This is a genomic window from Desulfoluna sp. CLI2B (assembly GCF_056847375.1).
This window is the reverse complement of record NZ_CP186557.1, coordinates 1604271-1834956: the sequence shown is the minus strand read 5'-3', so window position 1 is coordinate 1834956 and position 230686 is coordinate 1604271. Positions and strand designations below refer to the sequence as shown.

The 230686-nt window shown below is 57.6% G+C and carries 207 protein-coding genes, 8 pseudogenes and 1 riboswitch (2 of these 216 only partly in view); of the genes and pseudogenes, 48 read left to right on the top strand and 167 right to left on the bottom strand.

The features are described 5' to 3' along the window. Window positions 1-204, top strand: the end of a protein-coding gene (locus ACOYW2_RS08905) for a hypothetical protein (RefSeq protein WP_482770148.1). It extends 2061 nt beyond the left edge of the window; only the last 204 of its 2265 coding nucleotides appear in the window; its start codon lies beyond the left edge, outside the window; its stop codon occupies window positions 202-204. A gap of 391 nt (window positions 205-595) precedes the next feature. Here the strand turns inward: ACOYW2_RS08905 and ACOYW2_RS08900 are convergent, their stop codons facing one another. The 29 genes and pseudogenes from ACOYW2_RS08900 to ACOYW2_RS08760 all read right to left on the bottom strand — a co-directional run bounded on the left by ACOYW2_RS08900 (window position 596) and on the right by ACOYW2_RS08760 (window position 26178). Next, entirely contained in the window at window positions 596-1765 is a 1170-nt protein-coding gene (locus ACOYW2_RS08900; protein WP_482770147.1) for a YibE/F family protein, read from the bottom strand. Between the two features lie 59 nt (window positions 1766-1824). Continuing rightward, window positions 1825-3420 (bottom strand): alkaline phosphatase, encoded by a 1596-nt coding sequence (locus tag ACOYW2_RS08895; protein ID WP_482770146.1) that lies wholly within the window; start codon window positions 3418-3420, stop codon window positions 1825-1827. Between the two features lie 171 nt (window positions 3421-3591). Continuing rightward, on the bottom strand, window positions 3592-4161 hold the full coding sequence (locus ACOYW2_RS08890; RefSeq protein WP_482416606.1) for an ANTAR domain-containing response regulator: 570 nt from the start codon (window positions 4159-4161) through the stop codon (window positions 3592-3594). Window positions 4162-4267: 106 nt separating this feature from the next. After that, window positions 4268-4627, bottom strand: coding sequence for a BMC domain-containing protein (locus ACOYW2_RS08885; protein ID WP_246317792.1), 360 nt, complete (start codon window positions 4625-4627; stop codon window positions 4268-4270). Between the two features lie 276 nt (window positions 4628-4903). Beyond that, window positions 4904-7309: a choline trimethylamine-lyase gene (cutC, locus tag ACOYW2_RS08880; RefSeq protein WP_482770145.1), complete on the bottom strand. Its 2406-nt coding sequence runs from the start codon at window positions 7307-7309 to the stop codon at window positions 4904-4906. Between the two features lie 155 nt (window positions 7310-7464). Continuing rightward, a complete protein-coding gene (locus ACOYW2_RS08875; RefSeq protein ID WP_482416608.1) occupies window positions 7465-8016 on the bottom strand; it encodes a BMC domain-containing protein in 552 nt (183 codons plus the stop codon). Window positions 8017-8110: 94 nt separating this feature from the next. Further along, on the bottom strand, window positions 8111-9376 hold the full coding sequence (locus ACOYW2_RS08870) for a 4Fe-4S dicluster domain-containing protein (RefSeq protein ID WP_482770144.1): 1266 nt from the start codon (window positions 9374-9376) through the stop codon (window positions 8111-8113). 125 nt (window positions 9377-9501) lie between these two features. Beyond that, window positions 9502-10548 (bottom strand): annotated as a pseudogene (locus ACOYW2_RS08865) (iron-containing alcohol dehydrogenase); the annotation flags it as partial. Between the two features lie 44 nt (window positions 10549-10592). After that, window positions 10593-11045, bottom strand: coding sequence for a cupin domain-containing protein (locus ACOYW2_RS08860; protein WP_180141184.1), 453 nt, complete (start codon window positions 11043-11045; stop codon window positions 10593-10595). 176 nt (window positions 11046-11221) lie between these two features. After that, window positions 11222-11500, bottom strand: a complete 279-nt coding sequence (gene eutM, locus ACOYW2_RS08855) for an ethanolamine utilization microcompartment protein EutM (protein ID WP_180141182.1) — start codon at window positions 11498-11500, stop codon at window positions 11222-11224. A gap of 242 nt (window positions 11501-11742) precedes the next feature. Further along, window positions 11743-12165, bottom strand: a complete 423-nt coding sequence (locus ACOYW2_RS08850) for a BMC domain-containing protein (protein ID WP_482770143.1) — start codon at window positions 12163-12165, stop codon at window positions 11743-11745. A gap of 43 nt (window positions 12166-12208) precedes the next feature. Then, a pseudogene (locus tag ACOYW2_RS08845) lies at window positions 12209-12289 on the bottom strand (BMC domain-containing protein); the annotation flags it as partial. A 5-nt stretch (window positions 12290-12294) separates the two neighbouring features. Beyond that, window positions 12295-12570, bottom strand: a complete 276-nt coding sequence (locus ACOYW2_RS08840; RefSeq protein ID WP_482422590.1) for a EutN/CcmL family microcompartment protein — start codon at window positions 12568-12570, stop codon at window positions 12295-12297. 54 nt (window positions 12571-12624) lie between these two features. Next, the gene (locus tag ACOYW2_RS08835; RefSeq protein ID WP_482770142.1) at window positions 12625-13215 is read right to left on the bottom strand and encodes a hypothetical protein; all 591 of its coding nucleotides are present in this window, start codon (window positions 13213-13215) and stop codon (window positions 12625-12627) included. Window positions 13216-13225: 10 nt separating this feature from the next. Then, a complete protein-coding gene (locus ACOYW2_RS08830) occupies window positions 13226-13432 on the bottom strand; it encodes a hypothetical protein (RefSeq protein WP_482770141.1) in 207 nt (68 codons plus the stop codon). After that, complete coding sequence (eutJ, locus tag ACOYW2_RS08825) at window positions 13429-14058, bottom strand: ethanolamine utilization protein EutJ (RefSeq protein ID WP_482770140.1); 630 nt, start codon at window positions 14056-14058, stop codon at window positions 13429-13431. The genes ACOYW2_RS08830 and eutJ (ACOYW2_RS08825) overlap by 4 nt, the downstream gene beginning before the upstream one ends. After that, the gene (locus ACOYW2_RS08820) at window positions 14058-14723 is read right to left on the bottom strand and encodes a phosphate propanoyltransferase (protein WP_482422586.1); all 666 of its coding nucleotides are present in this window, start codon (window positions 14721-14723) and stop codon (window positions 14058-14060) included. The genes eutJ (ACOYW2_RS08825) and ACOYW2_RS08820 overlap by 1 nt, the downstream gene beginning before the upstream one ends. Before the next feature lie 8 nt (window positions 14724-14731). Further along, on the bottom strand, window positions 14732-15490 hold the full coding sequence (locus ACOYW2_RS08815; RefSeq protein WP_482770139.1) for a hypothetical protein: 759 nt from the start codon (window positions 15488-15490) through the stop codon (window positions 14732-14734). Window positions 15491-15496: 6 nt separating this feature from the next. Continuing rightward, window positions 15497-15781: an ethanolamine utilization microcompartment protein EutM gene (gene eutM / locus ACOYW2_RS08810; protein ID WP_092215742.1), complete on the bottom strand. Its 285-nt coding sequence runs from the start codon at window positions 15779-15781 to the stop codon at window positions 15497-15499. Window positions 15782-15910: 129 nt separating this feature from the next. Further along, a complete protein-coding gene (locus ACOYW2_RS08805; protein WP_180141170.1) occupies window positions 15911-17353 on the bottom strand; it encodes an acetaldehyde dehydrogenase (acetylating) in 1443 nt (480 codons plus the stop codon). Between the two features lie 13 nt (window positions 17354-17366). Beyond that, complete coding sequence (locus tag ACOYW2_RS08800) at window positions 17367-18002, bottom strand: BMC domain-containing protein (protein ID WP_482770138.1); 636 nt, start codon at window positions 18000-18002, stop codon at window positions 17367-17369. A gap of 12 nt (window positions 18003-18014) precedes the next feature. Then, window positions 18015-18698 (bottom strand): cupin domain-containing protein, encoded by a 684-nt coding sequence (locus ACOYW2_RS08795; RefSeq protein WP_482422583.1) that lies wholly within the window; start codon window positions 18696-18698, stop codon window positions 18015-18017. Window positions 18699-18778: 80 nt separating this feature from the next. Then, window positions 18779-19711: a choline TMA-lyase-activating enzyme gene (cutD, locus tag ACOYW2_RS08790; protein WP_482416617.1), complete on the bottom strand. Its 933-nt coding sequence runs from the start codon at window positions 19709-19711 to the stop codon at window positions 18779-18781. Between the two features lie 66 nt (window positions 19712-19777). Then, window positions 19778-22318 carry a choline trimethylamine-lyase gene (gene cutC, locus ACOYW2_RS08785; protein WP_482422582.1) on the bottom strand — a complete coding sequence of 847 codons (2541 nt, stop codon included), beginning with the start codon at window positions 22316-22318 and terminating at the stop codon, window positions 19778-19780. Between the two features lie 40 nt (window positions 22319-22358). Beyond that, window positions 22359-23858: an aldehyde dehydrogenase family protein gene (locus ACOYW2_RS08780; protein WP_482770137.1), complete on the bottom strand. Its 1500-nt coding sequence runs from the start codon at window positions 23856-23858 to the stop codon at window positions 22359-22361. A 69-nt stretch (window positions 23859-23927) separates the two neighbouring features. Further along, entirely contained in the window at window positions 23928-24545 is a 618-nt protein-coding gene (locus ACOYW2_RS08775) for a BMC domain-containing protein (RefSeq protein WP_180141160.1), read from the bottom strand. A 521-nt stretch (window positions 24546-25066) separates the two neighbouring features. Further along, the gene (locus tag ACOYW2_RS08770; RefSeq protein ID WP_482416620.1) at window positions 25067-25333 is read right to left on the bottom strand and encodes a hypothetical protein; all 267 of its coding nucleotides are present in this window, start codon (window positions 25331-25333) and stop codon (window positions 25067-25069) included. Between the two features lies 1 nt (window position 25334). Beyond that, on the bottom strand, window positions 25335-25568 hold the full coding sequence (locus tag ACOYW2_RS08765; RefSeq protein ID WP_482422579.1) for a hypothetical protein: 234 nt from the start codon (window positions 25566-25568) through the stop codon (window positions 25335-25337). Between the two features lie 58 nt (window positions 25569-25626). Continuing rightward, window positions 25627-26178, bottom strand: a complete 552-nt coding sequence (locus ACOYW2_RS08760; protein WP_482422578.1) for a hypothetical protein — start codon at window positions 26176-26178, stop codon at window positions 25627-25629. A gap of 1103 nt (window positions 26179-27281) precedes the next feature. Here ACOYW2_RS08760 and ACOYW2_RS08755 point away from each other — a divergent pair. Beyond that, window positions 27282-27446 (top strand): MerR family DNA-binding transcriptional regulator, encoded by a 165-nt coding sequence (locus ACOYW2_RS08755; RefSeq protein ID WP_482422577.1) that lies wholly within the window; start codon window positions 27282-27284, stop codon window positions 27444-27446. A gap of 58 nt (window positions 27447-27504) precedes the next feature. Then, on the top strand, window positions 27505-28122 hold the full coding sequence (locus ACOYW2_RS08750; RefSeq protein ID WP_482770136.1) for a GyrI-like domain-containing protein: 618 nt from the start codon (window positions 27505-27507) through the stop codon (window positions 28120-28122). A 78-nt stretch (window positions 28123-28200) separates the two neighbouring features. On the opposite strand, the gene ACOYW2_RS08745 is transcribed toward ACOYW2_RS08750, so the two are convergent. From ACOYW2_RS08745 to eutH, 34 genes and pseudogenes are all read right to left on the bottom strand, one after another. Beyond that, on the bottom strand, window positions 28201-30270 hold the full coding sequence (locus tag ACOYW2_RS08745) for a methyl-accepting chemotaxis protein (protein WP_482770135.1): 2070 nt from the start codon (window positions 30268-30270) through the stop codon (window positions 28201-28203). Between the two features lie 111 nt (window positions 30271-30381). Next, a pseudogene (locus tag ACOYW2_RS08740) lies at window positions 30382-31896 on the bottom strand (ethanolamine ammonia-lyase reactivating factor EutA). 284 nt (window positions 31897-32180) lie between these two features. Then, on the bottom strand, window positions 32181-33059 hold the full coding sequence (gene eutC, locus ACOYW2_RS08735) for an ethanolamine ammonia-lyase subunit EutC (RefSeq protein ID WP_482770134.1): 879 nt from the start codon (window positions 33057-33059) through the stop codon (window positions 32181-32183). A gap of 14 nt (window positions 33060-33073) precedes the next feature. Beyond that, window positions 33074-34435 (bottom strand): ethanolamine ammonia-lyase subunit EutB, encoded by a 1362-nt coding sequence (locus ACOYW2_RS08730; RefSeq protein WP_482770133.1) that lies wholly within the window; start codon window positions 34433-34435, stop codon window positions 33074-33076. Between the two features lie 192 nt (window positions 34436-34627). Further along, the gene (locus tag ACOYW2_RS08725; protein ID WP_482770132.1) at window positions 34628-35887 is read right to left on the bottom strand and encodes an HAD family hydrolase; all 1260 of its coding nucleotides are present in this window, start codon (window positions 35885-35887) and stop codon (window positions 34628-34630) included. Window positions 35888-36122: 235 nt separating this feature from the next. Further along, window positions 36123-36674, bottom strand: coding sequence for a BMC domain-containing protein (locus tag ACOYW2_RS08720; RefSeq protein WP_482422569.1), 552 nt, complete (start codon window positions 36672-36674; stop codon window positions 36123-36125). 92 nt (window positions 36675-36766) lie between these two features. Then, window positions 36767-37474 (bottom strand): 4Fe-4S dicluster domain-containing protein, encoded by a 708-nt coding sequence (locus tag ACOYW2_RS08715; protein WP_482771007.1) that lies wholly within the window; start codon window positions 37472-37474, stop codon window positions 36767-36769. Between the two features lie 51 nt (window positions 37475-37525). Beyond that, window positions 37526-38106, bottom strand: a pseudogene (locus ACOYW2_RS08710) (electron transport complex protein RnfC); the annotation flags it as partial. 10 nt (window positions 38107-38116) lie between these two features. After that, complete coding sequence (locus tag ACOYW2_RS08705) at window positions 38117-39220, bottom strand: 1-propanol dehydrogenase PduQ (protein ID WP_482422568.1); 1104 nt, start codon at window positions 39218-39220, stop codon at window positions 38117-38119. Window positions 39221-39242: 22 nt separating this feature from the next. Beyond that, window positions 39243-39782: a cupin domain-containing protein gene (locus ACOYW2_RS08700; RefSeq protein ID WP_218951026.1), complete on the bottom strand. Its 540-nt coding sequence runs from the start codon at window positions 39780-39782 to the stop codon at window positions 39243-39245. A 194-nt stretch (window positions 39783-39976) separates the two neighbouring features. Beyond that, window positions 39977-40255, bottom strand: a complete 279-nt coding sequence (gene eutM / locus ACOYW2_RS08695; protein WP_152004558.1) for an ethanolamine utilization microcompartment protein EutM — start codon at window positions 40253-40255, stop codon at window positions 39977-39979. 108 nt (window positions 40256-40363) lie between these two features. After that, window positions 40364-40648, bottom strand: coding sequence for a hypothetical protein (locus ACOYW2_RS08690; protein WP_482422567.1), 285 nt, complete (start codon window positions 40646-40648; stop codon window positions 40364-40366). A 36-nt stretch (window positions 40649-40684) separates the two neighbouring features. Continuing rightward, window positions 40685-41230: a BMC domain-containing protein gene (locus tag ACOYW2_RS08685; RefSeq protein ID WP_180141134.1), complete on the bottom strand. Its 546-nt coding sequence runs from the start codon at window positions 41228-41230 to the stop codon at window positions 40685-40687. Window positions 41231-41258: 28 nt separating this feature from the next. Then, a complete protein-coding gene (locus ACOYW2_RS08680) occupies window positions 41259-41510 on the bottom strand; it encodes a EutN/CcmL family microcompartment protein (protein WP_482422566.1) in 252 nt (83 codons plus the stop codon). 54 nt (window positions 41511-41564) lie between these two features. After that, window positions 41565-42077, bottom strand: coding sequence for a hypothetical protein (locus ACOYW2_RS08675; RefSeq protein WP_482422565.1), 513 nt, complete (start codon window positions 42075-42077; stop codon window positions 41565-41567). Between the two features lie 63 nt (window positions 42078-42140). Beyond that, window positions 42141-42992 (bottom strand): ethanolamine utilization protein EutJ, encoded by an 852-nt coding sequence (gene eutJ, locus ACOYW2_RS08670; RefSeq protein WP_180141128.1) that lies wholly within the window; start codon window positions 42990-42992, stop codon window positions 42141-42143. 2 nt (window positions 42993-42994) lie between these two features. After that, entirely contained in the window at window positions 42995-43657 is a 663-nt protein-coding gene (locus ACOYW2_RS08665) for a phosphate propanoyltransferase (RefSeq protein WP_482416630.1), read from the bottom strand. Window positions 43658-43665: 8 nt separating this feature from the next. Beyond that, window positions 43666-44439, bottom strand: a complete 774-nt coding sequence (locus ACOYW2_RS08660) for a hypothetical protein (RefSeq protein WP_482770131.1) — start codon at window positions 44437-44439, stop codon at window positions 43666-43668. Window positions 44440-44445: 6 nt separating this feature from the next. Beyond that, window positions 44446-44730: an ethanolamine utilization microcompartment protein EutM gene (gene eutM, locus ACOYW2_RS08655; RefSeq protein ID WP_092210417.1), complete on the bottom strand. Its 285-nt coding sequence runs from the start codon at window positions 44728-44730 to the stop codon at window positions 44446-44448. Window positions 44731-44876: 146 nt separating this feature from the next. Further along, window positions 44877-44999, bottom strand: coding sequence for a hypothetical protein (locus ACOYW2_RS08650; RefSeq protein WP_482422563.1), 123 nt, complete (start codon window positions 44997-44999; stop codon window positions 44877-44879). Further along, complete coding sequence (locus ACOYW2_RS08645; RefSeq protein ID WP_482423695.1) at window positions 44947-46320, bottom strand: aldehyde dehydrogenase family protein; 1374 nt, start codon at window positions 46318-46320, stop codon at window positions 44947-44949. Before ACOYW2_RS08645 ends, ACOYW2_RS08650 begins: the two co-directional genes overlap by 53 nt. A gap of 14 nt (window positions 46321-46334) precedes the next feature. Then, window positions 46335-46724: a hypothetical protein gene (locus tag ACOYW2_RS08640; RefSeq protein ID WP_482422562.1), complete on the bottom strand. Its 390-nt coding sequence runs from the start codon at window positions 46722-46724 to the stop codon at window positions 46335-46337. Between the two features lie 7 nt (window positions 46725-46731). After that, a complete protein-coding gene (locus tag ACOYW2_RS08635) occupies window positions 46732-46941 on the bottom strand; it encodes a BMC domain-containing protein (protein WP_482422561.1) in 210 nt (69 codons plus the stop codon). Window positions 46942-47008: 67 nt separating this feature from the next. After that, window positions 47009-47608, bottom strand: coding sequence for an ethanolamine utilization microcompartment protein EutL (eutL, locus tag ACOYW2_RS08630; RefSeq protein WP_482422560.1), 600 nt, complete (start codon window positions 47606-47608; stop codon window positions 47009-47011). 23 nt (window positions 47609-47631) lie between these two features. Further along, entirely contained in the window at window positions 47632-48504 is an 873-nt protein-coding gene (gene eutC / locus ACOYW2_RS08625; RefSeq protein ID WP_482416631.1) for an ethanolamine ammonia-lyase subunit EutC, read from the bottom strand. A gap of 14 nt (window positions 48505-48518) precedes the next feature. Beyond that, complete coding sequence (locus ACOYW2_RS08620; protein ID WP_180141115.1) at window positions 48519-49883, bottom strand: ethanolamine ammonia-lyase subunit EutB; 1365 nt, start codon at window positions 49881-49883, stop codon at window positions 48519-48521. Window positions 49884-50427: 544 nt separating this feature from the next. Then, a complete protein-coding gene (locus tag ACOYW2_RS08615; protein WP_482770130.1) occupies window positions 50428-50565 on the bottom strand; it encodes a hypothetical protein in 138 nt (45 codons plus the stop codon). Further along, the gene (gene eat / locus ACOYW2_RS08610; protein ID WP_482770129.1) at window positions 50535-51893 is read right to left on the bottom strand and encodes an ethanolamine permease; all 1359 of its coding nucleotides are present in this window, start codon (window positions 51891-51893) and stop codon (window positions 50535-50537) included. The genes ACOYW2_RS08615 and eat overlap by 31 nt, the downstream gene beginning before the upstream one ends. A 174-nt stretch (window positions 51894-52067) precedes the next feature. Further along, window positions 52068-53498: an ethanolamine ammonia-lyase reactivating factor EutA gene (gene eutA, locus ACOYW2_RS08605; RefSeq protein ID WP_482770128.1), complete on the bottom strand. Its 1431-nt coding sequence runs from the start codon at window positions 53496-53498 to the stop codon at window positions 52068-52070. 191 nt (window positions 53499-53689) lie between these two features. Continuing rightward, window positions 53690-55153 (bottom strand): sensor histidine kinase, encoded by a 1464-nt coding sequence (locus ACOYW2_RS08600; protein WP_482770127.1) that lies wholly within the window; start codon window positions 55151-55153, stop codon window positions 53690-53692. A gap of 29 nt (window positions 55154-55182) precedes the next feature. Next, the gene (locus ACOYW2_RS08595; RefSeq protein WP_482416635.1) at window positions 55183-55752 is read right to left on the bottom strand and encodes an ANTAR domain-containing response regulator; all 570 of its coding nucleotides are present in this window, start codon (window positions 55750-55752) and stop codon (window positions 55183-55185) included. Between the two features lie 67 nt (window positions 55753-55819). Then, window positions 55820-56260, bottom strand: a complete 441-nt coding sequence (locus ACOYW2_RS08590) for a EutP/PduV family microcompartment system protein (RefSeq protein ID WP_482416636.1) — start codon at window positions 56258-56260, stop codon at window positions 55820-55822. Between the two features lie 3 nt (window positions 56261-56263). Then, window positions 56264-56623 carry a BMC domain-containing protein gene (locus ACOYW2_RS08585; protein WP_281374493.1) on the bottom strand — a complete coding sequence of 120 codons (360 nt, stop codon included), beginning with the start codon at window positions 56621-56623 and terminating at the stop codon, window positions 56264-56266. A 611-nt stretch (window positions 56624-57234) separates the two neighbouring features. Beyond that, window positions 57235-58470, bottom strand: coding sequence for an ethanolamine utilization protein EutH (gene eutH, locus ACOYW2_RS08580; RefSeq protein WP_482416637.1), 1236 nt, complete (start codon window positions 58468-58470; stop codon window positions 57235-57237). A gap of 623 nt (window positions 58471-59093) precedes the next feature. Between eutH and ACOYW2_RS08575 the strand changes: the two genes are divergently transcribed. Then, a complete protein-coding gene (locus tag ACOYW2_RS08575; protein WP_482770126.1) occupies window positions 59094-59921 on the top strand; it encodes a hemerythrin domain-containing protein in 828 nt (275 codons plus the stop codon). 131 nt (window positions 59922-60052) lie between these two features. Here the strand turns inward: ACOYW2_RS08575 and ACOYW2_RS08570 are convergent, their stop codons facing one another. After that, entirely contained in the window at window positions 60053-60697 is a 645-nt protein-coding gene (locus ACOYW2_RS08570) for a LolA family protein (RefSeq protein ID WP_482770125.1), read from the bottom strand. Window positions 60698-61526: 829 nt separating this feature from the next. Here ACOYW2_RS08570 and ACOYW2_RS08565 point away from each other — a divergent pair. Next, window positions 61527-62018, top strand: coding sequence for a GNAT family N-acetyltransferase (locus ACOYW2_RS08565; protein ID WP_482770124.1), 492 nt, complete (start codon window positions 61527-61529; stop codon window positions 62016-62018). 435 nt (window positions 62019-62453) lie between these two features. Here ACOYW2_RS08565 and ACOYW2_RS08560 read toward each other — a convergent pair whose 3' ends face one another. From ACOYW2_RS08560 to ACOYW2_RS08535, 6 genes are all read right to left on the bottom strand, one after another. Continuing rightward, window positions 62454-63791: an MlaD family protein gene (locus ACOYW2_RS08560; RefSeq protein ID WP_482770123.1), complete on the bottom strand. Its 1338-nt coding sequence runs from the start codon at window positions 63789-63791 to the stop codon at window positions 62454-62456. Then, entirely contained in the window at window positions 63788-64045 is a 258-nt protein-coding gene (locus tag ACOYW2_RS08555) for an MlaD family protein (RefSeq protein WP_482422550.1), read from the bottom strand. The genes ACOYW2_RS08560 and ACOYW2_RS08555 overlap by 4 nt, the downstream gene beginning before the upstream one ends. A 58-nt stretch (window positions 64046-64103) precedes the next feature. Then, entirely contained in the window at window positions 64104-65375 is a 1272-nt protein-coding gene (locus ACOYW2_RS08550) for a paraquat-inducible protein A (protein WP_482770122.1), read from the bottom strand. Window positions 65376-65569: 194 nt separating this feature from the next. Then, window positions 65570-65788, bottom strand: a complete 219-nt coding sequence (locus ACOYW2_RS08545) for an amphi-Trp domain-containing protein (RefSeq protein ID WP_180141088.1) — start codon at window positions 65786-65788, stop codon at window positions 65570-65572. A 99-nt stretch (window positions 65789-65887) separates the two neighbouring features. Then, window positions 65888-66544 (bottom strand): flavodoxin family protein, encoded by a 657-nt coding sequence (locus tag ACOYW2_RS08540; RefSeq protein ID WP_482770121.1) that lies wholly within the window; start codon window positions 66542-66544, stop codon window positions 65888-65890. A 107-nt stretch (window positions 66545-66651) separates the two neighbouring features. Next, on the bottom strand, window positions 66652-66996 hold the full coding sequence (locus tag ACOYW2_RS08535; RefSeq protein ID WP_482770120.1) for a GNAT family N-acetyltransferase: 345 nt from the start codon (window positions 66994-66996) through the stop codon (window positions 66652-66654). 392 nt (window positions 66997-67388) lie between these two features. Between ACOYW2_RS08535 and ACOYW2_RS08530 the strand changes: the two genes are divergently transcribed. Then, window positions 67389-69029, top strand: coding sequence for a metallophosphoesterase (locus ACOYW2_RS08530; RefSeq protein WP_482770119.1), 1641 nt, complete (start codon window positions 67389-67391; stop codon window positions 69027-69029). 138 nt (window positions 69030-69167) lie between these two features. Here ACOYW2_RS08530 and ACOYW2_RS08525 read toward each other — a convergent pair whose 3' ends face one another. The 4 genes from ACOYW2_RS08525 to ACOYW2_RS08510 form a co-directional block, all read right to left on the bottom strand. Beyond that, on the bottom strand, window positions 69168-70772 hold the full coding sequence (locus ACOYW2_RS08525) for an amidohydrolase family protein (RefSeq protein ID WP_482770118.1): 1605 nt from the start codon (window positions 70770-70772) through the stop codon (window positions 69168-69170). A gap of 495 nt (window positions 70773-71267) precedes the next feature. Continuing rightward, window positions 71268-72320, bottom strand: a complete 1053-nt coding sequence (locus ACOYW2_RS08520; protein WP_482771006.1) for a metal-dependent hydrolase family protein — start codon at window positions 72318-72320, stop codon at window positions 71268-71270. A gap of 451 nt (window positions 72321-72771) precedes the next feature. Then, a complete protein-coding gene (locus tag ACOYW2_RS08515) occupies window positions 72772-74094 on the bottom strand; it encodes a LuxR C-terminal-related transcriptional regulator (protein ID WP_482771005.1) in 1323 nt (440 codons plus the stop codon). An 8-nt stretch (window positions 74095-74102) separates the two neighbouring features. Continuing rightward, entirely contained in the window at window positions 74103-75110 is a 1008-nt protein-coding gene (locus ACOYW2_RS08510) for a winged helix-turn-helix domain-containing protein (protein ID WP_482770117.1), read from the bottom strand. A gap of 1059 nt (window positions 75111-76169) precedes the next feature. On the opposite strand from ACOYW2_RS08510, the gene ACOYW2_RS08505 reads away from it, so the two are divergent. The 6 genes from ACOYW2_RS08505 (at window position 76170) to ACOYW2_RS08480 (ending at window position 84747) form a co-directional block, all read left to right on the top strand. Beyond that, on the top strand, window positions 76170-77114 hold the full coding sequence (locus ACOYW2_RS08505) for a hypothetical protein (protein WP_482770116.1): 945 nt from the start codon (window positions 76170-76172) through the stop codon (window positions 77112-77114). A 139-nt stretch (window positions 77115-77253) separates the two neighbouring features. Continuing rightward, window positions 77254-79206 (top strand): amidohydrolase, encoded by a 1953-nt coding sequence (locus tag ACOYW2_RS08500; protein WP_482770115.1) that lies wholly within the window; start codon window positions 77254-77256, stop codon window positions 79204-79206. Between the two features lie 537 nt (window positions 79207-79743). Beyond that, window positions 79744-80316, top strand: a complete 573-nt coding sequence (locus ACOYW2_RS08495; RefSeq protein ID WP_482770114.1) for an esterase/lipase family protein — start codon at window positions 79744-79746, stop codon at window positions 80314-80316. After that, window positions 80313-80657 (top strand): hypothetical protein, encoded by a 345-nt coding sequence (locus ACOYW2_RS08490; protein ID WP_482770113.1) that lies wholly within the window; start codon window positions 80313-80315, stop codon window positions 80655-80657. Before ACOYW2_RS08495 ends, ACOYW2_RS08490 begins: the two co-directional genes overlap by 4 nt. A 66-nt stretch (window positions 80658-80723) precedes the next feature. After that, window positions 80724-81866 carry a lipase secretion chaperone gene (locus tag ACOYW2_RS08485; protein ID WP_482770112.1) on the top strand — a complete coding sequence of 381 codons (1143 nt, stop codon included), beginning with the start codon at window positions 80724-80726 and terminating at the stop codon, window positions 81864-81866. A 472-nt stretch (window positions 81867-82338) separates the two neighbouring features. Next, the gene (locus ACOYW2_RS08480) at window positions 82339-84747 is read left to right on the top strand and encodes a phosphatidylinositol-specific phospholipase C domain-containing protein (protein ID WP_482770111.1); all 2409 of its coding nucleotides are present in this window, start codon (window positions 82339-82341) and stop codon (window positions 84745-84747) included. Window positions 84748-85238: 491 nt separating this feature from the next. Here the strand turns inward: ACOYW2_RS08480 and ACOYW2_RS08475 are convergent, their stop codons facing one another. From ACOYW2_RS08475 to ACOYW2_RS08450, 6 genes are all read right to left on the bottom strand, one after another. Then, window positions 85239-85772: a DUF2939 domain-containing protein gene (locus ACOYW2_RS08475; RefSeq protein ID WP_482422537.1), complete on the bottom strand. Its 534-nt coding sequence runs from the start codon at window positions 85770-85772 to the stop codon at window positions 85239-85241. 692 nt (window positions 85773-86464) lie between these two features. Beyond that, entirely contained in the window at window positions 86465-87904 is a 1440-nt protein-coding gene (locus tag ACOYW2_RS08470; protein WP_482770110.1) for a DUF1254 domain-containing protein, read from the bottom strand. Window positions 87905-88067: 163 nt separating this feature from the next. Beyond that, window positions 88068-89516 (bottom strand): DUF1214 domain-containing protein, encoded by a 1449-nt coding sequence (locus ACOYW2_RS08465; RefSeq protein ID WP_482770109.1) that lies wholly within the window; start codon window positions 89514-89516, stop codon window positions 88068-88070. A 675-nt stretch (window positions 89517-90191) separates the two neighbouring features. Then, window positions 90192-90920, bottom strand: coding sequence for an esterase/lipase family protein (locus tag ACOYW2_RS08460; RefSeq protein ID WP_482770108.1), 729 nt, complete (start codon window positions 90918-90920; stop codon window positions 90192-90194). A gap of 120 nt (window positions 90921-91040) precedes the next feature. Next, window positions 91041-91835: a hypothetical protein gene (locus tag ACOYW2_RS08455; RefSeq protein WP_482770107.1), complete on the bottom strand. Its 795-nt coding sequence runs from the start codon at window positions 91833-91835 to the stop codon at window positions 91041-91043. Window positions 91836-92187: 352 nt separating this feature from the next. Continuing rightward, the gene (locus ACOYW2_RS08450; RefSeq protein ID WP_482416655.1) at window positions 92188-93708 is read right to left on the bottom strand and encodes a DUF1846 domain-containing protein; all 1521 of its coding nucleotides are present in this window, start codon (window positions 93706-93708) and stop codon (window positions 92188-92190) included. Between the two features lie 700 nt (window positions 93709-94408). Here ACOYW2_RS08450 and ACOYW2_RS08445 point away from each other — a divergent pair. The 6 genes and pseudogenes from ACOYW2_RS08445 to ACOYW2_RS08420 all read left to right on the top strand — a co-directional run. Further along, a pseudogene (locus ACOYW2_RS08445) lies at window positions 94409-94615 on the top strand (nitronate monooxygenase); the annotation flags it as partial. 67 nt (window positions 94616-94682) lie between these two features. After that, the gene (locus ACOYW2_RS08440; RefSeq protein ID WP_482770106.1) at window positions 94683-95435 is read left to right on the top strand and encodes an NAD(P)H-dependent flavin oxidoreductase; all 753 of its coding nucleotides are present in this window, start codon (window positions 94683-94685) and stop codon (window positions 95433-95435) included. A gap of 118 nt (window positions 95436-95553) precedes the next feature. After that, window positions 95554-96261: a BON domain-containing protein gene (locus tag ACOYW2_RS08435; RefSeq protein ID WP_482770105.1), complete on the top strand. Its 708-nt coding sequence runs from the start codon at window positions 95554-95556 to the stop codon at window positions 96259-96261. 342 nt (window positions 96262-96603) lie between these two features. Next, entirely contained in the window at window positions 96604-97128 is a 525-nt protein-coding gene (locus tag ACOYW2_RS08430; protein ID WP_482770104.1) for an ATP-dependent zinc protease family protein, read from the top strand. A gap of 3 nt (window positions 97129-97131) precedes the next feature. Beyond that, window positions 97132-98643 carry a UUP1 family membrane protein gene (locus ACOYW2_RS08425; RefSeq protein WP_482770103.1) on the top strand — a complete coding sequence of 504 codons (1512 nt, stop codon included), beginning with the start codon at window positions 97132-97134 and terminating at the stop codon, window positions 98641-98643. Window positions 98644-98645: 2 nt separating this feature from the next. After that, on the top strand, window positions 98646-99629 hold the full coding sequence (locus ACOYW2_RS08420) for an alpha-L-glutamate ligase-like protein (protein WP_482770102.1): 984 nt from the start codon (window positions 98646-98648) through the stop codon (window positions 99627-99629). A 64-nt stretch (window positions 99630-99693) separates the two neighbouring features. Here the strand turns inward: ACOYW2_RS08420 and ACOYW2_RS08415 are convergent, their stop codons facing one another. From ACOYW2_RS08415 to ACOYW2_RS08330, 18 genes are all read right to left on the bottom strand, one after another. Further along, a complete protein-coding gene (locus ACOYW2_RS08415) occupies window positions 99694-100959 on the bottom strand; it encodes an OmpP1/FadL family transporter (protein ID WP_482770101.1) in 1266 nt (421 codons plus the stop codon). A gap of 474 nt (window positions 100960-101433) precedes the next feature. Then, a complete protein-coding gene (locus ACOYW2_RS08410; RefSeq protein ID WP_482770100.1) occupies window positions 101434-102267 on the bottom strand; it encodes an alpha/beta hydrolase in 834 nt (277 codons plus the stop codon). Window positions 102268-102396: 129 nt separating this feature from the next. Continuing rightward, on the bottom strand, window positions 102397-103980 hold the full coding sequence (locus ACOYW2_RS08405) for an FmdE family protein (RefSeq protein ID WP_482770099.1): 1584 nt from the start codon (window positions 103978-103980) through the stop codon (window positions 102397-102399). 123 nt (window positions 103981-104103) lie between these two features. Further along, window positions 104104-106443, bottom strand: coding sequence for a molybdopterin-dependent oxidoreductase (locus tag ACOYW2_RS08400; protein ID WP_482770098.1), 2340 nt, complete (start codon window positions 106441-106443; stop codon window positions 104104-104106). A 446-nt stretch (window positions 106444-106889) separates the two neighbouring features. Further along, complete coding sequence (locus ACOYW2_RS08395) at window positions 106890-108062, bottom strand: thiolase family protein (RefSeq protein WP_482416665.1); 1173 nt, start codon at window positions 108060-108062, stop codon at window positions 106890-106892. An 86-nt stretch (window positions 108063-108148) separates the two neighbouring features. Beyond that, a complete protein-coding gene (locus ACOYW2_RS08390) occupies window positions 108149-110080 on the bottom strand; it encodes a 3-hydroxyacyl-CoA dehydrogenase/enoyl-CoA hydratase family protein (protein ID WP_482770097.1) in 1932 nt (643 codons plus the stop codon). Continuing rightward, a complete protein-coding gene (locus ACOYW2_RS08385; RefSeq protein WP_482770096.1) occupies window positions 110007-110558 on the bottom strand; it encodes a 3-hydroxyacyl-CoA dehydrogenase NAD-binding domain-containing protein in 552 nt (183 codons plus the stop codon). Before ACOYW2_RS08385 ends, ACOYW2_RS08390 begins: the two co-directional genes overlap by 74 nt. Before the next feature lie 308 nt (window positions 110559-110866). Next, window positions 110867-111631 carry a LytR/AlgR family response regulator transcription factor gene (locus ACOYW2_RS08380; RefSeq protein ID WP_482416667.1) on the bottom strand — a complete coding sequence of 255 codons (765 nt, stop codon included), beginning with the start codon at window positions 111629-111631 and terminating at the stop codon, window positions 110867-110869. Between the two features lie 8 nt (window positions 111632-111639). Further along, window positions 111640-112683, bottom strand: a complete 1044-nt coding sequence (locus tag ACOYW2_RS08375; protein WP_482770095.1) for a sensor histidine kinase — start codon at window positions 112681-112683, stop codon at window positions 111640-111642. 242 nt (window positions 112684-112925) lie between these two features. After that, window positions 112926-113696, bottom strand: coding sequence for an enoyl-CoA hydratase/isomerase family protein (locus tag ACOYW2_RS08370; protein WP_180141041.1), 771 nt, complete (start codon window positions 113694-113696; stop codon window positions 112926-112928). 178 nt (window positions 113697-113874) lie between these two features. Further along, window positions 113875-114159 carry a hypothetical protein gene (locus ACOYW2_RS08365; protein WP_482416669.1) on the bottom strand — a complete coding sequence of 95 codons (285 nt, stop codon included), beginning with the start codon at window positions 114157-114159 and terminating at the stop codon, window positions 113875-113877. Further along, on the bottom strand, window positions 114156-115673 hold the full coding sequence (locus ACOYW2_RS08360) for an ATP-binding response regulator (RefSeq protein WP_482770094.1): 1518 nt from the start codon (window positions 115671-115673) through the stop codon (window positions 114156-114158). Before ACOYW2_RS08360 ends, ACOYW2_RS08365 begins: the two co-directional genes overlap by 4 nt. Then, window positions 115670-117004 carry a two-component system sensor histidine kinase NtrB gene (locus ACOYW2_RS08355; protein ID WP_482770093.1) on the bottom strand — a complete coding sequence of 445 codons (1335 nt, stop codon included), beginning with the start codon at window positions 117002-117004 and terminating at the stop codon, window positions 115670-115672. The genes ACOYW2_RS08360 and ACOYW2_RS08355 overlap by 4 nt, the downstream gene beginning before the upstream one ends. Before the next feature lie 237 nt (window positions 117005-117241). Beyond that, complete coding sequence (locus tag ACOYW2_RS08350; protein ID WP_180141035.1) at window positions 117242-118168, bottom strand: methylenetetrahydrofolate reductase; 927 nt, start codon at window positions 118166-118168, stop codon at window positions 117242-117244. 77 nt (window positions 118169-118245) lie between these two features. Continuing rightward, window positions 118246-118644 (bottom strand): 4Fe-4S dicluster domain-containing protein, encoded by a 399-nt coding sequence (locus ACOYW2_RS08345; protein ID WP_482416673.1) that lies wholly within the window; start codon window positions 118642-118644, stop codon window positions 118246-118248. Between the two features lie 35 nt (window positions 118645-118679). Further along, window positions 118680-119315, bottom strand: coding sequence for a hypothetical protein (locus ACOYW2_RS08340; protein ID WP_482422514.1), 636 nt, complete (start codon window positions 119313-119315; stop codon window positions 118680-118682). A gap of 138 nt (window positions 119316-119453) precedes the next feature. Beyond that, window positions 119454-120125, bottom strand: coding sequence for a methylenetetrahydrofolate reductase C-terminal domain-containing protein (locus ACOYW2_RS08335; RefSeq protein ID WP_482770092.1), 672 nt, complete (start codon window positions 120123-120125; stop codon window positions 119454-119456). Between the two features lie 104 nt (window positions 120126-120229). Continuing rightward, window positions 120230-120652 carry a cytochrome c3 family protein gene (locus tag ACOYW2_RS08330; protein WP_482770091.1) on the bottom strand — a complete coding sequence of 141 codons (423 nt, stop codon included), beginning with the start codon at window positions 120650-120652 and terminating at the stop codon, window positions 120230-120232. A gap of 1166 nt (window positions 120653-121818) precedes the next feature. On the opposite strand from ACOYW2_RS08330, the gene ACOYW2_RS08325 reads away from it, so the two are divergent. The 5 genes from ACOYW2_RS08325 (at window position 121819) to ACOYW2_RS08305 (ending at window position 125658) form a co-directional block, all read left to right on the top strand. Beyond that, entirely contained in the window at window positions 121819-122421 is a 603-nt protein-coding gene (locus ACOYW2_RS08325) for a penicillin-binding protein activator LpoB (RefSeq protein ID WP_482770090.1), read from the top strand. A 149-nt stretch (window positions 122422-122570) separates the two neighbouring features. Further along, window positions 122571-123875: a COG3014 family protein gene (locus tag ACOYW2_RS08320; RefSeq protein WP_482770089.1), complete on the top strand. Its 1305-nt coding sequence runs from the start codon at window positions 122571-122573 to the stop codon at window positions 123873-123875. Between the two features lie 215 nt (window positions 123876-124090). After that, complete coding sequence (locus ACOYW2_RS08315; RefSeq protein WP_482770088.1) at window positions 124091-124237, top strand: hypothetical protein; 147 nt, start codon at window positions 124091-124093, stop codon at window positions 124235-124237. A 120-nt stretch (window positions 124238-124357) separates the two neighbouring features. Next, window positions 124358-125125 carry a hypothetical protein gene (locus tag ACOYW2_RS08310; RefSeq protein ID WP_482770087.1) on the top strand — a complete coding sequence of 256 codons (768 nt, stop codon included), beginning with the start codon at window positions 124358-124360 and terminating at the stop codon, window positions 125123-125125. 110 nt (window positions 125126-125235) lie between these two features. Continuing rightward, entirely contained in the window at window positions 125236-125658 is a 423-nt protein-coding gene (locus ACOYW2_RS08305; protein ID WP_482422508.1) for a DUF3783 domain-containing protein, read from the top strand. Between the two features lie 78 nt (window positions 125659-125736). Here the strand turns inward: ACOYW2_RS08305 and ACOYW2_RS08300 are convergent, their stop codons facing one another. The 24 genes and pseudogenes from ACOYW2_RS08300 to ACOYW2_RS08185 form a co-directional block, all read right to left on the bottom strand. After that, complete coding sequence (locus ACOYW2_RS08300) at window positions 125737-126294, bottom strand: GNAT family N-acetyltransferase (RefSeq protein WP_482422507.1); 558 nt, start codon at window positions 126292-126294, stop codon at window positions 125737-125739. Window positions 126295-126369: 75 nt separating this feature from the next. Continuing rightward, entirely contained in the window at window positions 126370-127188 is an 819-nt protein-coding gene (locus tag ACOYW2_RS08295) for an SDR family oxidoreductase (protein ID WP_482422506.1), read from the bottom strand. Between the two features lie 190 nt (window positions 127189-127378). Next, window positions 127379-128500 (bottom strand): sensor histidine kinase, encoded by a 1122-nt coding sequence (locus ACOYW2_RS08290; RefSeq protein ID WP_482770086.1) that lies wholly within the window; start codon window positions 128498-128500, stop codon window positions 127379-127381. A gap of 103 nt (window positions 128501-128603) precedes the next feature. Further along, on the bottom strand, window positions 128604-129032 hold the full coding sequence (locus ACOYW2_RS08285) for a S16 family serine protease (RefSeq protein ID WP_482422504.1): 429 nt from the start codon (window positions 129030-129032) through the stop codon (window positions 128604-128606). 4 nt (window positions 129033-129036) lie between these two features. Beyond that, window positions 129037-130383 (bottom strand): AAA family ATPase, encoded by a 1347-nt coding sequence (locus ACOYW2_RS08280; protein WP_482771004.1) that lies wholly within the window; start codon window positions 130381-130383, stop codon window positions 129037-129039. After that, a complete protein-coding gene (locus ACOYW2_RS08275; protein WP_482770085.1) occupies window positions 130316-131002 on the bottom strand; it encodes an LON peptidase substrate-binding domain-containing protein in 687 nt (228 codons plus the stop codon). The genes ACOYW2_RS08280 and ACOYW2_RS08275 overlap by 68 nt, the downstream gene beginning before the upstream one ends. Window positions 131003-131369: 367 nt before the next feature. Continuing rightward, a complete protein-coding gene (locus ACOYW2_RS08270) occupies window positions 131370-131663 on the bottom strand; it encodes an ATP-binding cassette domain-containing protein (protein WP_482422502.1) in 294 nt (97 codons plus the stop codon). Further along, window positions 131614-132171: an ATP-binding cassette domain-containing protein gene (locus tag ACOYW2_RS08265; RefSeq protein ID WP_482770084.1), complete on the bottom strand. Its 558-nt coding sequence runs from the start codon at window positions 132169-132171 to the stop codon at window positions 131614-131616. The genes ACOYW2_RS08270 and ACOYW2_RS08265 overlap by 50 nt, the downstream gene beginning before the upstream one ends. After that, window positions 132158-133180 (bottom strand): ABC transporter permease subunit, encoded by a 1023-nt coding sequence (locus ACOYW2_RS08260; RefSeq protein WP_180141008.1) that lies wholly within the window; start codon window positions 133178-133180, stop codon window positions 132158-132160. The genes ACOYW2_RS08265 and ACOYW2_RS08260 overlap by 14 nt, the downstream gene beginning before the upstream one ends. Before the next feature lie 147 nt (window positions 133181-133327). Further along, window positions 133328-134113: an amino acid ABC transporter substrate-binding protein gene (locus tag ACOYW2_RS08255; RefSeq protein WP_180141006.1), complete on the bottom strand. Its 786-nt coding sequence runs from the start codon at window positions 134111-134113 to the stop codon at window positions 133328-133330. Between the two features lie 339 nt (window positions 134114-134452). Beyond that, on the bottom strand, window positions 134453-134776 hold the full coding sequence (locus tag ACOYW2_RS08250) for an AMP-binding enzyme (RefSeq protein WP_482771003.1): 324 nt from the start codon (window positions 134774-134776) through the stop codon (window positions 134453-134455). Window positions 134777-134899: 123 nt separating this feature from the next. Beyond that, a pseudogene (locus tag ACOYW2_RS08245) lies at window positions 134900-136021 on the bottom strand (AMP-binding protein); the annotation flags it as partial. Between the two features lie 15 nt (window positions 136022-136036). Further along, complete coding sequence (locus ACOYW2_RS08240) at window positions 136037-136159, bottom strand: hypothetical protein (protein WP_482422499.1); 123 nt, start codon at window positions 136157-136159, stop codon at window positions 136037-136039. A 212-nt stretch (window positions 136160-136371) separates the two neighbouring features. Beyond that, entirely contained in the window at window positions 136372-138081 is a 1710-nt protein-coding gene (locus ACOYW2_RS08235) for a long-chain-fatty-acid--CoA ligase (protein WP_482770083.1), read from the bottom strand. A 210-nt stretch (window positions 138082-138291) separates the two neighbouring features. After that, complete coding sequence (locus ACOYW2_RS08230) at window positions 138292-139998, bottom strand: long-chain-fatty-acid--CoA ligase (RefSeq protein ID WP_482770082.1); 1707 nt, start codon at window positions 139996-139998, stop codon at window positions 138292-138294. 278 nt (window positions 139999-140276) lie between these two features. Then, complete coding sequence (locus ACOYW2_RS08225) at window positions 140277-140666, bottom strand: nuclear transport factor 2 family protein (protein WP_482770081.1); 390 nt, start codon at window positions 140664-140666, stop codon at window positions 140277-140279. 173 nt (window positions 140667-140839) lie between these two features. After that, window positions 140840-141535, bottom strand: coding sequence for a prephenate dehydrogenase/arogenate dehydrogenase family protein (locus ACOYW2_RS08220; RefSeq protein WP_482770080.1), 696 nt, complete (start codon window positions 141533-141535; stop codon window positions 140840-140842). Further along, complete coding sequence (gene aroC, locus ACOYW2_RS08215) at window positions 141523-142584, bottom strand: chorismate synthase (protein ID WP_482770079.1); 1062 nt, start codon at window positions 142582-142584, stop codon at window positions 141523-141525. The genes ACOYW2_RS08220 and aroC overlap by 13 nt, the downstream gene beginning before the upstream one ends. A gap of 314 nt (window positions 142585-142898) precedes the next feature. After that, window positions 142899-143423 (bottom strand): shikimate kinase AroL, encoded by a 525-nt coding sequence (aroL, locus tag ACOYW2_RS08210; protein ID WP_482770078.1) that lies wholly within the window; start codon window positions 143421-143423, stop codon window positions 142899-142901. A gap of 34 nt (window positions 143424-143457) precedes the next feature. Next, window positions 143458-144717, bottom strand: coding sequence for a 3-phosphoshikimate 1-carboxyvinyltransferase (gene aroA / locus ACOYW2_RS08205; RefSeq protein WP_482770077.1), 1260 nt, complete (start codon window positions 144715-144717; stop codon window positions 143458-143460). A 215-nt stretch (window positions 144718-144932) separates the two neighbouring features. Then, window positions 144933-145751, bottom strand: a complete 819-nt coding sequence (locus ACOYW2_RS08200) for a shikimate dehydrogenase (RefSeq protein WP_482770076.1) — start codon at window positions 145749-145751, stop codon at window positions 144933-144935. A 4-nt stretch (window positions 145752-145755) separates the two neighbouring features. After that, window positions 145756-146898 (bottom strand): prephenate dehydratase, encoded by a 1143-nt coding sequence (gene pheA, locus ACOYW2_RS08195; protein ID WP_482416695.1) that lies wholly within the window; start codon window positions 146896-146898, stop codon window positions 145756-145758. Between the two features lie 5 nt (window positions 146899-146903). Next, a complete protein-coding gene (locus ACOYW2_RS08190; protein ID WP_482770075.1) occupies window positions 146904-147899 on the bottom strand; it encodes a 3-dehydroquinate synthase II in 996 nt (331 codons plus the stop codon). Between the two features lie 122 nt (window positions 147900-148021). After that, window positions 148022-148828, bottom strand: coding sequence for a 2-amino-3,7-dideoxy-D-threo-hept-6-ulosonate synthase (locus tag ACOYW2_RS08185; protein WP_482770074.1), 807 nt, complete (start codon window positions 148826-148828; stop codon window positions 148022-148024). Window positions 148829-149345: 517 nt separating this feature from the next. Between ACOYW2_RS08185 and ACOYW2_RS08180 the strand changes: the two genes are divergently transcribed. The 5 genes and pseudogenes from ACOYW2_RS08180 to ACOYW2_RS08160 all read left to right on the top strand — a co-directional run bounded on the left by ACOYW2_RS08180 (window position 149346) and on the right by ACOYW2_RS08160 (window position 153440). Then, window positions 149346-150089, top strand: a complete 744-nt coding sequence (locus tag ACOYW2_RS08180) for an RsmE family RNA methyltransferase (RefSeq protein ID WP_482770073.1) — start codon at window positions 149346-149348, stop codon at window positions 150087-150089. Window positions 150090-150412: 323 nt separating this feature from the next. Then, window positions 150413-150913: an FKBP-type peptidyl-prolyl cis-trans isomerase gene (locus ACOYW2_RS08175; RefSeq protein WP_482416698.1), complete on the top strand. Its 501-nt coding sequence runs from the start codon at window positions 150413-150415 to the stop codon at window positions 150911-150913. 289 nt (window positions 150914-151202) lie between these two features. After that, window positions 151203-151406 (top strand): hypothetical protein, encoded by a 204-nt coding sequence (locus ACOYW2_RS08170; RefSeq protein WP_482771117.1) that lies wholly within the window; start codon window positions 151203-151205, stop codon window positions 151404-151406. A 25-nt stretch (window positions 151407-151431) separates the two neighbouring features. Next, window positions 151432-152094: pseudogene (locus ACOYW2_RS08165) on the top strand (hypothetical protein); the annotation flags it as partial. Continuing rightward, window positions 151977-153440, top strand: a complete 1464-nt coding sequence (locus ACOYW2_RS08160; RefSeq protein ID WP_482771002.1) for a cbb3-type cytochrome c oxidase subunit I — start codon at window positions 151977-151979, stop codon at window positions 153438-153440. The pseudogene ACOYW2_RS08165 and the gene ACOYW2_RS08160, both read left to right, overlap by 118 nt. A 509-nt stretch (window positions 153441-153949) precedes the next feature. On the opposite strand, the gene ACOYW2_RS08155 is transcribed toward ACOYW2_RS08160, so the two are convergent. The 8 genes from ACOYW2_RS08155 to ACOYW2_RS08120 form a co-directional block, all read right to left on the bottom strand. Continuing rightward, on the bottom strand, window positions 153950-155128 hold the full coding sequence (locus ACOYW2_RS08155) for an NAD(P)-dependent malic enzyme (RefSeq protein WP_482770072.1): 1179 nt from the start codon (window positions 155126-155128) through the stop codon (window positions 153950-153952). 545 nt (window positions 155129-155673) lie between these two features. Further along, on the bottom strand, window positions 155674-156981 hold the full coding sequence (locus ACOYW2_RS08150; protein ID WP_180140979.1) for a 2-hydroxycarboxylate transporter family protein: 1308 nt from the start codon (window positions 156979-156981) through the stop codon (window positions 155674-155676). 24 nt (window positions 156982-157005) lie between these two features. Next, window positions 157006-158181, bottom strand: coding sequence for an NAD(P)-dependent malic enzyme (locus ACOYW2_RS08145; protein ID WP_482770071.1), 1176 nt, complete (start codon window positions 158179-158181; stop codon window positions 157006-157008). A gap of 232 nt (window positions 158182-158413) precedes the next feature. After that, window positions 158414-160699 carry an ATP-binding protein gene (locus ACOYW2_RS08140; protein ID WP_482770070.1) on the bottom strand — a complete coding sequence of 762 codons (2286 nt, stop codon included), beginning with the start codon at window positions 160697-160699 and terminating at the stop codon, window positions 158414-158416. A gap of 83 nt (window positions 160700-160782) precedes the next feature. Continuing rightward, a complete protein-coding gene (locus ACOYW2_RS08135; RefSeq protein ID WP_482770069.1) occupies window positions 160783-163416 on the bottom strand; it encodes an ATP-binding protein in 2634 nt (877 codons plus the stop codon). Window positions 163417-163739: 323 nt separating this feature from the next. Next, entirely contained in the window at window positions 163740-165068 is a 1329-nt protein-coding gene (gene gdhA / locus ACOYW2_RS08130; RefSeq protein WP_482770068.1) for an NADP-specific glutamate dehydrogenase, read from the bottom strand. Window positions 165069-165326: 258 nt separating this feature from the next. Continuing rightward, the gene (locus ACOYW2_RS08125) at window positions 165327-165845 is read right to left on the bottom strand and encodes a beta/alpha barrel domain-containing protein (RefSeq protein ID WP_482771001.1); all 519 of its coding nucleotides are present in this window, start codon (window positions 165843-165845) and stop codon (window positions 165327-165329) included. Between the two features lie 36 nt (window positions 165846-165881). Further along, complete coding sequence (locus ACOYW2_RS08120) at window positions 165882-166340, bottom strand: hypothetical protein (RefSeq protein WP_482770067.1); 459 nt, start codon at window positions 166338-166340, stop codon at window positions 165882-165884. 471 nt (window positions 166341-166811) lie between these two features. Here ACOYW2_RS08120 and ACOYW2_RS08115 point away from each other — a divergent pair, with 471 nt between their 5' ends. The 3 genes from ACOYW2_RS08115 (at window position 166812) to thiE (ending at window position 170210) form a co-directional block, all read left to right on the top strand. Then, complete coding sequence (locus ACOYW2_RS08115; RefSeq protein ID WP_482770066.1) at window positions 166812-168500, top strand: alkaline phosphatase family protein; 1689 nt, start codon at window positions 166812-166814, stop codon at window positions 168498-168500. Between the two features lie 76 nt (window positions 168501-168576). Beyond that, window positions 168577-168668, top strand: a riboswitch (TPP riboswitch). A gap of 79 nt (window positions 168669-168747) precedes the next feature. After that, window positions 168748-169581, top strand: coding sequence for a hydroxyethylthiazole kinase (gene thiM, locus ACOYW2_RS08110; protein WP_482770065.1), 834 nt, complete (start codon window positions 168748-168750; stop codon window positions 169579-169581). Continuing rightward, window positions 169578-170210, top strand: a complete 633-nt coding sequence (thiE, locus tag ACOYW2_RS08105) for a thiamine phosphate synthase (RefSeq protein ID WP_482770064.1) — start codon at window positions 169578-169580, stop codon at window positions 170208-170210. Before thiM ends, thiE begins: the two co-directional genes overlap by 4 nt. 485 nt (window positions 170211-170695) lie before the next feature. On the opposite strand, the gene ACOYW2_RS08100 is transcribed toward thiE, so the two are convergent. Genes ACOYW2_RS08100 through ACOYW2_RS08090 form a run of 3 tightly spaced genes read right to left on the bottom strand, consistent with a single transcriptional unit; the run spans window position 170696 to window position 173549 of the window. After that, entirely contained in the window at window positions 170696-171370 is a 675-nt protein-coding gene (locus ACOYW2_RS08100) for a M15 family metallopeptidase (protein ID WP_482770063.1), read from the bottom strand. Next, a complete protein-coding gene (locus tag ACOYW2_RS08095; RefSeq protein WP_482770062.1) occupies window positions 171367-171870 on the bottom strand; it encodes a hypothetical protein in 504 nt (167 codons plus the stop codon). Before ACOYW2_RS08095 ends, ACOYW2_RS08100 begins: the two co-directional genes overlap by 4 nt. A gap of 56 nt (window positions 171871-171926) precedes the next feature. Continuing rightward, window positions 171927-173549, bottom strand: a complete 1623-nt coding sequence (locus tag ACOYW2_RS08090; RefSeq protein WP_482770061.1) for a sigma-54 interaction domain-containing protein — start codon at window positions 173547-173549, stop codon at window positions 171927-171929. 367 nt (window positions 173550-173916) lie between these two features. On the opposite strand from ACOYW2_RS08090, the gene ACOYW2_RS08085 reads away from it, so the two are divergent. The 3 genes from ACOYW2_RS08085 to ACOYW2_RS08075 all read left to right on the top strand — a co-directional run bounded on the left by ACOYW2_RS08085 (window position 173917) and on the right by ACOYW2_RS08075 (window position 177183). Next, complete coding sequence (locus ACOYW2_RS08085; RefSeq protein ID WP_482770060.1) at window positions 173917-175719, top strand: acyl-CoA dehydrogenase family protein; 1803 nt, start codon at window positions 173917-173919, stop codon at window positions 175717-175719. A gap of 44 nt (window positions 175720-175763) precedes the next feature. Beyond that, window positions 175764-176507, top strand: coding sequence for an enoyl-CoA hydratase/isomerase family protein (locus ACOYW2_RS08080; protein ID WP_180140958.1), 744 nt, complete (start codon window positions 175764-175766; stop codon window positions 176505-176507). Between the two features lie 370 nt (window positions 176508-176877). Then, window positions 176878-177183: a hypothetical protein gene (locus tag ACOYW2_RS08075; protein ID WP_482770059.1), complete on the top strand. Its 306-nt coding sequence runs from the start codon at window positions 176878-176880 to the stop codon at window positions 177181-177183. Between the two features lie 191 nt (window positions 177184-177374). Here ACOYW2_RS08075 and ACOYW2_RS08070 read toward each other — a convergent pair whose 3' ends face one another. The 7 genes from ACOYW2_RS08070 to ACOYW2_RS08040 all read right to left on the bottom strand — a co-directional run bounded on the left by ACOYW2_RS08070 (window position 177375) and on the right by ACOYW2_RS08040 (window position 181865). Next, entirely contained in the window at window positions 177375-177743 is a 369-nt protein-coding gene (locus tag ACOYW2_RS08070; protein WP_180140954.1) for a (2Fe-2S) ferredoxin domain-containing protein, read from the bottom strand. Window positions 177744-177847: 104 nt separating this feature from the next. Continuing rightward, window positions 177848-178408 (bottom strand): ATP-binding protein, encoded by a 561-nt coding sequence (locus ACOYW2_RS08065; RefSeq protein WP_482416715.1) that lies wholly within the window; start codon window positions 178406-178408, stop codon window positions 177848-177850. Beyond that, entirely contained in the window at window positions 178405-179175 is a 771-nt protein-coding gene (locus ACOYW2_RS08060) for a PHP domain-containing protein (protein WP_482770058.1), read from the bottom strand. Before ACOYW2_RS08060 ends, ACOYW2_RS08065 begins: the two co-directional genes overlap by 4 nt. Further along, entirely contained in the window at window positions 179172-179513 is a 342-nt protein-coding gene (locus tag ACOYW2_RS08055) for a DRTGG domain-containing protein (protein WP_482416717.1), read from the bottom strand. Before ACOYW2_RS08055 ends, ACOYW2_RS08060 begins: the two co-directional genes overlap by 4 nt. After that, on the bottom strand, window positions 179491-180867 hold the full coding sequence (locus ACOYW2_RS08050) for a [Fe-Fe] hydrogenase large subunit C-terminal domain-containing protein (protein ID WP_482770057.1): 1377 nt from the start codon (window positions 180865-180867) through the stop codon (window positions 179491-179493). Before ACOYW2_RS08050 ends, ACOYW2_RS08055 begins: the two co-directional genes overlap by 23 nt. Then, window positions 180864-181298, bottom strand: coding sequence for an ATP-binding protein (locus tag ACOYW2_RS08045; RefSeq protein ID WP_180140943.1), 435 nt, complete (start codon window positions 181296-181298; stop codon window positions 180864-180866). Before ACOYW2_RS08045 ends, ACOYW2_RS08050 begins: the two co-directional genes overlap by 4 nt. A 213-nt stretch (window positions 181299-181511) precedes the next feature. Next, the gene (locus ACOYW2_RS08040) at window positions 181512-181865 is read right to left on the bottom strand and encodes a DRTGG domain-containing protein (protein ID WP_482416719.1); all 354 of its coding nucleotides are present in this window, start codon (window positions 181863-181865) and stop codon (window positions 181512-181514) included. Window positions 181866-182319: 454 nt separating this feature from the next. On the opposite strand from ACOYW2_RS08040, the gene ACOYW2_RS08035 reads away from it, so the two are divergent. The 5 genes and pseudogenes from ACOYW2_RS08035 to fdhF (ACOYW2_RS08015) all read left to right on the top strand — a co-directional run bounded on the left by ACOYW2_RS08035 (window position 182320) and on the right by fdhF (ACOYW2_RS08015) (window position 191982). Continuing rightward, window positions 182320-182814, top strand: a complete 495-nt coding sequence (locus ACOYW2_RS08035) for an NADH-quinone oxidoreductase subunit NuoE family protein (RefSeq protein WP_180140939.1) — start codon at window positions 182320-182322, stop codon at window positions 182812-182814. Window positions 182815-182967: 153 nt separating this feature from the next. Next, window positions 182968-184755 (top strand): NADH-quinone oxidoreductase subunit NuoF, encoded by a 1788-nt coding sequence (nuoF, locus tag ACOYW2_RS08030; protein WP_482416720.1) that lies wholly within the window; start codon window positions 182968-182970, stop codon window positions 184753-184755. 27 nt (window positions 184756-184782) lie between these two features. Further along, window positions 184783-187500, top strand: coding sequence for a formate dehydrogenase subunit alpha (fdhF, locus tag ACOYW2_RS08025; protein ID WP_482770056.1), 2718 nt, complete (start codon window positions 184783-184785; stop codon window positions 187498-187500). A gap of 357 nt (window positions 187501-187857) precedes the next feature. Further along, window positions 187858-189306: pseudogene (locus ACOYW2_RS08020) on the top strand (FAD-dependent oxidoreductase); the annotation flags it as partial. Window positions 189307-189336: 30 nt separating this feature from the next. Continuing rightward, window positions 189337-191982, top strand: a complete 2646-nt coding sequence (gene fdhF, locus ACOYW2_RS08015; RefSeq protein ID WP_482771000.1) for a formate dehydrogenase subunit alpha — start codon at window positions 189337-189339, stop codon at window positions 191980-191982. Window positions 191983-192232: 250 nt separating this feature from the next. Here the strand turns inward: fdhF (ACOYW2_RS08015) and ACOYW2_RS08010 are convergent, their stop codons facing one another. Continuing rightward, window positions 192233-192391 carry a hypothetical protein gene (locus ACOYW2_RS08010; RefSeq protein ID WP_482770055.1) on the bottom strand — a complete coding sequence of 53 codons (159 nt, stop codon included), beginning with the start codon at window positions 192389-192391 and terminating at the stop codon, window positions 192233-192235. A 515-nt stretch (window positions 192392-192906) separates the two neighbouring features. After that, a complete protein-coding gene (locus ACOYW2_RS08005; RefSeq protein WP_482770054.1) occupies window positions 192907-193200 on the bottom strand; it encodes a hypothetical protein in 294 nt (97 codons plus the stop codon). A 573-nt stretch (window positions 193201-193773) separates the two neighbouring features. Between ACOYW2_RS08005 and ACOYW2_RS08000 the strand changes: the two genes are divergently transcribed. The 7 genes from ACOYW2_RS08000 (at window position 193774) to ACOYW2_RS07970 (ending at window position 199590) form a co-directional block, all read left to right on the top strand. Further along, entirely contained in the window at window positions 193774-194697 is a 924-nt protein-coding gene (locus ACOYW2_RS08000; RefSeq protein ID WP_482770053.1) for an ABC transporter ATP-binding protein, read from the top strand. A gap of 20 nt (window positions 194698-194717) precedes the next feature. Next, the gene (locus ACOYW2_RS07995; RefSeq protein ID WP_482770052.1) at window positions 194718-194948 is read left to right on the top strand and encodes a hypothetical protein; all 231 of its coding nucleotides are present in this window, start codon (window positions 194718-194720) and stop codon (window positions 194946-194948) included. Then, entirely contained in the window at window positions 194908-195411 is a 504-nt protein-coding gene (locus ACOYW2_RS07990) for an ABC transporter permease subunit (RefSeq protein WP_482770051.1), read from the top strand. Before ACOYW2_RS07995 ends, ACOYW2_RS07990 begins: the two co-directional genes overlap by 41 nt. Before the next feature lie 208 nt (window positions 195412-195619). Then, the gene (locus tag ACOYW2_RS07985; RefSeq protein WP_482770050.1) at window positions 195620-196180 is read left to right on the top strand and encodes a DUF7088 domain-containing protein; all 561 of its coding nucleotides are present in this window, start codon (window positions 195620-195622) and stop codon (window positions 196178-196180) included. 45 nt (window positions 196181-196225) lie between these two features. Beyond that, complete coding sequence (locus tag ACOYW2_RS07980; protein ID WP_482770049.1) at window positions 196226-197770, top strand: Gldg family protein; 1545 nt, start codon at window positions 196226-196228, stop codon at window positions 197768-197770. A 27-nt stretch (window positions 197771-197797) separates the two neighbouring features. After that, the gene (locus ACOYW2_RS07975) at window positions 197798-198727 is read left to right on the top strand and encodes a DUF4340 domain-containing protein (protein ID WP_482770048.1); all 930 of its coding nucleotides are present in this window, start codon (window positions 197798-197800) and stop codon (window positions 198725-198727) included. A 413-nt stretch (window positions 198728-199140) separates the two neighbouring features. Further along, window positions 199141-199590, top strand: a complete 450-nt coding sequence (locus tag ACOYW2_RS07970; protein WP_482770047.1) for a hypothetical protein — start codon at window positions 199141-199143, stop codon at window positions 199588-199590. Window positions 199591-199682: 92 nt separating this feature from the next. Here ACOYW2_RS07970 and ACOYW2_RS07965 read toward each other — a convergent pair whose 3' ends face one another. Together ACOYW2_RS07965 and ACOYW2_RS07960 are read right to left on the bottom strand one after the other, a co-directional pair. Beyond that, window positions 199683-200837, bottom strand: coding sequence for an MGDG synthase family glycosyltransferase (locus ACOYW2_RS07965; protein WP_482770046.1), 1155 nt, complete (start codon window positions 200835-200837; stop codon window positions 199683-199685). A 20-nt stretch (window positions 200838-200857) separates the two neighbouring features. Beyond that, the gene (locus ACOYW2_RS07960) at window positions 200858-201739 is read right to left on the bottom strand and encodes an alpha/beta fold hydrolase (RefSeq protein WP_482770045.1); all 882 of its coding nucleotides are present in this window, start codon (window positions 201737-201739) and stop codon (window positions 200858-200860) included. Between the two features lie 735 nt (window positions 201740-202474). On the opposite strand from ACOYW2_RS07960, the gene ACOYW2_RS07955 reads away from it, so the two are divergent. Next, entirely contained in the window at window positions 202475-203650 is a 1176-nt protein-coding gene (locus ACOYW2_RS07955) for a hypothetical protein (RefSeq protein WP_482770044.1), read from the top strand. A 247-nt stretch (window positions 203651-203897) separates the two neighbouring features. Here the strand turns inward: ACOYW2_RS07955 and ACOYW2_RS07950 are convergent, their stop codons facing one another. Further along, window positions 203898-204554, bottom strand: coding sequence for a hypothetical protein (locus ACOYW2_RS07950; protein WP_482770043.1), 657 nt, complete (start codon window positions 204552-204554; stop codon window positions 203898-203900). A gap of 656 nt (window positions 204555-205210) precedes the next feature. Here ACOYW2_RS07950 and ACOYW2_RS07945 point away from each other — a divergent pair. Beyond that, entirely contained in the window at window positions 205211-206032 is an 822-nt protein-coding gene (locus ACOYW2_RS07945) for a 5'-methylthioadenosine/S-adenosylhomocysteine nucleosidase (RefSeq protein WP_482770042.1), read from the top strand. Between the two features lie 166 nt (window positions 206033-206198). Here ACOYW2_RS07945 and ACOYW2_RS07940 read toward each other — a convergent pair whose 3' ends face one another. The 22 genes from ACOYW2_RS07940 to ACOYW2_RS07835 form a co-directional block, all read right to left on the bottom strand. Continuing rightward, complete coding sequence (locus tag ACOYW2_RS07940; RefSeq protein ID WP_180140911.1) at window positions 206199-207173, bottom strand: pentapeptide repeat-containing protein; 975 nt, start codon at window positions 207171-207173, stop codon at window positions 206199-206201. Window positions 207174-207237: 64 nt separating this feature from the next. Next, window positions 207238-210279, bottom strand: a complete 3042-nt coding sequence (locus ACOYW2_RS07935) for a metallophosphoesterase (RefSeq protein ID WP_482770041.1) — start codon at window positions 210277-210279, stop codon at window positions 207238-207240. Between the two features lie 29 nt (window positions 210280-210308). Beyond that, a complete protein-coding gene (locus ACOYW2_RS07930; protein WP_482770040.1) occupies window positions 210309-210944 on the bottom strand; it encodes a DUF4150 domain-containing protein in 636 nt (211 codons plus the stop codon). A gap of 2 nt (window positions 210945-210946) precedes the next feature. Then, window positions 210947-211585 carry a beta-ketoacyl synthase N-terminal-like domain-containing protein gene (locus ACOYW2_RS07925; protein WP_482770039.1) on the bottom strand — a complete coding sequence of 213 codons (639 nt, stop codon included), beginning with the start codon at window positions 211583-211585 and terminating at the stop codon, window positions 210947-210949. Beyond that, complete coding sequence (locus ACOYW2_RS07920; protein ID WP_482770038.1) at window positions 211585-212022, bottom strand: hypothetical protein; 438 nt, start codon at window positions 212020-212022, stop codon at window positions 211585-211587. Before ACOYW2_RS07920 ends, ACOYW2_RS07925 begins: the two co-directional genes overlap by 1 nt. A gap of 18 nt (window positions 212023-212040) precedes the next feature. After that, window positions 212041-213033 carry a DUF2169 family type VI secretion system accessory protein gene (locus ACOYW2_RS07915; protein ID WP_482770037.1) on the bottom strand — a complete coding sequence of 331 codons (993 nt, stop codon included), beginning with the start codon at window positions 213031-213033 and terminating at the stop codon, window positions 212041-212043. Window positions 213034-213446: 413 nt separating this feature from the next. Beyond that, window positions 213447-213950 (bottom strand): DUF6484 domain-containing protein, encoded by a 504-nt coding sequence (locus ACOYW2_RS07910; protein ID WP_482770036.1) that lies wholly within the window; start codon window positions 213948-213950, stop codon window positions 213447-213449. Window positions 213951-213961: 11 nt separating this feature from the next. Continuing rightward, complete coding sequence (locus tag ACOYW2_RS07905; RefSeq protein ID WP_482770035.1) at window positions 213962-214621, bottom strand: hypothetical protein; 660 nt, start codon at window positions 214619-214621, stop codon at window positions 213962-213964. Window positions 214622-215305: 684 nt separating this feature from the next. Then, complete coding sequence (locus tag ACOYW2_RS07900) at window positions 215306-217405, bottom strand: type VI secretion system Vgr family protein (protein WP_482770034.1); 2100 nt, start codon at window positions 217403-217405, stop codon at window positions 215306-215308. Window positions 217406-217633: 228 nt separating this feature from the next. Beyond that, window positions 217634-219808, bottom strand: coding sequence for a type VI secretion system ATPase TssH (gene tssH, locus ACOYW2_RS07895; protein ID WP_482770033.1), 2175 nt, complete (start codon window positions 219806-219808; stop codon window positions 217634-217636). 7 nt (window positions 219809-219815) lie between these two features. Beyond that, on the bottom strand, window positions 219816-220397 hold the full coding sequence (locus ACOYW2_RS07890) for a Clp protease N-terminal domain-containing protein (protein ID WP_482422435.1): 582 nt from the start codon (window positions 220395-220397) through the stop codon (window positions 219816-219818). 29 nt (window positions 220398-220426) lie between these two features. Further along, entirely contained in the window at window positions 220427-221482 is a 1056-nt protein-coding gene (gene tssG, locus ACOYW2_RS07885) for a type VI secretion system baseplate subunit TssG (RefSeq protein ID WP_482770999.1), read from the bottom strand. Next, a complete protein-coding gene (gene tssF / locus ACOYW2_RS07880; protein ID WP_482770032.1) occupies window positions 221394-223118 on the bottom strand; it encodes a type VI secretion system baseplate subunit TssF in 1725 nt (574 codons plus the stop codon). Before tssF ends, tssG begins: the two co-directional genes overlap by 89 nt. Window positions 223119-223561: 443 nt before the next feature. Beyond that, entirely contained in the window at window positions 223562-223975 is a 414-nt protein-coding gene (gene tssE / locus ACOYW2_RS07875; RefSeq protein WP_482416743.1) for a type VI secretion system baseplate subunit TssE, read from the bottom strand. Window positions 223976-223989: 14 nt separating this feature from the next. Next, entirely contained in the window at window positions 223990-224475 is a 486-nt protein-coding gene (locus ACOYW2_RS07870) for an Hcp family type VI secretion system effector (RefSeq protein WP_180140894.1), read from the bottom strand. 25 nt (window positions 224476-224500) lie between these two features. After that, a complete protein-coding gene (gene tssC / locus ACOYW2_RS07865) occupies window positions 224501-225988 on the bottom strand; it encodes a type VI secretion system contractile sheath large subunit (RefSeq protein ID WP_482770031.1) in 1488 nt (495 codons plus the stop codon). A 31-nt stretch (window positions 225989-226019) separates the two neighbouring features. After that, window positions 226020-226508: a type VI secretion system contractile sheath small subunit gene (tssB, locus tag ACOYW2_RS07860; protein ID WP_180140892.1), complete on the bottom strand. Its 489-nt coding sequence runs from the start codon at window positions 226506-226508 to the stop codon at window positions 226020-226022. Between the two features lie 110 nt (window positions 226509-226618). Then, a complete protein-coding gene (tssA, locus tag ACOYW2_RS07855; RefSeq protein WP_482770030.1) occupies window positions 226619-228121 on the bottom strand; it encodes a type VI secretion system protein TssA in 1503 nt (500 codons plus the stop codon). After that, the gene (locus ACOYW2_RS07850) at window positions 228121-228366 is read right to left on the bottom strand and encodes a hypothetical protein (protein ID WP_482770029.1); all 246 of its coding nucleotides are present in this window, start codon (window positions 228364-228366) and stop codon (window positions 228121-228123) included. The genes tssA and ACOYW2_RS07850 overlap by 1 nt, the downstream gene beginning before the upstream one ends. Window positions 228367-228400: 34 nt before the next feature. Continuing rightward, on the bottom strand, window positions 228401-228892 hold the full coding sequence (locus tag ACOYW2_RS07845) for a TagF domain-containing protein (RefSeq protein ID WP_482770028.1): 492 nt from the start codon (window positions 228890-228892) through the stop codon (window positions 228401-228403). Next, window positions 228880-230013: a hypothetical protein gene (locus ACOYW2_RS07840; protein WP_482770027.1), complete on the bottom strand. Its 1134-nt coding sequence runs from the start codon at window positions 230011-230013 to the stop codon at window positions 228880-228882. The genes ACOYW2_RS07845 and ACOYW2_RS07840 overlap by 13 nt, the downstream gene beginning before the upstream one ends. A 16-nt stretch (window positions 230014-230029) precedes the next feature. After that, window positions 230030-230686: the 3' portion of a type VI secretion protein IcmF/TssM N-terminal domain-containing protein gene (locus ACOYW2_RS07835; protein ID WP_482770026.1), read on the bottom strand. 1653 nt of this gene lie beyond the right edge of the window; the window shows 657 of its 2310 coding nt (coding positions 1654-2310); its start codon lies beyond the right edge, outside the window — the gene reads right to left on this strand; its stop codon occupies window positions 230030-230032.

Sequence of the window (230686 nt, the reverse complement as noted above, 5' to 3'; positions counted from 1 at the left end):
ACCACCAAAAGCAGTGCCGAACAGGTTTCGGCCTTTGTGAAAGACGGCACCGTCCACGGGGCCCTGGCCGAAAAGTACAATGGGCTGGTGATAACTGCTCTGAGCCAGACCACGCCCCAGGAGCCGGCCCCTCCCATGGAGAGCCCCTCCTCGTCCTCGTCCAGCTGCTTCATCAACAGTGTCGAAGGAGCCGCAGGGTTTTAACATACCTGTTTATTGGATTGGGTTGCGGCCGGGCCGCTCTATATGGATATGATGCGATATCAACGCTGGAGGGGATGTAAGATCAGGGTTAACGCATTTAGATTTTTGCCTCCGGCGGCCCTGCCGGGGGCCAAACCTTTGAAAAGTTTGACAAACAGGTTTTTTTTGAGGATGCCGCCCTACAGAGCATAGCCCCTCTTCTTTTTTAATTACCGGAACGTTTTTGCGGCTTGTCACGGCGTAGCCGAAGGCGCAGACGGAAGCTTTTTTCAAAAAGCGACCCGCCGGAGGCAACTGATTTTTTAAATGCGTTGCCCCAGGGTGGAAGGTAGGGTGCGCTTGCGCACCACAAAAAAGAAGGGGAAGGGGCAGGCACAACGCCCCACGCGGCTCAAAATGGCCTGCGGCGTGTCAGCGCTTGGCACCACCCGCCGATCCGCCATGCCTCGCTGCCTGCACTCAGGAGCACCCCGGCGATGACGGCCGTCACCGGGGCCACCATGACCAGGCCGATGCTGCCGATCAAAATCCGGAAGACCTCGGCGGCCACCAGTTTCATGTTGGCGATGCGGGAAAAACTTGTACCCTGGGAGACAAACACCATGAGCATGGTGAGGTAGCCCCCTGAATAGGCGAGCAGAAGGGTTGTTGCCATGGTGCCGATGACCATGCGGCCCACATTGAACCCGGAGGCGATGAGCTCGCGCACCCCGATATCGGGCCGCTTGGATTTGACCTCCCCCATGGAGACGCTCACGTCCATGGCAATGTCCATGGCCGCGCCCGAGGCCCCCAGCAGCACCGCGGAATAAAAAATATGCTGCATGTTCAGGCCGTAACCGCCCTGGACCAGGAGCAGGGTGGAAAAAGGCGTGGTCATGCCCCCTAAATGAAGACGGGCTCCGAAAAAAAGGGTCAGCCCCAGGGTCACGCCCAGGCCGCAGACAGTGCCCAAAAATGCAGAAATCCCCTGGCGGGTGATGCCGGACACGGTAAAGATGATCACCATGGAAAGAAGCACAAGGACCACAAGGCTCAAGGGGAGAGGCGAGGCACCATCGAGGAGGTTGGGGATGTAAAAACACCACAGCACACCCAGGGCCCCCACAAAGGAAAGCAGGGCCTTCACGCCCACCAGGCGGGAATAGATCACCAGGGCCGCGGCAAAGACACCGAAGAGGGCCAGCTCCCAGTTCTGGCGATACATGTTGATGGCCTTGGCATCGGTGATGGTTCCATCCACCGCCTGCACGGCAAGAAGGATGCGGTCCCCCGGCGCATAGATCTCATCCATGTCCAGTTGCCCGTTGAGGTGATTGATGGCCCTCACCTGCCGACCTTTAAACTCACCGTCCACAATCACCACGGTGGCGGTCTGTATCCCCACAGCCCCGGCTCCTGCCCTGAGAATCTCCCCGTTATCCACAGAAATGACGGTTCCGGCCGTTTCGCAAACAGGTCGCCCTTTCCCCCCATGCAGCCAGTGCTGGCCACCCAGGCACACCGCCGCCAGGATAATCAGGAGAAGAATCCCCTCCAGTGACCTTTTCAATACTCGCATGGGGCCTCCGGGCCGTTGGGGGGCGGGAAAACCCGCCCCCTTTTTAGCATGGATATGCGTTAGTTCTTCCCTGCCACGTTCTCGGTATGGCCGTAGGGAATTTTAGAGTACTTCTCGTTGGGACCGACGGTCTTGCCCAGCAGGGCCTTGGAGGGATCCACATCAAAGGAGGAGAGCTTGACCCCCATGATGTCCGCCATGATGCGGGGCAGATCCGTGTTGTCCCTGAAGCCGTTGAACTGCTCGGCCTGGTAGCCTGTTGCGGACAGGGCGATGACCGACGAGGTGTGGACATAGGAGGTCCAGCTGATGCGGGCACGCTCGGACACCAGGTGTGCCACGGCGATCATGGTGGGGGTGTAGGCATAGCCGTAGGTGGTCTGCTGCTCGGGTTTGAGGGTCTGGTTGCGATCCTCTACGGACATGGCCGCCTCCAGCTGCTTGAGCTCCCGGGGATTGAGGTCGGTGAGGCCAAAGTTCTCAGCCACGTAGGCCAGGTAGGCTTTGCGGCGGCTCTTCACATCTGCATACTCCTTGATCATCCCGGGGTACACATAGGCCAGAACGTCTTCCACAGAGGCTTTCACCTTGAAGAGTTCATCCAGCTTCAGGAAGTAACCCTTGGAATCGAGGCTGATGCCCATGGCCATGCCGCCGGTTTCATGGTCGGCAGCCACAACGATGAGGGTCTCTTCAGGGTGTTTTTTGTAGAACGCGTAGGCTTCGGCCAGGGCGGCGTCCAGGGCCAGGGTATCGTAAATGGTACCGGCGGCGTCGTTGCAGTGGGCAGCGTAGTCGATGCGGCCCCCTTCCACCATCATGAAGAAGGGCTTCTCCTGGGCAGCCAGGAGCTCAATGCCCTTTGCGGTCAGCTCGGAAAGCGCGGGCATGACGTTCTCTTTTTTCGTGGTGAAACGGCGGTCAATCTCCATGCCCAGGGCACTGTATCCCAGGGGAGCCAGGACTTTCTCGCCCTTTTTCGGCTGGTAGGCACGGAAGGCGTCTCGGGCCTTGTCACCCACAAAGGTGGTGTACCCTTTGGCCTTGAACTCGGCTACGAGATCGCGATCGTCCTTACGCTTGGACTTCAGGCCCTCGGTGTTGCCCTTGGCCACGAAGTGACGGAACCCGCCGCCTGCCAGGTAATCGAAACCGGAGTTCAGCTGATCCACGGCAATCTCGTTCTCGTTGCCGCGGCTCATGTTGTGGGCGGAAAACGATGCGGGGGTGGCGTGGGTAATGCGGGTGGTGGTGGCCAGGCCCACGGCATAACCGGCGTCGCGGGCAGCCTCGGCAATGGTCGTGACGTTCCTGCCGTCGGGAAGCTTGGCAACCAGGCCGTTGGTGGTTTTAAAACCCGTGGCAAGGGCGGTGCCCCCTGCGGCGGAGTCGGTCACCAGGGTGTTGTCCGAATGGGTGGTTACCAGAGCCGAGGTATCCAGGCTGTTCATCACCAGCTTGGCTTCGGGGTCTTTGGTTTCCATCTTGTAAAAATACTCGGCGGACTGGCGCTGGACAGGCCCCATGCCGTCTCCAATAAAATAAAACACATACTTGGGAGTCCCTGCTGCAAAAGCTGCAGAAGCCATCAGGATCAGCCCGGCGGACAGCACCATGGTGCGGACCGCTTTTTTACCACGTCGATAGAATGTCATGTATGTCTCCATTATGTAGTGTGTTACGGATTGCAGCCGACAGATGATTGCACCTCACCCGCCGACATCTCCTCTCAACATTGTTTCTCCAGTTCTCATCGTTACCATTGTTCACAACCGATGGTAAAAACGACGGGCCACGGATCCCCGCCCACGGCCCGCCTCAACACATCAGGCGTTCATGACAATGACCTTTGCGATCTCCTTCATGGAACAGCGCTTGTCCATGCTGAGCTTGCGCAGCCTCTTGTAGGCCGTATCCTCGCTGATATCGAAGGTCTTCATCAACAGGCCCTTGGCCCTGTCCACCAGCTTTCGGGCTTCCAGCTGACCACGGGCTTCCTCAACGTCGCCCTCCAGCTCGGCGATCTCGGCAGCCCGGGCCACGGCGATCTCCACCATGGGAAGAAGGGCCTCCTCCTTCACAGGTTTCACCACGTACCCGATGACGCCCGCTTCTTTGGCCAGGTCCACGCTCTCCTTGCCAGTGTTGGCCGTCACCAGGAGGATTCCCCCTGCTGTCTTTTCCGAGCGGATCATACGGGCGGCCTTCAAACCGTCCAGAAGGGGCATGTTGATGTCCATCAACACCAGGTCGGGCCTGTGCTTGTGGCAGACCACCACCGCGTCCAGGCCGTCGGAGGCTTCGGCCACCACATCGTATCCCGCGCCTTCGAGAATCTCCCGGATGCCCTTGCGGATCAAGGGCTCGTCATCGACTACGACAATTCTGTATTTCATGCCTGTTTCAACACCTTGCGTTATGTCATGCACCACGGGCCGTCGGTACTCGCACCGGCTCCGGGTAATCTGTTTTTGTTTTTGGGTTCATGCTCTCACCGTCCGGTCACGAGCGCGTCATCTCAACGGAGGCGTACCGAAGCACCCCGTCGAAGAAATCCAGCACCCCTTCAAGGGCCGATTCCACGCCGGCTACATCCCCCACCAGCACCAGGGAACCGCCGAAGCGATCCAGAAAACCGATCTCCACAGCGGCCGCCTTGGTGGCGATGTCCGCTGCGATGATCACCCCTTCCGGCGGGGTAATGGTGAGGATGCCGATGGCGTCCCCGGCCTCGTCGTCGAGGCCCAGTTTCATGTAGATCCCCTGCTGGGGGCTTGCGATCACATGGGCCAGGGTCACCTGCTTACCCGGCACATACTCCTGGATGACCCGCTGTTTGTGTTCGTTTGCCTCTGTCTTCACATCATCTCCAAAAATGTTGGCCTTACCCCGGATATTTCACGAGTCGAGTGCACCCATATTCAAGGCATCAGAGCTGCAGATGTAGTGGTTTACCTCAAGGCTCTGATAACGCAGAAGATGGGTGCACTCGGCTCGCCCGAAGGGTGAGAAAATCGAGCAGAAAGCCATGAATTCATTTTGTATTTTTGAAATATCTATTTTTTTTACAGTAGCGGCCCCTATGAACACTCCATTACCTCGGTCTGGCCGTTTTCTCATGAAATATCCGGGATAGAATCAATCCAACATGGTACGGCTGATAATTTCGTCCTGCACCTCTTTGCAAAGTTCCACGAAAAAGGCGCTGTACCCTGCAACCCGCACCATGAGGTCACGGTACTCCTCGGGCGACTCCTGGGCCTTTTTCAGGGTGTCGTTATCGATATAATTGAACTGCATCTGCCCGTTGCCGAAAAGAGAGGCCGTGCGGAGCAAGGCGATGAGCCCGGCCTCGCCCTGGGGTGTCTCCAGGGAGCCTTCCATCAGCTTGAAGTTGTGAGCCATCCCCAGGCTCATGGACTCCACGTTGAGTTTTCCCACGGACTTGATGACGGCTGTGGGGCCCTTGGCGTCGGCCCCCTGGGAGGGACTCATGCCGTCTGACAGGGGCGCTGCGGCGGCCCTGCCGTTGGGGGTGGCCCCCACCATCTCACCCAGGGGGGTGTTGAAGGACTGGGACAGGGTGCCGTGGATCATGCGGGCGTAAAGGGTGGTGAATCCGTTGATGGTTTTCTCGGTGTAGTCCACGATGTCCCGGGCGATGAAATCAGCATAGTCGTCGTCGTTGCCGTATTTGGGCGCCGAAAGGCAATCCCGGCGGACCTCTTCATACCCTTCCCAGTTGACGTCCATGGCCGCTTTGAGCTCGGCAAGGGTGACCCTTTTCTCATCAAAAACGAGTTTTTTCACGGCGGCCATGCTGTCCACGTAAGTGCCCAGCCCGGCAAAGATCGTTCCGGGCCCTTCGTAGAGCACTGCCCCCCCTGCGGTCACGTCTTTGCCGCTCTGCATGCACCCGTCCACGAACAGGGACATATAGGGGGTGGGCATCATGTCCCGCACCAGGGTCTGATTGATCACCGTGCCCCTGGCTGTGAGGGCCATGATGTGGTCCAGCTGCTTTTTCACGGCCGCATCAAACTGCTCGAAGGTGGTGAACCGGTCCAGGTCACCGGTATCGAGCCCCTGCCTGTCGGGGCCGTAGGATGCCAGCACACCGCGGTTGAAGACAAACTCAATGGCAATGGGCCACTGGGTAAAGCCCCCGGCCGTCCACTGGTGGATCCGGCCGGATTTCTGGGGTTCAACGCAGCCCATGAGGCTGTAATCCCGGGCGTCCTCAAAATCAAAGCCCTTCCTCAGCATCATCTTGATGTGGGCGTCGTCGAAGTGGCAGGCAGGCATGCCTCCCCCGGCCTTGATCACCTCCACGACCTTTTGAAGGTACGCCTGGGGGGACTGGTTGTGGATGCGGCAGGCCAAAGAGGGCTGATAGACACCCACCCTGGCCACGGCGTCCATCACAAGGTAGGTCAGCTCATTGGTGGCGTCCCCGCCCTCGCGCTTCTGGCCCCCAACGCACAGGTTGATAAAGGGCATGTACCCGGCAAAATAGGTGGCGGTGGCCTCCGGGGTATACCAGATCATCTCGGAGCACTTGATGATAAAGCAGCCCATGAGCTCAAGGGCCAAGGCTTCGTCCAGGGTCCCCGCCTTGATGTCGGCCTCGTAACAGGGATAGACGTACTGATCAAAACGGCCCAGGGAGGTGCTGCACTGGTTCTCTTCCATGAGAAAGAGGGACTGGATGGTCCAGATGGACTGGAGCGCTTCCTGAAAGGTCTCGGGCGGATGGGCCGGAACCCGGGCGTTGACCTCAGCGATCTTTTCGAGTTCTGCCTTGCGTGTTTCATCCTGCTCCCTGCCTGCAAGCTCCCTGGCATGGGCCGAAAGGCGGTCCGCATAGATGAGGATGCCCTCGCAGGTTTCAATGGCCGCCTGATAAAAGGATATTTTGTCCTTGTCTTCGGGGGCGTCGCCGGAGAGCTCTGCCAGATGGGCCTCGGCTTCGGCCTTGATGCCGCCGATCCCTTTGGTAAAGAGAATGATATCGTAGCCGGGGCTGGTGTCTCCGCCGCCGCTTGACATGTGATAGGTCAGATCGCTTACGCAGGACTCGGCACCGAACTCCCACAAGCCCTCTTTGCGAAACCAGTCTTCGCAGGCTTCCTCAAGGGACTTGCCTTCCCAGAAGGGAAAAATCTCTTCCCTCAGAATTTTTTTGTCTTCCTCGCTGATCACATACGGGTCCTGGGGACGGGAACCGATGGTGTCGAGCTCATCACGCACCCACTTCCAGGCGGTATCCGGTGAAAAGGCCCCGGCCCTTGCCCTGCCGCAGGGGTGCCCCACAACCAGTTCGTCGTCCTGAATCAGCATGGGTGCTGTCTCACAGGCCCTTTTGAAGCCCATGGCCCTGCGCAGGTTGTTGGGCAGCTCGGGGTACTCTCCGGCCACGGCCGTATAGGCCTGGGCACGGCCGATGGTCATGCTCGGCTTAACGCTGAGATATGCCTCTTTCAAGCGCACAAGGCGCGCCGGGAGCTGGGCTCTCTTTTGACGGGGGTCTGTTGTGGGGTTCATTATCACGTTCCTCGAAAATGGGGGGTACATACCGTACTGCATGATCCTGATCCGCGATGTGCGAAGAGACGCATATCGCGGATCAGGATCATGGGGGAACCGCAAGGCTCCCCCATGACGGAAACCGGTCCAAGGAAATAAACCGGTCGGCTGCGTTACACGAGCTGTGCCTTGAGGTCGTCGCTGGGTGAGGGAATGACCACATGGCTGTAGACGGGGCCGGACTCGCCCACCCCTTCGATGCCGGCGGCCACAGAAGCCTTCACCGAGCCCACGTCACCGGTCATGGTGACAAAGGACTTGCCTGCAAGGCCTGCGGCAAAACGAATCTCGATGAGATCAACCTGGCCGGACTTGGCTGCGGCATCGGCGGCAAGGATGCAGGAAGCCACGGTGTAGGTCTCGATGACCCCCAGGGCGTTGATGCGGGGCACGATGGTGGCCCCGGAGAGAGCGGGCAGCACCATGTGGTGAACGCTGGGAATCACGAACCAGTCGATGACCAGCTCCCCTCCCATCTCACGACCCACTTCCACGGAGCTCTTGACGGATCCGGTGTCCCCGGCCACCATGATCAGGTACCGTCCGGGACAGGTGGGGCGTGCCATCACCAGGTCAACGGTGGCGGCCTTGCTCATTTCGTCTGCGGTCTGGATCCCCAGGGCGATGCTGTTCATTTCGACAACACCGATTGTTCTGTAATTCATACATTTACCTCATTGATCTTCACGACGCCGAGCGCTCGGGCGTGACGTGTCGTTTTTTTGCTGCGGATATCTATTCTGGTGCGCACAGTGCACCCTACCCTCTGGAAATCCTCACCACACCGCCTTCGACGGAGGTCACCACGCCGTCGATGCTGGCGTGGATACGTGCGCCCAGTGCCCCTTCGGGAATCTCGCCGATGAGGTCGCCCTTGGCAACGCGATCGCCCTCCTTCACCACGCAGGCGGCGGGAGCGCCGATGTGCTGGGCAAGGGGAATGGCCACGCGCTCAGGTACGAAGGTCTCTTCGGGCATGCCGGGGTGGGTATCGTATTTCAGCACGTCCAGGCGCTGCATCAGACGCTTGGTGGGAATGTAGCGCACGTCGCGCAAGGGGTGGTTTTCCGGCTCTTCGCCGGTGCCGTTCCAGCGGATCCCCTCTTTCATGAGCTCCTTGCGAATCATGGCGTTTACCTCACGGGGCGAAAGGCCCATGGGGCACGCGAATTTCTCGCAGGCACCGCATTCGCAGCAGAGAAGGGCTGCCTTGCGGGCCTCGGGATCGGCCACCAGGGCCGACAGGGAGCGCATGAGTTTGTGGGGTGCGATGGCGTGCCCCAGGAGGTGCCGGGGGCAAAGGTCGGTGCAGTGGGTGCACTGGCAGCAGATCGTCCCGGTGATACGCTTGATGGACGCCGGATCCTTGATCTTGCCCTTGACCACGTTGTGCTCGGGATCAAGAACAATAAGACCGCTGGTGGTCTTGGTCACGGGCTGATCGGTATCAGGGAGCACGCGCCCCATCATGGGGCCGCCGTCCACCACGCGGTAATCGGAAATTTTGGAACCGCCCGCAAACGCCAGGAGGTCGGAGACAATGGTGCCCACGGGCACCTTCACCACCATGTCGCGGCCCACCTCACCGGTGACGGTGACGTAGCGCTCGGTAAGGGGAATATCCTTCATGGCGTTGGCGATGTTGTACAGGGACTCGGTGTTGCTCACCACCACGCCCACCTGAAGGGGAATCCCCGCTTCGGGCACGGTGCGGCCAGTAACCTCACGGACCAGGACCTGCTCGTCGCCTGCCGGATAGAAATCCTTCAGCTCAAAGGCTTCCTGCGGGCAAGGTTGGTCAGTGGTGTCTTTGGCCACGGTGTCCTTGATGGTCTGAAGGGCCTTGGCGTGCTTGCCCTTGATGCAGATGACCCCGCGGGAAGCGCCTGTGGCGTCCAGCACTGCGTTCAATCCCTCGATCATGATATCGAGCTCATGCTCCATGATGTAAGGATCGCTCATCAGAAGGGGCTCGCAGGAGGCACCGTTCACAAGGACCGTGTCCACCGTCGCGTTGATCTTCACATGCGTCGGGAACCCAGGCACCCCGGCGCCTACCACGCCGGCGTTTAACCTTCTCTACAATCTGCTCTCTCATATGACATTCCATTTTTGTTAGTAGGCTTTGCGCAGCAACTGCCGGATGTCCCTCAGGGAGGGGCGCCTCGGGTTGGTGGACGTGCAGGCATCCTCCATAGCATGGCGGGCCATGGTCTCAAGGGATGTCTCGAACTCGTTTCGTCGATGTCCAAATCCCGGATGCGGTTGGGGATGCCCATCTGGCTGTTGAGCCAGCGCACCGCCTCAATGAGGCTCTCGTTGCCCTGCTCCACGGTCTCACAAGGGAGTTCGAGCTTCTTTGCGATGGTTCGGTAGCGGTCCCGGACGTCAAAGCTGTTGAAGCGGATGACGTAGGGAAGCAGCACGGCGTTGGCCTTGCCGTGGGGGATGTGGAACAGGCCCCCCAGGGTATGGGCGATGCTGTGGGCCACGCCCAGGCCACTGTTGTTGAAGGCCATGCCTGCCATGCACGAGGCAAGGAGCATGTTCTGGCGTGCTTCCATGTCGTCGCCGTTGCGGTAGCAGCGCAGCAGGTAACGGAACACGTACTTGATGGCGTGCACCGCGTACAGGTCGGTGAAGGCGTTGGCCGGGGTGGAGACAAAGGCCTCCAGGGCGTGGGTCAGAACATCCATGCCCGTGGTGGCCGTCACCGACGGGGGCACAGACCGGGTAAACCGGGCGTCCAGTACGGCCATGTCCGGGACCAGCAGGGGGTCGATCAAAGGGATCTTCATCTGCTGCTCGGTGTCGGTGACCACGGTGACCGCCGTTACCTCGGAGCCGGTGCCGCTGGTGGTGGGAATCACCACAAGCTGGGGCTTGCCCTTGGCCGGGTCCGCCTTGTCGGGGCGAAGTACATAATGGCCTTGGCCGCGTCGATGGAGGAACCACCCCCTAAGGCGATGATCATGTCCGCACCGTCGGCCAGGAGTTTCACAGTGCCCTCACGCACGGTCTCCAGGGAGGGATCGGGCTCCACCTTGTCGTACACGCTGCTGGTGATATTGGCGCGCTCCAGCCCGCTGATGATGCGGTCGGCAAAGCCGATCTTCACCATGAAGGCGTCGGTGACGATAAAGGCATGTTTGCCCTTGAGCTTCTCCAGGGTGTTGATGGCGTTTTCGCCGTAGCAGATCTGGGTGCGTCCGTTAAATTGTGTCAAAGCTGCGTCCTCCGGTTACTGCGATTCCCAGTCGGCGGGATAGGTGACGTACATAAAGCGTGCGGACTCGGGAACGCTGAAGGCGATGGAGGTGTTTTTGGGGATGAAGATGATGTCCCCTTTGTTGCCCACCACCTTGCGGCCGTCGATGACGATCTCCAGGGTGCCGTCAATGATGTAGTCCACCTCGTCGTACTTGAGGGTCCAGTCAAAGGAGGTGGCCTCCATCTCCATGATGCCGCAGCCGAGGCGGGGGCTCTCGTCCAGTGTCACGATGTCGGTGAGAAAGACTTTGTCTCCGGCCTTGCCCGTATCAAAGGGCTCGGGCTTGACGGTTTCGGTCTTCACGCAGAGCACACCGCTTTCTTTGTCCACGACTTTTTGAAAGGCCGGTGCCTTGGCGCCACCCATCTGCTCGGTGACCACTTTTCGGATCAGCTCTTCAAGGACTTTTTCATTGATATCCATGCTCGGACTCCTTTTTCTTCGGTGTGGTGTATAGGATAACTCAGGTCGTGGGTGTCCCGGTGCCTGGTTCGTCGTCCCATCAAAGGCGTGCGCGCCCCTTGTGGAACGAAAAGCCACGAATCGGGACCCTGCGGCCGGCGGCATGGGAAATCCCCACGCCGCCGGTCACGGGCGATTTATGCTTCCTGCTTCTTGGGGAGGATGAGCTCCACCTCAGAGTGGGGACGGGGAATCACGTGAACACTCACGAGCTCGCCCACACGATCGGCGGCGGCTGCACCGGCGTCGGTGGCTGCCTTGACGGCACCTACGTCACCGCGAACCAGGGCAGTGACAAGACCGGAGCCAACCTGCTCACGACCTACCAGCTCTACGTTGGCTGCTTTAACCATGGCGTCCGCTGCTTCGATGGCGCCCACAAGACCTTTGGTTTCTACCATTCCCAATGCTTTCATTGTGCGTATCTCCTTTTTTAAAAAAGTAGGTATCCTGCTTTTAAAAAATGTTGCGTTCTACCTTATTATATAGATCCGCTTGCAACATACCGCCGTTGGCTGAGCGTTGCCTGTGATGCCGTACCGGAAATCAAAAGAGCAGCGACGGTGGTTTCAAGTTGATCACGTGGTACCGCCCGAGGGCTTCAAGCGCGCCCCGAGCGATGGTTACATGGGTTTTCAAAAATCAAACGATTGGCCCGTTACGGGCGCTTCACCAGGGCGTTGACCACCGAGGTGTCGGGGGACGGAATCACCACCGCCTCCACCAGGGCCTTGCCCAGGGACTCCCGCGCCGCGTCCACGGCTTCCCGGACCGACGCCACATCGCCCGTCAGAACAAAGTAGGACTTCCCGTTGATGCCCTGGCCGGTGACGATGCGGGCCAACTCCACGGCAGATCGCTTCACGGCCTCATCGGCTGCGGCGATGCCCGATGAAGCGGTGCGGCATTCCACCACGCCGATGGCACCCTGGCCCTGCACGGCCAGGCCCCTTTTGAGGGCCTGAAGCACCTGGGGCGAAACGCCCCCGATGGTGTAGCTTCCGGCCAGGGAATAGCCAGCGGCTTCGGCGGCCGTCACCGAGGCGGCCACGGCCGCCCGGTCTCCGCCCACATGGATCATGTAGCGGCCGGAACAGATGGTGCCCGCCTTTGAGGAGGGTCACCTCGGCTGCCTTAACCATGATATCGGCAAGGACCGCACCGGCGGCGATGCTTCGGCTCTCTATGATGCCCAGGGAATCCATGGCCCTTACATCCCCTCCTGAACCTCGACCTCGTCGATGATGCCGACGATGGTGGCATCCACGGGCGCATCAGAAATGGAGCCTGCGTTACGGGCGGAGCTGCCGGTGGCCACGAGGACCCGGTCTCCGATGCCCGCGCCGATGAAGTCAACGGCCACCAGGGAGTCAAGCTCTTCGTTGGTGCAGGCGTCCAGGCGCCTGACCACCATGAGTTTCATGCCGCTTAAGCCGTCTTCTTTTCGTGTGGCCCACACATTGCCGATCACTTTTCCAACGATCATCCTGGTCGCCTCGTAAGGGTTGGGTCCGGCCCAGTGGCCATGACCCGTTGGTTGTTATCCCCGGGTAAGGGTGATGCCGAGTTCCTTGGCGCTCTCCACGGCAAGGGGGGTGACCTGGGCGTCTGCGGGAAGCCGAAGCTCCGTTGCACCCCTGCGGCCAGCCTCTGCCACGTCCGATTCGGTCACCAGGGGTTTCCTGATCCGGACGGTGTCGCGTTTCGTCATATCCATGGCGGACAGGCCGAAGGAGGCCAGTGCCGCCTCCTGCCCCTCGAAGAGCCGCATGAGGCCTTCGGGGGCGGTATCGGCGTACCGCTTGTATTCAAACTCCATCACCTCCACCGGGTGACCGGCCAGAAGGGCTGCCAGGACCTTTTCCATCAGGGGTCCATCGGCCTTGCCCGCGGCCATGTCCGCCATGTGGCGAGTGGGAGAAAATAGCACAATGCGCCGCAGGCTCTCTTTAGAGCCCGGGTCTTCATCCGGGTAGAGAAAGGCGTGCCCGTCGCCCAGCCGCTTTTCAGCGGCCTGGCATTTGGGACAGGTCTTCTCACCGATGATGAGTACCCTGGGTGCCTCGTCACCACCGCCGATCTGCTTGAGGACCTCGGCGGCGATGGCTTTTACCAGTGCTTCCACATCCATGGTGTCTCTCCTATTCGCCCTGTGGCACCGAGCTCAGGGCAATGCCCATGGGAGTCACGAGAAAGGGGTTGGCCGGTTTGTACACAGGGATCCCGAGCTCTTTTTCAAACACGGTCTCCATGTCCGTAAGGCAGCAGGTGCCGCCCACAAGGTAAACGGCTTTTATGTTCCGCCCCTCGATGTGCCCTTTCACGATGGTGGCCATCTTCTGGATCACGGGACGGACCGCGGCAAAATTTCCTTGTGCCGCCCGTAGTCCCGTTTGATCTCCTCGGCCTCTTCGAAGCTCACCTTGTAAGCGCCGGAGAGGACCAGGGAGAGATGGGTTCCGCCCGTGGCTTCGTCGGCCACGTAGACCACCTTGCCCTTCTCCAGGATGGAGAGGCCGGTGGTACCGCCGCCGATGTCCACGATGACACCGTCTTCAACCCCCAACACGGCGTTGGCCGCCGTGGGCTCGTCCAGCAGGTTGGTCACTTCCATCCCCGCGCCTTCCACCACATAACCGTGGGTCTTGCAGTCCGACTCGCCGGTCCCGGGAGGCACGGCAATGGCCGCCTTTTCCAGTTCCCGTCCGAGGCGTTCCTCAAGCTGGGCCTTGAGACGCCTGACCACGGTCATGGCGCCCATGTAGTCCACCACCAGGCCGTCTTTGATGACCTGGGCAAACTCCATGGCACAGGCCACGGGCTCCCTCTTGCTGTTCATGACGACCAGCACGATGAAGGCGGTACCCAAGTCCACCCCCACCAGAAGCTCTTCGGTGGGAGAGACCTCCCGTGTGGTGTCGAGGCACGTTTCCAGATCGGCGATGAGCCGATCCACGGATGAAAAGTCCAGCATTACGCCTCCTGGGTGACGCCCACGATACGACCGGTGGCATTCTTGCCCAGGCCGCAGCTGTTGGCTTCGTCAAAGTCGATGTGCATGGCCAGTCGGAAGTCCTTGTTCACCCGCACAATGACATCCTTGAACACCGCAGGGCGGGATCCGTCCATGTGGACGTCCACCTTCTGGTTGTCGGACACGCCGAAACGGGCCGCGTCCGCAGGGGACATGTGGATGTGACGGGCTGCAACGATGACCCCCTCTTCCAACCCGGCAAGGCCGCTGCCGGAGGTGAGGACGACACCCGGGGTACCGGCCACGTCGCCGGACTGGCGAACCGGTGCCTTGACACCCAGGATGCGAGCGTCGGTGAGGGAGAGCTCCACCTGGCTCTTGGGTCGGGCGGGCCCTAAGACTGCCACGTTGTCGATGACGCCGCTGGGACCGATAAGACGGACCCGCTCCTTGCAGAGATACTGACCCGGCTGGGAGAGCTCCTTGACGTGGGTCAGGGAACCGCCGAACAGCTCTTTGATATCTTCTTCACACAGATGGACATGGCGACCGGAGAGCTCCACGGGGATGGCTGCGTCGCAGGACGCCGCCGCCTTTTCCGCCGGGGTCTCTCCCATCTGGTCCATGACCTTCTTGATAATGTCTTCTACGATAGTCTGTTGCATCGGATCTCCTAGGTGTACATGCCGCCCTTGTCTTTGAGCATCATGATGTAAATGGCGCTGCTCATGCGGTTCAGGGCCTGGACCATGTCGGGTGTGCCCAGCTGAAAGGACTCTTTGAGCACGCTGACGGCCGACACCTCCAACTCACGAACCAGGGCTCGCAGGCGGTTGAGCTTCAGAATCATCTCCCCCATGTCGTACGTGGGGAGAAGGTGACCCACCCCGTAGTATTTTTTGGGGTTGTGTGAGTGGGCCCGGAGCTCCCCGTCGGTAAGCCCCAGGATGGGCTTGTCCGGCATGGGGGTATCCAGGACATCGCGGCGCATGATGTCGCGGGTCCACTCAAGGATCTCAGCGAGATCCGCCACCAATGCCTTTTTACCGGCATCGTGGGCTTTGGCCTGCAGCAGGAGAATCTCCCCCTGGCAGGTATCGAGACGGCCCCTGAACACAATGCGCGGATGGTCCTTGGGGACCAGCCGGTTGCCCGTGAGCTGGGTCATGTGCTCGGGCTTTGTGTCGTAGAAGCTGCCGTCAACGGCCGACACGTATGTCGGGCCGGTTTTCCCTTCCGCCTCTGTTTTCTCCGGGGCGGCCTCGGGCTGCGAGGCGCATGACGCTTCTTCCCCCCTGACGACCTTGACCCCCTTCTCACCGAGAAGCTGGGATGCGGAGGGGGTCAGGATCTGACCCTCCTCCAGCTTGAAAGTCTCAGGAACGTCCTTTCTGAAGATCTCCCTCAGATAGGTTTCCGATATGACTTTCATGGCTTATTATCCTTCAATTTTGGGGAGAATCAGCTCCACTTCACCGTGGGGACGGGGAATGACGTGTACGCTGACGAGCTCGCCCACGCGGTCGGCGGCTGCTGCACCGGCATCGGTGGCTGCCTTGACGGCGCCTACGTCACCTCGGACCATCACGGTCACGAGACCGGCACCCACCTGGCTGCGGCCGATGAGGGTAACGTTGGCAGCTTTTACCATGGCATCTGCTGCTTCTACTGCGCCTACGAGACCTCGGGTTTCGATCATTCCAAGTGCATTCTGTGAACTCATGATTCTTTTCTCCTAAAAATAAAGTATCTGTGACTATCTGTCGCCGGGGCCCCGCGTAAAGACCTGAAGGGCCCCGGTGCAACATCGTGTTTGGTTCAGGCCGCCGGCAAAGGCGGCCTTGTCTTGCAATTAAACAGTGCCGCTCATCTTCTTGAGCTGCTCCATGATCATGTTGGTCACGGCCTGCACGTCCACGCTCTCGGTGGAGGCGTTGCAGGTGGTTGCAGCGGCGTCGTCCAGGCCGTAGGCCATGCGACGGATGTTGAAGAGCTGCTGGGGACCGACATTCTCGGAGGTGGCGCTGCCGCCCACGGTCCCGCACCCGAGGGTGAAGGAGGGAGCCATGTTGGTGGAGATGCCCACGGCGCCCTGGGTGGTGGGGGTGTTCACCAGGAAACGGGAGACGGGCTTCTTCAGCGCGAACTCACGGATCACGGTCTCGTTGTTGGAGTGGATGCCCATGGAGTGGCCCAGGCCGCCGTTGTGCAGGAGCTTGTAGCAAAGCTCGCAGGCTTCCTGCCAGTCGTTGACCACGTAGAAACCGAGAAGTGCGGTGAGCTTCTCCTTGGAGAAGGGGAATTTGGGTCCCACGCCGGGCTCGTCGCAGAGCAGCATGGTGGTGCCGGCGGGCACGTCGATGCCGGCCACCTTGGCGATGTCGGCTGCGCAGCGGCCTACGATGGCGGGGTTCATGGAGCCGTTGGGGCGCTCCATGACGCGCTTGACCTTGGCCAGATTCTCCCCTTCCAGGAAATAGCCGCCCTGGGCGATGACGCTGGCTTTTACCTTGTCTGCGATGCAGGCTTCGGTGACGATGGCCTGCTCGGAGGCGCATACGGTGCCGTTGTCAAAGGTCTTGGAGGCAAAGATCTTCTGGACGGCCACGTCCACGTCGGCGCTGCGCTCGATGAAGGCGGGCACGTTGCCGGAACCCACGCCCAGGGCGGGGGTGCCGGAGCTGTAAGCGGCCTTGACCATGGCGTTGCCGCCAGTGGCCAGGATCATGTCGGAGATCTTCATCAGCTCATCGGTGCCCTGGAGGGTGGGAACGCTGATGACGCCCACGAGGTCCTCGGGGAGGTCCATGGCCTTGAGGACGCCGCGGATCATGTTGACGGTGGCCGTGATGCACTTCACCGCGCTGGGGTGAGGAGAGAACACGATGCCGTTGGCGCTCTTAAGGGAGATGATGGCCTTGTAGAGCGTGGTGCTCGTGGGGTTGGTGGAGGGGATGAGGCCCGCGATCACACCCATGGGAGCAGCGATCTCAACGATTTTGTTCTCGGTGTCCTCGTTGATGATCCCCACGGTCTTGACGCCGCGGTAGTAGCTCACCAGCTTTTCAGAGGCGAGGATGTTCTTCTGCTTCTTGTCCTGCCACTTACCGAAGCCGGTCTCTTCGCTGGCCATCTTGCCCAGCTCTTCAGCCATCTCGGCACCCACTTTGGCAATGGCCTCCACAAGGGCGTCCACGCGTTCCTGACCGGCCCGTTCAAGAACGGGCTGCGCAGCGCGTGCCGCACGGACCAGGGCTCGGGTCTCCTGAATTGAGAGCAAATCCTTATCTACCATCTTACGTCCTCTCTTACTTCTCTAATGTCTTCATGTATTGAACAAACGCCTCAAGAAGATCTTTCTTCTTGGCATACTTGATCTCACCCCTCGGGATGGAAAAGGTGGGGATCTGCCGGGCGAGGCGCCGCAGTTTGGTCACTTTCAGTTTTTTCAGGTCTGCCATGTCAACGGTCAGGGCATCCTCGGCTCCGCCCTCATCTGCAGGGCTGGGGCTGTCGGTGAGGTCGGGTGTCGCCGCATCGGGCAGTGCCGCGGGCTCCGGTTCCGGTTCAACCTCGGGTTCAAGGATGATCTCCGGTTCCTCGGCCTCGGGGGTCTTGCGCTCGGGAACGCAGGTGGGCCGCTTGGCCTCTTCAATCAAAATGCCGTCCAGGCCTTCTGCGGTGCGGGCGATCACGGTAATGGAGAGAACCTCCCCAAGACGCGCGGCCGCCGTGCTTCCGGCGTCCACCGACGCCTTGACGGCAGATACGTCACCGGTCATCAGGATGGAGACAAGGCCCCCACCCACGGCCTGGGAACCGAGGATGGAGACATCGGCGGTCTTCACCGCCACGTCACCGGCCTCGATGGCGGGGACAAGACCCACGGTCTCGATGATCCCCAATGCCCTGCCGTTTAGCTTCATGACTCCGTGTGCCTTCATGGCTTACCCCCTCTACTCTACGACGTAGGTGGCGAAAAAGACCTTGGCCTTGTCGGGGGAGCCCCAGACGACCTTGGCGCCGGAGGGGACAAAGAACACATCCCCGGCCTTGGCGGTGAAGGTCCGGTTGTCGATGCTCACGGTGAGGGTCCCTTCGATGACGTAGTCGATCTCTTCGTACCCTTCCATCACCCACTCAAAGCGGGAGGCGTCGATCTCAAGGAACCCGGCACCCATATGGGAGCCGTCGTCACCGCCGACGACCTCACGGAAGCAGGCCTTGGCATCGGGCGTTCCGGTGTCGAGGACTTCCATGGCTACGGACTTGCCGCGGACCAGCTTGACCCCGCCGCCGGTTTCAGCGCAGTAGGGTTCGGAGGCGGCGGTGCCGTCGGTCATGATGCCGTTCAAAAGCCCCTTGTTCATCATGGCTTTCAGGGCTCCGTAGATTGTCTCACAGCTGATCTCGCCCTCTTCTTCCGAGGCGGCGGCGTCACCTGCGGCGGCGCACTCAGGTGCCTGGGCCTTGCACGCGACGCACTCGGCTTCGGTCTTGCCCTCGCACAGCGTCAGCTTGGCGGCTTTTGCGGCGTCTTTTGCCGACGGGGTCAAAATCATCCCCGGTTCGACGCAAAGGGTGGTCTCCCCCTGCTTCACCAGCTTTTCGATATCATCCGCACAAATCAGTTTTTTCATGTGTTTTTCAACCCTTTCATGTATTTGCGCACGTTCCTGTTACCAACCTTGTATAAAATACCCATCCATGGGACCGTTTTTCAGTGTCTCACCACGGTCACCGGAAAATCTGAGTTCTTAATCCACGATTCAATACGGTCCAGATCTGCGTCGGAGAGGCTCGGATCTCCCTGGATGGGATAATCCCAACCCAGCTGCTTGTATTTGTTGACCCCCATCTTGTGGTAGGGGAGCAGGTCAATGCCTTTGAAGTTCTTGTAATCCCGGTACGGCATCAGAAAATCGATGAGGGCACGAATCTCCCCTTCGCTGTCGTTGACGCCCTTAAGGAGCGGCATCCGGATCTGGACGTTGTGCCGGTTGTCCAGCAGGGTTTTCAGGTTGCTTAAAATCATCTCGTTGCGGACCCCGGTCAGTTCATGGTGGCGATCGGAGTCCATGTGCTTCATGTCAAAGAGAAAAAGGTCCGTGAACTCGGCCACCTTCATAAGGGCCTCGGGCTTGGCGTAGCCGCAGGTCTCGATGGCGGTGTTGATGCCCACCTGCTTGCAGACCATCATCAGGTTGGCCGCGGCATCCGGCTGCATCAGGGCCTCGCCTCCCCCTAAGGTCAGGCCGCCTCCGGACATCTCGTAAAAGGAGCGGTCCTCCTCCACGATCTCCAGCAGCTCCGAAATCGTTTTCACATCCCCGACAACGGAGAGAGCGGACTGAAGGCAGGCCTCTTCACACTTGCGGCACCCGATGCACTCGCTGCCCTTGACGAACTCGTGGGCCCCGGTGTCCGGGGAGAGCCTGTGGACACCGGTGGGGCACACCGAGACACATGCCCCGCAGTTGACACACAGGCTCTCCTTAAACAGGACCTGGTGTTTCTTCTTCTGACTTTCGGGATTCGAGCACCACTTGCAGCGCAGGGGACACCCTTTGAAGAACACGATGGTCCTTACGCCGGGCCCGTCATACATGTTGTATTTCTGGATGTTGAATATCAGTGCTTTTCGTTCAATCATGGTTCCGCCTGTGCTGCTCATGGTGCTAAAAATCCCTATGTGTCTGTCAGTCTCGGTGTGATCCCCTTAGATCTCGTGCAACATGGTCCTGCTGATGATCTCGTCCTGAACATCCTTGCAGAGTTCCACGAAGAAGGCGCTGTAGCCAGCCACGCGGACCACGAGGTCGCGGTACTTCTCAGGGGTCTTCTGGGCTTCCAGCAGGGTCTCGTTGTCGAGGTAGTTGAACTGCATCTCCCCGTTGCCCAGCATGCAGGCGGTACGGATCAGGGTGATGACGCCGTTCTCCCCTTCGGGGGTGTCCAGCAGGCCGCTCATCAGCTTGAAGTTGTGCACCATGCCGATGTTCATGCTGTCGTTGGACATCTTGGACACGGACTTGATGATGGCGGTGGGGCCCTTGAAGTCGGCGCCCTGGGTGGGGCTGATGCCGTCTGAAAGGGGCATCCACGCATCACGGCCGTTGGCGGAAGCTCCCAGGAGCTGACCGAAGGGCGTGTTGTTGGAGATGGAGAGGGTCCCGTGGCTCAAGACAGAGTAGAGGGTCTTGTACTTGCGGTGCTCCTGCTCGGTGAAGCTGACGAGGTCGGCGGCGATGAGGTCGGCGTAGTCGTCGTCGTTGCCGAACTTGGGAGCGGCAAGACAATCGGCCTTCACCTGATCGTAGCCCTTGAACTCGGCCTTGAGGGCTTCGTTCATCTGCTCCAGGGTGTACTTCTTGTCGTCAAAGACCAGCTTCTTAATGGCAGCCATGGAGTCGGCGTGGGTGGCCAGGCCGCTCCAGATAACACCGGGGCCGAAGTTGTACATGGCGCCGCCTGCGGAGACGTCCTTGCCGGAATCCATGCAACCCTCGTACATCATGGACATGAGGGGCTTGGGTGCCAGGTCACGGTGGATGCGCTGGGAGATAACGGTGCCCACGCTGGACCACTTGGTGACGTGCTTGATCATCTCTTTGACGGCCGCGTCGAACTTCTCGTAGGTGTCGTACTGGCTCAGGGGGCCGTAGTCGGGGCACACCTGCTTCTCGTACCAGAGGGGCACACCGTGGTTGAGGACCATCTCGATACAGATAGGCCACTGGGTGTAGGCCGTGGAGGTCCACTGGTAGAGACGCCCTGCTTTCTGGGGCTCAACGCAACCCATGAGGCAGTAGTCGCGGGAGTCTTCGATGGAGCATCCCTTGGCCAGCATCATCTTGATGTGGGTGTCGTCGAAGTGGATGGCGGGGAAGCCCATGCCGGAACGGATAACATCCACGATCTTCTTCAGGTACTTGTGGGGGGACCTGTTGTGGACACGGGTGGCCAGGGAGGGCTGGTACACTCGCACGTGACGCACAGCGTCCATGAGCAGGTAGGTGAGGTCGTTGGTGGTCGAGCGCCGCCGGCCACCCGCTACCACACACACGTCGTCGACGAAGGGCTGGTACCCGGCAAAGAACTTGGAGGCGTCTTCGCTGGTGAGCCACATCATCTCGGACATCTTGATGAGCATACAACCGGCCAGGTCAAAGGCTTCGTACTCGGTCATGCGACCGGCGTCGATGTCCGCCTTGAAGAAGGGGTACATGTACTGGTCCACACGGCCGATGGACATACCGGTCTGGTTCTCTTCCACCACCAGGAGGGACTCGATGGTCCAGACCGCCTGGATGGCTTCCCAGAAGGTCTCGGGCTTGTGGGCGGGAACGCGGGCGTTGACCTCGGAGATCTTCAGCAGCTCGGCCTTGCGCTGGGGATTGGTCGCCTTGGCGGCCAGCTCTGCGGCGTAGTCGGAGATGCGCTTGGCGTAGATCATCACGCCTTCGGCGGTGAGGATCAGGGACTTGTAGAAGTAGATCTTGTCAAAGTCTTCGGGGTTCTCGTAGTCCAGCTCGGCCAGCTTCTCCTCGGCATCCTTGACGATGTCGAGCATCCCCTTTTTCATGAGGATCACGTCGTAGCCGGGGTTGGAGTCACCCCCGCCGTTCACGGCGTGGTAGGAGCAGTCGGTGACATAAGACTCACCGGAGATCTCCCACATGCCGGCTTCGCGGTACTGCTGTTCGCAATATTCGTCCACGGACTGGCCTTCCCAAAAGGGGAAGATCTCATCTTTCAGAACCTTTTTGTCCTCTTCGGAAATAAAGAAGGGGTCCTGGGCACGGGTACCAATGGTGTCCAGCTCGTCGCGGACCCAGCGCCAGGCAATGTCGGGAGAGAAGGCACCGCTTCGGGGAGAGCCGCAGGGGGAGCCAACGATGAGTTCGTTGTCCTGGATTACCAGGGGCGCGGTCTCGCAGCAGCGCTTGAAGCTCATGCCGCGGAGGATGGCCTTGGGAAGACCGGGGTTCTCCTTGGCGATCTGGGTCATCACCTTGGCGCGGTGAATGGTAATGGAGGGCACCTGCTTGAGGAAATTCTCCCTCAGCTGTGCGTGACGCTCGGTGGGGCCGTCGGGAATACCGGGGCCGTGGGTTGTAGCGATACCTGCAACGCCAGGGGCTGCCTTGGTGATCTCAGAAGAGATGCCCTCAAACATCTTTTTGAGCGATGCGCGCTCTTGAGGGGTCAGGTTCTTAGTCGCTTCTGCAAGCTTGCTTGAAAATTCATGAAGATCCAAAAGTATTCCTCCCTTATAACTGATCCTCTTCCAATGGTATCTACTTTGCGCCACCGATGGTTCGGATGGCCTCGTCCAGTAGCTTCTGGAAGGTCTGCATATTCACTAAATTGTCCTCTGCCCCATGTGCAACGGTGCCCGGGGAGGGGTTATCGTCGTGTTTGATATCGCTGTCGATCTCTTCCATGCGCCTGACCCCGTAGCCCACCTTGCGGGTGTAGATCAGGTTTAAGGGGGAGACGTTGTCCGAGGTAATGCCGTCCCCTGCCGATCCGCTGCCCAGGGTCATGGAGGGGACCAGGTTCGTGGTGGCCCCCAGGCCGCCGAAGGCAGCCGGTGTATTCACAAGCAGCCGGCCCACGGGTTTTTTCAGGGCAAACTGGCAGATGACATCCTGGTCGTTGGAGTGGATGACGAGGGTGTGGCCGTTGCGCTCGGTCACCAGGAGCTCGATGCACTTTTCACAGGCGTGCATCCAGTCGTCTTCCACGTAGTAGGCCAGCACGGGGCAGAGCATCTCCCTGGCAAAGGGGTCGGTGTCGGAGACGTATTTGCGCTCTGCCATGAGCACGGAAACATCGTCCGGTACCTCAAACCCTGCCCTATGGGCCAGGGTTTTGGCTGAGACCCCGACCATCCCGGGGTTAAGCTTGCCGTCGGGACGGAAAAAGAGAGCGGTAAAGGTCCGGGTCTCCTCTTCGGTCATGAAATAAGCGCCCTTTGCCCGGAGGGCTGCCTTGACGTCCCGGTCAATGCAGCTGTCCACCACAATGGACTGTTCGGCAGACGGCACGATACCGTTGTCAAAGGTCTTGCTGGCGATGATGTCGGCAACGGCCCGGGTGATGTCGGCGGTGCGTTCGATAAACGCAGGCCCGTTGCCGGTACCCCCGTAAATCACCGGTTTCCCGGCCTTGTAGGCTGTCTTGAGCATCCCCGGCACCCCGGTGTTCATGATCAGGGAGGTGCCCTTGTGCCTCATGAGCTCCCGGGTGCCGGAAGCGGTCACCGTGCCCAGGTAGGTCAGGCAGCCTTCGGGCAGCCCCTTGGACTCTGCGGCCTCAATGAGGATGTCCAGCACCTTGCCCATGGTCTTACGCGCCCTGGGATGGGGCGAAAACACAACGGCGTTGCCGGACTTTACGGCAATGAGCGCCGTGTAGATGGTGGTTGAAACCGGGCTGGTCGCAGGACTCAGCGCCACCACGACACCGACGGGAACGCCGATGTCCATCATGCGGTTCTGAGGGTCTTCACCGATGACGCCCACGCAGCGCATGCCCCTCAAATGCTTGCGCGCGTACCCGCATACAAACCGGTTCTTGACGGCTTTGTCCTGCCATGAGCCGTAATCTGTTTCTTCATGGGACAACACGGCAAGCGTTTCAGCGTGCTCCTGGGCGGCGTCCGCCATGCACTCGACGATCTCGTCCAGCTTCTCCTGGGAAAAGGTGGCGAGTTTCTTCTGTGCTTCAAACGCATTCTCTGCAAGAATCCGTGCTTCCTGGATGGAGAGTAAATCATTGTCGATGATCGTCATGCTGTCTCTCCCTCTCCTTTGCTTCATGGTCGTCTTTCGTAAAAGTCCCCTCTGCCGAGCCCGTCAAAATCAGGGCAGCAGCTTGTCGAGGGCGTACTGGCTGGTAATTTTTGTCAGCGCAGGATGGGGCGTGGGGATCACGCAGGAGCTGTGGGGGTCGACGCCCATCTCTTTGACGGCGGACTCGCCTGCCTCAACGGCAGCCTTGACCGCACCCACGTCACCTGAAACCAGAATGGAGATGTAACCCGACGCGGTGTTCTCGTAACCGAGCAGGTCCACATCCGCGGCCTTTACCATGGCATCCGCCGCTTCAAGGGCAAACACGATACCGAAGGTCTCCACCATGCCCAGGGCCTTGGACCGGGGAAGGTCTTCGGCGTCATCGATCTGGGCATCCACATCGTGTACGGAGACAATGTCGCCGACAGCGCTGATGGGACGCGGCATGACGTTGTGCGCGGTAAGGGGTCCGATCTCCTTTGCCGCGGCAGCACCGGCTTCCACCGAGGCCTTGACGGCGGCGACGTCGCCCTTCACAAAAATCGTCACCAGCGTGGAGCCGATGTTCTCGTATGAAATCAATTCAACATTGGCAGCTTTGAGCATCTGGTCGGCGCCGTAGATGGCCGGAACCATGCCCGTGGTTTCGATGAGTCCTAACGCCTCTTCTCCGTAATATCGCATTAAAATCCCTTCCCTGATTTGATCCTTAATTTTGAACGATTCAGCCCTATGCTGGCAGTACCTTAACCCTTCCCCCATAGGGGAAAGTCAATGGTTTTTTAGGCTAAAATGCAAATTGGTCCGGCCAGTTTTCAAACCCAACACCGTCAAGCCCAACACCTTGTTTTCAATGAAGATAATCCGTATAAAATAAAACCCTTTCGAGGGTAAAAACCATCATGTGTGCTTAAAAAGCTGATTTTTCAAATGCAAAAAAGAAACCCTGCTTCATCATAGCCGTTACCCAGGGGGCACCCTGACCCGGGACAGACCCACTGCCCCGGAGGCGGCAACCTCAAACCCGCGTTCAGGGCCCTGTCCGCTTCGTAAAAAAAACGATGCACAGCCGCCTGTCACGCAACAAAAAAAAGGGCCCTGCCCCCATGGTATGGGAACAGGGCCCTTAAGGGCCGGCTGAAAACTCAAGCCTTCTATCGGCGACGCGACGATGGAACCGAGGCCACCGACGCGTCAGAGCGTCATCAATCCTTGATGTAGTGGTTGATGGTCTCCGCCCCTTCCTCGTGGGCACGATAGTAGACGCGCAGCTCGTTGTTGGCGTCCATGTCGTAACGGGTCTCCTCAAGGAGGCCGTTGGCCTCGGCGGTCATGATGGCCGCGATCATGTCGGGCTTATTGAAGGCCTTGAAGTTGCTGTATTCACCCTTGAGAGCGGCCATGACATCGTCGGCACACGCCTCTTCAACCGTGGTGAAAAACTTAAGAATCGCGTAGTTAAGGGGTTTCATCTTATTTATCCTCCTTGCCTTTGAGCAGGTCCAGGGGGTTCAGGGCAATGGTAAAGATACCGGCAACCATAACAACAGCTGCGATCCAGGAGATGGGAGCCATGGCCCAGCCATCGAGACCGAAGATCATGCCGAGGACAACCCAGCAGCAGAAGGGACCCCAGAAGGAGAAGGTGCCGTTACAGGACATTCCGAGGGCGGCACCGCACATGCTGTTGCCTTTGTACCAGAACATGAAGGCGCCGTAAGCAGCAAGACCGGCACAGGCAAACCAGACAATGGATCCATCAGGGTCACGCCGTCACCAGCGCGGCGGTGTTGCCGCCACCGGAAATCATACCGAAAAGGGGAACGAGGATGATGAAGTTGGAGAGGCCGGAGGTGACCTGACGAATGGTGATACCCACTTCGGAATCGATGAGGGCCGTGCCGTAACCACAGACACACCCTTCAAAACCCCAGCCGAAAGCGGCAAGGAAACCGAAGAAGATACCAAGGGCCATGCCTTCGGGGGCGTCGCCACCGAGGGTGGGATAGGCGATCATGACGCTGGCGCCGAAGCAGATGGCAATACCCAGCATCATGCGGGCATTAAGCTCCTGCTTGAACCAGAATCGGGCCAGGATAGCGCCGATGGCGGGGCACAGGGCGCTGATGGGAACCACAATGGAACCGGCTTTCTGAAGACCGATAACATAACAGGTACTTGCAAAGGGACCGCCGATAAGAGCGCCTACCATCATCACCACACCGGGCTTGGTCTTCAGGCAACGGAAAAAGTCGCCGAGTTTGCCCCTGATAATGGCGATCAAAATGGACCAGCAGGCGCTGCAGGAGTCAGTCACTGCCGCGCCAAGGGCACCGAGAAGATAGGTGATGGCAAAAGCGGACAGGCCTGCTGTGTTTGCGCCATACCAATCAATCCAAGGCCCCTTGGACATGCCAAGAGTCATAAAAGCAGTATAAAATCCGTAACATAAGCCGGAGAAGAGAGCAATCAACACGCCCTTTCTCTTAAAATCGGCTGCCATCTTGTTTTTGGCCTCCATCGCGGCCAAATTCTGTGAACCTGATGCTTCAAACATGAATGAACTTTCCTCCCTAAAAACCAAAACTTTTTTGGATAAACCCGGACACGCAAAACATACGTCTGCTGCATGATCAACACGGATTTCAGCTTTTCGAGGACTATAACTGTGCCCCTAAGGGGAATGTCAAAACCTTTTTTACCGAAAAATTGAGCCGTTCCGTGGGGTCCGGGAGAGGCGGGAAATTTCTTCTTCGGGCCACCGCGTATAATAAAGAGAATGTCCATGTCAGAGGTGCCTCAGCACGTCATGTCACCGCATTTTTTTTGTGACGTCTCCCCAAAAATTTGCTCATTGCCTCCCCATGTCGGGGCCTTTGCCCACCAACTCCGGACATCGGCCCATGCAATGCTTCCACCTTTGTTCCCGGCGGCAAGGCGGCATCACCCCACCACAAGCCCGGGTTTCCACAGTCTTTAACCCCGGACACAGGCTTTTTTGGCGAGAAAAAGGGCCCATTCCGGACACACCGGGCATCCCCAAGGGAACATCCACCTTTTTTGCACTAAAAATCGGCAATCAGTTGACTGAAAAGGGATACATGGGTATCATCTTTTCCATCATTTTCTACAAAAAGTGTCCCCCGTCATATGAAGGTTTCCTGTTTTTTGTTGGAGTTCGGAACCTTCAGGACAGCGCCGGTCCGACACAGGCAGCCTGTATCATCGGAAACATGTACAGGATTATAACAGCATGGCATACCTTTAAAAGGAACATCGCCGTTTTTTTTGGGTTGGCTGACATGCTGAACGGGGTATGCAAGGGAGGGATCGGTTTCCGACGGCAGGATACGCCGGTCCGGGTCAGGGCTTATGGGAGAGTTCATTCCCCGAGCCTTCATCAAGCCAGAAGGATGGTTCATGAAGTACAAAGACAGATATTCCATTGGCGAAGTCAGCCAGATCTGCAATGTGTCCAAAAAGGCGCTCAGGCACTATGACAAAATCGGACTTATCAAGTCCGAGCGCTCCTGCAACAACAACTACCGGTATTATTCCAACGAATCCTTACTGGCGGTCCGTTAAGTCAGTCTTCACAGATGGGGTTCAAGCTCGACGAAATGAAAGATTCATCGAGGGCACTGTGGACACCCGCCCCAGCAGATCTACCTCCGGTCGGGACGCCTTCAACGCGAAGATCGAAGAGTTGAAAAAAGCCCAGGAGGAGATCCGGAGGCAGTACGAGTCCGTCAGGGACTGGCATGACCTGATCTTAGAAGCCGAAATGGTCATCGACAACAACATTCAGGAAGTCGCCGTCAAGTATGTGGAGGCCTCGGACTATCTGTTCCATGAGCAGGTCTTCACCAACGACATTGAGGCATCCATCATCAACATCGAGTTCACCAATTACGTGGAGAAGGTGAACAACGAAATCACCGGACCGGTGATGATCAATTTTTCATCGCTTGAGGACAGGGTCAAAAACAGGCATCAACCTGTCCGGATCATGCAGAAAACACTGAAGGAATGCAAAGAACACGAGAAAATGTCCTTCGGCGGGCAGATGATGATCACCTGTTACCACATCGGGTCCCATAAAAACATCAACGAAACCTACGAAAAGATCTGCAAATGGGCCCGAACGCACAATTACGTGCTGGGAAAAAAATCATACGAACGGTACGTCACCGATTACTGGACCACCCGAAAGAGCTCCAAGTTCGTCACGGAAGTCATGATCAACGTATCGCGCAATTAACCGGGAACGCCCAGACCCCTGGGCATTCCCGGATCATTTCAAGATACCTTGCCGCGGCCGCGGCAACGCCTCACGTTTTTAAATCTTAAAGGTTTCCACCACCTGCTTCAGGGCAAGGGACATCTGGGACAGCTCTTCGGCATTGCCGTGGACCCTCCTGCTTCCTTCGGAGATGTCTGCGGCATTGGTGTTCACCTCGGAGATTTCCCGGGTGATCTCGGTGATCACCCCGGAGCTCTGGGCCACCATGCCGTTGACCTCCTGGATCCCCTGGGACGCCTGGGAGATATTCGCCGCGATTTCGCGCGTGGCAACAGACTGCTCTTCCACGGCCGTGGCGATGGTCCCTACGATGTCGTTTACCTCGGATATCACCCGGGTCACCTCTTCGATATCGTCGACACTTTCGCCGGTGATTCCCTGGATCCCGTCCACCTGGGCCTTGATGTCCCGGGTGGCCTCAGCGGTCTGGTTGGCCAGGGCCTTGATCTCCCCTGCCACCACGGCAAATCCTTTGCCCGCTTCCCCTGCCCGGGCCGCCTCAATGGTGGCGTTAAGGGCCAGCAGGTTGGTCTGCTCGGAGATCTCGCTGATGGCTTCGGTGACGCTTCCGATGGCGGCGGCGGCTTCACCCAGGCGAGCCATTTTCGTGGAGGCGCCCCCGGCTTGTCGCACGGCTTTCTCCGATATGTTTCGTGCCGTCTCCGACTGTTTCGCCACTTCGCCGATGGTGGCGGTCATCTCCTCGGCAGCGGTGGCCACCATGTCGCTGTTGGCCGAGGCCTGCTCCATGGAGGCGGCCACTCCGTTGATATTGGAGGTCATCTCTTCGGCGGCACCGGACACGGAAGTGGCGCGCTCGGAGGTGTTGTCTGCACGGGTGGAAAGATCCCCCGCCACATCCAGCAGAGCCCCGGACGCCCCTTCCATGGCGCCTGCCTGGCCGGACAGGTCCCCCACGATGCGCTGGAGTTTTTCAATGAAGCTGTTAAACCAGGTGGAAAGTTCCCCGATTTCGTCCTGGGTGTTGACGGGCAGGCGAAGGGTGAGATCCCCCTCCCCTTCGGCGATATCGCGAAGGCCCTCCACCACGCCGTTGATGGGTTTCACCACCAGGGCAATGGCGATAAACCACACCACGGCCACCAGCAGAAGGAAACCGGCCAGGCCGATGACGATGCTGGTGTTCCGGAGCTTAACCGCCCCTTCCATCACCTTGGCAAGGGGCACGACGATGCCGATGGCCCAGGGTGTATTGGTCTTACCCACGGTAATGGGCGCAAGCACCTGGAAGGTCATCTGGCCGTCTTTGACCGTTTTCCGCTCCACGGCAAAAACCTGCCCCTCTTCCAAGGCGCTCAGCAACGATGCCTGGACCTTTCCCGTCACGAGCTCTCTCAGGTTTTTTCCCACCAACTCATCGGCGGGGTGCGCAACGATATAGCCCCCGCTGGAAACCAGGTAGCCGTATCCCGTGCCGAAGGGTTTCACCTTCTCCATCATCTTTCCGAAAGTGTCCAGAGCGATGTCTGCGGCCACGATGCCTAAAAACCGCCCCTCCACCATGATGGGGGCCACCACCGTGGCCATGAGCACATCCTTGCCGCCCACCGGATAGACGTAAGGCTCGGTGATAACTTCATGTCCCGTCCTCTTGGGATCCTGATACCAGGCCTCGGTATCGAAGTTCACCAGGGGCTCCACCTCGATGGTCCCACTGCCGCGGTTCCAGTAGGGCACGAAGCGGCCCGTTTCGTCATGGCCCGGCACACCGATGAACTCGGCGTCGCGCCCGTCCAGGGCGTTGGGCTCCCAGCAGGTGTCGATGGCTATGAGATCGGGATTCTGGCGCAGCACGTTCTTAAGCATGGCGTTGATCTGACCCCGATCCGGGGCGGTGTCGCCTTTTTTGATGCCTTCAAGGGAGTGGGCCACGGTGCGGACCACGTCCATGGCCCGGTCCAGCTCCGACTTGATCATCCGGCCGTGGTTGGAGGCGATCTCAAGGGTCTTCTCCTCCGCCTCGGCACGGGCCATCTTCGAGGCATTGTAAGTAATGTACGAGATACTCACGGAGTAGGATAACAACACCACCCCACAAATACTAAGCAGCATTTTGCCGCGCAGACCCATTTTTCCAAACATCATCAGTCTCCTTCAAATATACTCAAACCACATTTCTATCACGGATACGTCACGGGAAAGCGAGCCGTTAGTCGCTACAAACGGTTTTTATAGATAGGCCCGTGGATACCGGAGTTATGCCTGACGCGTTTCAAACACCAGGGTCTTGATCACCACGGGCACCACCGTCCCCCCTGCAAGGGGGCGGCCGATGTCGATGTAGTCCCCTTCCGCCACCTCCAGCTGATCCACGCAGATCACACGGGCGGACGGGTTCAGGGCCCGAAGGCTCTGGCCAAGCACCTTGGCGCTGTCCTGCTCCAGCACAACAATAACGGGCAGTCCAGCCCGCACTGTCCGTGCCAGGCCACCCAGGATCCCCTTTGCAAGCAACTGCACCGTCGGGTAATTGAGGTAAGTTTGCCCCCGGATCCCCACGGCGATCTGTTCCGGGGCCTCTTCTTCTTCGTACTGATTTGCGCTTTGGAAGACCGCCTCGGCGATGTCGTCGGCCTGCTCCGGGATCCCTTCGGCAAAAGGGACCGCCACCGGGATGTTCGTCAGCGGCAGCAAGGTGTCGTCTGCCGAAATGGTGCTGCCGCTCACATCCACGGTGCGGGATCCGGCACCAATAACCGTGGCCCGGATTGTCTCGGCAGGCCGGACGAGCTCTACCCCTGCGGCGTCGAATACCCGACGCACCTGCTGCCCCAGCATGGGGCCGATGTCCCCGTAGCGGGCAATCTCGGAGAGGGTGTCGCACGGCGATGAGGTGTAGGCGGAGTCGGCCACGCCCCCTGAGATCATGACGCAATCCACCGTGTAGTCGAGCCGGAGGGGGTCGGTCATGAGAAGGGCTGCCTCCAGCCCCCGGGGCTCGGGGTCCCGGAGGACCGACGCCACCACCTCGGCCATGCGGCGGCAGATGATGTCGATGACCACGGGCTCGGCCGCATCGCCGGGCCTAGCCCTTACCCCCAGGTCCTCCAGAACCCGCTGCATGGGCTCCGCCACATGGAGGATCCGTCCCTCTGCAGCGTCCACCTGCATCAACCGCCCGCCCACATTGATGCAGCAGCTGTCGATGGCTTTTCCGTTTCGGTAGATCCCGATGTTGGCCGTGCCGCCGCCGATGTCAATGTTGGCAACGGTCTTGAAACGGTTTCGGGAGTAATCCGAAAACCGACCTCACCAGGCAATGATCGACTCCAGGTTTCCCCCGGCCGTGGCCACCACAAAGTCTCCGGCATACCCGGCCAGCTCCCCGGAGATCCGGCGAGCGTTCTCCTTTTTGGCGGTCTCTCCGGTGATGATCACCGCGCCGGTGTCAATGGACGAAGGCGACACCCCGGCACGGGTAAACTCACCCTCCACAAGGCGAAACACCTCCTCTGTGTCCACCAGGTTCCCGTGGGTGATGGGGGTAAAATGGATGGCGCTGCGGTAAACCACCTCCTTGTCGGTGATCTCCATGCGCGGCACCAGGGTCCCCGGCGCCGTGTTCTTCACCGTCAGTCGGCTGATGACGCACTGGGTGGTGGTGGTGCCGATGTCGATGCCGACGCTGGTCACCACCTCGGCGGCATCGGACACCTCCGCGCCGCCAAGATGGGCTGCATACAAAGACGCTATTTTGGGGCTGTCGGGCATAAAATGAACGCCTCCCTCCCATGGAATCGGGTTTGTTAAAAAAAGCCTCCGGCGGCCCTGACGGGGGCCAACCGTTTAAAACGTTAGACAAACAGGCCTTATGCAAGGTTTTCCAGGCTTCGCCGAAATCATTTCGACGTTTTCGCACCCACGCTTCGTTTTGATCACCCTTCAGGGCGATCAACCGAAGCGTGGGTGCATGAAGACCGTTTTTTGCGGAGCTTTTTTCCAAAAAAGCAACCCGCCGGAGGCAACGCTCCGGGTCCCACAAAAACACCCGTAACTTAGAGGCCCTTGCCTTTCATGGCTTCGGAAAGGGCCACCCCGCTGGCTTTGTGGGAAAGCATCTGCTTGACCACAGTGGCCATGTGGGCCCCGGCCTCTGCCGGGGGCGTGCCCCCTTTGTGGATATTGGAAACAATGGTGCGGTCGGCTTCCACGGTCTCTTTCCCGGCCTTGTACACCATGTAAGAGCTCATGGACTCGGCGGTGATAAGACCCGGGCGCTCTCCGATGAGCTCCACCACCACATCGCAGCCCAGAAGGGCACCCACGTCGTCCATGACGCCCACCCGTCCGTACTTCACAAAAAAGGGCGTCCCCACGGAGAGCCCCTCGGCTTTCAGGCCCTGGACCATGGCCGGAAGGGTATCGGCAATGTTGGCCTCGATGGCCGTGGAGCTTAAGCCGTCCACCACGATAATCTGCACGTTGCAGCCCTTCTCGCATGTGTCGAGGATGGTCTTTTTCGCCTCCTCGCTGAGCCTCTTGCCCAGCTCCGGTTTCATGAGGAACTCGTCCTTGTCCCTGACCACGGTCTGGACCCCGAAAAGGCGGTTCTCGGCCAGGCAATCCTCTGAAACGTCCATAAACACGGCATCCACGGCAGCGGCGTGATCGGCCTGAAAATGGAGAAGGGAATGGGTCTTCTGGCGCGCGCCGCACCGTCCCATGAGGATACGGGCCGGGGTGGTCTTTCGCATGGCCTCAAGGGCCGCCATGTTGTGGGGATTGTCCACAGTCACCTCGTCCAGGGGAGGCAGGGTCACGGGCGCTTCGGCTCGGGCCGCAGTGGTGTCGGCGGCAGGCCCCTCGGCTGACGCCAGGGCCCCCTCTTCCACCAGCTTTTTGATGATGTCTTCAATCAGTGCTTTCTCGTTCATGGTGCCTGCTCTCCTTATTTATCGAAAATGGACGGGTCACCGGCCGCCTCGGTGAGGCAACCCTCTTCCATGATGCCCCGGCTCTCCAGCCAGGCTTCAAACTCCGGCGCGGGCCTGAGCCCTAAAATCTCCCGGGCGGACGCATCGTCGTGGAAGCTGGTGTCCTGATAGTTGAGCATGCAGTCGTCTCCTCCGGAGACCCCCATGAAAAAGTTGGCCCCGGCCATGGCGCAAAGCATGGTGCCGATCTCCTGATCGTCCTGGTCGGCCTTCATGTGGTTGGTGTAGCAGGGGGCAATGCCCATGGGCAGGCCGTGCATCTTGCCCATGAAAAGATCCTCCAGGTCGGCGCGGATCACCTCTTTGCCCGTGTAGATGGTCTCAGGGCCGATGAAGCCGGAAACGTTGTTGAGCATGAAAGGGGCGTAACGCCTGGCCAATCCGTAAGTACGGGCCTCCAGGGTCATCTCGTCCACGCCGTGGTGGCAGTCCAGGGAGATCTCCGAGCCCTGGCCGGTCTCGAAGTACATGACGTTGGGGCCGGTGGAGGAGCCCCTGTGCAGGGCCAGGTCTCGGGCCTCGTCCAGCATGGAGACGGAGATACCGAAGGCGTCGTTGGCGCTCTGGGACCCAGCGATGCTCTGGAACAAGAGATCCACGGGCACGCCTTTCTCCATGGCCTGCATCTGGGTGGTCACGTGGGCCAGGACAACACACTGGGTGGGCACCTCGTAGAGGTCCCTGAAATCGGTGATGGCGCGCATGACCCGGGAAAAGCCTTCCACGTTGTCTTCCACGGGGTTCACGCCGAAGCAGGCGTCGCCGCATCCGAAGGAGAGGCCCTCCTTCAGGGAGGCGAGGATCCCTTCAATGGCGTCTGTGGGGTGGTTGGGCTGGCAGCGGAACGACAGGGTGCCGGGAAGGCCGATGGTGGTATGGCAGTGGGCGGAGACCTTGATCTTCTTGCTGGCGTAGACAAGGTCCATGGTGGACATGAGCTTGGCCGCGGCGGCGATCATCTCGCTGGTGAGGCCCCGGCTGATGTGGAGCAGATCCCCCTGGCGGCGGGTCTTGAGAATGGTCTCCCGGAGTTCGGCCACGCTCCAGTTCTTGATCTTTTCGTAGATGGTGGTGTTCAGGCCGTCGTAGATGGTCCGGGTCACCTCGTCGTCATCGTAGGGGATCACCGGGTTTTCATAGATGTCTTTAAGCTGCAGGTTGGCCAGGCAGAGCTTGGCGGCCACGCGCTCGGTGGCGGACTCTGCCGATATGCCGGCCAGGGCGTCGCCGGACTTCTCGTTGTTTGCTTTTGCCAGAACATCTCGGACCGATGAGAAGGTAAAGACCTTCTCACCGATCTGGCTTCGTAAATTCACACGCACTCCTCCATTAAGTGACTGATTGGCAGGCCCGTCCCCGTTGACGCGCCCTTCACCGGGTCCCCGAATGCAGGGTCCCTTATGTGATGCCGAAGGCCCGGCCTGTGACAGCGGACCTTCGGGTTGCATCCAACACCCATGGCCCGGGAGGCACCCCGGGCCATGTTTATCTCTTTTTTTCAGCGCGCTTTAGAATGCCTTCAGTGCGCCGTTCTCTTCGAGGAAGCCTGCAACCTTCGCCGTCTTTTCAATGGCGGAGGGTTTGGGTGCCAGGCGCGCGTCCAGATCCGCGCGGGTGGAGACAAACCCGGGGGATTTTTTGTAGAGGACAGGCTGGATCATCCAGTTGCCGGGAAGGGAGTCTCCCATCTGCTCAACGAGCCCCTTCTGGTACCCCATTTTTTCAAGTCGGGTGATCCAGAGGCGGTTCTCAGCGCGGTCCAGCATGGGCAGGTCGTTGGAGCTGTCCCCGCCGATGAGGTAGGGGCGTTCTTTGGTGACATACTTGATGATGTTGGCAACCTTGCCGAAGTACCCGGTGATGGGGTAGACCACCTGGGTGGTGAGCTCGTAGTTGGAAAGCTCGTCACGATCCAGGGCAGCGTATTTCGGGTTGTTCTTCACAAGGAGACGGTCCTTGTAGAGCTTGCCGTCACGCTTGTCCTTCAGAAGCACGTTGACGCCGATGACATGGTCCGGGGCAATGGCCACCCCTTTACCAAACTTGGCTTCAAGAAGCTTGTTGAGGTTGGCGGCCACCATCCAGCGCACGGTCCAGACGTTGGACGCAGAGCAGACGTAAACCTCGTACCCGTTTTTCAGAAGGTTGCCGTAGAGGTCCACCATCTCGGGATAGAAGAAGGGCATGCGGTAGCCGTTGATCTTGGTCTCTTTGAGGTCGGCTGCGCCGGAATCCTGCTTGGCGACGTTGTTGCCGAAGGCCTTTTCACTGTAAGGGAGGATCTGGTCGGGGGTCATGCCGGCCAGGATCTGGACCACCCAGGCGTAGCTGTTGGAATAGGGAGTCTTTTCGCCTTTCTGGTGCTTGGTGGCGGAGAGAAAATCTTCGTAGAACTCGGGAAGGTTTTTCACGGTCTCAAGGGAGACCTTCTTGTTCCCAAGGACAAAGGAGGGGGTGATGTCCCGGGAGATCCCGTCCAAGGTCAGCTGACCGGCCTCCACCATGGCGGCAAAGGTGGCTTCGCCGATGTCCCGGCAGATGGTGGTGTTGTCAAAATCGAAAACAGCTTTTTTTCCCTGGAAGGCCCCTTCGGCGATGAGGGTTTCCAGTTTTGCCTTGACCGCCGGATTCCAGTGACCTTCATCCAGCTTGACCACGGGCTTTGCAGGGGCAGTCTTCACATCGGCCTTGACGCCGCAACCGGTGAGCAGTGATCCGCACACGAACAGTGTCCCCACCATCCATGCCATGTGTTTCTTGAACATCATACGTCGAACTCCTTTACGATTGAATATAACAGCAGGCACGCACCCGTCGAATACGGCCGCATGCACATCAGAATCAGCGTTCGTTTTTTCAAAGAGTCTTGGTATTGCAGTGAACCTGAGCCCCGATACCACTGCGGGCATCGGGGCTCAGGTTAGCGGGGGGAGCGGTATGCGTCCCCCCGTGAGGCGGACCGGTTCAGGGAAGAGACCGGTCCGCACATATCTGGGCCGGGCCTTACATCAGCTGGGCTTTCAAATCGTCGCTGGGTGAAGGAATGACCACGTGGTTGTAGACGGGACCGGAGTCTCCCACGCCTTCCACACCGGCAGCCACAGAGGCCTTCACTGAGCCCACGTCACCGGTCATGGTGACAAAGGACTTGCCGGCAAGGCCTGCAGCAAAGCGAATCTCGATGAGATCCACCTGGCCGGATTTGGCTGCGGCGTCGGCGGCCAGGATACAGGCGGCCACGGTGTAGGTCTCAATGACCCCCAGAGCGTTGATGCGGGGCACGATGGTGGCACCGGACAGGGCGGGAAGCACTGTGGGATGGACGCTGGGGATGACGAACCAGTCGATGACCAGGTCCCCTCCCATCTCACGGCCCGCAGCCACGGAGCTCTTGACGGAGCCGGTGTCCCCGGCCACCATCACCAGGTACCGTCCGGGACAGGTGGGGCGTGCCATCACCAGGTCCACGGTGGCGGCCTTGCTCATTTCGTCTGCGGTCTCAATGCCCAGGGCGATGCTGTTCAGCTCGACAACACCGATTGTTCTGTAGTTCATACATTTACCTCATTGTTCTTCACGACGCCGAGCGCTCGGGCGTGACGTGTCGTTTTTTTGCTGCGGATCTATGGCGGTGCACACGGTGCACCCTACCCTCTGGAAATCCTCACCACACCGCCCTCGACGGAGGTGACCACGCCGTCGATACTGGCGTGGATGCGTGCCCCAAGGGCCCCTTCCGGGATCTCGCCGATGAGGTCGCCTTTGGCAACGCGGTCGCCCTCTTTGACCAGGCACTGCGCCGGGGCGCCGATGTGCTGGGCAAGGGGAATGGCCACGCGCTCAGGCACGAAACGCTCTTCGGGCATGCCGGGGTGGGTGTCGTACTTCAGCACGTCCAGGCGCTGCATCAGCCGCTTGGTGGGCACGTAGCGCACGTCGCGCATGGGGTTGTTCACGGGCTCCTCTCCGGTGGCGGGCCAGCGGATCCCCTCTTTCATCAGCTCTTTTTTGATGAGCATGTTCACCTCCCGGGGGGAGATGCCCATGGGGCAGGCAAACTTCTCGCAGATGCCGCACTCACAGCAGAGGAGCGCTTCCATGCGGGCCTGGGGGTCCTGAACCAGGGCCGACAGGGAGCGCATGAGCTTGTGGGGATGGATGGAGTGGCCCAGAAGGTTTCGGGGGCAGAGCTCGGTGCAGTGGGTACACTGGCAGCAGACTGTCCCGGTGATGCGCTTGATGGCCGCGGGATCCATGACCTTGCCCTTGACCACGTTGTGCTCGGGGTCCAGGACGATGAGGCCGCTGGTCACCTTGGTGACGGGCTGATCCGTGTTGGGCAGAACGCGGCCCATCATGGGCCCGCCGTCCACCACGCGGTAGTCGGAAATTTTGGAACCGCCCGCAAACTCCAGGAGGTCGGAGACGATGGTGCCCACGGGCACCTTCACCACCATGTCCTGCCCCACTTCACCGGTGACGGTGACGTATCGCTCGGTAAGGGGAATATCCTTCATGGCGTTGGCGATGTTGTACAGGGACTCGGTGTTGCTCACCACCACGCCCACCTGAAGGGGAATCCCCGCTTCGGGCACGGTGCGGCCGGTGACCTCACGGACCAGGACCTGTTCGTCGCCTGCCGGATAGAAATCCTTCAGCTCAAAGGCTTCCAGGCGTCCGGTGGTGTCCTTGGCCACAGCGTCCTTGATGGTCTGAAGGGCCTTGGCGTGCTTGCCCTTGATGCAGATGACCCCGCGGGAGGCGCCGTGGCGTCCAGCACCGCGTTCAATCCCTCGATCATGATATCGAGCTCATGCTCCATGATGTAGGGGTCGCTCATCAGAAGGGGCTCGCAGGAGGCGCCGTTCACAAGGACCGTGTCCACCGTCGCGTTGATCTTCACATGCGTCGGGAACCCGGCGCCACCAGCGCCTACCACGCCGGCGTGTTCTTTACCTTCTCTACAATCTGATCTCTCATATGACATTCCATTTTTGTTAGTACGCTTTGCGCAGCAACTGCCGGATGTCCCTCAGGGAGGGGCGCCTCGGGTTGGTGGGCGTGCAGGCATCCTCCATGGCATGGCGGGCCATGGTCTCAAGGGAGGTCTGGAACTCGTTCTCGTCGATGCCCAGGTCCCGGATGCGGTTGGGGATGCCCATCTGACTGTTGAGCCAGCGCACCGCCTCAATGAGGCTCTCGTTGCCCTGCTCCACGGTCTCGCAGGGGAGTTCGAGTTTCTTGGCGATGGTGCGGTAGCGGTCCCGGACGTCAAAGCTGTTGAAGCGGATGACGTATGGAAGCAGCACGGCGTTGGCCTTGCCGTGGGGGATGTGGAACAGTCCCCCTAAGGTATGGGCGATGCTGTGGGCCACGCCCAGGCCGCTGTTGTTAAAGGCCATGCCCGCCATGCACGAGGCCAGGAGCATGTTCTGCCGCGCCTCCATGTCGTCCCCGTTGCGGTAGCAGCGCAGCAGGTAACGGAACACGTACTTGATGGCGTGCACCGCGTACAGATCGGTGAAGGCGTTGGCCGGGGTGGAGACAAAGGCCTCCACGGCGTGGGTGAGCACGTCCATGCCCGTGGTGGCTGTGACCGACGGGGGTACCGACCGGGTGAACCGGGCGTCCAGCACGGCCATGTCCGGGACCAGCAGGGGATCCATGAGGGGAATCTTCATCTGCTGCTCAGTGTCGGTGACCACGGTGACCGCCGTCACCTCGGAGCCGGTGCCGCTGGTGGTGGGAATCACCACCAGCTGGGGCTTGCCCTTGGCCGGATCCGCCTTGTAGGCGAAGTACATGATGGCCTTGGCCGCGTCGATGGAGGAGCCGCCCCCTAAGGCGATGATCATGTCCGCGCCGTCGGCCAGGAGTTTGACCGTGCCCTCACGCACGGTCTCCAGGGAGGGATCGGGCTCCACCTTGTCGTACACGCAGCTGGTGATGTTGGCGCGCTCCAGGCCACTGATGATGCGGTCGGCAAAGCCGATCTTCACCATGAAGGCGTCGGTGACGATAAAGGCGTGCCTGCCCTCAAGTTTCTCAAGGGCGTTGATGGCGTTCTCGCCGTCGCGGTCTCGTTGGGTGCGTCCGTTCATCGATCAAGGCTGCGCCCTCCGGTTACTGAGATTCCCAGTCGGCGGGATAGGTGACGTACATGAAGCGTGCGGACTCGGGAACGCTGAAGGCGATGGAGGTGTTTTTGGGGATGAAGATGATGTCCCCTTTGTTGCCCACTACCTTGCGGCCGTCGATGACGATCTCCAGGGTACCGTCGATGATGTAGTCCACCTCGTCATACTTGAGGGTCCAGTCAAAGGAGGTGGTCTCCATCTCCATGATGCCGCAGCCGAGGCGGGGGCTCTCGTCCAGGGTCACGATGTCGGTGAGAAAGACTTTGTCTCCGGCCTTGCCCGTGTCAAAGGGCTCGGGCTTGACGGTATCGGTCTTCACGCAGAGGACGCCGCTCTTCTCGTCCACGACTTTGGTAAAGGCCGGGGACTTGGCGCCGCCCAGCTGCTCGGAAACCACTTTTCTAATCAGCTCTTCAAGGACTTTTTCATTGATACCCATGTGGAACTCCTTTTCCGGTGCGATGGTTCGGGGTGATGACAACGGCCGGTGACCTTCCATGCGCTCATGGCCAAGGTCACGGGTCATGCCGCCTCCCGCCGCGTCGGTTCATACAAAGCGGACATCCGTCCCACTTCGGTCGGCATGTCGTTTAGATGGCAGTACATGGCGTCTCTCTGCCATCGCGTGACTGGGGAAAGGGATAACCGGCAGGTCCTCCCCTTGCCCGGGCACGCGAGGGCTGCCGGCGGCACCCCGAAAGGGGCCGCCGGCACACATCCCTATGCTTCGCGCTTCTGGGGGAGGATCAGCTCCACCTCAGAGTGGGGACGGGGAATCACGTGAACACTCACGAGCTCGCCCACACGATCAGCAGCTGCGGCACCGGCGTCGGTGGCGGCCTTGACGGCGCCTACGTCCCCGCGGACCATGGCAGTAACAAGGCCGGAGCCTACCTGCTCACGACCCACCAGCTCGACGTTGGCTGCTTTGACCATGGCGTCCGCTGCTTCGATGGCTCCCACAAGACCTTTGGTTTCAACCATTCCAAGTGCTTTCATTATTCTCTCCTCTTATGTATAGATTGGGTTGTCTGCCCGAAGGCGTTTCCGCACCCTGTGCACCCACGTGCCCAAGGTGCCCTGTCTCGGGCATCACGCCCTCAACACCTAAGCGTTGTTCTTGATTGCCTCGACCACCTTGCAGCACACCGCCTTGACCTGGGCATCGTCGGTGATGCCGTACTCTTTTTTGAGCAGGTCGGCGACCATGGCTGCAAGCCGGTCTTCTTCACACGTCTCGGGCCTGGGGCCGTAGACGATGGTGACGCCTTTGTTGCGTAAAACATCTTTGGCGCCGGGAGTCAGGATCATGGAGCCGTCCATGTAGACGGTACCGTCCACGATGATCTCCTCCACACCCTTTTTAGTTTCGCAGAGTCTCTTGCAGTGCATTTCGCTGGTTCTTGTTGCAAGGCCCCCGCAAACGGGCTACGGGCGCCTCACCAACGCATTGACGACCGAGGAGTCGGGCGACGGCATCACCACCGCCTCCACAAGGTCTTTTCCAAGGGTCTCTCTTGCCGCCGCAACCGACTCTTCCACGGAGGCCACATCACCTGTCATCACAAAATACGACTTGCCGTTGATGCCGTTGCCCGTGACGATCCGCGCCAGACAGGCCGTGGACCGCTTGACGGCCTGATCGGCAGCCACCACCCCCGAAGAGGCGGTGCGGCACTCCACCACGCCGATGGCGCCGCAGTGGGTAACGACGGGGCTGTGCTTCAGGGCATCGAGGACCTCCCGGGAGACGCCTCCGATGGTGTAGCTCCCCGCAAGGGAGTAACCGGCTGCTTTGGCTGCTTTCACCGAGGTGTCCACAGCCTGGCGGTCACCGCCCACATGGATCAGGTACCGGCCGGAGCAGATGGTCCCGGCCTTGAGGAGGGTCACCTCGGCGGCCTTGACCATGATGTCGGCAAGGACAGCGCCTGCGGCGATACTCCGGCTTTCTATGAGTCCCAGGGAATCCATGTCCTACAGTCCTTCCTGGACCTCGACCTCATCGATGATCCCGACGATGGTGGCGTCCACAGGTGCGGCGTCGAGGGTGATGGCGGCTCCGCGCCGAGCTGCCCGTGGCCACGAGAACCCTCTCGCCGATGCCCGCACCGATGAAGTCGACGGCCACGAGGGTGTCGAGTTCTTCGTTGGTGCAGGCGTCCAGCCGCCTGACCACCATGAGTTTCATGCCGCTCAGGCCCTCTTCCTTTCTTGTGGCCCACACATTGCCGATCACTTTGCCAATTATCATCCTGGTCGCCTCGTATGCTGATGGAAAGGCCGGGTGGTCATGGCCTCTCCGTTGTTATCCCCGGGAAAGGGTGATGCCGAGTTCTTTGGCGCTCTCCACTGCCAGGGGAGTGACCTGGGCGTCGGCGGGAAGCCTAAGTTCCTTGGCACCCCGCTGCCCTGCCTCGGCCACGTCCGCGTCCGTCACCAGGGGCTTCCTGATCCGGACGGTGTCGCGCTTTGTCACATCCATGGCCACAAGGCCGTATCCGGCAAGGGCCGCTTCCTGGCCCTCGAAGAGCCGCATGAGGCCTTCCGGGGCGGTGTCGGCATGGCGTTTGTATTCAAACTCCACCACCTCCACGGTCTGACCGGCCAGAAGAGCGCGGAAAGCCAGCTCCATGAGCGGTCCTTCGGCCCGTCCTGCGGCCATGTCCGCCATGTGGCGGATGGAGAGGTAGGGCACGATGCGCCTGACGGGCTCGTTGGGCCCGGGGTCCTCATCCGGGTAGAGAAAGGTGTTCCCCTTGCCCAGACGCTTTTCAGCGGCCTGGCATTTGGGGCAGCTTCTGTCCCCGATGATGAGCACCTGGTTTTCGTCTCCCCGCCGATCTGCTTGAGAACTTCGACGGTAATGGCTTTCACCAGTGCTTCAACATCCATGGTCTGTCTCCTGTTCGCCCGTGCTCACGGAGCTCAGGGCAATGCCCATGGGGGTCACGAGAAAGGGGTTGGCCGGTTTGTGTACCGGGATTCCGAGTTCTTTTTCGAACACGGTCTCCATGCCGGTGAGGCAGCAGGTGCCGCCCACAAGGTAGACGGACTTTATGTTCCGCCCCTTGATGTGCCCCTTCACGATGGTGGCCATCTTCTGGATCACGGGACGGACCGCGGCAAAGATCTCCTTGTGCCGTCCGTAGTCCCGTTTGATCTCCTCGGCCTCTTCGAAGCTCACTTTGTAAGCACCGGAGAGGACCAGGGAGAGATGGGTTCCGCCCGTGGCTTCATCGGCTACGTAGACCACCTTGCCCTTCTCCAGGATGGAGAGGCCGGTGGTTCCGCCGCCGATGTCCACGATGACACCGTCTTCGACCCCCAGGACGGCGTTGGCCGCCGTGGGCTCGTCCAGCAGGTTGGTCACTTCCATCCCCGCGCCTTCCACCACATAGCCGTGGGTCTTGCAATCGGACTCACCGGTACCGGGGGGCACGGCAATGGCCGCCCTCTCCAGTTCCCGTCCGAGGCGTTCCTCCAGCTGGGCTTTCAGGCGTTTCACCACCGTCATGGCGCCGATGTAGTCCACCACCAGGCCGTCTTTAATGACCTGGGCAAACTCCATGGCACAGGCCACGGGCTCTTTTTTGCTGTTCATGACGACCAGCACGATGAAGGCGGTACCTAAGTCCACCCCCACCAGGAGCTCTTCGGTGGGAGACACCTCCCGAGTGGTTTTGAGACACGTTTCAAGATCGGCAATGGTCCGATCAACGGATGAAAAGTCCAAGGTTACGCCTCCTGGGTTACGCCCACGATACGGCCGGTGGCATTTTTGCCCAGGCCGCAGCTGTTGGCTTCATCAAAGTCGATGTGCATGGCCAGGCGAAAATCCTTGTTCACCCGAACGATGACATCCTTGAACACGGCCGGACGGCTTCCGTCCATATGGACATCCACCTTCTGGTTGTCGGACACGCCGAAACGGGCCGCGTCCGCAGGGGACATGTGGATATGACGGGCAGCCACGATCACGCCCTCGTCCAACCCGGCAAGGCCGGTGCCGGAGGTGAGGACAATGCCCGGGGTGCCGGCCACGTCGCCGGACTGGCGAACCGGGGCCTTGATCCCGAGGATACGGGCGTCGGTGAGGGAAAGCTCCACCTGGCTCTTGGAGCGGGCGGGTCCCAGGACGGCCACGTTGTCGATGACACCGCTGGGCCCGATGAGACGAACCCGCTCCTTGCAGAGGTACTGTCCCGGCTGTGAAAGCTCCTTGACATGGGTCAGGGATCCGCCGAACAGCTCTTTGACGTCCTCTTCACACAGATGGACATGGCGGCCGGAGAGCTCCACCGGAATGGCGTCCCCGGCTGCGGGGGCCCCCTGGGTACCGGTGCTGCCCACCTGGGCCATGACCTTCTTGATAATATCTTCTACGATTGTCTGTTCCATCTGATCTCCTACGTGTACATGCCGCCTTTGTCTTTGAGCATCATGATGTAAACGGCGCTGCTCATTCGGTTCAGTGCCTGGACCACATCGGGCTTGTCCAGGTGAAAGGTCTCTTTCAGCGCACTGACGGCCGATACTTCCATTTCCCGAATCTGGGCTCGCAGGCGGTTGAGCCTCAGAATCATCTCCCCCATGTCGTATGAAGGGAGCAGGTGCCCTACCCCGAAGTATTTTTTCGGGTTGTGGGAGTGGGCCCGGAGTTCCGCATCGGTCAAGCCGATGATGGGCTTGTCCGGGATGGGGGTGTCCAGGACATCGCGACGCATGATGTCGCGGGTCCACTCGAGGAGCTCTGCGAGATCCTCCACCAATGCCTTTTTCCCGGCATCATGGGCTTTGGCCTGCAGCAGGAGAATCTCCCCCTGGCAGGTGTCGAGGCGGCCCCTGAAGACAATCCGGGGGTGGTCCTTGGGGACCAGCCGGTTGCCCGTGAGCTGGGTCATGTGCTCGGGCTTTGTCTCGAACTGACCGCCGTCCACGGCCGATACGTATCGGGGGCCGGCCGCTTTGGGTTCTTCTCGTTCTCCCCTTCCGCCTCTCTTTGGGGCGGCCCCGGGCTGTGAAGGGCTTGGCTCTTCAGCGCCCCTGACGACCTTGACCCCCTTCTCACCGAGAAGCTGGGATGCGGAGGGGGTCAGGATCTGACCCTCCTCCAGCCTGAAAGTCTCAGGAACGTCCTTTCTGAAGAGATCTCTCAGATAGGATTCCGATATGACTTTCATGGCTTATTATCCTTCGATCTTGGGAAGGATCAGTTCAACCTCGCCGTGGGGACGGGGAATGACGTGTACGCTGATGAGCTCGCCCACGCGGTCGGCGGCTGCGGCACCGGCGTCGGTGGCTGCCTTGACGGCGCCCACGTCACCACGAACCATGACGGTGACGAGACCGGCACCCACCTGGCTGCGGCCGATGAGGGTAACGTTGGCAGCCTTTACCATGGCATCTGCTGCTTCTACTGCGCCTACAAGACCTCGGGTTTCGATCATTCCAAGAGCGTTCTGTGAACTCATGTTGTTTTCTCCTCGTGTTATCATATGAAAATCGTTCGTTTTAAAAACCTGCCACTGAGCAAAGCAATTTGCTTGCCAGCGTCCTTGGGAAACCGGCCGGAAGCGGCAGGTTTCAAAAACCCCGCAAGGGGTGTGTCACGCCGTAATTAAACGGTGCCGCTCATCTTCTTGAGCTGCTCCATGATCATGTTGGTCACCGCCTGCACGTCGATGCTTTCAGCAGGGGCAGAGCAGCTGGTGGTGGCTGCGTCGTCCAGGCCGTAAGCCATGCGACGGATGTTGAAGAGCTGCTGGGGGTCCACGTTCTGCAATTGTGGCGCTGCCGCCCACGGTCCCGCACCCGAGGGTAAGGGAAGGAGCCATGTTGGTGGAGATGCCCACGGCGCCCTGGGTGGTGGGGGTGTTGACCAGGCAACGGGAAACGGGCTTTTTCAGGGCGAACTCACGGATCACGGTCTCGTTGTTGGAGTGGATACCGATGGAGTGACCCATGCCGCCGTTCTGGAGGAGCTTGAAGCAGAGCTCGCAAGCTTCCTGCCAGTCGTTGACCACGTAGAAACCGAGCAGAGCGGTGAGCTTCTCTTTGGAGAAGGGGAATTTGGGTCCCACACCGGGCTCGTCGCAGAGCAGCATGGTGGTGCCTGCGGGGATGTCGATACCTGCAACCTTTGCGATGTCCGCTGCGCAGCGACCTACGATGGCGGGGTTCATGGAACCGTTGGCGCGCTCCATGACGGCCTTGACCTTGACGAGATTCTCCCCTTCCAGGAAGAAACCGCCCTGGGCGATGACGCTGGCCTTGACCTTGTCGGCGATGCAGGCTTCGGTGACGATGGACTGCTCGGAGGCGCACACGGTGCCGTTGTCAAAGGTCTTGGAGGAGAGGATCTTCTGCACGGCCACGTCCACATCGGCGCTGCGCTCGATGAAGGCGGGCACGTTGCCGGAGCCCACGCCCAGGGCAGGGGTACCGGAGCTGTAAGCCGCCTTGACCATGGCGTTGCCGCCGGTGGCCAGGATCATGTCGGTGATCTTCATGAGTTCATCGGTGCCCTGCATGGTGGGAACGCTGATGACGCCCACGAGGTCCTCGGGGAAGTCCATGGCCTTGAGGACGCCGCGGATCATGTTCACGGTGGCCGAGATGCACTTCACCGCGGTGGGGTGAGGGGAAAACACGATGCCGTTCCCGCTCATCAGGGCGATGATGGACTTGTAGAGCGTGGTGCTCGTGGGGTTGGTGGAGGGAATGAGGCCGGCGATGACGCCCATGGGAGCGGCAATCTCGACGATCTTCTTCTCCTTGTCCTCGTTGATGATACCGATGGTTTTGGTGCCTCGGTAGTAGCTGACCAGTTTTTCGGAAGCGAGGATGTTCTTCTGTTTCTTGTCCTGCCACTTGCCGTAGCCGGTCTCTTCGCTGGCCATCTTGGCCAGCTCTTCAGCCATCTCGGAGCCCACCTTGGCAATGGCCTCAATCAGAGCGTCCACACGCTCCTGACCAGCCTGGGGGAGCGTGGGCTGTGCAGCGCGTGCCGCACGGACCAGGGCTCGAGTTTCCTGAATTGAGAGCAAATCCTTATCTACCATCTTCACGTCCTCTCTTACTTCTCTAATGTCTTCATGTATTGCACAAACGCCTCAAGAAGATCTTTCTTCTTGGCATACTTGATCTCCCCCCTCGCAATGGAAAAGGAGGGAAGCTGCCGGGCGAGGCGCCTCAGTTTGGTCACTTTCATTTTTTTCAGGTCCGCCATGTCGAATCCCGGTGCATCGTCCGCATCGGGAGCCGGTGCCGCTTCCTTCGCCTCGGAAGCTTCCCGGACAGGCTCGGCAACCTGGACAGGGCCGTCGCCTGGCTCCGCCCCAGGGCGGGCGGTGGGTTCAGACGGGGCATTGCAGGGGGCCTTGGGCTCGGGAACACACTTGGGGCGTTTTCCCTCTTCGATCAAGATGCCTTCAAGGCCTTCGGCGGTCCGGGCGATGACGGTCACGAGAGCCTCACCCAGGCGGGCAGCCGCCGTGCTGCCGGCGTCGACAAGAATGCCTTGACGGCGAACATCGCCTTTGGTCGGGATGAAGTACGGGCCCCACCCCCACCGCCTGGGAGCCCATGATGGTGACATCGGCGGTCTTCACCGCCACATCACCGGCCTCCACGGCGGGAACGAGTCCCACGGTCTCAATGATTCCTAATGCCTTGCCGTTCATAAGGACCTCCCGTGATTAGTATTTCAGGGGATTGTCGGCCACATGGATCACGGCGTCGGCAAAGGCGTCACAGGCTGCCTTGCAGGCAGACTGGCTCCCGGTGAGCAGGCCCCCGCCGAAGTTGGTCTCTGAAGGGGAGTTGAAACTCCACCATCTCCACGTCGGCTGCCTTCAGGGCCGCATCCAGGGCGTAGATCGCCTCGATGGGAGGGGCGATAAGATACGCCATGGCCTCGCCTTCGGGGATGCCGCCCAGGTCGGACAGAAAAGAGCCGGTGCGGGAAACGCAGTGGGCGTAATAGGGGATGGAGTCGTCATCGTTGGCGCTGTAGAAACAGGCGTCGTTTTCGATGAACTCGATGGCCGCGTTGACACCGCTCTTGACCTCGGCCGGGTTGGGCCCGGAGAGGATACCGATGAATTCACCGGCGAGCTTGGTGCTGGCGTTGTCGGCCCCACCGTAAAAACTCTTGGCGTAAGCCACCTTGACGTCGGCCTTTTTGGTGGCTTCGTCAATGGCGGTGTATCCCACGTCATCGCAGTCGGTGGTGATCATGCCGATGCTTCGGTGCCCCTCGGGGAGCTCCAGGCGCTTGATCATGTCCGAATCCACGTTGGGGATCATCTTGACGCTCAAAACGGTCGTGCGAAGTGCATCACCTTTCATGTGTTCGTGTCTCCTTGGTCTTCCTAAATTTGAAGATCGATGCCGCTTGCTTTCTGCTCGAGCATCTTTTTAACGATATCCGCAATCTGTGCACCGGCCTCAACGGCGGGGGTCCCGCCCTTGTGAATGTTGGAGATAATGGTGCGCTTGGATTCGGAGATCCCTTCGCGGCACTGGTACACCATGTAGGCGCTCATGGACTCACCGGTGGCCAGGCCAGGACGCTCGCCCACGAGGGCGACGGTTACCTGGGGCTGGGTCACTTCAGAGGCGCTGTCCATGGAGGGCACGCGGGCGTATCGGACGAAAAAGGGCGTGCCCGCTTCGATGCCGAGGTTCTTCAGGCCCTGGAGAGCCGCTGCCATGGTGTCCTTGGCGTTGGTCTCAATGGCGGTTGAGCTCAGGCCGTCGATGACCACAAACTGAACCGTGGGGTTCATCTTGCACTCGGCCTTGGCCTTGGCGATGCTCTCGTCATCAAGCTTGCGCCCCAGGTCCGGACGGGTGAGGTACTCGTCTTTGTCGGCACACTGGGTTTTGAGCTCCAGCAGGCCCCAGTCCTTGATGAACTCGGAGCAGACGTTGTTGAAGACCGCATCCTGGGCCACGGCGTGGTCGGCGCGGAAACGCAGGGAACTTCCGGTGAGGTACCGGGCCCCTGTGCGCCAGATCCCGATACGGGCCGGGGTGGTGGCCTTCATCTTGAGGTAGGCCTCGCGGTTGTTGGGCTCGGGAACCAGAAGCTGCTTGCGAAGGTCGACAGCGGCCAGGTCCTCGCCCACTTCGCAGGAGGCTGCGGCACGAGGCTCGTCTGAAGCAGCCGGAGCCGCATCAGCGCTGTCCATGGTGGTCAGCACCTCGGCGATGATATTTTTAAGTGTGTTTTCTGAAATCACGTCGATCCTCCCTGCTATCGAATGAAAAGGGACGCGTCGCCTGCGCGGCGGGTCATTTTACCGTTTTCCATGAGGCCCATCTTCTCGAGCCAGGCTTCGAACTCGGGAACAGGACGCAGGCCCATAATCTCACGCAGGGCGGGGGTCTCGTGGTAGCCGGGGCACTGATACATAAGCATGATATCGTCGCCCTGGGGTACGGAGATGAGGTAGTTCACGCCCGCTGCGCAGAGGAGCATGCCGAGGTTTTCGATGTCGTTCTGGTCGGCCTTCATGTGGTTGGTGTAGCAGGCGTCCACACCCATGGAGATGCCGGAGAGCTTGCCCATGAAGTGGTCTTCAAGGCCTGCACGGGTCACCTGCTTGGCGTCGTAGAGGTACTCGGGACCGATGAACCCGACCACGGTGTTGACCATGAAGGGGTTGTAGTGACGTGCAAAACCGTAGCAACGGGCTTCCATGGTGAGCTGGTCCACGCCGTGGTGGGCGTCGGAGGAGAGCTCGGAGCCCTGTCCGGTTTCAAAGTACATGACGTTGGGACCTACGGAGGTGCCCTCTTTCAGCATCAGGTCGTGGGCTTCGGAAAGAAGCGCGGCGGAGACACCGAAGTCTTCGTTGCCCTTCTGGGAGCCTGCGATGGACTGGAAGATCATGTCGCAGGGGGCGCCTTTACGGATGGCGTCCATCTGGGTGGTGACGTGTGCCAGCACGCAGTTCTGGGTGGGGATCTCATACTCATCCATGATCTCGCGGAACATGGTGAGGATATTCAGACAGGAATCCGTGGTGTCGTTCACCGGGTTCAGGCCGATCACCGCGTCACCGGAACCGTAGGAGAGGCCCTCCAGGGTGGAGATGCGGATTCCGTCGGGATCATCGGTGGTGTGGTTGGGCTGAAGGCGCCAGGCCAGGGTGCCGGGCATACCGATGGTGGTGTTGCACTTGGCGGTGACGGTGATCTTCTTGGCGCCGTATACCAGGTCCATGTTGCTCATGAGCTTGGTGACGGCCGAGATCATCTCAGAGGTCAGGCCGCGGGAGGCACGGAGCAGATCAGCACCGGTGGTCTCGCTTGCAAGGATCCACTCGCGAAGCTCGGCCACGGTCCAGTTTTTCATGGCGCCGTAGATCTTCTCGTTGAGGTCGTCCTGGATGATCCGGGTAACTTCGTCCTCTTCGTAGGGCACCGCGGGATTGTTTCGGATATCTGCCAGGGTGATATTGCTCAGGACCTCTTTGGCGGCGACCATCTCCGTGACGGAAGCAGCGGCAAGGCCGGCAAGGCGGTCACCGGACTTCTCCTCATTGGCCTTGGCCATGACATCATAGAGATCCTTGAACTCATAGACGGCCCCGAAAAGGGTTGTTTTCAATCTCATGTGTACGTCCTTATCTTAAGTAGAGTAAAACGCTGCGTCTTTATTTCCTGCGCACGCCTCAACCAATGACGAGTGCACAGAGTGCGGGATCATGCCTGACGGACATGGAAGTCTCCCATGAGCAGGGTGTTTCGTTGGAGTAAGGAAACAAGGCACACACCTCTTCCGGTAATGCGGCCAAAGTCATCGGGCAAATTGGAGTTTGCAGGCCCCACCCGTTCAAGGTCGGCCTGTTCCCTTACATGACGCAGAAACGGCAAAACACCTGCGCTGCATGGCGCTTCATCAGCCCGGCGCATCTTGCGATGCTGCGGGTCGCCTGCGTGTCGAGTCGCCATTGAGTCGAACGCGTGCGCTCCTTCCGAGCTCGGCGGAGGCGCGGACATGGGTCCGTCCTTCCACCGTGGTGCACTTCTCCCGAACGCCTTTGTAAGGGAATCCGCTTTGGGCGCCCCCGCCTGGGGCAGGGGCGCCATGTCATCATATGTTGCTTCATCGGTCGGCCCCGGCTGTGACAAACCAGGGCCGGCCGATGATGTAAAACCTAGTTCAAATCGTCTTCGGACGGGTCGTAGTCGATGAGGTGGTGCCGACTGTAGACCAGGTAGTAGAGCATGATCAGCAGCACGAAGACGAGGGCTGCGATCATGGTCATCTTGGCGTTGGCCAGGTAGCAGCGCAAAAGCGAGCAGCCCCCCAGGACCGCGTGCTCACGCCGGAGGTGATCCTGCCGCCCGGTGTCCTGTAGGGACGGTAGAGATCGGGTTCCTTGACGCGTAGCACATAATGGGATGCCGTCATCATGATGTAAGAGATGGAGGCACCGAACACCGCCACCACCAGCAGGCTGTCGCCGTCCACCACAAGGGAGAGGGCAAAGCCGATGGACCCGATGACGATGAGCGAGACATACGGGGTCTTGCGCGTCCCGGTGAGGGACAAAAACGTGGGCAGCATGCCCGCACGGCTCATGGCAAAAAACTGCCGGGACGCGCCGTAGATGAGCGAGAAGAAACTGGCCACGAGTCCTGCCAGGCCCACCACGTTGATCATGCGGCTGACAAAGGTCGGCCCGCCGTACGCGTTGGGAGACTGGATGGCCCCGATGAGGGGGTCTGCCGCGTCGCGGATCAGGAAAGCTGAGGAGCCGCCGGGCCCGAAAAAGAGAATCAGGGCGGCAAAGATCAGAAGCGTGGTCATGGAGACGATAATGGCTTTCGGCATATCCTTGGTGGGATCCTCGCACTCTTCAGCTGCCAGGGGCACCCCTTCCACGCCGAGGAAGAACCACATCCCGAAGGGAAGCGCCGCCCACACACCGAGCCAGCCGTTGGGCAGGAAGGTGGTGGCACCTGCCACATCGGCAGCGGGCTTCATGTCAAAGAGGTTGGCCATGTTGAAATGGGGGATCATCGAGACGATGAAGGCCACAAGGGCTACCACGGCGATGACGGTGACCACCATGATCAGGGTCAGGGCCTCGCCCACACCGTAAAGGTGCACACCCACAAAAATGCCGTAAAAAAGGGCCTTGGTCATCCAGGTGCCGCCCAGCAGCATGGAGACACCTCCCTGCATGGCCTCGGGGACCATCCCGAGAAGAGAGCCTCCGGCTCCGAAGAGCGAGCCGCAGTACCCGGCAATGAAACATGCAATGGCCGCAGGTGCGATGGCGTATTCCAGAAGAATGGCCGTGCCTGTGATGTAGCCGCCCAGGGGACCGAAGGCCCGCTTGGCAAACTCAGACCCACCGCCCGCAGAGGGCATGATGGTTGCCAGCTCGGCCTCGGAGAGAACCATGCTGGTGTACATGACCGCCATGAGGACCGTGGCGATGAGAAGACCGCCCCACCCTGCTTTTTCGATACCAAAGTTCCACCCGGCGAAGTCGCCGGAAATTACGTACGCGACGCCCAGAAAGGAGAGAAGGACCCAACCGGCCGCTCCTTTTTTCAATTCCCTCTGCGCGTAATAATCGTCTTGAACTTTTACAGCACTCTTGCCTGACATAACGCCTCCTTGAAAAACAGTATTCTTGAAAAAATCATCTCGTCGACTTCATCAATAAAACCGTCCGCTCTGTCTCGTCTCTTCTATCGCCCTCCTTGTCTCGTTTGACGGGGCGGTTTGCCCGGCATAGGGCCTCACCGCCTCCGGATGATTCCTGTGGGTTGCGTCGCCGTGTTAGTAGCTGAACAACAGTGTCTTGACGATGACGGGGACCACATTGCCCCCGGCAAGCTTGCGACCGATGTCGATGTAGTCTCCGTTTTCCACCTTCACCGTATCGATGCAAATCACTTCCTTGCGGTCCCCCAGCTTAACCTGGAGGGTCTGGCCCAGGGCCTTGGCCAGGTCGTTTTCCACCACCACGGTGAGGGGAGCCTCCTCCTGCAGTACCGCGTCCATGCCTTCCAAGATGCTCTCGGCAAGGCAGTGGATCTCCTGGAACCCGATGTCCCTGGGGCCTTTGAAGGCCAGGGCGGGCATCTGCTTCTCCCCTTCCTGGAGCCTGAACCAGGCCACCTTGTCCCGGATGATCCCGCCCCAGGACTCGAAGGGAAGAGCCTCATCCTCCCGTGAAAGCTTCAGCACCGGAATGTTCTGGATGGGAAGGGTGGAACAGCTCACAGAGATGGTGCTTCCGCTGATATCCGTGGTATGGGAACCGGCCCCCACCACCGTGGCGCCGATGGTCTCGGCCGGGGTGAGCACGGGGATCTTTTTGCCGATGAGAGAGTGTGCGATGGCCTGGCCCAGCAGGAGGCCGATGTCCCCGTATAAAAAGGAGTCGCAGGTGATCTCGTCTTTCAGGCAGTCGGCCACGCCCCCTGAGATGGTCACGTAATCGATGGTGTAGTCCCGGCGCAGGTCCTTGTCCGTGCAGATGAGGGCCAGATCGTCCGTGGGGGGCCGGATGCCCACCACCTCTTCCAGGAGTTCGCTCATGCGGATGACGATCTTGGTGAGAAAGCCACGGTCTACGGGCTGTCCCACGGCAATGGGCACATGGTTGGCCTCGGCAAGTTTTTGCATCTTCTCGGAGATATAGGCGATCTTACCGCCGTCCACCTTGATGAGCCGGCCGCCGATGTCCAGGCAGCTGGTGTCGATAACCTCACCGTTGTCGAAGACGGCGATGTTGGTGGTGCCCCCGCCGATATCGAGGTTGGCCACCACGGCCCCCCGCTTCTTGGACTCACCCGACGCGTTGGCCCCCTTGCCCGCGATGATGCCTTCAAGGGCAGGCCCTGCCGTGGCCACCACAAACTCCCCGGCAAAATGGGAGAGGGCTTTCTGGACCTCGGCGGCGTTCTCTTTACGGGCGGTCTCTCCGGTGATGATGACGGCTCCGGTCTGGACCTGCTCGGGGATGACCCCGGCCTTTTCATACTCGTGCTTGACGATGAGGCGCACCTTCTCCCCATCGATTTCGGTGTTTGACTTCAAGGGGGTAAAGTGGATGTCGCTTCTGTAGACCACCTCTTTGTCGGCAATGGTGATACGGGGGACGGATATCATGGAGGCTGTATTTTCAATGGTAATCCGGCTGAAAACCAGCTGTGTGGTGGAGGTACCGATGTCGATACCGACGCTTAAGATGCTCTCTTTCATGAATAAACTCCGTCCTTTTCTACGATCCTGACCCGTTCCTGCGGTCCTGAAACAAAAAAAGCCTGAAGATCTCCGCACCACATCCGCGGGTTCTTCAGGCTTCATCGCCTTTAAGGCGCCCCCACCCCATTGTGGAGGCTTCAACTTGTATACGTGTCGGGTTGTGCCGATCTTGCCGGCCCCGTTTATGTTCAGCTGGTTTGCGGAATCGAGGGATACTCCGGTCGTTCCTGGCTGGTGGCCTCATCCAGGGGAAAGTCAAAGAGCACCTTGGTTCCCCCCTCACCCGATTCCGTGGTGAGGGTCCCGTGGAGCTTGTCTTTCACAATGCTGTTGACGATCCGTGTCCCAAGGGCCCCTTCCCGGACCTGGCCCAGATCAAAGCCCACCCCGTCATCGGTAATGATGATGTTTCCGTAGGTGGACGCCTTGCAGATCTCCACACAGATAGACCCCTTTTCCCGGCCCTTGAAGGCGTGCTTCAGGCTGTTCTGGATCACCTCGTTGGCCACCAGGGCGATGGAGGTTGCCGTGTCGGAGTTGCACATGAAGGTGTCCCCCTGAATAAGGATCCGCACCTCCTTGCCGCCCACCACCGAGTAGTCCACGATGCTGCTCTTGATGCGCTGGAGCATGGTAAGGAGGTCCACGTCATCCACGCCGTTCTGGGCGAGGATCTCGTGGGTGGCCGCGATGCTCAGCACGCGGCTGATGCTCTCGCTGAAAGCGGTCTTTGCCGAGACGTTGTCCACCCGGCGGGATTGCAGCCGAAGCAAACTTGCGATGGTCTGCAGGTTGTTTTTCACCCGGTGGTGAATCTCCCGGATGGCCACGGATTTAAGGATCAGCTCCTTTTCCTTGGCTTTGGCGTCCGTCTCATCCCTCATCAGCATCACCACACCGGAAACCTTAAAATCCCGGCTCTTCATAACAGCATACTTCAGGTTCAACACCAGGCTGCCAACCTTGACCTCATTGTGGCTCAGCTGCCTTTTTTCAAGGACATCCTGAAAGACCACCTGGTCCAGGGCCATGTTGGAAAAATGGATCCCTTCCAGCTTGTCCAGATACCCCAGCTTCCGATAGATGGTCTCGGCAACGGGGTTGACGTAGGTGGAGATCCCGATTTCGTTGAACATCACGATGCCGTCGCTGTCGTGGTACGGCAGGTTGTGATCCCGGTGACGCGAGGTCATCAGGGCTTCCATGAGCTGCTCGGTGGTGCGGGAGAGGACCGAAATATTGTTCTTGGTCTTCACATGATCGGTGATGTCCTTTTCCGCAATAAGCACCCCGATGACGCGGCCTTCGTCGTTCTTGATGGGTGAGACGTTCTGGCGGACGTTCTTGTTCTCCTGGGTCACGGCCCACATGTCGGAGGTGGGCATCCCCACATCCATGGTCCTTAAGACCGCGGGTTCCTTGCTGCGGTAGGCAAGCTCCCCCACAACCGAGCCCTTGTAGAGGGACTCCTGGCTGTTGGGCTTGGCCTGGGCCACCACCACGGCCTCGTCCGGGTCGCGCGTGATGCAGTCGATAAAGATATCGGCACCCGTGCAGTCGGCGATCATGCCGAGGTTCTCCGCCACGGACTTCAGCTTGGCGATGTCCCTGGCGGTGAGGTCGTTGTGTTTGCGGCAAAGTTCTTCGATCATGTGAATTCCCATCGATTTCCGTCCACCGGTCAACCGTTCAGAACGATGACCTTGGCGATTTCCTTCATGGAACACCGCTTGTCCATGCTCAGCTTACGAATTCGGTTGTAGGCGACATCCTCGCTGATGTTGTATGTCTTCATCAGGATGCCCTTGGCGCGTTCCACCATCTTGCGGCCTTCGAGCTGGCCCTGGGCCTTCTGCATGTCGCTTTCCATCTTGGCGATCTCGGCGCCCTTGGCCACGGCAATTTCCACCATGGGCAGCAGGGACTCTTCTTTCACGGGCTTAACCACATACCCCATGACGCCGACATCCTTGGCCTGCTCCACAAACTCTTTGCCGCTGTAGGCCGTCAACAGGAGAATCCCCCCTGCGGTGCTTTCATCCCGGATCATCCGGGACGCCTTGAGGCCATCCAAAAGCGGCATCTTGATGTCCATCAACACCAGATCCGGTTTGTGCTTGCGGCACATCTCCACGGCATCGAAGCCGTCAGACGCTTCACCCACCACTTCGTAGCCGGCCCCTTCGAGAATTTCCCGAATGTCCATGCGTGTAATGGGCTCGTCATCCGCTATGACAATTCTGTACCCCATGCTTTCTAAACTCCTGCGTGTCTCGTGTGCTGCCTTAAACTCAAAAATAAGGAGAGGTACCCTGGAATCAGGCCAGCAGCTCCTGCAATTTATCAAGGCCGACGTTCGTCTTTGAACTGGACCGGATAATCTCTTTGACCCCGGCGTTTGCCAGGAATCGTTCCGCCCTCTCCACGTTGCACCCCTCGACATCTACCTTGGTCACGATACCGATGACCTTTCGGGTGAAGATGGAAGAAAACTGCGGCGGAAACAGGCTGCTGATCCGCGTGGCGTCCTGCACCATGGCCACCACATCACAATCTGCCGATGAGGTGATCAGGGCGGGATAAAAACGCCTGTTTTCAAGGAACTCCCCGGGGGTGTCAATGAACCGACCGCAGAACTCTACGGCCTGGGTCTTCTTCGATGAAAAGCCTTCGCCGGAGAGCACCTGAATCAAGGTGGTCTTGCCAACCCCGGACTCCCCGATGAGCATCATCTTTTTCTGTTTCGTTTCATCTGCCATGGATCAGGACCTTGTCATTTCAACGGAGGCGTAATGCAGCACCTCGTCAAAGTAATCAAGGACCCCTTTCAGGGCCGACTCCACGCTGGCCACATCCCCCACCAGAACCAGGGATCCGCCGAACCGGTCGAGAAAACCGATCTCAACCCCGGCAGCCTTGGTGGCGATGTCTGCGGCAATGATCACCCCTTCGCTCGGCGTAATGGTCAGGATCCCGATGGCGTCTCCCGCCTCGTCGTCCAGCCCGAGCTTCATGTAAATGCTTTTGTGGGGGCTGGCAATCACATGGGCAAGGGTAACCTGCTTACCCGGCACATATTCTTGAATGACCCGTTGCTTCTGTTCGCTTGCGTCAACTATCACTTCATCCCCCAAAAACAAAAAAAGCCTGTAACGGGAATCTGGAACTTCCAACCCCGATACAAGCATCATCGCTGACATTACACGCCGTTGTGTAACAAAATAAGTTGCTTAGTGCGTACCATAACCACATAAATATTGACAAGCCTTTTTTTCAACACAGACGTCTCGCCTTGATGTCCAACCCTTAAGAAGAATCAAACGCCATAGGCGTACAAGCCTGAATTTACGTACCATTCCCCCGACACGACCATTAACTAACCCGTGACAGGGCCGTATGTATTTCAGCAAAAAAAATCAGCCACACCCCCCATGGGGCAACCCGCGGGCTGCCGAGGCCATCCGATGTGACATCAGGGAGTTAGCCGATAACAAGCATAAGCAATTCACATGCCAACGATTCACTGTATTTTCTTTTCCATCACCCGAGCCAGATATTTTCCCGATAGATACACACCAATCAGCCCCGCACAACAAAAAAAAAGGCCGCGCACGTTTTCGTGCGCGGCCTTTCATGACCTTACAGTGCCGTGTCCGGAATTTGCGAACAGATGTTACGCCATGGTGAGATTCTCACCACGTATTCAGGACACATGCTGTGCTTTAAGCCGGGATCAGGCAGCAGCGCAAACCTCTTCGGAAGCAACGCCGTTTTCCTGCTCCTCTTTCTCCAGGGCCAGGGCCGCGGGAACAGAGAGGAGGTAAGCCAGACCAAAACCGGAAGCCCCACCGAGGAGCTTGCCTGCCATAACGGGAAGAATCAGGTTGGGCTGGAAGTTGGCGGTGAAGGAGAGGTGGTCGCCAAAGGTGAAGGCGGCGCATACGGAGAAGGCCACACAGAGAACCTTGTCCTTGGGACGCATGTCGGCGATGAGGCGGAACATGGCCAGGATGTTGGCGGCGGCGGCGAGGATACCCGCAGCGCCTTCGCTCTCGAGACCCACCATGCGGCCAATCTTGTCCATGGGACCGGCAGCGTACTTCTTGATCAGGTAAACCATGGGGAAGGCACCGCAGAGCATGATACCGATGAAACCGGCAACCTCCAGGGCACGGAAGTTGTCCGCCTCGTCTGCGATGATGGGATCAAAACCCCAGGAACCGAAGACGCTTGCGAAGAAACCGGTGAAGTATTCAACGATGGAGAAGACAAGCACCAGGGTCAGGGCAATGTTCATGCTGCGACCGAAGAAGAGGAAGCCTTTGATCATGGTGTTGGGAACCATTTTCAGACCGACGGCCAGGGTCACACAGAAGATGGTCAGGGGCATGAGGTTCAGGAAGATCATCTTGAACGTCAGGCCCAGTGCGAAGGCAGACTCTGCGTTTACAGAGATCATACCACGAACCATCATATCGGAGATGGAGAGCATGCTGCAGGAGATGAATACGCCGATGGGAATACTCAGGAGACCGGCCATAACACCGAGTGCCATGTATTTGTGGTCTTTTTTATCCAGCATGGTCAGACCCACGGGGATAGAGAAGACGATGGTAGCACCGGACATGTAACCGACAACCATGGCCATGATCCAGCCTTCACGGGAAAGGGCCAGAACATCGGCAAGCTGGTAGCCGCCCATATCAACTGCGATGATGGTGGTTGCCGCAATGGCGGGGTCAGCACCGATGGCACCGAACATGGGACCGCATACGCTTTTTACAAAAGCAGACAGGTAGGGGCTGGCGGCAAGGATACCGGCGGTGGGGATGAAGATGGGACCGATGCTGTGGAGGCCTTCGAGGAACTCCTGACCGAGGGGGCTCTCATCGTCCTTGATGTATGAAAATGCGCCCAGCACAGCGCAGATCATAATAATGTAAATAATAAACTGACCAATATTGCCCATGACAAAACTCCTAAATTCTACAAAAGTCTGTGGTGGATCGCCTGCCTGCACCGCCCAATAGCGTCTGGACGGATATCTAAGGTGCGACCAAAAATTATCCTCTTGTTGTGCAATTACCCGATAATTTTGGCCAAAAAAAAACTTGCAACTGGGTATTCCTCTCCCGGTAGCAAGCTTCATCGACTCTCTTCAGCAGCACGCCATTGTGCCGCCCTACTCCAATTTTTGAGAATCTTTAACACAGATAAACTCACATTGACAAGAGACCTTAGTGAATAATTTTATTTTACAAACAATGTTCATAGTTGGTCCGTTTATTGCTTTAGCCCTTCCCCTATAGGGGAGCCCCTTCACAGCCGGGGATTTCAGAGCTCGTTTCATGAAAAAAACCGCATCTCACCATCCCCTTCCTGCCACTGCCCCCCCTTTTTTCCGACGTGGGGCCCCTGGCCTTCGTCGACTCGAATCGCCACACGCTTTGCAAGGGCACCCGTACCCACGGTCCGAAACCCGAGGACTACTGAATTGAATAATTATTTGCTACGGGACCCTTATGGCTTTTCATCCACACGAGGCTCGCATATGATAGGAGAAAAACTCACCCGAAACCAAGGTTGGCTCACATGACGAATCACCCGGAAAAACGAGACCATGAGCGCTACCAGGCGCGCCAGACCATTTCCTACCGCTTGGCATCAAGTACCGAGTACAAAAAGGGAACAACCCGCAACCTGAGCAAAACCGGTTTTCTCCTTGAATCCGACGAAACCATCCCCGAAGGGGAATACCTTGACCTGGCCATACAGATTGACGACACCCCCGTCCATTTCAAAGGCCGATGCATCCACAGCGTACAGCCAGAGACCGGCCCTGCCCTCTCCGGTATCCTGGTGATGAAGATCAGCACAGCCGGCATGGCCCCCTTTCTCTCTTTCATCGACAGCCTTGAGAAACAGCAGCAAACCAACCGATCCGCCATGGACAACGTTGTCCAGCGCATCGCCTCCGAACACAAAATCATCACCCAATACGTAATGGTCGTCCAGGGCATCCTGGCCGACGCCAAGACGGGGGGCAGCTCCATGGAGCTCGACACCGTCCTTGACCTGATGCAGAAAGAGCTGTCCACCCATTTTTATATTGAGGAAAAACTGCTCTTCAAAACCGGGCTGATCCACCTTCCCGCAAAATTCCACGGCCTCATTGCGGAGTTGACCCATGAGCACTCGGAACTGGAAACGGCCCTGGCCCAGATTATCGAAGCGGTTCAGGGGCTCGATGCCAATGAAGGGATCCTGCCAAAAGGGCTGGACGTACAGATTGAAGACTACCTGACCGCACTAAAACACCATGCCACAAGGGAACTCATGGAGCTTTTTCCCATTCTGGAATCCAATGAAAAAGCCGTACAAAAGCTGACACAGGCCGTGGGTGAGATTGTGAATGGATAGATGGGGCTAAGGGCTAAGGGCTAAGGGCTAAGGGCTAAGGGCTAAGGGCAGGATATGCTGGGGGAGTTGTCCGGACAAGGGAAATCGAGCGCGGACACCCTACGGATGAAAAAAACCGACCATTCGAAACTCTAAGGTTCGAACACGGCGTCGTCCAAGGGGCCGTCCACCTCCAGGTCCCGGAGAAACACGGTCTCCTGGGAGCTGTCTGCGTAAAGCTTGACCACCTTGACGGGGAGCAGAAGCTCCGGATGAACCCACAGCAGGTAGGTGACCTCGCTGCCCTCCACCAAAAGCCGGGGACACAGATGAGACTGCACCGATTCGGGCGCAAGACGCGTCACCGTACCTTCCCGGGCATATCGCCGCACCGAACGGATGAGGGCCCCTATATCGGAGCGGTCCACGGTGTGCCCCTTGGGGTCGGTAATCAATGGGTTGTCCGGTGACAGGGTAAAGACCGGCAGGCGGGTGGCAAAGGGGCGAAGGGACACCTGGTTTTCACGGGGGTTGTAGATCAGGCGGGCGCCCTTGTGGGGATGGATAAAATCCATGCGGATAAAACCCGGCTTTTTGTAGGTGTAGACAATGCGGTTGCGCTTTGTCTCCCCTTCCGAGTCCAGCAGGGTGACATAGTGGTTCAGGGAATTGAAGCGCTCCTGCATCTGGTCAAGGAGAGGATCCTGTCCACCCCACACCGTCCCTGCATGCCCAAAAAAACACACAAACAGCAAGGCCGGCAGTAACAAAAAAAAGGCGGGGTGTTGGCGTTTCACCCTGCTCTCCTTGTGCACCGGGGAGACCCTCACAGAACGACGGCTCCGCCGCCGCGACACTCTTCCTTCCACGTCGCCTCCCCTCTTCCTGTTGCCATGGTTTTTTGCTCCTGGCGGTGTCCCATCGTCGGACACCCGAGCCCGGCACAGTAGCACAGACAGAATCGGGAGAGAAGACGTTACCTCGTTGGGCCCGTTTTTGTCTGCCACTGCCACCGGCATCGCACAGGCTTCCCATGCGGCAAATCAAGTCCGCGCATTGGGCGAATAAAAGCCCTGCCACCCCAGGATCAGAGATAAACAGCCCTGGCGTCACATCCCTTGAAAAAAAGCCCCAGGGCTTGACAAGCCCCGGGGTCCGGGAGCAAGGTGATCTTGTCGCCTCCACCTCTTGCAAGGACGACACCCGATCTGGGGACACCAACGATGACGCAGACCGCCACCGCCGGAGCCGATTGAAAGAGGAAGACTTCCATCAATACGCCGAGGACATATGTCGAAATCAGTTGATTCAAAGCGAAACGTTAAAAAGAAACCCCAAAAAACCCTCAAGGAAAAGAGACAGGCCAAACATGAGAAAAAACTCAAAAAGGCCGCTCACTCAGACATCTAAGAGCCCGGACCGCAAAAAAGCAACAGGTAGACAGCGCGGACGGTTTGCCATCAGGCCATGACCGACGCCGAGCGGGCACCCCGCGGGGCCATGTCTCCGGCTACCAAACACCACGCTTTTTTTAAGGTCCCACCGCCTGACCCGCCCCCTGATGATGGGTGCACACCCCGTAAGGGGCGGGTACCAGAACCCAGGACACAGATACGGATTCCCCCCATGCTTACGTACAGATCCATCTCGGTAACCGACTGGCCCCGTATCCTTGATATTCAACGTGAAAGCTACTCTCAGTCTTTCGTTGAGAGCCTTGAAGCCCTCCAAAGCCGATGGCTCGCCTCCCCGACCACATGCCTTGTGGCCGAAGGCCCGTCGAATATTTTAGGGTACGCATTGGCCCACCCCTGGAAACAGGGTCACGCCCCGGCCCTGGATACGCCCCTTGATGGAGGCCTCAGCCCGGAGCTTCTCTATATCCATGATCTTGCCGTTGCCAAATCCACCAGGGGCTCCGGAGCCGCATCCATTCTGGTTCGCGCCCTTGCCTCCTGTGCTGCCGAGGCAGGCATGACCCGCATGGCCCTCACCTCGGTCCAGGGCAGCGTCCCTTTTTGGGAACACCATGGTTTTGCCCCCACACCCCTTGAAAATTCCCTGGCAGGTTATGGCGCAGATGCCGTTTACATGACCGCCACCATCCCTCGCCACTGACATTCCCGCATTCTGCAAAAAACAGCCACGATTCAGGGTACTTCAGCCTTCTATGGTTAAAGTGGGTGATAAAAGCAGGCCTCCGGTGGCCAGGTGGGTACACCTGGAAACCCTATGGCGAATGCATGGAAGCTCACTTCATGCAACCGTTTGCGGGGCATTCGCGTGGTGTGTGACATGTGGCGACCGTTTTTGCAGGAGAGGCCCATTTCATTCTTCTGGATACACGATGAGGAGCACTTGAAATGCCCTTGACGTTAACCGGAATAACTCCGGTGGTCCTGACGGGGGAAATAAATTTGAGCCCAATATCCCTGCCCCCATCAGCCTGCCCATACAGGCGCTACGGCACCCCATAACAACAAAGGGGGGCCGTAAAGCCCCCCCTTCTTTCGTTCGCTGCGGGATTCGAACCCTATAAAACAGTCAAGGATTTCATGGTGCGGCATTCTTTTCTTCAAGGGAGACAACAACATCGGAATCCCAGGCCAGCCAGTCCCGCCACTTTTCGTCCATCTCCCTGTGCAGGACAAAGTGGTGATCCTTTTTCACCCGTTTTCCCTGTGCCTCCGTTTCGGGAGTGGCAAAGGCGATGCCCCCTGCAATCAAGGTTTCGAAGGATTCTGAGGAGATTTTCATCTTTGTCATGAGGCCGCCCTGAATGCGGATACCGCTGACATTCCAGAACCGTGTATCGGCGCTGACAAGGTCGGCGAACTGTTCGTAAATATTGATGTACACATAGACTTTATCCCTTTTTTCAGACAATTCGGAGCCGGTCACATGCCCCACCTTGACTTGCCTGTAGGTCACCGGGCGATTTTTTTTCAAAGAGCCTAAAGTCTCGCTCTCCAGAACGAGGTTCAACCCGGCAGGCTCATGCATGCGGACCGGAGGCTGTTCATACACCCTGAATTTGCGAGCCGGTTTTCCTCGCCCCGGTTCCATCTTCAGGTAAGCCCCTTTGATGATACTGCCGACGTTGCGGATCCCAGACACGGATATCTCCGGGGTCACTACCCAGATATACGAGCCTTTGCGTAAAAGGGCCGCCGATTTTTTTGTAATGCTGGCAATAGCCACCAATCCCTGCATGTCTTTGGCCAGGAACACATCGGTGACCGTTCCGATGGTGACATTGCGATAGGTGATCTTCGCGCCGGTGTTGACGCCATGGTGCTGAGGCATGTAGAGGGTCACCTCGATGTTATCCGCATGGCGGGCATCGTCAATATCCTCATAGAGCGGAAACGATTGATCGGGAGCCACCGCTTTGCCCCCTGCAGGGGTTTCAAACTCGATCCCCCCTGCAAAAATAGACTTGAAGGTTCCGATCTTCAAATTGATGTTGGGCAAACTGGCCTTCAACTTGATGCCACTGACATCCCAGAAATAGGACGTGGTGGTCACAAGGTGTGAGTATTGCTCGTACACAAGGATCTCCACAAGAATCGTCGCGTCCTCTGAGAGCCATGACTTAAGCACCTCACCCACCTGGATTTTCTTGAAAAGAACCGGGGCCCCCTGGTCATGCATACTGGACGCTTTGGTCTGAAGACGAAACGAGTTCCCCGGCGCGCTTTCCATAAGGGCCGGCGGTTCCTTCTCCACGACAAAAAAGGAGGAAATAGCCGTAGCCTCGCCCGGTAGCACACCAAGGTAGCTGCCGGACACCAGGGTATCGAGGCCCGAGATCTGATTAACGGACACCTCCGGGCGAACCACCCAGAACAAGGTATCCTCAACGATATGCTCCCTGGACGCCTTTTTCATTTCAATGATGGACCTCCTATAACAGGTTCTCGCGAAACGGTCAACCTCTTGACCATACCCACGGGAAGGCCCTTAAAAAGCACCTGGGTCTTCCCCGGGGTGATCCCCACCGCGTCTTCCATGCGCACAACAATCTCGTACCCGGCCTCACGAACACTCTTAAGCACCAGCCACCCTCCGATCATCAACGCGATAATGGGGAGAATCCACACGGGAGAGATGCTTTTCCTGGTCTTCACGACGGCTTTGTTCATGGTGTTCATTCCTTGACTGAAAGATGGCTGTAGAGATAGGCCTGCCCGCCCCTATAAATCAGGATTTTTCGTGACGTTCGTCCCAAAGGAGACGCGCGTCAAAGGTCAGGGCCGCAAGCATGGTAAAGGTCACCACCCCGGCAAAAAACGGGGCTCCGATGGCCGCATGGGTGGAGGAAAACTCTCCGAAATTCACAAGCACCGCCATCAACGCAATGACAAAGATATCGAGCATGGACCAACGCCCGATAAACTCGATAAATCGAAACATCAGGGTTTTTTGACGCCGTTTGCCACGCCACCCCAGCTGCACGGATAACAGCGCCAGGCCCAGGCCGATGATCTTATAGACGGGCACAAGAACCGAAGCGGTAAAGATAACAACGGCAATTCCGTATTCCCCGGAGTGCATAAAATAGATAATCCCGTCCATGATGGTGGAGTATTGAGAGGCCCCGAGAAAATCCACCCGCATGATGGGCAACACATTGGCAGGCACCAGAAAAATCGCGGAAGACGCCACCAGAGCCCAGGTCCTGCTGAGGCTGTCTGGCTTGCGATAATGCAGGTCTGCTCCGCAGCGGGGGCACTCTGGTTCCTCTTCTGTGGCGACATCATCGCCCTTTGTCAATTTCCCGCACTCGTGGCAACACATCAGCCCCGCTTCCATGGCGGTCTGCATCTCGGCGAAAGGCCCGGAAATGCACCCATCGCCTTCCAACCCCAACTGTTCGTCTATCTGAAGCCAGAGACTGGATTTATCCAGGACGGACAATGCACAGAGGTTCATGACAACCATCACCAGAAAGCAGAAAAATCCGATATTAAAGGTGATACTTGCCATGGAGTACACCTTGATAATGGTCACCAGGACCCCGATGAGATACACCTCACCCATCCCCCACTCCTCAAGGGACTGAAAGGTTCTCAGGAGCCATGCCTGAAAACGGGGGAAACGCTTTATCCTGGCCAGAGCGGCAAGCAGGAAAAGCAGGGCCGGGTTTAAGAATGGAAGAAGGATCGCCGTGAGAAATACCATAGAAGCCACGGCAATATACCCCTGCTTGTACATGAAGATGCTGTTGTCCAGGATACTGCCGCTGGCCTCCATTCCCAAGGCATTCAGGGTCATGAGCGGCGTAAAAACTGCAGGGACGTACACGAGAAGGACGATAAACGTAAAGGCAAGCGTGCGGTTGAGCGAGTCCGTCTTGGGGGTATGGATTTTTGAACCGCACCTCGGGCAAAAGGCCGTACTGCCCGGCAGGACATCCTCTGTTTCCAAAAGCAAATCACAGCCATGGCACGAGGTTACGTATGGGGAGTTCATCGGTCACCTTGAATTGAAGGCCCCGTGGACGAGGCACATCTTGGTGCATCGGTACCCACGGATAAAGGAATGCTCTGCGAAAGGGGGAAAGCATGACGTCTTGATGTGGACACACATCGTTTTAATTCTACCAAAGATATAAGCACCTTGTCACGCCCCATGATCACAACAGGAGAATGGACGCCCCCCTTTGGCTAATCGTTTCGCCACCGGACTTGAAACTCGATCTCTTCCTCGGCACCTTCCCGTTCATGTTCCACCGTAAAGGTGGCTCGCACCGGGACGTAAATCCGTTCCCCGGCTATCTGGATCTCAAATTTCTTCCCCGTTTCCAGCGCATCGGCCAGCCGCCTGAGCTTGGCCACGAATTCCGAAGTGCTGTAGGCTTTTTCAATATCGCGTTCTTTCTTCATGGTGCTCCTTCTATCCATGGGTTGTCCCCTGAAGGTGGCGGGCTGGTCCCGGGTAACCCGATCATCTTTTGCCGGGACGTCCCATGCCTGTTAAACATGCTATCCTCTGGTCACGTCCCGGGTCATCCTGCACCCCAAAGCAAACGCTTTTTCACAATCTACGGGAAACACATCCCGCCGCCGACGCATTTTGGCGTCCACATCCACCCTGTCGCACACGACCTTGTCATGGTCTTCAAACTGGAGAGTATCGTAACAATACTGAGCCTCCGAGGCACCGAATATCATGGCAAGGGTCATCTCAGTGGATTCAAGGGCATATCGCAGGCGCATCTCGGTCATCTCCTCTTCCGTGATGTTCATGGTGTAGATGAACCCGGTGGCCATGGTGCGGGAAAAAAGTGTCCGCCAGGGATCCCCATACTCCAGGTAGGGGAACATAAGACGCTCCAGAAAGGACCTCATCTCCCCGGTGACCCGCCCAAAATAGATGGGCGAACCCAGGATCAGGGCATCCACATCCCGGATAGCGTCCAGCACGGGCGCCAGCCCGTCTTTCAACCCACAGGCACCATAGCTTTTGCCATCTTTCTGCTTGCAGGCAAAGCAACTGCGACACCCCTTGTAATCCAGGTCGTAAAGATGAATCAGCTCGGTCTCCGCCCCTTCCGAAGCGGCCCCTTCCAGGGCTTTTTCAAGCAACGTCGCCGTGTTCCATTTCTTCCTCGGACTGCCGTTGACTGCCAGAACCTTCATGGGACCCTCCTTCGAATGGGTATGGCCCGGCATCCGCGACCCGGCTGCCGGGAAAGCCTTCTAAATTTCGCGAGGATTTCTCTTGCGCCTGTGTCTCTGTGGCACCATCAGGTCATGCCCCGGTACATGCCCGGAGCATCGGGCTCCCTTGGATGGAACCCAAAGGAAGCATAAAAAGGCCCCAGCCCCTGTGACGCCATAAGCCCGACAAAGGCACCGGGTGGGGCCTCGGCACCGATGTACCCCATGACCTTTTGCATCAACAACGTTCCCAGGCCTTTGCCCTGAACCGACGGATGGACCATCACATCCTGGACATAAAAATAGAGTCCGCCGTCCCCCACAACACGCCCAAGCCCCACCAGTAAACCGTCGACCTCGGCGACAACGGAAAACAGAGAGCTTGCCAGGGCGCGGCCAATGGCCTCATCATCCGGGATGTTCCAACCCACGGACGCCCTCAACGTCTTATATTCTTCAACCGTAGGAATCCTTTGCTGAAAATGCATTGCACTTAGCCCTTTAAAACCATATGGCTATGATGAGTCATGGAATATGTGTCGCGCCGAAGTGTAATTCGGAGATAATATGAGATAGCATTCCTTACTCCTTTACCACAAATCAAGCCAGACAGGTGACTGAAAAAAATATAAAAGCTCAGCATCTTCTTCCACGTCACCACGGTGAGATAAAATGGTTTCTGATTTTTTCTCATTGAATTCTTATCCCTCACACATCATCACCTCACAACTCGCTGAACATATTTCACAGGACAGTCCCCCCCCGGCAACTGACAGCAAACTCCCCACATCATGAAACGGCCCTTACCCCACAGGAGGTTACGATGCAAAAACACCTTACACCGCATGCCGCATGGGCGGTTCTTTTTCTCTCAGCGATCCTGGTATTGGCAACACGACACATGGCATCCGCCGACTTCGGCCGGAACACCGGTCTGGACTTCATTGTGGCCCCATACCTTATCAAACCCGGCCCCGATACCATGACGATCATGTTCGAAGCGTTTTGCCTCTCGCCGAGCCTCCTTGTTCAGGAGGAGGGAACATCTACCTGGAACCGCGTGGAAACCAGGGTCACACCGGTCCTGCCCACCCTCCATAAAGCACGGCTCACCGGTCTCAAGCCGGACACCACCTATCTCTACCGTGTGGAAACAATCTTTCGCAGAAGCCCGGTATACCGCTTCCATACATGGCCCCGTACCGGAGGAGACACCACCGTCGCTAAACTCGTTGCCATCAGCGACAGCCAAGGGGATCACCCGGAACGCCTTGCCGATATCATCACCAACGGAATTATCGCCGTGGAAGGAAATGGCAGCGCGGACACCTGCGCAGAAACCATCTCCGCCCTTCTCGTAACCGGGGATCTGGTGAAAAACGGCGACAACAAGAGCCAGTGGACCGATGAATTTTTCGCGAACCTCCAGCCCCTTGCCTCCAGGGTCCCCCTGATTCCGGCTCTGGGCAACCATGATATGACGCCCTTCTTCTATGCCTGCTACTTTGACATGCTTCCCAACGGCAGCCTTGAGCACTGCATGAAGCTCTCCCGTTACAACCTGCTGAACACCATGATCCTCACCCTCAACAGCAACGACCTGATCCAGATCGACGCACTACCGGATACAGGGGGACTCCTCCAGCGGGAATGGCTCCTGGACCACCTCTACGACGCCCAGGACGACCCGGCAACGGACTTTGTCCTTACCCAGTTTCACCACCCCTGCAAATCCGAGCTCTGGCCCCCGGGTGAAGCCGAAAGGTCCTGCCGCTTTGTTGCCATGCTCGAACGGTTCACCGAAGAAACCGGCAAACCAAGCTTTCACCTTTTCGGGCACACCCACGCCTACTCACGGGGCCAGAGCCGGGACATGCCCCATGTCTGGCTCAATGTGGCTCCCACGGCAGGTGACATCGACTATTGGGGCGAATACGACATGACCGATTACGATGAGTTCCAAAAATCGGTGGATGAATTCGGCTACTGCCTCATCACACTGCACGCAGGAGAACGCCCCGCCGTGCAGGTGGTGCGCAGATCCGGTGGAAACGGCATCCAGTGGTTTCACTACACCGACGACACCATCAGCGATGCCTTCACGATCCGCTACGATAACCAGCCCCCCGAGATGCCTAGAATCTCAGCAACGGAACATGCGGGCGCCCTTCTCCTCCGAGGGACAGCCTTTAGCGACCCGGATGGGGATTCTCACCTGGAGTCCCATTGGCAGCTCCTTGCAGAATCAGGAGAGAAGCCCATGGACATTTGGGGCAACCGCACCAGGGCGGAAAACATCTGGATGGGAGAAAACATTCAGAAAGATGTGGACATCACAACCCATCGGGTAACAGGCCTCTCACCCGGTACCTACGACGCGCGTGTGCGATACAGAGATGAAGGCCTTGTCTGGTCGCCTTGGTCTGAGACGGTATCCCTCACCCTGCCGGACACAACTCAATAGTAAGGAATATGCCTGCCCGCGTGTCGAATAAACAAAGCCCACCTCGAGATCACGAGGTGGGCCTCATTCTTCACCAAAACGTATGTGAAAGCTCGCTCGCTTCAACTCAGAGGTAAGCTATTTCACCTGGCATCCATATCAATCCTTATGGTCACATGGCTTTTTGAAATCACAGCATCCCAGGTTGCTTGAGCCGCCGATATCTTTGGGCAGTACGTAAAACGTTCTGGTCCAGTGGTCTGCATCAAGTTGTTGAAACCTACCTTCTTCCTGCGGCTCGAAGCGGATTGCCTGCCCAGCGTCAAAACGCTTCAGCGGCACTTCATCCCTCATAACAATAATGCCGCTGACAATGACATGCGGAATCCCCGACGAGGGGAGCGTTCCCGTCTCGTAGGTGGCATTATCGGTGATGGTTTCGGGATTGAACATGGTGATGTCCGCAACCATGCCCTCCTGCATACGGCCCCTAAGTTGCATGGCTTTCAGCCCCATGTCGCCGAGGGGTTTTGCATAATTGTAGCTGGACATGGACACGGCCTGCATCAGGGGAATGTTGTTTTCCCGGGCCATGCGAAAAACCTTGGCAAAGGAACCTGAAAATCGTGGGTGGACATTGGGCAGCTCTTCGTAAGGAGTCTCCCATGTCAGGCCCTCATCGGGAATCATGGGCATGCCGTCGCTGCCGATGGCAACACCCGGCATCTTGATCCAGTCCAGGATGGCTTTTTCGGGCATCTTGAATATCACCACAAGACGGGTAGGCTCTTTCGTCAACATCTCTTCGCGGCTTTCCCGGGTGTAAAACTCACCGGTCGCCACATCCATCAGGGTTTCTTCATATGTGTTGCCGAGCTTTTCAACCCACACCTCCGGTTCAAGGAAGACGGCATTCAAGGCCGTGGAGCCTGCGTGATAAGGATATACCTCACCCCAGACATTGTACCCTTTTTCACGCATACGGAGCATCAGTTCGTGAACCATGGCGTAACCGGGGTTGTTAAAGTGAAAGGCAATGCCCGGTGACCCCAGAGCTGCAGAGTTGGCAAGCATCTCCTGAATGCCGAGCACTTCTTCAACATCATTCCCCGGCGTGAACCTGAAATGCATCCCGATCTGACGCCCATAATAGCCCCCGAGCCGCTGCAACTCAAAGATCTCGCGCGAAGAGACGCCATCCCGCATGTAGCCCACGGTAGAGCCGATACCGATGGCCCCCTGGCGCAGTCCTTCATCGATAATGGCCAGGATTTCGTTTCCCTGTGCCAGGGTGGGGCGTGTTTCTGACCATCCCTGTTTCACGCGGGACGCCATGGCATCGGGTGTGTGGAGGTATTTCCAGTCCTTAAATCCGTCCAGGACCTCTGCGCGCGCAAATTCGTGGGATACCGAAACCCCAAGGTTTAGCGGTGTATTCCCCTCGATTTTAGTGTAAAAATCAGCCACCTGATTACCGGGAGCCCCCACTTCGAGATCCATGATGGTTGTGCGGCCGTCGCGCACCATCAGGCGGTAGGCATAGGGTTCCAAACAGTGCTGGTGGCCATCGATAAACCCGGGAGCGACAACCAACTCTGTGGCATCGATTACCGCCTTTCCCTTGATCTCTTTGGGCGTGATCAATCCGATAACCCCATCTTTGATCCCGACATTACGGATGGCATCGAAGTTGGTTTCCGGGTCCATCACCCGGCCATTGAGGATAACGATATCAAAATCGGTATCGGCCGACATCGGCTTCATTTTGGCTCCTTGTTGGTTAACGCACCCGACCGTCATTCCAACCAGTAGCAAACAGACCATCCGGACAACACGTCTTCTCATGATCATCTCTCCCTGGGAGCTTTGTCATCTTTCACCATAAACGGTGGTCCAAGGCAATTCGACGCCTACAGATTCTACGCAGGACGACGAAACAAGAAATTCGCAAAAGCCTTCCTTTCGCAAACCCCCGAATCTTCAATTAAGCATGGAATTTGACATACGAATTTCAACAACACCATCAAGACATGGTTGTAGTCATATCCGTTACACTGCCCAAATGATTCTGTCAACAACCAGAGATGTGCCTTTGTCTAGCTCCATGTACCCCTGACACGTGTTGTGCCAGGGGATCATACACTCTCAAAAAGGTGCCGCCACCCCATAGATAACTTGCAGGGCAAGGAGTGAGCGCAATATCAGCTTGTCTCTCGTGGCGAGTTCCATAGCCGGAGTTTCCTTTCTGTGCCTGGGAGCCTACTCGATGGTATTCTTGTAGATTTTTCCGTCTTTCATGATCAGGGCGAGGTGCTCTTCAGGCCTTGTCAAAATCCGTATATTTTCCAAAGGATTCCCGTTTATCAGGAGAATATCGGCCAACGCCCCTTCTTCAATAACACCAAGCTTCCCGGGGTAGGGGTTGCGTGGGCCGGACAGCGCAAGCACCTCGGCGTTAACCGATGTGGCCTGCCTTAAAATTTCAGCATTGGAGAACCACTGGGTACGGTTGGTAAACTCCGTGACCTGGAGCTTTTTCAGCTCCATGGAGCCCACCATGTCGGTCCCGAACAGAACCTTGGCCTTGTGTTTTTTGCAGGTCTTCATCAGGTTGTCCAGTCCCTGCTTGGCCTGCTGCTGGCGATCCCTCTGGGCCGGTGTGAAGCTCTCGGGTGCAGGGCTCATAAAGAGTGCTGTCTGTGCGCTGATATAGACCCCTTTCTTGGCTGCCATCTTTACTGTTTTTTCGCTTATCAGGTTGGCGTGTTCCAGGGTCATGGCCCCGGCTTCAATGGCCATCCTGGTTGCGGCATCGGTGTAGGTATGCACGGCAACGTAGGTGTTCCACCGCTCTGCTTCCCCGACTGCCGCCTTGAGCTCTTCAAGGGAGTATTCGGCGATATCGAGGGGATCGTAAAGCCCGGAAACGGCACCGCCGGTAAACACTTTCAGAAAATGGGCCCCTTTTCGAAACTGCACCCGACTGGCAGCCAGAACTTCAGGAACGCCGTCAGCAAAGACGATCAATCCCGCATACTCGAGGTCGGTTACTCCGGGACCACCCATCATTCGGGGCATGGTGGGCGGGGACCTGAAGTCGCCATGGCCGGTGGTCATGCTGAGGGCTGCACCGCCGGAATAGATGCGGGGTCCCGTAAAGTAGCCTTCGTCTACGGCTCGTTTGACACCGAAAACGGTCCCTGCAACATCCCTGATCGTCGTAAACCCCCTCATCAGAGTACTTTCCGCCTCAACAAGGCTGAGGGCTGCCTGATAATCGAGCGGCTTAAACATATGATCCGTCACGCCCATATTCCACTGAAGATGGGTGTGGGCATCGATAAAGCCAGGGGTCAGGGTCCTCCCGTTTCCATCAATCACCTTGGCACCTTCGGGCGCATCGATTTTCTGGCCGATCTTTTTGATGATATTGCCCACCACCAGCACATCTTGGTTAGGAATCAGTTTATCGGTTTTTCCGTCAAACACGTTGACATTTTTAATCAGAACACCAGAGGCGGTTTCCTCGTCATGCGTTTCGGCATTCACCATGCCGGCAAAGCAGAGGAAAAGGGACAGGATCAAGACAGAAACAATCTGTTTTCTCACCGGGGATCTCCTTGTCTTTAGAATGGTTTGAGAAGTATTCGCCTTTTAACGGGAATGGTGACATGGTGTACTTGATTTGTAGGAACAGCGTCAATACCACTTAAGTGGTAGACGCGATGTTTACCCCTCGCTTTTGCACCGAAAAGTTGGTGTTTCATTCAAAAGGTGAATCGATAAATCCCATTTCACAAGCTTTGCTCACGGCACCGATACGGTTTGTCGCATTCAGTTTCTTAAACACATTTCGCAAATGGACTTTTACCGTGGCAACGGAAATTGACAGCTCGTGGGCTATTTCCTTGTTGCTCATCCCTTCTGCCAGATAGGAAAGGAGCTCTGCTTCACGCTGGGTTAAAAGGTCGGAAGAAGGTAGCTTCAGGATGGGACGTTCCGATTTACAGGAAGGTATGTTGGGAGAGGTTGAAACAGCATCCTTGCGGCAAGCAACAAGGACAACGCCGGCAAAGGTGTGATCGGGGTGGTGGGTCACATAACGTTCCAACAGGGGGACCATGGGCTGGCCCATGTCTATAAAGGAACGGATCCACCTGCCGCCCTCAGCCAATTCCATAGCGGTTCGAAGACTCGCCACCGCCAGGGAGTCCTCTTGCCTTGACCGGTGTAAAATTGTTTGAAGAACCAAAACGTTGATACGCACATTGCTGCGATGGATCCTTCGCATCTCTTCGTCCATTTTGGTCAGTCGCTCGCAGGCCTCTTCACGGCTTGTGTCGGTACCTTCGGCCAGCAGGCATTTCACGTGTGTGAGAAGGGGGACATAGAAGAACCACCGAGGCGGGCCGGCGTCGAAGCACGCCTGGTCCCGGAGTTGAAGGGCCTGCCGGATATCACCCCGCCGAAGGCAGAATTCCGTTTCAAAGGAGTGGATCAAGTCCCCTGCCCTCATATGGTCATTTTCACGAAAATATGCCTTTAAGTCGTCCAGGACCTTTTCAGCCTTGGCCTCTTTGCCCTGGGCAAGGTAAATACAAGCAAGGATGCACCCGCCATCGGCAAGATAATTCGGATTTGCCGAATAGGGATTTGGCTGAGCTTTAAGAAGGTAATATTCAGCGGCTTCGAGGTTATTGCGCATATACAACGCCGAGCCATAAAAGTAATACGCATAGACCTTGGTATGGCGAAACGGCCCATCATTCAAGGAACCCAGGCATGCCTGGGCAGCATCTATTACGCCCGCCGGGTTGGCATTCAGGTAATGGACATAGCTTAGGCATATATGCATTCGTGCCCGGATATTCTCTGGTGTAAACGGATGTGACGCGGCCTCTTTGACCACGTTCTCTGCCATGAAACTGTCTCCTGTCATCTGGAACCCGGCAGACAGCCCAAACACAAGAAGGGATCTGACCATATAGGCATCGTCACGAAGATGGACCGACGCACCTTGCCCGCAGGCAACAGCTTTTACGGGATCGCCCTCAAGGACACTTATAAGACCTTGAAGAACAAGCACTTCGCCTTTCAATTCATTGCTTTCGGAATGCGCCGAGACTCGGGAGAAAGCCCTGCAAGCAAATGTTCGGCTTTCTGGGTGCAGGAATAGATGTCGATATTTCGCCCCAGATCGGTTCCCAAAACAGCTCGTGTTGTGAGCAACAAGGGGTCCTTCTCCAAAACGGCAGCGGGAAATGTCATCAGCCAATGGCCAAGCCGCGTAAACTGAGAGGCGTTCATGAGCGTGTGGCGATTTCTCCTCACCACGCCAACCGCAGCGCCATTGTCCCCGGCAGCCACATAGTGCTGGATGGCCTCTTCAAACAAGCCGTTATCGGCAAACCACCCCCCCACGATACGGTGCAATTCAGCAACCTGCTCTGCGGATCTTTTTCTATTCAGCTCCTTTCTCAAAAAATCTTGAAACAGGTGATGATATCGGAACCAATACCCGCGATCATCCAGACCGACAATAAACAGATTCTGTTGGGTAAGCCATCGGATGAACCCTTCTGCCCGGGTGCACGGAGCCGGTTCTTTTTGCTTGTCGTGAAGTGTTTGGCACAAGGGCGCGCAAAACCGGTCTAAAATGGCCGTGCTTAACAGAACCGAGACCATGTCAGGGCTCAACCGAGAAAGAACTTCGGCAAAAAGGTAGTCGGCAATATGAACGGAACTTCCGCTCAGGATCTCGGCCTTTGACTTCAGGTCCTTTTGCCCCTTCAGGTACAGCCCTGTCAGGCGCAACCCGGCAGGCCAGCCTTCTATTTTTTCTTCCAGGATGGCGGCCGTGGCATCATCCACGGAAAGCTGTCCCATCTGTTTTAGAAAAAGACGAACTTCCTGGGGAGAAAGGCGCAATTCATCCCCTCGGATTTCATTCACAAGCCCGCGCGCTCGCATCCCTGCAACGGACAAAGGAGGATCTTTTCGCGAAAGAATCACAAGGTGCAGCGCCTTTGCCGGGAAGTCCATGAGCCCAGCGACCAGGTCGTGGACCCGATGGTCCGTGATGCAATGATAGTCATCCAGCACAAGACAGAAGGGCTCTTTGAGCTTATTCAGGTCATTGAGAAGAGACCGCGTCAGGGTTCCCACGGGCGGAAGGGACTGGGCTTCTAGCAGCGACTCGGTCTGCAGGGCCCCTTGAGGCAAAACAGGTTCAATTGCGGCCAGAACATAGTATAAAAACTGTTGTAAATCGTTGTCTTCGGCTCCAAGGGAGATCCAGCCGCAGGCAGCCCCTCGTACCCTGGCCCACCGACTCGCAAGGGTGCTCTTCCCGTATCCGGCCGGTGCGATGATCAGGGTCAGGGGCCTTCGGGTTCCTTCATCAAGGCGCAGGAGGAGGCGTTGCCTCGGAACAATGTCCCCCGCCACATCGGCTCTCTGGAGTTTGGTATGAAGCAGTGCGTTTTTCATATCTTTCCCAGCGGTTGACAATGCAGATTCAAAGAGTAAAAGGGAGCGTCGTCTTTATGTGGCCGCATCTTACAATTACAGAGAGTTAGCAATAAAAACCCGGCATTAAAAAAGCAAAATGTTACGGCAACATAAACCCCTGACGCGGGCTGCTCTCAGGCCTTCGCCAAGCGCTTTACAGGCCAAACGCGCGAGAGCCTGCCCATTCACTATCCATTACTCACAATTTCCTATTTTCCAACTACCCACCACCAGTCTTTCCTATTATTACTATTTACTCTCCAACCATCCACATCCCAACCCCATTCATTACTTTGCCTTGATCGAAACATCTATTGCAAGCCACATCTGACAGGAGAACAAAAAAAATCACACCATCAGCATTTGGCAAGCAAGAACGTTAACCCTCACAACATCAAAACAAAAAAACCACACTAACTACCTATGATACGTGAATTAAATAGCACCACTGATTATTCATCACTGGAGAGATCCCACCCCATAAAAAAACGTCATCTACCCCAAAAGGGGTAGTCCCAAACACTCAAAAATACCCCTTTTGGGGTATTGACGACCAAACATGAATATCTTACTCAGTACGCCACAAAAAAATCCACTTTCACAAATCAAAAGTACTTCTCAGACACCACAGAACCGACTCAAGGGGACTTTATGCAGGCTTACATAAAAAAAAACGTGGCAAGAAAAAGCAAAACAACATATATCCTTTTAGCATCATGGCTTATTGTTGCTTCGGCAATCTCCGCATCAGCAAAGATCCCCGACGCTATCGTGGATACACCGGAAGAACTGCTCACAGTAGAGCAAAAACCGGAGAGCCAGTCCTCCGAGGCCCTCTCAAAAGAACTCTCAAACCCGAACAACCCGCTGGCAAAGTTAACCCTGGAAAGCATCACGACCTTTTATCAGGGGGATCTTCCCGACAGCGACGATCAGGTGGGCAACCTGACTCTCTTTCAGCCGATTTTTCCCTTTCCGCTGACTGATGACGGTACCACCAACCTGTTTGTCCGACCGGCATTCACGTTCCTGACCGGTCAACCTACGTACGACCAAACCCAAGGCACATTCAACGAAACCACAAGCCTTGGTGACATGGGCTTTGACGTGGCGCTGGGACAGACCTATCCCAGCGGCTGGATCCTCTTAGGCGGCATCCAGGGAACGGTCCCGACGGGAACGAAAAGCGAACTCACCGGTGGTCAGCTTCGGTTGGGCCCGGAACTGGTTGTGGTTTATATCAACACAACAGGGTTTATCGGTGCGTTTCCTGCACACCAGTGGGATGTTACCGGCTGGAGGGATGAGTCCTTTTCAACCTCCACCCTTGAACTGTTTGGCGGGCTGTTTCTGGGCAATGGCTTAAACGTACAGACCAACCCGGTGCTCTCTTACAATTGGGAAGATGAACAATGGACCGTTCCGCTGAATATCACGGTCAAAAAAGTCATAAAAATGGGCAATCTTCCAGTGCAGGTCGGAGCGTCCATCGACTATTTTCTTGAAGCAAACGATAACTTTGGACCGGATTGGGCGTTTAGCCTGAGCTTTACACCCATCGTACCTAATTTTGTTTATTCATGGCTGACAGAGTAACGCAGGAAGCATGAAGAGACGCTGTCATCCCTGGCCACAGTAAAAAACTCGCATGTTCTCTCAAGTGCTTTGAAAACGCGATACACCGCCCATCGTACGAATAATACACACACGGCAATTACCCCCATAAAAGGAAATCATGATGAACATGAACAGCTCCCGGAAACGGCCGCCTCGACACCTCGTGGTGACAGTCCTTTTTTGTTTTGTTTGGCTTTGTTCCAACGCATTCGCAGCAGAGTCGTTGCAAAACCTGTACGACACGCCTGCCCCTCCCCCTCCCGGGGTGACCGTGTATATCGCCAAAGAGGTGGTGACCATGTCTCCCACCGTCAAAAAGGCATCCGCCATCGCTGTTCGAGACGGACGCATTATCGATGTCGGAGACAAAGCAACCTTACTTTCCCGATTCGAACATGCCAAGGGGCTGGTCGTGGACAAGACCTTTGCCGATAAGGTCCTGACCCCAGGCCTTATTGACCCTCACCTGCATTTCTGGCTGTTTGCCCTCGTGAGCAACACGCACTTCATTACCCCGGTGAGCTGGCAGCTCCCTTGGGGAGACGTTGAGGGGGTTGTGGGAGAGGCAGCTTACCTCAATCGTCTGAAAGAGCTTGAGAAAAGCCTCAAAAACCCTGACGAGCCTCTCATTACCTGGGGATACCATGCGGGCTTCCATGGAGAATTAAACAGAAAAAAACTTGATGACATCTCACGCACCCGTCCCATTATTGTCTGGCAACGATCGGTCCATGAATTTTATTTCAACAGCAAGGCTTTGGAGTTCCTGAAAATTAAAGAGTCCGACTGGAAAGGCCAAGGTGAAATGTCGGCCATGGCAAACTGGAAGGAGGGGCACGTCTGGGAAAAGGGCATGTATTTGGTGGTGTCAAAAGTGCTGCCGGTGATCGCATCAGAAGAGAAGTTCAAGACAGGCCTGAAGCGCACACTGGACTATGTGCATGCAGGGGGCGTTACCGCAGCCAGCGACCCGGGAGTTCAATTACCGGAGTCCATGATTATGCAGATGATCAGCACCCTTGAAAACAGCACCATGCCATTTGATTACTACCTAATCCCAGCGGGCAACGCACTTTACGACAAAAACGGAAAGGATGCCGACAAGGCCATCGCGGCAGCACGCAAGCAGGTAAGCAAACTGAGCAGCGAACACGTCAAATGGGTACCTGATCAAATCAAATTATTCACTGACGGCGCAATTTTTTCTCAGCTGATGCAGATGAAAAACGGCTATCTGGATGGGCATAAAGGCGAATGGATCCAGACACCGGAAGATTTTGCCGACAGTGCCTGGGCCTTCTGGAAAGAGGGGTACCAGCTTATTGTGCATCAAAACGGAGACATGGGCATGGAGCTCTGCCTGAACACCCTGGAGGGACTGTTGCACCGAGCCCCTCGATACGACCACCGTTTTCGCATCGACCATTTTGGCTATTCCGAAAAGCCGCAAGTGCTGCGGGCGGCCGAAATGGGCGCTGAGATCAGCTCCAACCCGTTTTATATCCACATGCTGGGAGAGTTGTACAGCAAGGTCGGTGTCGGCCCCGAGCGCTCCGAAGTGATGGTGCGCGGTCGAAGCGTCGTCGATGCAGGGGCTCATCTGTCATTCCATTCTGATTCCCCCATGGCACCGGCCCGCCCCATGCTTCTGGCCTGGGCCGCCGTGAACCGCATCGGTTTGTCCGGCAAAAAAGTCCTTGGGCCCAAAGAAAAGATGACCGTAGAGGAGGCTTTCAGAGCCATAACAATCGAAGCCGCCCACGCTATACGCAAAGAGAATGAAATCGGCAGCATCGATATCGGTAAAAAAGCCAATTTTGCCGTCTTTTTTGAGAACCCACTGAAGTCATCCCCTAAAAAATTGAAGGACCTGGCTATCTGGGGGACTGTTTTTGAAGGAAAGCCCTACCCCGTAAAAAAGATTGCCAAAGGACTGACCTTCACCCCGGGTGTTCAGCAAAGACTTCTGGAACTTGCCGAAACTGACGCCAACCTGTTTCACCACCAGGGGGATGCCTGCGTCATCAACCAGATGTTCCAGGCATTCTTTGCCATGCAGGATAAAAAGTAATCAATCTATTTGCCCTTGTGGCGGGATGTTTTCTGGTATTCCCGCCACACGTGGCAATGTGGAGCCCCCTGCTCTATTGGGCGTGAAGGAAACCGGCCGCAGCGCCTTGTTCGGTTTGCCCCGATATTTCACGAGTCGAGGCCCCCTCTTCAACGCACAAGAGTTTCAGACGTGGCCTGTATATTTCAACACACTGATAACGCGGACGATGTGTGCGACCGTCCCACAACACACCATACCCTTCATACACCAGCGGTTCCCGGTAACCATACCAAGAGCATGACCTGGGTCACAGGGCATCCCTACTCTCCTTGCAAAAACCACACACCACCCCCTACGTTCTTTCTCTCCCTCTGCAAAAACTCTTGAGAGCCTTATAGGATAAAGCAATACAGTACACAAAGAAATACCTATCACCGTATCCAGCCTTCGCTATATTGAGATAAACCCCCGAGTTTTGTTGACAAGGCATTTCAATTTGGTTAGTCATAAACCATTGTTCACAAATTCTACGCATAACCACTAAAGGACTAACCAATGAACAAGATACTTTATATTCTTACAGCTGTACTTTGTTTATACTCTTCACCCTCACTCGCATTCGAAAATAAAAGTTGCGAGACGAAATACCCCATTGTATTTGCCCACGGGTTTGCGGTTCAGGAGGATATGCTGGGGGTACTTGATTATTTCTATGGTGTGGAAGAAGCGGTTCAGGCAAGAGGAGGCAAGACGTTGACCACCAAGGTTAACAGCATGGACAGCGCGGCCAATAAGGCCAGAGAATTCTCGCGTCAAGTACGCGAATATGTGAAGGCCAACAACCTTGAAAAGGTCAATATCATCGGACATTCCCACGGAGGTGTCTACACGCGCTATGCCATCAGCCTGTTGGGGCTTGATGACGTGGTGGCATCGCTCACCACCATCGACTCCCCTCACAGAGGATCGTCTGGGCCGGATATCGTTCTTGAGCTCTGCCGCGCAGCAGACTGGGCCCTGGGATCATCCCCCAAAACAGTCGAACGGATTGTCGGGAAAACCATCACAATGATTTACGGCAGCTTTCTGGGCGACAACAACCACGCGCTACGAACGCCTACAACATGACCACCGATTACATGGTCAACGAGTTCAACCCCAAGGTCCCGGACCATGCGGATGTCTATTACCAAAGCTATGCCGGCGTCATCAAGTACCTCTCCCCTTCGAATGCCTGGGCAACGATTCTGTGGCCTGCCATCGGTCTACGAGAAGGCGCAAATGACGGATGCGTGTCTGTCTGGTCTGCCAAGTGGGGAACATATCGTGGACGGGTCAAGGGAGCATGGTGGTCCAATGGTGCAGATCATATGCGAATCATCGGGCACCCCTTTGGCGTAACCCCCGGTTTTGACGCACCTGCGTTTTATGTAGACATTGCAGAAGACCTCAAAAAACGCGGATTTTAGGCACGATTGAACCCGTAAGATCCACGGGAATGTTTGACACCTCCTTTTTCGATGTCTGGATACACGATGAAAAAAAAGGCCACCGGCATAGTTGTCCTTTTCTTAGTGGGGCTTGCATGGTCTGTGTTAAGCCTGCAGACGAGCTCGCCCCCATCAGCTTTAAACTCAAAAACGGCCATCTCTGACCCTGCGCACGCACGCGGACAGAACGGTGGAAAAGAGGCCTCAAGTTCCCTTTTGCCGTCCATAAGCCGCAAGGCAGAAACAATGGCGGAGGAGCTGGACACAGGCTCGATTTCCCTGAACCTCTTTCGTTTCATGGATAAAGAGTTCAGCGGAAACCCCAAGGACCTTCACGGGTCTTTTGAGCAAATGAAAGAACTCCTGGCATCCTTCATGCCCGAAGAGAAGGCCTCAGAATTCATGGAAGCTTACCGCGCTTATGTGGAATGCGAAATGTCACTGTCGGCGCAAGGCGTTCCGGGCCTCATGTCCGGAGACGTTGACACGGTTGTCGATGCCCTCAGGCAGGTTCAGAATTTCAGGCGTAAACACCTTGGTACAGAGCTTGCCGATACCCTTTTTGCTGCTGAGATAAAGGCACAAGAGTATGCCGTACGACGAGGCGGAATTGTGCATGCCCCGGATTTGTATGGCAGTGAAAAAAAAGCGGCACTGGAGCAGCTCAACCTGAGCATGTGGGACAATGAGGTGTCTCCCGGCGACGCTGACAGGCCAAATTTCGACCTCTATCGCGAGGCGCTCACGATTTATGGAAAAGACCTGTCTGACTTGGATTCCCGGGGTGACAAGGATGCGCTCATCGCGAAAATACGAGCGACATACCTGCCCCAGGATGCTGTCGCGCAGCTGGAAGAACTGGATGGGCAGTTTGAGGAAACCTTGCGGCGGGAAGACGACTATGCGCAAAAAGAAAAACAAATAGTAAGCGACGGGTCCCTGACCGACCAGGAAAAAGAGGAGACCCTTTACCGCCTCCAAAATGACATCTTCGGGCATGAGGCTGACCATTTCAGGGCGCGGCGGCATTTGAGCCGCCTCAACAAGCTTCGGCTTACCCAAAAAAGAGAGAGAGAGAGAGAGGGGGCGCGGCCCAACGACCGGATACCGCTAAAGATGGTGCCTCGTAACCCGAACTTAAGAAACAACCATCTAAAAGAAACATATCATGATTTCAGACACCAATGATAAACATACGCAATCTGAAAAAAGCCGGAATAACCCATTTGTGCGTCATGGTGCAGCATCCACAAGGCGGTTTTTTCAGAACGCACGGACAGTTCCCCTACCCAACGCCACATAGCCCAATGTCATCTGCAGAGGCCTTCGATACTGGGCATCATGCGTTGAATGCCTTACTCCTGATTAGCCTCTCCGAAGAGCCTTTTCCGCGGGCTGGTACCCCGGTACAGTGCCTGGGGACAGTAAAGCAACACACCCACTGCTTTTTGATACATCGAAGGGTCTGGCCCCCTTTTTCTGCTGTTTCCCTACTTTACACAACACTTTGGAGGATATGGTATGAAGAGAGACAGATCATCACCACTGCCTTTTCGGTTTGTTGATTTTTTTCCCCTTCGGCACTGGTACTCCTTACCACAACTACCAGGCCGTTGGTAACCAGGCAGAGTGGATGGCCCGTGTCTCGGGAGACATCCGAGTGAGTGAACTGTCCCTTCCCGGAACCCACGACTCAATGTCAATAAGCCCCGGTGATATATGGCAAAACCAGACCATGACATTGAACCAGCAATTACACTCCGGTATTCGTGTATTTGATATGCGAACTCGCCATATCAACAACACATTCCGAATGCACCACGGAATAATTCCGCAGCCCACCTATTTTGACGATGTACTCAACGATATAGATGCTTTTCTCACAGCGCATCCTACCGAAGCCATACTGTTCCGTTTGCGACCCGAGCATACGGCATCCGGCAACAGTCGAAGTTATACCGAGACCCTGGATGAGTACCTTGCCGATCACGGTTCCCGCCGCTATACCGGCCCTAGCGACAACCCCATGCTGGATGAAATTCGTGGGAAATTCGTTATCCTGCAAGAATTTGTCGGAGACGACTATGGTATTCCGTACGGCAACCTCGATATCCAGGATCGCTACGCCCTGTCTACGAACTGGGACCTTTACGATAAGTGGGAGTCGGTGAAAACCCATATCGACAAAGCGACCAATGGCTGCAGAAACACCATTTACATGAACTACCTGAGTGGTAGCAACGGGGCCTTCCCCTATTTTGTCGCAAGCGGCCACTCAAGCCCGGGGACATCCGCCCCACGCCTGGCGACGGGGTTAACCACCCCGGGCTGGCGACATTCTTATCCTGATTTTCCGCGAACCAACTGCTTTCTCGGGATGTGCACAATTTCGTTTGAAGGTACCAACACCCTGACCGCCGACTACATTGAGCACGGTGGTTTCACGGGCATGATTATGACGGACTTCCCCGGAGAGCGCTTAATCAACAATATCATCAACTTGAACGACCTGTCCGATTATGCGTATACAGAATTTCCCTGGGGGCAAGCCACGGATCAATGTGTCAATCTGTGTGCCGGAGGCACCTGCCTGGTCGAAGGAGATCACTTCTCTGAAGGCGAACCGACACCGAAAAGCGCATTAACCGTTGTCAGTTACAATGTACTGCGCCCTACAGCCGAACGGATTCAACAGCAAATAAACTGGATGAAAGAGACATTTGGGGACCAGGGCCCGGATGTCATCCTCCTGAGTGAAACCGTTCGCGGAAAAAGCTGCGGTGACGGTCGCAACACAGCCCGAGAATACGCCAAGGCGTTTCAGGCCTATTATGTGAACGCCAACGAAGATGGCGCACATGCAGGGTGTCAGACCGGCAATGCCATTGTCTCCCGCTTTCCCATGGGCAATGTGGCGAAAGTTCGCTTTAAGGCGCAACACTCTGACTTTGGGGGCAAAGCGGAAACAGACAGTGGCCGTTCATTTGTCACTGCAGATATCAAGGTAGGGGATGATTTGGTTCATGTCTACTCGACCCATTCCGCCTCCCCCTTTGGCATCGCCGGAGACAAAGCACGCCGTGCTCAACATGCCGAAATGGTCTACCACGCCAAGAGCAAGCCCTTTACTCGGATTCTTGGAGGCGATTTGAATGCCGTTGGTCATATATTCGCCGACCCTTTGGGTCTGCATGACATCTCATTAAATCCCTTTTTTGATGATAACTATACAGATGCGCACGATGATCTGCCGACCCATCGCCGTATCACCTCCGAAGCCGGACTTGTGGAAAACGACTGGACATTATTGCTTGATTTTATTTTCATCAAAGGGGGAAAGGTTCTGAACTCCGACCTATGTGGCCCGGAGTGTCGTGACAGCAGTGTCCTGTCCGACCATGTGCCCATCTGGGCAGACATTGAATTTGAAGAGAGTAACCTGGCATCATTGGGTGGTGGTATCCATATAGCCGATGATTATCGTCTTCCGGTCAAGCATGCTTCTGGCTTTGACTGCATCTGGACGGATGCAGGCTCCGGTGCGGATGACGATGTCTCCATCTGGCGACCCAATACACCGGAAGGATACTACCCATTGGGCGATTACGCTATCGCAAACCACCACCAGAAGGGAAACCCATCGGTGTTGATTGCCAAAGACGATGGTAGTGGGGCACTGGCAAAGCCGCTGTCGTATACACGAGTCTGGACCGACAAAGGGTCCGGCGCAGATGAAGATGTCACTTTCTGGCGTGCTGTGCCCCCGGCCGGTTATCGGGGGTTGGGCCTGGTGGCCACCAATGGGGAATCACCAGGCAGCGACGACATGCGCTGCGTATGGCGCGGATTTTTGACCCAAGGCGGTCATGCCCAGATCTGGAACGACTCTGGTTCCGGTGCAGATGAAGACGTCGCTATTTTCCAGGCTTACGCTTACAGCAGCGAGTATGCCGTTGCGCCGGGAACCTTTCAAGCCACAGGCAGTCATAACCATGCCGGCAACTTCAAAGCCTATCAAACACTAACCCGAGGCAAGATCACATTTTCAGAGGAGACCGAGGTACACTAAGGAGGGATGACACCATCACTCCGACCGGAGGCATGTCAGTTGGCAACCCATGATGAAACGCTGTTTGGATCTTTTGAGACATAACCCGAATATTTCACGAGTCGAGCACACCCATATGCAACACCATAAAGAGCCTGTCCCCTGTTTCTGCTGTCTCTGCGGCGGGTCGACCCCCGCCGCACAAGGCAACTCAAAATGCCTGTCCCCGGATTGCTGCCACACGAGCGGCAGTGTTCACTCACCGCCGCTGGATACGGTTTATCCCATCGTTAAGAAAGGTGGCCTCGTTCCATCAGGGCCTGAGCAGCTGCCCCAACTGTTTTTTTCATTGTTTTTGAGAAAAGAGTACCTCTTTAAAGCATACGCCAGCGCCCAGGTACACAGTTTGTTTGACGGTCTCATTGGGCGGCTACCTTGCCCATTTAAAGGGCAAGGCATTTTACCTCTCTCTATGGGGAATTCCAGTAAAGGCCTCTCCGGAAGTCAGATTTTTATTCCGGCAAAGGTAAGCGTAATGCAGTGAGTCTCCATGAAATAAAACCATACCTTTTGAATATCATTTTTACGGGGTCTTCGGGTAAGTCCTTTTCTTTGACCGTAACTACAAAGCTATTAAAATTGCCATACTTCATTGTTATTTCGGTGTTTTTATCTGTGTTATGATTAACGTTTTCGTCTTCTCCAGATATGTTATCTAGCTCAGGCTTTCCGCCTTCCATAATCATCGCCAAGCTTTCAGGCGTTACAAGGTTATCAATCATAGGATTTATGAAAGCCGCAGCTAATGAGGCACCCAAAGCGCCAAAAGGATTATCACTCATGTCTATTGCCATCATGGCATTAAAGTTAGCCTTTAAACTTTCTTTGAGAGCCGGGAAATCGACATATTCAGACAGCGCATCCGCATCTCGATTTTCTGCGGCCTCTTTCATATTATATACAGCCCAATATGGTGTAAAATAAAAGCAAACACTTAATACGATTACAGTCAGCCAGATCAGTACAGATTTAAATCTCTTATTCATCCTATCCCCTTATTTCTCTGCCGAATACCTGCTTCACCCAACGGGAGTCTTAGTACGACAGTGTTTCATTTTTGACAACCTTCGAGCGACGAAGATGGCCAAAATACATAACGATAGCCCAGTAGAAGACTTGAAATTGCTTAAAAAAGCCGCCACACGGTAAACCATCCCTCTACCTGAACAGCAAAATCAGCATCCCTTCATACCAACACACTCAAACCAAAAGGAAAGCATCGCAGCCTTCCGGTAACTTAACCAAGTAAAAACGAAGGAGACCACGATGCAGGGCTATTATGAAAAATCAATGCGCGCTTTGCAACCGGCAAATGTGGAAAAGATCAGCCAGAAGGCTTATACACGATCTGTCCGCAAGTTTACCGGTTATAACATAAGGAGCCTGTTTCTTACTGCTGTTCCTCCTGTTCCGGCCCCCTTTTTCCCTGCCCACATCTCGAAAAAAAAGGCTCACCTCGTGAGCCCGAGGTGAGCCTTTGTTTGACAGCGCGTACTATCCTTCAATCTGCGAGACAGAAAAATGAAGAACGACAAGTTAATGGATTGCCTTCGCTCCGCATCAGCCACTACCTCAGTTACAGTCAATCCCCCGGTTTGCAAAGGCTGAAGATCGAACACCAAAATATGACATCACATCAAAAACATCTTCCACTGACATCCGTGTGCTTATGAGGCTCTCACTCCTCAACTCTTCGAATGTCTGACAGAACAAAGCTCTTATCAAAAAAAGCTTGCTCAGGACCATACAACCTGAAAAGCACGAAGAAGTCCTCCCCCTTGAGAACAGGCATGCAGTTAATCTTGCCATTGCAGTCGCTGGACCAGTTAAGGATTGTAGAACCATCACTCTCTCTTGTGATCTCCTGCTCGTTGGAAGCAATGCCCACCCTGTCTGACTCTCTGATGTAGCTGCCATCCTTTGTCGCGTAGGTCAACATGGACCAAAAACGTTTTGCAGGCACTTCAGCTGGGATGACGATGGTGTAGTCATTGTCTCCATTCAACTTATTCCCTTGAACGTCCAGGGCACCTTTTATATAAGTTGTTGATTTGCTCTCAGCTAATGAGGCTGGTGGTGCGAAATAAAAAAAGAATGTTGCTCCTCTGGATTGATAATCATTCCAGTTCGGGCTGACATAGGTTGCCATTGTGCTCACCATTTCCACAGGCACTGGAAGTGCCCACCGTGATTGACCCGGCCAAAGCTCAGGCGCAAAATAAACCACATCGTCCATCATTTCTATATGAAGTTGTTTCGCCGCAGCCTCAAGCAGACTTCTTTGTTTCGGAGAAGGCTCGAAGGGCTTTCCCTTCTCTATACCGAGTGATTTCATCATGCCATAGAAAGCTTTTTCGTCTGCCCTGATAACTTCGCTCTGAATCATAGCATTTGCGGCTTCCCAGAAGCGCATATCAAACTTAATCGTAGCATCGTAGACTTTTCCATACAGATCTATGAATGTTGTCTCCGTCGAAGGCGCTTCCAACGGATAGAACTTAAGTTTTCGAACATATTCCTGATGCTTTTGCATGTCAGCCACTGACGTTGTTTTTGTCAGGGAACGAAATGAGATATAGCCTTTATTTGTTTTCTGCTCAACAACGATAAACCCGTCGACTTGCCCTTGATACCCCTCCGGAACAACAAGGTATTTCCCCCCTTTGCCCTGATCTGCGCCATCCGGACCGACATCTACCATCGGTTTATGCCAGGAGTCCAGAAAAGTCCCAAAAAATGAATTTGTCTCCGTGGCGGGTGGTACTTCCAGAACCACTGGGCCGGTCTTGCTCAAATCATGATACGTATGGATATAGGGTGAATTGTTGTTTCCGGTAACCATGCGAGCACGCCAATCCATTGGCTGACTATAGAAATAAATAGTAAGTTCGTCACCACCGTATGTCTGGAATGCTCCTTGCGCCATTTGGTAGTACATAACTTGAGGCATAATCCAGGTTCCTGCCTCAACGGCCCGCCTCTGGTATCGCTGCTCTAAAATCTCGTCATGGGTTATGTTTGTGGTTGAAGGAAGTTCAGGGCCTGAGGCACAGGCAGCCACAGAAACAAAAAAAGATAATACCATTAAGATCCTTGAAAAAGGCATCTTTTTCCCCATGAATTGACTCCTTCTTTTTTTGTACCTGCTGTGTCAGGTCAGTTATCCCGTTTCCCCATTGGCTTTGCGGCTGATCCAAATCCTATCCAGGTCAATTCTGATACGGAAAATGCGGATGCGTCTTCATCGTTGCAATTTATTGTGATCCTGCCACGGGCCCTGCTTACTCGACCAATTCAATATCGTTCAGCTCGAAGCTTCCGTCGAAGAGTTCAGGCTTGGGCCCGTAAAAGCGGCCAAGCAGGAAAAAATGCCGATCAGGGTCGGTGCGAAGCCAATTGCCCTTTTTATCTTTCTCCGGCTTGGGGCCGAAATAAATATCGACAGAGCCATCGGCGTTTTTTTTCACGTCTTTCATTGTGGAATCGATGCTGCTCTTTTCAATGTTGCGCAGGTAAGAAGCCGTCTTCAAATCATATGTCGTGACGGACCAGAAATTTTCTACCGGGACATTGGGCGGCATCACAAGCTTGTAGTTCTTGCTGCCGTCAAGCCATTCGCCATCGGGTGTCTCCGCCAGGTCCAGGTAAAAGGTTGCTGTACCATAGTTTTTGATGCTGGTGATGATCGCGTAATAGAGAGCACCCCGGGCCTGGTAATCATAGTAGGAAGGAAACTCATACCGCCACTCGGTCTCACGGGACCCGGGCTCAGGCACCAGGCTTGACCATTTTTTGCCTTTCCACATCCATGGATTCAAATTCCGGTGATACTGTTCAATCATGTAATCCAGTGCTTCTGGGCCAGCCTTATCGAATATGGCCTGTCGCTTTGGGTCCGGCTTGTATGCCTCGCCCTTTTTGATCCCGAGGTGCAAGATTGTCATCATCATGGTGAGGTCGCGATCCAGAACAACTTCCTCCTGGATCATCTCATGGATGTGCTGATAAATGGTTCCGTCCATCTTGGGCGTCATCTCAAGCATCTTACCGTAGACGTCCACGTACTTTGACTTTATGGGGCTGTCAGCATTTGCTAAAGGATAAATCTTAATCTGCTTCGTGAGTGCCGTTGCCTTTGCCAGGTTGTCCTTGGTGGCGCCCCCAGCCAGAATGGGACGCAGGACCGCAAAGCCGTAAAAAGTCTCCTGCTCGTAAACCATCGCTTTTGGAAGAAGCTTACCGTCATACCCGGGTGGAATCAGCAAATACTTCGCTCCAAGTCCCCGGTCACGCCCTTTGGCACCCACATCCTCAAGGGGGCGCTGCCAGGCATCCATGAGCGTTCCGAAAACGCCCACCCCGTCAGCAGATGCCGGCATTTCAACCACCACAGGGCCATTCTTGAAATTCCAATACATATGGATATAGGGTGTTGTGTTGTTGGGTGTCGCGGTCTGGAACCTCCAGTCCTGAAGCTTTGAGTTATACCCCACATCGTTTGGGCCTACCCCGTTGTCGGCCAATGAGTCCCGGTAAAACTTAAAATTCATCAGCGGCATGGCCCAGACGGCGGCATCAATAGCACGATGGTAGGTCATTCGATCAGCCAGGTTGGCCTTGGATATATCAAACCCCTCCGCCCCTGCTCTGGCGGTAACGGTTACCGCCATCGTCATCAGAAAACCTAAGATCACTAAACTGCTTACGCTCCCTGGGCCTTGTTGTTTCATTTTTGGTTCTCCCTCATTTTGATTTACTTGATGTCGAAATGCTCCCGTAACCGCAACGCATATTGGCCCCCGCCGAGCAGACCAATGAAGCGTACCCCAGGCTTCGTACAGAAACCGTGGTTAACACACTGCAAACCGATGCCATTGAATGTATAGAAGGGCCCATGAAAAACGGATCAAAGAGTAAGGAAGGGAGATCGAAAGGAGACGAAACCAATGTCACGTCAGCAGGCGCGAAACTGCACCAAAAGGGAATTTATTCCATGGGTTGAAAAGCGCCCCAGAAAGGCCTTGGGCTTCCAAAGAGAATACCACACCATCAACAAAACCCAAACATCCCATTGAAAATATAAGCACCTCATATAGCTTGAATTACGATGATTTATCTAAAATAACACCAGCAGCTGGATGGGACGATGGAACCGCTTCGGTGGTTAACCCGTCGATGATGGGGACGCTTCGGGTTTGCCAACCCTACCCATGGCCACGACAGCATCCAGACAGGCGTTTTCGATGGGGCACTCTGGAAAAGAAGATTGCCCTTTGTCACACCTATCCCGTCCCCCCAACAACCCGTTCCATCCATTCGTTATATGCTTAACGGTGCTCCACGGGCACAGCCCGTCAGTACATGTGATGCCCCTGAGAAGCAAAGGGACAAAGCATGTGCGGACCCTACGCCCCAAAATGCCCGGTTTCCAGAAACCTCAACGTCTCGTGAATGGCTGTTTTGTTTTTCATGATAAAGGGATGGGTGGCGGGGATGGCGAGAAAATCGGTCATGCCGGCGACAGGGGCCTTGCTTACAGCCACTTTACCGTCGTCGGGACCGGGAATCAGGGCGGAGAGGATAAAATTGATGGTGCGGGTGCCGGTGAGGACGCCCACGGGGAAGGTCACAGGCCCGAGGGTGGCAGGGAGCTGATGGGGACCGGTGCCGAGCTGGTTTCCTGCGGGGCCGTTGATGAGTGTAAAGAGACGGAGCCGCCCCAGTTTGTCCACCACCTCGCTGCCCTGGTTGGGAGGACTGAGCATGACGGCGCGATATGGCGGGTCGATAAGCTCCTCTTTCACCAGATACCGAAGGACAATCCCGCCCATGGAATGGGTGACAAAGGCGATGGAGCCGCCGTTGGCTTCAGAAAAGACATTCACTATAGGGGCCACGTGGTCCCGGCAGAGGACCTCCACCGGGTAATCGGTGGAGGGGTAGTCGATGTTGAGGGTCGGATAGCCTGCGGCCTGGAGGGCTTTTTCCATCTTTTCCATGGACGAGGCGGACCGCGCCAGGCCATGGAGAAGAACCACGCCGCTGGGGTGAATCGGGGCTGTATCCGCCGGATGAGTAGATGCCGTGCAGAGAATTAAAAGGATACTGAAAAAACAGGCCACGCCATGTTTCATCACTTGACCTCCAAAAGAATGTTCCCGTGTTAACGCAGGCACAACAACGCAGCATAGCGATGCCCCCCTCCCTCGCCCTTCGCCCTTCGCCCTTCGCCTTTCGCCTTTAGCCCTTAGCCTTTAGCCCTTTCCCTTCCACCCTCGAACAGCACCCATCACCGCCTCTTCCACCACACAGGCCCGCTCGGGAAGCAAGGGATCCACCAGCACCCGCACCGTGCTGCCCCTTTTCTTTCCGTGCCAGCTTTCGTCAGCCACCACCACGGTGGAGCCCTTCACCGCCCTGCCCTCTTCTGTGACGCCGGTGAAGGCGACCTGCATTCGGGTTGCGGTAAAGGGCACGCAGTAAGCCGAAGAAAAGGAGTCCACGGTGCCGTTGATCAAAGCGCCCCGACGGTAGAGCCGCCTTTTGGCGGCAGCACCCACCCAGGCATAAACCAGAAAAGGAATGCCCATCATGGCAAAGATGCCACTGATGACGGCAATGGCCCACCCGGGAAAGACCACCGGAGGAAAATCGGGAAGAATGGAATCGCCACCTGAAACGAGGGCTGTCAGGGCCTGGCCGGGTTTGAGGCCGTAGCCTGCCTCAGCCATGGTCTGGACCGTGTCGATGACAGAAGCACCGTTTTCCCTGTAGCTGTAGGTGATACGCACTGGATTGCGGTGCTCGATGGTGATGCGTGTCACCGGCTTGATATCCACCACCGTGGCGGTAACCGGCCTGCCCTTTTCAAGGAGGGAATCAAAGTCCGGCCCCTTACCGTCCATGGAGGTGATGAGCCAGCTGAGCAGGACAAGGGTAAGGACGGGACAAACCGCCAGCATGAGCCCCACCCCAAGGGCGCGGGGTCGGTCCAGTAAAAACCGGATAAACAGACCGGCGGACACATGCCGGGAACTCGAACGGTTCATTACAGGGTCTCCTTTAATAAGAATAAACGCAATGCCCCCCACGCTGAGGATCGCCAATGCTTTAGGGTTATGCCATCATGGCCCATCGAGGCTCCAGGTAACGCTGCATGCCGAAACACACTCGTATCACAGCTAACGAAAAAGACAAAAGGTGTTCTTTGTTCCAGCGCACATGGAACCCATCTCGCGGCCACAAAAAAAACGCACAGGAACATAAGGTGCTCCGGTGCGTTTCTTTGTGGTGTTCTTATATAAGGTCCAGGGCAACGCTTCACCCGAGCTTGCCGCCCGGGAAATCATGTTTCTCCCATGGCCCTGTTACTTGTAAATCTATGCCCTATGACCTGTTTCTTTAGGCCGTATACAGGTTGTTGGACGAAAAGAGGGGGTCGGTGGTGAGGTAGACACCCAGTCGCCTCAGGCCAGCCTCGTCCCCGGGGGTGGGCATATGGGTCATGTGCATCTCACAGCCTTTAAACTCCTTGAGCCCTTCCATGGCCAGCTGCACCGCGTGGTTGCTGGTGGCGCTGATGGCCAGGGTGATGAGGGTCTCCTGGAGGTCCAGGGAGAGGTTCTTTTCTCCCAGCACATCGGTCTTAAGGTTGTTCACCGAGTCCACGGTGGCCTGGGGAAGGAGCTGGATCTTACCGGGAATCTCCGCCAGGTATTTGAGAGCACGCACAATGGCGCTGGCTGCGGCGTGCATGCGGGGAGAGTTGGAGCCGGTGATGATGGTGCCGTCTTTCAGCTTGATGGCGGCACCGCAGTGGAGCCCTTCGTTGCCCAGACGTGGGTCGGACTTGGCTTCTTCTGCGGCTCTTCGTGCAGGACCCACCACGGAGCGATCCTCTTCGGTAAGGTCAAACTCCTTCATCAGGAGTTCGGCGCGCTGAACCGTGTCTTTGTCCACCATGCCCAGGACATACTCACAGCGGTAACGAAGATAGCGCCGGATCAGCTCCTGCTTGGAGGCATCCTTGGCCCCCTCGTCATCAGCGATGGCAAAGCCCACGCGGTTCACGCCCATGTCCGTGGGAGAGAGGTAGCAGGACTCATCGCCGGTGATCTTCTGGAGGATCCTCTTGAGCACGGGAAAAACGTCCACGTCCCGGTTGTAGTTCACCGACTTGGTGTCGTAGGCCTCCAGGTGAAAGGGGTCGATCATGTTGACGTCGGCCAGGTCTGCCGTGGCCGCTTCATAGGCGATGTTAACCGGGTGCTTCAAGGGCAGGTTCCAGACGGGGAAGGTCTCGAACTTGGCGTAACCGGCCTGGATACCGTGCTTATGATCATGGTAAAGCTGGGAAAGGCAGGTGGCCATCTTACCGCTGCCGGGACCGGGTCCGGTGACGATGACCAGGGGCTTTTCGGTCTTTACGTAGTCGTTGACTCCGTAGCCCTCGTCGCTGACGATGGTCTCCACATCTGTGGGGTAGCCCTTGGTGAAGTAGTGGGTGTAGACGTTGATCCCGCGGCGTTCCAGTTTGGTCTTGAAGAGCACGGCGGCAGGCTGATTCTCAAAACGGGTGATGATGACGCCCCGCACTTCGATGCCCCACTCGGAAAGGTCGTCGATGATCTTGAGGATGTCGGTCTCGTAGGTGATCCCGAAGTCGGCGCGGACCTTCTTGCGTTCGATGTCCCCGGCGTAAATGCAGATCAGTACCTCGGCCTGGTCTTTGAGCTTCTGTAGAAGGCGTATCTTGATGTTGGGGTCATAGCCCGGAAGCACGCGGGCGGCATGGTAGTCGAACATCAGCTTGCCGCCGAACTCCAGGTAGAGCTTGTTGTCGAATCGTTCAATACGCTTCCGGATCTCACCGGCCTGCTCCCGCAGGTACTTCTCATTATCAAAAATCTGATTTGCACTCATAATCAAAACCTCAAGGGATCGGTTCTCAAGCCGTGATGAGCACGCAGGAATTCTTTAGACACAGCAAAGCTGTGCCGCAATACCGGCATGTATCATTCAAACGACTCTTTCAGGGGGTTGGCACGATGGTCCCAAAAAACGCAGGACCCCGCCGCAACGGAACACTGCATGATGGCCGCTCCGCCACAAGTCACTGCCTGGACGGTGCGGTCGTCTCATCGACTTTGCAAGACGACATCTAAACTCAGCCCGGAACCGGGTTAAGGGGTGGTGAACGGGTTATCTATTGCCATAACGTTTGGGGATTACCATAGGTGGGAGGCAACTGCAAAGAAGATTCTTTGCCTCCCTCCGAGGAGCGTTCCTGTAAAAATCCTGTAGAAAGCCCAATGACGGGCGGTCCGGGGTTTGAGCCTGCAACGGGGAAAAAATGAAAGAGACACCCGGGGGCCCCCGGGCAGGGAAACACCGGTTCTGTAAAGGGCCGATGACGCCACCCGAAAGGGGGAATCCACAGGCCTTCCCTCCAGGAAAAATGGATACTTCCGGCGCCCATGCCTCCATGACCACGCCATGGTCCACGGGACGCGCCCTATCATTGACCCCATTTCCAAGCTTGTGCTAACGTATAGTCATCTCAACATATTTCACTCAGCACGTCCCGACATCCCAAACCCGTTCAACCCGCAAAGGACACCCCATGAAGACACGCATGACGGATCTCTTCGGATGCAGGTACCCCATTCAGTGCGGCGGTATGCTCTGGATCGCCAAACCCTCCCTGGCCGCGGCCATCAGTAACGCGGGTGCCCTGGGAAACCTCACCTCGGGAAACTACAACAGCTCAGACGACCTGCGGGCCGCCATCGATGACACCCGGCGGCTCACGGACAAGCCCTTCATCGTCAACATCACCACCATGCCCTCCATCCGCCTTCCCGTGGAGCTGCTTCAGGACTTTTTCCGGGTCTGCTGTGAAAAAAGGGTCACGGCCCTGCATCCCGGTGCCCGGCGAACCGTTCGGGCCCGAATTCATCCCCATGGCCAAAGAGGCCGGGGTCAAGGTGCTGCACAAAGTCGGAACCGTCAAACACGCGGTGCACGCCCAGAAGGTGGGCTACGATGCCGTCACCATCGCAGGGTTCGAGGAGGGGGGATTCCCCCACATGGACAATGTCTCCACCCTGGTGCTGGTACCCCGGGTGGTCTCCGAGGTGGACATCCCCGTCCTGGCCGCAGGGGGCATGGCCACTGGCCGGAGCCTGGCAGCAGCCCTTTCGTTAGGTGCCGACGGCATCATGATGGCCACGCGGTTCCTTGCCACCCGGGAGAGCGGGGTCCACGCCAACATCCACAAGGTGCTCATGGAAAAAAAAGAGAACGACACCTCCCTGAACCTCCAGTCCCTCTTAAGCGCCTTCGGCCTTCAGGTCCGGGCCCTGTCCAACACCGTCATGCGCCAGGTGGCGGAGGTGGAGCAAAAAGGCGGGGACCTCACCGACCTTTTGCCCCTCATCTCCGGTGAACGTGCCAAGGCCGTCTGGAAAGAGGGAAACGCAGAAGAAGCCATGCTCACCATCGGTCAGTCCGTGGGGCTCATCGAGGACATCCCCGGTGTTGACGAACTCATCCGACGCATGATCGAAGAGGCCCGGCAGGCCCTTGCTGAAGCCGTGGGTCTCTTGTCCGACCCCGAAGAGACGTTACGCCGGAAAAACTCGGCTTGAGGGGTTCGAGCAGCCCCTTTTGTAAGGGTTCGAACCCTTGATGCCCCCGATGGAAGCAGGCTGAATGGTATCAGAAAATGCACCTGATTTTTGCGGGAACTGCATGAAAAAGTTATATATGACAGCCACAGCACTGGTTCTTTTACTGATGACCTCCTGCAGCGTGGGGTCGGCCATACGCAGTGGGGCTCGAACTGTTTACAAAACCGCCGTGGACGAGCGGAGCATCAAGCACATCCTGAACGACAAAAAGCTCACCGCCCTGCTCATGGAAAAAATCCTGGCCGATGATGTCACTATGGTCCTGGATGTCTCGGCCAAGTGCTACTACGGCTACCCCTTTATCGTGGGGCAGTGTGACACCCTGGGGGAGGCTGAGCGCCTCGTGACCATCGCCCGACAGGTCACGGGCAAGCCCCCGGTGCCCTACATCCTGAAAAAAGGGGACGAGCGATTCTGCGCCATCACCGACGACCTGCGCATCACCACGGAACTCAACGCCAGGCTGGTTGCCGACAGCGCCATCTTCTCCACCAACGTGTATGTCAAATCCGTGCAGTGCCATGCCGTGCTCCTGGGGGTTGTCGGCTCGGACAGGGCCGTGCAGGCCGCCGAGTATCACGCCCGCCACACACCGGGAGTCAAAAAGGTGCGCTCCTTTCTTCTGTCCACGGGAACCGGCAGGTCCTGGGAATCTGTCCTGGACACCATCGCCGAAATGGCCATGAAAGATGATGAGGAATTGATCACCGACGATCAATCCGAGGCACCGGCCCCACAGCCCCCTGGCCAAGCCCCGGTAGAGAAGGCCGCCCCCTTGCCGTGACGTGGCCATACCCATGTCAACCACCCGTTTTCAATGCGGTACACACATCGTTTTTTCATTGAATCGCCCGGCCATATCGCGTATGTTTTTCTTAATCAAACTGAGAAGTTAAAGCAATCCAGCCATTCCATACCGTGACAACAAAGTCGACTCACGGTGTGACCCCGACACAAAAAAGAGCATTCAAACCCACCGCCCGACCCGGCCATTGCCCTGTCCCCTGGCATCCCCCCCTTATTTCTGCGCCTGCCGGGCCGTCGCACCTAAGTATCACTCAGCATGTTTGGCCAATTTACGCATGACAGAAGTCTCTTCACCCCAAAAGAAGGACAGCGTGCCTCCATGAAAAAAACAGCCTTTGTGTTCACCCGTCTCGTCATCGCCTCATCTGTTGCCATTCTGTGCGTCTCCTGCGCCGGGCACCGGTCTCACCCTGACATCCCGTCAGACAAACGGGTCATCGGCGAGGTGGAACCGGTGACCCTTGTCAAGGCGGGTATCACTCTGCCTGCACGTATTGACACGGGGGCAACGAGCTGCTCCCTGGACGCCACGAACATCGAGCGCTTCGAACGCGACGGCAAAAAATGGGTCCGTTTTACCCTCACCGTAGTGAAGTTACGTGCGCACAAGCTGGATAAGTCGTCCCGAACCGTCAAAATCACCAGGCATGGAAAGGAGAGCCAGGAACGGCCCGTGGTCAAAATGAAGGCCTTGCTCGGGGGCGTTGCCCTCTACAAGGAGTTTACCCTTACGGATCGTTCGGAGTTTACCTACCAGGTGCTCATCGGGCGCAATTTTCTGGAGGGTGAGTTCATTGTCGACGTGACCCTCAAAAACGTCACCACCCCCATGGGCGAGGAGTAACTCATGAAACAACGAATCCAGATCATCGCCATCATCGTCGTACTCATTGCCCTTGGGGCAGGGGCCGCCGCATACAAGCACATCAAGCTCGGCTTTCCCTTGTTCCCGGAGCAAAAAGAGACGGTCTGGACCATTGAGGCGACCATCACGTTCACGGCCCTCGGCGGCCCCGCGCAGGTCTCGGTCAACATGCCCAAAACGGATTCGCTCTCCATCACGGGCAGGCAATCCGTGACCAAGGGGTATACATTCGAACGGATGAAAGACCAGGGCGTCTGGACCACCGACAAGGCAGACGGCGATCAGAAAATCTTTTTCCGAACCACGGCATACCGCCATGCAAAGGACGTCAGGCTGAAACCCGGCGCCATGCAAACAACGCCTCCCCTCTCCTTTACGGGCCCTCAACAGGCCGCTGCCACCAACATTGTATCGGAAGCAAAAAAAACAGAGGACCAACCGGTTGATCTTGCCGATACCATCCTCAATGCCCTCAACGACCCCCTGAACGAGGACGCTGCATTGCTCCTCTCCCATGCGGAGGAGCACGGCGGCAAGTACATCCTTGCCAGCGGCCTTATCAACATGGCGGGGGTCAAGGCAAGGAAGGTCAAAGGGCTCAAGCTCTCGGAAGGCAAGAAAAAACAGACCCTCAAAAGTTACATCGAGTTTCTTGACGGCGACAGGTTAAAGCTCATCAACCCGAGAACCGTGGAAGTTGAAGAACGAAACGAATTTCTTCTCTGGAGATACGGCAACGACGCCATCCTCGATATCACCGGTGGCACTGGGGGAAAGATCACCTTTGCCACCCTTGAAAGGACCGTCTCCGCACAAAGGGCCGCCGTCACGCACGGGAAATTCAACAAACACATGCTCATCGATTTTTCCATCTACAGCCTCCCCGTCTCCCAGCAGAACACCTTCAAGCTCCTGCTGCTCATCCCCATCGGTGCGCTCATCGTGGTGATCCTTCGCAACCTCGTGGGAATCCAGACCTCAGGGACCTTCATGCCCATCCTCATCGCCATGGTCTTCCTCGAAGTCAACCTCCTGGCAGGACTGGCTCTGTTTCTGCTCATCGTCGGGGTCGGCCTGTTTCTGCGCTCCTACCTCAGCAGCCTCAACCTCCTGCTCGTGCCCAGGATTTCAGCGGTTCTGGTCTTTGTCATCATCATCTATGTGGCCATCAGTGTCATCAGTATCAAAATGGGATTCGAAGCGGGCCTGAGGGTCACCTTTTTCCCCATGATCATCATCTCATGGACCATCGAACGCATGTCGGTGCTCTGGGAGGAAGAAGGCCCTCGGGATGTCCTGATCCAGGGAGGAGGCAGCCTCTTTTCCGCTTCCCTTATCTTCCTTGCCATGCAGAGTAAACTCATCGGCCACCTGGCCTACTCCTTTCCGGAGCTGCTGCTGGTGGTCCTGGCCGTGATCATCATGATCGGGAGCTATTCAGGGTACCGGCTCACCGAACTGCGCCGGTTCGAACCCCTTGCCGGAGGGAAATGACCATGTTCTTCACCTCTCCTTCAAAGCTGAAAAAGGCGGGCATTGTGGGCATGAATCGCCGCAACGTGGTGATGATCGCCCAGAACAACCCCAGGCGGCTCTACCCCCTCGTGGACGACAAGCTCAGGACCAAAATCATCCTGGAAAAGGCGGGTATCTCAGCACCGAAGCTCCTCGGCGTGATCAAAACCCAGGGTAATGTGGGGGAACTGGAAGATTTTCTGGAAGGGTGCCCGGCCTTTGTGATCAAACCGGCCAGGGGAAGCGGCGGGAAGGGGATCCTCGTCATCAGCGGCCGCCAGGGGCGGGATTTCCTGAAACCCGGCGGCGGTCTTGTTACCCTTACCGAGGTCAAACGTCACGCATCCAACACCTTGAGCGGCCTTTTCAGCCTGGGCGGCAGCAATGATGTGGCCATGATCGAAGAGATGGTGGAGTTCTCCACTGCCTTTGACGGGTTTTCCTACCAGGGAGTTCCCGACATTCGCGTCATTGTGTACAAAGGATACCCTGTGATGGCCATGACCCGTCTCTCCACCGCAGCATCGGACGGCAAGGCCAACCTTCACCAGGGGGCCGTGGGGGTGGGCATCGATATCGGGACAGGCAAGGCCCTGAAAGCGGTTCAATTCGGCCGCCCCCTCACTCACCACCCGGACACGGGCAAAGACCTCTCCACCTTTGTTGTGCCGGACTGGCCCAAATTTGCAGAGCTGGCAGCCCGGTGTTACGACATCACCGACCTGGGGTACCTCGGTGTGGACATTGTACTGGACAGCACCAAAGGCCCCATGATCCTGGAATTGAATGCCAGGCCCGGCCTTGCCATCCAGATTGCCAACGGCACCGGTATCCAGCCCAGGGTCACCTGCATTGACGGTGAACGCCACACCCAACGCACGCCGTCGGAAAGGGCCCTGTTTGCCATGGACACCTTTTCGGCCCATGGCAACGCCCCCCAGCTGCCATCCGAAGCGCAGCTCTGATCCCGCCTCTTTTCCCGAGTCCGGGCACCGGTCCTCGACGCCTCTGTGGAGGACCGGTCTCTTTTTAAAACTTGTAATTAAAATTCACGGCAAAGGCATGGATCTCATTGGTGGCGTAATCACCCCGAAGGGTGCCGCGCAGGGGCTCGCTCTCAAGATCAATATTGGCCGCCCCCGCATCAATGAACTCATAGGCCGCCCCCACGGTCATGTCTGCGTTGATATCATACTGAATCCCGGTACCGATCCGTACCTGGCGATCCAGCGGGGTATCCGGTGTTCGTGTGGTTCTGTCCAGGGGCGAGGTGTCGTAGGCCATGCCAAAGGACCAGAGCCAGGGGTCGTCAAAACGGTACTGGGCACCCAGGGCAAAGTGCCAGGTGTCGTCATAATCATGGTCCTGGGTCAGGCTCGTGGACGTGTTCGAACGAAACGTCAGGGTCTGCTGTCCGAAGGCGCTCCAGTCCTGCCAGCCGACGTTGGCCATAATTGCCCATTGCTCCGAAAGCTCAAACACCCCGCTGGCCATGATCGCCTGGGGAATATTCAACCCCAGATCCACGGTGCTCCCAACGAGCCCCAGGCTTTCCAGCAGCGCCTGCAACCCCGGTCCCACATTGGTCAACGTCGCAGAATCCTTGAACTCCATCTCCACCTCCGAACGGTAGGTCAGCCCAAGGCGGAGCTTATCCATGGGCTCCACGAGAACGCCCAGGTTGAAGCCAAATTCGGTGTCGTCTTCCTCAATACTCAGCTGGCCATCCGCTCCGGGCTCTAGATTGGCCAGGGCCACCTTCTGGTCCAGCTCTCCGTAGACCAGGCTGATGCCGAACCCCACGGACAGCATATCATTGACCCGGTAAGAGACCCCGGGGTTGACCGCATAGGTGATGAGTTCAGCCTCCTGGATAAAGTAACGCCCGGCCCAGTTGGCACCGTAATCCAGCCCCAGGCCGAAGTAGGACCCGGTGGAAATGCCCAGGCTGACATCGTCGTTGAGCTTGTGCACGTAATTAAAACCAAAAATCGGAACAAACTCCCCGGCATCGCCGCCGTCCCCCCCGCCCTTGCTCGACTCATACGAAGAAAACTTGGCTTTGACCTCCAGTCCCACCAGGGCGAGCATGAGCTGGGACCGATCGAGGCGGGACATGCCGGCCGGGTTAAAACTTGCCGTGGAGGCATCATTTGCCAGGGCCGCGCGACCGGCCTGGGCCGTGCCCATATCCGGTGTCCCGGCCTCATAAAGCCAGACCCCCCCGCCAAAGGCCGCCTGTGCCGAAAGAAACAACAACCCAATACCCACCCATAGCCATCCCATAATTTTCATAGCGTCACCTCTGAGGAAATGATGGATTCAAATAAACAATCTCGCGTATTGGCCGAGGAGCAGAGCATCCCATGATCAGCCCCTTAGGCACACTGAGCAATCGGTATTGCCATGCAATCGGACACGGTCCGCCTGAACCGGCGCCCGCACAATAAAGTGGGGAGCCAAACGCTTTGTTGATGATTTATCGGGAATACATTCGTGCTGATCGCAGGGATACGATCCAGCCATGGAAATGGCTACAGAAAGAGGTATCGGACAATGGAATGGACAGAACCAGAAAGACGTTGCCGGTCATCCCCCCAAATGGAGAGGGAGTCCATGGCGGCTTGATGGAAACCTACCCGCGGGTGTGGCAGCATTCCACACGACATCCCGCAGGTAAAAAAAGGGGTAAAACAAACCAACACGGCCTTCACTAATACTCTGTAAATATACGCAATACATCGCCATTATTCAAGCGATAAAACCTATTCACAGGAAACCGGCCGCCGGAATCGCCATCCGATGTGCGGTCTCCGACCACACGGCCGACCACGCACCTGAGAAGTAATGATCCCCGGCATCAGGGACCTCAACGGCGGTCAGCCTTTCCGAACACCCGTCGAGGGTTTCCCTGTGGGGATACCAGTTGTCCCGAGCCGGGAAAAAAATGGTCACATCAGCTTCCCGGCATTCCAGCTCTGGCATGGCATCGACCCCGGGGATAAAAAGCTCACGGAGGAAACTGCCCATGGGAAAAGAGCCGTTGCCCCCGTTTAAGACATGCTCCAAGTTGTGTGCATGCCAATACTTAGGGTCCAGCCAGGCAGTGTCGGCTAGGATGCGTTTGAAATGGGCAGGATCGGCGGCAAGACGGGAGGTTACGAAGACAAACTCCCCGATGGTCCCGGTCTCGTACATGTAAAACAGGGACCTGCGGGAATTGAGCACCGGAGCCGTAAAGAAAAATTCTTTCACCGAGAGGCCGGCAGCCGAGGCCTTGAGCCATGCGGCACAGGCGCCGGAGTGCCCCATGGCGGTGAGGGGCAGCCCGGAAAGATCAAAACGGTCCAGGAGGCGCTTCAAATCCTCCCCTGCCGTTTCAACGGAAAGATACCCCGTGGACCCGCCATGGCCTCGCGGGTTGTAGAAAAGCACATGCCAACCCGCTGACGCAAAGGTCTCCACGGGCATGGCATACATGCGGCAATCGCCCCCCATGCAGGGCCAGAGCACAACACATCCTTTGGGCTGCGGCGTGCTGCAGGGGCTCCATGCGGCCTCTATGGTCACGCCGCCGGGCATGGGATGGTGGGTCCAGGTCATGTTCATGTCAATACGTGAAGAGCATCAGAAAAAAGAAGGCGTTCAGCCATAGCGTCTGTCATCATTATAATGCAGACGCCCCACGGGTCGATTTACGGCCGATTCGGTAACGGCTTGACGACTCTCTGGTTATGCGCCGACAAGCAGCCCGCCAACCCCCATGGCGTACACATCCTCGGGCGTGACGTCCATGCCGGCCAAAAGCCGCGGCAGCACCAGATCAAATGCTGTCTTTTCCGAGGCCAGCGCCCCTGCGGGGACTCCCACCACGGCGGTATCCCCCAGGCTCCCAAGGAGCGTCATGGCCCCAGGGAGAACGGGAGACCGTGAAGAGGTGACGGTGACGCCCGCCTTTTCCAGGCCACGCTGGGTGACATCGTCAGGGTCCACGGAAAGTCCGCCCGTGGTGATGATGAGTTTGATCCCCTCCCCTGCCATACGGGTCACCTCGGCGGCGAGCCGGGCAGGCTCATCGGGCACAAAGGCAGACGCGGCAACACCGGCCCCGTAGGTTCCGAGGATGGACTCCACGTAGGGAAGGAACCCGTCCTTTATGCGGCCTTCGTAGACCTCGGTGCCTGTGACAATGACCCCTGCCTCACGGATGATGTAGGGAGCCACATGAAATAGCGGCGTATGGGCAAGGGCCATGCACCGGGCAAACTCGGGCCGAGACAGAAACAGGGGAACGGCCCGGGTCCCGGCAAGGAGCTGTCCCCCGGAAACAGGCGTGCATGAAGGGAGGGTGGACAGAATCACGTTGGCCATGGAGTTGAGCCTGTTGACCCGCTGGGTATCGACATAGAACAGGCCGTCATGCGCCGCACGGAACTCCACTTTTCCCTCTTTGGGCGGCCCGGCAACCACCGCCCCCTCCCCGCCCAGGGTATCGCCGAAGGCAATGGCCACATCGTCTTCGTGGACAAGGCTCTCCCGATGATTCTGCTCTTCGAGGTAGACCCTGTTTTTTCCCATGCGCTTCAGGACCTCCACGTCGGCATCGGTGATGCGCTGTCCCTTGACGATGGCCGGCCCTTTTTGCTTACGCGGTACGATGAGGGTCATGTCGTGGAGGGCGTGGCCGCCCACGGCCTCTTCCAGGGCAGTGGAGGTCAGGGTCACCTCATCTTCGGTGCTGCGGACATAAAGGGTCGCTTCCCCGGAACAGGCCGGACAGATCTCGGCCCGGTCAACAGAGCGGAACCCCTCGCCGCAAAGGGAGCAGCGGTGGATATGGCTCACGTGCTTTTTCTTGCCGCCCAGAAACGAGGGGTCCAGGGAAACAGGCTCACAGGTAAACAGGGAGATGCCCCCTTCCCTGATCTCATTCATCAACGCAGGGGTGTCCTGCTCTCTTTTGGGCACCAGCTTGAGCAGCCAGGCCTTAAACTGGGGCCACTGATCCAGGATATCGTAATCGGGGGCCACCCGCACACCCTTGCCGGTATGCTTGTCGTAAAGCGAAAGGGCGAAACGCCCGGTGGGGACAATCTTGAGCCATCCGTTGCCGATGGTGCAGGGGGTGAGGAGCTGAACCGCGTCCGGAATACAGGCCCGGGTCTCGCTCACCGCATCGTAGAGCCCGCCGTCCGGCAGGCGGGACAAAGCCAGCTCCACCATAAAGCCGCCGGCCACCATCCCCGGGGCCACATGACCGTGAAATGCCTTCACCTCATCCACATACCCGTCAAACGAATACCCACGAATTGTCATAAAAAACCTCTCATCAGAACAGGAATTAGAATCATCCACAGAGTCACCAAGGTAGGCCAGAGACATAAAAAAGCATCTTTTGTATACTACCTACCTCGTACAGACTCAAGGCCAGATTTTTTCCTACACAGCCTCCACCCTGCAAGGCACGTAGCGGTGCAGGGGTGTTGCGGCAAAGGAATCCCTGTGGGTATTCTTGGTGAGGCGGTTGACATTCACACCAAAGGCCTCTCCGTTGTGCACAAGGCCGAACCCATGGGGAATGGCCACCTGGCCTTCGCGCATGTGGTCGGTGATCTCCAGTTCAATCACCTCGGAGGCCGCCTCGGTGGTGATCGTCACCATCTGGCCGTCCGTCAGGTTGAACCGCTCAGCATCCGCCGGATGCATGGCCAGCGTGCAGGGGCGCCTTCCCTCGTTCCAGGCGGGATCGCGCATGAGGGTGTTGCTGTTGTTTGAGGTGTGCCGCCCGGCCATGAGCACAAGGGGGGCCTCCTTCGTTCTTTCAAGGGCTGCGGCCTCGGCCTCGGGGGTGACGGTCTTCACCCACGAATCCATTTCCGGGACATGGAGATGCATCTTCCCGTCAGGGTGCCGGATCTCGGCCAGATTCCCGTCCAGATCCATCTTGCCCACCCACAGGCCGCCGGGGTGATCGACAATGGCCTGGAACACCGCCTCACTCTGGGCAATCTGCGGGGTCAGAAGGGCCACCGGGGCCAAGGCGCGATACCGCACCATGCCTGCAAGGGCCTTTGCGAAATTGACAGGGTTCAAGGCGGTCTGCCAGGCTTTGGGCAGGCCAAACCCGGCCCGGGCCGCGTTCTTCCGGTTGGTCTTGGGCATGGCCAGGGTGATCCCCCAGAGGGCCGCCAGGTTGGCTGAACCCAGCTCTTTCCCTAAGGTTTTGGCCAGCACAAAGGGGAGCACCTTCATGGCTTTATTGTTTTTGGAAGCAAAACTGAACAGAGCCGCGGCAAAGGTTTTCCGGTCTTTTTTGGCCGCCTTGTACACATAGGCAGGGATCTCGGGAATGTACCCGGCAGCCTCGGCGATGCCGGTGTAGATCTCCCCAACCTCCTTGGGGTCCCCCTTGGCCGTCACCACGGGGGGACGCATCTGAAAATAGACTTCCGGATAGTTCCAGGGAAAAAAGGTGCCATCGTAGGACTCGTAACCGCTCTTGGCCGGAAGCACGTAATGGGCCAGCTCGGCCGTCTCCGTCATGGCAAGCTCCGAGACCACCAGCAGGTCGAGCTTTTTGAAAGCCTCTTCGTAGGCCGTGGTGTCCGCATAGCTCCTCAGGGGGTTGGACCCGGAACAGAGCACCGCCCGGAGTCGCTCGGGATGATCCGAAAGGATCTCCTCGGGCATGACGTTGGGAGGGTAGGCCCCATTCAAAGCGGGGAACCCGGTCTCCACGGTGCGCCAGTTCTTTTCGTCCCGCTCGTCGGTGTGGCTGCCCAAAGGCACGATGGTACCCGGAATGACGTTGCCGCCTGCCACCCCGCATCGGCCGCACACAGCCGCCAGGAGCATGTAAAGGTAGCTGGTGAGGGTGCTGTGGCGGTTCATGTAAACCCCCAGGTCAAAGTGCATGCACCACTTCAGGGTCGCCAGTTTTTCGCACAGGGCAAGGACATCATCATAGGAGACCTCGCACACGGCAAGGGCCCCGTTGATATCGAATCCGCGGAACCAGGGCTCGATGTCGGCAAAACCTGTGCAATACGCATCAAGGTAATCGCGTTTTTCCCATCCCTTCTCCAGAATGATGGCTATCATGGCCCTGGCCAGCAGGGCATCGGTGCCGGGCCGCACCGGGATATGCAGGTTGGCAACCCGGGCTGTCTCGGATTTCCGGGGATCGATAATGGCCAAAAACTTGTCCGGGTTCTTTGAAAACTCCTTCAGCACCAGAGGAGCCCTGGGCATCTGGTGACTCTCCATGCCGTTCCAGCCGATGCCCAGGATCATCTCTGCATGATGCTCATCGGGAATAGCAAAACGGTTCTGGCGCCCCATCATGCGACCGCAGGCCCAAAAATATCCGGTGAGCTCCTGGCCCAGGGCGTTGTAGGAAAACTTGGAACCCACAGCCTTCATGAGGGTCATGCCGAAGGCCGCCTCAAAATGGCAGCCCTGCCCCCCTCCCCCCATGTACGCGTAAGACTTTGGCCCATGCTCGTCCACGATCCCCCGGAGCCTGGAGCCGATCTCGGAAAACGCCTGCTCCCAGGAGATCTCCTGAAACCCGTTTTCTGTGCGCTTCAGGGGCTGGGTCAACCGCCCCTCGTGGTTCTGGTGAAAGGCCACGTTGGCACCCTTCCGGCACATGTACCCCCGGCTCCTCACGTTCTCCTTGTCGGCACGGACCTTCACAATGCGATGCCCCTCGGTCTGCACCTCAAGCCCGCAGTTCTGCGCACACAACACACACCCCGTCTTCTTCCACTCGCCCATCTCTCTCTCCTTAGCCCTTAGCCCTTAGCCCTTAGCCCTTAGCCCTTAGCCTATTTTATTACACATGCGTAATACACAATCAAAAAAAAGAGCATCCGACAAGTAAAAACAGCGTCCAGACACCTCACCGGCATCGGTTTATGAGCAAAGCACGTGCATTGGAAGCAAACCCAAGCCCTCTCCAACCGCAGGGAATCATAGAACCTTGAGCAAAAAAACGGACCGAAGCACCATGTTAAGAAAAATCCACATACACACAGAAGGGAATCAGGCTTTTGAATATATGCGCGGAAGGAATCCGTGATGTTTCCTGTCCATGGCGTTCCGGTCCCTTGCCAGACCGGGCTTCGGTCTTAAGGAACCAAAAAGATGCGGAAAGAGGTGTCCGGCCCCTTTCCGCATCTTCGTAGAAGCCCTTTCATGCCCGCCGAGGCGGACACAACAGTCTAGACAAGTTCAAACACACCGGCAGCGCCCATGCCGCCTCCGATGCACATGGAGACAATGCCGCGCTTGGCCCCCACCCGCTTCATGTTGGCCAGCAGGGTGGCGGTGAGCTTGGCGCCGGTGCAGCCCAGGGGGTGGCCCAGGGCAATGGCGCCGCCGTTGAGGTTGATCTTGGATTCGTCGAGGCCCAGCTCCTTGATGCAGTGAAGGGACTGGGTGGCAAAGGCCTCGTTGAGCTCAATGACGTCGATGTCGTCCAGGGTGAAGCCGGTCTGCTCCAGAACCTTGGGAATGGCGTACTTGGGGCCGACCCCCATCTCATCGGACTTGCACCCGGCAACGGCGTAGCCCACGAGCCTGGCCAGGGGTTTCAAGCCGAACTTTTCGCAGGCCTCCTTGCTGGCAAGGAGGGTGGCGGCAGCGCCGTCCGTGGTCTGGGAAGAGTTGGCCGCCGTGGCCACCCCACCGGCCTTGAAGGGGCTGTTCAAACGGGCGATGCCCTCTACAGTGGTACCGGCACGGACACCATCGTCTTTGTCCACGATGAACTCTTTCTTCTCATAGGTCCCGTTTTCGCCAAGCACAAAGTTGTAGGCCGGGGTGGGGACGATCTCAGTGAACCACCCTTCCTCCTGGGCCTTGGCAGCCTTGGATACAGACCGTACGGCAAACTCGTCACACTCCTGTCGGGTGATGCCGTAACGATCGGCCACGTTCTCGGCCGTCACGCCCATGGAGATGTACATCTCGGGATTGGTGGCGGCAAACTCGGCGTGGGGGCGCGGTTTGTTGCCCCCCATGGGAACGTAGGTCATGGACTCGATACCGGCCCCCAGGGTCACCTCGGACCACCCGGCGGCGATGCGTAAATGGGCCAGGGCGATGGCCTCGATGCCCGAGGAACAGAACCGGTTGACGGTGGCCCCGGAGACCGACTCGGGGAATCCGGCCATCTGGTTGGCCACGCGGCCGATGTTGAGCCCCTGCTCCGCTTCGGGAAAGGCGCACCCGCACATGACGTCGTCGATCTCCTTGGGGTCGACGCCGGCCCTCTCCACACAGGCCTTCATGATAAAGGAGAGGAGGTCTTCGGGACGGGTCTCCTTGAACTGCCCTCTCTTGTTTTTGCATCCGGGGGTTCGTACGGATTCAACGATATAAACTTCGCGCATATGTCACTCCTTACCTGGTGTCGTTTTTTTTCATCTACTTGGTCGCTTCACGCAGGCTGCGCTTAAAGCGCACGCCAAGGGTCCCCTTAGTTGCGCAGGGGAGCGCCTTTCTTGAGCATGTGCTCGATACGGGCGATGGTTTTTTCTTCCTGGGCAAAGTCGATAAAGGCTTCCCGCTCCAGCTTGTACATGACGTCTTCGTCGATGGCCGTGCCCTCCTTGACGGAGCCGCCGGAGATGACCGTTGCGATGCGGGTGGCGATGAGAGCGTCGTGCTCGCTCAGGAAACCGCCCTTCAGCATGTTGTAGATCTGGGCGTGGATCATGCCGGTACCGGCCTCACCCATAACGGGAACGGGCTTCTTCACGGGCGGTGCGTACCCGGCATCCACCATGGCCAGGACCTCTTTTTTGGCCTCGCCGATGAGCAGGTCGCGGTTCATGACGATGCGGTCTGCCCAGGGATGCATGTGGCCGAGGCTGAAGGACTGTTTGGCGCTCATGGAGTACTTGGCCATGCCGATGGCCATGAAGACCGGCACGAAAAGTTTGGAGAGATCCGTGTCTTTCTGAACGGGATCGGGCAGGGCAAAAACAAACTTCTTCCAGAGGTTGGTGCAACCGCCGCCTGCGGGCAGGAGCCCCACGCCCATCTCCACGAGGCCCATCATGAGGTCTGCGGCACCCACGATCTTGTCGGCCGCGCCGATGCACACCTCGCAGCCACCGCCCAGAGTCATGCCGTAGGGAGCCGCCACCACCGGAACGTTGGCATACCGGATCTCCTTGATGCCGTTCTGGGCCAGGGTGAGAAACTCGTCCATTTCCGCGAATTTCTTGCCTTTGCAAAGCCCCAGGACGTAGTCGAGGTCGGCACCGGCGGAAAAAGCCCCGGGCATGCCGCCGGCCTGGTTGCCGATGACGATGCCTGCCGCGTTCTCCTGGGCAAACTCCTTGATTTCACCCATGAACTCGATGATCTCACGGTTCAGGGCGTTCATCTTGGTGGTGAACTCCACACAGAAGACGTCGTCGCCGATGTCCACCAGGGAGACGGACGGGCAGCTCTTGACCACCTTGCCGTCGGCCTTGCAGGTGGCAAGGGAAAGGGCCGTTTCGCTGAGCTTCACGGGCTGGTAGCTCTCGGTGGCAAAGTCGTAGAAATACTGGCGCCCGTTTTCCACCTTGTAGAAGGAGTCGTTGCCTGCGGCCAGCATGGCCTTGACCTTCTCAGGAACGGGCAGGCCGTCTTTTTCCATACGGGCAACGGACTCTTTGACACCCACCAGGTCCCAGGTCTCAAAGGGGCCGGTTTCAACGGCGTAGCCCCACTTCATGGCGTTGTCGATCTCCACCACGGAGGCGGCAATCTCCGGGATCCGGTTGGCGGCGTAGATGAGGCCGTTGGCCGAGCAGTCCCAGGCAAACTTAGCGCCCTTGTCGTCGCCGTAAACAACGGCTTTGATCTTTTCAGCAGGGGTGGACGCTGCCTTGGCCGCGGTGAGGCAGGGAAAGTCAGCCTTGACGAATTCTACGTACTCGCAGGTGGCCGGATCGAGCATCAGCTTGACCTTTTTGCCGTCGGCGTTCTTCTCTTTCTTGAAGAAGCCGCCCCTGGTCTTGTTCCCCAGCCAGCCCTTCTCCACCATGGTGGTGACGAACTCGGGGAGCACGTGGGTCTGACGCTCTTCGTCGTCGGGGCAGAGGTCATAGGAGTTTTCCATGACATGGGCCATGGTATCCAGGCCCACCAGGTCGGCGGTGCCGAAGATGGCGCTGGAGGGCCGGCCCATGGCCGGACCGAACAGGGCGTCCACCTCGGCCAGCGTCAACCCCTGCTTCACCACCTCCTGCATGATCTTGCCCATGCCCTGGATGCCGATGCGGTTGCCGATGAAGTTGGGGGTGTCCTTGGCCCAGACAATGCCTTTGCCAAGGTTGATCTCACCGAAACGCTCCATAAAGCGGAGCACCTCGGGGGCGGTCTCTTCCCCGGGGATCAGCTCCAGAAGATGCATCCAGCGAACGGGGTTGGAACCGGTGCCGAGAAAGTCGGTCTTGAACTCGGGGCTCAGGCCCTGGCTGATCGCCTTGAGGGATGCCCGAGGTGTTGGAGCTCACGATGCAGGAGGGCTTTCGGATGCCCTCGATGCGCTTGAAAAGCTCCTGCTTGATCTTCAGGTTCTCCACGACCACTTCACAAATCCAGTCGCAATCAGCCAGTTTGTCGAAGTCGTCGGTGAGGTTACCGATCTCGATGAGCCCTGCGTCTTTCTTGTTGTAGAAAAGCGGGGGCTGAGCCGCCAGGGCACCGTCCATGCCCGCCTTGACAATGCGGTTACGGGCTGCGGGATCGTTTTTCTCTTCATCCGAAAGGTCAAAGGGAACGATGTCCAGGAGCAGGACCTTCACCCCGGCACCGGCGAGGAGTGCGGCAATTCCGCCGCCCATGATACCAGAACCGATAACCGCAGCTTTACTGATCTTTCTAACCATAAATCCCTCCTACGTGTATATTTTGTTGACAATCATGATAGGCGAGTAAAAACAGTTCACACGGTTTTTGGATCCTACGGAGGGAGAGAAGGGGCTGGGAAATGGAAAGCGACGAATGGTCGTATACTCTGACAGCCGACTGTATATTATGACAAACGATGTTTATCATGCAGCCACAATGAATTTACATTCACCGTTATTCATTTGGAAAAACAAACCAACTTCGGCGCATTGTCATAGAGAAGGAAAGAAACAGATCCATTGCGCGGCACCTCTTTAAAGCAGTGCCGAATCAGGAGAGGCCCCTGCTACATCTGCTTGAATAAGTGGGAATAGCTGCGACTGACGGTGAGGATTTCTGAAGAGCCCTTCAGCTTGACGGCAAGGCGGCCGGTGAGGGAGTGACTGATCTTGTCGATGCACCCGGCATTGATGATGGTGCCGCGATGAATGCGCCAGAAGGTCTCGGGATCCAGCTCCTCGCTCAACTCCTTGATGGGCTTTTTGATAAGGGACTCCCCTTCGGCGGTGAGCACGGAGGTGTATTTGGCGCTGGACTTGAAGTAGATCACGTCATTGACATAAATCAGGCGGATGCTGTCCCGATGCTGGGCCTTGATCCACTTCAGGCAGGGTGCGGGGGCCGACCGGCCCACGGCCCGGATCACCTCTTCGATGGCCGCCGTGAGTTCGGCAGGGGGCGGCGTCTTGGCCACCCGTTTTTTCAGGCGGGTGACGGTTTTTTCCAGGCGGGCATTGGTGACGGGCTTTAGAAGGTAATCCATGGCCCCGCTTTCAAAGGCATCCACCGCATACTGATTAAAGGCCGTGATGAACACCACCCGGGTGGAGCCACCGCACCGCGCCGCCACCTCCATGCCGGTGAGGCCGGGCATCTTGATGTCGAGAAAGGCAATATCCGGGGCGTGGGCTTCGATGAGCGCAAGGGCGTCCCGGCCGTTTCCGGCCCTGCCGCAGATCTTCAGCTCCGGCCAGATCCGGGAAAGCATGGACTCCAGATAGATGACGAGCTGCTCCTCGTCGTCTGCGATGATGGCTTTAACCTGTCCCATGGGGCACCTCAATGGTGGCCAGAAATCCGTTGGGCCTGTTCCCCCAGGCGAAGGCTGGCCTTGCCGTCGTAGAGGGTGTCGAGCCGTTCCTTGATATTGGTAAGACCCACTCCCCAGTGGCTGCCTTCGTGGAACCCCAGGCCGGAATCGGCCACGTCGATGCGCAGGGCCCCCGGGCGATGCGAGGCGGTGACACGGATATCCCCCCCTTCGATGCGTGGCTCCAGACCGTGCCGGACGGCGTTTTCCACCAGGGGCTGAATCAGCATGGGGGGAAAGGGGATGCACCTCAGGGAATCGGGGACGTCAATCTCGTAGGAGAGCCGTTCCCCCATCCTGATCTTGAAGATGTCCAGATACGCCCGGATCATCTCCATCTCCTGGCCGATGGTGGCCATCTCCTCCCGGCTCGTGCACAGGGAGATGCGCAGGTAGGCAATGAGATCGCTGATCATCACCTTGCCACGGTCCACATCGGTGTCCAGAAGGCTCAATATATTGGAGAGGGTGTTGAAGAGAAAGTGGGGTTCGATCTGAGCCTGGAGCATGCGCAGGTTGGTCTCCACCACCTTTTTCTCGATGGTGAGGCGCTTGATCTTCTCCCGCTGGATCCGCTCCCCCGCCTGCCTGATCTTTTCCTGGGAGTTGAGGATAAACCGGAACAGGGAGCCGCCCATGACGGTTAAGATCACCACCTGGACGATGAGTTCGCTCCTCTCCGGGAGGTAGAAAAACAGATCCTTTCCCGAAAAAAACGCCCCCAGGATGATGCCGGTGCAGGCACCGGCCGCCATGGCAAGGGCAGCCCCAGTCATCTGAGCCAGGGGGCCCTTCCACCGGAGGCACACCAGGGCGGTGAAGGTAAAGGCGAAGGCACAGGTCCCCACGCACTGCCCGATGATGAAATTGGTGGCAAAGCCCTCCCCAAACCCCATCATGGTGCTGAGCATCACGATGACGGTCACCGTGAGCACAGCCGACACATACTTACGCGCTATGAGCCTTGCGTGGTCACGCAACACAAACGCCTTTCCGGGTTCAACCTCACGCATCTCGCACCTTGATGTCGGGCCCGGGAAAAAACGGTCGGTCAGGCAATGGGCGGCCAGCCCCTGTGAAGGCCATGGCGCCATGCCAAAGGCAGGTGACAGCGACCCGTTGCCCGGCATGGCGAGGGCTTCGAAGCCCTCGCCTTGAGTCAATCTTGTCTATTCCCATCCGTGTGGCAGAGGGCAGCGGAAAAAATCACGGCGCCTGCAAGGGGTGCCCATGTTTTCCCCGCCGTCCCCAGGAATCAGTTCTTGCCGTCCATCATGGACTGAACGAATTCAAGGGTGCCGCGCACTTCCGGCTTGGTGAAGATGTCGAAACCGGCTCGCCAGGGCTCGCTGGCCAGGCGGCTGCGGATGCTGTCGGCGGTGTCCTGACGCATCATCTTCTTCATGACCAGGAAGGGCCGGTTGGGGGTGTCGATCCAGGAGGTGACGATCTGCTTGGCGCGTTCCACCAGCTGATCCTCTTCCACGATCTCGTCCACCATGCCGATCTCAAGGGCCTTCTCCACGCCCACCATCTCACCGAAGAACATGACGTTGCGGTAGGTGCGGTCGTCGTTGAGACCAAAGCGGACCACGTGGTACTGGGCAATGGACAGGGGCAGGCCGATCTTGATCTCGCTCATGCCCATGCGAATCTTGGGATGGTTCTTGACCAGGCGGTAGTCGGCGGCAAAGGACCAGATGAGGCCGGCGGCGGCGCAGTGGCCGTTGATGGCGGAGACCACGGGCTTTTCGCAGGTGAAGAAATTGGTGAGAAGCTCCTCCTCCTCCTCGAACCAGGCCACGGCCTCTTCGTGGGACTGAAACCCGATGAAATCGGGGAGGTGGAACCCGCTGGAGAAAAAGCGGCCATCCCCGGTCAGGACAATGCCCTTCAAGGCGTCATCTTCGTTGACCTTTTTGACGATGGCATCCATCTGGCGCAGGGTGTCAAGGGTAATGGAGTTGGTGGCACCATGGGACAGGGTGATAATGACAATTCCGTCTTCGACTCTTTCCTTAATCATAATTCCCTCCGAAACGACCAATGGTCACAAAATACACAAAAATACCTACATAAACACACAGAACTTTGTTCACCTGCCGCCTGTCGTTTTTTTACAGGCGGCAAAAAATGGATATACCCGACTTGCCCTGAAAAGTCCATCCCGCATTTCGGAAAGCGCTGGCTGTGAGACGGACGTCTCAGGGATTCCGGAGAGAGCCCGCATGGGCCATTTTCATGTAACGCTGCCTCTGATACATCGCTTTTCGTCTGACCTGGTCCACAAACATGGATCGGCGTTCCCTGCCGGGTTCCTCCACCACCATCCGCTCAATTTCCATGGAGAGGCTGTGCAACTCCCCGAGCACCGAAGGGTCTGTGGTGGGAAGCTCTCGCATGAGTCGCTCCATGCGGGTGGCGGCCCGCCCCAACTCAGTGATATAGCCCTCAACGTTTTCGTTTCTAAAGGGGTTTTTAGGGTTCATGCATCCTCTGCAGCAACCTGGTATTTGTCTGGAAGCGTGACGGTAAAGGTGCTGCCCACTCCCGGCCGGCTCGTCACCTCCACGGCCCCGGCAAGTCCGTCCACCAGCTGGCGGACAATGGAAAGCCCGAGCCCCGTCCCTACGATAAACCGCCTTTTATCATCTTTGATGCGGTAAAACTTGTCAAAAATCTTTTCCAGGTGCTTTTCTTCGATGCCGAAGCCGTCGTCGGTGACGGCCACGCAAAGCCCGCCTCCCTCCGGCACGGACACGGACACCGTCACATGGCCCCCGCTGCCCGTGTACTTGATGGCGTTGGTGATAAGGTTGCCGTAGATACTCTCAAGGGCCGTGGGGTCAGCGAAAAGCACGGGCAACTCTTCTTCGGGGAGGGCAAGGGTCAGGGAAACCCCCTGCGCCTGGGCACGGGCCCTTAAAAAGTCCACCATGGAGGTGAGAAGACCCGCGGGTTCCACCTCACGGGGGTGGGTAAACTCGGCCCCTCCTTCGATGCGCTGAAGGTCCAGGAGATCGCCGATGAGGGAGATCAACGCCCCTGCCTTGTCCCGGGCCCTGCGCACCATGCCCCGGTTCTCCTCCCCCAGGGCCGCCCCAGCCTCCTCGTCCACCATACTGAGCTGCTCACAGATGGCCGTCAGGGGAGAGCGCAGTTCATGGGAGACCTTGGAGACAAACTCGGACTTCATCTGGTCAAAGGTCTTGAGATCGGTGATGTCTGTGAGGGTCACCACGGCCCCCAGGCACTCCCCCTCGGCCGAGAGCACATGCTGGCCCCGGGCAAGGAAAAAACCTTTGTCCGCCACCTGGAGCTCGCACGAGGGAATCTTGCCGTCGGTCATGAACACCCCGGTGGAGATGCTGTTGATCCAGAGGCAGAACTCGGCCTCCTCGATATAGCGTGAGATGTGATCCGGGGACCTCAAGGGCGCCCCCCCGGCAAAGAGGCGCTGGAACACCGAATTCATCAGCACCACCATGCCGAAGGCATTGGTCACCACCACCCCGTTGGGCAGAGATTCCAGAATCGCCGCCACCCGGCTCTGCTCCGTCCCCAGGTCCGCCAGGGTGCGTTCCCGCTCCCGTTTGAGTTCTTCGGCCCGCCGCACCACCCGGATATGGGCCAGGGCACGACCGGCCACCAGGCGCAGCTGCTCGGGCTCGAAGGGCTTGGCGATAAAGTCGTAGGCCCCGCTCTTCATGGCCATGATGGCAGACTCCACCGTGGCAAACCCGGTCATGATGATCACCAGGCAGGCCGGAGCCGTCTCCCGGATCACGGCCAGCACCTCCATGCCGTCCATGCCCGGCATCTTCAGATCCAGGAAGACCACCCTGGGGGCCTCCGCGCCCAGGATCTCAAGGCCATTACCACCGTCCGCCGCCGTGTACACCTCGCACCCCACCTTGGCAAGCGAACGCCGACACCCTTCCCGGATGTCCTCCTCATCATCGATGATCAAGACCTTGACGGCATCTTCATCCATGGTCTTCATGGCTCCCCTTGTGGCGGGCTGCAGGGAATCTCCACATGGAAGGTTGCCCCGTTGCCTTCGTTGTTGGACGCGGTAATGCTTCCCCCATGGCTCTCAACAATCCCGTATGCCAGGCTCAACCCCAGGCCCGTGCCCTCACCGGCCGCCTTGGTGGTGAAAAAAGGCTCAAAAATCCGTTCGAGAAGCTCCCCGGGAATGCCGGAACCCGTGTCGGACACCTCGGCGAACACGCGGCCGTTTTCGGCCACGCCGCTTTTCACCGTGAGGGTGCCTTCGTTGTCCATGGCATCGGCGGCATTCAAGATGATGTTCATGAACAGGTGATTCATCTGCTGGCCGTCGGCCAGCACCTGGGGAAGGGAGGGGTCCAGCTCCGAAACGATCTCGATGTTCTGGAAGATGGTCTGGCTCTCCAGGAGGTAGAGGGTCCGCCTGATGGCCCGGTTGATGTCCAGGGGGGCCATCTCCCGCCGGGTCTGCCGGGCAAATTCGAGGAGTTCCCGCACGGTGTCCCGACACCGGCCTGCGTCGCGCAGGATCCGGTTCACATCCTGCCGGGCTTCCTCGGGAAGGTCGTACTCCTCCAGGAGAAGCCGGGCAAAGAGCAGGATGCCCCCCAAGGGGTTGTTGATCTGGTGGGCCACCCCTGCGGCAAGCTTCCCCAGGGAGGCCATCTTTTCGGCCTGGAGGAGCTGGAGCTGGGTCCCTTTCAGCTCGGCCTCCATGCGCAGAACCTCGCGCATGTCCCGGAAAAACCCGATGGTGGCCACCTCCCTGCCCTCTTCGTAGACAATGGCCGCATCAAGGTTGATGGGCACACGCGCCCCGTCCTTGTTCATTCCGTCCACCGGAAGGGCCTTGACCATGCCCGGCCCGCCGTATTCCGTGCCGCGCATCTTCTTCATGATCTCCTCGGCCACACCCGGTGGGTAGACCTTGCGGATGTTCATGCCGTCCAGGGCTTCGGAAACGGGAAACCCGCAGATGTCCGAGGCCGCATCGTTGAAGATCACGATGTGCCCCTGCATGTCGGCGGCGATGACCCCGTCCACGGCGCTGTTGATGAGGTTCTTCAAAAACGCGTTGGAACGCATGAGGTCCTCTTCCATCTCCTCAAAGGAAGAGACATCGTAGTCCAGCAGCACCACATAGGCCACCTCATCCCCGCTGTAGAGGGGGTAGGCATAGTGGCAGGCCTCATGGACCGCCTTGCCGTCCACCGCATCCACCTTCCGAACCGCGCGCATGCCCGTGCGGAAGACCTCCACGGCAAGGCAGGGACTGCAGGGCAGGTCCCGCCGGTAGAGAAGCTCATGGCGGCCGGCGCTCATGCCGTCCGGCGGAGGCCCGGCCTGAAGTTGGTGGCGATCACCCGAAGATCCTGCGAAACCAGCATGAGGTTTCGCTTCTTCTCCTCAATGGCCCGTATGGTTCCATCTCGTTTGTCCGGATACACAGTGAGTCGGCTCCATCAAAAAAAAGGCCGCGTACAACGGTCTTCCTATTGCATCGCGGCCTTATCATTTATTCCGGTGGTTGTCTGGACACTCACATCATGCACACACCCGCTACTCGACGACAGGCCTGGGAAGCACACCGGCGCGTTCGGCAATCTCCGGCACCCTGTGTTCCCACTCGATGGCCATGAGGTGCACGCCATCCACGCCCTTCATCTCCTTGAACTCCTCGATCTGCTCGCAGGCAATCTTGATGCCCTCTTCGGCCACCTTGCCCTTGCCCGCACCCTGGAGCCGCTTGATGAGCTCGTCGGGAACTTCGATGCCAGGCACCTTGTTCTTCATGTATTTGGCCATACCCACGCTCTTCATGGGGGTAATACCGGCCAGGATGTGTACCTTTTCGGTGAGGCCCATGTCCACGGCCTGCTTCACCCACTCCCGCATCTTGTCCATGTTGTAGACACACTGGGTCTGGACAAAGTCGACCCCGGCCTCCACCTTCTTGGCCAGGCGGTGGACCCGCCACTCAAAGGGGTCGGCAAAGGGGTTGGCCGCGGCGCCGATGAACATCTTCGGGGGCACGTCGATCTCCTCGCCGGAGAGGAAGGTGCCTTCATCGCGCATGGTCTTCACCGTGTTGATGAGCTGAATGGAATCGATATCAAAGACCCCCTTGGCGTTGGGGTGGTCCCCGAACATCTGGTGGTCGCCGGTGAGGCAGAGCATGTTGCGGATTCCCATGGCCGACGCCCCTAAGACATCGGCCTGGATGGCCAGGCGGTTACGGTCGCGGCAGACCATCTGGTAGTTGGGTTCCAGACCCATCTCGTTGACCAGCAGCGCGGCGGCCCAGCTGGACATACGGACCATGGCGGTCTGGTTATCGGTGATGTTCACAGAATCCACATGGCCGACCAGGTGCTGGGCTTTCTCCTTGACATGCTCGACATTGGAACCGCGTGGGGGACCCAGCTCGCCGGTGAATGCAAAGTGTCCTGCTGCGAGAATTTTTTCAAGATTGCTTCCTGATTTCATATCGGCACATTCCTTCGCTGTGTGTTACGTTTCCATGGCCTCGCACAAGAATAGATCAAGCCATATCGACGTGTCTGTTAACCCGCGTGTTTCTGCTCTTTCTCAAAATCTGGAAAGACGCCCTGCTCGCGACAGATGGTGCGGGCAAAGGCGAGCATTTCCGGGATGTCGATGCCGAAGGGACAGTAGCAGCGCGTGCAGAGCACACACCGTTCCCACACCACATCGCGGATATCCTGCAGGGTAGCCCGGTCCACCATCCCCTTTTTCTTGTACAGCACCCCGATGGAGTTGATGAACTTGTAGGAGGGCATGTAGGTGGGATCCTTGTCCCTGGCGTTGAAGAGAAAGCAGCTCTCGGCGCAGAGGGTGCAATGGGCACAAGCGGCCAGGGAAAGCTTCATCTTCGCCTTTCTGCTGTCGAGCCGTTTCTTGATCAGGTCGGTATCGACCCCGGCTGTGTTTTTTTTGAACATGTCGACTCTCCGTATGGAAGGGAGCCCTGTGGGGGCTACCAGTTTCTGTTGCCGCTGCCCAGTGCCCACTCACTCCTGACGGTGAAGCGCACCGCAAAGAAGTAGACCATGTGGACAAATTTCGTAAAGGGCGCCAGGATCAGCATGGCCTCACCGGCCAGGATATGCAAAACGATCATCAGCTTGTAATCGAGTACCTGGTGGTAGGCGAGAAACCCCGTAATGAAGGGCGCCGTGGCCAGAAGCAGCATCAGGTAATCGTACCCGCTGGTGATGATCCGCACCCGGGGCAAAAAGAGCCTGCGGTAGAGAAAAAAGGCGCCGCAGAGCAGGAAGACCACAGTGAGAATATCCGATGTTCGCTCGCTGAGGGAGAACAGGGAGAACCCGATGGCCCGCTCGATGAGGATGTTGTGCCCCAGAAGGGTCAGCGGCACAGCCACAAGACAGAAGTGAAACACCGTGGTGACGATGATCATTCCCGGGCTCGTCTTAAAAATGGAGAGCTTCAGGGCATGGAAAAATCCCCCTGCCCCGGCAGGCGGCACCTCGGCCGCCAGGCCGGCCGGACGCTTCAGCTTCGGATCCTCGACCGAGCGGGAGAGGGAGAGAAACCGAACCACCTGCCAGATGATGCCAGCGAAGAAGATCGCAATGGAAATCCAGACCATCGGACCCCTTATAAAATCATACATGAGAGCCCCACTTTCCTTTTCAATGGGTTGACGTCTGCGTGAAAAGGGACGCCCTTTTCACCGGTGCCCGGAGCCGATGACACGCATCGGGTAAAGGCCCCGTGCAACAAGGCATCACTTGTAATAGCGTTTCTCGTACTTGGGCTGGACCACGGTGCGCTGCATCTGGTTCTGCCACTGCATCACCTGCTGGAGCTTCAGGATATCGTCCAGACGGTCCTGGGCCTTGAGCCGCTCATAGATGTCCAGCCATGCACAGGGAATCTCCTGGCTCACCTCGCACATGCCGTTGTTGGTGCCCCCGCAGGGCCCGTTGAACAGCCCCTTGGCGCATCGGGTCACCGGGCAGATACCACCGGTGTAGGCCAGCACGCACTCACCGCAGGCCCGGCACTTCTCTTCGTACATGCCCAGGCTCCGGTCCACCCCGATGAACATGGTGTTGACCGCCGGGAACACCGGCTTGTCCGGGTAGCGCTCGGCCATGAGCTGCACCCCGGCCCCGCAGGCCATGGAGAGTATGCAGTCGTAGCCGTCGGCAATGTCGTCGAGTTCCTGCATCAGATCCATGTTGCACTGACGTTCCACCGTGTAGTTGCCTAACTGTTTGGAGGTGCCGCTCCCCTTGAGCGTCAGCTCAAGCTCGGCATTAAGTTCGTAAACTTCCCGCTGCCCTCCGGCCAGACACACCGATACGCAACCGCCGCACCCCACGGTCAACACCTTGCCGTACGGGGATATGGCATCTGCGATCTCTTCCAACGGTTTTCTCTTGGCTTTAACCACGGTTCCCTCCCAATTATAAGTTGTCTCAACCCCACCTTGGGATGGGGCTGTCATCTGGCGTGATCCACATACCGACGAAAGAGCCTTCCCGTCGGCATCGTCCGTTATTCAAGCCCTTTTGGCCTCACATGGCACTCGCCGCACATGACCGGCCCGGCTTTTTCCGCCTCATGGCAGGAGATGCACTGGTTGTGATAGGCGTCCATGGGCCCTGTTTTCGCATCGTCGTTGTGGCAGGCGATGCAAGAGACAGCGCTGAGTTCTTCCCGGTTGATGCTGTCGAGTTCCATGGTCTCGTCGGGCTCCGTCTCCATGAGCAGGTCCTCGTCGAGGACATTCTCCCCGTCCTGATAATCGTGATGGCAGGAGAGGCAGTCATCGGCCACATCGAAATGCATCTCATGGGGAAAGGAGACCGCGGGCCTCTGCTTGGTTGCCGCCTCCTGGGCCCCGGCAGACGACGCCACGGTAAACAGGGCCAGCACGGCGAGAATAAAAAGCGACGGTACGCAAGATCGTGTTCTCATTTTATCCATGGGATTGTCACACTCCTCGCAGGTATGGATGATCATAATGATGATGGGAGGAAGCACCCCTTCCAGCCATCACAACCAGGTGTCGTCAAAGGGAAAAACATAGAGAGAGAAAATGCACGGATCGTGTCCTGAATCGCAACGAGCGACGCCGGGCCCGCCATTCGCGTACACCGTTCAGCCTCAAGCACACCTATCAGACACGTGATACTTTCAATACGCAAATTGACTTCTGATGTCAAGTAACTATAAAACTCAACTTTTGATTTCTTCGTAGCCAATTCGGAAATGCCCTCAAAACAAGAAAGAATTTCATATTCATAACATAAACACCACGTAAGGAACACTTGAACCAATAGCTAAACATTTGTCTTCACGGTCCCTTTGCACGCCTCCCGTTCCAGGCGTGGCCCCGGGCCGCCGACCCCGCGCAACAACGGGCAACCCCCTTAAGGCCCGGTGCGAAACGCCGCCCATTATAGACGTCTCCAAAAATTTTACAATCGGACAATTCGCATCCCCTTTGCTCAACACACCGAGCAAAGGGTCACTCTTCCCCCTCCATCCTGTCGCTTTCAAAGCATATATCGACCAAGCTGTTACACAGGGGAAATCCCCCCACGCGATGAAACGCCGTGTGATCTATATCACTCGAAATTCACACAACATTCACGTCACACGGACGACTTTCCGGGAAACCATTTTTCATATTGACATCACTTGATTCCGCTTCCTATAATTTCTAAGTTTGCAGGCGGGGAAACCGCAAGATTGCAACGGGAAGTCCCCCTCGGTACAGAGTGAAAACCGATGGTTATCCGACACACGTCGTCGTCTTCCCCACGGCCTGCACCATGCGTCCCGGGACGTCCCCGGCGACTTGTTTTCATGCAACCGTAAAAAATCGTACCCCGGTCAGGTCACCGGCGTGCCCCGAGATTCGAGACCGCCACACCTTGCGCAACCGGAGTTCAGGCGACCTGATCGAATGATTTTTTACGAAGCCGTCATGTCCGGCACAGAAAAAGGAGAGACCCGTGAACACCGCAACGGCAGGCACCTTGCCTCCTGCCCCTCAAAACAAGCCATGGGTTTGGTGTTGTCTCCCTCCTTTTCCGCGCCCCAACATCCAGACCCAAACTCAAGGAACCTTAAACATTATGAAAAAGAGCGCCCTTCTTGTTGCCTTTGCCCTGCTTGCCCTTACGACGGCATGCCAGACCATGTCCACCCAGCGGGTCGAGACCGACAGCGTCACGGATGTGGGGGACAAATGGAACGACACAGATTCCCGACTTGTTGCCGATGAGATGATCGACGATGTACTCTCCCGGCCCTGGATCAACAAGTTCTACAAAGAGAACAGCGGCGAGAACCCGGTGGTCATCATCGGTTCGGTTAAAAACAAAAGCCACGAACACATCAACGTCAAGACCTTTGTCCGCAACCTGGAGCGGGCCCTGCTCAACTCCGGTCAGGTGGAGTTCGTCGCGAGCCGCGGCGAGCGCGATGAAATTCGCGACGAGCGCCTGGACCAGGCCTCCCATGCCTCGGAAGAAACCGCCAAGTCTGCCGGTCAGGAGATCGGGGCGGATTTCATGCTCAAGGGGGAGCTCAACAGCATCGTCAACAAGGACGGGGGAAAATCAGTTCGTTTCTACCAGGTGGACATGACCCTTATCGACCTGGAGAAGAACAAAAAAGTATGGATCGGGGAAAAGCAGATCAAAAAAGTGATCAAGCAGAGCCGTTTCAAGTTCTGATCTGCCTGCTGCTCCGACATTCCATTGACGACACGCCGCCCGACCCTCCAGTGGAGATCGGGCGGCACTTCGCCTGGTCGGTCTACGGCCGTACCGGCTGCCCGTTCAGACGCTCCGTGTAATGCTCTCATGAGGAAGGTGTGACCCCCATGAAACGATTTGTTCTCCTTGTGGCCCTGCTCATCGCCACAACCGGCTGTGCCCCGAAATTCGACTACGCCAACCTTGACAGCCTTCTCAAGGCAGGTGACTGCGTCGCCTCCAAAGAGATGATCAAAACCAGGCAATCCGACTACGGCAGCCACGCTCAGCTGCTCTATCACCTCGACTGCGCCATGATCTACTATGAGTGCGGCGACCTGAAAAATGCCGCCGCTGAGTTCAGTGAGGCCGATGAGATGGCCCAGGCCCTCTGGACCAAAAGCCTCAGCGCAGGGGCCGCCTCCTACCTGGTCAACGACCTGGTCATCGACTACCCCGGCGAAGATTTTGAGCGAGCCCTCATCAACCTGATGGCCGCCTTCACCTACATCCGGGACGGCAACTACGAAAGCGCCCTTGTGGAGTGCCGAAAACTCAACACCCTTTTGACGGAGTACAACGACCAGTACGAAAAGAAAAACGTCTACAAGGAGGACGCCCTGGGCCGCTACATCAGCGGTATCCTGAGCGAGATGGACGGCGAATACAGTGAAGCCTACATCTACTACTACGAGGCCCTCAGGGCCTACAAAGACTACAACACAGCCTACGGCACCCCCACCCCGCCCTCCCTGTACGCAGACCTGCTTCGCGTGGCGGTTCCCGCAGACCGGCTCAGTGAGGCCAAAAAGCTGACAAAGGGCTTCACCGGCACCACCCCCTCCTACCGGACTGCACGGAAAAAGGGGCGTGTCATCTATGTCCAACTCAACGGAAAGGCCCCGAAGAAGGTGGAGGACAAGATCACCCACATGGCTCCCACGGGCCCCATCTCCATTGCCTTTCCCCGGTATGTCACCTTTCCCAAGGGCTGCACGGACAGCAGCCTGACCCTGAAGGACGACAAGGGCAACACCCTGACATCACCGGCCACCGTGGCTGAAGACATCACCGCCATCGCCGTCAAGAACCTGGACGACAGAAAGACCCGTATCTGGACCAAAACCATTGCCCGCGCCGTGGCCAAACAGGTGGCCGTCCATGCCGCGGCCAAAGAGATCGAAAAAGAGCAGGGCGAGTTTGCCGGTATGCTGGCCCAGCTCGCCGGCCAGGTGGCTGCCAGCGCAACGGAAAAGGCCGACACCCGCTCCTGGCGCACGCTGCCCGGTCAGATCTTCCTGACCAGCCGGTTTGTGGAGCCCGGCGAATACAAGGCCTTTGCCGGCAACTGCTCCGTGGTCGACACCTACCTTGAGACCATCAACGTCAAGGCAGGAGAAACCGTTTTTGTTTTCAACCATACCATGCACTAACCGGCGCTCCGCCCGGGCCCCTGACGCGGGGGCTCCGGGGGAGCCATGATGCCGCTGACCATGCCCGGAGATTTCACGAGCCGAAAGCGCTGAATTACATGGTGCATTATGAACATATTTAAATGCGTCTCACTAACCAGCTGCAATGACATCTTACTTATTTTGGCCTGGTCGTTTTCTCATGAAATATCCGGGCAAGGGAGATACATGACCCCATGAAACAACTGATACCCCTGATACTCGCCGCCTCTCTGGCCCTTTCCGGTTGCGTGGCCTCCTCGCCCACCAAGGCCCGCAGCGGCAGCAGCACCGACGCCCAACGCGAACGGGCCCGGCAAGCCTTCGACGAACTCAACGGGTAAGGAGTTGTCCCCCGGCCCAGACCGCAACGTCCGCACCGCCCCTGCGCCGAGCCCGACAAAACCGGTGGAGACCACCCCGCCACCGCTCATGCGCCCCAGGTCTCCGAGGCCACCCACCTCATGGCCACAGGCTACGGCCAGTCCCGACCCGAATCCGTAAGGCGGGCCAAGGCAGAACTCTCCAACATCTTTGAATCCCGCATTGAAAGCGACATCTCCTCTGTGACCCGGTCTGTCACCGACTCCGGCACGGGGGACACCCTGTACAAAAACGTACAGTCCAAAATCCGTGTGGCTTCGTCGGTTGAGCTGGAAGGTGTGGAGGTAGGCCCCGTCACCAAAGAGGGACGGGAATATGTGGCCGTGGCGGGCCTGGACAGAGCCCGTGCCGCAGAAAAATGGCAGCGGGACATCAACCGGCTCAACGCCCGCATCACCGTGGAAGAAAAAGCCGCAGCAGCAAGCCCCGGAAAGTTGATGCAGCTGAAACACCTCAACGAGGCCATGGACCTGTTCATCCAGCGGGAAGCCCTGGTCAGCCGCCTCCGGGTCATCAACCGGCCGGCACACGGGGCCGGGCACAAAGAGTTTGAAGCCCTTGTCTCCCGACTCCAGGAGGTCAAAACAGACTTCCGGATCAACCTGGAGGTCAATGCCCCCAGCGGTCAGGACCTCACCTCCAAACTGGCCAGGAAGCTCACCGAGGCCGGGTACCTGGTATCAGCCAACGGGCGCAGCGGGGATGTCACCCTGCGCATCGCCCTGTCCCTGTCCCGGGTGGAGCTTAACAACCCCAACTTCAAATTCATGCGGGCGACGGCGGATGTGGCCATCATTTCAGTCCGTGACGGGCACCATGGTGGGAAACTTCAACGAAAACAAGCGTGAAGGCCACCTCACCTATCAGGAGGCCGGCGTCAAGGCTACCCGCAGCCTCGCCGGGGCCCTGTCAAAGAAAATCGTCGCCTATTTTAACTGACCCTCGAAAGGAGAACCCCATGACAGACGGCACCATGCGCCCCATGGATATCGACGACACCCCGATTTACGGTCCCAAGGGCCTGCTGGTCTGCGGCCTTGATACCAAAGCGGCTGACGCCCTTGTGGCCCTTGTACGCACCCTTGGGTGGAGCGATGTCCCCGTTTCCTTTGCAGGACGAAAGGACCTGAAGACGTCTGTTGGATCCCTTTTTGAAGACCACCCGAACAATCGGGAAGACCTGGGCGGAGTGGCCGTGATCATGGCCGGCATCACAGGCAACCAGCTTCAGCAGCTGATGAAAAGCTGGCGGGAACATGCATTTCCGCGACCCCTGTGGGCCACCCTCACAGAGACCAGCGAAACCTGGCCTTTGGGCACCCTGCTCAAGCATCTTGCCGAAGAGCAGCGGGAGATGGCCGAAGCGGCCCGCCGCGGCTGATCCCCAGGGACATTAGGACAAAAAAACCGCTTCGATATCATCGAAGCGGTTTTTTTATGCGTTCATGTGCAGGGATCGTCACCCATGGGTGCCGCAGATGCCCGTGCGGGTCACCGGTTGCACCTTCAGGTCAAAGGCGACCCGATCCACGGAGGCGGTGAACAGATTGGATCCGTAGCAGTCAAACCGCTTATCCGGGCGCATGCCCACCTTGGTGAGTACGGCCACCGAGGCCTTGTTCTCCGGCATGGCCGCCCCGAAGATCCGGGGCAGCTGCAACCCCTGAAAGCCGTAGGTCACAACCCGCATTGCCGCCTCAAAGGCAAGCCCTCGCCCCTGGGCCGACTGGACCAGGCCGTAGCGCAGGTCGATGAAGGGGGTCTCCGTCACATGCTCGAGGCCGCAGTATCCCACGGGCCCCTCCCCGTCCCTCTCCTCCAGCACAAAGGTCCCGAAACCGTGCTGGTCCCAGTGCTCGAGCCGCCGGTCCACATGGAGATGAACCTGTTCCATGGGACAGGGGTAATCCACGGGAAGCCAGCGTGTCAGCTCCCCATCGCTCAAAAAACGCCGCATAAACCGCCGGTCCCGCTCCTCCATGGGGCGAAAGAGCAACCGGGAACTGATCAGATCCATACCCACCTTCGAGTCAAAGGTTCCGGGGACCCAAGGCCGACAACACGGCCCCGGGCCCCTCGGCTCGTCCGGGCTTCAGCAGAACATCCGCTCAAAGCCCCGTCTTTTCGTAAACACGGCCATGCCCCGGTGGAAAAGCTCGGGACTGAGCCGTTTCATCCACCACATGACCTTTCCGTCCCACTGGGGGATAACATAAAGCCTTTTTCTCCGCACGGCCTTTTCGATATCCCGGGCCACATCCTCTGCGGTATAGCGGGTCTTGGCAAAAAAGCCCTCGGCCACCTTGCGCTGCTGGTCGTCCGTGGAGTGAAACCTCTCCATGAGATTCGTCTTGAAGAAGGTGGGAGCGGCCACGGTCACCCCGATGCCCTTGGACGCAAGCTCCGAATAGAGGGTCTCGGACAGGGAAATCACACCGGCCTTGGTGACGTTGTAACTGCTCATTTCGGGAAAGGAGACAATACCGGCGCTGGAGGCAACATTGACGATGTGCCCGCTTCCCTGGGCCTCCATGAGGGGAGTAAAACGACGGCATCCCCGAATCACCGCCTTCAGGTTCACATCCATGATCCACTCCCACCGGTCTTCGGGGATGGCATCCAGGGTCCCGGCGGCTCCCACACCGGCATTGTTGACGAGGACATCCAGGCCGCCCCAGCACTCCTCAACCGTTTGAGCCAGCTCTTTGAATGCCCCTTCCACGGTGACATCGCACTGCCGGGTCAGTGCTTCGCCGCCCCTTTCGTCAATCAGTCGCCCCGTCTCCTCCAGGGTTCGCGGATCCATATCCGCGATGCAGACCCGCCATCCTTTTCGCGCATAGACAAGGGCCAGCGCCCTTCCCAGCCCGGAGCCTCCTCCGGTGATCACGATTCGCTTCTTCTGAGACATCTCCGCTCCTTTACCGTGCGATTTATATTGAGAATAACCCATTAAAAACCAGAGAGAAATACTTCATCACAAAACGATCACTACCCGGACAAACCACACCGGTCCAGCCATCCATAGGCTAAAGGCTAAAGGCTAAAGGCTAAAGGCTAAAGGAATCATACACCATGCGCCTGAAGAATCAAGGCATTCGTCACGACGCGTCGCGACAGGGGAGAAAAAGGGAAAAGGTGGTGCCGGAATCCGGCGAAGAGGTAAAACTGACGGTACCCCCGAGGTATCGCTCGGCAAAGAGTTTCATGGAGTAGGTCCCCACCCCGCGGCCGCGGCCCTTGGTGGAAAAGGAGCGCTGAAAAATACCGAGCTGCACCTCACGGGGAATATAGCCGGGGTTGGACACGGAAAAATGAACGGCGTCGCCCCATGGGGAGCAGCCGGCATCCACCCGTCCCCCTTCGGGGGTCGCTTCCAGGGCGTTCTTGAACATGTTGATGAGGATGCGCCGCAGAAGGACCGGGTCGGTCTCAACCACGGCATCCCGTGCCTGGGGAGAGAGAACCAGGCTGCGGGAGTGGGTGGACTTGTTGCGGGTGTAGAGGCCCAGGCACTGCCTGAGGGTCTCCAGGGCGGAGACTGGCATGAGCTGGGGCTGAAGCTCTCCGGCTTCGGCCTCCAGGAGTTTTTTGTGGGAACGGATCTCATCCAGGAGCCACTGGGAGGCGTAAAACACCGTCTCCATCTCCTCGGTCTCCCCTCCGGGGCCGGAGTTCTCCATGAGCAACTCCGCCGTGCCGGAGATGGCCGCCGCCGTGTTGGAGATATCATGGAAAAAGGTGCGTTCCAGGCTTTTCCTCCGGTTCTCGTCGGAGATGTCCACGGCAGAAAAAACGGTAAACAGCTCCCCGTCCCGCCAGATGGGTGAGGTCCGGACCCGCAGCTCCAGCACCTCGCCCCCCTGGGCCGTGATGACGCACTCCATCACCGACGGCTGTTCGTTCTGGGACGCCAGGATCGACTTGACGGCACCGCAGACACTGCAAAACTCGGTGGTGCCGCAGCCAGCGCCCGAAGAGAGGGCGTTGACGCAGCCCAGGGCCTCCCCGGGCCGCTTTCCGTACACCTGTTCCGGCTCCGTAAGCCCCACGACCTCGACAAACCGTTGGTTGGCACAGACGATCTGCCGGCAGCGGTTGAGAACCAGAAACACCACGGGAAGGGCTTCGGACAATTCACGCATCTCAAAACTGGTGAAAAGCTCGCTCTGGGACCTGATCTCCAAAGGCCCCAGCCTCTCTGCAGAAGCAAATTGCGTCACCGCCTCATTCACCGGTCGCCCCTCCATTCTCGTGGTTAAGGAAAGCCATGCCACCGGGACCCGGGGAAAAGCGCCTCACCCCGGGCCCCAGGGCACACCCTACTTATGTTGCCCGGCCGAACACCACCTTGAAGACATCCCGGTAAGCCTTGGCAAAGTGAAAGGTCATGCCCGAGCAGATGTAATCGGGCAGCTCGTCCACGTCCCGCCGGTTGTCGTCGGGCAGGACCAGCTCCCGGATCCCGATACGACGCGCGGCAATGACCTTTTCACGGATGCCCCCCACGGGAAGGACTTTTCCCGTAAGGGTGATCTCCCCTGTCATGGCCAGGGGGCGGTCGATCTTGCGTCCCGTGGCAAGGGAGATCAGTGCGGTGGTCATGGTGACACCGGCGCTGGGGCCGTCCTTGGGCGTGGCCCCTTCCGGCACATGGAGGTGCACAAAGGCCGTATCAAAATAGGCCTTGTCCACACCAAAGTTCTCAATGTGGGAGGAGACAAAGCTGTAGGCGAGTTCCGCCGACTCCCTCATGACATCACCAAGCTGTCCGGTCTGTTTGAACCCCTTGGCGAGATCGTGGATCTTGGTCGTTGCCGCCGACGGCGGCCCCTCCATGGTACTCCGGCGAGGCCCATCCCGACGATACACCCAGTCCGGCTGGACTTTCTTTCCTGAAAATGGGGGGCCCCAGATACTCGGGGATGTCCTTGACCCCCACGGATATCGGCTTGTCCCCGTTTGACAGGAATCCCACAACTGCCTTGCGGACAATACGGTTCATCTGCTTTTCCAGGTTCCTGACCCCTGCCTCCCGGGCGTATCCGTCGGCAATGTTTCGAATGGCCGCATCGGTGATTTTCAGCTGTTTTTTGGGAATCCCGCTTCGCTCCATGAGGCGCGGCCAGAGGTGCTTGCGGGCGATCTCCACCTTTTCGGCGGTGATGTAGCCCGAGAGCCTTGTCATGTCCATGCGGTCCAAAAGGGGCTGGGGAATGGTGTCCAGTTGGTTGGCCGTGCAGATGAACAGCACCTTGGACAGATCCAGCCTCAGATCGAAGTAGTGGTCGAGGAACTCGCTGTTCTGTTCCGGGTCCAGGGCCTCCAGAAGGGCCGAGGCCGGGTCCCCCTGGTAAGAGGCGCCCACCTTGTCGATCTCATCGAGCATGATCACCGGGTTGGAGACACCGGTCTCCTTGAGCGCATGCACGAATTTGCCCGGCAGGGCGCCGATGTAGGTCCGCCGGTGGCCCTTGATCTCGGCCTCGTCGCGCATGCCACCGACGCTGAAGCGGTAAAATTTCCGTCCCAGGGCCTCTGCAATGGACTTACCGATGGAGGTCTTGCCCACCCCCGGGGGACCCACCAGAAGCATAATGGAGCCCGAAACCTGTTTTTTGTAGACGCCCACGGCCAGAAACTCGATGATGCGATCCTTGACATCGCCGAGACCGGAGTGATCGCGGTCGAGGATTTTCCGTGCGGCCTTGATGTCCAGCTTGTCTTCGGAAGAGACCCCCCAGGGCACGGAGGTGATCCAGTCAAGGTAGTTGCGGCATACCGCATACTCCGGCGACCCTTTTTCAAGGACCTGCATCTTGTCGATTTCGCTCTCCACCCGCTCCAGCACGTGCTCCGGCGGGTCCAGCTTTTCCAGGCGCTCCCGGAACTGGTCGATGTCAGCCGTGCGATCGTCCTTGGCGATGCCCAGCTCCTCCTGAATCACCTTCAGCTGCTCCCGCAGGAAAAATTTGCGCTGATTCTCGTTGAGGCTCTTGTTCACCTCCTGGCTGATCTCACTCTGGAGCTTTAACGCCTCATGCTCTTTTTTCAAAAGGACCAGCACCTTTTTCATGCGGTCCATCAGGGACGTGGTCTCCAGGATATCCTGGATCTCCTTTCCCGGCGCCGTGGTGATGGACGCCCCGAAATCGGCCAGGGAGGGCCGCGTTGGGGCTGGAGCCGGATGGTGAAGACTTGACCTCCTCCCCGTACAGGGGGTTCAGGGGGATGATCTCCCGGATGCCCTTGATCACCGCAACCGAGTAGGCCCTGAGTTTTTCCGTGTCCCCCTTGATCTCCACGGGGTACGTGACCCGGACATGGAACGGGGCCTCTTTGGATAAGAAGTCTTCAATGGCAAATCGCCGGACGCCCTGGGCCACCACCTGGAGCTTTTCTCCGTCGGCCATGACGTTGTGAATCTGCGCCACGCACCCCATGCGGAAAAAACTGTCGGGGCCCAAGACCTCTCCGGCATCGGGCCTTACCAGGACAAGCCCCACCAGCCCGTTGCTGTCGTTGATGGCTTTTTCAATGGTGGGCTGCCACTTTTCCTGATTGATGATAAGGGGCTGGGCCTGAAACGGCAGGAAGGGCCGTCCAGTCACCGGCAGGACCACCAGGTTGTCGGGCATGATCTGGTGAGGAATGGCAAGGCTGGAGGTCTGGTCATCCTCGTTTTCGGATACGACTTCAGGAGTAATAGGCTCATCGTTTTCCATGGTCAGGCTCCTTTCACGAATAAGCATCGGTTGTCTGCGTAAGGAAATGATGCAACGATTCAGCGGGACCGTAAAATGGATTGACGGGAGTGGGCTTTGCTGAGATTTGCCATACCAAGTCTTATGGATCCCGTTTTTCTAATAAAAAAGTAGGCACTCTTGATTTCAACCAGATCGCTGCGTCTGCACAACCCTTTTGCATCTGTAAACTCGCAATGCGGGCATTTGAACTGCAAATAGACCCGGAACCCCTTCTGAAAAACGCCCTGCCTGTTTTTTCCGGGCTTCTCCGGCTGCCACAAAAAAACCCCGCCGCTTTAAAAAAAGCGACGGGGTTTTCAGTAAACGAAATATCTCTGCGAATGCTTTATAGAATGGAGTCCACAAAGCTCGCCACACGGGAGTGGGTCATGCAGGCCCCGAAAAACTCATCGGGAGGCGCCTCGGTGACAAACTGTCCTTTTTCCATGAAGATCACACGATCGGCGATCTCACGGGCAAAGCCCATCTGGTGGGTAACGATGATCATGGTCATGCCTTCATCGGCCAGACCCTTGATGGTGTTGAACACCTCCCCCACAAGCTCGGGGTCCAGGGCGCTGGTGGGTTCGTCAAAGAGCATGATCTTGGGCTTCATGGCCAGGGCGCGGGCAATGGCCACTCGCTGCTTCTGCCCCCCGGAGAGGGTCGCCCGGGTAGACCCCGGACTTCTCGGACAGGCCCACCTTCTCCAGCATGTCCTCGGCCAGGATGTGCGCCTCTTCACGGCTCTTGCCCTGGACCGTTACGGGCCCTTCCATGATGTTTTCAAGGACGGTCATGTGGGGAAACAGATGAAAATGCTGAAACACCATGCCGATCTCGGCCCTTAAGGCACAGATGTTCTTCTGGGTGTCCAGGACCCGCTTGCCCTTCTTCTCCACGTAGCCCACAGAGCGGCCCTCAAAGACAATATCCCCGTCGTCGATCTCTTCCAGAATATTCACCGACCGAAGCAGGGTGGACTTACCGGATCCCGACGGCCCGATGATCACCACCTTCTCCCCGGGCATGACGGACAGGTCCACGGCGTCCACGGCCGTTGTCTTTCCAAATCGCTTGGTGATCTTCGACAGGCTGATGATGGGCGCATCCGCCGGGGTCGGGTTTGATTGGTTATCTGTTTTCATAAGCTCCGACTCGTTTTTCAATTTTCTCGAAGGTCACCGTGAACACGGTGGTAAAAAGCAGGTAGATCATCGCCGCAATAATCAGCACGTTCACGTTGAAATAGGTATTGAACATCTGGTTTGCAGAGCGCATCAGCTCCACCATGGCGATGGTGGAGACCAGGGCGGTGTCCTTGATCAGGGCGATGAATTCGTTGCCCACAGGGGGCATGAGGCGCTTGTAGGTCTGGGGAACGATGACCCGCCGCATGGCCTGGGTATAGGTCATGCCGATGGCCTTGGCCGCCTCCATCTGGCCGCCGTCGATGCTTTCGATGCCCGCGCGGATAATCTCGGCCAGGTAGGCCGAGTAGTTGACCCCCAGGCCGATGATGGCCGAGGTGGTCGGGGAGAGCGTTATCCCCAGGGACGGCAGCCCGTAGTAGATGAAAAAGAGCTGGAGGAGAAGCGGTGTTCCCCGGAAAAACCAGATGATAAACCAGCAGACCCACCGAATGGGCGGCACGCCGCTGATGCGTCCCAGGGCGATGAGAAGCCCTCCCAAAGGCGAAATAACCATGGTGATGAGCACAAGGAACAGGGTGATGCCCGCCCCCTGGATCAGGGACGGCAGAAACATCCTCATGTCGTCGATGAAAAGAACCCACTTGGGCTTTTTGGCCTTGGCAAGGGAGGCCAGCATGTTGGTGGCTTCCACGTGATCAGGGAATAGGGCCAGCACCTCCTTGCAGGATGCCTCCGCATCATCCGCCATGCCGAGGGCATGGTAGAGTTGAGCCTTCTGGATGCGGCTCTTGACAAAATCCCCGGCGTTGTCGGGGCCCTCCGGGGCCGGGATCCGATCCAGCACCTCCAGGGCAGTCTGGTAGTCACCGGAGGCAATGAGGTTGCTTGCCTCCCTGAACACCTTGTCCGGGTTGATGTCGCCTGCGGCAAGGGCCGCAGTCGGCAGGGCCAGCAGAACCAGCCATATGAAAAGCAGAAAGCCTCTGCGTATCGTGGGTTTCATGGATATGTCTCGCCTTCGTTGGACGGCTGTAACGTGGAAAAACGGCATCAATCTACACAGAGCCCCCATGGTGGTGCCGTTCCCACCAAACAGGAGAGGACGGCATCGCCGCCCTCTCCCCGGGATCTGACTATGGTCGGGTATCCACTACCACTTGGTGGGGTCGGTGATGTCCTCGCCAAACCATTTTTCGGAAATCTTGGCCATGGTGCCGTCAGCGACCATTTCGTCGAGGGTTTTCTGGACAGCAGCGCGAAGGGCATTGTCCTCTTTACGGAAGGCTACGCCAAAGGGCTCTTTGCTGATAAAACCGGGAAGAGTCTTGAAGGAACCCACCTGCTTGGCGATGGCGTCGCGGCCGGTGACGTTGTCGATGACAACGGCGTCAAGACGACCGGCTTTGAGGTCCAGCAGGGCCTTGGGGTTGTCTTCGTACTCGTTGATGGCCTTGGGGGCGTTGGGAAGCTTCTTGGCTGCGGTAACCGCAGGGGAGCCTTCCTGGCAGCCGACGACCATGCCGCCGAGGTCTTTGTAATCGGTAAAGCGTTTTTCAGTGAAACGAACCACCACAACCTGGCCGTCGAGGATGTAAGGCTTGGTGAAGTTGACCCGGGCGACACGCTCCTTGGTGATGGTCATGCCGTTCCAGATGCAGTCGAACTTGCCTGCATACAGGGAGTTGATCACACCTTTCCATGCTGTGGGCTGCAGAGCCAGCTCGATGCCGAGACGCTTGCAGACCTCGTTGGCGGCGTCGATGTCAAACCCGACAATGGTGCCGTCGGCAATTTTGTATCCCATGGGAGGGAACGAGTCATCCAGGCCGAGCACAAGCTTGCCTTCTTTCTTGACACGATCCAGGGACCCGTCTCCTGCAAAGGCCATGGTCGACATGGCAAACAGACAAATCAGGAAAACAACCGCTCTCTTCATAACATTCTCCTTAAGGTGTAGTGGTTTAATCTGAAACGTATGGGAAATATACGATCAGGCCTTATTTTGCAAGGTATTTTCGTTTTCGGGCCTTCTCGAATCCCTTAATTTTCAAAACAAAAAAGTCATTTTACACCCTGTATTCAGATGCGTTGAAAGCCTTAAAAGAACAAAAAAGGGAGGCGTTTTCACGCCCCCCTTGCCTACCATTTCACCGGACGCCCACTGCGCCCCGCCAAAGGCGCGCAGCCAGCCAACCGCCTCCGCAGACATGGCACCGTACACAACAGACCGGTTTCACGCCCCATCCGCACAGACAGGCCCCCTGAGGTGCATCCGTTAACGTTCAGAATCCGTTTTCTTGGCCATCTCTTCGTCTCTCAGGTCCTTGCGCAGGATTTTTCCCACCGTGGACTTGGGCAGGTCCGATCGGAAGGCAACGGCCACGGGCCACTTGTACTTGGCAAGCTTGCCCGCGCAGTAGTCGATGAGTTCCTTTTCCGTTGCGGTCTCCCCCTCCTTAAGGACAACAAAGGCCTTGGCAGCCTCCCCCCGATGGGCATGGGGAATGCCGATGGTGCACGCTTCCTGAACCTTGGGGTTCTCGTAGAGCACCTCGTCGATGTCCCTGGGGTAGACATTGTAGCCCCCGGAGATGATCATGTCCTTTTTGCGGTCCACAATGTAGAAATAGCCGTCTTCGTCCATCCTGGCGATATCTCCGGTGTGGAGCCAGCCGTCACACAGGGTCTCGGCGGTGGCATCCGGACGGTTCAGGTAGCCCTTCATCACCTGGGGACCACGGACAACGAGCTCTCCGATCTCTCCCTGGGGCACCTCGGTCACCCCGTCGGCAATATCCACGATACGGGCTTCGGTGTTGCTGATGGGCACCCCGATGCTGCCCACTTTCCGGGGACCTCCGTGGAAGGGGTTGACGTGGGTCACCGGCGAGGATTCGGTCATGCCGAAGCCTTCGGCGATCACCGAGCCGGACCGCTTCTCAAACTCGCGGATCACCTCTACGGGCAGGGGCGCGCTGCCGGAAAAACAGCCTTTAAGGCAGGAGAGATCGGTCTTCTCAATGGCGGGGTCATGGACCATGCTGATGTACATGGTGGGCACCAGGGGCGCAAAGGTGGGGCGATACTTCTGAATCGCCTCCAAAAGCTGGGGGCCCTGGGGCTTGGGCACCAGAACAATGCTCCATCCCATGGAGACCGGCAGGTTCATGGCCGTGGTGAGGCCGAAGATATGGAAAAACGGAAGGGCCCCCACAAAGCTCTCTTCCCCCTCTTTCAGCCCCGGGAACCATGCCGTGGCCTGCTGGGCCTGACAGCTCAGGTTCCGGTGGGTAAGCATCACCCCTTTGGAGACACCAGTGGTCCCCCCGGTGTACTGGTACATGGCCACATCGTCCCAGTCCAGTTCCGCGCGAAAATCTGACGGTGCGTGGGAGGCGACCATCTCCTTCCATTTGTAGAGATCAGGTGCCGGGGCAACGGAAGCGGCCATTTTTTTGCGCTTGCCCACCAGGGGAAAAAGCAGGTTTTTCGGGAAGGGGAGGTAATCGCCGATGGAGGTGTAAATGATTTTTTTGATGCCTGTCTTGCTTCGCAGGGCCACCATGCGGTCCGCGAGCAGATCCAGGGTGATGAGCAGCACGGCACCGGAATCGTTAAACTGATGGCTCAGCTCCCGATCGGTATACAGGGGGTTGTTCATGACGGCCACGGCCCCCATGCGCATGATGGCGTAATAGGCCACCACGCAGGGAATCATGTTGGGCAGGAGGATGGCAACGCTGTCCCCTTTCTTGACCCCCATGGCCTGAAAGCAGGCCACCATGGAGCGCACCATGCGGTCCAGCTCCCGGTACGAGACCTTGTACCCCTGAAAGTTCAATGCGGTGTTTTCAGGGAATCACTGGACCGAACGGTCCAGGAAGTCCGAAATAAAAAGCTTTTCAAAATCAAGAAACTCCGGAACCCCTGCTTCGTAGCTGCTCAGCCACGGCTTGCTCTGGTAAGTCACTTTATCGGTCACGCGTCTGTCCTCCATCTGATTTTCATACTGGCGTTGAAACTCATTTCTCAGAGTGTATGAATTAAGGGAGTGACGATGCGCTGTCAACAGGATTCGAACCTGGCGGTTCACATTATCAAGTTATTTTTATTAAACATCTTTTACGCGCATTAACACCCGATTAAACAAGGCATTTTCTTCGTCGCGGCCATGGGTTCGCCCCTCGGCAAAGATCAATTTCCCCCGGCTGATGGTGCCTGGCCCATAACCTCCTGGCGAAGGTCTTTTCGCAGGATTTTCCCCACCGTGGACCTGGGGAGTTCGTCACGAAATTCCACGGCCACGGGCCACTTGTACTTGGCCAGCTTGCCGCTGCAAAAATCGATCAGCTCCTTTTCGGTGGCAGTCTCCCCCTCTTTGAGCACCACAAAGGCCTTCACGGCCTCTCCCCGGTGGGCGTGGGGAACCCCGATGGAGCAGGCGTCCTGAACCTTGGGGTGTTCGTAGAGTACCTCGTCGATATCCCGGGGGTAGACATTGTAGCCGCCGGAGATGATCATGTCTTTCTTGCGGTCCACGATGGAGAAGTAGCCGTCCTCGTCCATCCTGGCGATGTCGCCTGTGTGGAGCCAGTCCCCTGCCAGCGCCTCGGCGGTGGCCTCAGAGTTGTTCAGATACCCTTTCATCACCTGGGGCCCCCGGATGACAAGTTCTCCAACCTGCCCCACCGGTACGTCGGTAACTCCGTCGGCAAGGTCCACGATACGGGCGTCGGTGTTGCTGATGGGAATCCCGATGCTGCCGGCTTTCCGGGGTCCGCCGTCAAAGGGATTGATATGGGTCACCGGGCTGGACTCGGTCATGCCGAAGCCTTCGGCGATGACAGCCCCTGAGCGCATCTCAAACTCACGGATCACCTCCACGGGAAGGGGGGCACTGCCGGAGAAAAGGCCCTTGATGCAGGAAAGATCGGTCTTCTCAATGGCCGGATCATGCATCATGCTGATGTACATGGTGGGAACCAGAGGGGAAAAGGTGGGACGAAACCTTCGAATGGCTTCGAGGAGCTGGGCTCCCTGGGGCTTGGGAACCAGAACAATACCCGCTCCCATGGCCACGGGAAAGTTCAGGGAGGTGGTCAACCCGAAGATATGGAACAGGGGAAGCCCGCCGATAAAGACCTCTTCCCCGTGGGTCAGCCCGCGAAACCATGAGGTGAGCTGCTGTACCTGATAACTCAGGTTCCGGTGGGTCAGCATGACTCCTTTGGAAACACCGGTGGTGCCTCCGGTGTACTGGTACATGGCCACGTCGTCCAGATGGAGTTCTTCACGGAAATCAGACGGTGCATGGGTGGCCAGCACCTCTTTCCACCGGTACACATCCGGGGCCGGGGCAACGGAGGCAGCCATCTTCTTTCGCTTGCCCACCAGGGGAAAGAGAATATTTTTGGGAAACGGCAGGTAGTCGCCAATGGAGGTGTAGAGGATCTTTTTGATGCCGGTGTGCTCCCGCAGGGAGACCATGCGGTCGACCAGCAGGTCCAGGGTGATGAGGAGCACGGCCCCGGAATCGTTGAACTGATGGGTCAGCTCCCGATCCGTGTACAACGGGTTGTTCATGACGGCCACGGCCCCCAGGCGCATGATGGCATAATAGGCCACCACACAGGGGATCACGTTGGGCAGAAGAATCGCCACGCTGTCCCCTTTTTTAACCCCCATGCCCCGGAGGCAGGCCACCATGGACCGCACCATGGTGTCGAGTTCACGGTACGAGACCTTGAATCCCTGGAAGATCAACGCGGTGTTGTCCGGAAACCTTCGCACCGAGCGTTCCAGAAAGTCAGCAATAAAGATATCTTCAAAATCAATGAATTCGGGAACGCCTGTCTCGTAGCTGCTCAACCACGGTTTGCCCTGGTAAGTCACCTTGCTGGTCACGCCCTGTCCTCCACTCTTCTCACTTGGGGTTAAAATCATCATCGCAAGGCGTATGAATTAAGGGAGTGGCGAAGCGCTGTCAACAGGATTCGATCTGTGGATTCACATTATCAAGTTATTTTTATTAAACATTTTTCACGACCCCTAACGCCCCATGAAACCTGATGGATCCCTTTCAGGATCACCGGCGTTACCAGCGAGAAAAATGGATCAAGCTCCCTTTGCCTCAGCACTTTTGGCCACCTCTTCCTCCCGGAGATCCTTCCTCAGAATCTTGCCCACCGTGGACTTGGGAAGAGAGTCCCGGAACTCCACGGACACCGGCCATTTGTACTTGGCCAGCTTGTCGCTGCAAAATTCGATCATCTCCTGCTCGGTGGCGGTCTCCCCTGCCTTGAGCACCACAAAGGCTTTCACGGCCTCCCCCCGATGATTGTGGGGAATCCCGATGGAACAGGCTTCCTGCACCTTGGGATGTTCGTAGAGGACCTCGTCGATGTCCCTGGGGTAGACGTTGTAGCCGCCGGAGAGGATCATGTCTTTTTTTCGGTCCACAATAAAAAAATACCCTTCCTCGTCCATGCGGGCGATGTCGCCGGTGTGCAGCCAGCCGTCGGTGAGGGACTCGGCCGTGGCGTCGGGGCGGTTGTGGTAGCCCTTCATCACCTGGGGCCCCCGCACGAACAGCTCACCAATCTCGCCAACGGGCATGTCGGTCTCTCCATCGGCAAGGTCCACCACCCGGGCTTCGGTGTCCGGTGCCGGAATGCCGACACTGCCCACCTTCCGTTTGCCGCCGCTGAAGGGGTTCATGTGGGTCACCGGGCTGGACTCGGTCATGCCGAAGCCCTCCACGATCACCGAACCGGAACGCCTTTCGAACTCCTTGGTCACTTCCAAAGGAAGGGGCGCGCTGCCGGAAAAACAGCCTTTGATGGAACTTAAATCGGTGCGGTCGATGGCCGGATCGTTCAGCATGCCGATGTACATGGTGGGCACCAGGGGCGCATAGGTGGGCCTGAATTTACGAATGGTCTCCAGGAGCTGCGGCCCCTGGGGCTTGGGCACCATCACCATCTCCCACCCCATGGAGACAGGGTAGTTCATGGCGCAGGTAAGCCCGAAAATATGAAACCACGGCAGGGCGGCGATGCAGCACTCCCCTCCCCTTTCAAACTCGGAGAACCAGACGCTGGCCTGCTGGATCTGAAACGAGAGGTTCCGGTGGGTAAGCATGACCCCCTTGGCCGCACCGGTGGTCCCCCCGGTGTACTGAAACATGGCCACATCGTCCAGGTCCAACGTCTCGCGAAATTCCGTGGGGGCGTTGGCCGCCACCATCTCTTTCCACTTTATCACGTCCGGGGCAGGTGCCACGTCCGCAGCCAGTTTTTTGCGTTTTCCCACCAGGGGAAAAAGAAGGTTCTTGGGAAAGGGAAGGTAATCGCCTATGGAGGTGTAGACGATCTCCTTGATGGAGGTCTTGCTTCGCAAGGCCGTCATGCGGTCGGCCAGAAGGTCCAGGGTGAAGAGGACCCGCGCCCCGGAATCGTTGAACTGGTGCAGCAGCTCCCGGTCGGTGTACAGGGGGTTGTTCATCACACAGATGGCCCCCACGCGCATGATGGCGTAGTAGGCAACAAGACAGGGAAGAACGTTGGGAAGCAGAATCGCCACGCGATCACCCTTCTCAACGCCTATGGACTTCAACCACGCGGCCACGGATTTGACCATCCGATCCGTCTCCCGGTAGGAGAGCCTGAATCCTTGGAAATTGAGGGCCGGATTGTCCGGGAACTCCCTTACGGAGCGTTCCAGAAAATCGGTAAGGAAGATCTCTTCGTAGCTCACCTGAGAGGGAACACCCTCCCCGTAACTGCTGAGCCACGGTTTATCCTGATAGGTGGTCTCGGTCATGGGTCCTCCATGGAAAGTGGGTTGAGCAGGTCAAAACGCGGTTTATAGAAGCAAACTTATGTTAGCCTCTCACGGTAACATTATCAACCCAATTCCTCAATTGTCTTCCATTTATAAGCCCTGTGTCCTCAACGTAAAACAGCTGCACCACCCCAAAACAACGAGGAAAAATGCAGCTGTTTCATACGGATCGACAGGAGTCAAGTTCACGTCCCCATACCGGAGCATGAAAGGGTCAGCAATGCAAAAACCACCGTGCCGCCAATGACGTGGCCACCTTATCTGTTTTTTCCGCCACGAACATTCGCATGCTCATGCCGCAACGGATGCGTATCATAAATAATTCGCAGCGACTCAAATCGTCCATCGCCCCGGGATATGCCAAATACATCCACACACTCGAACTCAACCACGCGTCCGCCCTGCAGCGTCCACCTGTAATGAAAATGCAGGGCCACGGAGTCATCTGGTTCCGCACGGTCGAACACATGCAAAAGTGTGGTCTCCGACTGACGGGTGTCAGCAAATAACTCCCTGTAAAAATCAGCAGCAGGGACCTTTCCGTACAGGGGAGAATGGACCATGGCATTTTCTGTAAACAGGGCCAGGACTTTATCTAAATTGCCCTCGTTAAGTGCTTCAAGATAGGCTTCACACATCTCTTTCATCGTCAACGTCCTTCTAATACTATTGCACATCCCCGGCAACATCAGACCATGGACTTCAGGATTTTATTGGATTCCTCAAGGCCCGCCTCGCAACTGGGACCTAAAAAGGACCGGATCTCCGCCATATAGTCCAGCTCCCCGTCGGCTCCCACCATACACCACTGCGGTCTTTTTCAGCAGGCACCCCGAAGGCCTACAGCCAGTATCTCGCCCACGTAAGGATTGTCTCCCACCATGGCCGCATACAGGTCCGGGTCCTGGGCAAAAAGACGCCCGATGAGGTCGTTTTTCAGCTTGAAGATGGGCGTGGCATAGGCCTGGGCGTCATCCGGGGTGACCCCCAGCTTTTGAAGGGTCCGTCCCATGGCAATGGTCACCACGTGGGTCAGCCCCTGGGCCAGGGCCATGGCCCGGTCATGGTCTTCGGCGGCCATGCGCGACACCTGGGCCCCGCCCGCTGAAAACTCACGTTCAAGAAACGTTAGCCACCGCTCCCCTCGCCCCGGGGTGAGGATGATATTCTGGCCGACGACCCCGTCTGTATGGGGCCCGAACATGGGGTGGGTCCCCACCACCTCGCAGGAGGTGGCCGAAAGCATGGCACCGGTGATCTCTTCTTTGAGGGAGCAGATGTCAAAGAGGCCCTGCTCCCTGGACATGCGTGGTCCCAGCGATTCGGCCACGGCAGGGGCCACGTCCATGGGCGTGGCGATCATGATGAGATCACATCGCCTCGTCAGCTCTTCGGCCGTGGTGGTCGTGTCCACATCGGCCAGGAGCACCCGGTGACCCCGCCTCACAAACCAGGCGTCAAAGAGCCGTCCCATCCCCCCCTTGCCGCCGACAATCCCAAGGGTTACCTGTTCCATAACACCGCCCTCTGCCTTAAGAAATGATCCACCAGAACCAGGGCCACCATGGCTTCGCACACCACGTTCACCCGGGGAACGGCTGCCACATCGTGGCGACCGCGTGTGCGGATGGTGGTTGCCTCCCCACGGGTGTTGATGGTCTCCTGCTCCCGCGTAATGGACGGGATGGGCTTCACCGCCACGCGCATCACCAAAGGCGCCCCGCTGGAGATCCCTGCAAGAACGCCCCCGGCGTGATTGGAGGCAAACCCGTCCGGGGTGATGGGATCGTTGTTTTCAGAGCCCGTAAGCCTGGCCGCGTCAAAGCCGTCTCCGATCTCCACCCCCTTGACGGCGCCGATGCCCATGAGGGCCCCGGCCAGGGCTGCATCGAGCTTTTCAAACACGGGCTCCCCTAAACCTGCCGGAACCCCGTCGGCGATGATCTCCACCACCCCTCCCAGGGAATCGCCCTTCCGCCTCACCTCGTCCACCCGGGCGTCCATGGCCTCGGCAGCCTCGGCATCGGGACAGAGGTAAGGGTTTTCCGCCATGGTCCCGTAATCGCGTTTCAAGGCCCGCACCCCGCCCAGTTCAATGGTGGCGGCACGTACGGAGATCCCTGCGGCGGCCAGGATCTCACCTGCCAGGGCAGCTGCTGCAACCCGGCCCACGGTCTCCCGGGCCGAGGCCCGTCCACCGCCCCGGTAATCCCGGATTCCGTATTTGGCGTCGTAGGTGATGTCCCCGTGGCCGGGTCGGTAGAGATCCATGATGTCGGCGTAGGAACTTGACCGTGCATCCTTGTTGGCCACCATGATGGAGACCGGGGTGCCCGTGGTCTTGCCTTCGAAGACACCGGAAAGGATCCTCGCCCTGTCCGGCTCCTTTCGGGAGGTGCTGGTCTTGGCCCCTCCGGGCTTTCGCCGATCGAGCCACGCCTGGACATGCTCCTCGGTAAAGGGAATGCCTGCCGGGGCGCCGTCGATGACCACGCCCACGGCCTCTCCATGGGATTCTCCCCATGTGGTTATGCGAAACAAACCGCCAAGGGTGTTGCCTGCCATATATCTCTCTCCCTGGTATGCGAATGGATTCCCACCCGCGTCGGGCATCGCCCGGGTCAAAAATCAAAGTAGCTATTCAAATCAAAAAAGCATCCGGCGGCCCTGCCGGGGGCCAAACTTTTAAAAAGTTTGATAAACAGGTCTCAAGTGATAATTCATAGGCTCCGCCGAAACAATTCCGACATTTTCTTAGAAACGTTTTTTGCGGAGCTTTTTTTCGAAAAAGCGACCCGCCGGAGGCAACTGAACAGTTACAAATCAAAATAGATACTAACGGCTTTCGAGGTGGCACACCTCGCCGCCGGATGCTTGCCTTACGCGTCTTTCACCTGCCGCAGGATCTCTTCGGCCACCTCGTCCGGGGACATGCCGTCGGTGTCGATGACGATGTGGGCGGCCTCCCGGTACAGGGGTTCCCGCTCGGCAAGGACCGAGGCGATCTCATCGGCCACCTGCCCTCCGGTCAGGGAGGGCCGCTGCGAGGCCGTGGCCTCATCGGCGGTGATACGCCGGGCCAGGGTGCGGACCCGGGCCTTGAGCCAGATCACCACACCGGACTCACGCATGAGGCGCCGATTTTCAGGGCTTAAAACAATCCCGCCCCCGGTGGCCACCACTGCCTTTTCCCCATCGGCCACCTGCCTTAGGGCAAACCGTTCCAGCTTTCGAAAGCCCTCCCAGCCGTCCCGTTTTACAATCTCATCCACGCTGGCCCCGGCATAGCCGACGATAAACCCGTCGGTATCCACGACATGCCGGTGCATGCGCTCGGCCAGAATCCTGCCCACGGTGGTCTTTCCCGTGCAGCGATACCCTGTCAGGTAGATGTTGTTTCCCATGGCGTATTGCCTCGCTGTCTCTTGGCACCAATGTTTACTGCAAGGTCTCAAACACATCCCAATAGGTGGGGAAGGACTTCTTGACGCAACCGGGATCCAGGATACGAACCCCCGGGGTGGTGAGGCCCGCCACGGAAAAACTCATGGCCATGCGGTGGTCATCGTAGGTCTCCACGTCGGAGCCTGCCAGGGTGCCTCCGGTGATCTCCAGGCTGCTCTCCTTTGCCACGGCGTCGATGCCCATTTTTCGGAGTTCGGTGGCCACGCAGCCCAAACGGTCGCACTCTTTCTCGCGCAGGTGGGCCACGTTCTCGATGACCGTGGTGCCTTTGGCGTGGGCCGCCACCACGGCCAGGGTGGGCACCACATCGGGCATCAGGGCCATGTCCACGGTGACGGCGGAAAGTTCGCCTCCGGTGACCGTGGTGCCGTCCTCCTCGTGTGTGACGGTGCAGCCCATCTTCTCCAGGACGTCCACAAGGGCCACGTCCCCCTGGCGGGATTTTTTGGTGACGTTCATCACCTTGACGCTCTTGCCGGTCACGGCCGCAGCCGCCCAGAAGTAACTGGCGTTGGAGCCGTCGGGCTCGCAGTGGTAGGCTCCGGGACGGTAGCTCTGGTTGGGCGCCACTTTAAACACCTTGAAGTCGTCGTGGGTCACCTCAACGCCGAAGCGGCCCATGATGTCCAGGGTGATCTCCACGTAGGGCCTGGAGACCAGCTCACCTGCCACCATCACCTCGATCCCCTTCGGGGCATAGGGCCCGGCCAGGAGCAGGGAGGAGAGGAACTGGCTGCTGATGCGGCAGTCCAGGGTCACCTTGCCGCCCTCAAAATGCCCCCCCGTTACTTTTACGGGCGGGCAATCGGTGGGGTTCACGCACTGGGCCGGGACCCCGGCCTGGCGCATGGCCACCAAGAGGTCCTCAATGGGCCGCTCTCCCATGCGCTTGGTGCCGGTGAGCACCGTCTCCCCCTCACCCAGGGCGGCGATGCCCGTAAGCAGCCGCATGGACGTTCCGGAGTTGGCCAGGTAGATTGGCTCGGTACAGGCTTGCAGCCTGCCGCCGGTGCCGGTGACCACCATGGCCTCCCCGTCGTCTTCAATCACCGCGCCGAAGGCCCTTAAAGCGTCACGGGTCAACAGGGTGTCCTCGCTTCGCAAAAGGCCTGTAATCCGGCTCTTTCCGTCTGCCAGGGCCGCTGCAATGAGCAGCCGGTGGGAGTAACTCTTGGACCCCGGAAGGGTCACCTCAACCTTATCTCTGCCCATGCCGGGCGTAATCTCTCTCATGGTCTGCCTCATCTGCAATCTGAGAAAATCGATTATAAAAATGCCTCCGGCGGCCAGGGGATAATCCCCTGGACCCCAGGTTCGCGAATGCTCCAACCCTTAGGCCTCGGGTTGTCACATTCGCTGACGGGCTGCGCTGATATTTTTTACAACATCCCTCAGAAAATCCGAAGGGCGCTCATGCCACGGCGTTGCCATTCACTACTCACTACTCACTACTCACTATTCAATGCCTCCAGCACAGTACGCCGCATCAGCTCCACCGGGGCCGTTTGGCCTGTCCAGAGCTCACACTGGGCAACGGCCTGGAAGACAAACATGGCCGTGCCGTCCACCGTGGGGCACCTTTTGGCCCGGGCCGCAGCCAGAAGGGCTGTCTCCAGAGGGTTGTACACGATGTCCATGACCAGGGTCCGGGAGGTCAGGCCCTCCACGGATACGGGCATCGCCTCGGTGCGGGGCACCATGCCCACGGAGGTGGCGTTGATCAAAATATCCACCCCGGCCAGGTCCAGGTGGTCAAGGGCGGTAAACCCGGCGCCAAGGTCCCGGGCCAGGGCCTGCCCCTTCTCTTCACCGCGGTTGGCGATCACAAGGGAGCCGCCCCTCTGCACGATGCCGTACCCCACGGCACGGGCAGCGCCTCCGGCGCCGATGAGGGCCACCTTTTTCCCGGCGATGGAACCCCTGGTCTCCAGGGCCCGCATGGCCCCTTCCGCGTCCGTGTTGAACCCCACAAGCCTGCCGTCGCGATTAACGATGGTATTCACCGCCCCGATCTTTCGAGCGGTGTCGTCCACCTCGTCCAGATGGGCCATCACCTCGGTCTTGTGGGGAATGGTGACGCTTGCCCCGCCCATGTTCAGGTGGCGCATGGCTAAAGCCGCCCCTTTGGCCTCATCCAGGCCAAAGGCAAGGTAGACGGCGTTTACCCCCAGGGCGTCAAAGGCGGCGTTGTGCATGGCCGGACCCAGGCTGTGGGTTACGGGATTCCCAAACACCCCGAAGAGCTGCGTTTTTGCATCGATTCCCATGGCATCACACCTCCAGGGAGCTTTCATCGGCGCTGCGGTACCCGCCGTGGGCCCCTTTGGCGTAGGAGCCAAGGACCTTGAGATAAAGGCAAAGCCCCTTCATGGTGGCCAGCACCCGCTTCACCCGGGCGTCGTCTTTGTGGCCTTCGATGTCCATGATAAAAAAGTAGCTCCAGTTTTCCCGCTTGGTGGGCCGGGACTCCAGCTTCACCATGTTGAGCCCGGCGTCGGCCACCGGCTCCAGGGTGGTAAACAGGGCGCCTGGGATATGGGAGGTCACGAACATCACCGAGGTCTTGTCGTCCCCTGTGGGGCCCTGCTCTTCTTTGCCCAGGACGAGGAACCGGGTTTCGTTCCTGGAAGAGTCCTCGATCTTGGACTCCACCACCCGCAGGCCGTAGACCTGGGCCGCCTTGGAGCTGGCGATGGCCGCGGATTTGGGGTTGGCCGCCGCCTTCAAAGCGGCCTGGGCCGTGCTGCTGCACTCCTCCAGCACCACGTCGGGCAGGTTCCGCTGGAGCCAGCTCCGACACTGGGCAAAGGGCTGGGGATGGGAATAGACCACCTCCACCTCGTCGAGGTTCCCCCAAAGGGAGAGAAGGTCGTGGCTGATGGTCTGATAATACTCCGCCGTGATGGTGACCTCCGACTCAAAAAGCAGGTCCTGGGTATGGGTCACCGCCCCTTCAATGGAGTTTTCAACGGGCACCACCCCGTACTGGCAGCCTCCGCGCTCCACTTCCGCGAAGATTTCAGCGATGTTGCGGTAGGGGGCAAAGCGCCCCGAATGGCGAAAGTGGTTGAGGGCCGCCAGGTGGCTGTGGGTGGCCTCCGGCCCCAGGTACGCGATGGTCAGGGGTTTCTGGAGCTCCCTGGACGCCGCCATGATGACGCTGAAAATGTATTGAAGCACGGTGTCGTCCACCGGCCCCTCGTTGAGGCGGCAGATGCGGTCCATGATCAGGGATTCCCGGGACCGGTCCAGAACCTTGCTGTCGTAGCGGCGCTTCAGCTCCCCCACGGCCGCGCTCACGCCCAGCCGCTGGTTGATGAGGGCCACGATCTGGGTGTCGATGCCGTCGATTTTCTCCCGCAGACCGGCCAGCTCTTTTTCAAAGGAGTCCCCATCGGGGTGAGGCTTTTCCATGGTGGTTACTTCTCCGTAATGGTTTCGTCGACCTTGTGACCGAAATGGCGACCGCCCTCTTCATGGTAGGCCAACACGCGATCCCCCGGTGCAAGGGACACCACGGATACGGGCTCACCCTCGGGGGAGGTCAGGCGAATGGTCTCGGCGTTCTGGACGATGGTGGCAACACCCTTGTCCCCGATACGCGCCTTGATAAGGAGCATGGGGCGTTTCTCGATTTTCAGTCGTCCCACCACGGCGCTTGAAACGGAGCCGTCGTGGTTGACGATCTCCACCTCATCACCGGCCTCCAGCTCGCTCAGGTACCGGGTGCGCCCGCCGGGGACACGGGTGTAGGCATGCACTGCACCGGCGTTAACCCTGAAGGGCCTCGGCGCCACATAGGGGTTGGAGACGGTCTCGGCATGGACCAGAAACAGGGCGCTGCTTGAATTGCCCACCAGCATGCCCTGGCCTTTCTCCATGTTCAGGCAGGTGTCCACACAGACGCGATCGCCCATGCCAATGTTCTTCACGTCGATGACCTCGGCCTCCACCAGGGAGAGGCTCCCGGTCTCGCCCTTGAGAAGCTCCAGGGTCTTTTTCAGCTCCATGGGATCCCGGGTGTCGAGCATCACCTGCTTCACCCCTTTTTCCAGGATGCCGAAGGCCAGCTGGGCCTCGTCAAAGGAGTGTACCAGGGCCGCCACGTCCGCGCCCTTGGCGATGAGGTTCTCCAGGGGGATGATGGTCCAGTCCGTGCATTCCAGGATCACCAGCTTCTGGGCGGCAAGGCGACAGATAGCCTCCTCGTCGTCACCGCTGGTGATGGTGAAGATCTCCACGTCCTTGCCCGGGACCATATCACCGTCGTCACAGATGGTGACGACACGGCCCAGCTCCTTGACCTTTTCCGAGCATCCGTCGGGGACCATGATTCCGTCAGCACCTGACTCCAGGGCCGTGAGCACCAGTTCTTTGTCCCAGGGGTCTGCTTTTACCCATATTTTTCTCATCATCAAACCGTCCTTCATGTTTAAATGCATACATTCCGTTTCAGGAAGATATAAAATATCAATACCCTTGCAGGATAGCCCTGCGAATTAGGCGTTGGCAGCGGGTCATCCCTAAGCCGGCGCCCTTAAGCCATGGACTCCAGGTGATCCAGTGCCTCATCCACGGAGAGGTCCTGATGGATGATCATGTGCATGGCCTTGACGAGGTTTTCCGGGTCGCGATGCTGGAACACGTTGCGGCCGATGGAGATACCGGCACCGCCCGCGTCGATGGATCCCTTGACCATCTCCAGGATCTCCCGGTCGGAATCCATGGTTTCGCCCCCGGCGATGACCACGGGCACGTTGCACCCCTCGGTGACCTCATGGAAACTCTCCGGGCTTCCCGTGTAGTTTACCTTGACGATGTCCGCCCCCAGCTCACCGCCCACCCGGGCCGCATGCTTGACGAAATTCACATCGTAGCTGTTGGTGATCTTTTCGCCGCGGGCGTAGCACATGGCCAGGAGGGGCAATCCCCAGGTGCGGCAATCCGCGCTGACCCGGCCGAAGTCGTGGAGCATCTCCTTTTCGTCGGCGTCCCCCAGGTTCAGGTGAAGAGAGACGGCGTCGGCCCCGAGCTTGATGGCTTCTTCAACACTGCAGACCAGGGTTTTTGCGTTGGGAAAGGGGGAAAGGCAGGTGGAAGCGGAGAGGTGGATGATCAGGCCGATGTCGGGGCCGGTACCCCGGAGCCCTTCGGCCACAAGGCCCTTGTGCTCCACAATGGCGTTGGCGCCTCCGTTGGCGACCTTCTGAATGGTGGATTTCATGTCGATGACCCCTTTGATGGGGCCCACGGTGGTCCCATGATCCATGGGGACGATGATGGTGCGGCCGGTGGTTCTGTTGAAAATCCGTTCAAAACGAATCATCTTGCCGATGCTGCTCATGGTGTTCTCCTTCAGCGAATGGCCCCTCTCACAAGAGGCGCCCGAGGGTTTGAAGCATAAAAAAAGGCCGTGAAAGGTATCTTCCACGGCCTGGGTGCTTCTTTTTTGCTGATCTGGAGTGCCGTGGGACCTTGTGTTGGTCTACCCACGGCTGTTTTACGCTTACAAGTGTGTGTGGTTCAGCGCATGCCTGGGTACACCGATGTGATACCAGTAATAAAAATAATAAAATGCGCTGAAAAATCGAATCATTTTTTTTCTCTTTGCCGATTATCTGTACGTTTCACATGCGAAAGGCGCGTGTCGCCTTCCGTCACTTTTAGCGATAAAACTTCGTGAAGAATTAATCTATGGAAATGAGGTTGTCAAGATGTTATTTACCGAAAGATACCGGCCGGGGGTGCTTCCCGGCCCCGGCGAACAGTTACTACAGACAGTAACAATGCGCATATCCGGCCGCTGACCCCTGCGGATCGCGCCCACCATTTTCCCGAGAAAAAAGGAACACAACGAGCCCATGAGACGCTTTTTCATCAACAAAGAGGACATCACGGACACCCACGGCACCATCACAGGAGACGAAGCGCGTCACATGACGCGGGTACTCCGGCTGAAGCCCGGGAACACCGTCATCCTCCTTGACGGCCAGGGTGGAGAGTACGATGCCGTCATCGACGAAATCCGGGAACAAAGCGTCTCCGTCACCCTCTCCGCCTCCCGGCAGGAGACCCCCTCCTCAATGCCGTCCATCACCCTCTGCCAGGCCTTTTTAAAAGAGAAAAAGATGGACGACCTGGTGCGCCACCTGACCGAACTGGGCATGGCGGCCTTTCAGGCCTTCTTTTCCAGCCGCGTGGTGGCCCGTCCCAAAGGGGACAAACTGGAAAAACGCGAAGCCCGATGGGAAAAGATCGCCGGAGAAGCCGTCAAGCAGTGCGGACGCACCACGGCCCCTGCCATCTGCGGCACCACTGAGCTGAAAACCCTGCTTGAAGGGCTGCCCTCCGGCCCCCACACCCTGAAGCTCTTCTTCTGGGAAGAGGCCCAGGTCTCCTTTAAAGAGTTGGGCGCCATGAACACGACCGGCATCACCGACATCACCCTGATCATCGGCCCCGAGGAGGGTTGCCAGCGGAAGAGGCCGAGCTGGCCAGGGAAGCGGGGTGCCTCGTTGCCGATTGGCACGCGCATCCTCCGGGCGGAGGCGCCCGTTGGCTGCCCTCTCCATCGTCCAATACCTGTTCGGGGATATGTAATGTAGCCCGGGCATTTCATGGGAAACGCCAGACCGAATCAATAAGGGGACACCCATCCTCACCGTTATCAGATCCTTCGACTCGTGAAATGCCCGGGTTAAGGGCGCCCCTTCACAAACCGCCCTTGACAAGTGACCAATCACCCCTATCTTTAACTGAAGTTCATGTCCTGCGGAACATTGCCGTCCCGGGACTCATCAATTCTTTTGCCGACGAGCCCCTTATCCAGGGGTCATCAAGGGTTGGATACCTATGGATGCCCCGGACCCCGCCGTCACCCGGTCTGGTTGTTCCCGGGCCATCGCAAGTCTTCCAAAAAGGAGACCCCATGGAAAAAGTAGAAAACGGATTGTTCGTTCAGGTCGCATATAAAGGAACCCTTGCCGACGGCGAAGTCTTTGACAGCAGTGAAGGACGCGATCCCCTTGAAGTACAGATGGGAACCGGCCAGTTGATCCCCGGGTTTGAAGCGGCCCTGATGGACCTTTCGGTGGGTGACAAAAAAACCTTCACCTTAGGGCCTGAAGATGCATACGGCGAACGTTCCGATGATCACACCATGGACTTTCCCGCTTCCGACGTTCCCCCGGAAATGAACCCCCAGGTGGGCCAGGCCATTGCCCTGTCCACCCCCCAGGGCCAGCAGGTACCGGCGGTCATTACCCACGTGGACGACGAAAAGGTCAGCGTGGACCTGAACCACCCCCTGGCCGGCAAGACCCTCACCTTTGAGATCGAAGTGGTGGGTATCTCCAAAGAGGCCACCCAGCAGCCCGCGGGAGGATGTTCCCCCAGCGATTGCAGCGGGTGCGGAGGCGGTTGTCACTGATCCGAACCGGGCCCTTTCTCCTTTAGGGCCCGTCCGTATAGCAAGCCGATGCCCCGGGGCCACTGGCCGCGGGGCTTTTTTATTTTATTCTCCCTTTACTCCCTTCCGCGTCAAGGCCAATCGTTGACGCCTCCCTCCAGAAAGAGTACTATCCTTTCAACATTCCTACGCATTGAGCCGTCGGCGACCACCCCGGAGCCCCTCCCCTGCCGGCAGATTCCCCAAGGTCGATCGCCCTTCCAACGACACAGGACTCACTCACACAGAGGTGTGCCATGCTCGCCAACAGATGAAACTCTATTTTCTCCTGGCCATTGTCAGCTCCATCGCCATCGCATTGGTCGGCTTCGTGTACACAAAAAAAGACCTTCCCCCCTACCCCGGCACCGTCAAATCCATGTACGGCCAGACCCTTTCAAGCAAAAACGCCATTATGGCGGGCCAGCAGGTATGGCAACGGTTCGGCCTCATGGACCTGGGCCACATCACCTAACCGTTCTGCCGGGGGCCCGGACTTCACAGCCCAGGCCCTGCACAACATGGGCGTCACCATGCGGGAAGTGATGGCCCTTCAGCGTTTTCGCACCAGCTATGACAGGCTCCTGACAGAAGAAAAAGGGGCGGTGGACGCGGTAGTTATCAACCAGATCAAAACCAATCGCTACGACAAAGAGAGCGACACCCTGACCCTGACCTCCCTTCAGGTGGCAGCCCTGTTCAAAAACCGCGACTTTTATCACAGGCTCTTCACCGAAGGGGACGAAAACGGCCCCATCAACCCCGGCACCATCACCGACCCGACCCAGCTCCGGGATCTGGCCGACTTCTTCTTCTGGACAGCCTGGTGCGCCGGGACCATACGCCCGGGAGACACCCACACCTACACCAACAACTGGCCCCACGACCCCAGCGTGGGCAACATGGTCTCGGGCAAATCCCTGGTCTGGTCGGCCATCTCCCTGGTGGCCTTCGGGCTCTGCCTGGGGGGCATGGGTGCCCTCTGCCCCACAAATACGGGTTCAACAAAGGCGCCCAGGGCTATAAGCCGGAGCCTGCCATGGCCCTGGCCGGTGCCCCCATCTCGGCCAGCCAGAAAAAGGCCGCCAAGTTCTTCCTGGTGGTGGCAGCCCTCTTCTTTGTGCAGGTCAACGTCGGGGGGCTCATGGCCCACTACACGGTGAGCCCGGACTCCTTTTACGGCCTCAAGGCCATCGCCGCCTTTATCCCCTACAACTGGGTCAAATCCTGGCACCTGCAGCTGGCGATCTTCTGGATTGCCGTCTCATGGATCGGCATGACCCTGTTCGTGGCTCCCATGGTGGGCAACCGGGAGCCCAAAGGGCAAGGCTTCCTCGTGGATTTTCTCTTTATTGCGGTTCTCATAGTTGCCGTTGGCAGCCTCACAGGGGAAGTCCTGGGCATCAAGGGAATGCTTGCAGACTACTGGTTCTGGCTGGGACACCAGGGGTGGGAATACCTGGAGCTGGGACGACTCTGGCAGATCCTTCTCTTCATCGGCCTCATCCTCTGGCTCTTTCTGGTGGTCAGGGCCCTGAAGGATCACTTCAAGGCAGGACAGGACAAGTGGGGGCTTCCCAATTTCCTGGCTTACTCCGGGGTGGCCGTGGTGGGATTTTTCAGTTTCGGACTCACCTACGACCCCCAGACCCACATCACCATCGCCGACTTCTGGCGCTGGTGGGTGGTCCACACCTGGGTGGAGGGAGCCTTTGAGTTCTTCGCGGCTGCGGCCGTGGCCTTTGTCATGGTCAACCTCGGGCTGGTGCGCCTGGAGGCCGGTCTCCGGGCCGTCTACTTCACCGTGGGCCTCGCCCTTTTTGCGGGCATCATCGGGGTGGGGCACCACTACTACTGGTTCGGTGAGCCCTCCCTCTGGCTCGCCCTGGGGTCCACCATCTCCGCCCTGGAGCCGGTGCCCATCCTCCTTCTCCTCTCCGAGGTGTGGCACGGCCAGAGCGCCCTGGTCAAGGGGGGCAGCGACTTCCCTTACAAATACCCCCTGATGTTCCTCATGGCCGCCATCTGCTGGGAGTTTGTGGGGGCCGGTGTCATGGGCCTCTCCATCACCACCCCGGTGGTCAACTACTACGAACACGCCACCTACCTCACCGTCAACCACGGCCACACCGCCCTGTTCGGGACCTACGGAATCCTGGGTATCGGCCTCGCCCTGTTTTCCATGCGCGGGCTGGTGGAAGACAAGGGATGGAGCCCCACCCTGCTCAAGCTCAGCTTCTGGAGCATCAACATCGGGCTCTTTGTCATGTTCACCGCCACCCTCCTGCCCACGGGGATCCTCCAGGTGCTGGACAACATCAACCACGGGTTCTGGCACGCCCGTTCCAACGCCTTCTGGTCCAGGGACATCATCCAGCTCCTCGGCAACACCCGCATGGTGCCCGATGTCATGATCATCATCGGGTCCGGGGCCTTTCTCCTGTTTATGCTCAAAGCCATGGGGAATCTGAAAAAGGTAACCATCGGCTCAGGCGAGCCCTTTGCGTAAGTATGCCTTCTATGGTTAAAGTGCATGGAAAAACCTGCCTCCGGCGGCGAGGTGAGCCACCTCGAAAGCTTATTGCCATTGCGCTTTGCCCTTCGTTCCTCAGGGCAAAGCGCAATGGCCTTCGGCTCGGGCTGCGCCCGACATGAACGCTGATGGTTTATGCGGACTGGATCGCAAGCTTCGACGTTACAGGATACGTTGTCACCACTTGCCCTGTGTTGATTTAACCGCACGGCCTCCGGCGGCGAGGTATGCCATCTCGAAAGCTGGTTGCCATTGAGCTTCGCCCTTCGTTCCTCAGGGCAAATCGCAATGGCATTCGAATGAAGTTTGTTGAGGTAAAACGTGGCAGGCACGGTGCATGAAAGCCGAAACAAACATACCCAGACAATTCAATTGCCTGGGTATGGGGCTTGCTTCGATCAGGCCCGGTGATTCAGGTCGGCACCAATCAAAAAAACTGTTTATCAAACGTTTGGCCTCCGGCAGGGCCGCCGGAGGCTTTTTTTTTATGATTTCTGCGTGGCAGCGCCCGACTCAAATGCCGCCTGCTTCACGGCTTCGGCAACGCGCTTGCCCACGCGCCGGTCCAGGGCATCGGGGATCACATACTCGGCGGTGAGTTCGTCGTCACCGATGATGCCTGCGATGGCATAAGCGGTGGCAAGGGTCATGGCGCTGTTGATCTCCCGGGCCCGGGCGTCCAGGGCGCCGCGGAAGATGCCGGGAAAGGCCAGGACGTTGTTTACCTGGTTGGGAAAATCGGAACGGCCGGAGCCCACCACAGCGGCCCCTGCGGCCCGGGCGTCGTCGGGCATGATCTCCGGGGTGGGGTTGGCCATGGCAAAGACCACGGCGCCTTCGTTCATGGAGGAGACCATCTCCTTGCTCACCACGTTGCCTGCAGAGACGCCGATGAACACATCGGCGCCTGCCATGGCGTCGGCCAGGTTACCCGTGCATTTCTCTTTGTTGGTCAGGCACGCCAGGGCTTCCAGGTGGGGCGGGTTGTCCCCGCACTGTCGGCAGAGGATCCCGCTCTTGTCGCAGGCCAGGATGTCTGTGACGCCCAGTTCCAGGAGAAGCTTGATGATGGCTCCCCCGGCTGCACCGGCCCCGTTGACCACCACGCGCACCTCGGAAAGGTTTTTCTTCACCACTTTCAAGGCGTTGATGAGGGCGGCGGCCACCACAATGGCCGTGCCGTGCTGGTCGTCATGGAAAACCGGAATCTCCAGTTCGGCTTTGAGCCGCTCTTCGATCTCCATACAGCGGGGTGCGGAGATGTCCTCCAGGTTGATGCCGCCGAAGGTGGGGGCGATCATCTTTACGGACTGGACGATCTCTTCCACGTCGGTGCTGGCTAAACAAATGGGAAAGGCATCCACATCGGCGAACTCCTTGAAGAGAATGGCCTTGCCCTCCATCACAGGCATGGCCGCCTCGGGACCGATGTCCCCCAGGCCGAGGACGGCGGTGCCGTCGGTGACCACAGCCACGAGGTTCCCCTTGGCCGTGTATCGGTACACCTCGTCTTTGGTCCCGCTGATCTCCCGGCATGGCTGGGCCACCCCGGGGGTGTACGCCAGGCTCAAGTCATCCCGATTCTCGACGGCCACCTTGGAGACCACCTCGATTTTACCCACACTCTTCTCGTGAAGCGCTAAGCTCGCCGCGTTGTAATCCATGTTCAGTTTCCTTCCCCTCCGGTCGGTTCCGCTCCGAAGTGCTCATCATGGGACCGGAGTCATTGCGATCATTGATAGAACAAACTGTCCGAATCCTTGGATTCGGGTCTCTCTTTACCTCAAGGTGGCGTGCCATGTCCCGCCCTTATTTGATCCTGCCCGGGGTGTTTCCATGGGCCCACAGGCCATCCATGAAAGAGACCTGTGAGATCACAGCGTTTTTTTGTCATTCCCCGGCACAATCCGCCGCCATAAAAAAAACGTGTACCGATTCAGCTTGCCTCCGGCGACAAGGTGGGGGCACCTTGAAACCCTGTGGCGAATGCCTGGAGACTGCCATTATGCAATCGTTTTCGGGGCATTCGCGTGATGTGTGACATAAGGCAACCGCTTTTGCCGGAGAGGCCCGTTTCATTCGTCTGGAAACACGATTCAAGGCACGTTGAACTCGCTTGACTTTAAGGGAAATACCCCCAACGACAAAACACCCCCCGGCATCATTGCCGAAGGGTGTTTTGATCGGGGGGATAGCCCGGGAGGTTACCTTACATAATCATCTTCAGCAGGGCGGTTGCCAGGATCAGCATAAAGGCCCCGCCGATTCGTGAGGAAATCTGAGCAAAGGGCATAAGGTCCATGCGCTTGGAGGCGGAGAGAACCGCCACGTCGCCGGTGCCGCCCATGTTGGCCATGCAGAGCCCGCCGGTGATGGCGGCTTCGATGGGGTAGAACCCAAAGAGACGGCCCACAAAGCCGGAACCGATGATGGAGCCCACCACGGTGACGGCCACCAGGACCACATACTGGATGGAGAAGGCGTCGATGACCTGGTTCAGGTTGGTGTAGGCCACACCGATGCCCACGAGAAGGGCCGGGGTCATGCTGACCATGACGAAGCGGAACCACTGGAAGGCCCCCAGCTCGTATTTACGGGGAAGGATCCCCAGGGCCTTGACCACGGCCACGCTGATGATCATCAGGGCATAGGAGTGCAGGGGAATAAAGCTGCCGAGGAGTTTGCCGAAGACGAAGAAGGTGGTGGCCATGAGCAGGCCGATGCCCATGAGTTGATAATCGATGGAGGTCTCTTCCTCGGTCTCCTCGGCCACGGCGTCCTGATTTTTCATGAGGGTGCCGTTGCCCGTGAGGGAGGGAGAAGATTTGCCGATCCTGTCCAGGATACCTGCGGCCACGATGGCAAAGGCGTTGCCCAGGGCCAGGGCGGGCACCATGCGGGACATCATGGCCGCAGGGTCGAGGTTCAGGGTGCTGCCGAAGATCTGGGACAGGGGAACCGCCCCTGCGCCCATGCCGCCGCCCATGATGGGAATGGCGATGTAGAGAATGGCCTCTTTAAACCCGTAGCCCATGAGCATACCCACGGTCCCGGTCATGAGAATGGAGACGAGCACGCCCCCAAGGATCACCGGCAGGTACCTCACGGAGGCGCGGATCAGGAGCTTGCGGTCCATGCCCAGGATACTGCCCGTGATAAGGGCCGCGATGTAGAAGCTCAGAAAGCTCTCGCTCTTCATGAAGCTGGTCATGATCTTCACCGAGGGCTGGGGAAGAACCCCATAGGTGACCAGGGCGGCAGAGCCGAAGATAATCAGGATGGGCCCGCCCCCCAAGTAATCCTTGATGCCGGGGGTGCGGTCACCGATTTCATTGAAAATGGCGCCCAGGGCCATCATCAGGGGCAAAGCCCCCACCATGCCCTTGGGAAGAACCTGGAGATAGGTGGTGAGAAACACCACGCCGGTTAACACGAGAAAAAACGGAAGGGGAATCCCCATGATCTTGTAGTCGCGAAGGCCCTGTGCGGGCATGACGGCGGTCGTTGCTGTGGACATCTTCATCTCTCCTAAAATAAAACGTTATTTCCTGATGGCTGCACCGGATTCATAAGCCGCCTGCTTGACGGCATCGGCCACCTGCCTGCCCACGCGCCGATCCAGGGCATCGGGGATCACATACTCGGCGGTGAGTTCATCGTCTGTGATGATCCCGGCGATGGCGTAGGCCGCGGCCAGGGCCATGGAGGGGTTGATCTCCCCCGCGCGGGCATCCAGGGCGCCCCGGAAAATCCCGGGAAAGGCCAGGACGTTGTTCACCTGGTTGGGAAAGTCGGATCGCCCGGAGCCCACCACGGCGGCTCCTGCGGCCCGGGCGTCATCGGGCATGATCTCCGGGGTGGGGTTGGCCATGGCAAACACCACGGCCCCTTCGTTCATGGCGGCCACCATCTCCTTACTCACCACGTTCCCGGCAGAGACCCCGATGAAGACGTCGGAGCCCACCATGGCATCGGCAAGGTCCCCTGTGCGTTTGTCCCGGTTGGTCCTGCGGGCCAGGGCCTCAAGGTGGGGCGGGTTCTGGGGGTCCCCTTCCCAAAGCAGGCCGCTTTTGTCGCAGGCAAGAATGTCGCTGACGCCCAGGTCCAGGAGCATCTTGATGATGGCGCCCCCGGCGGCTCCGGCGCCGTTAACCACCACCCGAACGTCGGAGATCTCTTTGCCCACCACCTTCAACGCGTTGATCAGGGCCGCGGCCACCACAATGGCCGTGCCGTGCTGGTCGTCATGGAAAACCGGAATATCCAGCTCCGCCTTGAGCCGCTCTTCGATCTCCACGCAGCGGGGTGCAGAGATGTCCTCCAGGTTGATCCCCCCAAAGGTGGGAGCGATCATCTTGACCGACTGAACGATCTCATCCACATCGCAGGTAGCAAGACAGATGGGGAAGGCGTCCACATCGGCAAATTCTTTAAATAAAATGGCCTTGCCCTCCATCACGGGCATGGCCGCTTCGGGCCCGATGTCCCCCAGGCCCAGGACTGCGGTTCCATCGGTGACCACGGCCACAAGGTTTCCCTTGGCCGTGTACCGGTACACCTCGTCCCGCTCATCGCTGATCTCCCGGCACGGCTGGGCCACCCCCGGGGTGTACGCAAGGCTCAGGTCATCCCGGGTCCCGATGGCGACCTTGGAGACCACTTCGATTTTGCCCACGCTTTTGGCGTGAAGCGCTAAACTCTCAGCATTGTAATCCATCCTGTATCCTTCCCCTTCGGTTCATCCTGCACCGTCATGGTGCGAATGGTTCGTGTGATCGGATGTATTGCAGCCCCCGTACCAAAAAGTATATTTTTTCATATCCCCCGCCGTTCCAAGATGTTGCACACAAAAAACGCAAAAACCCCGCTTTCTCCAAAGCGGGGTTTTTTCTTGCCGGACAGGAATTTTTCCCGGGGGACAGGAAGCTCGTCCCCCACATCCCTTCACGTCACCGGTTGTTCGTTTCCTCCGGGCTCAAGACCTTTCGAATGGTCCTGGCGAGCTCTGCCCGGTTAAAGGGTTTCTTCATAAAGGCACGGATGCCGTGCTCTTCAAGGTCTCCTGCCGGGGGGCTCCCGGTGCCGTCCTGATAGCCGCTGTACAAAATGATGGGCATCTCAGGGCACAGGGCCCTGATCTCGCGGGCCAGCTCCATGCCGTTAAGGTAGGGCATCATGTGATCGGTCATCACCAGATCAAACCCGCGGGGGTCCGTGCGGACCGCTTTTAAGGCGGCCAGGCTCTCGGTATGGGCCACCACCTCGTATCCCATGCGGCACAGCATCTTCTCGGTGCCGTAAATCATCTGCTCGTCGTCATCCACCAGGAGGACCCGCTCCTTGCCCTTTGGAATCGGCGGTGCCTCCCCCCCGTCCCTGGCGGGCTCTGCGGCGTGGGCACAGGGCAGGTACACGGTAAAAATGGTCCCCCGCCCCGGGTGGCTGGCCACGGTAATGGCACCCCGGTGACGCTTGACGATGCCGTGGGACATGGAGAGCCCGAGACCCGTGCCTCCCTGCTCTTTCTTTGTGCTGAAAAAGGGATCGAAAATCCGCTCCATGTCTTCGGGGGGAATCCCCTTTCCGTTGTCCCGAACCCTGAGGCGTGAGTAGCGCCCCGGACTCAAGTCCGGGTGGACCAGGGTCGCGTTTTTGTCCAGGTCCACGGCGTCCAGGGTGATCTCGATGATCCCCTTCTGGTTTTCCACGGCATGGGCGGCATTGGTGCACAGGTTCATGATCACCTGATGGATCTGGGTGGGGTCGGCAAGCACAAGGCCGGACTCGGCCTGAAGGTCCAGGCGAACGTCGATGGTGGCCGGGATGGAACTCTTCAAAAGCTGGCGGCACTCCGTCAGAAGCCTCGCCATCTGCACCGGCTGTTTCTCCTGCTGTTTGTCCCGGCTGAAGGCAAGGATCTGACGAACAAGGCCCTTGCCGCGCCGGGCGGCCTTGAGTACATGGGTCAGGTCTTCATGGGCTGGTTCCCCTTCCGCCACCTCCTCCAGAGCCAGTTCCGTGCAGGTGGTGATCCCGCCCAGGATGTTATTGAAATCATGGGCAATGCCCCCGGCAAAGGTGCCGATGGCCTCCATCTTGTGGGACTGACGGAGCTGCGCCTCCAGTTTCTTCTCCCGGGCCTCGGCCCGTTTGCGCCGCGCAATGATCCGCATCAGCACCACAATGGTAACGGACTGGTAGGCAAGAAAGCCAAGGGTGGCCCAGATGATGTATTTGTACTGATAGTAGACCGTCACCGGCTCGTTTCGGATCACGCTTCCCCTGGGAAGCCGGTTGTGGGCAATGGAGAAGTGCCGAAGGATCCGGTAATCGAAGATGGGCTCAATGGCGCTGTGGCGAAGGACGGGAATCTCACCGGGGGCTTCCCCGTTCAGTATACGCAGGGCAATGCGCGCGGCCTCTTCGGCCTGCCTTTGGCCGCTGAGCATCAGGCCACCCAGCACCCCGCTGCCCAGGGTATACTCCCAGGGGGAGTAGACAGGGCACCCGGAGTGGGTAAAAACCAAGGACGTGCTCTCCTGCACGGTGAGCCTTACCCCGTCGGGGGTCAGGTAATAGGAGAGGTAAAGGATCAGGGTCTTGTCGGGAAGAGAGGAAAGGGAGGCCTTCAGGTCATCAATGGATTTCATGGACAGGTCCAGGAAGGTCACGCGCTCTTCATAGGCCGGTATGAGTTCGAGGAGCCGCTGCCGGTTGATGCGGCTGGAGGTGGAGGCCCCGCTCACATAGGCGACGTAACGCGCCTCCGGATGCATGGCAAGGGCCAGGTTCAGGGTGCCCGCCAGGTCGTAATCTTCGGCAACGCCGGTGTACCCCGCATGGCCGGCGATCATCGCCTTATCAAACCCGTTGATACCGCAGAACACCACAGGGGTCCCGGGAAACAGTTCATTGCGGTGGAGCAGGAGGAAGTTGAGGGCGTTGTTGTCGGCGGCCACGATCACATCAAAGCGCACCGCCCCGTACTTCAAGCGATACACCTCTTTCAAGGTGCCGAAGATCTCCTCCGGGCGATACCGTTTGGTGTCCATGTACTCAAAACTGACCCGAAGGGAACTCCCCCGGGTGTCGAACACCGACCGAAGCCCCTCGGTGACTGAGTCCGCCCACACATACCCGGGATGGTATGAGTTCAGGACCAGTACCTGACGAACAGGAACCGCCTTTGCAGGCTCCGCAGCCTGTGCCTGCCCACCCGAAAGAAGCAAACACACGACCATCACCAAGATAAAATTCAGACGCCCCATTCGATCACCGAAGGGTTTGCATGTAATAAAAAGAGTGAAGACAGCACCCGTCATCCCTTTTCGATCCCTTTTCCCGCCTCATCCAGAAGCCTTCGGACAACCCGCGCCAGCTCTTTTTTGACAATGGGCTTGATCATAAAGGCCTTAACGCCCATCTCCTCCAGGGCCTCCTCGCTCAGCCTGGTGCTGTACCCGGTGCAGAGAATAACCGGTAGGCCCGGCCGGATACGGAGCAGCTCCTCGGCCAGGAGCTCCCCTGTCATGCCCGGCATGGTCATGTCCGTCATCACCAGGTCAAAGTGCTCCGGCCCCGACCGAAACAACTCCAGGGCCTCGACGCTGTCCGTCCTGATCACCGCTGTGTACCCCAGGCGCCCCAGGATCTTGCCGATCATCCTGGCGATGGGCGGCTCGTCGTCAACCACCAGGATCCGCTCGCCACCCGTGGGCAGGATGCCGTCATCCGAGGGTGGCTCAGGCTCCTCGCGATCCGCCTCGGTAACGGGCAGGTAAACGGTAAACACGGCACCGCGCGGGATGTTGTCCTCCACCTTGATCTCTCCCCCCCACTTTTTGACAATGCCGTGGACCATGGCAAGGCCCATGCCCGTGCCTTCCCCGGGGCCCTTGGTGGTAAAAAAAGGCTCGAAAATGGAGGATTTCACCTCAGCGGGGATGCCGCACCCTGTGTCGGCGACCCTCAAGGTCAGGTAGTTCCCCGGAAGGAGCGAAACCGGAACCGGCGTCCCCCCATACCCCAGGGCCGTGTCAAAGAGCTTTACATCCAGGACCCCGCCGTCCCCCTCCATGGCGCTGGCCGCGTTGGTGCACAGGTTCATGAGAATCTGGTGCACCTGGGTCTCATTGCCGAGGATCCTGGATTCGCTTTCAATATCCCGGGTAATCTCCACCGTGCTCGGGATGGAGGAGCGGATGAGTTTAAGGGCCTCTTCCACAACGGGTTTCACCCGAATGGCCACGGTGGCTTCGTCGCCCTGGCGAGCAAAGGTGAGGATCTGTCGAACCAGCGTCACGGCCCGGGTCCCGGCCAGGTAAATCTCCTGCAGGTGGCCTTCCAGCCGCGTGTCCGGCGTCACATCATCCAGGGCAAGCTCGGCATAGCCCAGGACCGAGGAGAGAATATTATTGAAATCATGGGCAATCCCCCCTGCGAGTCCTCCGATGGCTTCCATCTTGTGGGTCTGGCGAAGCTCCTCCTCCATCTTTTTAATCTGCGTGATATCCACCCCGTGATGGAACCGCACCTGCCGTCCGTCCACCCACTGGATGCTCCGCTCGTAGTTGATATAAAAGGCAGGGCCTGGTTGGGCTCTCCCGCCCGGCGCCCGGACGGTGTCCGGAATCCCTCCCCGGGGGGAGCTCCCCGGAGGCCCTTCCCTCTCGCGACCGGCCATAAAGAGGGCATGGTACTCCTGCCCGGTGAGCCCCTCTCCGAAGCTTTCAATCATGGCCTTGTTCATAAACAAAATCTTGAAGGTCTTCGTATCCGATACACAGATGATGGCGTCCACGCTGTCCAAAACGGTCTTCAAGGTCTTGAGGGACCGCCTCTGGGCCTCCTCCGCCTTGACGGACTCGGTGATGTCGGGTGCCGTCTGCCCACCACGCGGACCACCTACCCCGTCGAAAACCAGACGCTCCCGTGGTTCGAATCCACTTCTTCTCCCCTTTGTGGGTGGTGATCTCACCATAATGGGACGGCCCAGCTCGACACACTGGGAAAACGCCTTGGCCACAGCCTCCCCGTCGTCTTTGCAGTAACAGGACATGGACGCCGTAAAATGATCCAGTGTCGGGTCCACCTCCAACCCGTGAATTTCATAAAGCTGGTTGGTCCAGAGAAACAGCTCATCGTCCACGTGGAACTCCCAGCCCCCGATGTTGCTCAATCTCTGGGTTTCGTCCAGAAGGGCCCGGTTCCGCGCCAGCTGATGTTCCACCGCCTTGCGCCGCTCCATGTCGTGATACAGACGCTGTCGCATCTGGTTCAACGCCGATACCAGTTCGTCGATCTCGTCCGGGCATTCGGGGTCGGCCTTCCTGTTGGGCAGCTCCAGGCGCGTGCCCAGCTCCCGGGGCCGTATGGACGTGGCGTACCCTGCAATGGCCGTTATGTGACGCGTCACCAGGCGGTGAAGGACCGCAAGGATCGCCATGGAGACCAGCAGCGTTTTCAGGGCCTGGGTCACCAGGACCACAAAAAGGCGCTCATACAGTCGGCGATGGACCCCCTCTAAGGAGGCATAGACGTCCAGCACACCGATGTGCCGCTCCCGGCTCCCGTGGGAAAAGAACATATCAAAACCCCTGCGAACCCACTGCTCGCCCTCCTTCAACCGACCCGCTGTAAAGAGCACCTCCCCGTTCTCGCGAATCTCCAGGTAGATGAGGTCCCGCATGGTGAGCATGTCATTGAGATGGGTGGTGATCTGAAGGTCATCGAGCTGCCACAGGCTCCCCGACAGACTCTCCAGGTGCCCTTCCCTGACCTGCGTGAACTGGTCGTCCACGGCGCTCAGGTCTTTTCTGTACTCCAGGAACAGGTTGAAGCTGGTCCCGATAAAGGTAATGAGAAAGCTGAAGACAAGGATATAAAACAGCTGCTTTGCAGCCAGGGAACCTTTAAGGCGACGCGAGATGGTCTTGATGCGGTGAAAGGGCATACACACCTCTGTTGGGAGTCAGGATCCCTCGGCATGTGGAGAAACATCCCGGCCACGGGATGCGCGATCCCCCAAACATAAGGGGGGATAAACGGGGGTACGGACCGCCGAAGAGACAGACACGGTCAACGGGCGGGGTGCGGAAAAACAAGCAACAGGAAAAGACAGGGCAGAGAAAAGCACATGGTGCGGAAAAAACGGCAGGCTACCCATAGCATGCCGACATCCGCACCATCTGCCATCACGTCAGAGGTGTATCGATAAAACGGATGCCCGCCTTCGGCCGCAGGTTACGGCCCAACGGGCGTCCGTATGGGCAGGAGTCAGACAACCCCCTGGTCTATCATGGCATCCACCACCTTGATAAAACCGGCGATGTTGGCCCCGGCCACATAGTTGCCGGGCATGCCGTACTGTTCGGCCGCATTCAGGCAGGTGGCATGGATGTTCCGCATGATGTCCTTGAGGCGCCGGTCCACCTCCTCCCGGCTCCAGGAGAGACGCATGCTGTTCTGGCTCATCTCAAGGCCTGAGGTGGCCACCCCGCCTGCGTTGGCCGCCTTGGCAGGGCCAAAGAGGATGTTGTTGTCTTTGAAATAGTGGACCGCCTCCAGGGTGCAGGGCATGTTGGCCACCTCCACCACGGCGCGGCAACCGTTCTTCACAAGGATTTCGGCGTCCGAGCGGTCCAGCTCGTTTTCAAGGGCCGTGGGCATGGCCACATGGCAGGGGACCTCCCAGGGGCGCCTGTTCGGGACCCACTCGCAGCCGAACCTGTCGGCGTAATCCTTGGCGGGCCGCCTATAAACGGTCCAGAGATCGGCCATGTAGGCGAGTTTTTCGCCCTTGATCCCCTCGGGGTCATGGACGTAGCCGTCCTCGTCAGCAATGGTCACCACCTTGCCGCCCAACTCATTGACCTTCTCGATGACATAGGTCCCGACGTTGCCGTATCCTGAGATGGCAACGGTCTTGCCCTCCATGGTCTCGTTTGTGAGCTTGAGCATCTCTTCGAGAAAATAGACGGCGCCGTACCCCGTGGCCTCGGGCCGGACCAGGCTGCCGCCCCAGTTGAGGGCTTTGCCGGTGAGCACCCCGGTAAATTCATTGGTCAGCTTCTTGTACATCCCGAACAGGTAGCCGATCTCCCGGGCGCCCACCCCGACATCCCCTGCAGGCACGTCGGTGTTGGGGCCGATGTGGCGAAAAAGCTCGGCCATGAAGCTCTGGCAGAACCGCATCACCTCGTTGTCCGATTTGCCCTTGGGGTCAAAGTCGGACCCGGCCTTGCCGCCGCCCATGGGCAGGGTGGTCAGGGCATTTTTAAACACCTGCTCAAAGGCCAGGAACTTCAGTATCCCGAGGTTCACCGACGGGTGAAACCGGCACCCGCCCTTGTACGGCCCGATGGCGCTGTTCATCTGAACCCGAAAGGCACGGTTGACCTGCACCTGCCCGTCGTCATCCACCCAGGGCACACGGAACATGATGACCCGTTCGGGCTCCACGATCCGCTCCAGGACATTGTGCCTGCGGTATTCGGGATTCTGCTCCAGGACGGGGGCCACCGACTCCACCACCTCGGTGACGGCCTGGTGGAACTCGGGTTCGTGGGGATCTCTGCTCTTTACGACCTCTAAAATGTCTGGCATATCGCATCTTCCTGTTTGATGAATAAACGAACGCATCAAAACAATGCGTCAGAATTTCGTATTGCGTATTTTTCCAATACAAAAATCCCGATCTTAGAAATGGCGTATGCCAAACAGCGCAAAGGGGTCAAGGAAAAAGGTCGCTGATCATGGCAGGTTGCCGCAACCACGGGGAATACGTGGAAATCTAAAACCGTGCCAAACCAAATGGGAGCCTGTCGGCCACTCTTTCCTTGTTTTTCGTAACGTTCAGCCCTTTTATTTCACGGCCAGTCTTTTCTTGTCCGCATAGTACTTCATAAACTGAGCCCGCTCGTTGATGGTTGCCGCCTCCTGGGAGAGCCGCCCCCTGAAGTCGGCAATGGTCTGGATCCCCTTGCTGCCCATCCACGTCTCCAGCTCCTCGATCATCACCCCCAGGTGCTTGACCCCGTTCTTGTAAAGGGTCGAGACCACCTGCACCACGTCCGCACCTGCCAGGATCTGCTTGACCACCCCTGCGCCGTCATGGACGCCGGTGGAGGCCACAAGGGCGCAGTCCACCTTCTCGGCCATGATGGCGACCCAGCGAAGGGACAGGGCCATCTCCGCAGGCGTGCTGAAAAGGTACGAGGGCACCACCTCGATTTTCTTGATATCCACATCGGGGCTGAAGAACCGGTTGAAAAGCACAAGCCCGTGAATTCCCGTCCGGGAAAGTTTCTGGATCATGGGGCCAAGGTCGGTGAAGTAGTGAGAGATCTTCAGCACCACAGGGATGGAGAGGACCCCAAGAATCTTTTCGAGAACCTTGGAGAGAGCTCTTCCTTCTCCTTATACGCCCCTGGTTGAACTGGGTCGGGAAGATGTCCAGCTCCAGGGCGTCGGCCCCTGCCCTTTCAAGCTCCCGGGCAAAGGCGATCCACTCCAGGGAATCGGATAACAGTTGATGCTGGCGATAACGGGTATATCCACCGAAGCCTTGGACTCACGTATCAGGGTGGTGTACCGGTTGAGGTTGTCTTCCCGGACCTTGTACCCGTAGAATTCAATGGGATTTTTCCTTCCATCGTAGTCAAAATACTGAACCGAGGCGTCCGCGGCCTTGGTGTCCCGGATCACCTTGTCGCTTTCAAGGTTGATCTCCTCCTGGAAAAGGGATTTCAACACAACGGCCCCTGCCCCGTTTTCCGCAAGGCGCCTGACCCCTTCCACCGTGCCGGACAATCCGGAGCTTCCCACGACAATAGGGTTCTTGATCGACATTCCCAGGTACGAGGTGGACGTATCCATGCGTCATCTCCTTAGATTTGGTGGTGATCGGACAGGAGCCGTCCCGTCCCGAAGGCCATGGGCCTCGCCCGGGAAGGGCGGCACATGTATTGGAATAAGCACCGCAATGAGGCGTCGGTGATGGAGCATGATGCCCCGGTGGATATGGGGGCGTGCCCTGCCGGGGACAAACGCAGGCGTGATATGGAGAGAAACGAACAGAGGGCACGCGATGTCGGGGGGAGGGCAGCGTAAAGGCGCAACCGTAACCCCTTGGTTGAACAGACTTACATCTTACCCGATGCCAATTGGAGAATCAAGTTGCGGTGCCCGGCCCGACACTGGAAGCTTAAGCCCATCCGTTGACAGAAGCTGGTGGCCTTGATACGAATACACCCATCGCAAACAACAACATTGTTACAAATGCAAAACAATACACCAAGGTCATTGTAACCCATCATCGGCCCCGCCAACCCAAAAGAGGACACCCCCATGAAAGCATGCCGACCCGTCTATTGGATGTTGCCGCTCCTGATACTCGCCGCCGCCACCTGGACCCATGCAAAACCTCTGCGGGAAAAGCCCGCCCTGGTGCTCCAGATCACCATCCATGATATGCGCGGCGATTTTCCCATGCGATACAAAGACCGCCTGGGCAAGGGGGGCCTGCGCTACCTGATGCAGCAGGGGACCCATTACACAAACGCCGGCTTTCCCCATGGCGGAACCGAGCCCACCGTGGGCCATGCAGCTCTGTTCACCGGCACCTCCCCTTCCCGCAACGGCATTGTGGCCGGAAGCTGGTTCGACCGGGCCAAAGACCGCGTCATCACCAGTTGCGAGGATGACCGCTACCCCCTTATCGGAAAAACACCGGTAGAAGGAGAAGGCCGGGCTCCCTCGCAGATGCTCGCGGCCACCATCGGTGATGAGCTGACAATAGCCACAAACGGGGGAGCCAGGGTGTTCAGCGTCTCCCTCAAGGATCAGGGCGCCATCCTCCAGGGAGGCCACACCGGCAAGGCGTTCTGGTACTCCACAACAGACGGTTCCTTTATAAGCAGCAGCTACTATTTCACCCAGTACCCCGACTGGGTTGCGCAATGGAACGCGGAAAAACATGCCGACGCTTACAGAAACAGGTCGTGGCAACTTCTTTACGCCCCATCCACCTACCTCTTCGGCACGGATGACAGGCGCCCCTTTGAGGTGGACATGTTCGGCCTGGGCACGACCTTTCCACACCCCCTCAACGCAGAGACCTCGCATTTCTACGCCAGCCTTGCCGCCACACCCTTCGGGGACGAGCTCACGGCGGACTTTGCCAAAACCCTGATCAGGGAAGAAAAACTGGGGCAAGGGCCCCGCACCGACTTTCTGGCCGTGGGCTTCTCGGCCACCGGTTCCATCGGACGCCTCTTCGGAGCCTCAAGCCTTGAGGCGGAAGACACCATCCTACGGGTCGACAAGCTGTTGGCCGACCTGTTCCGATACGTGGACAAGGAGATCGGCCTGGACCGGACACTTGTTGTTCTCTCATCCAACCAAGGCATGTGCGAGACACCCCAGCACCTGGCAAGCCTCGGCTTTGACGTGGGGTGCCTGCCCTCCGGTCCCATAATCCGGGAGGCCCTGGCAAAGGCCCTGAACAAGCGGTTGGGTGTCCCCGAATCAGTCGTCCGGCTCTACGACCACCCGTACGTCTATCTCGACGAAGAAGAAATCGCAAAAACCGGAGTCAGCCTTGCCCTGGTGGAGACAACAGCCGCCGAAGAAATTATGAGCATCCCGGGCATTGCCGGAGCCCTGACCCGCACGGACCTTCTCAAAGGGACCGTGGCCCCCACCCCCACCAACATGGCGATCCTCGACAGTTTCCATGCCGGTCGCTCCGGCAACATCCACGTCATCGCTGCGCCATCCACTTACGTTACCGGCAAAACGCCCTCCGCCTTGCCCCAGGGCGACGACACCTATGTTCCCCTCTTTTTCGCAGGCTGGGGCATCCCCGCCCAACGCATCACGCGACCCGTCACCCCTTACGATATCGCCCCAACCCTTGCAAGCGTCCTTGAAATCAAGGCACCCTCGGGCGCTGTGGGGATTCCCCTGGAAGAGGTGCTGAAGGAGGATACCCCTGCTGAAAACTGGATCACGGCAAGCCGCACCGCACTGCCATGAGATAAGGGCGAATGTGTTGACAACCTCGCCTGACCACCCTATACAAACTGCATCACACGATGCGGCTTTCCACAAGCCGTACACGCAGGGGTGGCTTAAGGCCTGAGATCATACCCGTTGAACCTGATCCGGATCATGCCGGCGAAGGGAATTGCGAAGCGCATCGATCTTTCTTTTTGGGGGGCAGTCGCCCCCCTCTCAAGCCCTCCTCAGCCGTTTTTCAACCAATGCATAAGGATTTAGGATTGTGAACGACCTTGCCCTAAAAGCAGCTGAGAACCTATCAAAAATCAGGGAATCCAACCCGCTTGTCCACAACATCACCAACTACGTGGTGATGAACTACACGGCCAACGCCCTCCTCTCCCTGGGGGCCTCACCGGTGATGGCCCACGCAGAAAACGAGGTGGAGGAGATGGCCTCCTTTGCCGGTGCCCTGGTCCTCAACATCGGCACCTTGAGTGACCCGTGGATCCGGGCGATGATCTCGGCAGGAGCCAAGGCCCGATCCCTGGGCACCCCGGTGATTTTAGATCCCGTGGGCTCCGGGGCCACCGCCTTGAGGACCCGCACCGCCACCCGCCTCATCCGGGAAGCGGGGGTCTCCATCATCCGGGGCAACGCCTCGGAGATCCTCTCCCTGCAGCAGGCAGGCTCCGGCACCCGCGGCGTGGATGCCGTGGACACCGTTGAAGAGGCCGCTGCCATGGCCTCGGCCCTGGCAACGGAGCTGAGCGCCACCATCGCCATCACCGGCCCGGAGGACATCGTCACCGACGGCGCACGCACGGCAAAGATCCGGGGCGGCCACCCCCTCATGGCACGGGTCACGGGAACGGGCTGCACGGCTACGGCCATTACCGGTGCCTTTGCGGCCGTGGACCTCGACCCCTTTACCGCGGCCTGCTCTGCCCTGGCCTTCTTCGGAATGGCCGGGCAAAAAGCGGCCGAAAAGGCCTCGGCACCGGGAAGCTTTATGATCGCCCTTCTGGACGCCCTCTACACCCTCACCCCCGAGGAGCTGCACACCGGATGCGCCATGGATGTCATTGGCTCTGGCCCAAAGGAACAGCGCCCATGAACCGCCTTTCAACCGTGGACTACGCCCTGTACCTGGTGACGGACCAAAAGCTCTCCAGAGGACGCAGCACCCTGGAGATCGTCCGTGGGGCTGTCTCCGGGGGCGTCACCTGCGTCCAGCTACGGGAAAAAGAAGCATCCACACGCACCTTCATTGAGGAGGCCCGCGCCATCAAGGCATGGCTGGATGATAAAGGGGTCCCCCTGATCATCAACGACAGGGTGGATGTGGCCCTGGCCGTGGGCGCCTCCGGGGTCCACCTGGGGCAGAGCGACATGCACATCCGCGATGCCAGAAGCCTTCTGCCCCCGGAAGCCCTCATCGGGATCTCTGCCGAATCCCTGGAAGATGCCCTGGCCGCAGAGCGCGAGGGAGCGGACTACATTGGCGTCAGCCCTGTGTTTGCAACCCCCACCAAAACCGACACCGCCCCGCCCCTGGGCCTTGACGGGGTGAGGCAAATCCGCGCGGCAGTGGATATTCCCATTGTCGGCATCGGGGGCATCGGCCTTGCCAACGCAGCCAAGGTGATGGCGGCAGGGGCCGACGGCATCGCCGTGGTCTCGGCCATCGTGGCCGCAGACGATCCGCAAAAGGCCGCAAGGGGTCTTAAAAAAAAGATTGGATAAAACGAGGCGAGCGGGCGTACGGCTGGACTGAGGGTAAAACGGGCTTCAGCGCCCTGCTCGGGTAGCCATTGGGGAATAATGGTTACGATTCAGTTTATGCCTCCGGCGGCCCTGCCGGGGGCTAAACTTTTGCCTGATCTTACAACGACGGGTTTAACAAACAGGGCTTCACAGTTCTTCGAAAATGACGTTTGAGCCTTGATTATCGTTTGGCCGCGACCTTCAAAAAAAACGGGAAAATAGACCGAAACGGAGCACCGCACACAGGTGCGGCTTTTTAATCCGTCGTTACCCGTGCCGCACAGGAGTGCGGCGCTCCATAAGGACAAAGGTGTTTGGGACGTGATGCAAATAGACCGATGGCCCAAACGATGATCATGTTTGAAGGGCAACTGCGATTTTCTCTGAGGAACGAAGGGTAAGCGCATTGGCTACCGGCTTTCGAGGTGGCACACTTCGCCGCCGGAGACTCTTTTTATGATGCCTTACTCTATGATGTGATACCTGGCCCGTGCATCTGATTTGGGCATGCCGTTAAAATGCCACCACTCAAAGGAGAGGGGCAAAAATCCGGCACCCGTCATGACATCGGCCAGGAGCTTTCGGTTGTCGCGCTGTCTTGAGGAAAGCTTTTTGCCCAGTTTTTTCATGGCAAACATGGCGCAGAGTTCAAGCCTGCTCTTGCGAAACGGGGTAAAGCCCATGTCCAGCTCCTTGCCCCGGCCGTTAACGATGGTGATGTCCACGGCAATGCCGTAGTTGTGCATGGACCCTCGGGCGGGGTTTGCCACGAATTTTTCAAACCGGGTCCCCTTCATTTTATCGTACATCCTCTTTGAAACGCTCCGTGGGCGCGCCGCATCCAGGATAAGGAGAGAGTACTCCGAATGCCTTCTCTTCAGCCCGTCCTGGGCTTTGGCGAGCTTGGCGGCAACCTCTTTTTGCAGGTAGGCCGTCTTAAGGCCGGAGTAAAAGTCTTCCCGGAAATAGTTTTTGCGGGGATCCGAGTTCACCAGGTCCACCTGAATGGTCTCATCCATTTGATGCACGTCCACAAGACCGGCTTGGATAAAGATCTCCTCGACCCCGTTTGCGTGGGCCCCGCCCGCGGCCCACAGCATCACCATGCTCAACAGCACATATTTTTTCAAAACGGTCATCCGGCCTCCTTACCACGGGCAGAACGGATCACGCGCAGCCCCATGAGCCCAAGGGCCAGCCCCCAAACCGACATCCAAAAATCGGCCTCCACGGTCCATCGCCAGTCTCCGCGGTCCTTGTGAAACGTATAGGAGGTTTCAACCGTTTTCCCCCGGGTATACCCCGTGTAATCCAGATACGAATCCACATCGATAAAGCACAGCTGGCCGGTCTCGGTGGTCCCCCACACGGTATACGACTGCCGAGAGGGGGACGCCATGGTGGAAAACCGGGTCCCCCCGCTTCCCCCGGGCCTTCCCGGTTCATACAGCGACATGGTCAAGGTGATGGTTACCGGCCCTTGGCCCCTGCAGCGGCCTTTGTCGTAGCAGGCATACACAACAAGAAAAAAAAGGGGGATCAAAACCACCCCCACATACCCCAGGATAAACACACGCTGACTCTGCCACACCGATGCCGATCGCTTCCCGGCCCCCATGTCCATCATTTCCTCTACCACCTGATCCCTCTCCCCCATGACCTTTTGTTCCCCATCACCTGTTTTCCCTGACTCCCCTATGACCTGTTTTTCCTATTTCCCCTATCACCTGTTTTCCCTGTTCCCCCTGCCTTATCAACCTTCTTCCTCACCCCCACCCCCAGCTTCTTCATCCGGCTCCTCAAGGTGGACGGGTGCATCCCCAAAAGCTCGGCTGCGCCCCCCGGTCCTTCCACCTTGCACCCGGAAAGGGACAGGGCCTCGCGGATATGGTTTCTCACGGCCTCATCCATGGACGGGAACCCTTCCACGATGCTGTCCGGCAAACGGGGCTCGGACGAGGAAGCCCTGGGCTCCCAAAGAAGGTTGTCAAAGGAGAGATGGCGGCCCCTGCCGACGATGAGGGCCCGTTCGATGACGTTCTGGAGTTCCCGGATGTTGCCGGGCCAGTCGTAGGCGGTGAGCTGGCGTAGCGCCGATTCGGTGAGCCCGGGCGCTGGTTCCATGTTCAGCTCCCGGGACTTGCGGGCAACAAAGCAGGTGGCCAGCTCAGGAATATCCTGTTTCCTGGCCCTCAGTGGCGGCACCCGGATGGGAAAGACGTTGAGGCGGAACCAAAGATCCTCACGGAACCTTTTCTCTTTGACCATGGCAAACAGGTCCCTGTTGGTGGCCACCACCACGCGCACATCCACGGAGACGGGCCAGCTGCCCCCCACCCGGTTGAACTCCAGGGTCTGGAGTACCCTTAGGAGCTTGACCTGGGCGGCAGGGGGAAGCTCCCCGATCTCATCTAAAAAAATGGTGCCGCCGTCGGCCTGCTCGAAGTAGCCCCGCTTCAGGCGGGTGGCTCCGGTAAAGGCCCCTTTTTCGTGACCGAAGAGTTCGCTGTCCAGAAGGCCTTCGGCAATGGCCCCGCAGTTCACCCGGATCATGGGGCCCCTGCTGCGCCCGGAGGCCCGATGGATGGCGTTGGCCACCACCTCTTTGCCGGTGCCGGTCTCTCCCAGGATCAGCACCGGGCTGTCCAGGGCCGCCACCTGATTCACCATGGCCGAAACCTCCCGGAGCCCGGAGTCCACCCCGATCACCTCGCTGTCCCGGTTATGCCCCAGACGATGCTCCAGCTGTTTTTTCTCCGATGAGAGGCGCTCGTTCTCGCACACCAGGTCCCTGTGGTGCAACAGGTTCAGCACCGCACCGATAAGGGGCCGCCGGATAAGCTTCATCAGGGCGACGTCCCTTGGACCGTAGGCATGGTCACCGCCCACCACCATGCCGAACCCACCCACCAGGGGCGGCACGATATCAAACCCCATGGTCACCACGGAAAAGTCGTTCTTCCGTGAATAGAGGGGTTTTTCCACATGGCTTAAAAAATGGGCATGGATGCTCTTGAGCATGGGGCTGTCCGCACTCTCCAAAATCCGAACCACCCCGTGGGCCTGGTCCCTGATCTCCTTGAAGTGCTCCCAGGAGAGCTGGATGTGCTCGTCGATGAGCCTGCCGCGCTTCACCGTGGCTTCGGCGAGGTACCGCATGGTCTGGGCCGAGGTGTCCAGCACAAAAACGTGGACCAGGTCCAGAGGCAGGAACTCTTTGAGTAAAAGAAGGGTTTCATGGAGCGACTTGTCGATCTCAAGGCTGCTGTAGAGGCACTGGGTGATGTCCCGTACCAGCCTGCTCTCGTCCTGTGTCATGGGCTCTCCCGCGAAATACAGTGGATAGTCTAAATACCACCGAAAAGAACTACTACATATCGCGGATATTCACCAGAAACAATCGCAAGGTGGGCGAAAGGCAGGGAAAACGCGCAACCATTCAGTTGCCTCTGGCGGATCGCTTTTTTAAAAAAAAGCTCCGCAAAAAACGACACATGGGGGCGAACTTTCGACGGAACTTGGAAATAATGATTTGTGACCTGGTTGTCTCATTTTTTAAGAATTTTGCCATAGGGCGATAAGGAGGGCCTCGCGGAGGTGGCATGCAAGTTGCTGATCACAATAGCACCATCTTCTTGCTACGTTGACCATAAAAGGCTGTTTTTTATGAGCTGAAAGGATGATCATGGCGAACAAATTCGTGAGTATGCGCAACCTCAAATTCACCCTCCACGAAGTCGTGGGCACCGACGCCCCAGCCACGGGGACCCCAGCAAACGGTCACACCCGAAAATCCATGGACATGGTTCTGGATGCGGCCTTTGACTTCGCAAAAAAGGCTCTGCACCCCATCTTCGAGGAGATGGACAGGAACCCGCCGGAGCTTGTGGACGGCACCGTGGCCGTGCACCGGGATGTCCGCGCCATATTGGAGACCCTTGGAAAAGACGGCTGGATTGCGGCGACCTTTCCCCAGGAGTGGGGTGGGGAGGACATGCCAGCAAGCCTCTTGCACGCCGTGTACTTTATCTTTGCGTCGGCCAACTACTCGGCATCCGTCTATTCCGGGCTCACCATGGGGGCTGCCAACCTCATCCTCACCTTTGGTTCGGATGAACTGCGCAACCAGTTTCTTCCCCCCATGCTGGAGGGAAAGTGGCAGGGCACCATGGCCCTCACCGAGCCTGAAGCCGGTTCTTCCCTGGGGGACCTCACCACCTGCGCCACTCCCATGTCCGACGGCACCTACCGCATCAAGGGGGAGAAAATCTTTATCTCCGCAGGGGACCACGACGCCGTGGACAACGTGGTGCACCTCATGCTGGCCCGCATGGACGGGGCTCCGGCAGGGGTCAAAGGGATCTCCCTGTTTGCCGTGCCCAAGTTGAGACAAAGCAGGGACGGGGAACTCATATCCAACGACGTCACCGTCACCCAGGTTTTCCACAAAATGGGGTACCGGGGAGCTCCCATCACCGCCCTTGCCTTGGGCGACCGGGACGACTGCACGGGCTACCTGGTGGGCGAGCCCAACCGGGGCCTCTCCTATATGTTCCAGATGATGAACGGCGCTCGCCTGGAGGTGGGCATGGGAGCCACAGCCATTGCCACGGCAGCCTACCACGCAGCCCTGAACTACGCCAAAAGTCGAAAACAAGGCCGCCGAATCACCGACGGCCCCGGTGAGGCGCCGGTCCCCATCATCGAACACCAGGATGTCAAGCGCATGCTCCTGTTCCAGCGGGCCATCTCCGAAGGGGCTCTCTGCCTCATCCTGCAATGCAGCAGATACGAGGAACGCATGCACACCGGGCCTGAAGAAGAGAAGGCAGACCACAAGCTGCTTTTGGAGCTGCTCACCCCGGTGGCCAAGACCTTCCCCTCTGAGCTGGGGATCCACTCAACCAGCGCCAGCATCCAGTGCTTCGGAGGGTACGGGTACTGTGAAGACTTTCCCGTGGAGCAGCACTTTCGAGACATGCGCATCCACGCCATCCACGAGGGCACCACCGGCATCCAGGGCATGGACCTTTTGGGCAGGAAGGTGATGATGAAAAACGGAAAAGCCCTTCAACTGCTGGATCGGGAGATGGAGGCCACCATGGAACAGGCCAAGGCCTGCCCGGAGCTCCTCGACCATGTTCAGGCCCTTTCCGAGGCCAAAAAGACCCTGGCCACCACCACCATGGGGCTGGGCGGCGTGGCCATGGAAAAGGGGCCCGAGGCCTTCCTTGCCAACGCCACCGTCTACCTCGAACTCTTCGGGTACGTCGCCGTGGCCTGGCAGTGGCTGGCCCAGATGACCGTGGCTTCCCAAAAACTCTCTGAGCAGAAAATCCGCACGTCGGACCGCCTCTTTTACCAGGGCAAACTGGCGGTGGGCCGCTACTACTTCACCCACGAACTGCCGAAAACAGGGCCGCTCTCCGTTACCCTCACCCGGCCCCCCGTCTCCCTCGAAACAGAGACGGCCTGCTTTACAGACTGATAAAGGGTCCCCACCCCGTATCGCAACAATCGAAGGAGAACCACATGGAACCGTTTGTTTATCAAAAAGAAGGAAAAATCGGCCGCCTGACCTTCAACCGGCCTGAAAAATACAACGCCTTTGACTTAGAGACAGTGGAGGCCTTTGAGGCCTTCCTGGCCGAGCGACGTCACGACGAGGAGACCACGGTCCTTGTTCTGGACGGAGGCGAATCCAAGGGCTTTTGCGCGGGCCTGGACACCGAGGCCTATGCCCCGGAGATCTTCAAGATGACCCCGGTGAAGGCCTACGACGCCCAGGCCCGCATGAGCCGTTTGTTCCTTGCCATGCGCCGCATTCCCCAGCCCGTTATCGCCTGCGTCCACGGAGCGGCCGCTGGCATCGGGTTTTCCCTGGCCATGGCCTCGGACATCCGAATCCTTGCGGAAAACGCACGGTTTTCCGCAGCCTACATCAACATCGGCCTGGGCGGGGCAGACATGGCCTCCAGCTACTTTTTACCCCGGCTCATCGGATCGGGAAGGGCCTACGAATACCTTTTGACCGGAAACTGGATGGACGCCCCCACCGCCCTCTCCCTGGGATTTGCCTCCCGTGTGGTCCCCAAAGGGGAGATGATCGACACCGCCATGGAGCTGGCCGTTGCCATGACCGAAAAAAACCCCATGGGGGTCCGCATGACCAAGGAGGCCATCAACGCCAACCTCGACTGCGCCGGGCTGGAAGCCGCCCTGCAGATGGAGGACAGGAACCAGATGATGATCGCTTACACCTACAGGATGAAATAAAAACAGGTGGTAACCATTCAGCTTGCCTCCGGCGGGTCGCTTTTTTGAAAAAAAGCTCCGCAAAAAACGAAGAGAGTGAGCAGAAAAATTAGAACAATCAAAATAGCTGGAATTCATGCCAAAGCTTTCAAGACCTGTTTGTCAAACTTTTCAAAAGTTTGCCCCCCGGCAGGGCCACCGGAGGCATAAGCTGATTGCGGCACCCCGTCAAAAAAAAGCGGACGCAACCATACGCCTCACATGCCTTATTAATAAGGGGACTCAAAACGATGCAACCCTTTGACACGTCCAGCGGCGGGTAAATCATCGGCCCCACATGGCCCACGGCCCATGCGGGTTCCGCTTGCTCTCCTGCGCCGGAGAGTCGGCCGTGGTCGCAGTCGCCCAGATACCGGATGCCATGTGCGGGCACGGCAAACTGATTACAAGCGGTCTCCTTGTAGCCGTACTGGACGAATTGATGAACCGGACGGCCCGGGTGTATCTCGGGCCGGGCTTTACCATGAGCAACATGCGCGTTGTCTTTCCCTCTCCCCTCTTCAACACAGGCCCTCTCAAAGGCAAAGGCTGTGTGACCGATTTCGGGAAGCAGGGTGAGGCAGCCGTGGAAGGGATCGTCTTCGACCACGGACACGGTATCGCCGCCAGGGCAACCTCCCGGTGGGTAAGGCCATGATCGAAAAGGCGTTTTAAGGGCAATGGCCCTTTGCGTCGCTTCATCCCACCAAAAAAGGCGGCACGGCCAGTTTTCGCTCAAGCTTTCATGCACCTCATCGAAGACGGATTCTCTTGTCACTTGTCACGAGTCCGTTTGTCTCCGGCAGGGCCGCCGGAGGCAAACTCTCGTTGAAAATCCCTTGCCGACGGCTACATTGTCGCCATGGCAAAATCGGACTGCACCTCCCCCAGGATCACGTGGCGCTTAAACACCTGCCTCATCTTGTTGGCGTCCATGAACTGATACGCCACGGGCTGTTCCCCGTCGATCTCCACGGTGACGTTGGGCTCGCTGCTGCACATGCCCAGGCAGCCTGCGGCCATCACGCGGATGTCGCTTCGATCGCACGCGTCCATCTCTTCCATCAGGGCATCCATGACGGCCCGGGCACCGGAAGCGATGCCGCAGGTCCCCATGTGCACCGTCACAAGCACCCTGGCCTTTCCTTCACGGAGTGAAATATCCTTGGATACTTTTTCTTTGAGTGCTTTGAGATCTGCAACAGAGAGCTTTGCCATATCAACGTCTCCTTCCCAATAGGATAATCGTAGGTAATGTAGGTCATAGGGTTCAGGTCATAGATCATTGGGGCCAGGGAACCATGCGTCCTGGCCATGGCCCGTCATCTATCATCTGCCCGTTCAGTTCTGAGGGTTTCAAGTTCCTCTTCGATACCGGCTTTCAAGTGCCTGAGCACGGCGGGTTCATTTAAGGGGATCCCTTCCAGCTCCTGCCGAATGGTTCGCGTGTCAAACAGAAATTCGCGTCCATTGTACAGGTGGCGATAGAGAAAATCCACCTCCGGGTACCCGGCCATGAGAACTTCCATGGTCATGGCCATATCCCCCAGGGGGGCCCGGTCGATATGATCATACACAAAGGAGCAGAAAACGCGGGAGCCTTTTCCCTCCTCGGAGGCAAAGGAAAAACGCCCGTCACACCGTTCAGCCGCGGCCTGGAGCAGGGAGAGCCCCATGCCCACGCGCCGGGTGGTGCGGGAGGTAAAAAAGGGATCCGCCACCTTTGCCTGCTGCTCGGGCGAAAGACCCTTGCCGTTGTCCGACATGGTGATGGACAGCCAGTTGTTTTCAACATCCTCGTCCACCACAAGGGTCATCAGGTTGCCCCCTGCGGCGATGCCGTTTTCCACCACGTCCAGGATGTGCAGGGAGATCTCTCTCACGCAGACCTCCACGATGACGCCACACATTGCTGCCCTTCAAAGCCTTGCACGGCCCGTCCGGCCTCCCCGCGAAGGGCCATGGAGAGCTCAGCAAAGGCCGGTGCTTCCACGTCCAACAAGGTGATCCAGCGCCCCACATCCTCGGGGTAGTGGGCATCTGAGGCCGTCACCACAGGAAACCCGGCGGCCTGGGCAAGGTCAAAGCCCCCGTGAATGCCGGGCAGGGTCACCTCCACGGCGTCCGGGGCAAAATCGGGGGGCATAAAACCGAGCTGGGAAATCACTGAAAAACTGGGCCGATCGATGTGGGCACAGATCACCAGCCCGCCTGATCTTCGCACCGCTTCCGCCACCTCGCTTAGCCCCTGGTCCAGGGCGCCCATGAGCAAATCGGTGCACTCCTCGATAAACCGGCCCTCGGCATCGGCTTCGATCTGGTACCCGAACACCTCCGGGGTGTTGGTCCCCGACAGGTGGGCATCCAGGTACCCCTGAAACCCGCGGGCCTCTTCAAGGCCTTCAAACAAAGCCACCACATGGACCTCTTCGGCCGTGCAGATCTCGCATCCGGGAAGCACGCAGAGTTTTTTTCCCCGGGCAGCCTCCATCACGGCGGCGCAATTGCCCGTGCTGTTGTGATCGCAGATGGCGATGAGGTCGAGCCCTGCCTGAAGGGCCCTGTCCACCACCCGCTTGGGATCCATGGAGAGATCGCCACAGGGCGACAGGCAGGTGTGAATATGCAGGTCGGCGGTTACGCGCCTCATGGGCAGCCGAGCCCTTCGCTGTAAAGTTGTCCGGCAAGCTCGTAGGCATTGCCCTTCCAGGTGAGAAGCGGGATGCCTTCGGCTTCGGCCTTGGCACAGGTCTCTTTGTCGGGGGCATTTCCCGAGGCGATGACCACCGCCGCGAACTCACGGAGAACGGCCACGGCCACAATGTTCTGGTGCCCCTGCACGGTGATCCAGACCGAGGCCTGGCCTGCGTGGGCGATCACTTCACTTAACAGGTCGCCGCAATATCCGAACCGAACCTCCCGGTCCAATCCTTTTTCTCCGGCCACAACTTCCAGGCCGTATCGTTCAACCAAGTCCCTGACACGCATGCCCGCACTCCTTGCTGTTGATAAATGTCATCACCTGCTCGCCTGTCATGCCCCTGGCCCGAAGCAGCAGGCAGGCATCCACGGGCACTTCACCACGCACCACGTCCTCTGCAAAGGTGCGGCAGTCCGGGGCACCGCAGGCAGCGCAGTCCCGGCCGTTGATCAGCTGGATCAACCCGTCGATCTTTCGCATCTCCTCAATGGTAAAGGGGGTGCCGGTGAACCCGTCCCCTTCGCTCCCCTTCTGCTCCGAACGCTTGGAAAAAAACCACTCTTTTTCGTAGAGCCTGTTGATGCGATCCCGGTTGAGGCGCTTGCCCGTACCCAGAAGGTTAATCATCCGGAGGCTGGCGCTCTTGGCCAGGTATTTATCGATGGCTGTCAGGGCACCGCCGATGCACCCTTCGGTGCAGGCGCGAAGCTCAATGTACTCCGTGTCGCGAAACAGGCCCATCTCAATTTTCTCAAGCATGCTCACGGTCTCTTCCAGCCCGGAGACAGACAGGGATTTTTCGATATCCGAGGCCACGGTCTCCCCCCCGCTCATGCCCCAGAGAAGGCCGTCGCCGGAGGTGCACTGCTCGAATTCGTAACTGGCAAAGGCCATGGGGATGGCCTCGATGTTTCGCACATGTTCCACCTCTTTTGCCAGTCGGGAATAGATATCACAGATACCCATAGCGTATGGGCCGTCATTGGTAAAGCTCTGATCCGGCAGCGCGGGGTCGTCCCCCTTTTTCGTGGGGCAGGGGTTGATGTAGACCATGTTGATGAACCCCTCGTTGACCCCGTAGTGCTTACTCAGGATGCGGGTCACCTTTTTGGCCATGATGGCCACGGGGCGCTTGATGGGATGGATGTGGGGGATCAGGCTCGGAAAGCGGGCGTGGATCAGGCGCAACACCACGGGGCAGACAGGCGAAATCAGGGGCCAGGGAGCCTCTCCGGTGCGCCGGTTCTGACGGACAAACTCTTCAGTGGCAAACTGGAACATCTCGAAAAAGTAGGACATGTCCACGGTGTGGTGAAACCCGAGGCGCTTGAGGCCCTTTAAGATATCTTTGGGGAGGACGCCGGGAAACTGGGCGTAGAGGATGGGTGTCACAAGGGCCACGGAGATGTGGCTCTTTTTCAGTTTCGTCAGCTCGGTGGTGGCAGCACGGACGGCGCCCATGGGGCAGATCCTCAGGCAGTTGCCGCAGCCGATGCACGCCTCCTGCTTGTGCACGACCTTGCCGTTCCGGACGCGCAGGGCCTTGGTGGGGCACCCCCTGACGCACCGCGTGCACCCGTCGCACAACGTCGCATCAAAGCTGACGTAGCAACCCGCGGCCCCGGCATGTTCGGTGCTCATGGTTCTCCTCCGCCGACGGTGAACCGCATGGTCACGGCCGTTCCCCGGCCCGGCACGGAGTCCACCACAATGTCGTCGGAGTTTCGCTTCATGTTGGGCAACCCCATGCCGGCGCCAAATCCCATTTCGCGAAAGGCGTCGCTGGCCGTGGAGTATCCCTCCTGCATGGCCAGCTCGGTATTTTCAATCCCCGGCCCCGAGTCTTCCACATCCAGCCGAATCTCCTGGGGCGAAATCACCACCTTCAGCACCCCGTCTCCCCCGTGCATCACCAGGTTCATCTCCGCCTCATACCCGCAGATGGAGACCCGCCTGACCAGCTCCGGGCGGAAATTCAGAGACTTCAACGTGTTCTTCACATGGATGGACGCTTCACCGGCGTGGTTGAAATCCCCGTAGCGCACCGCATAGGTCCGTCTGAGTCGATTCATAGTTGCATAACTCCAAAAAAGCCTTCATCTATGACACACCCTCGAAAACACATGCGGGGACGGCCCATCCCGCCTTTCCCAGGCAGGCCCGGCCCCAATTGCAAACACTGTAGCCCGAATAGTTCATGAGAAAACGGCCACATCAAGACAATACGAGATCATTACAAGCTGTTACCCGAAAAAAATCAGGTTTCTGTAATATCCGGCGTAGATCTATCGCTCCCCGTTGTGTCCCGCCATGCCGCTTGAGTAGAGCCTGCCGCAGGCCACAAACATGGAAAGCCGGGTAATCATCAAGGGAATCTCCTCTTTTTGCGCCAGGGCCACCACGTCTCCTGCGGGCTGCTTGCCACGAACGAACACGAGGCCCCCCACGCCGGACACGGCGGCTGTGCGCACGGCCTGCTTCGTGGGCAGGCCCGTCAGCACAACGCCCCCGTCCGCAAAATAGGCCAGGATGTCGCTCATGAGGTCGCTGCCCCGGCAAATCTCAAACTCCCTGTCCAGATGCTGCTCGCCCGAAAGCAGTGTCGCATCCAGCACATCGACGATATCGGCAAGTTTCATGGTTCGACCCCGGTTGATCTGTCGTGGGAGACACCCCGATAAACCGGGATGCCCATGTTAAACGCCGTTTCACCTTGAAACAGCAGTCAAGTTCAGGCCGGCAGAGGGAAGACAGGAGGCCCCCCGGCATCTCAATCGGATCATTCACTAACAGAACAAAAAAGAAGGACGGTCAGACGCAACAGGTCCGGAGGAATGACCTTTCATCCTATATTTCATTGACCTACCACTGTCAATGGAAAGTAATTCCCCGGAAGGTATTCAATTTCTAATGCCAATTCCAATTTTCCCTTGCATTCTCCTCGACAAGCAATTATTCATCTTTAATGATACATAATAAATGACATTGAACGCCCTGAACGGCGTTCATACCGTAAACCACAGTCATCATATGACAACCTTACTAAATCACACGTAATCGAAGAGCACGGTTCTTCGGCTTGGAGACTTGCCCATGGCTATGGATCACCATCCCGAGCATCCGGATATCACCGCTGAGATGTGGACCCGCATCGACACCATCCTTGATGAGAACAGCCCCGTTCCCGGTTCGCTTATCACCGTCCTGCGCCTCTGCCAGGATACCGTAGGCTACCTTCCACCCATCCTTCTTGATTACATTGCCCAGGGCCTGGGCCTGGCATCGAGCCAGGTTTTCGGTGTGGCCACGTTTTACTCTCTTTTCTCCCTGAAACCCAAAGGGCGAAATATCATTAAAGCCTGCACCGGCACAGCATGTTATGTCAAAGGCATCAAGGAGGTCATGAACCATATCGGCAACAAATACGGCGTTTCCGAAGGCGAAACCATGGAGGACCGCCGTTTCACCCTGGAGGGTGTCCGCTGCCTGGGTGCCTGCGGCCTGGCCCCTGTCATGATCGTCAATGAGGACATCCACGGCAACGTTGACCCCAAAGATGTCACGGGAATCTTGGAGGAATACAAGTAACCGTATCGCGTCGAACGGCCTGACCGGGCAGCCCCTGCCGACGACAGGCCAAAGAACCCAAACTGCATGACGCCCCTGTCATCCATACCGTGAAGGCAAACGTCCACAAGGGCCCCAGGGCCTTCACAAGCGATTCCAACCCAGGAGAAAGAGATGAGTAAAACAAGAATGCAGCTGATGCTGTGCGGCGGCACGGGATGCCACGCCACCGGCAGCAAGCCTTTCCAGGAAGCGCTCAACGCCGAGCTGATCAACCGCGGGCTCGCAGACGAAATAAAAGTGGTGGAGACCGGCTGCAACGGCTTCTGCGCCGTGGGCCCCGTGATGCTGGTTCAACCCGAAGGAATTTTCTACCAGAAACTGTCCGTGGACGACGTCCCCGAGCTGGTGGAGGAGCACTTCCTCAAAGGCCGCCCCGTCCCCCGTCTCTTCTTCAAAGAGCACATGAGCAAGGAGAAGATCCCCCATATCGACGACATCCCCTTCTTCTCCAACCAGGTCTACCGGGCCATGAAAAACAAAGGGGCCATCGACCCGGAGGTCATCGACGAATACATCGCACGGGAGGGCTACTTCGGTTCGGCCAAGGCCCTGAACGAAATGAAACCCGAGGAGATCATCGAAGAGATGCTCACCTCAGGCCTCAGGGGCCGCGGAGGCGCCGGTTTCCCCACGGGCCTCAAGTGGAAATTCGCCAACTCCAGCATCGGGGATGAAAAATACGTCCTCTGCAACGCCGACGAAGGAGACCCGGGCGCCTTCATGGACCGAAGCATCCTGGAATCCGACCCCCACGTGGTCCTGGAAGGAATGACCATCGCGGCCAAGGCCATCGGCGCCAGCAAGGGTTACATCTACTGCCGCACCGAGTACCAGCTGGCCATCCACCGCCTGGAGATCGCCATTGCCCAGGCCAAGGAGTACGGCCTGCTGGGAGACGATATCCTGGGATCGGGATTCAACTTCGACATCGAAATTTACCAGGGTGCAGGCGCCTTTGTCTGCGGCGAGGAGACCGCCCTGATGCGCTCCATCGAGGGCAAGCGCGGCATGCCCCGCCCCCGTCCCCCCTTCCCCGCACAGAAAGGCCTCTGGGACAAGCCCACCATCTTGAACAACGTGGAGACCTTCGCCAACGTGCCCCAGATCATCATGAAAGGGGGCGAATGGTACGCCTCGGTGGGCACAGAAAAAAGCAAGGGAACCAAGGTCTTTGCCCTCTCCGGCGATGTCAACAACATCGGCCTCGTGGAAGTACCCATGGGCCTTCCCATCCGCACCCTGGTCTACGACATCGGCGGCGGCATCCCCAACAAGCGCAAATTCAAGGCGGTCCAGCTGGGCGGCCCCTCCGGCGGCTGCGTTCCGGAGCAGCATCTGGACACCCCCATCGACTATGAAGAGATCGCCAAGGTGGGAGCCATCATGGGCTCGGGCGGCGCCATCGTCATGGACGACCGCACCTGCATGGTGGACATGGCCCGCTTCTTCATGGATTTCATCCAGGAGGAGTCCTGCGGCAAATGCACCCCGTGCCGGGAGGGCACCCGCAGGATCCTTGAGATACTGGAAAAAATCTGCGAAGGTAAGGGGGAGGAGAGCGACCTCAAAGCCCTGGAAGAACTCAGCGAAGTGGCCAGCAACTCTGCCCTCTGCGGTCTCGGCCAGACCGCCGCCAACCCCGTGCTCTCCACCATGCGTTTCTTCATGGACGAGTACAAGGCCCACATCTTCGAAAAGCGCTGCCCGGCAAAAACCTGCCAGGCTCTCCTCAAGTTCACCGTGGACCCCGACAAATGCAAGAAATGCGGTCTCTGTTACAAGGCCTGCCCGGCAGATGCCATTGCCTGGCAGAAAAAAGAGGTGGCCGTCATCGACACGGACAAATGCGTGCAGTGCATGAGCTGCTACGACAAATGCCCCTTTGACGCCATCGACTAATGCATAACAGAAGGTGAGATTTTGGAGATGGAACACAAAGAGAAGAGAGTCGTCATCGACGAGACCCCCCTTCCCTTTACCGAGGGAGAGACCATCCTTGACGTTGCCCGACGCAACCACATTGATATCCCCACCCTCTGCCACCTCAAGGGGAGCACACCCACCGGGGCCTGCCGCATCTGCATGGTGGAGGTCAAAGGCGCCCGCACCCTCCTGACCGCCTGCACCGTTCCGGTGGAAGACGGCATGACGGTGCGCACCGAGACCCCCGAGATCATCCGCTCAAGGCGCATGACCATTGAGCTGATGCTCTCCTCGGGCCGCCACGACGACTGCCTGGTATGCCCCTCATCCGGCGCCTGCCGCCTCCAGGAGCTCGCCTTCCGTTACAAGGTCAAGGGGACCGCCTTTAAAGACACCGGGGTCACCTACCCCATGGAAGCGGTGAACCCCTTTATCCTGAGGGATTTTTCCAAGTGCATCCTCTGCGGACGCTGCGTTCAGGCCTGCAACGAGGTCCAGGTGAACGAAGCCATCGACTTTGGCTACCGGGGCGCCCGCACCAAGATCATCACCAAAGGCGACCTGCCCCTGAAGGATTCGGACTGCGTCTTCTGCGGGGAGTGCGTCCAGGCCTGCCCGGTGGCGGCCCTGGTGCCCAGGGACGCCCGCATGGTGCCGCGCCTCTCAGAGACCGATGCCGTCCGGACCACCTGCTCCTACTGCGGGGTGGGCTGCCAGGTGAACCTCCACGTCAAAAACAACCGGGTCTGGCACGTCACCGGCTGCGAAGACGCCGCCCCCAACTTCGGGAGCCTCTGCGTCAAGGGGCGGTACGGGTTTGACTTCATCGCCTCGGATCGTCGCCTCACCACCCCCCTCATCAAAGAGGACGGGGCGTTCCGGGAGGCCTCCTGGGACGAGGCTTTGGACCTTACGGCCAGGCGCCTCAAAGAGATCGCCGGTGCCCACGCCGATGCCGTGGGGATCCTCACATCCGCCCGCATCACCAATGAAGAGAACTACGTGGCCCAGAAGTTCACCCGCACGGTGCTGAAAACGAACAACATCGATCACTGCGCACGGTTATGACACAGCTCCACGGTGGCCGGTCTGGCCGCCTCCTTAGGCAGCGGTGCCATGACAAACCCCATCTCGGATATCGAGAAGGCCGATGTGATCCTCGTGACGGGTTCCAACACCACGGAGACCCACCCCGTCATCGCGGCGGCCGTGAAACGGGCCGCCAAATTCGGCGGGAAAAAGCTCATTGTGGCAGACCCCCGCGAGATCACCCTGAAACAACACGCCAACCTCTCCATGGCCCCCAGGCCCGGCGGTGATATTGCCTGGATCAACGGCATGATCCACGTGATCCTTGAGGAAGGACTTCAGGACAAGCGATACATCCTGGAGCGCACCGAGGGCTTTGACGCCATGGCCAAATCCGTGGCTCCTTTCACCCCGGACTACGTGGAAACCATCACCGGCATCCCCAAAGAGACCCTGGTTGCCGCGGCGCGTCTCTACGCCGGGGCGGAAAAGGGCTCCATCCTCTATTGCATGGGCATCACCCAGCACGTCAACGGCACCGATGCCGTAAAAGCCCTGGCCAACCTGGCCATGCTCTGCGGCAACGTGGGCATTGAAGGCGGCGGGGTCAACCCGCTGCGCGGCCAGAACAACGTGCAGGGCGCCTGCGACATGGGGGGCCTGCCCGACGTCTACCCCGGCTACAGAAAAGTCCATGAAGAGGCCCACGCCCAGACCATGGAGAAAGCCTGGGGCGTCACCGGCCTCTCCCGCACCCCCGGCCTCACCGCCACGGAGATGGTGGACGCGGCCATCAAGGGCGACCTCAAAGCCCTGTACGTCATCGGCGAAAACCCCCTGGTCTCCGAAGCCGACCTCACCCACACGGAAAAAGGATTCGGCAACCTGGAGTTCCTCGTGGTCCAGGACATCTTCATGTCCGAAACCGCCCGGGCCGCCGACGTGGTCCTTCCGGCCCTGTGCTTTGCCGAAAAAGAGGGGACCTTCACCAACACGGAACGCCGCGTGCAGCGGGTGCACAAAGCCGTAGACGGCCCCCAGGGGGTCTCCACGGACTGGCAGATTATCTGCGACATCGCCCGCCGCATGGGAGAGGAGATGGGATTTGGGTCCGCCGAAGCTATTTTCAACGAGCTGGCAACCGTAACCCCGACCTTCTCCGGCCTCTCCTACCCCCGCATTGAAAAGGAGGGCATCCCCTGGCCCTGTCCCACGGCAGACCACCCGGGTACGCCCCGGCTCCACGTCGGGACCTTTGCCAAGGGCAAAGGCACCTTCCACCCCATCGCGTGGACACCGCCTGCCGAGGTCACGGACGAGGAGTATCCCCTGGCCCTGACCACCGGCCGGGTCCTTTACCACTACCACACCGGCACCATGACCCGAAAATCCAAGGGACTCAACGAACGCTCACCGGAGTGCTTCGTGGAAATGGAGGGCACCGACGCCAAGGCCCTCGGCCTTGCCGACGGCACCATGGCCACCATCACCTCCCGGCGGGGAGAGATCACCGCCAAGGTCAAGGTCAGCCGCCGCATGGGCAAAGGGACGGTCTTTATCCCCTTCCACTTTGCCGAGGCTGCCGCCAACCGCCTGACCAACGCCAAGCTGGACCCGGTTTCCAAAATCCCGGAGTTCAAGGTGTGCGCGGTGCGCATCGCCCCGGCTCCAGGAGGCCTGGGAGAAACCTGAGACCTTGCAGGCGACAGGTAGAAAAAACCGAAGCCCCATGCCCCTCAACCCATGACCTTCAGAAACCGACCTCCTGCGCCTTGCCGCAGGAGGCGGTTTCATGTAGGCTGTGGGTCTTCAACACAGAATATAGAAGCGATCTGGTGCTCACAGGTGGCCGCTGTTCGGCCCCAAAACCCCGGTTCAGGAATTCAACAGATGATTCCGTGCCCGGGGCTGCGTGCCCCTTGTGGAAGCCCATCGCACCAAACGACAGACCGGGGCGTCACCCCTTGCGGATGACGCCCATTTGTTTATATGCCCATTTGTTATCTGAATGTTTCCGCCGGTCCGAGACCTTCCGGCACGGAGTGATGTATGGCCAAGTTAACCATCAACGGCGTCCACGTAGAAGCCGATGAGTCCAAGACCCTGCTCGATGTAATCCGAGAGCACCGCATTGCCGATATCCCAACCCTTTGCCATGTGGAGAAGACCTCCCCCTTCGGGGCCTGCTCCCTCTGCGTGGCCGAAGTGGAAGGCGCCCCCGCCCTTCGACGCACCTGCGCCACCACCGTTGCCGACGGCATGGTGGTACGCACCGAGACCGATGCGGTCAAACGATCCCGGAAGACCAACCTGGAGCTCCTCCTCGGTCGCCACACGGCCGACTGCTACGCCCCCTGCCGCCTGGCCTGCCCGGCCAACGTGGACATCCAGGGCTATGTGGCCCTTGCCAAGCGGGGCCTCTACAAAGAGGCGGTCAAGCTCATGAAGGAGACCAACCCCCTGCCCATCGTCTGCGGCAGGGTGTGCGCCAAGCCCTGCGAAAACGCCTGTCGCCGGAACCTCATGGACGAGCCCGTGGACATCAAAAACATCAAACGGTTTGTGGCCGACCGCGAGCTGGCCTTGGGCGATATCTACGTCCCCGAGCCGGGCAAGGCCACGGGCCGCTCCGTGGCCATCATCGGCACCGGCCCTGCCGGGCTCTCCGCTGCCTACTTCCTGCGCCTTGCCGGGCACCGGGTGGTCATGTTCGAAGCCATGCCCGAACCCGGCGGCATGATGCGCTACGGCATCCCCGAGTACCGCCTCCCCAAAAAGGACCTTCGTGCCGAAATCGACGCCATTTTCGCCATGGGTGTGGAGGTGCGCTACAACGTGGCCCTGGGCCGCGATTTTACCCTTGCTGAGCTGCGGGAAGATTTCGACGCCGTCTTCATCGGGCATGGCGCCCAGGTGGGCTCGTCCATGGGCACCACCGGCGGCGACCTTTCCGGGGTCATGCAGGGCGTGGACTTTCTCCGGGAGGTCAACCTGGGCACGGCCAAAAAGCTCAGCGGAAGCGTCTTTGTGGTGGGCGGCGGCAACACCGCCATCGACGCGGCCAGGACCGCCCTGCGCTACGGCGCGGACAAGGTAACCATCATCTACCGCCGCACTGAAAAAGAGATGCCCGCAGCCATCGAGGAGATCGAGGACGCCAAGGAAGAAAAAATCGAAATCCGCATCCTCACCAACCCCGTGGCCTACAAAGGGGAAGACGGACGCCTTAACGGGGTCACCTTCGTGAAGATGGAACTCGGTGAACCCGACGCCAGCGGCAGACGACGCCCCGTTGTCATGGAAGACAGCGAGTACACCGAACACGCCGACCATGTCATCGAAGCCATCGGCCAGAAGGTGGTCACGGACTTCCTTGGCGGCATCGGCCTTACCCGGTGGAATTCCATCGACGCGGACGGCGCCCTCTTCTCCACCAACATGGAAGGGGTCTACGCCGGGGGCGATGCCGTCACCGGACCCAGCGTCATCATCGAGGCGGTGGCCCACGGCCGCAAAGCCGCCTTTGCCATGGACCGCCTCCTCTCAGGACGCGCAGCCAAGGCCGAAGACCGCCTGGGCTTTCACGTAAAAAAGGAAGATTTCGGCGCCCTTTCCGCCGACGACCTCAAGGGAAAACCCCTCCTTCCCCGCCGCCACATCGAAAAAGCCGACCCCGAGACCCGGGCGGAGAGCTTCACCGAGGTGGAGCTGGGATTCACCGAAGAGAACCTCCTGGCCGAAACCGGTCGCTGCCTCGAATGCGGCTGCCAGGATGTATCAGGGTGCGACCTGAGGCGCTACGCCACGGACATGGAAGCCGACAAGACCCGCTTCATGCCCAAGGAGCCCCTAAAAGAAACGTTTTCCGCCCACAAATCCCCCCACGGCATTGAAGAGGTCAACCCCTTCATCATCCGGGACTTCAACAAATGCATTCTCTGCGGTTCCTGTGTCCAGGCCTGCAACGACGTCCAGGTCAACGAAGCCATCGACCTGGGCTTCAGGGGCATTGGGGCCAAAATCGTGGCGGGCATCGACCAGCCCCTGAAGGACTCGTCCTGCGTCTTCTGCGGGTCATGCGTCCAGGCCTGCCCCGTGGGCGCCTTAACCGAGAAGAATGTGGTCTACAGAGGAAAGCCCTGGGACGAAACAAAAACGCGATCAACCTGCGGTTACTGCGGGGTGGGATGCCAGATCGACATCCACGCCAAAGCAGGTAAGGTCACCCGCATAACCGGCGTCGAAGAGAGCGCGCCCAACTTTGGGAGCCTCTGCGTCAAGGGACGCTACGGCTTTGACTTCATCGGCTCGGATGAACGCCTCACCACGCCCCTCATCAAAGAAAACGGAACATTCCGGGAAGCCACCTGGACCGAGGCCCTGGATCTCACGGCCAGGCGCCTCAAAGAGATCTCCGAGGCCCACGGCGATGCCGCAGGGGTCCTCACCTCGGCCCGCGTCACCAACGAAGAGAACTACGTGGCCCAAAAATTTGCCCGCACCGTATTGAAAACAAACAACTTAGATCACTGCGCGCGGTTATGACATTCCTCTACGGTGGCCGGTCTGGCCGCCGCATTCGGAAGCGGTGCCATGACAAACCCCATCTCGGATATCGAGAAGGCGGATGTCATCCTTGTTGCGGGCTCCAACACCACGGAGACTCACCCCGTCATCGCTGCGGCCGTAAAACGCGCGGTGAAATTCGGGGGAACCAAGCTCATTGTGGCAGATCCCAGGAGAATCGAGCTTAAAAAACACGCCCACCTCTCCCTGGCCCCTGCCCCGGGCAGTGACCTGGCCTGGATCAACGGCATGATCCGCGTGATCCTTGAAGAGGGGCTCGAAGATGCAGCTTACATCGAAAAGCGCACCGAAGGCATCGACGCCTTACGGGAGGCCGTGGCCCCCTATACCCCGGAACACGTCGAAGAATTCACCGGGATCCCCGCAGAGCAGCTTGTCCAGGCGGCCCTGGTCTACGCAGGTATGAAAAAGGGGAGCATCCTCTACTGCATGGGCATCACCCAGCACACCACGGGCACGGACAACGTAAAGGCCCTGGCCAACCTGGCCATGGTCTGCGGCAACGTCGGCATCGAAGGCGGCGGGGTTAACCCCCTGCGCGGACAGAACAACGTCCAGGGCGCCTGCGACATGGGAGGCCTGCCCGACGTCTACCCCGGCTACCGAAAGGTCCACGACGAAGCCCACGCCCTTGCCATGGAAAAAGCCTGGGGCGTCACCGGCCTCTCCCGCACGCCGGGCCTCACCGCAACAGAGATGGTGGACGCGGCCATCAAAGGGAGTTTAAAGGCCCTTTACGTGATTGGCGAAAACCCCCTTGTGTCTGAAGCGGATCTGAACCATGCGGAAAAAGCATTCCACAATCTTGATTTCCTCGTGGTCCAGGATATCTTTATGACCGAGACCGCCCAGGCGGCTGATGTGGTGCTCCCAGCCCTCTGCTTTGCGGAAAAAGACGGCACCTTCACCAACACCGAAAGGCGCGTGCAGCGCGTGCGCAAAGCCGTGGACGGCCCCGAGGGCGTGCCCTCGGATTGGGAGATCACCTGCGAGATCGCCCGGCGCATGGGGACCAACATGAGCTACCCATCGGCCGAAGCTATCTTTGATGAGATCGCCTCGGTCACCCCCGCCTTTGCCGGACTGAACTACGGACGCCTCGACGGCGAGGGTATCCCCTGGCCCTGCCCCACGGCAGACCACCCCGGCACCCCGCGCCTCCACGTGGAGCGCTTTGCAAGGGGCAAAGGCATCTTCTTTCCCGTGACCTTTACCCCGGCAGCAGAGACCCCGGATGCCGACTACCCCCTGGTCCTCACCACCGGACGGGTGCTCTACCACTACCACACCGGCACCATGACCCGAAAATCGGGAGGCCTCAACCAGCAGGTAAGTGAGTGCTTTGTGGAGATGAGCCGGGAAGACGCACTGGACAAATGCCGTGATGCGCAGATGGAAGGCTTCGACGGCTTTGACGCGGAGATCAAAGCCCGGGTGAACCTCTCCGACCGCATGGAAAAAGGGACGGTCTTTCTGCCCTTCCACTTTGCCGAAGCAGCCGCCAACCGGCTCACCAACGCCGCCCTGGACCCGGATTCCGACAGTATCCCGGAGTTCAAGGTCTGTGCTCTTGCGGATTCGTGGTGAAGGTCAACGAAAGCTGGCCTCCGGCTGCACTGCCGGGGGCCAAACTTTTCCCGATTTAGTGAGTTGAATTTGACATACAGGTCGTTAAGAAACGGCTTGCCGATGACCACAACACCAAAAAGCCCCGGCAGCTTTCCTGCCGGGGCTTTTTGGTGTTCCGTGACGCGCCGTGTTCAAGCAGCTCAGGTATCGGGGACGCAATGACATACGGCCATTTCAGGCCAATCTGAGATCTCGGTGCCAGGGCCGCCTACCACTCACGCTGATCGTCCGCTTCGATGAGGCAATGGGGAAGCAGTTTTTTTAATTTGCCCAGCTCCTCTTCGTTAAAGCAGTTGCGCCTCACATTGAGGTATTTCAAATTTTTCATTTCGCCGTAGTAATCCCAGACCCGCGAAACCGTCGCCATATATGAGAGATTCCAGGTTTGGCAATCGGCAAATCGTCTCCCAGAGGTCACACAGCTGGTTATCGGACAATTCCAGGTGCCTGAGCTGCGGCAGCCCTTCAAAGGGAATATCGCTGAGATCGTTCTCCCGCATGTCGTTTGAAAAAAAAGTCAGCGACTGGAGATTAGGATACCGATCCAGTCTGGACAATTCATCGGCGATATCTTCGATGAACATATCCCCATAGTGGATACAGCAGACATTTTCCGGCGCTTCCTCCAGGTTCTCCAAAACATGGTACATGCCTGGATTGGGGACCGAACAGAGAATGGATTCCCACACGTTTCGGGGGTTACCGGCAAAGACCGTTCTCCCCTCCCGGGTAACCCCACCGATGGTCTCTGCCAACTCCTGACAGTAGTGAAGCTTAAACGCTGAAACTGTGCTTCGGATTCAAACGCAAGCTCAATGGGGGAATACTTTGACGATGCCCATCTCAGCATCTTCCAAGACCCGCCTTGCCTTATCCACTGCATCAGTCTTCTTTGATAGTGATCTCAGGGTGTCCATCGATATAATCCATCATGGACCCCGCCGCCAACAGGATGGTTTCCGGCCGCATGGCAGCCACCGGATGGGGGCATCGACGTTCATTGCCCTGAGGATGTCTTTGACCTATTTTACGACCGTACAATGCAAGCAGTTTAGCTAGAATTCTCAGCATGTGAAACACCCTTATATTCGATTCATGATCAGCATGGCGGCGTTGTCGCAAGTGCCGGTTAACAGACAAGGTCATACCAGAAATGACCGACTTAAGATAATTCAAATAAGGGCGCCTTACTCAGCACGCCCAAGCGAATGCCTTAGTTAAGGATCGGTTACGACACCCGTCGTGCATCCTCCTCACAGCCGGTAATAGACTTTTCCATGCTTACTTTGTGATTTGAAGGCAATTTGAGTGACCACAAAAAATCCCCCCGCCCCCACAAAAGACATCCCTGGAAGTACACTATCCCCTCATGACACCACCAAAGCATAAAGAGTGATTGCTTCACATGCCACTGGGTGTCCCGGTGGTATGCGCCAAACGAAAAAAACTGCCCACCGGCCCCTCCCCTTTGCCTCCATGCATATTCCCCCTTGCATTTTCCTTTGCCATATGTAAAAAAATCTTTGTTTAAATTGCTGCACAGCAACCGTCACCCGGCCTTTTCGGGCGTGAAGATTCCTTCCGGTGGCACGTTCAATACCGGATTTTTTAAACCCCGCGCACCGACCATCCTTTCAACCTGAGCCGGCTGACAAATCGGGCACGCATCAGGTGGCCGGATCCAAACCCACCACGCCCGTGTATTAAAAAGCGCCTTATATTAAAAAGCTATTGTTCAAGGAGGAATCCATGATCAGGGTTGACGATGTCACCAAAGACTACGGCGCATTCCGCGCGGTGGACGGCATCAGCCTGGAGATTCGTAAAGGGGAAATCTTAGGACTTCTGGGCCCCAACGGCGCCGGCAAGACCACCACCCTTAAAATGCTCACCGGCTACTTCCGCCCCACCAGCGGAGAGATCTACTACAACGATACGCCCGTATCCAACCAGCCCCTGGAGCTCAAAAAACGTATCGGCTACCTGCCGGAGTCGGCTCCCCTCTACCCCAACATGCTGGTGTATGACTTCCTTTGCTACACGGCGGACGTCCGGGGCATCCCCAAGGCAAACCGCCTTGCCCGCATCAAGGAGATGTCTGCCCTGTGCAGCCTCACGGACATCATGGACAAACCCATCGGCGCCCTTTCCAAGGGCCTCAAGCAACGGGTGGGACTGGCCTATGCCATGATCAGCGACCGGAACACCCTTGATGGGATGATGATCTCTGGGCTGGATCCCAACCAGATCGTGGAGATCCGAAAAATTATCCGGGACATCGGGGAGACCCGCACCATTATTTTCTCCACCCATATCCTGAGCGAAGCCGAGGCCACCTGCGACCGCATCGCCATTGTCCACAAAGGGAAAATCGTGGCCGACGGCACCACCGATGAGATTCGCACCGGCGGCAACGGCAGCGGCCCCTGCCTGAAGATGGACGTAAAAGGGGCACCGGCCGACGAGGCCAAGGCCCTGTTCCAGGGCATCGGCAGCGTGGCAACGGTGGAGGCAGCCCAGAGCAAGGAGAACCGCTGCGAGCTTGCCGTTACCTTCAAAAAGGGCCAGGACGGCCGGGAAGCCGTGTACAACGCCGTCAAGGGGACCGACGGGCGTCGATCAGCCGCCCGGCGATGGAAGCCAACACCCTTGAATCCATCTTCCGAACCCTGACGAAGGAGAACTAAAAGCCCATGCAGACCCTTCACATCATGAAAAAAGAGCTGAAAGACTTCTTCACCTCGCCCATCGCCTACATCGTCATCGCCATCTTTCTTTTAGTGTACGGTCTGTCCCTCACTTTTTTGAAACGGCCAGGCAAGCCTGCGGGACTTTTTTGCGCTCTTGCCCCTGATCTTCTCCTTTGTGATCCCGGCGGTGACCATGCGCCTTTTTGCCGAAGAGCTGGCCATGGGCTCCTTTGAGGTGGTCATGACCCTGCCGGTCACCCCCCGGGACATTGTGGTGGGAAAATTCCTCTCGGCCCTGGTCTTTGTCTGCGCCATGCTCACCCCCACCTTTGCCTATGCTGTCACCGTGGCCCTCTTCGGCGACCTGGACTGGGGGCCGGTCATCGGCGGGTACGCAGGGGCCATCCTCCTGGGCGGGGCCTTTGCCGCCATCGGGCTTTTTGCCTCCTCCCTGACCCGCAACCAGATCATCGCCTTTATCCTGGGGACCCTCATCTGCTTTGCCCTCACCCTGGTGGACAAGCTCCTGGTCTTTTTTCCCACGGCTATCCTGGGCTTTTTCAGCCAGATCGGAGCCGACTACCACTTCCGGAACATCGCCCGAGGCGTGGTGGACTCCAGGGACCTCCTCTACTTCGGCGGCGTGATTTTTCTCTTCCTTTACGGGGCCTCCATCTCAGTGACGGATAAAAACTAAACAAGCCCTCTCGGCGGCCAGGGAATGCTCCGGGGTTCTGCTCCTGCCATCTTTCACATTCGCTGACGGGCCTCGCCCGTGATGTTTACACATATGACCAAAACTTCATCGAATTAGCCTGGGCATAAATAAAAACCTGTTTATCAAACTTTTCAAAAGTTTGGCCCCCGGCAGGGCCGCCGGAGGCATAACCATAGATAAGGCAACCATGAAAAAAGAAAAATATCTCAAAGGACTGATCTACATAGTGGTGGTGGTGCTTTTGAATGTGGCGGGTGCCACCCTTTTCTTTCGGGCGGACCTCACAAAAAACAAGGTCTACTCCCTTTCCGACGCCAGCATCGAGGCGGTGAAGAACCTTTCGGAGCCGCTGACCATCAACGTCTTCTTCTCCGAGGACCTTCCGGCCCCCCACAACACCACCGAAAAGTACCTCGCCGACCTGCTGGAGGAATATGCCTTAAACGCCAACCGTTACTTCAACTTTCGATTCTATTCCATCGGCGGGGACATGGAGACCAACCCCACGAGCAAGCGCAACGCGGAACTGGCGGGCAGCTATGGCATCCGGCCGGTGAGCATCCAAATCGTGGAAAGCGATGAGGTAAAGGTCAAGACCGCGTACATGGGGCTTGTGGTGATCCACGGGGACCTCATCGAGCGTATTCCGGCCATCACCTCCACCGAAGGGCTGGAGTACAAGCTCACCATGTCCATGATGAAGCTGGGCAACAAGATCAGCACCCTTCTTTCCCTTGACGGAAATTGAGCCTGCACCTTCACCTCTCCCGCTCCATGGCGGAAGGGCTCCTCCATGGCTCTGCACCTCCATGACCTGCCGGGTCGCGTGGAGGCAGCCGTCACCAAAATCAGCCGACGCAGCTACGACCGCCTCACCTTCAACCGCTTTGATCCGCAAACCACCAAAGAAAAGCAGACCCTGGCCGAGCGCTACGGGGTGCTCCAGCTTGGGTGGCCGGATCTCTCAGGCGGCAAGATCAAGGCGGGCTCCGGCATCATCGGCATGGTCATGCGATACGGAGACAAATCCGTCACCATCCCCATCCTTGAGGTGAACCGCATTCCCCTTTTCGGCACCCAGTACAAGCTCATGACCGATCAGGAGATGGAAGAGGCCGTGGGCGGGGCCGTGGAGTCCCTCATCGACATCAACGAAAAGGTGGGCTATCTCACAAGCAACGGCACGGCGCCGCGCTTCGATCGCAACCCCGCCAACCCCATGGCCCCCGGCACGAGCGCCCTGAACAACTTCAGCGCCACCCTCTCCCGCAATTACGCGGTGTCCGATGTGGACCTCAAGGCAAACGGTATCCCCGAGGACATCAACAGCCTCATTATCGCCGGGGCCAAGGAGACCTTCACGGACTACGACCTCTTCCGCATTGATCAGGCCCTCATGGCGGGGAAAAACGTGGCCGTGTTCGTGGACGCCTTCAAAGAGATGCAGAATCCCAACCCCCAGATGGCCTTCATGCAACCCTCCACCTACACCCCGGTTCGCACGGGCCTCGACAAGCTCCTGGCCCACTACGGGGTTCGCGTTCAAAGCGCCTACATCATGGACGAGAACTGCTACAAGCAAAACCTGCCCAGGCGCATGGGGGGCGGTCAGCAGAACGTTTACTTTGCCCCCATCATCGAAAACGACACCATCAACCACGACGTTCCCTTCATGAACAACATCAAGGGGCTCGTCACCTTAAAGGCCGCACCGGTCATCGTGGACGAGAAGACCGTTTCAGAGCAGAACCTGTCGGCCGCCACCCTCTTTTCCACCTCCGAACGTTCCTGGCTCAAGGAGAGGAACATCTCCCTGAACCCCATGTTCCTCAAACCGCCCACAGACGCGGGCTCCTTTGCCAGCCGTCCCGTGGCCGCCATGGTGGAGGGCTCCTTTACCAGCTACTTCAAGGGAAAGCCCATCCCGGAAAAACCGAGCCCCGCCCCCCCCGAGGGAGAAGAGACCAAACAACCTGAAAACAAGGCAGCTGCCATCTCCCAGACAGGCGCCGTGGTCGAGCACGGCAAACCGGCCCGCCTCATCGTGGTGGGCTCCCTGGACATGCTCACCAACAGCCTCTTTGATGAGCAGGGAGAAAGCGCCAACGCCACCTTTGTCATGAACCTCATGGACGGGCTCAACGGCCGCGAGGGCATCGCCGTCATGCGAAGCAAAAAGCAGCGATTCAACCCCATCGACAAGGTGCCGGACAGCGTCAAGACGCCAGTGAAGGCCTTCAACATCGTGGGCCTGCCCCTGCTCGTCGCCCTCTTCGGCATGGCGGTTTACGCCAAACGCCAGTCCCGACGAAAAACCATCCGGGCCATGTTTCAATAACACTACCACCACAGGAGGACACCTGACGTGAAAAAAGAAACCATCATTCTCCTTGCCCTCATCGTGGCCCTGAGCGCCTACCTCTTCCTTCGGGACACCGACGGCACCAGCTATGAGCTGCCGGTTCTCGACACCGTGTCCGCAGGGGATGTGGACCGCATGGAGATTAAGACACAAGCAGAGACCCTGCTCTTTGAAAAAGAGGGAGATGAGTGGACCGTTGATTTAGAGGGGTTTCCCGCCAAACAGGAGCAGGTCACAAAACTTGTGGAGACCGCAGGGGATATGACGCTGACAGCCATGGTCTCCGAGGCCGAAAGCTACAACCGCTACGACCTTGACCCGAAGACCGCAAAAAACGTCCGCCTCTACAAAGGCGAAACCGTGCTGCGGGACGTCACCGTGGGCAAGGCCGCCCCCTCCATGGGCCACACCTTTGTGACCATTGAAGGCGACAAAAAAGTCTACCACGCCAAGGGGAACTTCGCCTCCCAGTTCACAACGGATTCGAACCGGTTCATCGACAAGACCGTCTTTAACCTCATCGCCTCCGAGGTGAACGCCCTTGCCGTCACCATGGGAGAGACCGACCTTGCCCTCACCAGGGCCACGGAGCCGGGCGAGGAAGGCGCGGCCCCCAAAACCATCTGGAAAGACCAAAACGGCAACACCCTGTCAGCCGAAAAAGTGGATAAACTCATCGCCTCCCTGTGCCGCCTTTCATGCGACACCTGGCTGATGGAAGAGAAAAAAGATGAGACCCCTGCCCTTTCCGTTGTCCTGACAACGGACCGCCCCTACACCCTTGAGCTCTTCGGAGACGCCCCCATGCACGGCACCGCCACCGACAAGCGGCTCGGGTTTACCCTCACCCAGGCAAAAGGGACTGACATCCTGGGCGCGGTGCAGGCCCTTGAAGAGACACCCCAGGCCGAGCTGAGCCAGGCCGATAAGTAACCAATGAATGGGCAGGCCGCATTCCGGTCTGAAAAGCCATTGAACAGTTGCCCTTGATTTCCTACCGAAACCGTGATGTTATCGTCACATATCAATGGCGATTAAAAACAAACGGGTGCATGAGGTTCATCACCCCATGTACCCGTTCTTTTTTCGTAACTATTCAGCTCAAAAAAAACAGCCTCCGGCGGCAAGGTGTGCCACCTTGAAAGCAGGTTGCGGGTATGGCTAGTCTCCGCCCCTCGTTCCTCGGGTCAAATCACATCCGCCTTTAAAGTAAACGTTCACTCAAAAAGATGTTTTTAAACCTGTTTGCTTAACTTTTTAGAAGTTTAGCCCCCGGCAGGGCCGCCGGAGGCATAAGCTGAGTAGTTACCTTTTTTCCAACCGCACACACACGAGAGAGGCCCCACATGAGAGCACTCCTGTCCATGCCGCGACGTCTCGCCCTTGTACTGGCGATCCTTATTTTCACCCCCGTCCTTGCCGCAGCAAACGAAGAGCAGCCCATGATGAAAATGCCCGTGGACGGTGCCTGCGAAGAGCCTTATATCCTCTTTGAAGGGGTCTGCGCCATCCCGGCTTTCATGCAGGGCCAGCCCGCCACCATCATGGAGCAGATCAAGGCCTTTAAACTGGCCCATGCCAATGAACCCGCAGAGCCCGAACCGGAGGCGGCCACCGAGTCTGTCAATGAAGACCCCTTGTGCGCCAGGTACAGAAAAATGATCGAAGAGCACTCGAAATCCAAGGTCGCGACATACAACCCCGAAACTGCCGAAATGGAAAAGGCCATGAGCCAGGCCGAAGGGACGTCCATTGAAGAGGCCAGGGAGTACCTGATCAACTTTTGCCAGGAGTGATGGAAAGACGGGTCAGGACGTTGGCATAGGGGGCTCGGAGACCTTACAGGCATTCTGCGTACGAGAGATGAGCCCCCATATCGTCCGGGTTTTCAGGAATGGCCCGCGTTCCGTTCCAACGCCTCGCATATGATATCCAGAACGTGTGCTGCCGCATCGGGCCGTGCAATCTGTGCTGCTTTTTCCTTCATCTCACCTATTTTGTCAGGACGATCCATAAGCCGCTTGATTTTATGTTCCAAGGACGTCGCATCCAGCGCTTTGAGTGCTGCGCCGTGCTCAAGAAGGTAATCGGCATTTCGCTCTTCCTGGCCTGGAATCGGAGAGATGATGATCATGGGAAGCCCCATGGCCAGGCATTCGGCACTGGTCAAGCCTCCGGGTTTGGTCACGGCAATATCGCTCACGGCCATCACCCGCTCTATGGTGTTGGTAAATCCCATGGGGATCAGTCGTCCCCCATGGGATTCAGATAGCCGGGTAAGGGAGAGGAAAAGGTCTTCATTTTTACCTGCAAGGGCGATGACCTGGCACATGGGGTCCGTCTCTAGCATGCGCTCGGTCAAGGTGAGCATATCCCCCAATCCCTCACCACCGGACATCATAAGAACGGTTGGTTTGTCAAGGTCCACACCCAGCTCAGCCGCCCAGGCCTCTGTGTCATGGGCCATGATAAACGACGGGACGATGGGAATACCCGTCATGTATATGTTCGACGGCTGAATACCAAACGCCTCAAGTTTCCACGACGCTTCCTCACAGGCCACGAAATAGCCGTCCATTCGGTTCTGGAACCAAAGCCCGTGAACATCGAAATCCGTCACTTGAATCCAGCACGGAACCTTCATCCGGCCTTTTCTGATTTTTCGTGAAATCAGTCCGGCGGGAAGAAAATGGGTACAGAGGATCCCGTCGGGATTGATCCGCTCGATTTCATCCATCAATGCCCGGGCACTGAGCCGCTCCAAGGCAAGCCGTACATTTTTCATCTTTGAGTCGTCATTTTCGGCCCGATCGCTTTTGGAAAACATGTATCCCCACAGGGAGGGATGGCGTTCGATGATTTTTAAATAGCTCTCCTTGTACGCTTTCCTGAACGCTCCCGACACATACTCCATGGCATCCAGATGCACGACCTCCAACTCCGGGCAATGGAGCAAAGCGGTCTTACGAATCGCTTCAGCCGCACGAACATGGCCAGACCCGATGGAAACACTTATCACCAACAGTTTTCTTTTTTTACCCATGATTGTTTTAATACCTTCCCTTAGAAAATATGCCTTTCCGTCCAATCCAGAATACGACCGAATAGTTCGTCTCGATTCACCTCATTGAAGTTTTCATGGTAATTTGCCTCGTATGTGGTGACGTCGGCAAGTCCTGGCGGAACATCGGCCATGGCCTGTTGACTCACCGCCGGATCCGCCAGCCTGTCGTCTCCGGCAATCACGCAAAAAATGGGCACCCTCTCCCAGGTTTTCATGTGGGCCACCACCCACTGCTGGGTCTTCTCTGACTCCACGCCCAGGCTGGCTGAGACCTTTGTGCTCCTTAAGCCACGTTTCTCGTCGTCAACATGGCGCTTTGTGATCTTTTCATCGTGGGTCAGGTGATGCGTCAATGCAGGGGGGGTAACCGAAAATGTGGGATGCACCCAGGCAACCAGCCTGGAGGCATGGTACAGCACCTTCGGCACGGCCACCTTGTTCTTCAACCACGGTGACGAGAGGATATATCCTTTGATGTCCGCTTCTTTCCCCAGAGTCAGCCCGTAATAGAGTGCGATAAGGGCCCCGTTTGAATGGGAGAGGACAAACACAGGAATACCGGGATGGCGCTCTTTCACCCAACCGATGTAACCATGGATATCCCGCGCATAGGTATCGTATGAATCAATATGAAAAAAGTTTCTGCCCCCGGGATTGTGCTTCGGGTAGGTTCCGTGAAACCTCAGATCCGGGGCGTAGGTGGCAATCCCTTTCGTTTTGAAGTACTCAGCCGGCGTTACCCAGTCTCCACCGTGTGCCATGCCGCCGTGGATCCCGATAAAAATCGCCGTCACCTCTGAGCCGGGAAGCCATGCACGAGAGAGCAACGTTGTCACCTCATCTGCCTGAAAAAGCTCGCACGTTGTTTCGCCGTAATTCACTGTGTCTCCTGATAGTGGTTGGCCTTTGAAAAAAACCGGCAGGTTGGCATCCGATCCTCATAAAGAGGAGGTATTCCCTTTGCACACCGGCGTCAAGGCCTTACTTAGAGCGGGTATTTGATAAGAATAATGATAAATGGCTTTCGCATTTCCAAAGTAACCGATCATTATCTCATGAAATGTCTGCACAAAACGCACCACACCGTGAATACCTTACGTTACCACCGCTGGGCAATCATATATACGAACTTACTGCCTTGACAAATTGCTTGCGCTGTAACTATAAAGTCCAATCAAGACAGCAATACTGAGTAATTCGAAACATCAAGCCATTACAACAAACACGAAGAGACTGACACACAGGTATTTGCCACACAAAACGTGCAAACACCAAGCAATCCCCCCTCTCTGCCCCCCAACCGAGTAAAAATTGACAAAGGCACTGCTTTTGTATCGTGGGCCAAAATCTTGGCCGTGTATGCCCCCCCCTTAATCCCCCCCCAACACGTCTTTGCATCAACATGCAATACCGACTTTTCCGTCAAGCTGAAGAGACAGGCTTTATTGATTGTGCCATGGCCTCAGCAGCATACCCCGGGTGTTTTCGCCCGTAAACCTTAGAAATACCAGAATCAAGGACAGGTCTGACACCATCAACCAAAGGAGAGTAAGTGTATGCGTCACGTAATTGCCGTATTTTTTGTGTGTTTGTTTATGGCTCAAAGCGCCTTTTCCATGGGTTCGCTCACCACGTGGCAGGACCGGTACGCCCAAAAAAACGCCGCGACATTAGAGGACGGGCTCTGCGGCTGGAACGTGCTATCCGAAGATTACCGGCAACCCCATGTGCTGGACGGACTCTCCCTTGAATGGGACTATTTCAGCATCCACGATAAAGACGGGAAATTTACCGGTGTCGTGGCCTATCTTGTGGCTGACCCGGAAGGCCACCTGGGCGACCCGGACTATGTCTTTGAGCCCAACCTCATGCCTTCAGGGGCAAACATGGCGTGCTTCGGCAAAGTGGGAAAAACCGGTGCCCGGTATGCCGACTATGTCAATTTCGGACTCGATTTCGAAGCGGGCACCTCGGAGCGATCATTTTTCGCGGAAAAGCCTGGGGAAGAGATATTCGGGAAGATGGTGCCCATGCGAAAGGGAGACGGCAAACCGGACAGGTTGATTCTTTCGGGCAAAACCGAGCACTTTGAGTGGGAACTTGAAGTCAGCCAGATTTGGGCCGGGGAAAAGGCGCCGGAGGGATTCTCCTACCCCGATTACCATGCACTCAAGGACAGGACCTGGGAAGTTGGGAATGACCTCCACCTAAAGCTTGAGCGAACGGAGCACTGGACCGTCAACATGAACTGGCCATCCACCAAAGTCGACGGCTGGATCACGGACCTGACAACCGGCGAGCGCATGCAGATAGACGGACACGGCTACCGGGAAAACTCATTTGGCAGGTGGGCCTTTGCCCTGGGTGGCTGGGACTTCTTTTTCATGTCCGACCTGAAAAACAAGGTCCAGTTCGGCTTCCAGACCTATCACCATGGCACCGAGGACCTCGATTACCTGGATGTGGACTTTCTGGATAACGGAACGCCTAAAAGCGTTAGGTTCCGGGCAGACCGCGGGGAGCTGGGCTGGCACCACGCATCCTGGACCTGGAGTCCTGAGGTGTTTCAATGCAGGCCCCTTGCATCCCTCCACGATTATCGGGATCAATGTAGCAGGCACCACGGTGGACTATGTGGACATTGGAGACAATTTTGCGAGCCTTCTCTCCAACGTCACCTGGGTAACAGGTGCCTACCAGATAACCACCATGTTCCCCATGTTTTCAGGGGCCGTCACCCGCACGGGGACAGGAGACGTCGTCGCCGAATTTTTCGGCCGGGGAGGCGGTGAATTTTCCCTGCTGAAAAGCCCGGTAGAAAAGAGTGATTCCTGGTGCAACCGGTGCATGAACACCTATAACCGGGACATCGGATACAAATAAAGGATATTTTGAGATAACGGGCAAGCCGGCATGGGCATCTGAAGCCGGCTTGCCTCAATCATCCCCACAAGACCTATAGTGCAACCCTGGTTGCTGTGCTCTCCTGCCAGGGAGAAGCCCAAAGCCAGCCCACGACCTGAAGGAGAAAGGTGGCATCTACCCCGCCACCATCAGCCCGAGGCCGGAAAAAACGGACAGGATCACAAATACAGGGATGACCATGGGAAGCGGTGAGTTCGTGCCCTTGCTGTTTTCCAGCAACATAAAAAGCAAAAGCCCGCTGAGGCAGACAAGGAGCCCGGCAACGGGAGGAGAACAGAACATCAAAACCACCCCCAAACCAAGCCCATACACGATGGCACATATCCCCATGAGAACCCCGACACCTGCCAGGAGAAGATCGGACCTGCTTGACACAACAATGTAAAACGCACCGCAAAAAACGTAGATTGCTGACACCCCATAGGCACTCACCAAGAAAAACGAGGATACAGGGTTGGCCCCTGCAAAAAGCGTAACCCCGTCCAGCGGGTTCTCACCCCTTACCCACAGGGCCGTCCCCACTCCCAGCCCCACGGCACACACATACTCAAGAAGATTCTTCAGCATGGCCCTTTTGATACCTGTAATTTGGCAGCACCCCCGCTCTTCTAACTGGTCACCTCTGTCTTCAGAAAAATATATGCCCACGTCAAGCAATAGCTTGTCGCAGAAACCACAGCCACAGATTCCCGGCAGGCTGTGCCTGATTTCAGAGCCACGGCCTGCAGGACAAAGGCCCCCAACACGACAAAGAGAAGCCTCTTGCACCATGACGGGAACCAGTAGCCGACCCATCTGGCCAGGCACATGCCGTAAAGATAAAAGAGGACCCACGATAAACCAACGTGAATACCAAACAGAAGCAGTCCATAACCGACATGGTCATACGCCGTCATTGCCATCCCCTCGGTCTCCCATGGGTTGAAAAAAGTAACACCATCACCTCGCCTCCAGCCACGCGACCTGCTCAAGCAAAAAATTGAGTTTGCCCGTTGAGATGATTTCCGCTGGGCGTAGCACGCTCCCTGTGCGATAGGGAAAAAAACGCTGCGGGCTGTTTTTCTTCAGGTGCCGGGAGGAGGATGGCTGCCATGCCCATAGAGCCAACCCTTCCAGACGGAAGCAACTCCTCCCCCGGCCCTCGCCACATGAACGCTAACCCGGATATTTCATGAGAAAACGCCCAAAGCGAAGAAACAGACTATCATTATGGGAGGTTATCGCGAAAAACTGAGGCATCTCAAAACCGCAAAAAGCGCCCATTCAACTTCCCGCTCACTTTCTCACCCTTCGGGCGAGTCGAGTGCACCCATCTTCTGCTTTATCAGAGCCTTGAGATAAACAACTACATCTGCAACTCTGATGCTTTGAATATGGGTACACTCGACTCGTGAAATATCCGGGCTAAAACACGAAAGAAGTACGTCATGACCAAACGAGTATCCGCGCTGCTGGCCGCCATCCTGCTGGCCATTTTTGTTATCGGGGGCAATCACCCATGCGCCGCCGCAGAGATGCGCCCCATCGTCATCCAGGGCGCCATGGATGTTGAAACGCAGTTTATGATCGAGAAACTCACCGATGTTGAGGAGATCACCATCGGCGGATGGCGGTTTTTCAAGGGAGCCCTCGAAGGCCGCCCCGTGGTCGTTGCCAAGACCGAGGTCGGCATGACCAACGCCGCGGCATCCACCGTGCTCGCCATTGAGCGATTCAACCCGTCTGCCATCATCAACCAGGGCACCTCCGGCGGCCACGCCCCTGAGCTGCACCGCCACGACATTGTCTTAGGAAAAACAGCCGTGAACTTCGGAAACTTCAGAACGGAACACGGGGACGCCGGAAAGGGTGTGAAGCCCGAAAAATGGCTCCCCATGACCCTCACCGTCAATGTGAAGGGAGAAGCAAAAGAGTTCACCGGTTTTAAGGGGGATGCCCACCTGTTGGAGGTCGCCGAAAAAACCTCTGCAGCCTACAAACACGGCAAGGTCGTCACAGGCGTTATCGGCTCCGCCGACCAGTGGAACCGCGAGCTCGACCGCATCGCCTGGATCCATGCCACCTACAAGACCTCCGCGGAAGAGATGGAAACCGCTTCCGCAGCCCAGGTCGCCGAAGCCTACGGCATCCCCTTCCTGGGCATCCGAATCCTCTCCAACTCCGAACTCCACGACGAAGGGTTCGATCCCAAGGCAGGCATCTACTGCCAGGAATTTGTGCTGGATGTTGTGAGACGCCTCAACCAGTAAAGTACAATGCCCCGGCTGCCAGGCGGGGCATCATAAGCATGATGTTTCCAAAGCACTTCAGCCTGCACTATTCTTATGAGACGTCAATTACCCTGACACAGAAATGTAAATGTCACTTTTTTCACAAGGCAAAAAGCATTCCAAAACAAAAGCACTCCATAATTACTTACTCAATTGGGAGAGATTTACCCTCGTATATTGTATCATCAAGTATTATTGTAGGATTATCCATAAACGTTAGCTTCTTGAATGATGTGCCATCTAATTTTGTATCTTTCAAAATTATCTTCCGTATAATTACGGAATTTGAGAAATCTGCTTCTGTCAAATCACAATGACCTAAATTCAATCCACTCAAATTGGAATTAGAAAAATTAGCACCTTTTAAATAAGCACTCTGTGCATCAAGAAGTTCAATATTCGAATTTGAAAAATCAGCGTTTTCCAAGTCAGCATCAAGCATAGAAACTCCGTACATATTACAATTACTGAAATTTATATCTTTTGCTTTCGCATCCAAAAAATCAGGATCGCTGAAAAGCCTCCCCTTAAATTTTGAGCCTGAAAAATTTGTTCGGATAAGAGTTGAATCACTAAAAGATGAACTCTCGACTATAGAACCCTGGACAATTGAATCCGTTAAATCTGATCCGATAAAATTGGTGTCGTTGATTACAATATTCAGAATTTTACTGTTCATGATTTTACAATCCTGAACTTCCGATTTAATAAAAACACCATCGTCAATCATTATTCCGATTAAATTCGATCTACCCAGTGTGGTTTTTTCAAATTGAATTTTATTGAATATTGATTCATGAAGATCAGCGTGCTTCATCTTACAATCCTCAAAAAAAACGGTACTAAATCGAGATTTTATAATCTTAACCTCGCTCATTTGACAGGCATTAAAAAAAGTATGGTCCAATGTCGCGCCGGAAAGGTCCGCTTTCTCCAAATTGCATTTTTTAAAAACAGTTTTCGTTAAATTTGAACCTTTAAGATTAGCTCCTGTCAAGATTGCTTCTTTTATTATCATTCCTCTTAAATCTGAATAAGAAAGATCAACCTCTTCACCTTTATAGGTCTCATTGAATTTTTTCTCACTTACCCTTAATATTTTTAAAGCATCGTTATCCATATTCTCTCCTCGGGTGCACGAAACGGTCAAAAAAAGCATTAAAACTATAAGAATTAGTTCTTTTTTAATATCCACAGACATCGTTATCCTTCCTTTTCTCAAAATCAGGAATGATCCTAAATTCCAATAGCATGCCCCTAAAATCATCTTTTATATACTCCTGATATTGCGGATTATAGGTTTTCTCAAACTTTTCTGCCAACCATTCTTTCGATGCTTCAAAAGCATTATTTGTTTTTATTTTTGCATATTCTTTGACATCTTCAAATCTCTGTTTCCCAATATTGATCTCACGATCCCAAAAATCTAACTCATTGAATGAATATCTTACAAATGCAAAATCGCTTTCATGTGTTGCAGCATTTTTCAATTTTCTAAAACATTTCTTTCCAATTTCCTGAACAACCCTTTTTTCATAAATATTATCAAAAACACTTTCCTGAACGAATTTAAAAAACTTATTTGAATATTCTTTTGAAACAAGTTGAACCGCACTATCACCGGGCAAAACACCTGTTTTGAAGGTAATATACTTTACCCTTGATGGAAATTCCATATATCCATAATAAGTAAAGGGTTCTGTACTAATAATCTGAATGGGTTTTTCTGTCTCATCCCAATCACTAAATTCTTCATAGCTATTGATATCTTCCAGTTTCATATCATCGATAAATATCTTCTGTTCCTCACACATCACTGCTTTTCTGGGTTTGTTTTTTTTATCATCAGTCACAACAGATTGGATTTTCAGTTTTCCAGTATCATCAAAAATTAGTAGGTTTCCACCAGGCCTATGTCTCTTGGCAGGTTTTCTGACCATATCACCTGCTTGCATATGACAATGAGGACACTCATTTGAGTTTATTGCTTCTTTTTTAGAATCATCTTGCCCAGAATAAAGCTGCTTTGTGTGTAACTCTTTTAGAGAAAAATCCCGTTCACAGTAGAACCCTGTGTTGTACTTATTTTCCTTAAAGCAAGCACAAATCATGGGGGCACCCGGTAGGTATTTAGGAAACGGACCACCGCTGGAGGTCACCATAGCAATATGTTCCGGTTCGATAAACTCTGTTCTGATCCTTTCTCCTGCAGCAAGTACAGTTGCATGGTCCTTTTTCTTTTCACCAACTTTCATCACTAAATTTCTGTGACTATGCCCTCCTACAGCGATATGAAGCTTGCCATTTTCAACATCTTTTATCACTTCATCTCGACGGTAATCGAACGTTCCGTAGCACAGTTCAGGTTCTTTCCACGAATAATCATTATTGATCTCTCCTACCGTCACATTGTCTTTAGGACATATTACTGTAGCATGAGTAAATAACATCCTTACCGCTGCAGGACGATTAATCCATGATTTGTAAATAGTAAAATTCTTAACAAGAAAGGGCATTTTCTTTTTTCTATAAGGGTCTGTCAGTTCAACTTCATTTCCATCTTCATCCTCGACTTTTACCGTTATGACATTACCCTGTTTGTCTTTATATTGTAGGGGCTTTTCATACTCATTTTTTTCTCGAAACAAATTGGCTGCGTGATGAAGTGAGCCTGGATGCCTTAAAGGGACTTTTTTACCGACCAAATTTTTAGTCACATCGTCAATACCCCCAATACGTGAAATATTTGCTCCCTCCCCCCAGTCAACCATAAACATGCTTTGATCTCCGTAGTCGATTACATAGTCTGGGAATGGGTTAATAAAGAACGTATACCACTCAACACATTTTGATGATGTTTTACTATTAAATACAAATTCTTTATTGTCATTATATCCTTTCCCGAAGCAAAGGGCATTTTCATATCGGGTTAGGTTCATATCATACACCCCATTCCAAGTAAGACCGAAAACCGGCCATGGAGCCATCGCATGCTTCACGTAGTCATGGTTACCCAACATTGTAAATATCGGTTTTCCATGTTTGGTATAAAGTTCAACAAGAAGCTTGTAAAAAAGAAACCAATTCCGATCTTCCAAATGATTCTCGTTATCTAAGGAAAACCATTCAGCCTTCAGTTCTTCCCAAACTTTAGATGGTGTTTTATCCTTATCTGAGAAAGTTTGATCTGTGTGGATGCCCTTATTAAAATCAATCAAGTCGCCTGTTACGACTAAGGCATCAGCCTTGCTTAGTAGCTTGCCACTGATACTCGTAAACGACTGGTTAAAATTCGCCACAAGATTTTTTATTGGCTGATAAAGTTCATCATTTTCCACAACCCGCTTATCATCTTTAATTCTAACCTGGCAGTTCTCTTTGACCTCAATAACACTTGCGACAGACTTGCTATAGAGTTCCATTCGAGTATCGAGATGAATATCGGTAATGTGGCCTATAGAAAGTCGATTTTTCTTTGAAATATATACTGGGTGATATAGCTTAACTAGTACATCCTGTGCTTCCGCCACATCACCTCCAAATTCTGAAAGTCTGGTTTTAACTTCTTTTTTTTCTTTTTTAAGAAGGTCTTTATACCATCCAGTTTCAATTTCCATCAAACTGGGTTTACCCTTAGACTTTTCATAAAGTTCTTTTTCGAGCCAAATGAAATTCAAAAGTTTTCCGGTGTTCCCCACCGTGCAGCAACCCGGTTCATACTTTAGATTAACTGCTATTTTATAAAGATACATATACCCTTCCTTTTTGTACATTTCCAGGACCCAGGGGAAGGCATTCATGTGCGCTAATTGAATTTGAAAGTTATCACTTTCAATATTTTCTACATTAATTCGATTATCAGCATTAAAATATGCTTCGGATATTCGTATTAAACTGGTACTGTTCTTTGAATCTTGCAGACTCAAAAAATATTTTTTGTATAGATCGAGCATTTTATACCTCGACCTATCTCCAATAGTTGAATTTTGCTTCTTATCCCCATGAAGCATTCCCCATTCCACATATCGAAGATGAAATGCTACTTCAGCCAAACATAAACCATTATTTTTACATGCTACGACCATCTCAACCCATGCATTATCTCCTTCAATCTTAACTAAGGAAGGACACCCCAAGGACGGATATAATATTTTTGCATCACAGGGCTCATGAGAAACTATATACTTCTGATTATTTTTAATATTTACATTTTTTTCTATAGCCATTCCTTAGTCCCCCTACAACATGTGACCTATTATTCTTTTTCTTTCAAATCCATGTTGGGATTTTTTACAAACAGCTTCACGGTTTCCTTTTCTGAAAGGTGAACTATCTGCCCTATAGACTGAGTCACCAAAACACCTTTTTCGCCGTCAATCTCCACATCAAGCTCAAGTCCTTCCATGGGTTCCCCAAAGGGGTCGAGAAAACGCATTTCCACCTTCCCCTGTTCCGGTATCACCGGTGTCTCATCCATAATCTCCTGCACAAGGGGAGCCTGCATCAACGGGGCAGGAGGGGTGTTTTTGTTGTTGTGAATCATGGTGTCAAAGGCTCGTGCCACACCGTTTCCTTCCACCTGGACATCGAATGAAGAGCTGGTGAACTCCGCCTGCTTCTGGATGGTGCCGGATGCCGTTCCTTTCTTGTCTCCAGCCTCGTCGCCGATGCTTTTTTTGAAATTTGACTTGGCGTGCCCCAGAGGATTACCATCGGCTTTGACCGTTTGAGCACCGCCGTCAAGATCAGACGACATGGCTGTGTTTGCGTATGGAATGGGCACCACCACCGGACCGATCTGTGTGCGGCATATGTCCGGCGAAGCAACCGATGTGCCGCCGCTGCCCTTATGAACCACCGTTCGACCATTTGCACCTACCGTAACGCCCATCGTCAATCCCCCATGTTGAATGTCATGAAAAGAGCCCCCCTCTCACCGGAGTCCGATGAAGAGAGAACCAGACACCGGCAATCGGTGTTGCCAAACCCGCCCCGGGCCATGGTGCGAGAAGCAAGACACATGGAAACCAGGGCTGAAGCGGCCCCTGTGTCTCCGATATTCCGAGCGGGGCAGAGGATCTCTTTCTCCCCGTCCATCCGGCTGAAAACCCGCGCATGCATCATGGACATCTCATCGAAACGGTAAGGTTCTCCGTTCAGATCGGTCATGATCGCCCTGACATCCACGGGCCCGTCATCATCCTGCGGCAACAGAGTGAAAACGGTATCGGACAGCCCGGAACCAGCGTGTCTCCCTTCAAGGCAATGGTCTGACTCAAACCCGACGCCCACACCCTCTAAAATCCCCTGGATCGCCGCCTGTCGCTTCTCGGCCCGGGTAAGCCCTTCCAAAAGTACGACCGCTGAGGCCTCTCCAGGGATCAATCCATCCGAATTGATCTCGGTTTTCAGCCGCTTCATCCGGTTCAACCGGGACAGGTTGGCAAAACCAAGAAGAGAATCTGCTCCGGCCACAAGGGCCTGTTCACACTGGCCAGCCTCAATTGTTTCTGCTGCACGTTCCAACGCCATCAGGCCCGCGGCGTTGCCAGTGGAGGTATAACCTCTTCCCACACGTGAAAGCGTTCCTTGTTTCTCGCGAAAAAATCGTCCATGGTCTCGTCGGGGAACAGATCCCTCTCTTTTCCGGGAAGAGCGAGGAACAAAGGAACGGCATCTGATTCGCAAAGCCCGGCGTTATCCGCGATATCTTCCAAGGCATCACCCAGCAGCCTGCAAATTCGGTCTTCGGTCTCGTCCACATCCCCATCAAAGACCGGGTGACCCGTCACCAGTCCGTCTTCCCAGTCGTCATAGCCTCCGGGTGACTCAGCATAAAAATTCTGCAGTTTTACAGGGCGTTTCAGGCCCGCACGGATAGACGAGCAGGCGGTCTTCACGTCATGGCCCACCGAGGTGACCATGCCAAGACCCGTAATGGCTATGGAATTGGAGCTGTTATCCGTCATGGCTGACTGTCACTTGTTTCAAATGCTGTCAGGCTGATCCCGGTCTGGAAAAACAGATCTCCATACAATGGAAAACCTGTTTGCGTCCGGCTCGATCAAAAGGGTATCGAGCCGCACATCGGGTTTGTATGTCTGATCACGGAGGATAAATGCCGATGTGAGATTGATACCCGGAAGGTTAAACTGAATTTTTTCGTTATCCGGGTGAAGATTAATAAGGGTCACGGTCTCATCCCCGGCAATCCACTCTTCAAGTGCGAGATCGGAAGAGCCTGTGTTGTAAAACCCGGGGTCAAAATCCTCAGGCAAAAGGGGCATGCGCCGCCGTTCCCACTCCTCGTCATAGGTTCCGCACCGGGATCCCCTGGGCTCCCAGTGGGGTGACACAAACCCGTATCCTGCAGGGGACGGTTTGTCTTTCCATGCCTGTATCGAACGATTCGCCCACTCAAGGTTCGGCAACGGATGACCGTCCAATGTTTTTTTTGTCCTTGCCATTCGAAACCCCGTGCCAACGGGATTTTCCAGGCAATGCCCCTGCTTTTTTGTCTTCTTGTGCGACGTGTCGGCACCACCGAAGGCTCTCTCATAGACAAGGGGCATTTTAAGGAAAGGCAAAGGGGAGGTTTTGGTGACGACTCCCAGCCGATAACGCCAGGCACGATCTCCGTACACGCGCACACGCTTTTGATGCGGTCCAACCATCAAAGCGGTATCGAGCTTGCGGACCGCTTTTTTCCCGGGTGCATAGGCATGCCCGTTCAGCACAATATCCGTGCCTTTTTTTTCCGGGACAAGATCTGAGGCGTACCGAAGGCTGCTGAGCCCCGGCTTTCCGTAATACTCATCGGCATAGCACAAGGGAAGCTGGTCGGGAGCATCCTGCACAAAGCCCTGTTCGTCATACAGAAAAGTCCCCTTGATGATGGCAACCGCCTGGCGGGTTCCGTGCTGATCACGAAGGACAAAGGTTTCTGCAGCATAGGGCGTTTTGTTGTGTAAGAGATGCATGGAAAAACAAGCCTTTTATGGTCAACGTCAGGTCTCAAAACGGAGTGTTCAACATTGCCTCCGGCGGCCCTGCCGGGGGCCAAGCTTTTGAAAAGCTTGACAAACAGGTTTTAAAATTTCCCAACACCTTTGGAAACAGTCCGGTTTAAGCAAAATAGTCAACGAGTTACGATAACGAATCTAGCCCTTGAAGGCTTGTCGCATCGCTCGTACAAACCACCAGCATATGTTTCGGTCGAAGCCCGAGCCGAAAGGCCGTTGCAATGTGGCCCGATGAACGAGGCACACATTGCAACGGCAGTCAGCTTTCGAGGTGTTTTCGATAGTGTGGCTTCGCCACCCTCGCCGCCGGAGGCAGGCTTTTCCTTGCACTTTAACCATAGAAGGCAAGCTGAATCGATACTCCTGAACCTTTAATTCAACTCAACACTGCCACCTTTGATCTTATTGGTACCCGAGGCCCTGGAAACAATCTCCCTGCCGCGAATCACAATGCGGCCCTCTTTTTTAATGGAAATGCTGCCCTCTCCGCATCTCAGCACCATCTCCTTGTCGGCTTCGACCACCGTACGCCCATTGCAGGAGGGATCTTCCATGGAGGAGGGCCGGCTATCCGCCTTCCCATCCAGGCAGACAAGGGTTTCCAAGACGTTTTCAAGGACGCCGACCACGATGGGCTTGTCTGCCCTGCCACCGTCAAACACCAGAAGCACTTCTCGCCCCACGAAGGAGTCCGACAAAAGCTCCAAGCGACTGATCCCTGAAAGCAACCTCGCCGGATACGGCCCCTCCCCGTCATAGGTTACAAGAATCTCACCCGGGTTTTTCGAGGATTCAATCCGCCCCGTCCTGGGATGGAGCAGAGCAAGGGTCCCCTCGTCGGCTATGTTCTTGTTCTGCCCGGATGGCTTAGTCATGACGGCCCTCTTTATTGCGCATGGCATGGTTCCATGATGTTTCCCCCGACATACCATTCACCCGCTTCAAACCTGTCGGTGGCTGCCTGGCTCCACGCTTTGTATTTATCCAGTGCATTCAACTGGGCTTCGACAGGCATGCGGAGATCAAAGGAAAAGTCCACCGCGTAACGAATGGCGAGCTCTTCATAGGCTGCCTCGCGAACCCTTGCAGGAACCGACTCAGAGCCAAGGTTTTCGATCAGGCATTCAGGGGAGAACAGCCTGCCGTTTCGATACCGTCTGGACGAATCAAACCGCTCCCCGTGTTCCTGCACCCAGGAATTCCACTCTGCGGCCTGCCTGGACAGCCTCGTCACTGTCTCACCCGGCTCTTTACCGGGAGGCCAGAGCGCCTCCCCCCGTGCAAGCTTCTCTTTTTCGGCGTCAAACAAAAGATCTTCATCAACGGCCTCCGGGATAAAGACCGTTTCGTACAACGGGGCCCCTGTCACCAGATAAAGGGAAAGAGATGCCGCCTCGGCGTGGTCCTCATGGTCAAGCGCCCGGACCATAAATGGAATCGCTGTGACATCACCCAACAGGCCCATGGCAAAAAGAACATCGTTATCAACCGGCATTGTCTTCAGCAGATCTAGGGCCTGCTTGTCTCCGCAAAGCCCACAGCACATGGGCACTCCTAGCAGCATCGATTCATCAACCGCCTGCCCGGAACGGGCTCGGATAAGGGACACAGGGAATCGGTATACCCCTTCCCCACCCTTTCCAAAGCAGTCCGCGTTCAAAAGATGCCGTGGGGGTTTAAGGGGCACAAACTCCCTGAAAATGGTTGCCTTGGTTTCCTCGTCAAGGCTTTCGCTGCCCAGCAATCCCCAAAGTTCGCCAGCCCACCCCTGGCACCTGCGATAACCCGCAAGGCGCGATGCCACCCGTGCTTGGGAAGCGTTAACGGGACTACTTTTCAACAGCAGCTTGAGACAATCCTCTTCGTCGCTTTTTCCAAGATCAACGCACAAAGCGTCGGAAATGGCTTGAAGACGGGCTGTGTCCGATTCATCCACATCGTCGACCAGTTCACAGACATCTCCGTGAAGACCATGACGCACCAAAACCCTTGAAGCAGCGTAACATTCCCCTGCATCGCCTTGCCGGGCCTTCTCACGACATAATGCCAGGGCGCTCTCCCCTCCGATAACCAAAGCATCCAGATGCGCCTCCAAGCGCCGCTCAAACGCAACAACGCGTCTCCAGGCCCCCCACTGGCGAGACACAAGGCGATGCCACTGCTCATAGAGCATGGACGACTCCTCGAGATGCTCCGTATAAAAGCTAAGGTTTAAATCCGTTGTCATGCCTTAATTCCCGGTGATGTTCTGGCCTTTGGTCACCAGTTTCCCACTTGCATTGATCTTGATATCCCCGCCGCTGATCAATACGGTGCCGTCTTTTTTCATGGTGATACTCGAACTTCCACAGACAAAGGTAATCTGGTCTTCCGTGGTCAACACGGTTTTTTTTCCCACCATCACGGAGAGATCCGCGCCGACACTCACACCGGTTTTGTCCCCCACATCAAGGGTCAATTTCTGTCCGATGGTTTCCGTCATATTCTTCCCGATGTCCGTAACGCCGTTGCTCCCGATGCTCAGGGTCCTGTCTGCTCCAATGTTAACCGTTTCGTTTTCTCCCACGCTTTCCTGGCTGTTTTTCCCGACGGATACGGTTTTGTTCTCCACCGTGCTCTCATCCAGGTTCTTGCCCACGGATACCGCCATATTCTCCCCCACGGATTCCGTGTGGCTCTTGGCAACGCTGATGTCCTTGTTGTTGCCGATGGATTCCTGCTGGTCGTTGCCCACGGTTTTGCGGCGGTCGTTGTCCACGGCAAGGGTCTCATCGTGGCCGATGTGCTGGCCTTTGTCGTTTTTGATCTCGATGTTCCAGTCTTTTTCGCCGTGGATGTAGATCTCTTCCTCGCCCTTTAAGTCCTCGAACCGCAGCTCGTTGAACCCATCGCCGTTGGGGGTGGAGCGGGTCTTGATGGTGCTTTTGGTCTTCTCGGCAGGGAGGGGATACGGGGGCATGTTGGCCCCGTTGTAAACGGCACCGGTGACGATGGGGCGGTCCGGGTCGCCGTCGATGAAGCTGACGATGACCTCCTGGCCGATGCGGGGGATGAACACCGCACCCCAGCCCGGGCCGCTCAGGGACTGGGCCACGCGCATCCAGCAGCTGCTCCGGGCGTCCCGGTTGCCCAGGCGATCCCAGTGGTACTGCACCTTGATGCGGCCGTAGGAGTCGGTGTAGATTTCCTTACCTTCGGGGCCGGTGACCACGGCGGTCTGGACCCCACTCACCGTGGGCTTGGTGATGGGGGCCGGTCGAAATGGGATCTCGGAGGGGATGCAGGAAAAGGTATTGGCGTAGGTGTTGCCCTTGCCGTTGGGGGCCAGCTCCTGAAGGGACTGGGGCTGGGTGCCGCGATGGGTGATGCGGGTGAGAAGGTATTCCCGGTTGCTCTCATCGTAGGGGTAATGGGCCAGGGTAAAAAGATGGCCCACGGCAAAACCTCTGCAAAGGCTCTTGCCCGTGTATTCGTTTTTGTTCAGCCGCGCCCTTTCAAGGCCCACGGCGGCCAGACGGGTCCCTGTGGCTTCGTCGGTAAGAAGGCCGGGGTAATCGTAGAGTTCCAGATTTTCATAGCTCTCTGCCGGTTTCTCCGCAGACGGCCTGTAAGAGGGGGTCTTAAACGCATAATCCTTAAGCACGTGTTTTCCCGAGACCACGTTTTCGGCCACAAGAAACTCGTTGACGTACTCCATCTGGTCCACCAGCTGTCCCGGCGGGGTAAAGAGCACTTCAGCCTTTCCGGTGATGGGCTTGTGGCACGCCGGGGTGTCCCCGAACACCAGCACATGGTCGGCCTCGGTAAATTCGTAGTAAAAGAAAATCCCCTCCTCGGCCAGGAGCCTTGCCACAAAATCCCAGTTGGTCTCCCGGTACTGGACACAGTACTCTCTGGGAGAATAGGTGCGGTGGGTCCTGAACTCAAAGGTGTTGGCCTGCATGCCGCCTGTCTGAAGCACCTCGGCGACAATTTCAGGCACGGTTTTTTCCTGAAAAATCCGAACATCCGAGATAAGGGTCTGCTCCCAGGCCCGGGGAACAAGGGTCACACCGTAGAGGTAGAAGCGCCCCCTTTTCTCCAGCTCTTCAAAACGGCTGACCACCCCGTGAACATACCGCTCCTGCTTTCGACCGATGAGGGTAACAAGCCCCTCCTGCCCCGTAAAATCAGAGCTCAGCCGACGTTTTTCCGAGACCACCGTGGCCTGCACCGAGAAATGATCGGAAACGGCCTCAGCCGCAGAGAGTGTGTATACGTCCAGCTTCGTCCCGTTCAGTGTGCAGTCGAACTGCCGCATGGTTTCGAATATCTCTACCGGTGAGATCATCGTTTTCCTCCCGTGCATGGTAAATGCCTCCGGCGGCCCTGCCGGGGGCCAAACTTTTGAAAAGTTAGACAAACAAGTCTTGAGCAACATTCACGAAAATCTTCGCGGAAGCTCTTCCCCTGAGGAACGAAGGGGGAGGGCTTTCGCAACCTGGGGTCCAGGGGATTTATTCCCTGGCCGCCGGAGGCACGCTTTTTGAGCCCACTTTAACCATAGAAGGCACGCTTTTTAACCGACATTGAAGGCGCCCTCTGCATCAGTCTCCAGGGTCATTTCAGAGGGCAGTTCGCCTTCGCTCATGCGCTCCAGGAGTTCCCGGGAAATCAGGGGCAGCACCGTGCCGTTCATGATGTGGTCGATATTGCGGGCACCGGTCTCCACCTCCACGCACCGGGCCGCGACCTGGTCGATGACAGATGGCGCCACGGTCAGGGCGATGTCGTGGGTCTCCCTCAGGCGGTCCGCGACCTTGTTGAGCTTGATGCTCACCACCTCCTGCATCACATCCGCGGGCAGGGGCAAGAACGGGACGATGCTCATGCGGGCCAGAAGGGCCGGTTTGAAATGCTGGCTCAGGGTCGGCCGAATGGCGGCAATCAGCTCCTCGGTTTCAGGAAGATCCCCGGACTCTGCGGCGCCGGAGATGAGTTCCGAAGCCAGGTTGCTTGTCAGGAAAATCACGGTGTTGCTGAAGTTGATGAGGCGACCCTCGCCGTCGGAGAGAGCCCCTTTGTCAAAGACCTGGTAGAAGAGGTTCATCACCTCGTCATTGGCTTTTTCCGCTTCGTCTAAAAGCACCACGGAATAGGGTCTCTGGCGGACAGCTTCGGTGAGAATTCCCCCCTCTCCGTAGCCCACGTAACCCGGAGGCGAGCCGATGAGACGGCTCACCGTGTGTTTTTCCTGGAACTCGCTCATGTTGACGGAGATGGTGGAGCGCTCGCCCCCAAACAGCAGGTCGGCCACGGCCAGGCCCGTCTCGGTTTTGCCCACGCCGCTGGGCCCGGTGAGGAGAAACACGCCCAGGGGCTGCTCCGGGTCTCCCAGACCGGCCTTGGAGGCCTTGATTACCCGGGAGATGGCCTTGATGGCCTCATCCTGGCCCTTGATGCGGGCCTTTAAATCCTCTTCCATGTGGATGATGGTCCTGGCCTCGTCGTGCATCACCTTGCCTGCGGGGATACCGGTCCAGTCCGAGACGACCTCGGAGACGATGCCGGGGTCCACCTCGGTGCGCACCAGGGGATCGGTGCCCTGGATGGCGGCAAGCTCCGATGCCTTCGTGTCCAGGAGAGCCTGCAGCTCCGCAACGGACAGGGCGACCTCGGGCTCATCGCCTGCGGTTTCTCCCTGGGCTGGGTCGACGGGTAAAGGCGAGGCGTCCATGGCGGCATCGGTCTGGTCTGTGCCAGTCCCTTCCGGCTCAGCCCCTTCTGTCTCAAGCTCTTCCGTTTCGAGTACCGGTGTTCCCTGAGCCACTTGCGCATCCGGGGCCGTTACTCTCTTCCAGTACTGCGTCCTCAGGTCGATGAGTTCTGCGGCCAGGGCCTGCTCCATGGCCCAGCGGGCCGTCACCTCGGTGAGCCGGGTCTCAAGGGCTTCGATCTCTACCTCCACGGCCGCAAGCCGTTCGGTATCCGGGTCAGACCCGTAGACTCCGTCCCGACCCAGGGCCTCTTTTTCGCGCTGCGCGGCCTGGAGCGTTCGTTCGATATCCTCCACGGCCCCCGGCTTTGCCGTGAGCAGTACCTTGACCCGGGCTGCGCTTGTGTCGAGGAGATCAATGGCCTTATCCGGAAGATAGCGCCCTGAAATGTACCGGGCGGAAAGCTCGGCCGCGGCCTTGACCGCATCGTCCCGGATCACCACCCCGTGGCTCTTTTCATAGTTGGCCTTGAGCCCCCTTAAGATCAGGGTGGCGGTCTCCTCCGACGGCTCGTCCAGGTACACCAGCTGGAACCGCCGGGCCAGGGCCGCGTCTTTTTCAAAGTATTTCTTGTACTCGGACCAGGTGGTGGCGGCCACGGTCCGCAGCTCCCCCCTTGCCAGTGCAGGTTTCAGCAGGTTGGCGGCATCGCTTCCCCCGGCGGAGCCCCCGGCCCCGATCATGGTGTGGGCCTCATCGATGAAGAGGATGATGGGGGTTTCAGAAGCCTTGACCTCCTCGATCACCTGCTTGAGGCGGTTTTCAAACTCCCCTTTGACACCGGCCCCGGCCTGGAGGAGCCCCATGTCCAGCCCCATGAGGGTGACGTTTTTCAGAAAATCAGGCACATCCCCTTCCACGATGCGCAGGGCCAGCCCTTCGACAATGGCGGTCTTACCCACACCGGCCTCCCCCACCACGATGGGGTTGTTTTTCCGCCTTCGGGCAAAGATGTCCACCACCTGTCGAATCTCCACATCGCTGTCAAGACCGCGATCGACTTTCCGGCCGGGCCTCGCGGAAGTCTCCAGACTCTGCCAGAGCACCGCCCTTGGGGGTGTCAACGGCATCGGAAGGCGTGCCTTTCCCAGCCTCTACCGAGCCTTTGGTTAATGAGGCAAACTCCTTGGCAAGCTCTTCACGGTTGATCCCGAGGAGCAGATCCCCGATCTCCACGGTGGAAAACTGCGTGGGCCGATTTAAAAAGGCGAGCAGGAGCACCCCTGAGCGAATCCGGGGCTCGCCCATCTCCACCGAACCGATGAGCTGGGCCTCCTGGAACCAGTCCATCAACCGGGGAGAAAACACCGGCTTGGCTCCGTTTCCCGTGGAAAATTCCTCCAAGGTTTGGTCCAAATTCCTTCGCAATTCCTCTACCCCTACCCCGCTTTGCGTCAGAATCCGGGAAATATCGGACAAAGGCTCGTCCAGGAGCTGCCACAAAAGGTGCTCCACCGTCACCTCGTAATGGGTTCGGGACACACACACGCCCGCAGCAGCCTCAAGGGCCTTCCTGCAGCATGGGTTCAGCCGGTTCAGCAAGGACTTCATGTCAACGGTGATCATTATCTATTCCCATGGTTGCCATTGAATCGTTACGGGTAAAACCGGGTGACAAGCTCCCCGGCACTCTCCCCTGAAAACAGCCAGGTATCCAGGCCCAGGCTGGCCCACCGCGTATGCCCGGGGCGGGTGGTCTCTTTTTTCGCGTCGTCTTTCATCACCACATCCAGGACAAAGGTCACCGGGGAGGAGAGGTAAAACCGGGTGAGGTCCACCACCAACCGGTAGCCGTCCGTTCCAGGGAGAAACCCTCGGTATGCCTCTTCCGACAGAGGCCCGATACGAATGAGGATGGCGCCCGTGCCGTCGTCAAACTCCGTTCCCAGGTAGCTCGTCTCCCCCAGGACATTGCCGGAAAGCCCCAGTACACATTGCTGGTCCGCACCGATGGGCACCTTCTGTTTCAGGGCCTGGACCACCTTCACCGGAAGCCCGCCCAGGGCATCGGTGAGGAGGGTCTTCAATCCCGAAGCCGACCTGTTCTTCTGGGAAAGGAGCCCGCTGTAGCGCACCAGGCCCCAGGGTGTATCCAACCCGGCCCTCAGGGCTTTGCGGCCCAGACCGGAGAGACTGAAAAAGCGGTCTGCGTAGGGGACATCGTCCTCTTCCATCACCTTCATCATGGCCTGGGACCTGGCCCACCCGTCGTAGAGCAGCTCGTAGAGGCGCTGGTTGATGATGTCCAGAAAATCCCGCGCAGCATCGTGGTCCCACTCCCGTCCCTCAAGGAGGTCTTCGGTGTAAAAAACCGGCAGGGGCGATCCGGTGCCGTAAAGCCCTAAAATATTGGCCGTCAGGAGCCACTGACCTGCGGAGGTCTCTTCGTCGCCCTCATCCCCGGCCCGGCAAAAGAAAGGGAGAGGCTGGGCCTGACCCGAAAGACATCCACGGGTCTTGACCCGTTGATGCGGTCGCCCCCCTCTTCGGCGGTGAGGTTTTTTAAGTGTCGCACGGCCTGGAAAAACGAGAACGAACGCCCCCGGGAGAGGAGCGCCGCCCTTATCCCAGGGCCTCCTCCCCCATTCGTTCCTGCCATGTAAAGACCTCCCCGGTCCCGACTTCGGTGACCACGAGCTGTGTGAATGTATTCAAGGCCGCAGAGAGCCCCAGAAACCGGTCCAGGACCGTAGAAAACAGGTACAGGTCCCCCATGCCGGCAAAATGATCCCTTCGCATGGCAACCCGAAACACGACCCCGCTGACCATCACCCCCCGAAACAGGCGACGGGTGTTCTCGGTCTCCAGCCCCACGATGCCCTCGATGCGTTTTTCGCTTGCCGCAAACACCCGCCTTCCGCCGTGGCCGTCCAGCAAAAACAGGCCCAGCATGGCTTTGAAGTTCTCAGGGCGGCTCAGGCAGAACTGGTTAAGGTTCATCATGGAGATAAGCGGCCATAGAGCGTTGGTCCCCAGGGGAGGCAACACCGCCGAGGTGGGCTTTCGAAGGTTGCGAAACGCAACCCCTTCGGGCGACCTGGTGGTTGCCACACTGATGTCCCCTGCCAGGAGTTGCTCCGGGAGAAAACCGTTGGTGCAGAGCACGTCAAAGGAGAGGGACTTGAACTCCGGCATCTCCCTGCCCCCGGGGGTGGCGATGGAGATGCTCACGTCCATGGCCTGCCTCACCGGAGAGGTGGTGAGAATTTCGCTGTAGACCACGTCCGTCTCGTCGATGGCCAGGCTGTGAAAGGGCTTCATGGGACGCACCTCGCCACTGCCCGCCATGTACGCGGACACCCCCACAAGGGAGTACACCTGATAGTGGGAAAGATCCGGGGCTGTTGGCCTTACGCGGTATTCGTTTTTTTCAGCCCTTAGCAGCACCGGATCTGCATCGTGGGAGAACACATTGACCGCCGGGGCCACCGAGAGCATAAACCGGGAGGCGTCCACCCGCAGGGGAACCTCCGGTGCCGCTTCCAGCTCGAACCAGATATCCACCTCTCCGTCGTCCTTGGGCGCCCTCCAATCCGAGAGCCCCGTCAACTCAACAAAAAGAAATTTTTCAGGAAGCACAAAGAACTCTTGAAGAAGGCGGTACCCGTCAAAGGAGGTGGACGGCCAGGGAATCAGGGACTCCTCCTCGGAAAAACCCCTTGGCCTCAGGCTCTCGGGCCCAAGGACAACACCATCAGGCAGGGAGCCGTCACCCACCACCACCCGACGCAAACCGGTGAGCAGCAGGCAGTAAAGGTCCGATGCCTCGGCGTACCCTCCGCCGATATAGAACCGCAGGCTGTCGGCTTTCCAGTCATCGCGCCCCGTGGCGGAAAGGGTCACCCGGATACCTGCCGTGCCGTCCGCCGTCTCCTCATACCCCGCCCGAACCACGCTCACCGGAGGCAACACCACATCGGTGCAGGTACGAAAACGGCAGGCGGTGCCGTCCACGGCCACGGAGTCCACTTCCGCACCGGAGGGAACCGAGGCGACCGCATCCGTCCCTTCCCCGGGTGAAAAGACCATCATGGTGGTGGCCGGAATGGGTCGAAGGTAATGGGGCCATACCTGACGGATGACATTGTGGATAATCTCCGGGAACTCATCGTCGATCTTCTGCCGAATGGACCCGGTGAGAAAGGCGACCCCCTCCAGGAGGCGATCCACATCCGGGTCTGCCGACGGCTCGCCCAGCATGGGGGCAATGGCCGGGTTTTCCCGGGCAAAGGCCGTCCCGATCTCCTTCAGGTGACTCAGCTCATTTTGAAAATAGTAATTAAACAAAAAAATTCCTCATCTCATGAAAATAACCTAAGGCACATCCTCACCATTCACGTGTCTCAATATCCCTTGAATACGCTTTTCACCGATGCCGCCATAATACCCAGCGAAGAAAGACAAAACGGCTTATACGCGGCATGTTACCTGTCTCCCCGTCTGCCCCGGTTTTCAAATGTACCCGGAAAGGCAGGTCGTCAAACGTTCACTCATTGCGTAAACCATCTATCAACGTAAGCAAGTGATGGTTCACCCTTGATTTCCTCCCCTGTTTCAGGGTAATTACTCTTGGTGGAGAGCCTGCCACCGACATCGGCGGCAGGCTCGGTTCAGTCTGTCCCCGGGACTGTGTTCGCCGCTTCGTTCGGATGCGCCGCCTGGAGCCGGGTGATTGCGGTCACCCCGCCCCTTGGCGCACCCGCGGCGTCGACAGGCCCGGGAGGCAGACCTCACGTCCGAACGGTCATCTTTCCGTAGGTATCCACCGAACTTTCCAGGATAATATCCTGATCCCCTTCTCCCATATTCAACCGAGCGTCGATCCGAAAAAAAAGGCGCAGTGTCCGGTCATCCTGGAACACAAAATTGACGTCCACCTGGGAAAGCCGTGGTTCATAGGTTTCGATGGTTCGTGAGATGGTCTTTTCCATGTCCTGGACGGAGTCGGGATAGGTGACCTTCAAATCCGACAGGTCGGGCAAACCGAACTGGCCGTCCATGAGCGTCGTGCCAACCCTTGAGTTAAGCAAAAGCTGGAGATGCTTCACCACGGATTTTACCCGTGTTCCGACATGGTCCCTCGCACGCTCTCCGGGAGCGTCCTGCCATTGCCGAAGGCGTTCAAGAAGTCTCAAATCACTCACATCGCCCCCTCACGTTAGACCGGAATCTTCCATGAATCTTCGGACTCGATCCCATCCACTTCCCAGGTCCACTTGATCTTGGAGTAGGTGAACTTGAGTTCTTCCATGTGACGGAAGGGCTCGTTCTCCGCAAGGAAGGCCATGGGCATGTAGGGCTTCATCTCTACGATGATGGCGTCTTCCAGAACGATGGAGAAGTAATGCTCCTCGGCCCCGGTGGGATCGATGCGAAACTTCTTGAGGACAACGTTGGACAACTGCTCTCCGGTGCAAAGGGCCTGATACAGCTTGGGAGAGGACTTGTCGATCTCCTTGACCACGGTCAGGGGACCATGGATACGTTTGCCGCTCGGGAGCCCGGACTGGGGATCCCTTGGGATATGCACTTTGTGATCAAAGGCATAGACCAGCATCGTGTTCTCGCGACCTTCCATATCGCAAGAGCCGTCAATCTTCCCTTGCGTATTTCCGGTCACTTCCATGTGCGATGTCATTGGCATAAGCATTTCCTCCGTTGTTTAAGGATTATTCTTTGTCCAGTTTGCCAACCAGGGACAAAGTAAATGATGCGCCCATGTACTTGAAATGCGGGCACACCTTCAAACCGACCTTGTACCATCCGGGCTCACCCGGAACGTCATCGACGGTGATCTCGGCCTTGCGTAAGGGGCGCCTGCTTCGAACGCCGGGAAGGGGATTGTCCATGTCCACCACGTACTGCCGGATCCAGTCGTTGAGTTCACGCTGCAGATCCACGCGCTCCTTCCAGACCCCGATGTTCTCCCGCTGGATCACCTTCAGGTAATGGGCCAGGCGGTTGATCACCAGCATGTAGGGCAGTTGGGTCCCCAGGCGGAAATTGGTCTCGGAGGCTTTGCCTTCGGCGGTGTTGGGAAACTTCTTGGCCTTCTGGATGGAGTTGGCGGAGAAAAACGCGGCGTTGTCGCTGCCTTTTCTCATGGAGAGGCCAATAAAGCCCTCTTCGGCCAGCTCGAACTCCCGTCGCTCCGAGAGCAGTACTTCGGTGGGAATTTTGTTCTGAATGGCCCCCATGTCCTCGAAATAGTGAAGGGGAAGGTCTTCCACGGCGCCGCCCCCTTTGGGGCCGATGATGTTGGTGCACCAGCGGTATCGGGCAAAGCTTTCGGAAAACTTGGTGGCAAAGGCAAAGGCGACGTTCCCCCAGAGATAACTCTCGTTATCCAGGGAGACATCCTCTTCGTAATCAAAAGATTTCACCGGCTCGGTATCCTTGCCATAGGGAAGCCTCAAAAGGAACCGGGGCATCACCAGTCCGATGTAACGGGCGTCCTCGGACTCCCTCAGGGACTTCCACCGCGCGTACTGGGGGCCTTCGAACAGGGAGCGGAGGTCCTTGATCTGGGAGAGTCCTGCAAAGGAATCCAAACCGAACATGGACGGCGCCACAGCCCCGATAAAGGGAGCATGGGCCATGGCGGCCACGCTGCCAAGGTAGCCCAGCAGCTTGATGTCCTGGGCCGAGGACCCGAACTCGTAGTTGCCGATCATGGTGGCGTAAGGCTCGCCACCGAACTGCCCGTACTCCTCGGTATAGACCCTTTTGTACAGCCCGGACTTGATCACCTCCGGGGAGTCCTCGAAGTCGTCGAGGAGCTCTTCTTTGGTCACGTTGAGGATCTCAAGTTTGTTGTTCTCCCGGAAGTCCGTCCGGTCCACGAGGAACTTCAGGGACCGCCAGAGGGACTCCACCTTCTGGAACGCCTCGTGATGAATGATCTCATCGAGTTGGAGGCTGATCTGGCGGTCCAGCTCCGCGATCATGTCGTCCACCACCGATTTGGTCACCTTCTCGATGCCTGCGTCGGGGGAGGCAATTTTCGCGATAAGCGCATGGAGCCCCTGCATGGTCAGGGCGTAGGCATCGTCCTCGGGCTTGATATGGGTGGACTCGATGATATCGTCCAGAAGGGACGCTCCCTCCAGGGTGGCCTCCGCCTCAGGGGTTTCTACAGATTCCCGTACCTCACTCATGATGATCCTCCTTTAAACATGCGTGCAAAACTTACTCTTCATTGAGTCCGAGTTCTTTCAGGAGCTTCTCGCGCTGGGTCTCATCGCTGATGAGTTCCTGGATGGTGTTGCGAAACTCCGGAATGTTGCTCAAGGGCCCTTTAAGGGCCTGGAGCGCTTCCCGCAGCTTCATGAGTTTCTGAAGCTCCGGCACCTTCTCGGCCACGGCTTCCGGGCCGAAGTCCTTCATGTTCTTAAAATCGAGGCTGACGCTCATCTCCGCGTCCGGGTCCTCTGAGAGCTTGTTGGGAACGCTCAGATCCACCGACACGTTCTGGGCACCCAGCACCTCGTTGAAATTATCCTTGTCGATGGCGATGGAATCCCGGTCTTCGATGCGTTTTTCCCGGCCCGATTCGGAAAAATGCCCCAGCACCAGCTGCTTCATGGGCAGCTCCACCGCTTCTTCTGCGTCGCCCACCGAGGTTTTGTACACGATGTTCACGCGCTCTTTGGGTGCAACGGATGCGTCTTTTGCCATGTCCTACCCCCATTTCCTGTTTAATTAAGGTATTGTTTTGAAGTTATTTTCGCTTGCTCTGCAGGTTCATCGCGTCCACCGTGCTGATCTCCGCGATCATGGACAGGATCTCAGCGGCCCGCGCCGCGTGTTCTTTTCCGGGAAGTTTTTTCATGACGGTGTAGATCACCTTCAGCCCGGCCAGGGCGTGTAACGGGTCCCACTGAATGAGCCCGGAGCCCGTGATGTCCGCACAGGCCCGCTCCAAAAGCAGCCGCGCGACTGCCCATCTTTTCCTGGCGGTGCTCTGCCAGAAGGCGAATCAGTCCCAGGCGAAACGCCAGGGCGTCCCTGCCCGAACCACACGACCGAAGATGCCTGTCCAGCCCCTCCACAGCCTCCTGGAGCTTGCCCTCCTCCCTCGCCAGGACCCGGGCGCGCTGAATCTCATCCGCCACTGTATCCCCGCCGTCGGCGCCCCCTTTCCGGCTTTCATCGTCGGCCTCATGCTGCCCGTCCAGAAAGCCCTGGAGCCCGGCCATCCAGGCCAGGGCCTCGTCCGAGGCAAAGGGCGTGCCGTCGGAAAACCGGAGCCCCTCAATTCCGTCCAGGCGCCGAAGCAGCAGCAGGGTCTCGCGACACACCATGTCGTGGGCCCGCTCATACCGCTTTCCAAGGTGCGACAGGGCGTCGGCGGAAAAGTAGTTCAACGTCAGCAAAAAGGTGTGCTGGGGGTTGTAAAGCTGGCTCTCCGACCTGGAAACCAGCTCCTCCCACGCCTCCTCATCCTTGAGCTTTTCCAGGTGCTCCGTCACCTGGCGCTTGGGGGGCGGAATCCTCGTAACGCCCCCGTCGGCAGGGGGCAGATCCTTGATGGGCTCCCAGAGGGCAAACCGCAACCAACGATAGGACTGCGGGTTCTGCATCTCCCCTTCACGAACCATTTTGGAGGCCTGCTTGACGGTCTTGAACAGGGGGGCCATGCTCCGCAGGAGGTTTCCCGCGTCCAGGGTCACCTCTTCGGTGGTAAGTGACGATTCAACCACGGGTTTGGTTGCTTCGGGAGGCGCCGCCTCGGTCTCTGCGGGGACTTCCTGGGCCGGAGCCACACGCTCCACGGTTGCCGCCAGGGGACCGAAGGTCAGGTCAAAGTCCGTGTGGTCGTCCAAAAAGCCATCGATCCTGTTCAGGTTCCCCCGGACCCGGCCCACGGCTTCAGCGTCCGCAGTCCCCTTCATGGGACCGGCAAGGGCCTCGTCGGTCTTTTCCATCCACCATTGAACAGCCGAAAGCCTGCCGCCCATGCGCCGTATCGGTGGATACATGGACTCCCAGAAGGTCTCCAAAAAGTCCGCGTACACCCCTGTTGCGACCCCAAGGCCCGGCCACCCCTCAAGGTGGACAAGGGCCGCGCACAGATAACTTGCCACCAGAAGATCCTTGGAGTCCTCGGCAAGGATCCCGGTGGCCAGCTTTGACACGGTCTCCCAGGAGAAGCTGTCCCGGGAGGTGGGAGAGCTGAGCTTGTCGATCTCTTCCTGAAGCGCTTCGAACCTTTCCTCATACCGAACGTCTTCACCGGCGGGAGCGGCCTCGCTGATGGGCTCTTTGCCGAGCAGGGCAATCTCTTCCATCACGACGGCTCCTTAGAAGAACCCCACAGGGTATGAAAATCTTCCAGCATCAGGGGGCGCTTCAGGCACATCAGGTAACGATCCGCCTCCGTTCCCCCGATAAAGACCATGGCCGGCTCCAGGGGCGAGCGTTTTTTCAGCAACCGAAGCAGTTTAGCGGCAGGTACCAGGGCCTCTTTCATCTCACAAACATCCAGGGGCACGAGAAAATGGTCCTTTCGCGCCAGCCCCTCGATGTTGTTCATCTTGTCCATAAATCCCGACGTTCTCTGATGTCCCTCATGCAATATCGGCGTATCCTTTTCCGTTTCCCGCTTTCGGTGAAGCTTGTCCCAACGCGGCTCGGGGCAACCCGACCGCCGCCACCTCTTGCGCCTCCAGCTTGTTGATTGTTGTGGACTGTCGGTCTCCAGGGCCTCCAGGCTTCCACGTTCCCGAGGAGGATAGGGGTAAAAGGTCCCAATGGCGGTTCCTCTCGGCCACGGCCCCGGCCCCCACAATCATCAGAGGATAGCGCCGCCCGTGGTTGTCCCGGCTCTCTTTGATCATGCCGCAGACAAGCTCTCCATTGGGGCCCAGGGCCCAGAACCGCCATGCCACGGCAAGGCCCGGGGCGACCTTGGGGGCCACCCCCTCGTAGCCCGTCTCCATCCATCCGGAGAACCCTTTGAGCAGGGGCGTCGCCTTGCCCAGGCACAGGTAGTCGCCGGCGCTGGGATGTTTGCCGGCGAGATACCAGCTCCATTTCTGTCTCCAGATCAGTCCAACCACGCGACAATCACCTCCGGGGGCTTTCCCGCCACATTGTTCATCATCCGGAGGATGGCTTGGTTTACTTGGGACTCGACCCGGATATAGCGGACGCCTTTTCGTTTCAGGGATGCGCGCTCTTCGGGAAAATCCCGGATTCGAAACTCGTGGCGACCGTTGGAAAAATCCTTGATGAACTTTGCAAAGGCCCAGCCGCCGGTGTATTTTTTCTCAAGGACCAGATCGCCGACCCCGATGGTGAGGGTCACGGCCCCGCCCTCTTTGGGCGACCAGTTGAACACCTCCTGGGCCCTGTAATTCCGGTTGGTCAGCACCTGGGTCTTGTCCACGCTCTCCAGTTCCAGGGTGGTGATGTGGGGCTGGATGGTGGCCTCGGGGTTGATGTCCGTGGGAAGCCCTTCGATGGTGACTTTGAAAACGGCCTTCTCGGACTTCACCGAGTAGCTGCCGCGGGTCACATAGGTAAACAGGGAGTCGGTAAAGGGTATGCTCCGCCCCGCAACCTCTTTGGCGTAGTACCCTTTTTTGCTCTTTTTCCCGATGAACGGCTTGGCGGGCCCTGCGACAAAGCGCTTGACGGCCCCGCCTTTTCCGAAAAGCAATCCGCTGATGCTCTTCTTGTTGTAGACCCCCTGGATCTCCGAGAGCACCGTCTCATCCCACACGTCCTGAAGGTATCGGCCGGCGGTATTGCAGGTGTCGGCCCAGAGGTAATCGAAGGGCCCGCGAAGAAGGGTACGGAACAGGGCCCGGGGTGTTCGGTGGGTCTCCATGACAATTTTCAGGGACTCTTCTCCATGGATGGCCGTGCGCACGGCCGAGCCACCGGAGACCGGGTCTTCGGTAAAGGCGGTACCTGCCAGGGCAAAGGCACCGGCCGGGGACAGGGCTGCCGTGGACATGCCGGAGAGCCCCTCGGCATAGCGATTGAAAGCGTCGGCCCCGGCGGCTATGGCCTCGGGTACCTGGTCCTCCTTGCCCACCGGACCGGCGACCTTCTTGATCCGGTAAAGGAACCTCGCCCCCTTGCCGGGGACCCTCACATTGGGCGCCCCCTTTTTTTTCTGGGTGGACAAAAGAGCATGCTGCCGAATGGCCTCGAACTCAAAGATCGGCTCCATCCACAAGGGGGACTCCTCAACCTCGGACTGAAAAAAGGAAAGCTCCAGGGCCATCTCGCTTAACAGCGAAAAGTACGGGTTGTCCTGGGTGCCCATCCTCACCAGGGTGGAGATGCTCTCCTCCTTTCCCTGTCACGGTCTCCTGCCCCTTGGGAAAATAGGTGGCAAAACGGTGCCACGCCTGGGCATAGGCCTCGTGATACCACGCCAGGAAGGTCGATTTTTTCTGGGCGATCTCCAGGGGACTCTCCAGGGCCAGCTCCAACTCCGTGATCATCCCGAACACCTGCTCCCGCCCCTTGAGGGTAAAGGCAGGCCCCACAAAGGGCTCATCGGAAAGGCGATGGCTTCCCTCCCAGAACTCGGCCAGGGTCAGGGAAGGAATCCCCCCCAAACCGTTGCACCAGGTCACGACCCACGACAGGGAGAGGTCCTCGTTTTTCATGCCGTAGGAGAGCCAGGAAGCCAGCATGGCCTTTTCCCCGGCCAGCATTTTCGGACTTGCCCAGGTGAGGTAGTCCAGATATTGGGCCGACACCGCCTCCAGGACAGACGGGTTGTCCCAGCGCCCCTCGGGAATCAGAAGGCTCCTGAAATCAGGCTGGGGCAAAGCATTCAACGATTCCGGGGCCGCCCCCCGGCTCCTTGCGGCAATGAGGTTGATGCGGCGGAT

Coding starts and splice junctions, on each gene's coding strand:
- ACOYW2_RS08225 (WP_482770081.1), bottom strand. CDS start 140,666: ATGAAAGAGATGTGTGAAGCCTATCTTGAAGCACTTAACGAGGGCAAT.
- ACOYW2_RS08100 (WP_482770063.1), bottom strand. CDS start 171,370: ATGACCGTTTTGAAAAAATATGTGCTGTTGAGCATGGTGATGCTGTGG.
- ACOYW2_RS07915 (WP_482770037.1), bottom strand. CDS start 213,033: ATGCATCTCTTACACAACAAAACGCCCTATGCTGCAGAAACCTTTGTC.
- ACOYW2_RS08800 (WP_482770138.1), bottom strand. CDS start 18,002: ATGAAGGCACACGGAGTCATGAAGCTAAACGGCAGGGCATTGGGGATC.
- ACOYW2_RS08410 (WP_482770100.1), bottom strand. CDS start 102,267: ATGACCTGGACCCACCATCCCATGCCCGGCGGCGTGACCATAGAGGCC.
- ACOYW2_RS08775 (WP_180141160.1), bottom strand. CDS start 24,545: ATGCGATATTACGGAGAAGAGGCGTTAGGACTCATCGAAACCACGGGC.
- ACOYW2_RS08120 (WP_482770067.1), bottom strand. CDS start 166,340: ATGGATACGTCCACCTCGTACCTGGGAATGTCGATCAAGAACCCTATT.
- ACOYW2_RS08690 (WP_482422567.1), bottom strand. CDS start 40,648: ATGCACTGCAAGAGACTCTGCGAAACTAAAAAGGGTGTGGAGGAGATC.
- ACOYW2_RS08470 (WP_482770110.1), bottom strand. CDS start 87,904: ATGGGGAAAAAGATGCCTTTTTCAAGGATCTTAATGGTATTATCTTTT.
- ACOYW2_RS08370 (WP_180141041.1), bottom strand. CDS start 113,696: ATGATTAAGGAAAGAGTCGAAGACGGAATTGTCATTATCACCCTGTCC.
- ACOYW2_RS08310 (WP_482770087.1), top strand. CDS start 124,358: ATGGCCACAGGCTACGGCCAGTCCCGACCCGAATCCGTAAGGCGGGCC.
- ACOYW2_RS08345 (WP_482416673.1), bottom strand. CDS start 118,644: ATGTTCAAAAAAAACACAGCCGGGGTCGATACCGACCTGATCAAGAAA.
- tssA (WP_482770030.1), bottom strand. CDS start 228,121: ATGGAAGAGATTGCCCTGCTCGGCAAAGAGCCCATCAGCGAGGCCGCT.
- ACOYW2_RS08325 (WP_482770090.1), top strand. CDS start 121,819: ATGAAAAAGAGCGCCCTTCTTGTTGCCTTTGCCCTGCTTGCCCTTACG.
- ACOYW2_RS08705 (WP_482422568.1), bottom strand. CDS start 39,220: ATGAACGGACGCACCCAACGAGACCGCGACGGCGAGAACGCCATCAAC.
- eutC (WP_482770134.1), bottom strand. CDS start 33,059: ATGAACGAGAAAGCACTGATTGAAGACATCATCAAAAAGCTGGTGGAA.
- eutJ (WP_482770140.1), bottom strand. CDS start 14,058: ATGCTGGACTTTTCATCCGTGGATCGGCTCATCGCCGATCTGGAAACG.
- ACOYW2_RS08395 (WP_482416665.1), bottom strand. CDS start 108,062: ATGCGCGAAGTTTATATCGTTGAATCCGTACGAACCCCCGGATGCAAA.
- ACOYW2_RS08150 (WP_180140979.1), bottom strand. CDS start 156,981: ATGTCCACAGCAACGACCGCCGTCATGCCCGCACAGGGCCTTCGCGAC.
- eutM (WP_180141182.1), bottom strand. CDS start 11,500: ATGAAAGCATTGGGAATGGTAGAAACCAAAGGTCTTGTGGGCGCCATC.
- ACOYW2_RS08355 (WP_482770093.1), bottom strand. CDS start 117,004: ATGAGCGCCGGCCGCCATGAGCTTCTCTACCGGCGGGACCTGCCCTGC.
- eat (WP_482770129.1), bottom strand. CDS start 51,893: ATGTCAGGCAAGAGTGCTGTAAAAGTTCAAGACGATTATTACGCGCAG.
- ACOYW2_RS07935 (WP_482770041.1), bottom strand. CDS start 210,279: ATGGCTATAGAAAAAAATGTAAATATTAAAAATAATCAGAAGTATATA.
- ACOYW2_RS08010 (WP_482770055.1), bottom strand. CDS start 192,391: ATGGCGACGGTTTCGCGGGTCTGGGATTACTACGGCGAAATGAAAAAT.
- ACOYW2_RS07950 (WP_482770043.1), bottom strand. CDS start 204,554: ATGGTGCAAGAGGCTTCTCTTTGTCGTGTTGGGGGCCTTTGTCCTGCA.
- ACOYW2_RS08340 (WP_482422514.1), bottom strand. CDS start 119,315: ATGGTCTGGATTTCCATTGCGATCTTCTTCGCTGGCATCATCTGGCAG.
- ACOYW2_RS08000 (WP_482770053.1), top strand. CDS start 193,774: ATGATCAGGGTTGACGATGTCACCAAAGACTACGGCGCATTCCGCGCG.
- cutC (WP_482770145.1), bottom strand. CDS start 7,309: ATGAACCCCACAACAGACCCCCGTCAAAAGAGAGCCCAGCTCCCGGCG.
- ACOYW2_RS07995 (WP_482770052.1), top strand. CDS start 194,718: ATGCAGACCCTTCACATCATGAAAAAAGAGCTGAAAGACTTCTTCACC.
- ACOYW2_RS08780 (WP_482770137.1), bottom strand. CDS start 23,858: ATGACGATCATCGACAATGATTTACTCTCCATCCAGGAAGCACGGATT.
- ACOYW2_RS08080 (WP_180140958.1), top strand. CDS start 175,764: ATGGAACCGTTTGTTTATCAAAAAGAAGGAAAAATCGGCCGCCTGACC.
- aroL (WP_482770078.1), bottom strand. CDS start 143,423: ATGGGAAACAACATCTACCTGACAGGGTATCGCTGCACGGGAAAGACC.
- ACOYW2_RS08725 (WP_482770132.1), bottom strand. CDS start 35,887: ATGATGTTCAAGAAACACATGGCATGGATGGTGGGGACACTGTTCGTG.
- ACOYW2_RS07965 (WP_482770046.1), bottom strand. CDS start 200,837: ATGGGTAAAAAAAGAAAACTGTTGGTGATAAGTGTTTCCATCGGGTCT.
- ACOYW2_RS08200 (WP_482770076.1), bottom strand. CDS start 145,751: ATGGGAATCGATGCAAAAACGCAGCTCTTCGGGGTGTTTGGGAATCCC.
- tssC (WP_482770031.1), bottom strand. CDS start 225,988: ATGAGTGAGGTACGGGAATCTGTAGAAACCCCTGAGGCGGAGGCCACC.
- eutM (WP_092215742.1), bottom strand. CDS start 15,781: ATGAGTTCACAGAATGCACTTGGAATGATCGAAACCCGAGGTCTCGTA.
- ACOYW2_RS07990 (WP_482770051.1), top strand. CDS start 194,908: ATGCGCCTTTTTGCCGAAGAGCTGGCCATGGGCTCCTTTGAGGTGGTC.
- ACOYW2_RS08900 (WP_482770147.1), bottom strand. CDS start 1,765: ATGCGAGTATTGAAAAGGTCACTGGAGGGGATTCTTCTCCTGATTATC.
- ACOYW2_RS08465 (WP_482770109.1), bottom strand. CDS start 89,516: ATGAAACAACAAGGCCCAGGGAGCGTAAGCAGTTTAGTGATCTTAGGT.
- ACOYW2_RS07985 (WP_482770050.1), top strand. CDS start 195,620: ATGAAAAAAGAAAAATATCTCAAAGGACTGATCTACATAGTGGTGGTG.
- ACOYW2_RS08295 (WP_482422506.1), bottom strand. CDS start 127,188: ATGTCTCAGAAGAAGCGAATCGTGATCACCGGAGGAGGCTCCGGGCTG.
- ACOYW2_RS08555 (WP_482422550.1), bottom strand. CDS start 64,045: ATGAACAAAGCCGTCGTGAAGACCAGGAAAAGCATCTCTCCCGTGTGG.
- ACOYW2_RS07930 (WP_482770040.1), bottom strand. CDS start 210,944: ATGGGCGTTACGGTAGGTGCAAATGGTCGAACGGTGGTTCATAAGGGC.
- ACOYW2_RS08635 (WP_482422561.1), bottom strand. CDS start 46,941: ATGAACGGCAAGGCATTAGGAATCATTGAGACCGTGGGACTCGTTCCC.
- ACOYW2_RS08450 (WP_482416655.1), bottom strand. CDS start 93,708: ATGAGTGCAAATCAGATTTTTGATAATGAGAAGTACCTGCGGGAGCAG.
- ACOYW2_RS08650 (WP_482422563.1), bottom strand. CDS start 44,999: ATGGCTTACGGCCTGGACGACGCAGCCACCACCAGCTGCTCTGCCCCT.
- ACOYW2_RS08090 (WP_482770061.1), bottom strand. CDS start 173,549: ATGACACAGGACGAGAGCAGGCTGGTACGGGACATCACCCAGTGCCTC.
- ACOYW2_RS08035 (WP_180140939.1), top strand. CDS start 182,320: ATGGCTATGGATCACCATCCCGAGCATCCGGATATCACCGCTGAGATG.
- ACOYW2_RS07945 (WP_482770042.1), top strand. CDS start 205,211: ATGACCAAACGAGTATCCGCGCTGCTGGCCGCCATCCTGCTGGCCATT.
- ACOYW2_RS08425 (WP_482770103.1), top strand. CDS start 97,132: ATGAAACAACGAATCCAGATCATCGCCATCATCGTCGTACTCATTGCC.
- ACOYW2_RS08040 (WP_482416719.1), bottom strand. CDS start 181,865: ATGAAACTTGCCGATATCGTCGATGTGCTGGATGCGACACTGCTTTCG.
- ACOYW2_RS08175 (WP_482416698.1), top strand. CDS start 150,413: ATGGAAAAAGTAGAAAACGGATTGTTCGTTCAGGTCGCATATAAAGGA.
- ACOYW2_RS08530 (WP_482770119.1), top strand. CDS start 67,389: ATGCAAAAACACCTTACACCGCATGCCGCATGGGCGGTTCTTTTTCTC.
- ACOYW2_RS07955 (WP_482770044.1), top strand. CDS start 202,475: ATGGGTTCGCTCACCACGTGGCAGGACCGGTACGCCCAAAAAAACGCC.
- gdhA (WP_482770068.1), bottom strand. CDS start 165,068: ATGCCAGACATTTTAGAGGTCGTAAAGAGCAGAGATCCCCACGAACCC.
- ACOYW2_RS08700 (WP_218951026.1), bottom strand. CDS start 39,782: ATGACCCGTGACCTTGGCCATGAGCGCATGGAAGGTCACCGGCCGTTG.
- ACOYW2_RS08665 (WP_482416630.1), bottom strand. CDS start 43,657: ATGGAACAGACAATCGTAGAAGATATTATCAAGAAGGTCATGGCCCAG.
- ACOYW2_RS07970 (WP_482770047.1), top strand. CDS start 199,141: ATGAGAGCACTCCTGTCCATGCCGCGACGTCTCGCCCTTGTACTGGCG.
- ACOYW2_RS08390 (WP_482770097.1), bottom strand. CDS start 110,080: ATGCATCTTCTGGAGCTGATCCCCGGGGAAGAGACCGCCCCCGAGGTG.
- ACOYW2_RS08875 (WP_482416608.1), bottom strand. CDS start 8,016: ATGAATTACAGAACAATCGGTGTTGTCGAAATGAACAGCATCGCCCTG.
- ACOYW2_RS08255 (WP_180141006.1), bottom strand. CDS start 134,113: ATGAAGAGAGCGGTTGTTTTCCTGATTTGTCTGTTTGCCATGTCGACC.
- eutA (WP_482770128.1), bottom strand. CDS start 53,498: ATGAAAGAGAGCATCTTAAGCGTCGGTATCGACATCGGTACCTCCACC.
- ACOYW2_RS08575 (WP_482770126.1), top strand. CDS start 59,094: ATGACGAATCACCCGGAAAAACGAGACCATGAGCGCTACCAGGCGCGC.
- ACOYW2_RS08860 (WP_180141184.1), bottom strand. CDS start 11,045: ATGGATATCAATGAAAAAGTCCTTGAAGAGCTGATCCGAAAAGTGGTC.
- ACOYW2_RS08565 (WP_482770124.1), top strand. CDS start 61,527: ATGCTTACGTACAGATCCATCTCGGTAACCGACTGGCCCCGTATCCTT.
- ACOYW2_RS08420 (WP_482770102.1), top strand. CDS start 98,646: ATGTTCTTCACCTCTCCTTCAAAGCTGAAAAAGGCGGGCATTGTGGGC.
- aroC (WP_482770079.1), bottom strand. CDS start 142,584: ATGGCAGGCAACACCCTTGGCGGTTTGTTTCGCATAACCACATGGGGA.
- ACOYW2_RS08720 (WP_482422569.1), bottom strand. CDS start 36,674: ATGAACTACAGAACAATCGGTGTTGTCGAGCTGAACAGCATCGCCCTG.
- ACOYW2_RS08365 (WP_482416669.1), bottom strand. CDS start 114,159: ATGAACCCTAAAAACCCCTTTAGAAACGAAAACGTTGAGGGCTATATC.
- ACOYW2_RS07870 (WP_180140894.1), bottom strand. CDS start 224,475: ATGCCAATGACATCGCACATGGAAGTGACCGGAAATACGCAAGGGAAG.
- tssB (WP_180140892.1), bottom strand. CDS start 226,508: ATGGCAAAAGACGCATCCGTTGCACCCAAAGAGCGCGTGAACATCGTG.
- ACOYW2_RS08550 (WP_482770122.1), bottom strand. CDS start 65,375: ATGAACTCCCCATACGTAACCTCGTGCCATGGCTGTGATTTGCTTTTG.
- ACOYW2_RS08305 (WP_482422508.1), top strand. CDS start 125,236: ATGACAGACGGCACCATGCGCCCCATGGATATCGACGACACCCCGATT.
- ACOYW2_RS08300 (WP_482422507.1), bottom strand. CDS start 126,294: ATGGATCTGATCAGTTCCCGGTTGCTCTTTCGCCCCATGGAGGAGCGG.
- ACOYW2_RS08265 (WP_482770084.1), bottom strand. CDS start 132,171: ATGAAAACAGATAACCAATCAAACCCGACCCCGGCGGATGCGCCCATC.
- ACOYW2_RS07980 (WP_482770049.1), top strand. CDS start 196,226: ATGGCTCTGCACCTCCATGACCTGCCGGGTCGCGTGGAGGCAGCCGTC.
- ACOYW2_RS08495 (WP_482770114.1), top strand. CDS start 79,744: ATGAACAAGATACTTTATATTCTTACAGCTGTACTTTGTTTATACTCT.
- ACOYW2_RS08745 (WP_482770135.1), bottom strand. CDS start 30,270: ATGATGTTTGGAAAAATGGGTCTGCGCGGCAAAATGCTGCTTAGTATT.
- ACOYW2_RS08330 (WP_482770091.1), bottom strand. CDS start 120,652: ATGAGAACACGATCTTGCGTACCGTCGCTTTTTATTCTCGCCGTGCTG.
- ACOYW2_RS08055 (WP_482416717.1), bottom strand. CDS start 179,513: ATGCGTGTCAGGGACTTGGTTGAACGATACGGCCTGGAAGTTGTGGCC.
- ACOYW2_RS07890 (WP_482422435.1), bottom strand. CDS start 220,397: ATGATCACCGTTGACATGAAGTCCTTGCTGAACCGGCTGAACCCATGC.
- ACOYW2_RS08230 (WP_482770082.1), bottom strand. CDS start 139,998: ATGACCGAGACCACCTATCAGGATAAACCGTGGCTCAGCAGTTACGGG.
- ACOYW2_RS08895 (WP_482770146.1), bottom strand. CDS start 3,420: ATGACATTCTATCGACGTGGTAAAAAAGCGGTCCGCACCATGGTGCTG.
- ACOYW2_RS08485 (WP_482770112.1), top strand. CDS start 80,724: ATGAAAAAAAAGGCCACCGGCATAGTTGTCCTTTTCTTAGTGGGGCTT.
- ACOYW2_RS08185 (WP_482770074.1), bottom strand. CDS start 148,828: ATGAGCAGCATCGGCAAGATGATTCGTTTTGAACGGATTTTCAACAGA.
- ACOYW2_RS08405 (WP_482770099.1), bottom strand. CDS start 103,980: ATGACAATTCGTGGGTATTCGTTTGACGGGTATGTGGATGAGGTGAAG.
- ACOYW2_RS08085 (WP_482770060.1), top strand. CDS start 173,917: ATGGCGAACAAATTCGTGAGTATGCGCAACCTCAAATTCACCCTCCAC.
- nuoF (WP_482416720.1), top strand. CDS start 182,968: ATGAGTAAAACAAGAATGCAGCTGATGCTGTGCGGCGGCACGGGATGC.
- thiE (WP_482770064.1), top strand. CDS start 169,578: ATGAACCGCCTTTCAACCGTGGACTACGCCCTGTACCTGGTGACGGAC.
- ACOYW2_RS08155 (WP_482770072.1), bottom strand. CDS start 155,128: ATGGATTACAACGCGGCGAGCTTAGCGCTTCACGAGAAGAGTGTGGGT.
- ACOYW2_RS08620 (WP_180141115.1), bottom strand. CDS start 49,883: ATGAGATTGAAAACAACCCTTTTCGGGGCCGTCTATGAGTTCAAGGAT.
- ACOYW2_RS08360 (WP_482770094.1), bottom strand. CDS start 115,673: ATGAAGACCATGGATGAAGATGCCGTCAAGGTCTTGATCATCGATGAT.
- ACOYW2_RS08805 (WP_180141170.1), bottom strand. CDS start 17,353: ATGGTAGATAAGGATTTGCTCTCAATTCAGGAGACCCGAGCCCTGGTC.
- ACOYW2_RS07900 (WP_482770034.1), bottom strand. CDS start 217,405: ATGATCTCACCGGTAGAGATATTCGAAACCATGCGGCAGTTCGACTGC.
- ACOYW2_RS08890 (WP_482416606.1), bottom strand. CDS start 4,161: ATGAAATACAGAATTGTCGTAGTCGATGACGAGCCCTTGATCCGCAAG.
- ACOYW2_RS08250 (WP_482771003.1), bottom strand. CDS start 134,776: ATGATCATCTCCGGGGGCTACAATGTCTACCCCAGGGACATCGACGAG.
- eutH (WP_482416637.1), bottom strand. CDS start 58,470: ATGGGCAATATTGGTCAGTTTATTATTTACATTATTATGATCTGCGCT.
- ACOYW2_RS08505 (WP_482770116.1), top strand. CDS start 76,170: ATGCAGGCTTACATAAAAAAAAACGTGGCAAGAAAAAGCAAAACAACA.
- ACOYW2_RS08475 (WP_482422537.1), bottom strand. CDS start 85,772: ATGAATAAGAGATTTAAATCTGTACTGATCTGGCTGACTGTAATCGTA.
- ACOYW2_RS08455 (WP_482770107.1), bottom strand. CDS start 91,835: ATGAACCGTTCGAGTTCCCGGCATGTGTCCGCCGGTCTGTTTATCCGG.
- ACOYW2_RS08220 (WP_482770080.1), bottom strand. CDS start 141,535: ATGGAACAGGTAACCCTTGGGATTGTCGGCGGCAAGGGGGGGATGGGA.
- ACOYW2_RS08850 (WP_482770143.1), bottom strand. CDS start 12,165: ATGATCCATGTGGGCGGAGACCGGGCGGCCGTGGCCGCCTCGGTGACG.
- ACOYW2_RS08645 (WP_482423695.1), bottom strand. CDS start 46,320: ATGGTAGATAAGGATTTGCTCTCAATTCAGGAAACTCGAGCCCTGGTC.
- ACOYW2_RS08660 (WP_482770131.1), bottom strand. CDS start 44,439: ATGAAAGTCATATCGGAATCCTATCTGAGAGATCTCTTCAGAAAGGAC.
- ACOYW2_RS08060 (WP_482770058.1), bottom strand. CDS start 179,175: ATGAGGCGCGTAACCGCCGACCTGCATATTCACACCTGCCTGTCGCCC.
- ACOYW2_RS08460 (WP_482770108.1), bottom strand. CDS start 90,920: ATGAAACATGGCGTGGCCTGTTTTTTCAGTATCCTTTTAATTCTCTGC.
- ACOYW2_RS08260 (WP_180141008.1), bottom strand. CDS start 133,180: ATGAAACCCACGATACGCAGAGGCTTTCTGCTTTTCATATGGCTGGTT.
- ACOYW2_RS08380 (WP_482416667.1), bottom strand. CDS start 111,631: ATGGGACAGGTTAAAGCCATCATCGCAGACGACGAGGAGCAGCTCGTC.
- ACOYW2_RS08045 (WP_180140943.1), bottom strand. CDS start 181,298: ATGAATCGACTCAGACGGACCTATGCGGTGCGCTACGGGGATTTCAAC.
- ACOYW2_RS08685 (WP_180141134.1), bottom strand. CDS start 41,230: ATGGATTCCCTGGGACTCATAGAAAGCCGGAGTATCGCCGCAGGCGCT.
- ACOYW2_RS08430 (WP_482770104.1), top strand. CDS start 96,604: ATGAAAAAAACAGCCTTTGTGTTCACCCGTCTCGTCATCGCCTCATCT.
- ACOYW2_RS08285 (WP_482422504.1), bottom strand. CDS start 129,032: ATGAGGGAGTCGGCGGAACTCGCCTACAGCTTTGTCTCCTCCCACATT.
- ACOYW2_RS08050 (WP_482770057.1), bottom strand. CDS start 180,867: ATGAGCACCGAACATGCCGGGGCCGCGGGTTGCTACGTCAGCTTTGAT.
- ACOYW2_RS08400 (WP_482770098.1), bottom strand. CDS start 106,443: ATGGGCGAGTGGAAGAAGACGGGGTGTGTGTTGTGTGCGCAGAACTGC.
- ACOYW2_RS08840 (WP_482422590.1), bottom strand. CDS start 12,570: ATGATCGTTGGAAAAGTGATCGGCAATGTGTGGGCCACACGAAAAGAA.
- aroA (WP_482770077.1), bottom strand. CDS start 144,717: ATGAGAGAGATTACGCCCGGCATGGGCAGAGATAAGGTTGAGGTGACC.
- ACOYW2_RS08385 (WP_482770096.1), bottom strand. CDS start 110,558: ATGGTTAGAAAGATCAGTAAAGCTGCGGTTATCGGTTCTGGTATCATG.
- ACOYW2_RS08375 (WP_482770095.1), bottom strand. CDS start 112,683: ATGCGTGAGGTTGAACCCGGAAAGGCGTTTGTGTTGCGTGACCACGCA.
- ACOYW2_RS07910 (WP_482770036.1), bottom strand. CDS start 213,950: ATGACTAAGCCATCCGGGCAGAACAAGAACATAGCCGACGAGGGGACC.
- ACOYW2_RS08715 (WP_482771007.1), bottom strand. CDS start 37,474: ATGGGCCGCGTTCTGCCCAACACGGATCAGCCCGTCACCAAGGTGACC.
- ACOYW2_RS08755 (WP_482422577.1), top strand. CDS start 27,282: ATGAAGTACAAAGACAGATATTCCATTGGCGAAGTCAGCCAGATCTGC.
- ACOYW2_RS08560 (WP_482770123.1), bottom strand. CDS start 63,791: ATGAAAAAGGCGTCCAGGGAGCATATCGTTGAGGATACCTTGTTCTGG.
- ACOYW2_RS08180 (WP_482770073.1), top strand. CDS start 149,346: ATGAGACGCTTTTTCATCAACAAAGAGGACATCACGGACACCCACGGC.
- ACOYW2_RS08600 (WP_482770127.1), bottom strand. CDS start 55,153: ATGATCGAAGAACTTTGCCGCAAACACAACGACCTCACCGCCAGGGAC.
- ACOYW2_RS07850 (WP_482770029.1), bottom strand. CDS start 228,366: ATGAACAACATCGAGGGGCTGGCGCGAAAGGACCATTTTCTCGTGCCC.
- ACOYW2_RS08135 (WP_482770069.1), bottom strand. CDS start 163,416: ATGCCCTTTCACCGCATCAAGACCATCTCGCGTCGCCTTAAAGGTTCC.
- ACOYW2_RS08820 (WP_482422586.1), bottom strand. CDS start 14,723: ATGCAACAGACTATCGTAGAAGACATTATCAAGAAGGTCATGGACCAG.
- ACOYW2_RS07925 (WP_482770039.1), bottom strand. CDS start 211,585: ATGGCGTTGGAACGTGCAGCAGAAACAATTGAGGCTGGCCAGTGTGAA.
- ACOYW2_RS08500 (WP_482770115.1), top strand. CDS start 77,254: ATGATGAACATGAACAGCTCCCGGAAACGGCCGCCTCGACACCTCGTG.
- eutM (WP_152004558.1), bottom strand. CDS start 40,255: ATGAAAGCACTTGGAATGGTTGAAACCAAAGGTCTTGTGGGAGCCATC.
- ACOYW2_RS08275 (WP_482770085.1), bottom strand. CDS start 131,002: ATGGAAAACGATGAGCCTATTACTCCTGAAGTCGTATCCGAAAACGAG.
- ACOYW2_RS08145 (WP_482770071.1), bottom strand. CDS start 158,181: ATGGATTACAATGCTGAGAGTTTAGCGCTTCACGCCAAAAGCGTGGGC.
- ACOYW2_RS08520 (WP_482771006.1), bottom strand. CDS start 72,320: ATGGGCGTGACGGATCATATGTTTAAGCCGCTCGATTATCAGGCAGCC.
- ACOYW2_RS08415 (WP_482770101.1), bottom strand. CDS start 100,959: ATGAAAATTATGGGATGGCTATGGGTGGGTATTGGGTTGTTGTTTCTT.
- ACOYW2_RS07905 (WP_482770035.1), bottom strand. CDS start 214,621: ATGTGCTGTGGGCTTTGCGGAGACAAGCAGGCCCTAGATCTGCTGAAG.
- ACOYW2_RS07920 (WP_482770038.1), bottom strand. CDS start 212,022: ATGACGGATAACAGCTCCAATTCCATAGCCATTACGGGTCTTGGCATG.
- ACOYW2_RS08490 (WP_482770113.1), top strand. CDS start 80,313: ATGACCACCGATTACATGGTCAACGAGTTCAACCCCAAGGTCCCGGAC.
- ACOYW2_RS08540 (WP_482770121.1), bottom strand. CDS start 66,544: ATGAAGGTTCTGGCAGTCAACGGCAGTCCGAGGAAGAAATGGAACACG.
- pheA (WP_482416695.1), bottom strand. CDS start 146,898: ATGGAAAAGCCTCACCCCGATGGGGACTCCTTTGAAAAAGAGCTGGCC.
- ACOYW2_RS08770 (WP_482416620.1), bottom strand. CDS start 25,333: ATGAAACCCCTTAACTACGCGATTCTTAAGTTTTTCACCACGGTTGAA.
- ACOYW2_RS08815 (WP_482770139.1), bottom strand. CDS start 15,490: ATGAAAGTCATATCGGAAACCTATCTGAGGGAGATCTTCAGAAAGGAC.
- ACOYW2_RS08680 (WP_482422566.1), bottom strand. CDS start 41,510: ATGATAATTGGCAAAGTGATCGGCAATGTGTGGGCCACAAGAAAGGAA.
- ACOYW2_RS08595 (WP_482416635.1), bottom strand. CDS start 55,752: ATGGGGTACAGAATTGTCATAGCGGATGACGAGCCCATTACACGCATG.
- eutM (WP_092210417.1), bottom strand. CDS start 44,730: ATGAGTTCACAGAACGCTCTTGGAATGATCGAAACCCGAGGTCTTGTA.
- ACOYW2_RS08070 (WP_180140954.1), bottom strand. CDS start 177,743: ATGGCAAAGCTCTCTGTTGCAGATCTCAAAGCACTCAAAGAAAAAGTA.
- ACOYW2_RS08190 (WP_482770075.1), bottom strand. CDS start 147,899: ATGATGAGAAAAATATGGGTAAAAGCAGACCCCTGGGACAAAGAACTG.
- ACOYW2_RS08115 (WP_482770066.1), top strand. CDS start 166,812: ATGAAAGCATGCCGACCCGTCTATTGGATGTTGCCGCTCCTGATACTC.
- ACOYW2_RS08320 (WP_482770089.1), top strand. CDS start 122,571: ATGAAACGATTTGTTCTCCTTGTGGCCCTGCTCATCGCCACAACCGGC.
- ACOYW2_RS08315 (WP_482770088.1), top strand. CDS start 124,091: ATGAAACAACTGATACCCCTGATACTCGCCGCCTCTCTGGCCCTTTCC.
- ACOYW2_RS08545 (WP_180141088.1), bottom strand. CDS start 65,788: ATGAAGAAAGAACGCGATATTGAAAAAGCCTACAGCACTTCGGAATTC.
- eutL (WP_482422560.1), bottom strand. CDS start 47,608: ATGAAAGGTGATGCACTTCGCACGACCGTTTTGAGCGTCAAGATGATC.
- ACOYW2_RS07840 (WP_482770027.1), bottom strand. CDS start 230,013: ATGGAGCCGATCTTTGAGTTCGAGGCCATTCGGCAGCATGCTCTTTTG.
- ACOYW2_RS08435 (WP_482770105.1), top strand. CDS start 95,554: ATGACAGCCACAGCACTGGTTCTTTTACTGATGACCTCCTGCAGCGTG.
- ACOYW2_RS08350 (WP_180141035.1), bottom strand. CDS start 118,168: ATGAAATCAGGAAGCAATCTTGAAAAAATTCTCGCAGCAGGACACTTT.
- ACOYW2_RS08590 (WP_482416636.1), bottom strand. CDS start 56,260: ATGGCAGATGAAACGAAACAGAAAAAGATGATGCTCATCGGGGAGTCC.
- ACOYW2_RS08525 (WP_482770118.1), bottom strand. CDS start 70,772: ATGAAGCCGATGTCGGCCGATACCGATTTTGATATCGTTATCCTCAAT.
- ACOYW2_RS08835 (WP_482770142.1), bottom strand. CDS start 13,215: ATGGATGTGGAAGCACTGGTAAAAGCCATCGCCGCCGAGGTCCTCAAG.
- ACOYW2_RS08765 (WP_482422579.1), bottom strand. CDS start 25,568: ATGTTCTGGTACAAAGGCAACAGCATGTGCGGTGCCGCCCTCGGAATG.
- ACOYW2_RS08170 (WP_482771117.1), top strand. CDS start 151,203: ATGAAACTCTATTTTCTCCTGGCCATTGTCAGCTCCATCGCCATCGCA.
- ACOYW2_RS08795 (WP_482422583.1), bottom strand. CDS start 18,698: ATGAAAAAACTGATTTGTGCGGATGATATCGAAAAGCTGGTGAAGCAG.
- cutD (WP_482416617.1), bottom strand. CDS start 19,711: ATGATTGAACGAAAAGCACTGATATTCAACATCCAGAAATACAACATG.
- ACOYW2_RS07940 (WP_180140911.1), bottom strand. CDS start 207,173: ATGGATAACGATGCTTTAAAAATATTAAGGGTAAGTGAGAAAAAATTC.